Genomic DNA, 230,686 nt, shown 5'->3' on the forward strand with positions numbered 1-230,686 from the left:
AACTCGTGTTTAACAGGAAAGAACTTTTTATAAAATGCTTGTTTAAAATCAGTTCTCACTTGCCCACCACCAGCGCCTGAGAAAGAGACAAAATAGGTTAGGTCATGCTCTGGATCTATGACTAACTCCGAATGGAATTGAGCGGTATCTCCTTCATGACCATAAACTAAGTTTCCATTGGCTAGAGTGCTATATATCCCTAATCCCATACCCGGTAATCGGTTATCCATACTAAACTGCTGACTCAGCATCTGCTGAACCGTGTCTTTCTCCAGAATCCTTTTTCCTTGATATTGACCACCATTCAACATCGCTAATCCTAACTTGACCATATCCGTTGATGTTGCCGAAGCGCTACCCGCCGGAGCAAAGTTAGCGAGTATTTCGAATGGCTGTGCCACATATTCAGTTGCTTCTGCCTGATATCCAACAGCCATACTCGCCTTTAGGTGCGAAGGTAATGGCTCTTCGAAGCTAGTTCGGCTCATGCCAAGCACATCAAGGATGTTATGTTGAATATAGGCTTTAAAGTCTAAACCAGATACGTTAGCCACAATAAGTCCTGCTAACGCAGTACCATAATTGGAGTAAGCAGTGACCTCTCCCGGTGGAGTAATACGTTTTGGTTCAAAAAGCTTTAATGATTTGGATAGCGGCATAACACGATTTGGATTTGTAACCATTAAATATCCAAGGCCAACATCTTCAAATCCCGCCGTATGCGTTAAAAGATGGCGTAATGTTATGGGTTGTGAAGGCCAGGTATCTTCAAGCTGGAATGTTTTTAGATAGGAGTTAACGTTAGTATCTAAATCAAGTTTTCCCTTCTCTACCAATTGCATTACCGCTATCCATGTGAATATTTTGGATGCAGAACCCGGACGGAAAAGAGTTTTATCTGCAATTACTGGCGTTCGTGTTTTCCTGTCCTGAAAACCATAACCTTTAGCAAAAATAACTCTACCTTTATGGGCAATAGTGACTGTACCAGAAGCACTTTTCTTTCGTTGCATTGTGGGTTTTACGTAGCCATCAATAAAAGCCTCTATAAGATCATGATTATTTAGATCTAAGGGCTTTGCATTAAGAATGGTTAGCGGGCAGAACACCAAAAAGATCACTGCTGCTAGCTTTTTGAAAATTTTCATTTTTTCTCCGACTTATCTTACGAAAACCAGACTTAGCCAAGGTACATAGGTGATAAATAACAACGCTAAAAGTAAAACTGCCATAAATGGAAGTGTCGCTGCGTAAAGCTGTGTGATTGATTTATTAAAACGGTAACTAGCCAGAAAGAGATTCATTCCTACTGGAGGTGTGAAATAGCCGATTTGCATATTGGCAACGAATATGATGCCCAAATGGATAGGATCTACTCCGTAATTTTGGCTTACCGGCAAAATTATCGGAACCATAATGACCAGTGCTGCAAAAATATCTAATATGGCTCCCAGAACAAGAAGGAGAATATTTAACAGAATGAGAAACGTAACCTTACTGTGAACATGTTCGTTAATTAGTCTAAATAATTGATCTGGAACTTGAGCATCAACTAAAAAATTGGTAAATGCCAAGGCGCAACCAAGAATCAATAATATACCTCCAACCATCACCATTGATTCTTTCATAATGCCGGGGAGCTGCCGGATCTTGATATCTTTGTATACAAACACTTCAATAATGAGCACGTATAGAGCAATAACAGCGGCCACTTCAGATATGACCAGAATACCGGAACCCACGCCTAAGATGACGACAACTGGAATAGCTGCTTCCCAAATTATATCTTTAAGGGAAGAGGTTAATTTTCGCTTATTAAATGGTATCAGAGGTATTTCTTTATGCCTTATCGCATATAGGCCATAAAGAAAAAGTACCGTAATCATAAGGAGGAAAGGAAGTGCTCCTGCCTTATATAGATCAATAATTTCAACTCCGGGCACATCCAATTGCTGAGCAATAATACCGTATAGTAAAAGCGGAATGGCCGGTGGCAAAAGCAGCCCTAAACTACCAGACGTAGTAATGAGTCCCAGACTGAATTTGTCGGAATAACCGGATTTAACAAGAGCAGGGTAAAGAAGCCCTCCTAAAGCAACTATTGTCACTCCAGAACCGCCAGTTAGCATGGTAAAAAAGGCGCAAGTTAGCAGGCCAATAATAACCATACCTCCGCGCATCCATCCTAGAGAAGCTTCAGATACACGTACTAATCGGTCAGCGGTATTACTCTTGCTAAGAAGATAACCTGTAAAAGTAAATAACGGGAGCGCCATTAATACCGTAGAATCAGTTATTCGATATAGTTCAATGGCAAGAACAGACAAATGAATATCTGAGCAATAAAATCCTATAGCCGCGGCGGCCAAAATAATGGCAAATAGCGGAACTCCAAGACCTCCAATAAAGATAAGAGGGATGGCTAGCAATGAACTCATAAGGAGGCCTCCTTATATCTGTTTATTGGCAATATGCTTAGTAGTGTAAAAATAAATAAAGTGGCATACCGGACAGCGATAACCAAAAATGCAACAGGAATAATAATCTGGAAGTACCAAGAAGGAACATTGCCAAATACGACCGTTTCATAGATGTATTCGTCACAGACAAAATGAGAGCTGTACCAGCAAACCATTACGCTAATTACGCAGGTAAAGAACGAATTAAAAACTGCAACTATCTGTCTGTTTTTTTTACTAAGGTAGAGTTGGGCTATATCGATAGAAATATGCTCGTTATTTCTGCTAGCAATCATTGCTCCGATCAGCCCTATCCATAGGACGCTTATACGTAAAACAGGATCTATCCATAGAATGCTGACATCAAACAAGTTGCGAATACCAACTTGAAAGGTGGCAAGAATAATCATAGCAAGCAGGATAACAACTAATAAAGCATCCTCGATTGCATGTATATATTTGATTACCGGATGAGCCGATACAGTTTTGGCGTTATTTTGCATCAGATTTTCTGCTGTTTATTTCGAAAGTCTTCTAAAAGTTGGCTAACTTCATCGAGAATTTCTTGTGAATATTCTTTTTTGGCGACTAAATCTCTGGTTACTTTCTCAGCGTAAAATTTCCATTCCATTTGATCTTTCTCGTCAGGAACAACAGGCTCGACTCCTTGACCTAGTACTGCGCTAAAGGCTTTAATACTGTCTTTACGGCTGTTGGTATCGAGTTTTTGGAATACTTGAGAAAGAATGTTCTGTGTCAATATCTGATCTTCCTGACTTAACTTAGAAAAACTCTTTTTTTGAATAGTCATCAGGCCATATGCATACATCAAGGGAATATCAGTAATGTAACTCACCTTGGAAGACCATCTTAAAGTAAGAGCAGCTATCGGAGGCGCAGCGAAAGCATTAATAGCATTAGTCTGAAGAGCGGTATGAACTTCTCCAATATTTAATACGATAGGATTAACATCAATAGATTCTGCTATCTTTTCAGAAATCGGATCATTGGCAGGTAGCCACAGCTTTTGCTTTCTCAAATCGCCAATATTCTTTACTGGACGACCGGACATTGCATACGCAAAGCCTCCATCAATTAAGCCAAACGTAGTCCAACCTGATTTATCCAATCCATCGATAATTTTCTGGTCCATCTTTGACCGAACATAATCGACTTCTTCAAAGTTCTTAAACAGAAGAGGTGATACATAGATCTGGCTGTCTTTGTAAAACTGGGCAACAGCGCCACTTTGCAAAATTGCTCCGTGTAGCTGACCAATACGTATCTTTCGGAATACGGCTTTGTCATCACCCATCACGCCGCCAGGATAAAACTTAAACTTAACTCGTCCGTCTGTTTTTGTTTGTATTTCCTTCGCTGCCTTTTTTAGTTCGACGAGGATTTCTGTACCATCCGGGTAAAGGGTAGATATTTTAAATGTCTGCGAAAATGCTGGAAAGCAAGTCAACAGAAGAAAAAAAGTAATCAGTGTTTTAAGGTTTTGTTTAAACATAATTTTGTGTTCTATATATAATTAAAAATATTCGTCAGCTTGTTCCAGCAACCTTTGCGCTTCTTTTTGAGCAAAGACATTCTGAAGTGTTAAACCGTGGACGTGAGGAGTAGTGTTAAGGACTTCGTTAAGCAGTTTGTCGTGCAATTGGCGGTTAAATGTTAACTTCGCGTATTTCTCAGCATAAAGGACTTTAATCATTAAGTTCTGTCCTTGTGACAGCTCTATACCCTGTTCGAAATACGTTTTGGCGATTTCTGGCTTGCCGCCCAAAGCAGGAGGAAGAAGGCTATTCAAGACGCCCAAATAGAGAGGAACCATGCCATTTTCATAGCTCATATCCAGTTCATAAATATGTTCCATTAATAATGAAACTTTTGCCAAATCAGCAATGACATTCCAGTCAGAACTATTGGACTGAACATATCCGGCCCAAGCCGTCCCTAGTGAGTACAGAACAGGCACATCTTTTTTCTGGTTTCTCATCTCCCCTATGACGTCCTCAAAGTCTGAAAACGACATACTTTTCGGATTACATGCTTTCTTGTTGTGAACACACATGGCTCTCACTGCAAGATTAAATGCCTTATTTGCCATTCGTCGGGCTCTTACTTCATCTTCAACAAATACCCCGGCATAAGCACCGTTAAGAGAGGAAGCCGCCATTAAAAGTGATTTACTTTCCGGGTAAGTTTCAAGAAGACCGTCTAGCATAAGTAAATAGGAAGGCAGTCCAGCCTTAGTCGTTTCTAGGTCATCACTGTTTAATATGCCATAAGGGATATTACTGCCAACATCCATTACTTTAACGACGGAACATCCAGAGCAGATTAGACACAATAGAAACCATATTGCACGATGATTAATAGTTATTACTGCTTTCTGTAACATCATAAACTCTCTATGGCACTGGTTATTTTTAAATGATTATTTGATTTATGTAAGAATACTTATAAATAAAGAACTACCCAATGCAATATCAATGTCCCGCATGAATTATTCAATGTTTTATGAATAAACAAACTTAATTGAATAATTAAATGTGTTGAAAGTATCTATGCAGCATGAAAGTCCATAGATTGAAAAAATAGGGCGGTTTATTGAAATTAGGCTATACTATATTGACTTGATGGTTTTTTTTGCTACAGTCCTGACTTTTTGTAAGAGTGAATATATGCATGTTCAAAGTCTCAAAAAACCATTGGTCTATTATCCATTATTAGCCTTGTTATACTTCTCTATTTTATCTAGCCTATCTACAGGTGAAGATTTATTTAAAGAGGTACTCTATTTTTCGATTCATTACACTCTCTTACAGGCACTTCTTATACAAGTAAACACAAGAGTTCTGCTTAGTAGGTACAATTACTCATCTGTAAAATATGTGGCCTTTTCTTTAGCCACCCTAATACTATTTGTCTTTTTTTCTATCTCAGTTACTGCGTTATGTGTGAATTACGGTTTCTTGCCTAGGCCCACTGAAAATGCAACAGAAATTCCCATACTAGGCTTGGTGGTATTGGGTTTAGTTGTATTAGGTTTTCCGTTTTTTCTCAGCACATTTTTTTTCATACTAGTAAAAGAAAGAGAACAACGGGAAAAAATTGAAGCTTTAGAGAAGTTGCAATTAAAGACGGAGCTGGATTTTCTTAAGCATCAGATAAACCCTCATTTTCTTTTTAATGCTTTGAATAGTGTTTATACAATGAGCTTTCTTGAAGATAAGTCAACGCCTGAAAAAATATTAATGCTTTCGGATATGCTTAGGTACGTTCTTTATGATTGCAACAATGAAAAAGTGTCGGTGTCGAGAGAAATTAGTTATTTAAACTCTTATATCATTTTCCAAAAGTTAAAATCAAATGATGAAAAAAACATTACATTTGAATTGGATAAATTTGAAGAGAGTATAAAAATATCTCCAATGTTGCTTATGCCGTTTGTTGAAAACTGCTTTAAGCACAGCAGGATTGACAGGGATAAGTCTGCTTGGATTAAATTTGAAATTAAGATGACGGATAATAAATTGGTGTTTTTTGCTAAAAATTCAATACCCAGATTAGATTCGCATAATTTATTAATATCAAGCGGTGGTATTGGATTGAGTAATGTCAAAAAGCGATTAGATATCTTATATCCGGATAAATATACATTGTTGGTTGAAAAATCTAAAGATGAATATTCGGTCAAACTAATGATGGATGTTGAATAGTATGAGTATAGTAAAGTGTATAATTGTTGATGACGAATCTTTGGCTAGAGATTTATTAGGGAAGTATATCAATAAAATGCCGAAGCTGGAATTGAAAGAAAGTTTTGACAATGCCATAGATGCGCTTGATTACATTCAAAGTCACGATGTTGATTTAGTATTTAGCGATATAGAAATGCCAGATTTGTCTGGAATTGATTTTGTTAAAAGCATAAATGGTAATTCCGCAATTATATTTACAACGGCTTATGAAGAGTTTGCATTACAAGGATATGAACTTAATGTAGTGGATTATTTACTCAAACCTTTCTCCTTACCGAGGTTTATAAGTGCTGTTAACAAAGCAACTGAGATCATTCGATTAAGGAAACTGGAGCATGATAAACCTGCAAAAATCACTGCTGATATAACGACCAGACAGAATACCGACACACAGAGATTCCTGTTTGTCAGAGATAACAGGAAAGAATACAAAGTTTTCTATGACGATATCCTTTTTGTTGAGGGTGCTCTGGAGTATGTCAGTTTTCAAACACAAAGCAGGCATTATTTAGGCTTGTATTCTCTTAAGGAGTTGGAGAAACAGTTACCTTCTGATGATTTTGTTCGTGTTCATAAGTCCTATATTGTCTCTCTTAAGCACATTAAAGAAGTTAAAGGGAATTTATTAGTTATTCATTCTCATAGCATTCCGGTAGGCAAAACATTTAAAACGGATTTTAATAAGAAATTTAATCTATTTAAGAATAAGAGGTGAATTAATTTTTATCGTTAATTGTTTCTGGCTGGTGTGTTATTTAATGTTACTTAACGTCGTTTAATGATAGCGTATGAAGTGCTCAAAATTCTATTAAATTATTGATAATAAAAAAGAAATTAGTTGTAAAGTTAAATGAAACCAATGAAAATATAGGTTGAAGTTAGATTTCTAAGCATGTGGTCAGAGGTTCAAATCCTCTAGGGCGTGCCATATACGAGAAGCCGTAACAAGTTAGTACTTGCTACGGCTTTTTTGCGTTTGTCGCTAATGGGGTAAGTTATGGTCGCGATTAGTGTCTGGCAATAACTTATTCTACATGGCTTGTGGCGATTACCGCTTGGGTTCCGACAGGAACAACCTCACCACCATGCTCTTTTGCGTATAGGACGGCCTCATCCATGGTTGAAAACCACAGTGCGGGATAACCAATATTCTTAAGCTTTAATCGCTGCGGCAGGTACTTTTCAGATGTACCGGATTCTGTTTCAAGAATTTGTTTAAATTCAACCCAGCTATTAAAACCGTTCTCTTTTGCTACAAGCTGTAAGAGATGCTTTCTCTGAATAATAGCGCTGTTTTTTTGCAATTCAGGAAGTGATATTCCAACAAGTACATTAAAACTAAGTAATCTACGTAGAGTTGGTAGAGAGCGACTAAGTTGTTCTGATTTGGTTGATTTGTGCAATAACTTAGCTTCATATAGCCAAAGTTCTGCAAGGTTTGCTTGTTCAATACGCATAATTGTCTCCTTTATTGAACCTGCTCGCTATCGGTTTCAGAAGTTGTTCAGCGTATTAACTGAATAGATTGTATTTTTTTGCTAAGACATTGGTACGTTTGCTTTTGCGAGGTAGGCGTCCAATCAGCCTGCGACAAGAATACACCACCGAAAAACGTTTGCCAATATAAAGGTTATACTCAAGCATCATCAGATCACTAGAGTCAATTAGTAAAAAAACGGCTAAACGCTCTTTGTAAGCCCTTAGCCGTTTATGGATAACGGTTATCTAAAATTAATGATGATAACGATTATGCTTGTGGAGGCGTACCTTCACCGTTAGAAACCACGGCATCAATTTGTACTAGCGCACCCATAGATACTTCAGAAACACCGACAACGGTTCTTGCTGGAAGGTCACCTTTGAAGAAGGTTGTGTACACTTCGTTTACTGCATCAAGGTCTGCAACATCTTTAAGTTGAATGTTCACTTTAACAATATCGTCCATTACATGGTTAATGCTCTCTACGATAGCTTTGATATTGTTTAGACATTGTGCGGCTTGCTCTTTCACGCCACCTGCAACCATGCTGTCTGTTTTTGCGTCTACTGGCAATTGAGCTGCAATGTGGTTGTAGTGAGAGAAGGCAACAGTTTGTGTGTGCAGCGCATTTCTTGGTGCGTTGTCTGTGTTGTTCGCTTTGATAACAATACCGTGTCTGTCTTCTATCTCTTGCGGTGGTGTGCCGTCACCGTGAGAAACAACAACGTCCATCTGTACGCGTGCGTCCATTGGCAGTGCTGCCGCAGAAACAATAGTACGAGCCGGAACGTAAGCAACGGTTCTAGCAATCGCTGAGTCAGGGAAGAACGTGCTGTACACTTCGTTTACTGCGTCTAGGTCAGACAACTCTTTTAGGTAAACCGTTACTTTCACGATGTCATCAAATGGTACATCGATGCTTTCTAAAATGCCTTTTACGTTGCTAAGACATTGAGCTGCTTGCTCTTTCACACCGCCAGATACCATTTCACCAGTTTTAGGATCGATAGGAAGTTGAGCAGATAGGTTGTTGTAGTGAGAGAAAGCAACCGTGTGAGTAGACATGGCACATTTTGGCGCTTTGTCACTGCTTTTCGCTACTTTAACTAGCGGGCATGGCTCTTGTGGGGCCGTACCTTCGCCGTTAGAGATAAGTGCATCCATTTGAACCAATGCATCAGACATAGGAAGAGCCGCTACCTGAACCGCAGTACGTGTAGGTAAGTATGCTTGGAAGAAAGTTGCGTAGACTTCATTAACCGCTTCAAGGTCAGCGATATCTTTAAGGAATACATTGATTTTAACAACGTCGTCCATTACATGGTCAACGCTTTCAACGATAGCTTTAATATTTTCTAAGCACTGTTTTGCTTGCTCTTTAACGCCACCAGTCACAATCATGCCTGTTTTAGGGTCAACAGGTAATTGAGCAGAGAAGTTATTGTAGTGAGAAAAAGCCACAGTCTGTGTGGATAGGTCACTCATTGGTGCGTTTTCAGTGTTTCTTGAAAGTTTAATGATACCGCTCATAGGATAGGTTCCTTTTAATTTATACAGAGGATTCTAAACCGATCTAGATAGCTCTCTGCTTATTGCTGTTGGGCAATGATCGCAATAGCTTGTTATCCAGATTGGAAGTGTGTTGTGGGTTTTACTGTCTAATAGTTATCATTATTAATAACAATCAATATGGCGCACTGAGGCCAAGTCTAAATATTGATTAATATCAATAGGTTAAACTATTATAAAAAACGGATGTTTTTAGTGGCTACATGGTAGGGGTAGCAACCACCACGGTTATGTACTCTAGATTGCAGAGAGGAACTTGGGTCGTCTCTGGCAAGAGGCATCTGACGCTTATATATGACGAATGGCAATTAAATACCATTACAACGTGAGCCTCTGAGCACAGTGACACAGTATAGGATGACCATGTTTATGCAGTGAAGGTGATCACACAATTGCTGCGTAATAGGTGAAATTACTTCTTGTACTAGAAAATAGTATTAAACAGATAATAAAAAAGCCCCGAAAGGGGCTTTTTGCAACTGGTGAGTCGTGTATTACTTTTCAGCTATCACTTTTTAGCTTTCAAAAAGGTGAAGGTACTCTTCGTAACCCAACTCTTTCATCTTATCTAATGGGATGAATGTCATTGCTGCTGAGTTCATGCAGTATCTTAACCCTGTTGGTGCAGGTCCATCTTTAAACACGTGGCCTAAGTGAGAGTCAGCAAAACGGCTTCGCACTTCGGTACGAGGGTAAAGCAGTTTAAAATCTGTTTCTTCTACAATATAGGCATCGTTTAGTGGCTTAGTAAAACTTGGCCAGCCTGTACCAGATTTGTACTTGTCAGTCGAAGAGAATAGAGGTTCGCCTGACACTACATCGACATAGATCCCTTGTTGTTTATTGTCCCAGTACTCATTATTAAAGGGTTTTTCTGTCCCCTCTTTTTGAGTGACATAATACTGTAACTTGGTGAGTTGCTCTTTAAGTTCGTTATCCGATGGTTTGCTGTATTGTTTTACACTAGCAAGGCCATTTTTCTCATTAATTATCTGACGTAATGTTTTTGGCTGCTCTTTGCGATCTGAACCAAAAATTTTATCTAGGTATCTGTCTCGTCCTGACGCGTTACGATAGTACTTATAACGAATTTTACTTTTCTTATAGTAGTCTTGGTGATAATCCTCTGCCGGCCAAAATTTTTCAAAAGCGATCAATTCTGTTGCTAGCGGCTTTAAGAAAATGCCTGACTGGTCAATTTCTTGCATAAACTGTTCAGCGATTTGTTGTTGCTCTTGGTTATGGAAGAAAATAGCAGGGCGGTATTGTGGACCTCGGTCGACAAAAGAGCCTTTATTATCGGTAGGATCGATATGACGAAAGAAGTGATCTAACACTTGTTCGTAGCTTAACGTATCCGCATCATAGCTCACTTGAATGACTTCAATATGTCCCGATTTGCCAGAAGAAACTTGTTTATATTGTGGGTTGTCTAGATGACCGCCAGAGTAGCCTGAAACAACATCAACCACACCATCAAGCTGTTCTAGATCGGATTCTGTACACCAGAAACAGCCTCCAGCCAGAGTCGCGACAGCAACATTGCTTACGTTTGCTTTTTTATCAACGGCGTTGGCGGTGCCTGAAGGACTAAATAGAGCCAATACAATTGGTAATGAGATACCAATAGAGATCAGTATTTTAGATAGTTTTGTCATTATTATCCCTTTTCGAGTTATCTCTTTGATTTATTTTTGTTGAGCTGACCTCGTTGATGTCGCTTTGAATCCGGCACCTTGAAGTCACTTGAGTATATAGAAAGGGGATAAGAAGAAAAAATTACGGGTGGATCACAAAATAAAATCAGAAAGTGACTATCTATATGAAAAATAAAGAATATATTTCATGCCCTGATGGTCGTTTTAACCATGCAGGGCACGCTAGCCAGATACGTTCTATTTTATAGCACTACAAAAACTTACATCGGCAATATCCTTTTCTTTGTCATAGCTGTGGTACAGCTCAAAGCATGGTCTATCGTCCATTTCCAAACCGAGATCGACAATTTGCGAGATGTGCTCATTCCACGCAGGACCATATTGTTCTTTGTTGGTAATGGTTTTACGCATCGTGCCGTACTCACCACCGACAAATTCTTGCAGTTCCACTTCTCCTGAAACAGTGACCGGCTTAGAAAGCATCAAACAGATATCGGTACGGCACTTGTCCGAAGGGGTGATCTCTGGATTATCGTGATAGATAAATAGACAAGTAGAATCCGCGACATCTTGAGATGCTGCCCACTGATAAAGCTTATCCAACGCGGGTGGGTAGTTTTCTCCGTAAGGCCCTGTTACTCGAATAAAAGCAAGGGTTCCTGATTCAAATTGTTTTCTTTCCATGGTTATTCTCCTCTGTTTTGGTATAGGAGAAGTATATTCATTGATGTTTTCAGAGTCGTTTCCAGTGTTGCGCTGTTGGTTTCCAATATTGCTATTTTGCAAAACCTCTGAAAATAGCTGCAAATTTTCACAGTTGCGAATATCGGTTGGAGATAAGCCAAAGTATTTACGAAAAGCTTTAGAAAAATTTTGTGAGCTGGAAAACCCATAATCAAGAGCAACGGCAGTAATAGGTGGTTTTTTGTAGAAGAGATCCTGAGCGGCTTGCTGCAATCTAAGCCGTCTTAAGTACTCATTAAGAGTTTCTCCGGTAACGGCTTTAAAAACACGATGAAAGTGATAAGGGGAGAGCATAGCCATTTTTGCTACATCGTGTAGGTTAAAAGGTGAGTTATAGTTTTGTTCAAGGTAGCGAATAACAGGTTTAAGTTTTTGGTGATAGTCGGTTTTCATCTCATACTCTCCCTACAGTGATGAGATGGGATTATGACTAACTACTGTTTATATGTACAGCTATTTACTAGGGTGCCGATAAAAAATCCCAGAACACAAAATGCTCTGGGATTTTTGATGGTAAAGATCCGTTAATTTAGTCGCGGCAACTGGCAATAATGCTCATCTCTGGGTTGATTGCAGAGGTAGTAACAGCCGAGAAGTCGATCAGAGTATGGAATAAGTTGTCATGAGAGAAGCCCCCTTTCTGTGCTTTCTCTTCGACACACTGTCTGTCAATGTTATACGCCTGCTCAAAAGAGGCATCCATCCATAAGAACCAAGGAATTTTGGTTTGTTCCTCTGGCGCCAGCGCGTAAGGCGTTCCATGCAGATAAAGGCCATTCTCGCCTAGAGATTCCCCATGGTCAGAAATATACATCAAAGCAACGTTATACTCCTCTTTATAGGACTCTAGTTTTTTGATGGTTTCTGAGATAACAAAATCGGTGTATGCGATGGTATTGTCATAGACATTAACAATCTCTTCGTCGCTACAGTTTTCAATATCACTCTGGTTACATGATGGGGTAAACAGCTCTTTCTCTTTCGGATAGCGTTTCCAGTACGTTGGTCCATGACTGCCTATAATATGAAAGGCAAACAATTGATTGCTGTTTTGATTTTCGCTGATCTCTTGATCAAAGTTCTTGAGCATCACCTCATCAAAACAGTAAATGCTGCCGCAATATTCAGGGTTTTCACTTGGAGTAATCAATAGATTATTGATGTTTTTGGCAACGGCTTTGTCCCCACCATCGTTCTCTTTCCAAAGCACCTTAACACCCGCACGTTGAATAATGTCTAAGGCATTATCTTGGCTGTTTGCTCGTAACTTATTATAACCTTTACGGTTTAAATTAGAGAACATACAAGGCAAGGAGTGAGCGGTTGCAGTGCCACATGACGAAACATCTTGAATCGAGATAATGCCCTGATTTTCAGTGTAGGGATTGGTATTTCGTTCATAACCGTTGTAATTGATATTGGCAGAACGTGCGGTTTCACCAACAATCAGAACCACAAGCAATGGTTTATTGTTCTCAGCCGTCATTGCAGTTGCATCTTCACCAATAATCTTATATTCCAAAGGCTCGGTGAAATAGGTTCTATCAACATATTTTACAGAATTGAAAATATGAGTAGGCACAATAAGCTGGTTTAAGTATGAGTTATTGCGGCCTACTGAAGCATATTCTTTATAGGAAGAGAGATATATCGCGGAGATAACAACAACCGCACCTATGATGACGGCTACGCGTTTAATTATTCTTACTTTTAATGATGCACTTCGATCAAAGCTTACTAATGCAATTAAGATAGAAGGTATAACCCCAAATACCACACTAAAACCGATAGAGGAGAGATTTACATAGGATAAAGCTTCCCCTGTGTTGGTCTCAAAAATGTTCTCTATCATGGAGTAATCAAAAATCACACCATACTGCAGCGTGGCAAAGCTCGCCATGGCTGAACTGGAAACCAAAAGGATAAAAAATGGTTTTGTTATAAATGGCCATGTGAACAATGAAAATATAATGGCAAAAGCAGCAGATAAGAGTAATGGACTTGAGTAAGCAAAATACCCATCTCCAGTCTCTGCAGCGAGAGTAATCAATTTATCTACAACTGGGTAGTTCAGCACAAAGCCAAAATATAAAGAGATTAAAATAATAAATGCCGACGAGCTTATAGAAAGCCTTGCCTTCTTTTTAGAGAAGATATTACTCATGAGAAAAACAGTATCCCGATCCAAGTAAAGGAGGCGAATGTTAGCGCAACAAAGACTGATGCAGAGCCAATGTCTTTGGCTCGACCGCTGAGCTCGTGGTATTCGGTACCAACCCGGTCAACAATGGCTTCAATTGCGGAATTAAGTAACTCACACAGAAGCACAATAACCAGTACGCCAATCAGCAGGATTTTCTCAACAACAGTAACATCGAGCATCAGTGCAATAGGAGTAAATATGATCAATAGCATCAATTCTTGGCGAACCGCAGCTTCGTATTTAATGGCGGCTTTTAAGCCTTGGATAGAATAGCCCGTTGCTTTGATTACGCGCTTTATTCCGGTATAACCCGGCTTACCGTGGTTCATTTCTGTAGACAAATTAATTTACCATTTACTCAAATATTAACGAGAACTTTAATAGCACATAACAGGTGAATGTTGTGTGAACAAAAGTGTGTGATATTACAAGGTCGATTGCTGCTCATCATAAAGTAATTCACAGCGAAATTCTAATTGCTGGGCTCATTGCTCTGGCTATTGCTACACGAGTTTAGCCGAGTGCAATTGACAAAAAAGCAAATAATAGATGGAGTAAAAACCGAGTTCAATCGATTAACGGTAAGGGGTGAAGATTGAGTAATGATAAGTTGGATAATTGTGAACTAGATCGAATGAACTAAGGGAGTAATTTAATGAAGATGTTTACTATCTGCTGGATTATTAAAGAAAAATAGAAACGTAACCGCATGAAATGTGATTACGTTTCTAAATCAATAGATAACTTGTTACTGGCCTAACTCGTGTGCAGTTAGCATCGCGGCAAGGACAAGTTCAGGAGTGACTTCGAATGGCATGTTGTGAATTGTTTCGCCATCCGCACATGACGCAACGGCCACTTCCATTAGTTTCTCACGATCAATCTCTTTTACGCCCATGTCGAATAGGTTGGTTGGTAATCCAACTGAACGGCAAAAGTTAAGAACTTCATTGATCTCTTCCATTGGTGCATTCTCTAGCACTAGCTGAGAAAGCGTACCAAAAGCCACTTTTTCACCATGATATAAGTGATGGCACTCTTCTAACTTGGTAAGACCATTATGAATGGCGTGTGCTGCAGCTAGACCGGAGCTTTCAAAGCCAATACCGGATAAGTAGGTGTTGGCTTCAATAATATTTTCAACCGCAATATTTGATAAGTTTTGCTCACAAGCAATTTTGGCTTTTAGTCCGTCAGCAATAAGTGTTTGGTAACATAGTTTTGCTAGGGCTTGAGCTGAACGCGTTGGTGCACCACCGGCCATTGTCGCTTTGCCAGAAATACCGTTTGCGCGTGCTTCAAAATAGGTGGATAAAGCGTCACCCATACCTGCAACCAAAAGCCTTGTTGGGGCGCCGGCAATGATCTGTGTATCCATGATGACCATGTTAGGGTTAGATGGGTAGAGCAGGTACTCACTGAACTCGCCTTCAGGGGTATATATTACCGAAAGGGCACTGGTTGGTGCGTCTGTTGAAGCGATAGTTGGTACCACGACAACAGGAATGTCACTATAAAATGCAATAGCTTTAGCGGTATCAAGCGTTTTACCTCCACCAATGCCTATGATTGCATCTGCACCATACTCTTTTGCTATGGTCATTAGTCGTTCAATTTCTGGGCGGCTACACTCGCCAACAAATTCAGCCATTCGAAGCGCAACATCAGCCTTTTCGCAGCTATTAGAAACAGTGACACCAACTAATTCAGTGACAAATCCGTCGGCAATTGCTAACACTTTCTGACCTAATGGTTTTACGTATTGACCAATACTTTCTAAAACATTGGCGCCTTGAACATACTTACTTGGGGAAATGATGATTTTATCCATTGCTACAGTCTCTCTTTCAAAAAAAGTATAACGTATTGAGGTAGCCCATAAAGATGAGTAATCAACTTCTTAGTGAGCTAAGTAAGGTGCGAATAAAGATAAGTCGACATAGTGAAAAGGTAACGAAGAGATTGGAAATAATGCAAACATTCATGAAGACAGGCACAAACTATTGGAAAAACTCTGCTTGCCGGAGCGCTATTTTGATCGCTCTCACATAACGCGCTTTTGTGATGGCGATTGTTCCAACTTGAAAAGTTTCTTAAATCTAATTGTTTCGATTTGAAACGAAAACTAGCAACGTTGCGAAGTGATAAAAAACACAGATACTGAAGCTAATTGAAAAGTAACGATTGTCGTTGCGACAGATTTTAATCATTAAATGTAGAGAACATATCAATGAAGAAGCTAATCAATAAAGTTGAGAATGTGGTAACTGAGCAGTTACAGGGGTTAATAGCCGCACACCCTGAGTTAAAAGTATCTTTTGAACCTCGGTACGTATGGCGCAATGATAATCAGGGAAAAGTAGCTTTGCTCTCTGGTGGTGGTAATGGACATGAACCAATGCATGCAGGGTTTATTGGCAAAGGTATGTTAACTGCGGCTTGTCCTGGTGAGGTATTTACCTCTCCCACTCCCGATCAGATGTATGAGTGTGGTAAACAAGTTGATAGTGGAAACGGTGTATTGCTATTAGTGAAAAACTATACCGGTGATGTGCTTAACTTTGAAACAGCGGTCGAGTTGTTACACGCTGATGAGGTAAAAGTGGGTTCTGTTGTTATTGACGATGATGTAGCTGTAAAAGATAGTTTGTATACAGCAGGCCGTCGTGGTGTTGGCGCAACTGTACTTATTGAGAAGATGGTTGGGGCTGCAATTGAAAAAGGTCATAACTTAGATGAATGTGAAGCATTAGCAGCACGTATTAATAATAATGCTCGTTCATTTGGTGTCGCTCTGTCAGCATGTGTCGTTCCTGCTGCTGGAAAGCCCTCTTTTGTATTAGAAGATAATGAAGTGGAATTTGGTGTAGGTATTCATGGCGAACCAGGCATAGAACGAAGAGAATACACTGACGTTGATACTTTAGTTAATCAAATGTTTGCAGAGCTTATTGATTGTCCTCCATACACTCGTACTTTGAATCAGTGGGATCGTGAACAAGGTGTTTGGAAGAGTCAAGAAGTGACTACTGAGGAGTTTGAGATTGGTAGTGAGTTAATTGTAATGGTTAATGGATTAGGTGGAACACCTAGCTCTGAACTGTATGGTGCTTATCGAAAAGTACACCAATGTTGTGAAAATGCAGGTTATAAAGTTGCGAGAAGTCTGGTTGGCGATTACTGCACATCACTTAATATGGAAGGTTTTTCAATTACACTTGTTCAAGCAGACAGTGAAATGTTGGAGCTGTGGGACGCTCCCGTGAATACACCATCATTACGTTGGGGATGTTAAGGAGTAAATTATGACCATTGAAAAAAAGCACATTCTAGTTTGGCTAGCCAATTGCGCCGAAACTTTTGCTCGTGAACAGGATTACCTGACTCAATTGGATGCGGATATTGGTGACGCAGATCATGGGTTAAATATGAACCGCGGCTTTACCCGTGTAGCGGAAAAAGTACCAACGATGGAAAAACAGAGTATTGGTACAATTTTGAAAACAACAGGTATGACTTTAATGTCAAGCGTTGGAGGGGCTAGCGGACCACTATATGGTACGTTTTTTATTCGTGCAGCAGGCATAGTAGATGCAAAAGATTCACTAAGCAGTGAAGATGTTGCTGCTATGTTCCGTGCAGCGATGGAAGGTGTTGTCGCTAGGGGCAAGGCGGAGCTAGGTGACAAAACGATGTGTGATGTTTGGATTCCTGTTGTTGATGCATGTGAGAAGGGCGTTGCGGCAGGTCTAGACACGCATGCATTACTTGAATTGTCTGCCAAAACTGCGGAAGAGTGTGTTCATTCAACTATTGCGATGCAGGCAAGAAAAGGACGAGCAAGTTATTTAGGTGAAAGAAGCATAGGACATCAAGACCCAGGAGCGACATCGAGCATGATGATGCTTAAAGAGCTTCAAAGTGTTGTTCTAGGGGGAAAATAACATGGTTGGTATAGTTGTTGTTTCTCATAGTCAACTTCTTGCCGAAGGGGTCGCTGAGTTAGCGACCCAAATGACTCAGGGAAAAGCGGCGATTGCGGTAGCGGGGGGAGTAGATGACCCTGATAACCCAATCGGTACTGATGGTGTTAAAGTCATGGACGCGATTGAGCAGGTGTTTGACGATTCTGGTGTACTTGTACTGATGGATATGGGCAGTGCTCTGTTAAGTACAGAAATGGCACTAGAGTTATTACCTGAAGAGATCTCTAGCAAAGTCGCGCTTTGTGCAGCGCCAATTGTTGAAGGAACTATGGCAGCATCAGTTGCAGCGATGACAGGCCAGTCTCTTGAGGTCGTTAAAGCTGAAGCGAACAGTGCATTAATGGCGAAACGCTCTCATTTAGGAGAAGAAGATCCCGCCGAAGCCATTACCATGCCATCAATCGATAGTGAATGTATGGTGGAAAGTGAGAGCTGGACAGTACAAAACCCACACGGTTTGCATGCGCGTCCTTCTGCTGCGATGGTGTCTGAGCTGGCTGGCTATGACGCCACAATATGGCTAGTAAAAGCTGACAAAAAGGTTAATGCAAAAAGTCTAAACGCCATTGCATCTTTGGGTGTGTTGCTGGGAGACTCAATTAAATTACTTGCCGAAGGATTAGAAGCTGAAAAAGCAATTAATGCTTTTATGCAATTAGCAAATCGTCATTTTGATGAGGACATTACGGCTCGCGCTCCTTGTCAGCCAGAGATGGAAGAAAACAATAATATTCAAAGCATTGAAGGTGCGTTGTCGGGCTTGTCCGTATGTGCTGGTATCGCCACGGGGCCAGTAGTGAAATACACCAATACCATGCCTGATGTTCCAGAACGCCCATTTGTAACTGTAGAGAATGAGCTGACGTGTTTTTCTTCAGCTGTTGATAAAGTAAAACAGCAATTATTACAGCAAGAGCAGCACGCGAAAGCAAAAGTGGGTGGCGAGCATTCAAGCATTTTTCAAGCACATATCATGTTGCTTACTGATCCAGAATTAGAGACATCGGTTCAGGCTTATATCGACCAATCGATGATTGTAGAGCAAGCATGGTTAACCGCAATCAAAGAGTTAGCCGCTACCTATGCCAACTCAGAGAGTGTTTATCTTAGAGAGCGTCAAGCGGACGTATGGGATGTAGGTCGTCAGCTAATGGTTGCGTTATGTGGTGAATCGGCTACGGAATTTGAGTTAGATAAACCCTCAATTCTTATTGCGGATGACCTGTCTCCTTCTGATACTGCAAAACTAAACCCAGAAAAGGTGTTGGCGATATGCTTAAGTGGGGGTGGAAAGACATCGCATAGCGCTATCTTGGCTCGAGCAATGGGTATACCTGCATTAGTAAAAGTGGCAGGTTTAGAAGAGATTAAAGATGATCAAATTGTCACGCTAGATGGTTTTGGAGGTCTGTTATGGTTGAGCCCGGACAGCGATACGAAAAGTAAACTGGAAGAGAAACGAATCAGTTGGCTTGAGCAATCCAAAAAGCAAAAACAGTTAGCTCAACAACCTGCGTTGACAAAAGGTGGTTTAAAGGTTGATGTTTTGGCGAACATTGGTGGCTTAGAGGATGTGGCGCAAGCGATTAAGTCCGGTGCTGAAGGTGTTGGATTGTTGCGAACTGAATTCTTGTTTCAGGACTGCCAAGTACTTCCTACTGAGCAAGAGCAATATCAAACATATACTGACATTGCATCTGCGCTTGAAGGACGCCCTCTGACGATAAGAAGCTTGGATGTTGGTGGTGATAAGCCAATGCCTGCTTATCCTGTTGAACAAGAAGAAAACCCTTTCCTCGGTTTAAGGGGAGTCCGTTTATGTCTTGCTGATGAAGCGTTGTTTAAAACTCAGTTAAAAGCCGTTATTCGGGCAGCAAGTGAGTACCCAAATATTCAATTGATGATACCAATGATAGCTACGGTGGATGAGTTGATAGAGGTCAAGTCACTCGTGGAGGAGTGTCGTGTTGAGCTTAAATTGCCAGCAGAACGTTATCCAATGAAACTGGGAATCATGATCGAAGTACCTTCTGCGGTGCTATGCGCAGGTGACTTAGCCAAAGAAGCAGACTTCTTTTCAATTGGTACTAATGATCTTACTCAATACGTAATGGCGGCGGATCGAGGAAACCCAGCTCTTAGTGAGTTGGTTAATTATCATCAACCGGCAGTCATTAAAGCGATAGCATTCGCTTGTGATGCAGCAATTAAAGCCAACATACCTATAAGTATGTGTGGTGAAATGGCTGGTGATGAACAAGTGACTGAGCAGTTAGTACAAATGGGGCTGGTTAAGTTGAGTGCCAGTGCAAGCATGATCCCTGCTCTTAAAGCAAAAGTACGCACATTAGATACCAAATTAGATATGATCAGTATTTAAAATAGGTTTTACTGTTGAAAAGAGCTGGCAATTAGCCAGCTCTTTTTTTATACAAATATCTACTGGTTAGGTAATGTTTGTTTTTCATATCTATATTATGTTTTTCTTTGATGATGATAAAAATAATTCACTATAATTAATGAGTTAAATGAAATTATGACTTCTATAGTGATTTTATATATTGCCTTTAGATATGAATGTTATTATCTAAAATAACGAAAAATAAATGTTGTTGCATATATAGCAGGTCGCAATCTTATCGACTTATATTTTTTGTGAGTAAATCAAAACCCTTGTTAGGTTGAGAATTAGTTTTGAGCATGTCAATCGGGTTACTTTCGCCTTAGATGGCAGAATGTGATTGTTTGATCATTATATGGGTCTATCTTTAACTTGTTGTTATTTAGGTTTTTTATTTCCATTTCTAATGGGCCTATATTCTTCTGTTTCAATCAAGGTTTCAATGTGGAACATTTATGATTTGCCATGTTTCTAATTGGAATGACGGGCTGAAGAATGAAAAGAATATCGACCTTGATCACTTTTTATTGGCAAAGAATATATAAATTGTGACGCTGTGTGTATGTGTTCAAAGAACCGTTCATCAAACACCTTATTTACTCATACCAATGTGTCTCTATTTGTTAAATTAGCTGCGAAAGGTATTTTGTGCCCTACAAAAAATATTATCAAGGATTAGGTTATGTCGAAAACTATTGAACATAAAAAAGGTGCAATCGATAAAGCAGTATTTTTTCCTGCTTTGATTGTTACTTTAGTCATGGGAATTTATTTCCTATATGATCCAAAAGGAAGTGCCACCCTTTTGGGAAAAATCCATGCATTTACTACCCATGAATTAGGATGGTTTTTCCTACTTGCTACTGTTGCAGCACTTGGCTTTTGTATTTATATGGGAATGTCACGTTTTGGAAGCATAGTGCTGGGAACTGAAGGAGAGAAACCAGAATACTCTACTTTAACTTGGCTAGGTATGATTTTCACATCAGGTACTGGTGGTAGTGTGCTTTATTTAGGTGCTGTAGAGTGGATTTGGATTATGCAGTCTCCACCATTTGGTATCGAATCTGGCTCTGCTGATGCGGCTCGCTGGGCTTCAGCTTACGGTATGTTCCACTGGGGACCATCTGCCTGGGCTTGGTACATTTCTTGTGCTATTCCTATTGCTTATTTCTTCTTTGTACGCAAACAAAAATCACTAAAAATGAGTGAATTTGCTCGTCCGTTAATCGGCGATAATGCTGACAAAGTTGGCGGCCAGACCATTAACTTCCTTTATATGTTCGGTATGATTGGTGGTGTAATGACTTCGCTAGCGCTTGGAACTCCTTTGATTTCAGGAACTATCGTCTACTTCCTCGGTCTTGAGCAAAGCAATGCCTTTATCGATACTTTAGTGATCTTCCTTTGGACATTCATTCCGTTAGTCGCTCTGATTTTTGGTCTTAAACGCGGTGTTTCTAAACTGAGTGAATGGAACGTGCGCATGGATGTCGTCATGCTAGTGTTGATCGTTATTTTAGGACCTACCTCATTTATTCTAAACCAAGCCGTAGATGGTTTAGGTTTGATGCTACAAAACTTCATCTATATGAGCTTTGTAACTGATGTGATTCGCGAAACAGGTTTCCCACAAGGTTGGACAGTATTCTACTTCGCATGGTGGGTAGTTTATGCAATGCCATTTGGTCTGTTTATCGCAAAAATCTCTAAAGGTCGTACTATCAGAGAAATGGTAATGGGTGGTTTAATCGCTGGTTCTCTAGGTTGTATGGTGTTCTATATGATTCTGCCAGGATTTGGTATTGAACTTCAAATGTCTGGTCAAGCTGACTTAATGACCATATTGAATGAGAGCGGTCGTGGCCAAGTTGTTATTGAGATGCTTCAGCACTTGCCAGTTGCATGGTTGTTTGTTCCAGCATTCGGCATCATCACTCTTGTTTCTTATATTACGGGTCACTGTGCGGTAGGTTATTCGTTAGCTGCTGCTACTCAAGAAGAGATGGGCCAAGATGAAGATCCAGCAAAATGGAACGTTGCATTCTGGTTGATTCTGGCTGGTGTTGTTTCACTTGGGCTATATTTCATCAACCCTGAGAGTTTGAAGCCTCTGCAAACGGTATCTATTTTGACTGGCTTCCCTCTAGTTTTCGTTGTTTATGTTCTTGTTGCTAGCTTTATGAAACAGCTTAAGCAAGATTTACCGGAAGGATTACCTCAAGCGGATAACCAAGGAAAAATCTACCTTAATGTGATTCAAGAGATGAAAGAGCCTGAAGTGCAAGAGGAAGAAGAGGTGTTGGCTACACAAAGCTAACGAAGAGTCCCTGACTTTATACTAAGTCAGGGGCAAAGCAACGTTAGGTTATGCACAAACAAAGAACAACCTTAGAGAAATGAATTAATGTTACAACGCTACCAACCGCAAAGTGATGTCTGCGTAGCTATCTGGAGTACTAATAATGAAAATGATGACTGAACCTCAAAGAGAAACCCCAATTTTAACTGAAACCGAAGTATTGGTTATAGGTGGTGGACCTGCAGGGTTAAGTGCGGCTATTGCGTCAGCAAGAATGGGAGTAAAGACAGTTCTTGTTGAGCGATTTGGTTGTCTGGGTGGAGTATTAACACAAGTTGGGGTGGAAAGCTTTGCTTGGTATCGTCATGAGGGAACGGAAGATTGTGAAGGCATCGGTAGAGAATACGAACGTCGTGCTAAGGAACTTGGTTTCACTCGACCAGAACCTCAATCTATTAGTGAAGTCATTGATACCGAAGGTTTCAAATACGTGGCGGACAGAATGGCTGTCGAAGCGGGTGTGACACCTTTACTTCATTCTCAGGTTGTTGATGTCATCATGGAAGCGGATACGTTATGTGGCGTGATTGTTGAAGGAAAATCCGGTCGACAAGCGATACTGGCTGAGCGAATTATCGACTGTTCAGGGGATGCGGATGTCGCTTATAAAGCAGGTGCCCCCTATACCAAACGTAAAAAAGATGAACTGATGGGCGTGACCGTCATGTTTAATTGCGCGGGTGTAGATGTCGCAAAATTTAATAAGTTTGTCGAAGAAGATCTTAAACCAACTTATTCAGATTGGGGTAAGAACTGGAGCATCATCACAGATGAAAAAGAAGATGATATGTTCAGTCCTTATATGGAAGAGATTTTTAACAAAGCTCAGGAAGAAGGGATCATTCCTGGTGATGCACAAGCTATCGGTGGTACCTGGAGTAGCTTCACGGAAACAGGAGAAGCCCTACAGTTGAATATGGTTTACGCCTATGGCTACGACTGTACAGATGTATGGGATTTAAGTCGTGCTGAAATAGAAGGGCGTCAACAAGCTATTTGGGCGATAGATGCATTGCGTCATTATGTACCTGGTTTTGAAGATGCACGCCTGCGTAATTTTGGTATGACACTAGGTACTCGCGAATCTCGCTTGATTGTGGGTGATAGTCGTGTCGAAAAAGATTACGTACTTAATCAAGGCCGTTGTGCAGATAGTGTGGGTATTTTCCCAGAATTTATTGATGGTAGTGGCTATCTGATCCTTCCGACGACAGGACGTTATTTTCAGATCCCATTAAGCTGTTTGCTACCGCAAAAAGTCGATAATTTGATTGTCGCTGGTCGTTGTATTTCTGCGGACGTTGTGGCTCATACTTCTATGAGAAACATGATGTGCTGTACAGTCACCGGTCAAGGTGCAGGTGTAGCGGCTGCATTATCTGTTCAACAAAATACCAGTATTCGCTCTCTCGATATCTCGTTATTGCATAAAGCATTGTTAGATCAAGGTGTTCGAATCGACTAAGCCATACTACATCCAGAAATATCTTAATAGGTGAGTCTGGATGTTCATTTAAATCACTGTCCAGAAGTGAATTGATCATTGATGTAAATCGATGACAGTTTTCTTTTGCCTAAAAAACAAGCAGAGAATACTAACCGATAAGTTAGCTCATGATTTTTTAGTACGCCTAAGAATAGTGTTGATGTTTGGAGACGAACAAATGAAAAAAATAATTGAACCTCAAAGAGAATTACCGGTATTAATGGAAACCGATGTGCTCGTCATTGGTGGCGGCCCAGCAGGCTTGAGTGCCGCAGTTGCATCAGGAAGAATGGGGGTCGATACAGTTTTAGTAGAGCGCTACGGTTGTTTAGGTGGCGTCCTGACTCAGGTTGGTGTGGAGAGCTTTGCTTGGTATCGCCATGAAGGAACAATAGATTGTGAAGGTATCGGACGAGAGTTTGAGAAAAGAGCCGAGGCGATAGGATTTACAAGGCCAGAGCCTCAGTCAATTAGTCAGGCTGTCGATCCAGAAGGTTTTAAATATATTGCTGATTGCATGACGGATGAAGCGAATGTGACGACACTATTTCACTCGCAAGTTGTTGATGTCATAAAAGAAGAACAGTCACTTCGCGGTGTTATCATTGAAAGTAAATCGGGTCGTCAGGCCATACTTGCAAAAAGAGTTGTAGATTGTTCTGGTGATGCTGATGTTGCCGCTAGAGCTGGTGCTCCATTCACTCAGCGTGACAAAAAGGATCTAATGGGTGTTACTCAAATGTTCCATTGTGCCGGTGTTAATGTTGACAAGTTCCATAAATATATTGAAGAAGAGTTAAAACCCACCTATGCAGACTGGGGAAAAAACTGGTCGATGGAAACCACAGGTAAGGAAGATGATATGTTCAGTCCTTACTTGGAGGAAGTATTTAGTAAAGCTCAGGAGGAAGGAGTTATACCAGGCGATGCTTCAGCTATCGCTGGTTCATTCAGTACTTTCACACAAAGTGGTGAGGCTATCCAATTAAATGTTGTTTATGAGCCGGGTTACGATTGTACAGACGTCTTGGACTTGACGCGTGGTGAGAAGTGGGGTCGTCAACAAGCATTGTGGGCGATCGATGCATTACGCCATTACATACCAGGCTTCGAAAACGCAAGGTTGCGAAATTTTGGAATGACTTTGGGGACCCGAGAGTCTCGGCAAATAGTTGGGGATGTACGTGTTGATAAGGACTATGTACTAAACCAAGGTCGATGCAGTGATTCTATTGGTATATTTCCTGAGTTTATTGATGGCAGTGGCTATTTGATCCTACCAACCACTGGTAACTATTATCAGATCCCATTTGGATGCTTGAAACCTCAAAATGTCAAAAACCTTCTAGTGGCGGGACGTTGTATTTCTGCTGACGTGGTGGGTCATACTTCTATGCGCAATATGATGTGTTGTACGGTAACTGGCCAAGGAGCAGGAACGGCAGCGGCACTCTCTGTGATGGAGGGGGTTGAATTAGATGATCTTGATATTAATCTGCTGCAAAAATCGTTAGTAGAACAAGGTGCCAGAGTCGCTTAGTGAGCGAATTTAATTGATTAAATTTGACTTTAAAGAAAGGTGATTGGAATGAAAGAAATTAGAGAAACAGTGGATGTTGTTGTTGCTGGTGGGGGAACTGCTGGCCATGTTGCCGCGATTCAGGCCGCTCGCGCTGGTGTCAAAGTGAGTGTCATTGAAGCCAGTTCTATGATGGGGGGGACTATGACGGATGGTGGGGTATTTATGCCAAACCATTGGCATACCCCTAAGCAAGCGGTGGTGCAAGGTATTGGCTGGGAACTGTTTAGTCGTTCTAAACAGATTGAAGGACTTCCTATCAAACCGTTTTCTGAAAGACGTGCAGTAGACACCCCAGGATATTACAGCAATATTAATGTGCCTGTTTATGCCACTGTAGCGGAGCAAGCGGCGGTTGAAGCTGGCGTAGAGATCCATTATCACGAATTTATTGGTGAAGTAAAAGCGGATGGAAACTGGTGGGAAGTGATCTCGTATGCCAGAGGAATAAAAAGAATCACTCGTTGCAGAGAGTTATTGGATTGTTCCGGTGATGCAGATGTGGTTCGTGCTTTAGAACTTCCCGTTGTTAAAGCGCCAAAACGACAACCGGGTACACTCCAGTACCGTATTGAAGGTATTGATCTTCAGCAGGTCTGGCAAGGTGAGGTACAAAAACTGTACCAAGAGGCTATGGATTCTGGCCGTTTGGAAAAAGGTGATTGGGCCTACTTTGGTATCTATGACTTTATCTGGTTTTTGCAGATGGGGGGACATAATGCAACACATATTTATGGCTGTGATACTACCGACGCTGATGGCCAAACAAAGGCTAATATCGAAGGTCGAAAACGCATGCTGCGAATGTATGAGTTTGTAAAAGATAAAATACCTGGGGCTGAGAGAGCAGTATTGAAAACCATGTATAACCGAGCTCTATCAAGAGAAGGTTGTCGTATTGTTGGTGAGCATACTGTGTCACTTGATGAGTTTATGCGTGCAGAAAACTATCAAGACAGTATTTGCAATGCATTCAACTACATTGATTTACACAATGAAGATAATGGTTGTGATGAAATATTTCATGAATCTGATGAACTCATTCCTAAAGTGCCTATGTCGGCGTTGATACCTAAAGATAGTAATCGTCTGTTAGTTGCAGGACGTATTTTGTCGTCTGATCGTAAGTCTCTGGCAGGCATAAGAGCGCAATGTACCTGCATGGCGATGGGGCAAGCCATAGGTGCAGCGGCAGCTCTAGCCGTGAAAAAAGGTATCTATTCTCGTGACGTATCCCCTGCGGATATTGTTGATTTAACCGTAGAACATGGCGCAGTAGCGTTGTAAATAGGAGAAAAATATGGAGGTTATTGAGGTAAAAGTAGGAACCATTACATTGGATATCCAGCTAAATGAAAGTGATACCGCCTCAGAATTATTATCAGAATTGCCAATCAGATCCAGAGTAAGACGCTGGGGTGATGAAATTTATTTTCCCACTCCGGTTGATATGGATGTTTCAGCTGATGCTCAAGAAATTGTAGAGGTTGGTGATGTTGCGTTTTGGCCTCCGGATCAAGCTCTTTGTCTGTTCTTTGGGCCAACACCGTGTAGTCAAAATGGCAAACCACAAGCAGCTTCTGCGGTAAATGTGGTTGGTAAGTTATTAGGTGACGTAACTATATTAGCGAGAGTCACCGATAACTCTCAAATTGAAGTTAGACTAAAAACATAAATAGTGTCTTGGCGAGTTAGCTCTGTCTTTTCCCTACAAAGACAGGAGCTAATGAAATGAACTATCACGAAAATAAGTTTTATAATAAATAGTATATAGAGGGAATCTATGCTGTCCTTTAACCGTTTTCGACTAAAAAAAATAATTCAATTACCTATATTGGTTCTTACTCTATTACTTATTTGTTTTGCTAGTGTATTCTATTATGAATTTGTTAAAATAAATAATGTAACTAATTCTTTATCTGTTATTAATGATGATGTTGCTGAAATAGATAAGAATTTAGTTTTTTTGTCGCATGTCTTCGGGAGTTTTAATAAGAAAACAGTAGATGTGTCTGATTTAGAAAAAACACAACGACTGTTATTAAATAAAATTAATGAAGTTAAAGCGAATAATACAAGACTAAGTCCTGAGTTAAAAATAAAAATTGATAATGACTTAGCCATATTTGAAACTCTGCTAGAACAAAAAAATACACTGACAATAGACTCAGTAAACGCCTATCTTAATTTACCTTGGTTAGCCGATAAGTTTGTAAATATTACTCATTATGCGACCGGTGATGATGCTAAGTGGCAGTCAGCCAGAGATGATATGTTGATTTTAAGTTCGCATATACAAGATAGAGTAGCTAATTTATTTACCATCAATATTCCTGACCCTAAAGATAAACTCAAAAATGAACTGGCCCAATTGGAAGCCGTTGTATCGCAAGTCAGTAGCGATAAAAAGTACTTACAGTTTATTGTCGACTATCGAGTGGCAACCAACCAGATTTTAGCGAATCGAGATCAACAGTATGCATTACAATTGACCTTGTATAACACTATTAGCCAAGTCATAGAAGTATTGCAGAACGAGCGTGAGAATAAAGAGCAGCAACTATCTCAATTAGTGCAAGATTATAGTGCGCTGTCTAATTATTTGTTAATTGTAAAGATTATTGCCATTTCGGTATTGCTGACCATTTCGCTACTTTTAACCACCATGATTAATCGTTGGTTGGTTAATTGGATTAATCGTATTAGCAGTAAAATACAAGCCATGTCTCAGGGAGATTTCACTGCCAATATTCAACTAAATCAACAACAAAAAACAGAGAATGAGTTTGTGAAACTCAGTGAAAGCTTTAATAGAACCACTGCCGCGTTATCAGATGTCACTAAGAAATTACTGTCGGTTTCTAATGATGTTTCTTGTTCGTCACAAGACTTAGTTGAAAGTATGACGGCGACAAAAGAAAATGCTCAGTTAGAAGTGGATCAGGTGACCTTAGTGTCGACAGCGGTAAGTGAGTTATCTAGCACCGCAGATGAAGTGAGTAGCAATGCTTCAGTGGCTGATAGCTCGGCTCAGCACGCACTCAATAATGTTCATTCTGGTCAGCAGTCCTTAGATAAGCTTGAAGATATTTCAAATCAAATCGATCTTTCAATACAAGACTCATTGGCAGTGGTGCATAAGTTAAATGAGTTCTCTACCGAAATTGGTATGGTGATTGATGTAATTAATGGCGTTGCTGAGCAGACTAACTTACTTGCATTAAATGCTGCGATTGAAGCAGCGAGAGCAGGAGAGTCGGGTCGAGGCTTTGCCGTGGTTGCTGATGAAGTGAGAAACTTAGCAGCGAAAACTCAAAATTCAACGGTAAATATACAAAACTTAATTGAAAGTTTACAAAAACAGTCGATGGACGCTAATACCAGTATGTTAGCTAATTCCCAATTAGTTATTCAATCAAAAGAAATATCTAGCATGGTAAAAGATTCATTTAATAAAATTACTGAGTCTGTAGAAAAAATATCTGAAATTAATGCGTCTGTTGCAACAGCGTCAGAAGAACAGTCAAGAGTAACTCAAGAGATATTTAAAAATGTATCAATGACTAACGATTTAATAAGTAAAAATGCATCTTCGATAAATAAATGCAGTTTAACAAGTGAGAACTTATCTAATATATCAAATGAACAATCTAGTATTTTATCTTCATTTAAGTATACAGATTGAGGTGGACAGTAATTTCTTAATTTAGTTGTTTTGAATCGACTCATATACTTGAACTATTTCCTGACTATGTTGGCAAGTAGTTCAACGCTAATAGCGTAACAACGGACTTCATCAAATAAACAATTTAACGACCTATTGATTGTTTCAATGTGAAACATTGCTTGGGTGAATGCGGTTCGAATTGAAACCAAAATGACGTTTATTGCCAAGAAATTGTATCGACTTAATATTGATTACGAGACCGTTAAGGAAGCGACAAAAATCACACTGAATGAATTGATTTCGAAAACAAAAAGCCTTGAAAGCATTGAGGGCTGAAATGCTTTGTTCTGAAAACATTTTGTGCTGAAAAAATTTGTCCTAAATACATTGTAGCAATGCTAAATGTAATTGAACTTCTACAACAAAAATAGACTTTGGAGATTGAAATTATGGCTAGAATGCGCGCGATAGAGGCAGCAGTTCTAATATTAAAAAAAGAAGGTATTGATACAGCATTTGGTGTTCCGGGAGCTGCGATTAATCCATTTTATGCCGCGATGGAAAAACTAGGTGGTATTGAACATGTAATTTGTCGACATGTTGAAGGCGCAAGCCATATGGCAGAAGGTTTCACTCGTGCTGAAGTCGGTAATATTGGGCTGTGTGTCGGTACATCGGGGCCGGCTGGCACTGATATGATTACTGGTCTTTATTCTGCTATGGCAGATTCGATCCCATTTTTATGTTTAACAGGACAAGCACCTGTTGCCAAACTGGATAAAGAAGATTTTCAAGCGGTAGATATTGAGTCTATCGCTAAGCCTGTTACTAAGCTATCGAAGACCATTCGTGATGGTGCTCAAATGCCAGGCTTTTTTCAAAAAGCATTTTACGAAATGCGTTCAGGTCGTCCGGGTCCTGTTCTTCTAGATTTGCCTGTTGATGTTCAAATGACAGAAATTGAGTTTGATATCGACTTGTATGAGCCATTAGAACCATCTAAGCCAAAAGCAACATTAGCTCAGGCAAAACGCGCGATTGAAATGATGAACGAAGCAGAGAAGCCAGTTATTGTTTCTGGTGGTGGTGTTCTCAGCGCTGATGCGTCTGGTTTGCTGCAGGAGTTTGCTGAGCTAACTGGCGTGCCTGTGATACCAACGCTACGAGGCTGGGGAGCGATTCCTGATGATCACGATTTAATGATTGGCCGCGTAGGGATTCAAGCGAACCAACGTTATGGTAATGCAAACTATCTTGAAAGTGATTTTGTATTTGGTATCGGTAACCGTTTTGCCAATCGCCATACTGGTCAATTAGAGACGTACTGCAAAGGTAGAAAGTTTATTCATGTAGATATTGAAACGACGCAAATTGGGCGTATTTTCTCTCCAGATTTAGGCATTGTATCTGACGCATATGCAGCTCTTGAGTTATTTATCCAAGTAGCCAAAGAGATGCGTGATTCTGGTGAATTAAAAGATCGAAGCCAATGGGTTGCTGAGTGTTTGGAACGTAAACGAACTATGCACCGCCGTGGCGACTTTACTCAAACACCAATTAAGCAGCAGCGTGTATTCCATGAAATGAATAAAGTGTTTGATGGTAATACCCGCTACGTAGCTACGATTGGTAATACACAAATTCAGGCCAATCAGTTTTTGCATGTGCAACAGCCGCTACATTGGATTAACTCATGTCAGGCTGGTCCTCTTGGCTGGACAATGCCTGCCGCTATTGGGGTGGCAAAAGCAGATCCAAGTAAGCCTGTTGTTGCTATCTCTGGTGATTATGATTTTCAGTTCATGTTAGAAGAGCTAGCGGTAGCCGCTCAGCACAAAATCCCTTATATCCATGTACTGGTAAACAATGCCTATTTAGGTCTTATTCGCATGTCTCAAATGGCATTTAAGATTGACTACTGCCTAGATTTGGCTTTTGAAAATGTTAATGGCACAGACAATGATGGCTATGGTGTGGATCACGTTGCTGTCGCTCAAGGACTCGGCTGTAAAGCGATACGTGTCTTTGACCCAGAGCAAATAGCTCCGGCACTTGAAGAAGCAAAAGTACTGCGTGATAAATATCAAGTACCCGTTGTTGTTGAAGTGATTGTTGATAGAAAAACCAATGTATCGATGGGACCTGATCTGGATAAAGTGAATGAGTGGGAAGAAGTTTTAGATCTTAAATAGTGGATCATGTCGTACAGATTTATAGGAGTAATTTAATTATGCCAAAGTTAGCAGCAAACTTATCAATGCTATTTACGGAACTGGATTTCATGGCTCGTTTTGAAGCTGCGAGCAATGCTGGTTTTAAAGGTGTGGAGTATCTATTTCCTTATGACTTCTCTGCTGAGAAGATCAAAGAAAAGTTGGAACAATATCAATTAACTCAAGTGCTATTTAATCTTCCTGCGGGAGATTGGGCCAAAGGTGAGCGAGGAATTGCTTGCCTACCCGACCGAGTAGAAGAGTTTCGTCATGGTGTAGACAGTGCGATTGAGTATGCCCACGCTTTAGGTTGTAAACAAGTCAATTGCCTATCCGGTATTGTTCCACAAGATCTGCCACAGGATGTTGCAGAAGAGACGTTGGTCGCCAACTTAAAATACGCGGCCGACAAGTTAGCTCAACAAGACATCTGTTTAGTATTAGAAGCGATTAATACACAAGATATGCCTGGTTTTTGCGTTAGCACCACAATGCAAACTTTGGACATTATTGAACGCGTAGGCAGCGATAACTTACGCAGCCAGTACGATATCTATCATATGCAAATTATGGAAGGAAATATCGCCAGAACCATGACGGATCACCTTACATCAATTGGTCATGTGCAATTGGCTGATAATCCGGGACGGCATGAACCAGGAACAGGAGAGCTCAATTATGAGTTTTTGTTTAAGCATATCGACAGCATTGGCTACCAAGGTTGGATTGGATGTGAGTATGTTCCTGCTAATGGTACGGAAGCAGGCTTAGGTTGGTTGAAAAAGTATAATTTAGTATAAGATTTTGGAGTTTAAATGATGAATATTGGATTTATTGGCACAGGTATCATGGGTAAGCCGATGGCGAAAAACCTTCAGGATGCTGGCTACACGTTGTATTTCAGTGAACATTTTGAAGCGGCACCAGCTGAGTTAATAGGTGAGAAAGGTATCGCTTGTCCGACACCCGCTGCAGTAGCTGAAGCATCAGACATTATTGTGATTATGGTTCCTGATACACCACAAGTTGAAGATGTGTTGTTTAATGAAATCGGGATTGAAAAGGGATTAGCAAAGGATAAAATTGTTGTAGATATGAGTTCTATTTCTCCAATCGCAACAAAAGAATTTGCTAAGCGCGTTGAAGAAAAAGGTGCATGGTATTTAGATGCTCCAGTATCTGGCGGTGAAGTTGGAGCCGTTGCTGGTACATTATCCATCATGGTAGGCGGTCACCAAGCAAGTTTTGACCAAGTGAAACCTCTATTTGATGTTATGGGTAAAAATGTCACTTTAGTTGGCAGTAATGGCGATGGTCAAACGTGCAAAGTGGCTAACCAAATCATTGTTGCTTTAAACATTGAAGCAGTATCTGAAGCATTAGTGTTTGCGTCGAAAGCGGGTGCAGACCCAGCAAAAATTCGTGAAGCATTAATGGGGGGATTCGCTTCTTCTAAAATCTTAGAAGTTCATGGTGAGAGAATGGTGAAAGGGACATTTGACCCAGGCTTTAGAATTTCTCTGCACCAGAAAGATTTAAATCTAGCATTGGAAGGTGCACGAGCACTTAATGTGAATCTACCGAATACGGCTAATGCACAGCAACTATTCAATACATGCGCTGCACTTGATGGTTCAAACTGGGATCACTCTGCAATGATCAAAGCTATTGAACATATGAGCAATCATTCTATTAGAGATTAACCCTCGTTTGGGCTGATGATTCTCCGGTCTCAGCCCTTTTTTATCCTCATTACGCCCACTTAAGGATTAGTTTTCATGAAAATTGTCATCGCCCCAGACTCATTTAAAGATAGCTTGAGTGCAAAACAGGTAGCAAACGCTATTGCCGAAGGTTTGCAGGATGTTATGTCAAATGTGGAATGCTGCTGTATTCCTGTTGCCGATGGTGGCGAGGGTACAATGGTTGCTTTAATTGATGCAACTGGAGGTCGCTATTTTGATGTTGAGGTTATGGATCCTTTACAGAGAAAAATCAGTGCGCAGTTTGGTGTTTTGGGGGATGGGGAAACAGCCGTAATAGAAATGGCTAGTGCTTCGGGTATAGAGCTGTTGGAAGCAAGCCAACGAAATCCTATGGTGACTACTAGTTACGGTACAGGACAACTTATATTAGCTGCACTGGAAATGGGTGTTAAAAAGATTATCGTTGCTATTGGAGGCAGTGCGACTAACGATGGTGGCATTGGGATGATGACGGCGCTAGGTGCTCGATTTAACGATAGCGATGGTCATCAAGTTGCTTACGGTGGAAATGGTTTACACAATATTGTGTCTATTGAAAGCGATCAATTGGATGCAAGACTTAATGATGTTGAGTTCATTTGCGCGTGTGATGTTGATAACCCACTTACCGGTGAAAAAGGCGCGAGTGCTGTATTTGGTCCGCAAAAAGGGGCAAGTTCAGAAATGGTAGAACAGCTTGATTTAGGTCTGAAAAATTACGCTCAGCGTATTCATCATCAGTTGGGCAAAGATGTTGAATTTGTTCCAGGGTCAGGTGCTGCCGGAGGGCTCGGTGCGGCATTACTTGCATTCTTAAATGCTGAATTAAAACCGGGTATTGATATTGTTTTACAAGCGGTTGAATTAGAAAAACATCTGGAAAATGCCGATATTGTTATTACAGGTGAAGGACGAATAGATGGTCAGACTATACATGGTAAAACTCCAGTGGGAGTTTCTCGATTAGCACAATCTAAAGGTATTCCGACCGTTGCTTTAGCCGGAGCACTTGGCGAGGGGTGTCGTAGTTTACGTAGCGCTGGTATTGCCGGTTGCTTCTCCGTATTGAGTAAACCTTGTACTTTAACCGAAGCTCTAGAAAACGCAGAAGAGAATGTTCGTTTATCTGCACAGAATTTAGCAGGAATAGTCACCGCTCTATACAGAAATAACTAGTTTCATTATGAATCATTTTTGAATTAAGTGAGCAGGTGAAGATTAACGTTATTTTGTCTGTGATGTCTCATTTTGAAACATTTGTAGCACATTTAATTCGACGTTTGTTGTGTATCAAAGAAGGGTTTTGACAAACTCAGTATTTTGCTGTTTGTCACTCGTTACTTGGTCTTATGTGGAGATGTTATATAGGACAGAGTGCTATATAAATATCGTTTAATATGAAGTGACGAGTCAAAATGGGTTTAAAGGGGATAGCCATGTTGAATCAAAACATGATTGAAGAGATGGTAGCTGATAATCTAACCCGTTGGGATTTTTTTCAGAAGCATCATTGGGTCGCTCCACAGTTTGCCACATCACCTATCTTAGAGTCTTGGGAGCGTTGCCTTCGCCAAAGTAATCCATATGAGTGGTTAAAACCGCACGTTGCTTCTGGAACGACACTGCAATCATTTTTGAAAAGAAATTCAACCATTACTTGTATAGCTGAAGCGATATTAGAAGATGCATATGAGTACTTGGAATCACGTAACTGTTGTTTATTGGTGACGGATGAGACGGGGTGTACCTTGTCGATTATAGGTAGTCAGCAATTAATTGATGAACTACGCACATTGGGGATCCGTCAAGGGGCTTTTTGGAGCGAAGGCCGTTTAGGTACCAATGCTGTTAATTTATGCTTACACACACATGAAACAACATCGCTTTTTGCGGCACAGCATTTCAATATAAAATTACACGATTATAGCTGTCATGGCTCACCTGTATTTGATGAAGAAGGCCGGGCCAGAGCTTCTTTAATGATGTTTACCCGGGTAGAAGATCATCGTGATTCAGATGCGGCACTCGTTAACTCTTGTGCAAAAGAAGTCGCCAGTCAATTACTAATCGATAAGACCTTAACAGAATCTAATCAGATATTGTGTCAACGCAATGCTGTGTTGGAGTGTATGGATGATGGGGTAATTTCTTGGGACAAAGATGAGCGAATTACATTTGTTAACCTAGTGGCCTCTGAGAAACTTCAACTGAAAAAAGACGAAGTACTGTATCGACCGTTAAGAGAAGTAATTACTTTGCCGCCAGCGTTAAAAAATGGTTTAGAGACTCGCAAAAAACTATCTCATCTCGATGTAATTATTGAATGCCAAAGTGATTTTGTAGAACTACTGGTTACTTTACGACCATTAAGCGATGGAGGCTGCCAATTATTTATTCACCCGCTTGAAGCGATAAGAAGATTGGCGCAACGTCAATTAGGAGCTAATGCAGACTTGAGTTTTGACTCGTTAGTAGCGAATTCAAAAAAAATGAAGCAGGTGATCACGCTGGCTAAGCGAGCCGCAAAAGTAAAAGATCCGGTATTACTTCGTGGTGAAAGTGGTGTAGGCAAAGGACAAATTGCAATGGCCTTGCATAATCATAGTTTGTTTAATAAAGGCCCATTCTTAACCGTTAACTGTAAAAGTATTGCTCCTGAAAACATGTTGCGAACGCTTTTTGGAACCGATGAAGGAGAAGGGGTTGCATCTAAGATTGAACTGGTCAATGGTGGAACTTTGTATCTGGAGAGGGTGGAATATTTATCTGGGGAAGCTCAGTCTGCATTGCTACAAACATTGAAAACCAATATTTTGGTCAGAGATAATAGCAGCCGGATGATACCCGTTAATTTTCAACTTATTACCAGTACTAGTGCTGACTTAGAGCAATATGTGAGTAAGCAAAATTTTCGTCGGCAGCTTTATTACGCAATCGGTGCGATTGAACTGATGATTCCACCCGTTAGGCAGCGCAAAGATGATATTAGCGGATATATTGATCGACAGATGCGTCGGATGAAAAAACGCTTTGGAGATGATATTGCGATTACCGATCAAGCGATGGAAGTTTTGTGCGCCTATTCATGGCCTGGAAATATCGCAGAGCTTCACAATAAAGTCGAAAAAATAGTGCTTAATAGACGACGGAATCTAATTGATATTGACGATCTACCAGAACAGCTATTGAGTAATAAAGTGGATAACGACTCAGAATCATGGGACTCGTCGATCCAGAGTTTAGAAGCGATTGAGCGCCGTGCAATCAAAGAAGCTTGGGAAGTGTTTGATGGCCGAATCAATGATATTGCTGCAGCATTAAAAATTGGCCGCACGACACTCTGGCGTAAACTTAAGAAATACGAGATAGGCAAAGAACAGAGTGATTTAACCAGTTAAGTTAAGTGAAATGGCTATGCTATTGCTTAGCCATTTCAATGATAATAAAGTGACTTTGACTGTTCGTCTCTTTTTGACTTACCTGAGAAAAACAGAGAGTATCCGGTTGGCTAATTAGCAGAGAATCTCTCTGTTCTAGAGTGCCGTAACCTTCTACCAGTAGTTCACCTTCAATACAGTTTATATAAGCTTCTCTTCCTGATGGCAGCTCATACGTTACTAACGCATCTTTGTCAGTGATTTCACTTACATAAATATTGACGTCAGAGTGTACATAAAGCGGAACCTGATGTTTGTTACTTGGGTTACCTATTATATGCAGTAGTCGATTCTCACGCTCACTCGCGGAAAATTTTTGGTTGGTGTAACGTACTTCACCTCCTGAGTACGGAGGAAGTAGCCAGATCTGTAACAATCGACACGGGTGATCTTGAGTGTTTTTCTCTGAATGCCAAACACCGGAACCAGCAGAAATGGCTTGCACGTGTCCTCTGCCAATGGTCTCTTCACGATTCGTGACATTATCCCAGTGCGTCAGGTGACCATCAATAATGTAGCTAACAATCTGCATATCTTTGTGAGAGTGTTTGTCAAACCCCTTTCTTGCCATAACGGTGTCATCATTTAGTACACGTAGTAAGCCAAAATTCACATTCTCTGGATCGTAGTAATTGGCAAATGAGAAATGAAAATAGGTATTAGATGGATGCATATGACTATGTGGCAAATAGTGTAAGTCGCTGGCTCTCTTTATTCGATGTGGTTGACTCATAACATGCTCCTGGTAGATATTTTTTGATGACTAAATTGATTATAGAGACTAGTGTGTGTAATAAATAACGATGGAATTTGACGAATTAATTCAAAAAAATTGAAGTAACTTTATACGTTTGATAATTCGTTTTTTGGCTGGGAGAGTAAATGATAAATGGCTAATCCAATTACCTTAGATGCACTGCGTATTTTAGATGCAATCGATAGAAAAAAGAGCTTTGCAGCGGCGGCTGATGAGCTATTTAGAGTTCCTTCTGCTATTTCATATACAGTAAAAAAGCTGGAAGAGGATCTTGGTGTGGTGATTTTCGACCGTAGCAATCGTAAAGCAGAGTTCACTCAAACAGGTGCACTGTTGCTGACTCAAGGGCGGTTGATACTGCAAGCTGCAGATGATCTTACTCACCATGTGGTGCAAATTGATAAAGGGTGGGAATTGGAGTTTAGAATTTGTATTGATAATATCCTTCATTTTGCACCGATATATCAATTAATTGAGCAGTTTCAGCAGCAGCACCCTCATGTTGAAATTAAGTTGATTGAAGAGACGATGGCCGGAAATTGGGATGCGATAGAGTCCGACCGTTGTGATCTGGTGATTGGCGTTCCGGAAGATCCCATCAGCAATAAGTATCAGAGTATGTCAATTGGCGAGATAGAGTTCGTTTTTGCCGTTGCGAAAGGGCATCCTCTTACTCAGCTTGTTCCACCTATCTCTTCTGAACAGATTAAACGATACCCTTCGGTCGTCGTGGCTGACAGTTCTAGAGTATTGCCTCCGCGATCCATTCGAATATTGGAAGGGCAGCACCGTATTACAGTACCCAGCATAGAGAAAAAAATAGCAACGCAATGCAAAGGTCTGGGTGTTGGATATCTTCCGATACACCGAATAAAAGACGAGTTGCAGAGTGGTGAGTTGGTGGCCATAGAAGTTACCTCTAATCAAAATAGAGTGAACTCAGTGAATATTGCTTGGGTGAAGAGCAATCAAGGTAAGGCGTTGCAGTGGTTTGTTCAACAGTTAACAGCCATGGATAGAACACGCTTAATTACTGGTGAATTAATTTAGTTAATAATATGTAAAAAATGACACATTAGGGTGATTTTAATGTGTCATTTTCCACCCATTCTATACGTTGTCTAACCTGTGGTTTATTAGATAACCCGCGCTAAGCCTATATGCAGAAAGGGTTGTAACTTAATTGTTAAAAGTTGGCTCGATGTTTGCCTTATGTTAATTACACAGCACCCACAGATGGGGCTGTTTAATCATTAAGGAGAATAACAAATGTTTAAGCCACTGACCCTACTATCAGTATCTGCTATCGCTCTAACCAGTTTCAATGCTGCTGCACAATGTGACCCTGGTGAAATTGTTATCAAGTTCAGCCACGTAACTAATGCCGATAAACACCCTAAAGGTATTGCAGCGTCATTATTGGAAAGTCGTGTTAACGAAGAGATGAATGGTAAAGCTTGTATGCAGGTTTTCCCAAACTCAACACTTTATGATGATGATAAAGTCCTCGAAGCACTGCTTAATGGCGATGTTCAAATGGCTGCACCTTCTCTGTCTAAATTTGAAAAAATAACGAAGAAGTATCGTATTTTTGACCTTCCTTTCCTATTTGAAGATATTAATGCCGTTGATCGTTTCCAAAACTCAGAATCGGGTGAGAAGCTTAAAAATGCGATGAATCGTCGTGGTTTGAAAGGACTTACCTTCTGGCACAACGGTATGAAGCAGATGTCAGCAAACAAACCATTGATTCTGCCAGAAGATGCTAATGGACTGAAATTCCGAGTACAAGCATCTGATGTTTTGGTTGCGCAATTTGAACAGTTGGGTGCTAACCCTCAAAAAATGTCATTCAAAGAAGTGTATGGCGGCCTACAAACTAAAGTTATCGATGGACAAGAGAACTCTTGGTCAAACATCTACGGTAAAAAGTTCTTTGAAGTTCAAGATGGTGTAACAGAAACCAACCACGGTATTTTGGATTACCTAGTTGTAACGTCTAACAACTTTTGGGACAAGCTACCTGCTGATGTTCGTGATCAGTTAAACACCATTGTTAATGAAGTGGCTCAAACTCGTAACTCTGAATCAGCCAAAGTTAACCAAAGTAATAAGCAAAATATCATCGATGCAGGTGGTGTGGTTCGTACACTAACACCAGAGCAACGCGCTGCTTGGGTGACGGCTCTTAAACCAGTATGGAAGAAGTTTGAAAAAGACATTGGTGCAGAACTTATCGAAGCTGCAGTTGCGTCAAATAAACAATAACCGCTAGAAAATTAAATATGGGTAGATTTCTACCCATATTTAACAGCTGTTGATCTTTTAAGCACAAACTAGTCGCTAAAGTTCAGCAGACTTTAGGGTCAACAGACCCTAGAAGCATCAATAAAAATAAGCGGGAGTATTCAAATGGAACAATCATTTATTACTAAAGTAGGAAAAATCACCGATGCATTCGAAGAGACGTTAATCGCCTTCTTTCTCGGCGCGATGACTCTACTTACTTTTGCCAATGTTGTCTTTCGTTATGTGCTGAATGACAATATTTTATGGGCCTTAGAACTTACGGTATTTATGTTTGCATGGATGGTTTTAGTCGGTGCATCGTATGGTGTAAAAAAACATTTTCATATTGGCGTAGACGTTGTTATTAATATGGCCCCCCAAGGGCTACGAAAAGCGTACGCTATTGTTGCGGTTTTACTCTGTCTCACTTTTTCTATCTTACTTCTTATCGGATCGTGGAACTACTGGTTTCCTTTTGTCACAGAGCGTGCATGGTATGAAACCGATGATATCCCTATGCCCGAAATGTTTCAGTTTTTGGCCGATGTTCTGAATGAAGGTGAACGTTACGAGAAATTGCCTCGTTTTATTCCCTATGCGGCTCTGCCTATTGGTATGGCGATGCTGACGTTTAGGTTTTTACAAATTGCATTGCAAATCTTTACTGGCAAGCTGGATCGCATGATTGCGAGTCATGAAGCGGAAGAAGATTTAGATGCATTAAAAGCAGAAATGAAGGAAGACTAAATTATGGCAATTCTATTTCTCTTTATCATGGTTATTGCCTTTATGCTTATCGGCGTACCCATTGCGATCTCTCTTGGTTTGGCAAGTATGTTCTTCTTGCTGCTTCATTCCGATGCTTCGCTAGCGTCAGTGGCACAAACCCTATTTAATGCCTTTGCGGGACATTACACTTTATTAGCGATTCCATTTTTTATTCTCGCTTCAAGCTTTATGTCTACAGGTGGTGTAGCGCGTAGAATCATTCGATTTGCTATCGCTATGGTCGGTTGGTTCCGTGGCGGGTTGGCAATGGCGTCAGTTGTTGCATGTATGATGTTTGCGGCTTTGTCAGGTTCGTCTCCTGCAACCGTAGTCGCCATCGGTAGTATTGTTATTGCCGGTATGGTGAAAAACGGCTATAGCAAAGAGTTCGCCGCAGGGGTTATCTGTAATGCAGGTACTCTTGGTATTTTGATTCCTCCTTCAATCGTCATGGTGGTATACGCTGCTGCGACAGATGTTTCTGTTGGGCGTATGTTCTTGGGTGGGGTGATTCCAGGGTTGTTAGCGGGACTAATGCTAATGATCGCTATTTACATTACCGCACGGGTAAAAAACCTGCCTAAACAGCCATTTGTCGGTTGGAAAGAAGCGATTCTAGCAGCAAAAGACGCCAGTTGGGGTTTGTTGCTGGTGGTCATTATCTTAGGGGGGATTTATGGCGGTATATTCACCCCAACCGAGGCTGCCGCAGTCGCTGCTGTTTACTCATTCTTCATCGCAAACTTTATCTATAAAGATATGGGACCATTTGCGGACAAAGAGAACACACTGCCTTGGTTTGCAAAAGCGGTTCAAACCTTTGTTCACAAAGACACCAAAGCAACACTGTTTGAGGCTGGTAAGCTCACTATTATGTTGCTGTTTATTATTGCCAACGCATTAATACTCAAACATGTATTAACAGAAGAACGTATTCCACAAATGATTACTGAGTCGATGCTGTCAGCGGGCTTAGGACCTATTACTTTCTTAATTGTGGTTAACGTGCTGTTGTTAATTGGTGGTCAGTTTATGGAGCCATCAGGTCTTTTGATTATTGTGGCACCGCTAGTATTCCCAATTGCTATTGCTTTGGGTATTGACCCTATTCACCTTGGTATCATTATGGTGGTGAATATGGAGATAGGGATGATTACGCCACCGGTAGGGCTAAACCTATTTGTTACCGCCGGCGTGGCCAAAATGTCGATGATTAATGTTGTTAAAGCGGCACTACCGTGGGTAGCGGTTATGTTCCTATTCTTAATTATCGTTACGTATGTTCCATGGGTATCTACTTGGTTACCAACATCCTTGATGGGACCAGAGATAATTACCAAGTAATATCAGTTCTTAATAAAATTAAAGCGACATAAGGTGATAAATCTTATGTCGCTTTTTCGTTCTTTACGTATGCAAAATCTTAATTTGAAGGCTCTGCTACTCATTGGCAAGTATTAATAGTAGAGCACGAGTTCTAATGAAATTCGCCCTGTAGCGGCGAATCATTTATGATAGCGGCACAATAAAAAGTCAGTTGGACACTTATTATAATGAAGTTGGTTGTTATATTTCTATTTGGTTTGCTTAGTTCGTTTCAGGCTCTAGCAGTAGAGTCATTTTCTTTAACACCTACTCCTGGTTGGGTAACACCTGTTGATGCGATAGATTCTGATTCTCTATCTAATCATGTCGATGGGCAAATATACCTGCTGGTCGATAAACAATATAATTATCGTCAACAGGGGGCGCCGAAGTATTTTCATTACGCAACTAAAGTGATTAGTTTAGAAGGGGTAGAAAGCATTTCTCAATTGAGTTTTGATTTTGATCCTAGCTACGAAAAAATAGCATTTCATCGTCTTAATATTATTAGAGATGGTGCTGTCATCGATAAATCAAACGATGTCGAGTTTAAACAATTAAAAAGAGAAGCTGATCTAGATAGGCTTCTTTATAATGGCGAAGAGACTTATTACTTAATACTTAAAGATGTAAAAGTCGGCGATATTCTTGACTACAGCTTTTCTCGAACTGGCGTCAATCCCGTTTTCGACGGCAAGACCGACGACCATATTTCTGTTGGCTGGAGCGTCCCCGTGCTCTCTACTTATGTAGAAATACAGCACCCGAATGACAGCGATTATTCAGTCCAGCTTGATGGTAAAACAGAAACATCGCTTATTTTTGAACAAGATGAAGAGTTTTCTCGGGTTTACTATTCAGATAAAAGACGGGTATATAATTATCACGAAAGTGACCAGCCTAGTTGGTACACACCTTATCCTTATATCAACATTAATACATTCAACAAGTGGGAGTCGGTGGTTAATTGGGCGTTACCGCTTTACCAAAAAGACACAGCAGGCAAGCTGTTTAGCCGTGCATTAGATCGAGTTGAATCGGTGCAAGATAAAGAGAAACAGATTATTAAAGCGATCCAGATTGCTCAAGAAGAAGTTCGGTATCTGGGTATTGAAAATAGTATTGGTTCTCATGCGCCACGCCAACCTGAGCTTATCTTAGAGCAAGGTTATGGCGACTGTAAGGATAAAGCGTTACTGCTGGTGTCATTACTTTCCGCCATTGGAATTGATGCCTACCCGGCATTGGTAGATACTTATTTGACCCATACGCTAGATACTAAAAATCCAGGGGCGTCTGTTTTTAACCATGTCATCGTCTATTTTGAGTATTTAGGAAAGCCGTACTGGATAGATGCCACGAATGAACTTCAGGCAACAAAGTTAGCAAATGTAACTACACCATCGATGGGTTATGCGTTGATTATAGAAAAGGGCAATGATCAATTAACCAATATTGAATCAAGTTCTGTCAATAAAATCGATAGTTCAACAACATTTACTATTAATAGCGATAAACCCTCTTTGATGATAGTAAGTACCAAATATTCGGGTAAGCAAGCTGATCGTATGCGTCGTTATATTGTCTCTAATTCATTGGCTACAATATCTAGAGATTATGAAGAGTATTATACTAAGCAATACCCAGATATTTATTTGGATGAAGATATTTTTGTCGATGACGATCGTAACGCCAATGTCATCACCTTTCATGAAACTTATGTTATTGACCAAATATGGGAAAATATTGAGGAAAACAGACGTGAGGCATTAATATATGGCGATATGATCAGTTCTTTTATCAATTTCCCTCAAATGAAACGACGTAAATCACCTTATAATTTGGGAGCGGAAATAGAGATTTCGCAAAATATAAAGGTGACTTTGGACGATTCATTTACGATTCAAGATGAAAAAACAGAGCTTAAATCCGATGAATTTGATTTTAGTTTTGAAGTGCTTGCCAGTAGAAGTTCATTAGGCAAGTTGCTGTCTGCGGCGACGAATGAGTTTACTCTTAAATATGTTTATCATCAGAAAAAACGTTATGTTGAAGCGGATAATTTCCGAGGGTATTTAAGAACGACCGATAAAGTGGATAAAACATTGAGCTACGCGTTATCTGTTGCCCATTAATCATCTCAAGAGCCTATATAGCGGGACCGTATTTATAGGCTCTTGTAGTTCTCTTTATCTAGCTCATACCGTTGCATCTTATCGTAGAGAGTTTTACGGGCGAGGTTGAGTCGCTCCATGGTATTTTTTATGCTTCCGCCACACTCAATAAGCGCTTGTTCAATGGCCGACTTTTCAAATTCTGCGACTTGCTCAGCTAAACTTGCTAATAGCGTTTCTCTTTCAACGTTATCACTTAATTGCGAGAGTTTTCCTAATAACACGTATCGCTCTGCGGCATTGCGAAGTTCTCGCACATTTCCCGGCCAGTTGTGCGCTAATAATGTTTGTAAATCGGTTGGCGCTAAAGAGGTGGCCGCTTTTTTATAGCGAGCGGCGGCAACCAGTAAAAAGTGATGGAAAAGGGCAGGAATATCCTCCTTACGCTCTCTTAGTGGGGGTAAATCAAGAGTCACTACGTTTAAACGATAATAGAGATCTTGCCTAAATGTCCCTTCAACGGCCGCCAATTTTAAGTCTACCTTTGTGGCGCCTATTACTCGAATGTCTAGAGGAAGGGCTTGGTTAGACCCAACGCGTTCGATTACGCGCTCTTGCAATACTCTAAGCAGGCGAATTTGTGCTTGCATTGGCATGGATTCAATTTCGTCTAAAAAAAGCGTCCCTCCCTGCGCATATTCAAATTTACCAATACGCTTACTTTCAGCACCAGTAAATGCCCCTTTTTCATGGCCGTACAACTCACTCTCAATTAGGTTTTCTGGCACTGCTCCACAGTTTACCGCGACAAAGTTGTTCTCTCTTCGGCTACTTTGTTCATGCAGCGAGCGAGCAATAAGCTCTTTACCTGTGCCTGTTTCACCAAACAGCAGCACATCTGCGCCGGTATCAGCAATATGGGAAATGGTCTCTCTTAATTGCTGAACGCAGTTGGTTTCACCAATAATCCGCGGACCTAAAGGTTGTTTTACTTTCAGCGCCTGTTTTAACTGTTTATTCTCTTCTGTTAATTGACGTTTTTCTATTGCTCGTTTAACCGTATCAATGAGGCGATCGTTGGAGAAAGGTTTTTCAATAAAGTCATAGGCTCCACTGTGCATGGCTTGAACCGCCATCGATATATCACCGTGGCCAGTAATTAATATGACGGGAATATCTCGATCATTGCTCATTACCGTATTGAGCAAGTCGTGGCCAGATATGCCTGGTAGACAAATATCACTGACGATGACAGAAGGGTAGCCACTGTTTTTAATTTCGAGTAGTGCCGTTTCTGCGTCAGGAAAAAACTGTGCAGTAATATCCTCCAGCTCAAAACTCTGTTCATGTGCTAGGCGCATATCACTTTCATCATCAATAAAAAATACATCACACATGCTGGGCTTTGTTATCCTCTGTTACTGTTTTGGGCATGGTTATGGTAAATCTAGCTCCACCAAGAGGGGATGGCTCCGCGGTTAAATCGCCACCCATCGCCTGCATAATCTGTAGCGAGATGGACAGACCTAATCCTAACCCATGTTGCTTGGTGGTATAAAATGGAGCAAACAGTTGGCTCTGTTTTGTGGTTGATAAACCATGTCCAGTATCGTCGATATGAATTTGGATGGCATTACCTTGTTCGGTAAGTGTGATTGAAATCTGTCTTTTTTCTCGCTTCTCCAGTTCATCAATGGCGTTAGTAATAAGGTTGATGAGTACTTGTTCCAATTGAATTAAATTAATCCTACCTTGCAATGACTCGTTGTCTATCTGCATATCTAACTTGATCTGACGGGCTCTTAATTGTGGTTTAAGTAGTTCTATCGACGTTATGATGACAGGTTGGATAAGTGCGTCCACCAACTCATCACTGGCGGTTTTCCTCGCTAAAGACTTCAATTGTTGACTGATCTTGGCCATTCGATCGGTAAGGGCAGAGATTCGACTTAGATTGTCGATGGTTCTTTCTGGTTGTCCTTTATCGAGAAAGCGTTTGCCATTTTCTGCAAAGCTTCGTATTGCCGCCAATGGGTTATTGAGTTCATGACTAATGCTGGCAGACATCTGCCCCAATACCGCCAGTTTTGCTGCCTGTATCAACTCTTCTTGAGTTTGACGTAGCATCAGTTCCGTTTTCTCTCTCTCATCTATCTCCATTTGTAGCTCTGCAGTGCGCTCCATTACCTGAAACTCAAGCTTCTGCAATGCTTCATGCTCAATTTGAGCTATCTGCCGCTGTTTTATCTGCCGGTGTCGAATCAATAGCCATACCATCAATATTAAGGCGAAAATCAGGCTCAAAATAATCAGGTAGCCGAATAGTTGCCAAAATATCCATACTTTAGGAGTCAGGATACGAATCTCTAAAGGTTGCACCGCAGTACGTTTCTTTGCGCTGATATAAGTATCTCTAAAAAAGACAGAGTGTGATTTGTTTAATTCACCATTTAAGCCATCGTGGTCTTGAATAAAATCAAGATTGTCGATCTGTTTATCAAGATATTGTCGACTCTCTCTGATCTGTTCTGCTTGTGATGGTGAGAGGGTAAATAAGTTCTTGTACAACCATTTGGGGTTGCTAGACATAAAGATCACCCCGTTGCGGTCATTGGCGACAAAATAACTTTTATCGCTGGACCAGCCCTTTTCTATATCGGTGATATTGGTCTTGACCACCACCACGCCAATTTTTTCTGCGGCATAAGTAACAGGAAAAGAGTAATAGAACCCCCGTTTGCCAGAAGTGGAACCGAGCGCGAAGTATTGTCCTGAACCTTTATTTAATGCATGTTGAAAGTAGGGGCGAAAAGCAAAGTTTCTACCGATAAAGGTTTTATCACTGTCCCAATTACTTGCTGCAATAGTCGTTCCGTTAATATCTAATAAATAGGTATCGGCGGCTTCAATTATCTGGTTTACACTTTTTAGATAACGGTTAGTAAGCTCAATTTGGGCACTATTTTGGGCGTTTTTCAATGCATCGATCAGTTCCCGATCTTTGGCGAGCAACTGAGGAATGTAAGCGTACTTTTCGAGCTGGCTATTAAGTTGGCTTGTGGCGCGTTGTAGTTGAGCAATATTGCGCTCAACCTGCTGTTGGTATTGGGTTGACCAATACCATTGGCCGCTAATGATGACACACAATACATAAGCAACAAAAATGATAAATGATATGCGCCGCTGTTTAACCATTCTCACTCCCTGTTTATGGTTGAATACTGGTTTTATTGGCTGCTGCTCTGTGTTACGGATTCTTGCCGTAGAATGACTATGCCCTCAAATCAGTGTCTTGACCAGCAGCCAATAAATTCTCGCTGAACAAGCACCTTGAGGTCACTTGAGTATATTTTTTTGAAATCAAGATCGCCGAAGAGATGGCATCTCCTTCCAAGGTTATCCGTATATCCATAAATCGGTCTAATGACTCAATAGTAAAACAAGACTGAGATCTCTTTTTGCTTCTTTATACAAAAAAAAATCTGTTTTCCATTGAAAACCCTTAATTTGCCCCCATTTCTGAGTCGAAGTTATGTTTTTGATGCAAAGTTAAGTTTTTTTGAGCTGAAACGATAGAAAAATGCCGTTTTTTGTCGACTTTGTATCATCTTCTATTGAGTTTTTAGGACATCACTCGACAGACATGGGTCATGCCGCTAGAATGTCGCGTCTAAATTTTTGATTCTGAGACTAATCGGAGATACCTTGACCATTTTTGCCAAGATATCGCTTATTAGTCAGATGTCTGAAGTTATTCAGTCATCTAAGCTCAATTTGAATTTGTGTCTCGTTTTGAGACTCAACACACGGATATAGTCATAACTGTATGTGATATGGCTAAATACTCAGAGTTCTGAGTTTTTTTTGAGGTTTATAAATAATGCAAGCTACTGTTGAAACTCTAGAAGGCCTAGAACGCCGTCTAAACATCACTGTTCCTGCTGCTAACATCGAAGATGCAGTAACAGCAGAACTTCGCAACATCGCGAAAAACCGTCGTTTTGATGGTTTCCGTAAGGGCAAAGTTCCTATGAAGATGGTTGCGCAAATGTACGGCAAAGCAGTACGTCAAGACGTGATGGGTGAAGTAATGCAACGCCACTTCATCGAAGCGATTGTTAAAGAAAAAATTAATCCAGCAGGTGCACCAACGTTTGCTCCTGTAGAGAACGAAGCAGGTAAAGATCTTGTTTTCGCTGCAACTTTTGAAGTTTACCCAGAAGTTGAGCTAAAAGGTCTAGAAAACATCGTTGTTGAGAAACCAGTTGTATCTGTTGAAGACGCTGATGTTGATGAAATGATCGAAACACTTCGTAAGCAACAAGCAACTTGGACTGAAGTTGATGCAGCAGCAGAAGACGGTTCTCGTGCAACTATCGACTTCATCGGTTCTATTGATGGCGAAGAATTTGAAGGCGGTAAAGCTGACAACTTCCCTCTAGAAATGGGCCAAGGTCGTATGATCCCTGGTTTTGAAGACGGAATCATGGGCAAACGCGCAGGTACTGAGTTTGAAATCGACGTTGCTTTCCCAGAAGATTACCACGCTGAAAACCTAAAAGGTAAAGATGCGAAATTCCAAATTAAAGTAAACAAAGTTGAATCTCGTGAGCTTCCAGAAGTGAACGACGAGTTTGTTGCTAAGTTTGGTGTTGCTGAAGGCGGTATCGATGCTCTTAAAGCTGAAGTTCGTAAGAACATGGAGCGTGAACTGGCTCAAGCTGTTAAGAACAAAATCAAAGAGCAAGCAATTGACGGTCTTGTAAAAGAGAACGCAATCGACGTACCGACAGCGGTTGTTGATCAAGAAATTGGTGTTCTACGTCAGCAAGCTGCTCAACGTTTTGGTGGTAACCCAGAAGCTGCAGAGCAACTTCCTCGTGAACTGTTTGAAGAGCAAGCACGCCGTCGCGTAACTGTTGGCCTACTACTTGGTGAAGTAATCAAGACTGAAGAGCTAAAAGCAGACGACGACAAAGTGAAAGCGCTAATCGAAGAGATGGCAACAGCTTACGAAGATCCTTCTGAAGTAGTTGCATACTACGAGCAGAATGAAGAGATGATGAACAACATGCGTAACGTAGCTCTAGAAGAGCAAGCGGTAGACGTAATCATCGAGAAAGCTAAAGTTTCTGATAAAGAAACAAACTTCAGCGAGCTAATGAACCAACAACCAGCATAATAAGCAGGTTGTAAGGTAAAATCTTGTTAAAGTAATAATTATGGTCCGTATGAACATTCATCCGGACCATATTTTTACCACTCTATATAAGTACCTAATCTCAGGATAAGAGAGACTTAAGTTATCCCGGGCTGAGGTGAGCTAGTGAACAAACAATTTGTTATTACTTGACTATAAGTTAAGCAGTTGCTTAACTTTTTTCATCTAAACCTTGTTAAATCAGACAAAATAGATAGATACTTATATAGATTGGTATTATTTAGGGAAAATAAGAAAATGAGCTACCAAGATAAAAACGCAATGTCTCCAATTATTGATGCTTTAGTTCCAATGGTTGTTGAGCAAACTTCTCGTGGTGAGCGTTCCTACGATATTTATTCTCGTCTATTAAAAGAGCGAGTGATTTTCCTGACTGGTCAAGTAGAAGACCATATGGCGAATCTTGTTGTGGCTCAGCTGCTTTTCCTTGAGTCAGAAAACCCAGATAAAGATATCTTCCTGTATATTAACTCTCCAGGTGGCAGTGTTACGGCTGGTATGTCGATTTACGATACTATGCAGTTTATCAAGCCAAATGTGAGCACGGTATGTATGGGACAAGCTTGTTCAATGGGTGCATTTTTATTGGCCGGTGGCGCTGAAGGTAAACGTTATTGCTTACCTAATTCTCGTGTCATGATTCACCAGCCATTAGGTGGTTTCCAAGGACAAGCGTCGGATATTCAGATACATGCGCAAGAAATTTTAACCATCAAGCAAAAATTAAATAAATTGCTTGCTGAACATACTGGACAACCTCTTGAAGTGGTTGAACAAGATACTGATCGAGACAACTTTATGTCTGCGGATCAGGCGGTAGAGTATGGTTTGGTGGATGCAGTATTGAATCACCGCGGCGAATAACAGGTAAAACCACCTTTTTCGAGAAAAGCGGTCAAAATTGATATACACTCAAATCAATCAAGTAAAGGCTAAGAGGTTAGCGAATGACAGATAAAAGCAAAGAGGGCAGCAGTGGAAAATTGCTATATTGCTCTTTCTGCGGTAAAAGCCAGCACGAAGTTCGCAAGCTAATTGCAGGTCCTTCTGTTTACATTTGTGATGAATGTGTCGATCTTTGTAACGACATTATTCGTGAAGAAATCAAAGATGTTCTTCCTAAGAAAGAGTCAGAAGCCCTTCCGACTCCTCGCAATATTAGCGAGCATCTAGATGACTATGTAATCGGTCAGGAATACGCGAAAAAAGTGTTAGCGGTTGCGGTATATAACCACTACAAGCGTTTACGCAATGGTGATACTACAGCAGAAGGCGTTGAGTTAGGCAAAAGTAATATTCTTTTGATTGGTCCAACGGGTAGCGGTAAAACATTGCTTGCAGAAACGCTAGCACGTTTCCTCGATGTTCCGTTTACTATGGCAGACGCAACAACGCTAACTGAAGCAGGTTATGTGGGTGAAGATGTTGAAAATATCATCCAGAAACTGCTACAAAAATGCGATTATGACGTAGCGAAAGCTGAGCGTGGTATTGTTTATATCGATGAAATAGACAAGATTTCACGCAAAGCCGAGAACCCTTCAATTACTCGTGATGTATCCGGTGAAGGTGTTCAGCAAGCGTTACTAAAACTGGTTGAAGGTACCGTTGCATCCGTACCTCCCCAAGGCGGACGCAAACATCCACAACAAGAGTTTTTGCAAGTCGATACTTCAAAGATTCTCTTCATTTGTGGTGGCGCATTCGCAGGTTTGGACAAAGTTATTGAACAGCGTGTTGCGACAGGAACCGGTATTGGTTTTGGCGCAGAAGTTCGTTCAAAAGACGAAAGCAAAACCGTGGGTGAGCTATTTAAGCAGGTGCAACCTGAAGACCTAGTTAAATATGGTTTGATTCCAGAATTTATTGGCCGTCTTCCAGTGACAACGACGTTAACTGAACTTGATGAAGATGCACTAATCCAAATTTTGTGTGAGCCAAAGAATGCACTAACAAAACAGTACTCTGCACTGTTTGAGTTGGAAGATGCTGAGTTAGAGTTCCGTGAAGATGCGTTAAAAGCGATTGCTAAAAAAGCGATGGAACGTAAAACCGGTGCTCGTGGTCTTCGTTCAATTCTTGAAGGTGTGCTTCTTGAAACTATGTATGAACTACCATCATCAGAAGATGTAAGCAAAGTGGTGATTGATGAATCCGTGATTAACGGTGAATCAGAGCCTTTGCTTATCTATAACGGCAAAGAGAGCCAAGCTGCTGGCGCTGAGTAGTCTACAAATAGCGATTAACCAAGGAGGTAAGTAATTACCTCCTTTTTTTTGTTCCCTTATTGAATACCTTTAAAAAGACCCCATATATACTCAAGTGACCTCAAGATGTAGGATTCAGAGCAGCATCAACAGGTTCAGTTCAAGAAAGATAACCGAAGGAATGGTGTCCCCTTTCAAGGTTATCTGACGCAGAAGTGGGCATGTTGATGTGCTCCCAAAGGGCGAGTTTTATTGGCTCCTGCTCTGTGTTACAGATTCTTGCCGTAGAATGACTATGCCTTCAAATCAGTGCCTTGATCAGAAGCCAATAAATTCTCGCTGAACAAATATTTTGAGGTTACTTGAGTATACTTCTCATAAGAACAAACGGATAGAGAGAAAAATATGAACTTGGAACGTTCCGAACGTATCGAGATTCCAGTGCTACCACTGCGTGATGTTGTGGTTTATCCGCATATGGTCATTCCTTTGTTTGTTGGTCGTGAAAAATCGATCAGTTGCTTGGAATCAGCAATGGATAACAACAAACAAGTCCTTCTTGTCGCTCAAAAAGAAGCAGACACCGATGAGCCAACCATCGACGATCTATTTGGTATAGGAACGATTGCAACTATTTTGCAGTTGTTGAAGCTTCCTGATGGAACGGTAAAGGTGTTGGTTGAAGGTCAGCAAAGAGCCAAAATTCACCAATTTAAAGAAAATGACTTTTTCTTAGCGGATGCCGAATATCAGATCACCCCGGATCTTGATGAGAAAGAGCAAGAAGTGATTGTTCGCAGTGCTATCAATCAGTTCGAAGGCTTTATAAAACTCAACAAAAAAATCCCACCAGAAGTGCTAACGTCTCTATCAGGTATAGATGATGCTGCGCGTTTGGCAGATACCATCGCCGCGCATATGCCATTGAAATTGGCAGAAAAGCAACAAGTGCTTGAAATTGTAGATGTTAACGAACGTCTCGAGTTCCTGATGGGACAAATGGAATCGGAAATCGACATACTGCAAGTTGAAAAACGCATTCGTGGTCGCGTGAAAAAACAGATGGAAAAATCTCAACGCGAGTACTATCTGAACGAGCAGATGAAAGCGATTCAAAAAGAACTCGGTGACATGGATGATGCGCCTGACGAGTTTGAAACGCTGAAGAAAAAAATTGAAGAATCAAAAATGCCTCAGGAAGCTCGTGAAAAAACCGAGCAAGAACTGCAAAAACTGAAAATGATGTCACCAATGTCGGCAGAAGCGACCGTGGTTAGAAGTTACATCGATTGGATGGTTGGCGTACCTTGGGCAAAACGTTCTAAAGTGAAAAAAGACTTAGCAAAAGCAGAACAAGTGCTTAACCACGACCATTATGGTCTGGAGCGAGTGAAAGAACGAATCTTAGAATACTTGGCGGTTCAAAACCGTATTAATAAGCTAAAAGGTCCAATACTTTGTTTGGTTGGTCCTCCAGGTGTTGGTAAAACATCACTTGGTCAATCTATTGCTTCTGCGACAGGTCGTAAATATGTTCGTATGGCATTAGGTGGTGTCCGTGATGAAGCTGAAATACGTGGTCATAGACGCACATATATCGGTTCGTTACCGGGCAAGCTTATCCAGAAAATGTCTAAAGTTGGGGTTAAAAACCCACTATTCTTGCTAGATGAGATAGACAAAATGTCATCTGATATGCGTGGTGACCCGTCATCAGCGCTATTGGAAGTTCTTGATCCAGAACAGAATAACGCCTTTAACGATCACTACTTAGAAGTGGATTATGATCTTTCTGACGTTATGTTTGTTGCTACATCGAACTCGATGAACATTCCAGGGCCACTTTTAGACCGTATGGAAGTTATTCGTCTTTCTGGTTACACCGAAGATGAGAAGTTGAATATCGCTAAGCGACATCTTGTTGAAAAACAGATGAAACGCAATGGATTGAAAGTTGGTGAAGTTGACATCGAAGATTCAGCGATTATTGGCATTATCCGTTACTACACGCGTGAAGCGGGTGTACGTGGTCTAGAGCGTGAAATCTCTAAGATCTGCCGTAAAGCGGTGAAAAACATCCTGCTGGATAAAAACCTTAAGCAGCTAACGGTGAATATGGATAACCTAAAAGAGTATTTAGGTGTTCAACGTTTTGATTACGGTAAAGCAGATGAAAGCAATCGCGTTGGTCAAGTCACTGGCCTAGCGTGGACCGAAGTAGGCGGTGATTTGCTGACTATCGAGACTGAAGCGATGCCGGGTAAAGGCAAGCTGACGCAAACAGGTTCTCTGGGCGATGTTATGCAGGAGTCGATTCAGGCTGCGATGACGGTTGTGCGTAGTCGTGCTGGTAAGTTAGGCATCAATGAAGACTTCTATGAGAAGCGTGACATACACGTTCACGTTCCTGAAGGTGCAACACCGAAAGATGGCCCTAGTGCGGGTATTGCAATGTGTACCGCGCTGGTTTCTAGCTTAACGGGTAATCCCGTTCGAGCAGAAGTGGCTATGACCGGAGAAATTACTCTTCGAGGTGAAGTATTACCGATTGGTGGACTGAAAGAGAAATTACTTGCGGCACATCGTGGCGGAATTAAGACGGTATTGATTCCTAAAGACAACGAACGTGATTTAGAAGAGATTCCGGACAACGTTATTGCTGATTTAGTGATTAAACCGGTGCAGTGGATTGATGAAGTATTGAGCGTTGCACTAGAGAAAGACCCGTCGGGCTTTACTGTAGAGTCCGCAAAATAGTGACCTGCTGCAAAAATAAGTAAAGAATTACGCTGACAGAGTGGAAAAATACTTGTCAGCGTTTTTTTTGGGCGCTAAGTTAGGCAACTGTTGCTTTAAGCTATATTCCTAAAGGCTTAGCGCAGAATTTATATTTTATATGGAACGAATGTTACCTATTCAAAAAATAACAGGTAACGACAAGGGGAATAAACGTGAATAAAACACAATTAGTAGAAAAAATCGCAGAAAATGCCGATATTTCAAAAGCGTCAGCTGGTCGTGCACTTGATGCTTTCATTGAAGCAGTGACAGAAACTTTAACCGCTGAAGAGCAAGTTGCTCTAGTTGGTTTTGGTACATTTAGCGTTCGTACTCGTGCTGCTCGCACAGGTCGTAACCCTAAAACTGGCGAAGAAATCCAAATCGCAGAAGCTAAAGTACCAGCATTTAAAGCAGGTAAAGCTCTTAAAGAAGCTTGTAACTAAGCAAGTCTAGACAACTTTTGTCTAACTAAAGATTGTAAATATGCGCATCACATTGGTGCGCATTTCTTTTTCTGATATTATTCGGCTATTCAACTTTTAGTGAGCGAAGAACCTTCTTCTGGCTCAATCTGTGGAGACAAGTAAGATTATGATGGATCGATTACGCGAAGGCGTGAACAGCATCGCGGTTAAGATTATCCTTGGGTTAATTATCCTCTCTTTCGTATTTGCCGGTGTTGGCAGCTATATTACTGGTGGTGGCAACAATGCCGCGGCAAAAGTAAATAATACAGAAATTGGTCGCGGGGCTTTTGAGCAAGAGTACACAAGTGAACGTAACCGAATGCAATCGCAAATGGGGGACTATTTTGCTAACCTTCTTGCTGATCCGGCATATGTTCAATCTTTCCGAAAATCAATCCTAGATCGGATGATTAACCAAGTTCTTTTAGAACAGTACGCAGAGTCTCTTGGCATGCGTATTAGTGATGAGCAAATCAGAAGCCAAATTCTGCGTATGCAAGAATTCCAGAATGATGGCAAGTTTGATCAAGATATCTATGCCGCCACATTAAGAAGAGCCGGTTTCTCAGTAGACAGTTTCGCAGAATACCTTCGCCGTGATATGACACGTCAGCAAGTATTGTCTGCGTTGCAAAACAGTGAATTCTCTTTGGCTGCTGAAGTCGATGCTCAAAATGCATTATTGACTCAAACCCGTGACGTTCGCACCATCGTTTTCAATATCGAAGATTACGCTAAAAATGTTGAGTTAACAGACAGCGAATTACAAGAATACTACGACGCGAATTCATCAAGCTATACTCGCCCTGAACAAGCAAAAGTTGCCTATATCGAACTTTCTGCCCAAGCGTTGAAAGATCAAATTGAAATTAGTGATGAGAAAGCTGAACAGTACTACTACGAAAATATTGATAAGTACTCGTCAGCAGAACAGCGTCAGCTAAGCCATATTCTGGTTGAAGGGGACGATGAAGCGAAAGCACAAGCGATTCTGGATGAACTCAACGCTGGTGCCGACTTTGCAGAACTGGCAAAAGCGAAATCCGAAGATATCGGCAGTTCAGAAGAGGGCGGTTCTCTAGGCTGGGTAGAAAAAGATGTGATGGACCCAGAATTTGAAGCGGCAGCATTTGCGCTAAGCAAAGAAGGTGAAACCACAGGTTTAGTTAAGTCCGCTTTTGGTTATCATATTATCAAGCTGGACGCTCTGAAAGCCTCTCAAGCAAAAGCATTTGCTGATGTTGCAGCGGAAATTAAAACTGAGATGGCAGAGCAAGAAGCTATTGAGCAGTTTTATGCGTTACAAACTAAGCTAGAAACAGTGGCGTTTGAGTATCCTGATTCGTTAGATGATGCTGCTGAGACGATCAACGCAAGCATTGTAACTACCGACTTTGTTTCTCAGGCTGATGCTCCAGCATTACTGCTTAACCCAACCGTAATGCAGGCAATTTTAAGCCCAGAAGTAAGAGAAGACGGACTTAACTCTGAAGTGATAGAAGTTGCCCCTGAGCACGTTATTGTTGTGCGTGTTGAAGAGACGCGTGATGCGACAGTACTACCGTTTGAAGAGGTAAAATCGCAAGTGGTTGCTCAGTTGTCAGCGGTTAAAGGTGAGCAGCAAGCAATGGAAATTGCAACTACGGTTGTTGAAGCACTTAAACAAGGCGACGACAAAGTCATGGCCGACAATGGCGTATCATTTAGTGAGTTAGAAACCATTGATCGTGGCAACCCATTGGCGCAAGCAGTCTTTGCTATGGCTAAGCCAACAGAAGAACAAGCCACATATACTCAGACAACGGACTTGCAAGGTAACATTATTGTTGTTGAGCTAGATAAAGTAATGACGTCTGATAATGCTGACTTTACAACACAGATTACTGCTCAGCTTGCACGTTCAAATTCTCAGCAAGATATAGATGCTGTGGTGAAAACGCTTCGTGTAGATGCTGACATTGAATACTACGTTGTGAGCGCTCAGCCGTAAATTAATGTTCAATCATAGTAAATCAAACGGGCCGCTTTAGCGGCCCGTTCTATTTTTGTCGCAGTAACAACGACAAAAGCACGATGAGTGGCTGATGATACTGCTGCATTTCAATACTATGGAGGAACGAATATGCGAATGTATCAACGATTATCTCTATTTTTACTCTGTTTTACTTTTACTCTCCCCAGCTACGCTACGCCAGAAGGGCAGCTAACGGATAAAGAGCATCAGGGCATAACAATCACCGTCAATGTTAATACTGCAGGCTTAGAAGAGCTCTCCACGCTTTTAACCGGCATCGGAGAAGCTAAAGCGCAGCGGATTATTGACTATCGAGAGAAAGTTGGTCTTTTTAAAACGGTGGATGAGTTAATGAATGTAAAAGGAATCGGCCCCGCATTTATCGAAAAGAACCGTTCTAGAATAGAGTTGTAGTGTTTAACCTCGGTTCGGAATCACCTAAATTATCTCGAGCTGAGGTTAAATTACTTAGTATTGCTCCGGGCTGAGGTGGCTTAGATAGATAATCAAATTGTCTTTATTATCTGTTCATTTGCGTGGTTTGTTTATTAAAGACCATTTTCGGCTCAAGTTCACCAGTATCGCACACGCAGTACCAAACACGCCGCCAGCGAGATGCGCCTCAATCGCGACATTGGCTTCAATTAATGCTGCGGTACTCGATGATGGGCCAAACCACTGCTCATAAGCGATTTTTGCAATGACCCCAATCACAAGTAACCAACTGGAGCGTCGCCCGGATAACGCTTCACAGAGGGCGTAATAGGCAAATATACTGTGCAGTACTCCTGACAATCCGGCATAGATTGTTAAATTATCAAAGAGCAAACTTCCACCAACAAAAATGGCACTGCTGATTAAGATGAATAATAAGCTGCTGGCTGTAGGGCGAAAAAGATAGGTTATGATCCATAACGCTGCCATGTTCATAATTAGGTGAGTCACGTTAGTATGAGTAAAGTTTCCTGTTAGGATTCGCCACCATTCTCCTTGCTCAATAAGAGTGGCATGCCATATAACGGTTGCCTGAATTTGAGGCAGTTGTAAAATGGCGCTGATAACAGTAATGATGGCTAACAGAAGGTATCTATTCACTATATGTCTCGATATTGTGCTCAATGCGGTAGAGCAAAAAAAGCGTGTATCTGTTCAATGATACAGACAGTGCAGGCGAAAACGCAGCTTATCATTTTACAACATCCGACAGAAGTGAAGCGAGCCAAAGGGACGGCAAAAATTCTTACCTTATCTTTGTCAAACTGTCACTGTTTTATTGGCGAAGATTTTTCGCAACATTCGCCATTTAATGAGCTACTGCAGCAGCCCGGATACGATAATTTATTGCTTTACCCTGCTGAGAATGCCATGGAGTTGTCGCTACAGAATATACCCTCAGCAAAGCATAAATCATCAAGGCAGACTAAAGCTGATAAAAACAGTGTGCGTTTAATATTGCTAGATGGTACGTGGAAAAAGGCGTTTAAAATGTATCAGCTTTCAACAAACCTACATCATTTGCCAAGCTACCGATTAGCAAATAGTGTTCAAGGGCAGTATACAATACGGAAAGCACCTGACAGCAATAGTTTGTCTACGGTTGAAGCAGGTTATCACGCCTTATCGGTTATCGAGCCAGATGGTGATTTTACTCCCTTACTGTTCGCGTTCGAGCAGTTTGTTGAGGCGTATTTGCAGCAGGTTCCAGCAGAACTGGTTAAGCAGCGATATAACCGATAGAAAATAGCGATTAACTAAAGAGAAGAACGGAAGAAGTTAAAGATATTTGCTTGCTGTAATGCTAACCATGGACGAGTTATCGTTCTACGTAGCGGTGTCTTGATACCCAAAAATAGAAACTTATCTTTTACATAAGCTCTCATTTTCTCCGCATTATCCAGATTCGCTGATGCTTCTGATGCTTCTAGTGTTTCTACCAGCAGTTGAAATTGTTGATTATTATCCATGATATGAGAACAGCTGTTGGTGAAGTTTTTGTGCATAGCCGTCGGTCATTGCCGCAATATAATCACATATTACTCGCATACCATTGCCATCGTGTTCATTTGCCAGCAACCATTTCTGCTTGGTTGCATCGGGGAGTAGACGCTCTGGATCAGCACTTAGTGCCTCAAAAAGATCCATCACTATTTGTTGTCCTTTGTACTCTACAATTTGAACTTCTGGAATCTGAATAACATAGTCACTGACAAAGTGTTTAAATACCGCCAACGCTTTTGCTAAGTCGCCTTCTAAATAGGCGTTGCTACTTAGCAATTGGCTGTCGAACTCAGCATGGTGAACCTGCTGTACGTTGACACTGGTTAAGAAGGTATTGACGATGCCGCCAATGGCATCTTTGCGCTGGTAATGTTCTCCGGAAAACAGCATCTCTCCAATGGTACTGATATTGCTTTCAAACCATGCATCGCCACATTCGGCTAATTGACTGGCGGCGGCTTCCTGCCATTGATGGTGGTTCACCATTCCCAGCACAATGGCGTCCTCAAGATCATGAACACCATAAGCGATGTCATCTGCCAGTTCCATAATTGAGCAGTCGAGGGATTTGAAATTAGTTTTCCGGTGGCTTAAAGGAGAATCATCCACTTTACGGCTAGAACAGAACTGTTGTTTATCATTGTCAGATAAAGGCTCTAGTACCCATTCAAAATCCGGTTTGTCACAATTGTAGATGCCTTTGGCTGGTGTCCACTCTTTTGCTTTTAGCTTACGTTGATGAGATACCGGATTAGGTAAGTGCTCACTTCGTACTTCACTCAATAATGATGGATACTTTAATAAGCCAAGTAGTGTTCGTCTCGACAGATTCATTCCGTGAGATTTTGTGTATGGCTCCAATTGAGTCATGATGCGAAATGTTTGAGCATTGCCTTCAAACCCACCATGGTCACGCATGGCATAATTGAGCGCCACTTCTCCACCGTGACCAAAAGGAGGGTGACCAATATCGTGGGCAAGGCAGAGAGACTCAATTAAGCTGGCGGAAGGCAGTAATGCTTGGTTGTTAGGCTGTTTTTGTTCCAATTGAGCCAAAATGCCAGAGCCTATTTGCGCCGCTTCTAATGAGTGTGTGAGTCGAGTTCGGTGAAAGTCATTTACCCCGGTGCCATGTACTTGAGTTTTGGCTTGTAAGCGTCGAAATGCAGCAGAGTGCAAAATTCTTGCGCGGTCACGTTGATAAGGATCTCGGTGATCTTTACGTCTTAGTTTGTGTTCGTTATTGATTCTTTGCTGCCAAAGCGTTTGTTGTTTGTCATCCATAACGACTCCAAGCCAAAGTTATCTAAGGTAAATCCTTGAATATAATATGCGAAATAAGCGCTGGAAAAGCAAGCAGTTGCTGCTGTGTTAAATAGTGGATAGTAGAAAACGAGACCGAGAAGTGTGCAAAGAGAATAAAAAAAGAGTAGCTCGGGGGAAGCTACTCTTGAGTCACAGCCAGTTGTTTAAACTTCTGGTGTAAGAGGTTTACTTGTATAAATAGCTGTTGACTATATTTTCTAACAACTCCTGCTTGCCAGATTCTCTGTTTGGCTGAATATTGTTACTCATTGCGTACTTAGCGATATCTTCTAGGTTCAGGTCACCATTAAGAATTTGTCGGCCTAAGTCACGGTTCCAGCCTGCATAACGATTGGCAATATTCTGCGACAGTAAGTCATTTTCAATCATAGTGGCGGCTATCTGTAGTGATTTCGCCATGGTGTCCATGCCGCCAATGTGGCCGTAGAAGAGATCTTCTGCATCAATAGAAGGTCGTCTCAATTTGGAATCAAAGTTGAAACCTCCAGTGGTGAAGCCGCCCGCTTTAAGGATCTCATACATTATTAACGAGTTTTCCTCTACACTATTCGGGAATTGGTCGGTATCCCAGCCTAGTTGAGGATCGCCTCGGTTGGCATCGATGGAACCAAATAATCCCAAAGAGATAGCGGTGGCAATTTCATGCTGGAAACTATGTCCTGCGAGTGTCGCGTGGTTAGCTTCAATATTCACTTTGATCTCTTTCTCAAGACCAAACTGTTTTAGAAATCCGTATACCGTTGCGGTGTCATAATCATATTGATGCTTGGTGGGTTCTTGTGGCTTTGGCTCAATTAATATTGTGCCTTTAAAACCGATTTTATGTTTGTGTTCCACTACCATCTGCATTAATCGACCTAGTTGCTCTCTCTCTTGGCGCAGATCGGTGTTTAATAAGGTTTCGTAACCTTCACGTCCTCCCCAGAGTACATAGTTTTCCCCACCTAATTGCTGGGTAGCGTTCATGGCATTAAATATTTGAGCGCATGCGTAGGCGAATACTTGAGGATCTGGATTGGTGCTGGCTCCAGACATAAAGCGTGGGTTAGAAAAGACATTGGCTGTTCCCCAAAGTAATTTCATACCTGTTTCCTGTTGTTTTCTCTCTAGTACGTCAGTCATTTCAGCGAAATTTCTAACATACTCTTTTAACGAGTTTCCTTCAGGTGACACGTCGATGTCATGAAAACAGTAATATGGCACGCCTAACTTGGTAAAGAATTCAAATGCGGCATCCGCTTTCATTTTTGCCATCTCCATGGCGCTACCATTTTTATGCCAAGCGCGATCGAAGGTACTGGCACCAAAAACATCCGACCCTGGCCAACAGAAATTGTGCCAGTAGCATGCAGCAAATCTAAGATGTTCCTTCATGGATTTACCAAGCACGATGGCTTCAGGGTCATAATGTTTGAAGGCTAAAGGGTTATTGGATTCTGTCCCTTCATATTTAATATTACTTATGTTTTTAAAAAACTCAGTCATGGCCATAAATTCCGTATTAATTGTTTTTGAGATTGAATTATTTAGATGTTAACTATATTGGAGATTAAATTTCAATTAACGATCAGTGTGCTTGGTTAATTTATATTTAGCTTTAATTTAAATTCATTCAATTATGAAATTTGGTAATAAATTTCATGTTTTTACTTATTGTGCTTTGGCTCTCATAAATCGTTAAATAGTGATATTTAGCTAAGAAAATCATATTTTCATGGTAGTAAATATCGCTTTATCGCCTTGGTTGTTGTGTTAACTTGTTGAAAATTAATTGCTTTAAGCGGTTGGGTGAACTAGCTCTATGCTCTTCTTTAGCTGTTGCTTATTTATATCTTGATCACAGTTAGTTAAAAAAACAAAAAATCATAAATGTTAAATAAAATCCATGAAGAGATTTTTTCAAATAATAGGTTAGAGTTTTGAATATTCACAGTACAAGTGAATTGGTATACATAAAATTAAATATGACGTGATACAAAGGATAGTAGAATGAAAAAGATTATAACCCTTCTATGCGCTGTTCTAATTAGTATTAGTGCACCTGTTTTTGCAAAAACAGTAAAAATAGGCATGGTAATTGATGACTTGCGTTTAGAGAGATGGCAAAAAGATAGAGATATCTTTGTTAATACAGCAGAAAAACTGGGCGCCAAAATTTATGTTCAATCTGCCAATGGTAACGAACAAACTCAGATCTCTCAGATAGAAAACATGATATCTCGTGGCGTGGATGTGTTGGTTATTATTCCAACCAACGGAGAGGTGCTATCAAATGTGATTAAGGAAGCAAAACAAGATGGCATTAAGGTACTTGCTTACGACCGCTTAATCAGTAATGCAGATATTGATTTTTACCTCTCTTTTGATAATGAAAAAGTTGGTGAAATGCAGGCTACAGCTATGTTAGAAGCTAAGCCGTCGGGTCGTTACTTTCTGTTAGGTGGGTCTTCTTTTGACCATAACGCCAAACTATTTAGACAAGGCCAAATGAACATTTTACAGCCGAAAATTGATAGTGGTGACGTACAGGTTGTTGGTGACCAATGGGCGGATTACTGGTTAGCTGAGAATGCGCTGAAAATTATGGAAAATGCGCTAACGGCAAACAGCAACAATATTGATGTGGTTGTAGCGTCAAATGACTCCACTGCTGGTGGTGCGATTCAGGCTTTAGACGCACAAGGATTGGCAGGCAAAGTTGCCATTTCGGGGCAGGATGCAGATTTGGCCGCGGTACGTCGAATTGTTGATGGTACACAAACGATGACCATTTATAAGCCTATCGTGGCGCTAGCACAACGTGCAGCTGAGATCTCTGTGGTATTAGGTAATGACGATGAACCACGTTGGAATGCTCAGTTAAACAATGGGTTGAAAGACGTTCCTTCTTGGTTGTTAGAGCCTATTGCTGTTGATATCAATAACCTAAAGAAAACAGTTATTGCTGATGGCTTCCACAGCGAAAAAGACGTTTATCGTAAGTAACTATGAATGACATGCTGGTGCTGGATTGTATCTAGCACCACTGTCTTAATAAGGAGTAAGTTTGTATGTCTCCATTACTAGAAATGCGCGATATCGTCAAAAAGTTTGGCCCAGTTAAAGCGCTAGACGGAGTCAGTATTCGCTTAGAGCAAGGTGAAATTCTTTCTCTATGTGGGGAAAATGGGTCAGGTAAATCAACCTTAATGAAAGTGTTGTGTGGTATTTATCCAGCTGGTGATTATCAAGGCGATATCATTTTTAAAGGTAATAAAATAACGCCAAAAAACATCGCAGACACAGAAGCTCTAGGCATTGCTATCATTCACCAAGAGCTGACTTTGGTCAAAGAGCTATCCATTTTAGAAAACCTCTTTCTTGGTGCTGAGCTGTGTGATTTTGGGGTGATGAACTATGAATTGATGCATTTTGAAGCGGAAAAGTTACTGCAGAAAGTGAATCTGTCCGTCTCTCCTGAGACGATAGTTGGTGACTTGGGAGTGGGTCAGCAACAGCTCGTAGAAATAGCAAAAGCCATGTCAAAAAACGCTAAGTTATTGGTGCTTGACGAACCTACCGCTCCATTAACAGAGTCTGAAACCGAAATACTGCTGAATCTGGTTATTGAACTGCGAGATTCGGGGGTAAGTTGCATTTATATCTCTCATAAGCTGGCAGAAGTTAAAGCCATTTCTGACCATATTTGTGTTATTCGAGATGGTGCTCACATTGGCACGAGACAGGCTGCGGGAATGACAACCGATGACATCATAACCATGATGGTTGGCCGCGAGATGAAACAGCTATTTCCTCGAGAAGAGCATGATATTGGCGAGCTCGTTTTGTCTGTCAGAGACGTGAGTGCATGGGATAAATCTAATGCTTCCATTGTAAAAGTCAATAATGCCGGATTTGAGCTGAGAAAAGGCGAGATATTAGGCATCTCTGGGCTAGTGGGAGCAGGTAGAACCGAGTTGATGGAGTGCCTTTATGGATGTTACCAAGGTAAACACCAAGGTCGTTACTATCTAAAAGGTCAGGAACTGCAGATAAGCAGCAGCCGAGATGCTTTGCAGGCAGGCATTGCTATGGTGCCGGAAGATAGAAAACGTAACGGCATTGTTCCCATTATGGGGGTTGGACAAAATATATCTTTAGCGGCATTAGATCAGTTCTCCAACGCCGGCGTATTGGATGACATAAATGAAGCCAAAGCGATTCAACAATCGCTAACTGACCTAACCGTGAAAACACCAAATAGCGTTCTCCCCATTAGAAACCTTTCTGGAGGTAACCAACAGAAAGCCATTTTAGCGCGTTTCTTAATGGTGAAACCGACGGTTTTGATTTTGGATGAGCCTACTCGAGGTATTGATGTTGGTGCCAAATACGAAATTTATAAGCTGATGTTCAAACTGGTTAAAGCAGGCATCAGTATCATCATGGTCTCTTCTGAACTACCTGAAGTTCTGGGCATTAGCGACCGTGTACTCGTTATGCACGAAGGGATCATCAAAGGCGACTTAGTGAACGAGAACCTTACTCAGGAAATTATTATGGATTGTGCGTTATCAGAAGGAGTAGCAGCATGATTGAACAATCGGATCAGTTAAACAAAACAAGCAGCATAGATCTATTGGGCAAGATTAAATCGATGAATGTTCAGTTGCTGGTGATGGCAGCGGCGATTGTATTTATCATGCTGTTCTTCAGCATTATGACAGACTGGAGCTATCTAACCCCAAGAAACATATCCAATTTATTTAGACAAACTGCAATTACCGGTATTCTGGCGATTGGTATGGTTTTTGTCATTATTAGTGGCGAAATTGACCTGTCTGTTGGCTCAATGATGGGACTATTGGGTGGTGTGGCCGCTATTTTAGATGTTTGGTTTGGTCTGCCTTTGCCTGTCACGATAGTGATAACATTAGTGGCGGGTTTTGCTTTAGGTGTTTGGAATGGTTGGTGGGTGGCCTATCGCAAGGTGCCTTCATTCATAGTAACTCTAGCCGGTATGTTGGCATTTCGTGGGATATTGATTGGTATTACGGATGGTACAACGGTCGCGCCTACTTCAGAGTCTATGGCGCTTATTGGACAAAGTTATCTTCCTGATATGGTCAGTTTGGTTTGTGCGATGGCAGGTTTAGCTCTCTATTTTGCTTGGCAGCAAAAACGCAATGTAACCAAGAGAAAGTATCAGTTAGAGGTGGGCTCCACTTCGTCAACATTAGCAAAAAGTGCTTTAATTGGTATCGCAGTGCTTACTATTATCGCCCTGCTTAATGATTACCGTGGCGTTCCTACACCTGTTCTGTTGTTGTCGATATTTCTTATTGCAGGCTCTTTTATTGCTACTAAAACTCGCTTTGGCCGTCGAATTTACGCCATTGGCGGTAATATCGAAGCGAGTCGTCTCTCTGGGATAAATGTAGAGAAGACCAAGCTGTCAGTGTATGCCATGAATGGTTTTCTTGTGGCCATCGCCGCGCTTATTCTGAGCTCTCGTTTAGGGGCAGGTTCGCCTTCTGCGGGGAATATTGCTGAGTTAGATGCCATCGCAGCCTGTGTGATTGGTGGAACCAGTATGGCGGGTGGTGTGGGTACGGTTATCGGTGCAGTTATTGGTGCTTTTATTATGGCCTCTCTGGATAACGGTATGAGCATGATGGATGTTCCCACCTTCTGGCAATACATTGTTAAAGGCGGAATATTGTTGTTGGCAGTATGGATGGACAGTGCAACAAAACAGCGTCGTTAATGTTGTGAGTAACCTCAAAAAGATTCGTTCATAGTGAGCACATCAATACGTCTAATCCTTCGGTTCCATTCTTGAACTGAACGTATTGATGTTGCTTGCTATCTCTTAACGTCAAGTTAGTTAGAGAGAAAAATAGAAATCCGCCATAGCTGATAGGTTATGGCGGATTTTTAATATTGGGTCACTTTATCTGGGAAAATTAACGAGAACTGCGCTCTTTATCCCGATACTCTTTTGGGGTGTGATTGATGTCTTTTTTAAACACCGTGTACATATATTGCAGAGATGGGTAGCCACAAAGCTCCGATATTTCTTGAATAGGTAGGTCAGTATTTCTCAATAAGCTGCATGCTCTGTTGAGCTTGGAGTTATGAATTTCTTGGTGAATGGAGTGTCCTCGCTCTTCTTTGAAGCGGTTTTCCATATTAGAGCGAGAGATGCCCACATGACTTAATACCTGATCGACTTTGATCCCTTTAAAAGCGTGGTGTCGAATGTAATGCATGGCCTGTATAACATAAGGATCATTTAAAGCCTGATAATCGGTACTTTGCCTTTCATAGACTTTCGTTGGGGCGACCAAAACGTGTTGAATTGGTTGACCATTATGGGACGTTTTTTCCGTCTCACTCTGGTCAGAATGTGCCTTTTCTGTATGGACCAAGCGCTTATGTAGCATTTTGGCGGCCCTATAACCCATCTCTTTGCACCCTTGCCCGACAGAGCTAAGCGATACACGCGTTAAGTAGCGAGCTAACTCTTCATTATCAATACCGATAATAGCGACCTTGTCTGGCACCATAATATTAAGATGCTCACACACTTGAAGTAAGTGACGGGCTCTGGAGTCTGTGACTGCAATAATGCCTGTTGGAGTGGGAAGGCTTTGCAGCCAGTCCGCTAAGCGGTTCATATCGTATTGCCATGTTTGTGATGAGGTATTACTACCGCGGTATACCGATCCCGTGTAACCATCCGCTTTCACTAATTTGTTGAAAGCTTTCTCTCTTTCATGCGCCCACTGTTTCCAAGAATCGGCTGGAATACCATAAAATGCGAAGTTTTCTAGTCCTTTTTGTTTAAGATGCTGAAAGGCCAGCTCAACAAGAGCATGGTTATCTGTCGCGACATAGGGGACGTCTGGGTAATCATGATTATCTTCATAAGACCCCCCCACGCCAATAACAGGAATATCGGTATTCTCAAGCATTTTGACGATGTCGGGGTTATCAAAATCAGCAATAATGCCGTCACCTTTCCAGTCTTCAAAGTGCTCCAAGTGGGTGATGAAATCTTCTTCTAAGAAAATATCCCATTCACATTGTGACGCTTGTAGATACTCACCAATCCCTTCTATTACCTGTCGGTCGTAGACTTTATTGGCGTTAAATAGCAAGGTGATTCTAAAACGTTTATCCATAGCTTCCGAGTCTTCCATGTCAATGTGCATAAATCTTATCAGGCGGTTGGCTTTCTCTATGTGATCTAATACTCGTTAGTGAAATCCGAGAATTTCACTAATAAAAAACGTAATTGTTCCTCTAATGAAACTGGACGACGATAGTTGATATTAAAACCCACGGCAGGTTTCTGAAGCAAAGGAAAAGGTATGTATATAGGAATTGATTTGGGCACATCTGGAGTAAAGGTGTTGCTGCTCGATAATGAAGATCAGATAGTTGCAACGCATTCTGAGCCTTTAACCGTCTCTCGACCTCAACCTTTATGGTCTGAGCAAGATGCGTCTCACTGGTGGAGTGCGACTGACAAGGGGATGAAGAAGCTACAACAGCAGCATGATCTAAGCAGAGTTAAAGCGATAGGTTTATCTGGACAGATGCACGGCGCGACTCTATTAGACAAAAATGGCGAGCTATTGAGGCCGGCTATTTTATGGAACGATGGACGGAGTTTTGCTGAGTGCCAAGCACTAGAACATCAGGTCGCTAACAGTCGAGAACTTACCGGAAATATCATGATGCCGGGCTTTACTGCGCCTAAGTTATTATGGGTGAAAAACAATGAGCCTGATATTTTTGACAAGGTTAATAAAGTACTGCTTCCAAAAGATTATCTTAGATACAAGATGTCTGGTGACTTTGCTTCTGACATGTCTGACTCAGCGGGCACCATGTGGCTAAATGTAGCAAAACGTGATTGGGATGATGCTCTGCTATCAGCGACAGGGCTGACTCGGAAACATATGCCAGATCTGTTTGAAGGTGATGAAATTACGGGGATTTTGTCTGAGGAGATTGCAGAACAATGGGGGATGTCATCTGTGCCCATTGTGGCTGGAGCTGGAGATAATGCCGCTGGTGCAATCGGGGTAGGGATCACTCAACCTAAACAAGCCATGTTGTCACTAGGAACATCGGGGGTGTATTTTGCAGTGAGTGATGGTTTTGTGGGTAATCCAGAGTCTGCGTTGCACAGTTTTTGTCACGCATTACCTCGAACATGGCATGCCATGTCGGTTATCTTAAGTGCCGCATCCTGTTTGGATTGGGTTGCCTCATTAACGGGTCAACCAGATGTTGGTTCTATGTTGAAAGAGGTTGAACAGAGTGCAGATAGAGAATCGAATGTCATCTTTTTACCTTACTTATCCGGAGAGCGTACTCCTCATAATGATCCCAATGCTAAAGGTGTATTCTTTGGCATGACGCACTCTACCACCAAATTAGAGTTGGCCTTAGCGGTACTCGAGGGTGTGGGCTTTGCGTTGGCAGATGGATTAGATGCATTACATGCAACTTCGTTAGTGCCTGAGGAAGTGAACCTAATTGGTGGTGGCGCTAAAAGTGAGTTTTGGCGACAAATGCTGGCGGAGATCACGAATATGAATTTGGTCTATCGAGTGGGTGGAGAAGTGGGCCCCGCTCTCGGTGCGGCTCGGTTAGCGAGACTTGCGGTAACGGAAGGATTAACGGTAAGTGACTGTTGTCCAATACCGGAGCTAAAGCAGCGACATACACCAAATGCAGAGAGAGCTGAACTGTATAAGGTTAAACGTGAACGGTTCCGCTCGCTCTATGCATCTTTATCACCACTGTTTTAATCAGGTGTATTGATTGCAAAATATCGGTAATCCCAAGCAAGAGGAGTCGCTACTCTGTTCTGCTTGAGATTACCCGGATATTTTATCCAGTGTGGTGGTGCAACTATCACAAAAAATAGCCATAAATACTTTTACTTCAGGGTGATCTTTACTTAGCTGTTCGATCTTCTCATCTAAGTGCTCTTTTACGTGTAAAAATTCATCGTTATTAAAGCGCAACTCGTTCATGGTTTTTATATAGGCAGATAGTATATCCGCGGCTTTTACAATGGCTTTATACTCGGCATCTACCTTCTCTTGTACCAGCAGGCTTTCAAACTCGTCTCGTAAATCTTGGGGAATGGTCGCCAAACACTCTTCTTCCGCGATGGCCTCTAGTTTTTTGAATGCTTTGGTGAATTCGGGATTGTGGTACTTTGTTCGAGTGTTAATATCCTGAAGTTTTGTTTCTGATACTTCATGGTATATGGCAACGGTTGCGGCTCTTTCAGGGCTTAACTCAGCTCCGAAACGTTTGTTTTTAATGACGGTGAGTAAATGGGCAATAACAGCGACTTGGTGACAATGCTCTGATACGTTCTCTTCCTGAAAACAGTGCATCAATGACCATCTTTTTATTAGCGGCATTCGGGTAATCCAAGCAATAAACGTGCTCTGTTCCATCTTTACTCCTTATACCAATCGTATTAGCTAAATGATCAAAATGAGTTCGATTTCCTAGACGGCTTAAGATATCCCTATGCGTTTGTAAATGGACGTTTGTCCATTCAGGTCTATTCCGTCGAGTTCCATTTTATCTGACCAGATAGTAAGTCGAATTGGGTTTACTTTTGGCAATTGAAAAAGGCCCCATAGGAGCCTTTAGTTTAAAGAAGATTATTGACTATAGGTAGATAAAAATCGCTCAAATCGCCCAATAGCAAGCTCTAGATCCTCAACATGAGGCAGGGTGACAATTCGGAAATGGTCTGGTTTGGGCCAATTAAAGCCGGTTCCTTGTACTAAAAGCACTTTTTCTTGAACCAAGAAATCCAACACCATTTTTTGGTCGTCTTTGATATTGTACATTTTGGTGTCAATTTTAGGGAACAAGTACATCGCTCCCTTAGGTTTCTTACAAGTAATGCCGGGGATTTGAGTGATGAGCTCAAATGCTCTATCACGCTGTTCTAGTAAGCGACCACCCGGAAGAATCAGTTCGTTAATACTTTGATAGCCACCAAGCGCGGTTTGGATTGCGTGTTGCATGGCCACATTTGCGCATAAACGCATTGAAGCGAGCATATCTAAACCATCAGAATAACCTTTTGCCAAATGTTTAGGCCCGGTTAAGAACATCCAACCACTACGGAAACCACAAACACGGTAAGCTTTGGATAGTCCGTTAAAGGTCATGATGAGTACATCATCGGCAAGGGAGGCGATAGAGGTATGAGTTGCGCCATCATAGAGAACTTTGTCGTATATCTCGTCGGCGAACACAATCAAGTTATGCTGTCTGGCAATCTCTAATACGTCTTGTAAAAAGTCTCTGCTATATACCGCACCAGTTGGATTGTTTGGGTTAATCAAAACAATACCACGGGTTTTGCTGGTTATTTTGCTTTTAATATCGTCTAAATCTGGATACCAATCGGACTCTTCATCACAAATATAGTGAACGGGGTTTCCTCCAGACAGAGAGACAGCGGCTGTCCATAATGGGTAGTCAGGAGCTGGAACCAGCAGTTCATCGCCGTTGTTTAGTAGCGCTTGCATCGCCATTACAATCAACTCTGACACACCATTACCAATGTAGACATCTTCTACATCAAAGCTGCGAATGCCTCGTTTTTGATAGTGTTGAACGACGGCTTTACGGGCAGAATAAATACCTTTGGAGTCGGCATAGCCCTGAGATGTTGGAAGGTTACGAATAACATCCACTAGAATTTCGTCAGGGGCATCGAAACCAAAAGGGGCTGGATTACCGATGTTCAGTTTTAGAATTTTATGCCCTTCTTCTTCCATGCGCTTAGCATGTTTAAGTACTGGGCCCCTAATGTCATAGCAGACATTATCGAGTTTTGATGACATCCCGATATTTTGCATGGTTTAGATCCTGATAATTCCTATTTTACTTTATCAAAGTACACCATAAATCTAATTTTTAGTATAAAAATCTGTCATATATGAACTTTTAATTGGTGAAAAGAAAAAGGTTGCAAGAATATCCATGTATTCAGGGCGTGTTGGTCTTTCAATGTCGAGTCTGTGATGCCTGAAAAAAGTGTTAGGTATCACCCTACGGGCTGAGATCATATTTCCCGCTAACTGCGTTAGAAATTTTGAAATTAGCCCACTAGTAACTGCAATTTCTGCCTTGTTATCAGAAAAAATGGCTCTCAGCAGGAGGATATATGAAAGATCAACGCGCTCTAGCCTCAAAACTGACGTTGTCTACTTGATTTGAGCCCTTTCAGACAATAGAGTATCGGGCATACGTGATCGCTTAGCAATCCCTTATAAAATGTAAGGTTTTAAGTGTTTTTAGTGTGAATTTTTCTATTGACATACTAGAGGTTGATTTGTCCCAATTTAGTCAAGCTATTGCTGAGTTAATTCAACAAATAAAAGATGCAAACGAGCATGATAGTAAACTTACCCAAGCTATAGATACATTAGCAGGGTTCTCCTGCGTTGATTGGCTTGAAGCACAGCCTCATTTTCCTAAATTTTACTGGCAGTCCCGCGATACCAGAGAAGAAGTGGTCGCGTTGGGAAAAGTTCATGCCTTTTCTGACCCAGCACCTGCATATACTATTTTGGCTGATGGCCAACGTGTGTGGGGGGGGAGAGCATTTCAATCATCTGAAGATGATGGTCTACCTAGTTCTCTGTTTTTTCTGCCACAAATAGAGTTGGTACGTTTTGATGACCAATGGTCCATTAGCGTTAATTTAGATAACAACAAATCGACAATTATTTCTGCCTTAAAGCAACTCTGTTGTGACTATTTAGAACTTCCTTCTATTTCAACCAATATTCAGAGTATTAGCCATATCCCTGAACAAAGTGATTGGAATGATCAAATAGAGGATGTGTTAGATAAAATTAAGCAGGATCAGTTTAAAAAAGTCGTATTGGCGCGTAAGAGCATTGTGCAGCTTGATGGACAACTTTCTCCTGCACAGTTATTAAAAGCAAGTGTCGCTCATAACCATCACAGTTTTCACTTTCTATTTGCATTGGATGCTAGCCAAAGTTTTGTGGGGTCGACTCCTGAGCGTTTGTATAGCCGTAACGGTCAAGAGCTGGAAACAGAAGCGTTGGCTGGAACCATTGGTAGAGGAAAAACTGCACGAAAAGATTTGGATCTGGCTAACTGGTTGGCGCAGGATAAAAAGAATCTTTGTGAAAATCAGTATGTGGTGGACGATATTGTAGCAAGGCTTGAACCGCATTCTACTGCCATTGAGGCGCAAAACGAAGCGAGGTTGATTCGTTTGCGTAAAGTTCAACACTTAAAACGAGAGATTCGTGCTTCTCTTAAATCCGGGGTAAATGGTGTTCAGTTGTTATCTGCACTTCAACCTACTGCAGCTGTAGCAGGGTTGCCTAGAGAAGAAGCGATGAAATACATATTGCAACATCAACCTTTTTCGCGAGGTTGGTACAGCGGTTCTATCGGTTATATTAGTCATCATAAAGCGGAGTTTTGTGTCGCAATACGCAGCGCTTTAGTCAACGGTGATCAGGTTAATTTGTACGCTGGTGCCGGTATTGTTGAAGGCTCTCAGGCTGAATATGAATGGCAAGAATTAGATAAAAAAATGTCCACCTTGCTCTGCTTATTGAAAGATAGGCAGCCACAAGATGATTCAATGCAGGATGAGGCGATGTCGGCAAGTTCTAACCAGAATAGTGCATCTTTTGGTGTCGCCTCATGAGTGACTCATCTACAGACCAAGCAGTACTGAATAGATTGTGGTGTCGAATCATTATCGAAGAGTTGTGCCGATTTGGTGTTGAGCATGTCTGCATTGCACCGGGATCACGCTCTACACCGTTGACGCTAGAAGCGGATAGCAATAACAAGTTGACCTTGCATACTCATTTTGATGAGAGAGGGTTAGCTTTTCACGCGCTAGGTATGGCGAAAACCAGCAATAAGCCGGTTGCTGTGATTGTTACTTCTGGAACCGCGGTTGCTAATTTACTGCCGGCAATTGCCGAGTCGGGATTAACCAAAGAGAAATTACTGCTGTTAACGGCTGATCGTCCTATCGAACTGATCGATTGTGGGGCCAATCAGGCGATTTCACAGGTGGATATATTTGCTCAACATATTACGGCATCATTGAATTTACCGTCACCAAATAGACAAGTCTCTCCTCAATGGCTGCTTACCTCAATAGATCAATTGATGGTGAAGCAGCAGTTAGAAGGGGGAGCAATTCATATTAATTGCCCTTTCCCGGAACCTCTCTATTCGGATCAGATCATCTCAGAAGAGAGTGACTATCTTGCGCCAATTGAACCATGGCTTAAACAACAAGACAGTTATTGTCAGTATCACTCTTGTCGTATAGAGAGTTGTGATGTTCTAGAACCGTTGCAAGATCGCAAAGGCGTCATTGCGGTAGGACAAGTTGATCTGGCTACGGCACAAGCGGTAGCTCAACTCGCATCAACATTAGGGTGGCCATTATTGTGTGACCCTCAATCCGGTATATCGAGTGACTGGCAGCATTATGATATTTGGCTTCAAAATCAGCAGGCTCACCGAGAGTTGGCTCAATGTGACGTCATCTTACAGTTTGGTGCTAGGTTTGTTTCGAAAAGAATACATGCATTTATTAAAAATAGTGAATGTGACTATATTTTAGTTTCAGAGGGTGATGATCGCTTAAATCCAAATCATCTGCCATTAACCAGAATTAGTGCACAACCTTTGCAATGGGCAAAGCAACAGCAAAAGCGGCTGGCTGATAAGCGCGGCTGTTATTTTGGTTGGGCTGATGAGCTTATTCGTTTTTCTAAGCAGGTAAAGCAGCTTGCGGTAAATTGCTCAGGTTTGAGCGGTAATGATGCTTCCGAGCACGCTATGCCCGCTAACGAGCTGTCGGAACTGAGATTGGCGGCGAGATTGAATGAGATTGCGGCGAATCATGACCTGTTTATCGGTAATAGCTTAATCGTACGCTTAGTGGATATGGTTACCGCTCTATCTGCGAATCAAGTTTATACCAATCGTGGTGCATCAGGAATAGATGGACTGGTTGCGACTGCAACGGGTGTTCAAGCGGTAAATCAGCAACCTATGCTGATGTTGGTGGGGGATACCTCGCTACTTTATGATTTAAATTCGCTCTCCTTGTGTAGCCGTGGTGTGCCATTGGTGATCGTTGTTACCAACAACGATGGTGGCGCGATATTTGATCTTCTGCCTGTTCCTGAGCAGCAGAAACAGAATCTGTATAAGATGCCTCATGGATATCAGTTTAAGTACGCAGCTCTGCAATTTGGGTTGGCTTACCTGAAGCCTGATAGTTTGGCAGAGCTCATCACTTGCGCTCAAGAGCATTTAACCTCGGGTCAAGGTAGCCTGTTGATAGAGGTGATAACACCGTCTGAGCAAGCGTCCAGCGATATCAAAGCTTTGGTTAAGTCTATCAATGCTTACCACTAAATTTGTTCCAGCGGAATTTTCGACGGAGAAGCCTACCTTAGTTTTTCTGCATGGTTTGCTTGGATGTAGCAACGATTGGTTACAGGTGAGCGAACAACTGAGCGACTACAACCGGTTGTTTATTGATCTTCCGGGGCATGGAACAAGTCGCGACAGTATTGTTACTGGTTTTGATGATACTTGTAAGATGATCGCTGGCGCTATTGCTGAGTCGCCAGCACAGCAGTCACCAATACTGTTAGTGGGGTACTCGTTAGGAGCACGCCTACTTATGTATGGCATCGTTAATAGCTATTTTGCCAGCGTTAAGGTGGTAGGTTGTGTGGTTGAAGGTGGTAACTTTGGTTTAACCAGCCAATCAGAGAAACAATTACGCTTGCAAAATGATCAACGTTGGGCGGAATGTTTTACTGATAAACCAATGACACATGTGTTACAAAAGTGGTATCAGCAGCCGGTGTTTGTTTCATTAACTGACAGACAGAGGGCGCACTTGGTAGAGCAGCGTCAAGACAATAGTGGCGTCGCGATTGGCCGTATGTTGCTAGCGACATCGTTAGCAAAACAACCTTTTTTATTAGATCGACTACTACAATATAAAATGCATTTTCATTATGTTTGTGGTGAAAACGATCTAAAATTTTATCAATTAGCAACCAGTAGTGGGTTAGTTTTCACTGCTATTAAAGAGGCTGGACATAATGTTCATCATGAACAGCCAGCTCAATTTGCGTCGCTAATTCGGACTCAAACAGAACAGTTTATAACTAATTGGAATGAATCATGGCAAGAACCATCGGAATGACTGAAGAAGAACTATACGCACCAGTAAATTGGCAGGACTGCAGTTCTGAATATCAAGATATTCATTATCATAAAACAGCGGATGGTATCGCTAAGATTACCATTGCGCGTCCACAGGTGAGAAACGCCTTTCGTCCTCAAACCGTAAAAGAGATGATCAGTGCTTTAGCGGATGCTCGTTATGATGAAAGCGTGGGGGTGATTATTCTCACTGGATTGGGTGAAGATGCATTTTGCTCTGGTGGCGATCAGAAAATTCGTGGTGATTATGGTGGCTATCGTGATGAGAGTGGCACACATCATTTGAATGTGCTGGATTTCCAGCGCCAAATCCGTACTTGTCCTAAACCTGTTATCGCGGCAGTGGCTGGTTATGCTGTTGGTGGTGGCCATGTTTTACATATGATGTGTGACTTAACTATTGCTGCTGAGAATGCTCAATTTGGTCAAACGGGACCTAAAGTAGGATCGTTTGATGGTGGTTGGGGTGCGTCTTACATGGCTCGTATCGTTGGCCAGAAAAAAGCGCGAGAAATCTGGTTCTTATGCCGCTTTTATGATGCGCAAGAAGCGGTGGATATGGGATTAGTGAATACTGTCGTTCCGGTCGACCAATTAGAAAGAGAGACGGTACGTTGGTGTCGTGAAGTACTACAACATAGCCCGATGGCTCTCCGCTGCTTGAAAGCGGCATTAAACGCAGATTGTGATGGTCAGGCGGGTCTTCAAGAGTTAGCGGGCAATGCCACCATGATGTTCTATATGACGGATGAAGGGCAAGAAGGTCGTAACTCATTTAATGAGAAACGTCGTCCTGATTTCTCCAAGTTTCCTAGAAACCCATAAAGTCGATTAGGCAAAGTTTTAGTTATTGGGATAAATAAATATTTCTAGGAAGAGAGTTAATGCGTAAAGCAAAGTTATACAAATATCAATTACCCATGGATAGTGGTGTGATTCTTCGTGATGAAAAATTGACGGAGAGAGAAGGCTGGATCGTGGAACTTCACGATGGCGATAATAGTTCTTTTGGAGAAATTGCTCCGCTTACTGGTTTCAGTCAGGAATCTACCAGTGAAGCGGGCATTCAGGCTCAGGCCGAATTAGAACGTTGGGTCGCAGGAGAAGAGATAGATTTTGACGCCCTGTATCCATCGGTTGCTTTTGGGCTTTCAATGGCTCAGTTTGAATTAGCAGGTAATTTACCTGCGGAAGGAAGTTATCACAGTGCTCCTCTATGTACTGGTGATCCGGATGATTTATTGCCTGTTTTAGAGGCGATGCCAAAGGATAATAAAGTCGCTAAGGTTAAAGTGGGTTTATACGAGCCTATTCGTGATGGGATGATCACTAACCTATTCTTGGAAACTATTCCGGACTTAAAACTGAGGCTAGACGCAAATAGAGCTTGGACAATAGAGAAAGCAGAGAAATTTGCTTCTTACATCAATCCTTCTTATCGCCAACGCATTGAGTTTATCGAAGAACCTTGTAGAAAGCCCGGTGATAGCTTTTCGTTTGCCATCGACACTGGAATCGCGATTGCCTGGGATGAAACCTTGCAAGAGTCGGTACGAGATGATGATTTTGATCTTGGCAACATGACGGGATCAAAAGTGATCATTATTAAGCCGACTCTGATTGGTTCAGTGGCTCGATGTGTTGGACTGGTAGAGGCTGCGAAACGACTGGGGATTACGGTCATATTTAGTTCTAGTCTTGAATCCAGTTTAGGCCTTTGTCAGGTGGCAAGAATGGCACATTGGTTAACGCCTAATAGCATTCCCGGATTAGATACCATTAAGATGTTTGCGGCTCAACTTGAGACTCCATGGCCTGATTGTGATCTGCCTGTTGAGCCTGTTAGTCACCAAACCATTGTTTGGCAGAGTGAGTAAATGTCAGCGAAGGATCCATTAACCTTCTGGGCGGAGAGTCAGGGCGACTCTCCGGCCTTAATCACTTCCCATCACCAGTACAGTTGGCAACAGCTAAATCAACAAGTGACGAATACAAGCAATTTGATGGTTCAGCAGGGGCTTAAGCCTTTTGATGTTCTGGCTTGTATTGGAAAAAATGATGTTGAGTTGTTGATCGTTTATTTAGCCGCTACTCGGCTTGGTGTTATTCCGGCAATGGTCGCGCCTCAGCCAACAGTACCTTTACAGCAAAAGTTTCAACAACTCGCCTGTCATTTTATCTGGCTAGGTAAAGGTGCAGAGCATCTGGATAAAACCAGTTTTGAATGCAGTGATTACCATTTTGTGTCAGATGTGTTACCTCGAATTAGTTCAAAGGCTTGTGGCGCAGAAATAGATCTCGATATGTCAGTCGTCGATGATCTAGAGATAATGAAAGATGACGCAATTGTCAGTATTATTTTTACCTCCGGATCAACAGGGCAACCTAAAGCGATAGCACATAGTGCTAGCAATCATTTGTCATCGGCAACGGGGTTATTAGAGGTTTTTTCATTTACTTCTACCGATACTTGGCAGCTTAGCTTACCTTTATTTCATGTGTCGGGGCTGGCTATTGTATGGCGCTGGTTAGCTGTTGGAGCGTCACTTAAAGTCGGTGATGGCGTATCACTTTATGATGATCTAAATGGGGCGACTCACGCCTCTTTGGTGGCGACACAACTTCAGCGATTGCTAGATAGTAACCAACCATTGACGTTAACGCATGTATTACTTGGTGGCAGTGCGATTCCATTACCGTTGGCTTTGCAGGCTAAAGAGCGGGGCATTGAAACATGGTTAGGTTATGGCATGACAGAAGCTGCTTCTACAGTAACGGCAAAGGTGGTTGATGGTCAGAGCGGTGTGGGGAAGGTGCTATCTCACCGACAGTTGAAGCTGGTAGATCAGCGTATATATATTGCTGGTGAAACCTTAGCTAAAGGGCAGTTTGTTAAAGGGAAACTGCAAGCGTTTGACAATGATGGCTGGTTTGATAGTGGTGATCTTGGTGAGTGGCGGCAGGGTGAACTGCACATTTTAGGTCGGGCTGACAATCAGTTTATTTCCGGTGGTGAGAATATCCATTGCGAAGAGATAGAACAGGTTCTAATTCAGCATCAAGATATTGATTTAGTGTTTGTTGTCGCCGTCAAAGACAGTGAATTTGGCGCTCGTCCTGTCGCGCTAATATCCAGTCATCAACCTCTACAACCTAGTTGCTATCAGGGGCTGTTACAGCAGCAGTTGGAGAAGTTTAAATGGCCTATTGATTACTACTTATTGCCGCGAGATCTTTTGCAAACTAATGGTATTAAAGTGTCTCGACAACGGGTGGCTAAATGGTTTGTTGAATACCAGAGTACCTATCAATTGGTTATGTGATAGTTCCAATCGGAATTTATTTTATAGACAGTTCTGGCTAATAATACCGCTATAAAGGATTAGTTAGAAACGTGTCGATAAATGAAATTATTAATCGTATTAGTGAGTAGTTGCGTGCTGTTTGCCATAGTGAGCGAAGGACTTGTTCAGGCTATTGCTGAGCTGCTCGCCTTCGTCACTATTGCTTACTTTGTGTTAAGAAAACACCAACCAGCTAAGGGACAAGCTAGAAATCACTACCCACAAAAAGACGCCGAATAGTAGTGGCTTAGCGCCGGCTTTTCGTAGCTTCTCTACCGATATACCGCTACCAATAAAGAATAGACAGAGAACCAATGTTTTTTGCGCGATGGAAAAGATGCCATCATATAACGCTTCAAATTGTGGTAAGTAATCACTTACTACTATGGCGGCACAGTAGAAAAGAATAAAATAGGGAATGGTGATTTTTTTATTATCACTTTTAAACAGCATGGCACTAATAAACGCTACAGGTATGATCCATAAAGCCCGTGCAAGTTTGAGTGTTGTGGCGGTTTTTAGAGCTTCTTCTCCATAAGCTGAAGCCGCGCCAACAACAGAAGAAGTATCATGGATGGCGATGGCCGCCCAAGTACCAAAAGTGTGTTGGTCCAATCCTAAACTATGACCAATGACCGGAAAGATAAATAGGGCGACGGAGTTGAGTACAAATACCGTCGCTAAAGCTAAGCCTGTCTGCTCATCATTGGCTTTAATGGCGGGTGAAACCGCTGCAATCGCACTTCCTCCACATATGGAGGTGCCCGCAGAAATCAGATAACCAGTGTGTCGATCTAATCCAATTTTCCTTGTTAGCAATGAGCCAAGAACCAGCGTCCCCAAAATAGTGAATACAATCAGTCCTATGCCATCTCCGGTGACCTCGAGTGCTTGCTGAAAATGGATGCCAAACCCTAGCCCTATAATGGAGTAGGCCAATAACTTCTTGGTTAGTTTTGCCACAGGGATATGTGAAGGTACCAAGCCAAGACTGGAGAGTAAAAAGCCAATAACGAGCGCTGTAGGGGAAGATACCCAAGGGGTTAAACAAAATGCAGCGGCGAGAAAGAAGAGTAATATTTTTGCGTTCATAATGGTTGTTGATTTTCCGAACTGAGGTTATTCATTCAAACAAGGATTAAACGCGGCTAGTGTACCGCGTCTTTTCGTTTGAGTCTGTCGCATGTTTTGTTACGCCTGTTCAATTAAAGTGAACAACTAGCGACGGTCACCTCGTAGTGCAAGGACTTTGTCTCTTAACATTGATGCGTTAAGGCCTTTGGCCGGGAGAGGTGTTCCTGCTTCAATTTCTAGCTTGGACCACACTCTGTTAGGGACACCTTTGCAGGCTCTGCCTTTGTAGCGGCTAAAATAGCTGCCCCACAGTCCTTTTAATGCCATTGGAATAACATCAACGGATGTGCGCTTGATGATGAGATCAATACCGCGCATAAACTGATGGACTTCACCATCATTAGTGAGTTGACCTTCTGGGAAGATACACACCAGCTCACCATTATCTAGCGCCTGTTCTACCTCTTTAAAAGCTCTCTTAATGGATGAGCGATTATCCGCTGAAATAGGGATGACACCTGCCCGTCTTAAGAAGCGGTTTAGCAATGGTAGGCTGGCATACTCTTTTTGCATAACAAAGCGGATCAATCGAGGACAGACAGCGCTGAGCAATAGAGCATCTAGATAACTAACATGGTTGCAGACAATCAGTGCCGGCCCTTGTTTAGGTAGATGGTGTAGATTTTTATGCGTGATTCGATACACGGTATGCGTGATCATCCAAAGCAAAAAACGAACAACAAAAATAGGCAGTTGGCAAAATAGGTAAGTCGCAACCAGTAGGTTAAGAACGGCCATCAATAGAAAGAGTTGCGGTATGCTCAGTTCGATGACCGAAAGGGAAATAATGGCGACAAGGGCGCTGCCCACCATAAATAGAGAGTTGTAAATATTATTGGCCGCAATAACCTGAGCGCGTTCAGTTGCTTTGGCTCTAGATTGAATTAGCGAGTAGAGCGGCACGATAAATAGCCCACCAGAAGCGCCAATCAGCAGTAAGTAGCTAAACATTGGCCATAAAGCAGTGTGAGAAACAAAGTCATTAAAACTGGTGAGAAGCGGCAGTTGTGCCGGAATACTGTTGACCATCAGCACACCAAACAGGGTTATTCCAATACTGCCAATCGGCACAATACCTAATTCAATTCGGTGTTTTGAAAGGAAGTCACACAGTAGAGAACCAATAGCGATACCGATAGAAAAAAGTGCCAGAAGAAAAGAGACTGCGCTCTCCCCGCCATTTAAATAGATTTTAGTAAAATTGGGGAACTGAGTAAGATAACAGGCACCTAAGAACCAAAACCAGCTAATAGCCAATATGGTTTTATGAATCATGTTGTCATTTTTCGCGATAGACAAAGTGTGCCGAGTTTGAGCAACGGGTTTCCAACGTAACTTTGCTGAGGGGTTAGCTGCCGGAGTTTTAGGTATAAAGCGACTGGTTAGATAACCAGACAAGGAAAAAATAACCACCGCTAGAGCCGCGATATAATGAGCATGCTCGGTAGATGCGATAATGCCGGCACCTATGGTTCCTAATAAAATGGCTAAGAATGTGCCTGTTTCTACCAGTGCATTTCCGGGAACAAGTTCATCTTCGCTTAAATGTTGGGGAAGTAATGCATACTTTACTGGGCCAAAGAATGCGGATTGGCAACCCATTAAAAAAAGTAGCAACAGCAAAACTTGGTAGCTTTGTGTGATAAATCCAATGGCTGCAATTACCATGATGATAATTTCTACCAGCTTAACTTTGCGAATAAACCAATCTTTATCGTACTTATCTGCCAATTCACCTGCGGTTGCGGAAAACAGAAAAAAAGGCAAAATGAATAGCCCCGCCGCTAAATTAATAAATAAATTGCTAGAGATAGGCAGCGCGCCGCTACCGACGAAGGCGACTAAGATCAGCAGAACATTTTTAAAGATATTATCGTTAAATGCACCTAAAAACTGGGTAAGAAAGTAGGGAAGAAAGCGTCTTTGGGTTAACAGTGAAAATGTACCGCTTTTTGACATGAGTCTTCCTTAGTTCCAGCTTTTTAAGTAGCTGGATATAAGGTTGGATATCAGTGCTTTACCATCGATTGGCGTGGAGGTAAAAAACATATCGTCCACACTTAACAGCGTAATACCGTGTACGCCCGCCCATAATACCCGGCTAGCTTCAATGGCTTGCTCGGTTGATTTTGTAGGAGCGAGTTGCATCATTAACTGCTCTAGCATACCCGTCATATTATCAATACGTTCAACTTGCCATTGAGGCAGTTCTTCACCATTCATCGTGTGTTGAAAAATAAGTTGCCAGCGGTGAGGGTGAGCTTTAGCGAAATCGTGGTAACAGTAGGCTAACTTATATAATGCTTCTTCAGGATCAGTGGTGGAGCGAATGGCGTTAGACGCTTCTATTTTTAGCTGATCTACGGTTTGAGCAACCGCTTGTAATAGCAATAGATTATAATTACCGAAGATATTAACTAGGGTACTGGGAACATAGCCAATCATGTTGGCGACCTTTCTTAAGCTAAGGTCATGATGGGGATTGTGATCTAAGAATTCCCGCACTTTATCGAGGGTAAGAGAGATTAACTCTTCACGGGTATGATCGTTTCTACGCGCCATGATGGTTTCTAATAATGAACAATGTTCATTATTTTATTGACCCTGCTACTGGGGGTCAAGTATTCAAGCGGCTATCTTGTAATATTCTGATACAGTTTTTTCTACTTAATTTCAGTTTGGCAAGATTACAGTCCTGCAATATGACGAGTTGAAATTTTAACCTCTTTAAAATCAACCTAATAGATATATATTTAACTTATGATTACGTTTTGTTATCTATTAAAAATGAATCTACCGAGCTGGAAATGAGTCAAAATACAGCAAAAAAGAGCGATTTTTACTCTCTATCCCCAGTACAAGTGAGCTTGGCGAGTATTAAAACTTGTTTTATCCAGTAATATCCTCCTTAAATAAGGTACGCTGTACGGATGTAACTTGAATTATCCATGCTCAAGCCGCATATTTATAGTTACTCCAATAATAATGTTAGTTATATCAAAAGGAACAAAATGAAACGATTGTTAGCTATGGTCGCATTAGTGATCTTTGCTGTATCGACTTCTCCCGTTGCTGAAGCAAAGAAATTCGGTGGTGGTAAGTCGTTCGGTAAATTATTTAAAACGGCTCCTGCACCTAAACAGAAAACAACCAACACCAGCACATTAAAGAAAGATCAAACAACGGCGCAATCAGGTACCAAGCGCGGTTTGATGGGAGGCTTGATGGGTGGTTTGTTGGCTGGCGGTTTGTTAGCAGCATTCTTTGGTGGCGCGTTTGAGGGTATTCAGTTTATGGATATCCTTATTATCGGTCTTGTTGCTTACTTTGCCTTTAAGTTCCTTCGCGGAATGTTAGGGGCCAAAATGGGCAGTATGAATCAACGGGCTTATGATGGTGCAAACTATCAGCAGTACCAGCAAGAGAGTCAACAGCAAACCAACAACCAGCAGTTTGAACAACAGTCGCAAACTGGCGGTGGTTTCGGTGCCAATGGACACAGTGATGTTCCGTTTCGTTTCCCTGCGGGGTTTGATCAAGTTGCCTTTGTGAATGGCTCTAGAGAACACTATAGAGTGATTCAAGGCGCATGGAACCACAATGAACTTCATACTATTGAAGAGTATGTTTCTGCCGATCTATTTGCTGACCTCTCTGCTGAAAGAGCAAAACTAAGCGGTGAGCAGCATACCGATGTCATGTATGTCGATGCGGAAATTGTTCGTGCAGATTGTGATGCGAGTAAAGCGCAACTAAGCCTTCAATTTAAAGGCCGTTACCGCGATGCGGTTGAAGGTATCGAAGAAGATATCGAAGATGTGTGGCATCTAGAGCGCGATCTTACTGTCGACAATGCACCGTGGTTGATTATTGGTATTCAAGGATAATGACTATCAAGCTGAGTCGCTCATGTCACCTGATTAGAGTGTCATTTGGTCATTAACTAACGACTGAGCTATTTGCAAATAAAAACGGGACCTAATGGTCCCGTTTTCGTGTTCACTGAACGTTATGTTACTAACAGTGCAGAGGTTAAGCTTGATCGGCCTGAATGGCTGTTAATGCGATGGTATACACAATATCGTCAACCAATGCACCACGAGACAAGTCGTTTACAGGTTTACGCATACCTTGAAGCATAGGACCAATAGAGACTAGGTCAGCAGAACGCTGTACGGCTTTGTAAGTAGTATTACCGGTATTTAGGTCTGGGAATACAAATACAGTCGCTTTACCTGCTACAGGAGAGTTTGGCGCTTTAGAAGCAGCAACATTTTCCATAATGGCAGCATCGTACTGAAGTGGACCATCAATGACGAGATCAGGACGTTTTGCTTTAGCAAGTTTGGTTGCTTCACGAACTTTATCAACATCAGCGCCTTTACCTGACTCACCAGTAGAGTAAGAGATCATGGCTACTCGTGGGTCAATGCCAAATGCTGCAGCTGAATCTGCCGATTGAATGGCAATTTCCGCTAGCTGTTCAGCGGTTGGATCTGGGTTGATTGCACAGTCACCATAAACAAGTACTTGATCAGGCAACAGCATAAAGAATACCGAAGAAACAATCGAAGCATCTGGTGCGGTTTTAATGATCTGGAATGGTGGAACAATCGTGTTGGCAGTGGTGTGTACTGCACCAGAAACCAACCCATCGACTTCATCATTCTCTAGCATCATGGTACCAAGGAATACAGAGTCTTCTAGTTTCTCGCGAGCCACAACTTCTGTCATGCCTTTCTTCTCACGAAGCTCAACAAGACGAGGAACGTATTTTTCACGAACGGCATCAGAGTCGATGATTTCTACGCCTGTACCTAATTCAACACCTTGTTGTTCTGCAACGCGGCGAATCTCTTCAGGGTTACCCAAAAGTACACAGTTAGCAATACCACGCTCTGCACAGATAGCAGCTGCTTTAACGGTACGTGGTTCATCACCTTCAGGAAGAACAATACGCTTAGCTGCACGACGAGCAAACTCAGTTAACTGGTAACGGAATGCTGGTGGGCTTAAACGGCGTATACCTTCGCTGCCTTCAGATAATGAGTCTATCCAAGGGCCATCGATGTGACTTGCTACGTGGTCGTTAACGTATTCGATACGTTCTTTATCATCAGCCGGTACTTCTAAGCTAAAGCTTTGAAGGTTAAGAGACGTCTGCCATGTGTTGCCTTCTGCTTTGAAGATAGGCAAGCCAGTATCAAAGGCGCGTTGACACAGTTTTTGAATCTCTACAGGAAGATCATAGCCACCAGTAAGCAACATTGCACCAATCTCAACACCATTCATTGCGGCAAGGGCTGCTGCAACAATAACATCAGGACGGTCTGCAGAAGTCACTAGCAGTGAGCCAGCTCTAAAGTGCTCTATCATGTGTGGTACAGAACGGGCACAGAAAGTGATGCTCTTAATACGGCGAGTCATCATATCACCTTCGCTAACAATCTCGGCGCCTAGGTGTTTCGCCATATCGATCGCACGAGTAGCGATTAAATCGATTTTCCAAGGTACGCAGCCAAGTACACGAATAGGACTGTTGTTGATGATTTCCATTGTACGGATATCAGCTTGCTGTGCTGCATCTGCTTCATCAAATATTTCTGACAAGTCAGGGCGAGTACGGCCAGCATCGTCAACAGGTGCATTCAGCTTGTTAATAATCACACCAGAGATGTTCTTATTCTTGGCACCACCAAAGTTAGAAACAGCTAGTTCAATGCGTTCTCTAAGTTGAGTGACATTATATGTACCCGGAGTCGCAACAAAAACAATTTCAGCACCTAAAGTTTTGGCAACTTCTTGGTTTACTTGGTTAGCAAATGGGTGTTTGCGTGTTGGTACCAAGCCTTCGATTAATGTGACTTCTGCATCATTAACTTGGTTGTAACGCTCAACGATTGATTCAAGCAATACATCCATTTTCTCGTTGCCGATCAAAGATTCAGCTTCGTGCATTGGTGTTGGGCTTGCTGTTTTAATATCGCTGTTAGCGTTGATGATAGTAGACGTTAAGTCTGGTTGGTTACCACCGTGGCGCGGTTGAGCAATAGGCTTAAGGAAAGAAACGTTAACACCTTTTCGTTCCATCGCGCGAATTACACCTAAACTAACACTGGTTAAACCAACACCAGCGCTAATTGGTACAAGCATAATAGTACGGGACATGTGTAGAGTACCTCTAATTACAGGGAGATGGCTCAATGGATATTAGGAATGACTTATTGAGCCCTAAAACAAAACTGGCTAACTTTCGTTAGCCAGTCATTTTTATAAGTTTGCTAGTTTGGCAGTGTCTTCTGCGATAACCAACTCTTCGTTGGTTGAGATAACTAATGCAGGAACACGGCTGTCAGCAGTAGTGATAGTACCTTCGCCGCCGAAACGAGCTTTAAGGTTAGCTTCACTATCAACTTCGATGCCAAATACGCCAAGACGGTTAAGAACCATTTCACGAATAGGTGCAGAGTTCTCACCGATACCACCAGTAAATACGATAGCGTCTAGACGACCTTCAAGAGTGGCAGTGTAACCAGCAACGTATTTTGCTAGGCGGTGACAGAAAACATCCATTGCACGAGTGGCTTCTTCTTTCTCACCGTAGTTGTCTTCTACAAAACGGCAGTCAGACGTTACTTGAGTTAGACCTTGTAGGCCAGACTCTTTAGTTAGCATGGTGTTGATCTTGTCAACAGAGTAACCTAGCGTGTCATGCAGGTGGAAAATGATAGCAGGGTCGATATCGCCACAACGAGTACCCATTACCAGACCTTCAAGAGGAGTTAGACCCATTGAAGTATCGACAGATTGGCCATTTTTAATAGCACAAACTGATGCACCGTTACCTAGGTGACAGTTGATAATGTTTAGTTCGTTTTCTGGCTTGCCTAAACGCTCTGCTGCTTCACGAGCGATAAATAGGTGAGAAGTACCGTGCATGCCGTAACGACGAATGCTGTGATCTGTGTATAGATCATACGGAAGAGCATAAAGGAATGCTTCTTCAGGCATTGTTTGGTGGAATGCGGTATCAAATACAGCAGACATTGGTAAGCCCGGGAATGCTTTTTGAGCCGCTTTAATACCAACGATAGCCGCTGGGTTATGAAGTGGTGCTAGTGCGGCACAATCTTCGATACCTTTTACGACATCTTCGTCAATCAATACTGATTGAGTAAATTTCTCGCCGCCGTGTACTACACGGTGACCAACAGCGGCTAGCGCGTTAGATAGCTCAGGCTTAGAAGCTAGAATAGTTTCTACGATAAAAGATAGAGCTTGCTCGTGAGCGCCACCGTCGCCTAATTGTGCTTCGTGCTTGCCATCAAGTTTCCACTTGATACGGGCTTCAGGAAGGTGAAGACATTCCGCAAGACCTGTAAGGTGTTCGTTACCGTTTTCTGCATCAACAATAGCGAATTTAAGAGAAGAACTACCGCAGTTTAAAACTAAAACCAGCTTGGACATGAGTGATTACCTGCTAATCAAGGGTTAAAATCAACCTCAAGAATAGTAGAAGGGGTCATAAACCTGCTACTTTCTTGGTTATAAAAATTATATCCTTTATATGAAACAAGATCGCATAACTGTGATCCTGGCAGCATTCCTTGCTAAAAAATGTCATTTGGTTGCTATATTCAGAAATAAAGTCAACAATGACATTAAGGGTCTGCAAAGGATAGCGATTATAGGCCAATATAACAAAAATTTTTTGAAGGAATATTAACTTTCATCAAGTTTTTTATAGTTTTTGTTGAATGATTCAACTTTTTTTTAGTGAAGAGGGCGTTAATGAGTAGTGAGTCTGGTTTGGTAAAAAATTTGAGAAACGGGCAAAAATACATGGATATTTGGCCGATGCGTAAAGAGTTGTCTCCTATTTTTCCAGAACAACGCATAATTAAAGCAACTCGTTTTGGTATCAAGGTGATGCCTGCAGTAGCAGCAATAAGTGTGCTTGTGCAGATGAGTTTTCAAAACATGCAGGCTATGCCGCAAGCAATTGTTATTGCTATATTCGCTATAAGTATGCCGTTGCAGGGTATGTGGTGGTTAGGTAATCGAGCCAATACAAATTTGCCACCGGCTTTAGCTGGTTGGTACAGAGAGCTGCATCAAAAAATCGTTGAGACAGGTTTTGCATTAGAGCCCATTAAAGCCAAACCGAGATATAAAGAGCTGGCTGTCATCCTTAACCGAGCATTTCGTCAACTTGATAAAAATGCCCTTGAACGCTGGTTTTAAGTATTAGAGTAATCGGTATTATTGCTAAGATTCGAAAAACAGGACGCTAAGGCGTCCTGTTTTTGTTTTTAATACGGCTGCATTGAATTTTTATTGATGTGAATTTTCTACTGAGACTCTTTTCTTTTTTGGTTTTTTTATCGTCCCTTTCTTGCTTATCGCTGCTTTGTCTCTAAAGGCATAACCTATGGAAAATGAATAATTATCCACTATTTTATTCACCCTCTCTGTCAATCTACCGAGTAAATCCTCTATTTTTTAACAATAATTTAAAAAGCTTCTTCCATTCTGAGGCTGATACTGGTAAAAATGTTTACGTATCGTAAATAAATGCGTACAACGTGAGAAATAAAAAAGTTTATTTGCAGGATTGAAACTAAAAAATTGCTGATCAAGGAGTTAAGATGAAGGCAAGCAGAATTATCGCAACGGCATGTTTGACTGGAGTAGCATTGCTATCTTCTACAGGTGTTATTGCAAAAACCGTGAAAGTGGCTGTCTCTCAAATTGTAGAACACCCAGCTCTAGATGCAACTCGCCAAGGCTTAATTGATGGACTAAAAGCCAAAGGTTATGAACAAGGTAAGAATTTAGAATTTGATTACAAAACAGCACAGGGAAATCCTGCCATTGCGGTGCAAATAGCACGTCAGTATGTTGGTGAAAGACCCGATGTTTTGGTTGGTATTGCCACTCCAACAGCGCAAGCACTTGTTTCCGCTACTCGTGACATCCCAATCGTATTTACTGCCGTAACGGATCCCGTGGGCGCTAAATTGGTCAGTAACGCAGAAAAACCAGGTAAGAATGTAACGGGCCTTTCTGATTTGTCTCCAATTGAGCAGCATGTAGAGTTAATGAAAGAGATTCTACCAAACATAAAAACAGTCGGTGTGGTTTATAACCCGGGTGAAGCTAACTCAATTAGTTTAATGACGCTGCTTAAAGAGAGTGTAGCGAAACACGGTCTTGAACTGGTTGAAGCTACAGCACTGAAAAGTGCAGATGTACAGAGTGCGACACAAGCTATCTCTGCAAAATCTGACGTCATTTACGCCATGATTGATAATACCGTTGCAAGTGCTATTGAAGGTATGACTATTGCTGCGAATCAAGCAAAAACACCTGTATTTGCTGCGACGACGACATACATTGATGCCGGTTCTATTGCCGCTCTAGGTTTTGATTACTACCAAATTGGTGTGCAAACTGCCGATTACGTTGCTGATGTTCTTCAAGGAAAAAATCCGGGTGACATTCCAGTACGCGTTGCGAAAGGGTCTGATATTGTGATCAACAAAACCGCCGCAGACAAGCTTGGTATTGTTATCCCGCAGTCTGTTCTGGACCGTGCAACAGAGATTAAGTAAACGTCATTTTTTATGGCGACAAGCTACAACCTTAACCGCCCCTAATTTGGGGCGGTTAAGTTAAATAAATAACTCGATATTTATGTTGTTCGAGTGATTTGAAGTAAGCAGAGAAGGAGTAGGTATGTCTGCTTTTGCATTTTTTGGCGCACTGGAAATTGGACTGATTTACGGATTAGTTGCCCTCGGTGTATATTTAACATTTAGGGTGTTGGACTTTCCTGACCTTACGGTGGATGGTAGTTTTCCAATGGGAGCCGCGGTAGCCGCCACTGCTATTGTTGCCGGTATTGACCCTTGGATCGCTACATTGTTAGCAATCCTCGCAAGCGCAATGACTGGATTAGTCACGGCATTTTTAGCTGTTAAGTGTGGCATCCTGCATCTACTGGCATCGATACTCACTATGATTGCGGCGTTCTCTATTAATATCCGTATCATGGGGCGTCCAAATATTGCTCTACTGGGTTCCGATACCATTCTTACACCATTCGAATCTCTCGGTGATACGGTCTATATTCGCCCGTTGGTGGTGGGTATCTTGGTATTACTTTCCGCGATATTTATAGTTCGACTGCTTAATAGCGACTTTGGTCTAGGGCTGCGGGCCACTGGTGTTAATGCACGAATGGTGCGTTCTCAAGGTGCAAGTACCTCTTTTTATACCTATTTCTGTTTGGCATTATCCAATGCATTTGTTGGTTTCGCGGGGGCGTTATTTGCTCAAACCAATAGTTTTGCTGATGTTACCTCTGGGGTGGGAACCATCGTGGTTGGACTCGCCGCTGTTATTTTAGGTCAGACTATTATTCCCGGCCGCAAGATTTGGATTGCGGTAGTGGCAGTTATTGTTGGTTCGGTGCTTTACCGTCTAGCGGTAGCCTTTGCATTGAGCTCTGGCATGTTTGGTCTGCAAGCATCAGATTTAAATTTAGTCACTGCGGTGTTGGTGGCGGTGGCATTGATCGCGCCAAAAGTAAAAGGAAACCTCAAAGCAAAAAAGGTGGCAAAGCCGGCAAAGAGTGATGCTGTATCTAAGCAGGCTAAACAATCAGGAGAAGTAGCATGATCCATTTAGACGATATTCAGGTTACGTTTAATCCTGGTACCATTTTAGAAAACCGAGCATTAAGAGGCGTCTCTATTGAAGTTCCAGAACACCAGTTTTTAACGGTGATTGGTTCTAATGGGGCCGGAAAATCAACCTTGCTTGGGGCTGTAACGGGTGAAACGCCTATGGTAGGCGGAAAGGTACGTATTGATGATCTAGACGTGACACGTAAAACGGTGGATCAACGTGCGAGTCAATGCGCCAGAGTATTCCAAGACCCCTTAGCGGGTACCTGTGCAGACTTAACCATAGAAGAGAATATGGCTCTCGCTTATATGCGAGGGAAACGTCGCAGTTGGCATCACAGTTTATCCAGTAAAAGACGTAAACTCTTTCAGGAAAGAATCAGTATATTAGGCCTAGGATTAGAAGATAGGCTCGGGGACAACATTGGTTTGCTGTCTGGCGGACAACGTCAAGCGGTCAGCTTAGTGATGGCCACGCTTTCCGAAAGTAAGTTACTTCTTTTGGATGAACATACCGCCGCTCTGGATCCGCGCATGGCCGCGTTTATCATTGATTTAACCAATAAGATCGTTAAAGAGTTTAACTTGACGGTAATGATGGTTACTCACTCAATGAAAGATGCACTCGCGTGTGGGGACAGAACCGTTATGCTTCATCAGGGAGAAATTGTACTGGATGTGGCAGGGGATCAACGCGCTAATATGCGTGTGCCTGACTTATTAGAGATGTTCTCGAAAGTAAGAGGCGAAGAGTTGGCAGACGATAGCCTGCTGCTTAATTAAAACCTTAAACATGGGCGTTAGTGCCCATGTTTACCTCGCCAATTTAATGGCGGGGTGGCGTTATCAACAAGGCGGTTAAATACTAAATTTGTGCTTGATACTGCTCAATATGTGCCACGATAGGGGCGGCCTTGTTAAACTTCCTAATATCTCGAAAAAGATCATCGGCTTGTTGGTATTCATTACGCAGGTAAGCTAACCACTGTTTTACTCTATTTGGATAATATAAGCCTTTATCACCCTTAATTTCGTATTGAGAGTAACGTAATAACAGCGCCACGACTTGTTGCCATTTCATCGCTTGATGATTGTGCTTAACAACGTTGCCTAAGTTAGGAACATTGAATGCACCGCGGCAGACCATCAGAGAATCAACCCCCGTTGTGTTAATACACGCCTGACCATCTTGGTAATTCCAAATTTCACCATTCGCAATAAGTGGTACGGATGTGCGTTGTTTGATCTCTTTTATGTAACTCCATTTTATTTGGTCGGCTTTGTAACCTCCAGCTTTGGTTCTCGCGTGGATGGTTATTTCATCTGCGCCTGCTTGTTCTATCGCATCAACAATCTCAAAGCAGTCGTTCGGGTTATCCCATCCAAGGCGAATTTTTGCACTGACAGGAATTTGTTCATCAACAGCATCTCGGCAAGCTTTTACTATCTTGTAGATTTGTTGAGGGTCTTTCAGCAGCGCCGCGCCGCCACGACTTTTATTCACCATTTTTGCCGGGCAACCAAAGTTGAGGTCAATGCCTTTAGCCCCTAGATTTTGAGCTTGAATGGCATTTTCTGCCATCCAGTTTGGCTCTTGACCAAGCAATTGAACATGAACCGGAGTGCCGGAAGCCGTTTTTGCTCCAGTGCTTAACTCAGGGCATAAGCGGGTAAACACATGCTCAGGTAATTTTTGATCGATAACTCGCACAAATTCAGTCACGCAGAGATCATAGTCATTGATCTCGGTAAGAATCTCGCGCATTAAGTGATCAAGTACGCCCTGCATAGGGCCAAGTATGACTCGCATGTTTATAACTCGCTTAAATGTGGGCGGGCATTGTACCTAGGAATGTTATTAAACCCAAGTCTGATATACTCTGCACATTAAACATTATTAAGTAATCTAGTATGAAGTTATTAACCTTACCTCAAGATTGGCAGGGAGAGTCTGCGGTTTTTCTTGAAGGGGCAGTATTGGCGTCCAATTTAGCAGTAAAACCATTATCGCCAGAATCATGGTGCTTGGATGTTGGTGTTGAAAGTGCTGAAGTTACCGCTCTGCTGGTACCTCATATAAACCAGCAACACAATCTGTTACAGCGTAGTGAGTATTGCATTGGGGATTTAGATGAAGAAGCTTTGTTGGCATTTTCGCAAGGCTTTCTGACAGTATGGCCTAGTATTGAGCCTCAATACCATGATGTGAATTTAAATGACGGGGCGTTGCGGATGCTGCAAGCCTTGCTTACGACTTTTATGCTTGTTATCGATGAACAACAGACACAATCTGAGATGAAGTCAGCAGGTATTGAACAACCACCTTCACTGGGTGATATGGTTCCACAACTGGATAGCATGATCATGGAAGTGGCGTTAGCGGCAGACGAGTTAATGGTGGGGGGCAAGGTGAAAAGTGTTAATCCATATAAAGATGTTGGTCGTAACGACAGTTGCCCTTGCGGTAGTGGCAAAAAGTTTAAACAGTGTTGTGCTAAGTAGCTAAGTAGCTAAGTAGCTAAGTAGCTAAATGGCTTATAAAAAAGACGTAAATGGATAATCCCATTTACGTCTTTTTCTGTTTATTGCTATAGAGATATTAAACCGAGTTACCGGCAATTGCTTAACTGAATAGGCGACGGCTTTTTGTAAACTGTGCAATAACCACTATCGCTAGGGCAATTAAGTTTCCAGCAAAGATAATCACCAACCATTGTGGCATTGAGAGCGTAACAAACTGCCAGACAATTTCGCTGCAATTTCCCGGTGCTTCAAAGTACCAAGGAACCCACTTATTTAGCGGCGCCCATTCTGGAAATCGTAACGGTTCACAAGTGGCAAAGATATTCGTTTGGTAGCCCACATGTTCCATTGCTAATGTTAGGCCTTTATAAGCGGAAGCGCCCCATGCAATTAACCCTCCCCAGCGGAAAAAGGTGTTGTTTGGTTTAATCATACCCAGCAGAGCAGCAAAGCCAATGGCGATCATGGCCACGCGTTCGTATATACACATTACGCAAGGCTCAAGGTTCATGCCGTGCTGAAAATAGAGCGCACACAATAAGAAGAAAAAGCTAAAAAGAAAAAGTAGAAACCAAGAGAGTCGCGATTTGGAGAACAACTTAACAGGGTGTAAAAAATTCACAATTTCCGTCCTAAATAAAAAAGCTCTGATAATTCAGAGCTTTTAATTATTAATTAGTTCAATGTATTAGTGCAACCATTAATGTGCAGATGAACTTACCGCATCCGCCGCTGTCGCGATATGGTGCGTTATCCAACCCATGTCGTACATCCATGCTGTCATAGGGTCGAGTAAGTAGGCAATGCCAAATAGACCCACAACCGCCAACACAATGGTATAAGGCAGTGCCATATAAACCATGGTGCCATAAGATAAACGTACCAGTGGAGCTAAGGCTGAAGTCAGCAAGAATAGGAATGCAGCTTGTCCATTTGGTGTCGCGACAGAAGGTAAGTTTGTACCTGTGTTGATGGCGACAGCCAATAGATCGAACTGATCTCTGGTGATGCGTCCTTCAATCAATGCTGTTTTCACTTCATTAATATATACAGTACCAACAAACACGTTATCTGAAACCATAGAAAGAACACCATTAGCGAGATAGAACATGCTTAACTGAGCATCACCTTCCATCTCTAGCACGGCGTTAATAATTGGCGCAAATAGGTGCTGGTCTATGATTACCGCAACGATAGCAAAGAACACCGCCAGTAGTGCGGTGAAGGGCAGTGCCTCTTCAAATGCTTTACCAAGGGAGTGCTCTTCGATTACCCCAGTGAATGCCGTTGCTAAGATAATGACAGACAGACCAATCAAGCCAACCGCTGCAAGGTGCAGTGCCAAGCCAACGATTAACCAGATAGCGATAGCGCCTTGAACATATAATTTGGCAACATCTTGTTTGGTGCGTTTTTTCTTTTCTGCCGTATCGTAGTCATTGAGAATATTACGTACATGCTCCGGTAGCTCTTTGCCGTAGCCAAAGACTTTAAATTTCTCAACCAGTACACACGTGATCATGCCGCAAATAAATACCGGTAGCGTCACTGGCAACATGCGAATAATAAACTCACCAAATAACCAACCCGCTTGATCCGCAATGATTAAGTTTTGTGGCTCTCCAACCATAGTAGTTACACCACCGAGTGCTGTACCTACCCCTGCGTGCATTAATAGAGAACGCAAGAATGCACGGTAGTTATCTAAGTCATCACGCGTCAGTTCAGAGAGGTGTTCGTCAGTCGTATGGTCATGAGACGAGCTTGAACCTTTACCAGAAACCACTTTGTGGTAAATAGAGTAAAAACCAACCGCGACACTTATAACAACGGCAATTACGGTTAATGCATCTAAAAACGCAGAAAGAAAGGCAGCAGTAAAACAGAAAGCCGCAGAAAGCAGCGCTTTTGAACGAATGCCCAGTAATATCTTGGTAAAGATAAACAGCAATAGCTGTTTCATAAAGTAGATACCAGCGACCATAAAGATCAGTAGTAATAATACTTCTAAGTTACCTTCAATTTCATGCATCACTTGCGCAGGAGAGGTCATCCCCATGGCAACGGCTTGAATCGCTAGCAAACCACCCGGTTGAAGAGGGTAGCATTTTAGGGCCATAGCGAGAGTGAAGATAAATTCAACCACCAACAACCAACCGGCAAAAAATGGGTCAAATAAAAAGAAAACAATTGGGTTAATAGCTAGGAAAGCGACAATGGTAAGTTTGTACCAGTCAGGTGCTTTACCAAGAAAGTTCTTGATAAAAGCGTTTCCGAGTGAAATCGGCATGGTAATACTCTTAATATTTAAAATTTACGTAAAGTATGCTTGCGTTTAGTTGTTATTATTTAAACCAATCCATTATGGACAACATCTTTGCGGTTATAAATGAAGCTTTAAAAGCGGTATTTATAACTAGTACTATCGAGATAGGCAAACACTCCATGTCTTGTTTATTACTATCCGATTAGGCTCTTCCATTTTTAAGAATTTGACTCATTTAAATTCTTAAAGACGTAAAATTTTCCTAATACCACAAACAAAACGCGCATAGCATAGCATGGAAGGTTACGAATTCTTACAAATTTCTTAAGGTTATGTTAGCTCACACACCGAGATGTTAGATTTCGATAATAGTTGCAATAAAATCAGTTGGTTACATTGATGTTGCTTGGTTGCATAATGGCGAAATAGCGAGGCTGAAGATGTTTCAAAATGTGACTGAATTAATATATTTAGATAAAAATTTGATTACTGATTTTATTACCAAGACGAGATGTGTTGCGCTGCTCATTTTCTGTGTTACGGATTCTTACCGTAGAATAACTATGGCTTCAAATCAGTGCCTTGATTAGAAGTCAATAAATTCTCGCAGAACAAGCATCTTGAGGTTACTTGAGTATATAACTAGTGGTATGATGAGTCATTCGACCTTAAAAAAACGATTCGGATAAATTAATACATGGTCATTAAGGCAAAAAGTCCAGCAGGATTTGCAGAAAAATACATTATTGAAAGTATCTGGAATGGTCGCTTTGCACCCGGTTCCATTTTACCAGCAGAGCGTGAGCTGTCAGAACTTATCGGAGTAACACGTACTACGCTGCGTGAAGTCCTTCAAAGATTAGCAAGAGATGGCTGGTTGACAATTCAACATGGCAAACCAACCAAAGTGAATCAGTTTATGGAGACCTCTGGTCTGCATATTTTAGATACATTGATGACCTTGGATGCAGATAATGCCACTGGCATTGTTGAAGATTTACTTGCGGCACGTTCTAACATTAGTCCAATTTTTATGCGCTACGCATTTAAAGCCAATAAAGAGACATCTGAGCGCACTATTCAGAGTGTTATCGAGTCGTGTGAAAGTTTGTTGGCAGCAGAGTCTTGGGATTCTTTTATCGCGACGTCACCTTATGGTGAGAAGATTTCTCAAATGATAAAAGACGATGGCGAGAAAGATGAGAAAAAACGTCAATCGATGCTAATCGCTAAGACGTTTAACTTTTATGATTACATGCTGTTCCAGAGATTGGCATTCCATTCCGGTAACCAGATTTATGGTTTGATATTTAATGGATTGAAAAAACTGTATGACCGTGTTGGAAATTTCTATTTCTCCAATCCTGAATCACGCTCTCTGGCTCTCTCTTTTTACAGTGAGCTGCTAGAAGTGTGTCAAAACGGCGATCGAGATAAATTGCCATTGGTGATCAGAAGCTACGGTCTAGCGAGTGGACAGATTTGGAACGAAATGAAACTTTCGTTACCGACCGACTTTACAGAAGATGATCATTAATATTGATTGATTTTCTGTAGCGAATAAAAAAGCCCGCAACCTTATGGTATGCGGGCTTTCTGCTTTTGGGCTCTCAGTATTAATTAAGACTCTTAGTATTAATAAAGAGCGACTGCAAAATAAAACCACCTACAGATGTAAGTGGTTTAAATCGCAGAGTAATAGGATTACATTACACGCATTCCTGGCTTAGCCCCTTCATGAGGTTCTAAAATCCACAGCTCTTCACCTCCAGGACCAGCGGCTAAAACCATACCTTCAGACATGCCAAACTTCATCTTGCGTGCTTTCAGGTTTGCCACCATGACAGTGTGTTTTCCAACTAGCTCTTCAGCTTTATAGGCAGATTTGATACCAGCAAATACTTGACGAGTTTCACCGCCAATATCCAGCTGAAGTTTTAATAACTTGTTGGCTTTTGGCACTTCTTCACAAGAGATAATTTTAGCAATGCGTAAATCTACTTTTGCAAAATCATCAAACTCAATTTCATCGGCAATAGGATCTTTACTAAGTTCTGTTTCAGCCGCTTTTTCAACAGCCGCTTTCTCCGCTGCTGCATCTTCTTTTGATGCTTCAACCATGGCTTCCACTTTCTTCGGATCGATGCGATTAAACAAAGCCTTAAACTTAGTAATTTCATGATCGGTTAATGGCTCTGCGATAGCATGCCAAGTCAGCTCTTGATTTAGGAAAGCTTCTGTACGGCTAGCAAGCTCTGGCATTACTGGTTTTAGGTAAGTCATTAATACGCGGAATAAGTTAATTCCCACAGAGCAGATGTCTTGAAGCTGTTGATCTTGACCTTCTTGCTTAGCAACAACCCAAGGTGCTTTTTCATCGACATACTGGTTTGCTTTATCCGCTAATGCGGTGATCTCTCTAATGGCGCGGCTAAACTCGCGGCTTTCGAAAAGTTCTGCAATATTATCAGCAGCAGCAACAAACTCTTGATAAAGCTCTGGTTCAGCGAAATTCGCAGATAACTTGCCGTCAAAGCGTTTGCTAATGAAGCCAGCATTACGTGAGGCTAGGTTAACAATCTTGTTAACCACGTCAGAGTTTACGCGTTGAGTAAAGTCTTCTAGGTTTAGATCCAAATCGTCGATACGGCTATTTAGCTTAGCGGCATAGTAGTAACGCAGACATTCAGGGTCTAGGTGTTCTAGATAAGTCGCAGCCTTGATAAAGGTGCCTTTTGACTTGGACATTTTTGCGCCATTAACCGTCACATAACCATGAACAAACACATTGTTTGGTTTACGGAAACCGGCGCCTTCTAGCATGGCAGGCCAGAATAGGCTGTGGAAATAAACGATATCTTTACCAATAAAGTGGTAAAGCTCTGTCGCACTGTCTTTTTTCCAGTATTCATCAAAATCGAGATCACTACGTTTGTCACATAGGTTTTTAAAAGAACCCATGTAGCCGATAGGCGCGTCTAACCAAACATAGAAAAACTTATTTTTCTCTCCTGGAATTTCGAATCCAAAATAAGGTGCGTCGCGAGAAATATCCCACTGCTGCAATCCTGATTCGAACCACTCTTGCATTTTGTTCGCCGTTTCCGACTGCAATGAACCTGAGCGAGTCCACTCTTTTAGCATGCTTTCAAATTGTGGCAGATCAAAGAAGAAGTGTTCAGAGTCTTTCATTACTGGTGTTGCGCCAGAAACCGCCGACTTAGGATTGATTAAATCCGTTGGGCTATAAGTTTCACCGCAGTTGTCACAGTTATCGCCATACTGTTCTTCAGACTTACATTTAGGGCAAGTTCCCTTTACAAAGCGGTCCGGTAAGAACATCTCTTTTTCTGGATCAAACAGTTGAGAGATAGTACGACTAGTAATAAAGCCGTTCTCTTTTAGGCGAAGATAAATAAGTGATGCCAGCTCACGGTTCTCGTCGCTGTGCGTGCTGTGATAGTTATCGAAGCTAATATCAAAGCCAGCAAAATCCTTTTGGTGTTCTTCACTTACCGCAGCGATCATCTCTTCTGGTGTTATTCCCATCTGCTGTGCTTTTAGCATTATTGGTGTGCCGTGAGCATCGTCTGCACAGATGAAGTTTACCGAGTTGCCTCTTAGTCGCTGATAACGTACCCAAATATCTGCCTGAATATGCTCAAGCATATGTCCTAGGTGGATGGAGCCGTTAGCGTACGGAAGGGCACAAGTTACCAAAAGTTTTCTTGGATCAGTTGCCATACTTAATAATTCGCTTTAGTTGGAAGAAGAAAATAGGAACCAATACTACCTTATGAGCAAGCGTACTCCAAGAAGGGAAAGCGCCAAACTGGGTGAAAAAATAGTTTTCAGATGCTTGAGTCGGCTTTAATCTCCTTAATATATTAATGGTTTTGATCATGTCGTGGTGGTGTTAGCATGGAACACCGTCAACCGTTTACATAAAAGTAGCAGCCCTAAGCTAGGAGTGAGAAACATGGCTACATTTGATTCGAAGCAGACGTTATGTCACTGGTTAAATCAGTTTCAACATCCGTTGTTAATTGAAAACTGGAGTGAGCATGATGGCGTTGTTAAGTTACTTAAAAGTGGTGAGATTTTAATTTCAATTCCCTTTGTATCGAACTCTTTGATGGAGTCATTGCAACATTGGTTAGACAGTCAAGCCGAAGACAGTTCCTCTATCCGCTTGGTCACTGATGTGGTTGCTATGGAGACACAGGTTAAATCAGAGCTGGCAACGGTTAAAAATGTTATCGCGGTTACGTCTGCTAAAGGAGGTGTTGGTAAGTCAACATCTGCCGTGAATTTGGCATTAGCGTTAAAAGCGCAAGGAGCAAGTGTTGGTTTGCTGGATGCGGATATCTATGGTCCGTCTGTTCCTATGATGCTGGGGAAAGAAGATCAAACACCAGATGTTCGTGATAGCCAGTACATGATCCCGATTGAATCTTTTGGTCTACACACTAACTCGATTGGTTACCTTGTTGATAAGTCGGAAGCGGCTATTTGGCGTGGTCCTATGGCATCTAAAGCGTTAGGACAGTTGCTTAATGAAACTGACTGGCCAGAACTTGATTACTTAGTGATTGATATGCCGCCGGGTACGGGCGATGTTCAGTTAACCTTGTCTCAAAACATACCGGTTACTGGCGCAATTATTGTGACGACGCCACAAGATCTTGCATTAGCTGATGTTCGCAAAGGGCTCGCTATGTTTGACAAGGTTGATGTACCAGTATTAGGTATTGTTGAAAATATGAGTTATCACATATGCAGTCATTGTGGTGAGAAAGAACATATTTTTGGTTCCAATGGTGCTGCTAAAATGGCCAAGGAATTTTCAGCAAAATTGCTCGCACAGGTGCCATTACATATCAGTATGCGAGAGGATATTGATAAAGGAAAACCAACAGTGGTATCTCGTCCAGATAGTGAGCATTCACATATATATATGGCATTAGCGGAGCAAATAGCTAGCCAATTATTTTGGACAGGAAAAGCGAAGCCAGTCAGGATACCTTTAACCGACCTTAGTTAATGATGAAATAGAACAGAGTGCGGCTAAACATTCGGCCCCTCTGTTGTTCCATCTCTCTGCAATCTTTTTCTACTATTCTCTATTTCTATTATTCTCTACTTCTACTACTAAAAACCTGTAAAGACGGCGGTCATAGAGAGTTATTATGGATGTATATGTCCATAATGATTGTCTATTTTGGCACTTTTTCTCTTTTAGTATTTCTCATACTATCTGTTGCAAAGGCAATTCGCGCATAACGGCATTTATAAAACTGAGCGCGCTATTTTTAAAATTGTAACTAGGAGAGCAAGGTGTCTCATCAAATTATTCAAGATCTTAATAATCGCTATACCGCTAAAAAATATGACGCAGAAAAACGTATTTCAGCAGACGATATGAATGTGATTAAGGAGGCGATTCGTTTATCTGCTTCTTCTATTAATTCTCAACCATGGAAATTTATTATCATTGAAAGTGATGCGGCTAAACAGCGTTTTCACGACACGTTTGCTAACAAGCATCAGTTTAATCAACCACATGCTAAAGAAGCGTCGCATACCATTTTGTTCGCTCATAATCCTCGTTTTGATAAAGAGCAGTATAAGAGAGTGGTTGATGCAGAAGTAACCTCAGGTCACTTACCACAAGATATGTTCGACACCATGTTAAACGGTGCATTTACTTTTGTTGAAGCCAACACAGATGAGAGTGGCTTTAACGGCAACTGGACTAAATCTCAGACTTATATTGCATTAGGTAACACCATGCATGTGCTGGCTAGGCTGGGTATTGACTCTACTCCAATGGAAGGTGTTGACTCTGAGCTGATTGGCGAAATTTTTAAAGATGAGCTAGATGGCTATGTGTGTGACGTGGCACTAGCCATGGGTTACCACAAAGATGAGCAAGATTATAACCATGGTTTGCCAAAAGCGCGTTTAGCGATGGACGATGTAATTACCGTGCTATAAATATCAATTTACAGTGGCAAATTATTCTTTAGCTGCAAGCTAAATGAAAAGGTTAGGTTTTAGTGGCTTTAGCTTCAAACCTAGCCTTTTTTACTTGTCGTATAAATACGACTATTACAGCAATAACAAAAGGTAGCACATAAAGATTTAGTTTCTGCCAGCCGATGGTTGACTCTAGCCAACCAGAAAGCAGCGCGGTAACGGTAACGCAACTAAAGACACAAAACTCATTAAAGGCCTGAGCTTTTGACTTGTTATGTACCGAATACGATTGGCTGAATAATCCTGTTGCGGCAATGAACATAAAGTTCCAGCCGACTCCTAGTAGTACCAGTGCGGTCTTAAAATGCCAAATTGACTGACCATGGATATTAATGGCAACACAACAGACAAACAGAATGCCGCCCATCAGTATCATGGTTCTGGCACCATATTTTTCAATCAGCCTACCCGTAAAAAAGGCGGGCACATACATGCCAAGTACGTGCCATTCGATGACCCCTGCTGCTTTAGTAAAACTAAAACCGCAGCCAATCATCGCTAATGGTGTAGCGGTCATCAGGATATTCATTACTGCATAGGAAACGATGGCAGCGAATACCGCAACGAGAAAATTTGGCTGGAGGATGATCGTTTTTAGATCATCCGGTTTTTCGTTGCTGTGTTCTTTATGTTGTTTGGGAAAATTAATGGTTTGTAGAACCGCTAAAGCGATGATGTTTAATAGAACCAAACAGGCAAATGCGCCGACATAGAGTCCATTATCTGACCAGTTTTGCGAGTAGATAGCGAGGTTTGGTCCCAGCATGGCGGCAAGGACTCCGCCAGCCATAGAGATAGAAATCGCTCTATGTCGCGCACTTTGATCACAGACTTCAATCGCGGCAAAACGGTATAGGGTTCCAAAGCCGATGCCGATACCTAATAAGAAAGTGGCGCAACAAAATAGAAAGAAGTTTTGGTTCATCAGAGAATAGGTGGCTAATGAAGCACCGGAAATGCCAACAAGATTACCGATACTAAACCCGCGTTTTCGACCTATTTTTCCCATGATCAATGAGGCTGGAATGGTTGCGGCCATTAGCCCTAAAAACTGTAGAGCAACGGGTAGGGTTATCAAGCTTGGGCTTGGGGATATCTCTTTACCAATTAAACCGATAACAGAAACAAGCAATATGTTTCCCGTCATTAATAGAGCTTGGCAAAGTGATAAAAGCCAGACATTACGATTCATCGAAATCCTTTTTGCTTTGTTATCCCGAACTAAGGTGAAGTAATAACTATACGTATTCGTAAATGTATTCTTATTCACTTATAATCGGTTTATGCATTAATAACCACACTTTTTTTATATTGGTACTAGAATATAGGCAAGTGACCTTAAGGTGCAGGACTCACAGTGGTATCAATGGGTTCAATGGAAGAAGGTGAGTTTAATGAAAGAAAGTGGCTTCAGCTCAAAAGAGATAACGGAAAGCCTTTTCGACATTTTAGTTAAATAGAGAGTGTATGACGATCCAGACAGGTAGCTTTGACAATTTAGACCACGCTCAAGCTAATAATCTAGAAAATGAGTTGCTGGCGGCAATAGCCCGCAGCGCTGAAGATCTCACCACAGGTAGAGGATGGCCAGAAGGCGTTAACGCACTTTTGCAAGATCTTGGCAAAATCACCAAAGTAAGCCGTGTATGGATATTTCAAACTCTCGAGTTGCAAGCGCAATTTGTTCTGCAGGATTATGTATTTGAGTGGGCGTCAGACGAGAAATATGTGCAGATCGGTTTACCCAGCTTTAATCGCTTTAAGTCCAATAGAAATGAGCCAGAATATCAATCGTTAATCGAAAGTCGGATGCGAGGTGAATATCAAGATGTCACCACAAGTCTGTTACCTGATACCTGGCTAAAAACCTATCTAGAAGGTCAGCGGATTTTATCTATGCTCACTATTCCGATATTCGTGGAGAATAAGTGGTGGGGAACATTAGGTTTTGATGATTGCGAGCGAGACTATCAGTGGTCGGCTAGTGAAATTGCGTTATTGCGAACCGCCAGTTTTCTGATTTCTGGTGCGGTATTACGGGACAGTCTTAGTGCGAAGACAAGACAACTTGAGGTATTAAAGAAAATCACCGCTTTTAGTGCGTGGGAACTGGATATTCGTAGGGGACATTTATGGTGTACTTCAGAGCTGTTAAGCCGTACTCCAGAGAAACACCATAACTTACAGTTCTCCTTTAGACAGTGGCTGAGATTGATACACCCTGACTACAGATGTGTATTTTTTGATGCTATTCGTCAATTTATTCGCTCAGGAAGTGACTCGTTTCAATGTGATTTAAAAATAGCCACGGAGAGCCGAGATGAGCGTTGGGTAGAAGTGTCGGCAACGGTGGATAAGAATCCACAGAAAAAAGGGGATTTTATCGCCGGAATATTGCTGGACATCACTCAACGAAAAGAAGAAGAAGAGCGATTACGGTATGAAGCCTCGACGGATCCATTGACTGGTGTTCTAAACCGCAGAAAGATAGATTCACTCATTTATCAACATATCCTTGAATACAGGAAAAATAAGCACTCTTTCTCTCTTATCTTTATGGATTTAGACTACTTTAAGCGTATCAACGATAATTACGGACATCATGTTGGTGACAAGGTGCTGTGTCATTTTACGCAGTTGTGCCAACAGGTGCTTAGAAGTGTGGATTACTTAGCGCGTATTGGTGGGGAAGAGTTTGCTATTTTGCTGCCAAATACCAATGAAGCGGATGCCTTTGCTATTGGCGATAGAATTCGTAGCAATTTACAAAGGCGTCCTTATCTGTCTGATAACGAAGAGATACCTTATTCTGTTTCCGTTGGCTGTTTTACTGTGCGAGATGAACGGCTGGATCAGCAGGAGATATTTAAACGTGCTGATGAAGCTCTTTATCTGGCGAAACAGTCGGGGCGTAACCAAGTTAAGGTGAGCTAACGCTTGTGTCCCGATGATAAGTCGGTAGAATCAGCAAAAATTTTTAATCTTATAGTGCTATGTCTAAACTTGATTTGCATCGTCGTGACTATGTATCCATTCTCGGTGATGGAATCACCTCAGAACAACTGCAACAAACTTTATCTGGTAAGTTCCAGCCCGTTCACAACAAGTTAACGCCAAGTCCTTTTTTAACAGAAAAGAATCTTGAACGGCGCTGGCAAGTGTTGGATAACTTACCAGCAAAAGCAGAGCTGCTTGATCCTCATACGCAACAGCAAACTGACGCTTATTACAGAAACATCGAGCATTTTATTGGAACGGTGAAAGTTCCTGTCGGGCTTGCTGGGCCTTTAAGAGTAAATGGTCTATTCGCCAAAGACGACTTTTTGGTTCCATTGGCAACGACTGAGGCGGCGTTAGTGGCCTCTTATAATCGTGGGGCGAAACTGTTAACTGAAGCGGGTGGTGTGAGCGCTATGTTGCTCAATGAGGGAGTAACGAGAACTCCCGGTTTTGCTTTTTATGGGTTAGCAGAAGCGGGACAATTTGTTGCTTGGGCCGTTAATCAATATGATCAATTTAAGCAGATTGCCGAGTCCACAACATCACACGGTAAACTAACCGATGTCAATATCAATATTGAAGGCAATCATGTTTACTTAGTCTTCGAATTTTTGACCGGTGATGCCTCAGGGCAAAACATGGTGACCATCGCCACCAACGCGGTATTTGAGTTTATTTTGGCGAATACGCCAGTGGAGCCAGAGTACGCATTCTTGGATGGAAACTTGTCGGGTGATAAAAAAGCCAATAGCCAAACGTTGCGAAGTGTACGCGGCAAAAAAGTGACTGCTGAAGCCCATATTCCAGCTAAATTAATCCAAAAATATCTTCATACCACGCCGGAAAAAATGATGCAGTTTGGTCTGATGACCACCGTTGGTGGTGCACTAAGTGGCACAATTGGTATTAACGCACACTATGCTAATGCGCTCGCCGCTTTTTATATAGCGTGTGGTCAAGATGCGGCGTGTGTAGCGGAATCTGCTATAGGCATGACGCGAATGGAAGTGGATCGCAATGGTGATCTATACGCCAGCGTGACTTTACCTAACTTAATGGTGGGGTCTGTAGGTGGTGGAACGGGGTTACCAAGCCAGAAAGCGTGTTTAGAATTGATGGGCTTATATGGCCAAGGAAAGTCACAAGCGTTAGCAGAAGTATGTGCTGCACTCTGTTTGGCTGGTGAGTTATCAATAGTAGGAGCATTCTGTGCTGGACACTTTTCACGCGCTCATCATAAATTAGCGAGAAAAAGCTGAAATCTCTTGATACAAATCCTAGTAACTCGCTATCGAAGGCCTTATAATCGGGCGGTTTATTCAACCATCACCAAGTGCGAATCATGTCTGAAAATAATCAATGCGTCATTGTCGGCATAGCCGGCGCATCGGCTTCTGGAAAAAGTTTAATCGCCAGTACTATTTATGGAGAGTTGCTTGAAAAAGTAGGTGACCATCAAATAGGTGTCATTACGGAAGATTGCTACTATCAAGATCAAAGTCATCTAAGCATGGATGAACGCGTCAAAACCAACTATGACCATCCAAGTGCACTGGATCATGACTTACTCTGCCAACATCTTGAACAACTTATTGCAGGTAATTCAGTTGAAGTGCCGGAGTACAGCTATACCGATCATACTCGTACCGATAATACGGTGACGATGACTCCTAAAAAAGTGATTATTTTAGAAGGTATTTTGTTGTTAACTGATCCACGTTTACGTGACTTGATGCATGCATCGATCTTTATGGATACACCGTTGGATATCTGTTTATTGCGTCGTGTGACTCGCGATGTACAAGAGCGTGGTAGAACAATGGAGTCGGTACTGAAGCAGTATCAGAAAACAGTACGTCCAATGTTTATGCAGTTTATCGAGCCGTCTAAACAATATGCAGACATTATTGTTCCTCGTGGTGGTAAAAATAGAATTGCTATAGATGTGCTAAAAGCGCATATCGCTAAGTTGCTTAAGTCTTAATTGAACGGCAGTTTCGATTGATTTTTTGTCAATTAAGATAAAAAAGTACAATACCTTATTGAAAAAATGGCACTTTATGTGCCATTTTTAGTCTTAGTAGTTTGATTCGTTATAGCAATTACAACTCTTCAGCTATACGTTATTTTCATTTAGCAGGGATAAAACAATGAAAAAACTGTTTCTCATTATAGGCATTCCTGTATTAGCGGTGGTTATCGCTATTGCAGCCCTTCTTTTATTTGTCGACCCCAATCAGTTCAAGCCTCTTATTGTAGAGCAAACCAAGAAACAAACTGGACTGGATTTGGTGATTGAAGGGGATATAGGTTGGCGATTTTTTCCATCTGTTGGTTTGTCACTAGGTCAAACTGAATTAAAAAACCCGCAAGGGTTTAGCAATGACAATCTATTAAAAATCAGCGAGATTGGCGTCGATGTTTCGGTACTTCCGCTATTTAGCCAGCAACTGATGATCGGTAATGTGGCATTGGATGGCGCAGAAATTTATTTAGAGACTTTAAAAGATGGACGAAGCAATTTAGATGCCTTGAGCAATAAATCGTCCGAGACAGCTAGCAGCACAAATGCTGCTGAGCCGAAAGTAGAGTCTGCACCAGCTGAAGCGGCAAAGAGCACAGATACTGTGGCTAATACCCAGCAGTGGGATATTAACTTGGCCGGTATTTCCATTACCAATGCTTTACTCGAAATAACCGATGACGCAAAAGGCAGTCATACCAAGTTATATGATGTTGGTCTATCTGTGTCTGAGTTTGTATTTGATCAGTGGACGACGGTTAATTTTGAAGCGAAAGGCAATAATAACGAGCAATCTTTTACCGCGAAAGGATTGGCTGAATTTACCTTATCCAAAGACTTGGCCAATTATCAACTAAGAAACATCGCTTTTGATGCCACATTTGAGGATCCAACTACATCGATTTCCAATGCTTCTATTCACTTAGATACTTTTGTATTCGATCAAGTCAATAAGTTGAAACTGGCAGTGAAAGGTAAGGCGGCTGAGTTAGATATTGATATGTCGTTAACGTCCGACCTTATGATTGATAAGGCGATAAGCGGAGTACTTCTGGAAAACATGCAGCTAAATACGGAGCTAAAAGGGGCATCATTGCCGCAGTCTCCAATGAAGATTGTTGGTGAGTCTACTTTTAGCTTTGATTTGAACAAGCAGTTTATTGCCTTGACGTTGAACAAATTGGCTTTAAATGCCATTCAGCTAGATGGCAGTGCGACAGTACAATTGGCGACGATTGCTAAAGTTCGATTTTCGCTTCATAGCCCAGAGATTGATTTAGATGCGTTTTTAGGTTTAAACAAAACCGCCTCTCAACCTGCACCAACAGATAGTGGTAGTGGCAGTGGTCAAAAAGAGGGGGGAGCAACTGCACCGAAACAAGAAGTCGAACCGGATTTATCGGCACTTAAAACCCTAGATATTCAGGGTAAAGTGACCATAGATAAGTTTAAAGCGAATAATGTGCGTATGCAGAAGGTTACGACTTCGTTCGCTGTTGATCGTGGTGTTGTAGATTTAAACTCTTTCACTTCCAACTTATATCAAGGTTCGATTTCGGCATCAGCACAGTTAGATGCTCGTAAGTCACCCGCCAGTTACTGGGCAAAGAAAAAAATAGTGGGTGTACAAGTACAACCTCTATTAAAAGACGCAGTGGATAACAACATGGTGGAAGGTACCGGGAATATTGATGTCAATGTGAAAGGTATGAGTTTGACGCCAACTGGGCTGAAGAAGAATTTAGCCGGTGTGGTCAAAATTAACTTTGCGGATGGTGCGGTAAATGGCATCAATATTGCGCAGATCATTCGCGTTAATTACGCCAAGATCAAAGGAGAGACGGTTGAACAAAGTGCTCAAGAGTCTCAAAAAACAGACTTTAGTGCGATGAAAGCAACGTTGAAGCTATCTAAAGGGCAGATGACCACGAATGATCTAACGGTTTCTTCTCCTCTACTTCGTGTTCATGGTGAGGGTAAGGTCAACTATATTGAAGAGACCATGGACATGAACTTGGATACCTCTCTCGTCGGCTCGTTAGAAGGGCAAGGCGGTAAGGATATTAACGAGCTAAAAGACATTACTATTCCTGTTCATCTATATGGTCAATGGGCCAAGCCACAATATGAAATAGAGTTTGATAAGTTGTGGAAGAAATTAGAGAAAGAGAAGAAGAAGCAGCTAGAGAAAAAAGCAGAAAAAGAGCTGAATAAACTTCTGGATGATAAAATTAAAGATGACAGTACCAAGCAGCTGTTAAAAAGCTTATTTAACTAAGCCGCTGTCATTTGGTTATTTAAAGGAGCAGAAATGCTCCTTTACTATTTTGGAACAGATATTGGAATAAGTACTGAAAATGAGTCAGTTGACCGAAAAGCAGAAGCGTGCGATAGCACTTTTTAAAGAGAACCTTCACCTTCCCGGTGGTGGTTTCCACACACTTATTATTGAGCTTTGCAAACAGTATCAATTACCGTTTCAAGCAGTACGAAAGGTACTCAAAACGTCACAAAAGAGAGTAGAACAAAAGATTGCTAATGATTTTGTTCACGTTGAGCAGGACGATTTGACGAAAGAGAGCTGGTTGATGTTAATTAATCAACAGCTGGAACTGTTGGCAAAAGAGAATAAGCCGGTCATGGAGAGTTTGACCACAAGTGAAGAGTATCTACTTTTTATTACCAACATTAAGACTCCGGTAGAACATCAAGAGCAGCAGGATCAGTTGGAAGAGAGTCTGGCTGACTTGTATCAAAAATTTGTTTATAAGCCTCTCTCAGCCATGCTGCACACGTCAACTCTCTACTGGAAGCTTAAGGGTGAACTGGATGAGATGACAGAACAACAACGCGAGTTCTTTTGTGACTATCCAGATTATATGGTTGCCATTGAACATCTATGGCAACTGAAAGCTCAAATTAAATCATCGCTGTAGACGTTAGGCAGACGCATTATATGAACAACGCTAAACAACACTCTAGAACGCCGGCTGCTAAAGTGGGCTCAGCAAATTGTAAAATTGTCACTATTAGTAATAACGTTGGATTGCATCCCCGTAATAAACATATAGGACGTTATGACTTTGTTGCTTTGGTTAAATCGCTACCTGCCTTAAAGTCGCACCTGATCAAAAATCCTAAAGGGGACTGGAGCATCAATTTCTCCGATCCTGTTGCGGTTAAATTGCTCAATAAAGCGTTACTCTCTCATTTTTATCAGCTGACAACTTGGGATATACCGGACAATTATCTTTGTCCTCCTATACCCGGTCGAGCCGATTATGTTCATAGGCTGGCGGATCTATTAATCAGTGAGTGTGAAGATATAAAACACTCATTGGTTAAAGCGCTGGATATTGGGGTAGGGGCTAACTGTGTTTATCCGATTGTTGGAGCCGTGGATTATGGCTGGCGTTATGTTTCCAGTGATGTGGATCCTGTTTCCGTCAAGGTTGTTAATTCCATAGTCAAAAGCAATAGGGTACTTAAGGGGAAGGTTGAATGCCGTTTGCAAAGTAACAGTCGTCACCTGTTTACTAATATTATCCAGCCGAATGAGTTTTATGACATCACCATGTGCAACCCTCCTTTTCATAAGTCGTTACAAGAAGCGCAACAAGGTACTAAGCGAAAGCTGGTTAATTTAGCGGCTAACCGGGTTAAGCGTGGTAAACAGGGGGCACAACAGAACAATCCTAAGTCGGGGCTCAACTTTGGTGGTCAGCAAGCTGAATTATGGTGCGCTGGTGGAGAAGCTGCATTTATTAAAAATATGGCGTTTGAAAGCAAACAGTTTGCTGAGCAGGTGCTCTGGTTTTCTACCTTAGTGTCCAAAAAAGATAATGTCAGAGGTATGAAGAAAAACTTACAAAAAGTAGCCGCAAAAGAGATACAAATAGTTGAGATGAGCCAAGGTCAGAAAGTCAGTCGCTTTATTGCTTGGACCTTTAAAGATACGGCGGATCGAAAAAAATGGTTTGAAGAAAAGAAGTGATAATTGTCCGTTAATCAAGTCATGTTAAAGCGCCAAACGGAAGCTAAAACAGATCAGTCTTAAAATCTTAGTTTTTACTCACGTCGATAATTATGTGATCTCAATCAACTTTTATCTGTCGCTCGAAGAGTAATTTTGAAAAACGGCTGTTTTAAGAGCAATAGTGTGATGAAAAGGATAATTTTTATAAGAGATATGCTGGGATTGGTATTGATTGTCTCTATTGTTATGGTTGGACTTGGTATCTTGCTAGATGTACTGGCGATTTTTGCTTACTTTGACCATGAAGAGATGATTATGAGGTTATTTTTTCATGAATCTTTGTATTTATTTGTTTTCTTGATTCCTCCCTACTTTATTGCAAAGTACATTAACACTTCCGAATTAATTGCTGCTATCAATGAGTATCGATTAATGAAAAATAGAAGCGAGCGATAGTTTACTAGGGTCTGTTGACCTTTCGCGACTATTTTTGCAGCAGTTTGTTGGTGCTTTATACAAGGCAGCGCCTGTGAAGTGTAGCCATCTACACAAATCAGGTGATAACGCAGTAGAAAGTGCCAACAAACGCTGCCCGAAGGGTTCATCTGAAAACGTCTTGAGCTGTGTTATGAGTTGTTTACATAGAATAACTATGCTGCTCTCCTAATGCCTTGCTCAAACCGCTTTCAGATTGAACAAAATCTGTTCTTGAAAGATCAACAGACCCTAGATACTTTCCAGTAAACGGGATCAAAGAGGTGAATCACGTTCACCTCTGTATCAGATAACCTGTTACCTTGCGTATTACCAGTCCACCCCTTTAAGGGCTTTTACGCCAGACTCAAATGCGTGTTTAACGTTTTTAACCTCAGACACTGTATCTGCGGCTTCAATTAACGATCGGTGTGCTGCGCGGCCTGTAATGATGACTGACTGCATATGAGGACGAGCATCGAGTGCGGCAAGAACCTCTTCTAACTCTATATAGCCATAGTTAACCATATAGGTGAGTTCATCAAAGAGAACAACATCAATAGAGGGGTCGCTGAGCATGCGTTTACATTGTTGCCAAACCAGTTGTGCAGCTTGAGTGTCGGTCTCTTTATTTTGTGTTTCCCAGGTAAAACCGGTCGCCATAACTTGAAACTCAACTCCCAGTTTTTCTAAAAGGTTTCGCTCTCCGTTATCCCATGTACCTTTAATAAATTGAGCCACAGAGCAACGTAACTCATGACCAACCGCTCGTGCAATGGTGCCAAAGCCTGAAGTAGACTTTCCTTTGCCATTGCCTGTAATCACAATAAGTAGCCCTTTTTCTTGCTGAGCGGCTTCAATTTTTGCGTCTACTTTCTGTTTTACTTTTTGCTGTCGTTCTTTATGGCGTGTCTCTTTCATTTCCTGCGAAGACATACATATCCTTTTTGATGGTCTAAGGTGATATTGACTGTCGTTCAATAAATTTTCGCTGAACAAGCATTTTGAGGTTAGTTGAGTATAATTGAAGTATAGTTGAGTAAAAACCACGAATTGATAATGGTTACTTTAGCTAAGGTGAACCCAATGAAAAAAGTGTTGATTATTTGCATGGGTAATATCTGTCGTTCTCCAACAGGAGAGGCGGTACTTAAAGCCATTGCAGCCCAAAAAAATGTGGCAATAGAAGTTGATTCAGCAGGCACCATTGACTATCACGTTGGGGACGCTCCTGACTCACGGGCTAAGGCGGCAGGCGAGAAGCGTGGCTATTCATTTGCTGGAATTACGTCTAGGCAAGTCTGCTTAGAGGATTTTGCCTATTTCGACCTGATACTGGCCGCAGACAATGACAATATTAGTGAGTTAATGAAGATCTGTCCCGATGAATATGCTCATAAAGTTAAGCTATTTTTGAGTTACTCACAGTCGGCCTATAATGAAATACCAGACCCATACTATGGTGGTAATTCGGGTTTTGAATTAGTGTTAGATCTTATAGAAGATGCCAGCCAGCATCTTTTGGATAAGCTGAAATAGTAAAGCTTAGCTTGTTTGATAGAGTTGAAGAATATAAAAAAACCAGTTCATGATGAACTGGTTTTTTAGTGTCAAAGTAATGATACTTGTTTTGGTTGATTAACCCGCTAGTACGTCGGTTGCAACCTTGTAGCTTGGATCTTCTTTCACGTTGATTTCAACCAAGCTGCCTGCTTTTTCAAGTAGGGTACGACAGTCTGGGCTCAAGTGACGAAGGTGCAGAGTTTTGCCTAGTGCAGTATAGCGTTCTGCTAAGGTCTCAATCGCTTCAATCGCTGAGTGGTCTGCAACACGCGAGTTACCAAAATCAACAATAACGTCATTTGGATCGTTCTTGGCATCAAATAACTCTAAGAAGTTTGCAGCAGAACCAAAAAAGATAGGGCCATTAACATGGTACTCTTTAGAGCCTTCTTTATTCATTTGGCTGCTCGCATAAATGTGCTTAGCATGCTGCCATGCAAACATTAATGCAGAAGTAATGACACCAACAGCAACAGCAACGGCTAAGTCAGTTAACACAGTCACAACTGTAACCAGAACAATAACGAAGAAGTCTTGCTTAGGTACACGGCGTGCGAGCTTGAAGGTTGCCCATTCAAAGGTCCCGATAACCACCATAAACATAACACCAACTAGCGCAGCGAGTGGAATCATCTCAATTAGCGATGAGGCAAACAAAATGAATGACAACAGCGCTAATGCTGCAACGATACCAGAAAGTCGACCACGACCACCTGAGTTCACGTTTATCATTGACTGACCAATCATGGCACAACCGCCCATGGCGCCAAAGAAAGAACAGGTAACGTTAGCAATACCTTGACCAACACATTCGCGGTTCGCTTGACCACGAGAGTTTGTCATTTCATCAATGACCGTTAAAGTCAGTAGAGATTCGATAAGACCTACCGCCGCAAGAATGATGGCGTAAGGTAGGATAATTTGTAGCGTTTCTAAACTGAATGGCACAAACGGGATTGAAAACGTGGGTAAGCTACCAGCAAGAGTGGCGGCTTCGTCACCAGACATGGTGCGAAGGAAGTCAACAACAGTGCGGGTTTCTAAGCCAAGCAGTTGCACAATGAGTGTTACCGATACGATGGCAACCAGAGATGAAGGCACTGCTGTGGTAAATTTTGGAAGAAAATGGATGATTGCCATTGTTAAGCCGATTAAACCAAGCATGATCAGCATTTGACCTTGTGGCAGCCAAGTGACAATACCATTAAGGTCTGGGGCTTTAAACTGACCCAACTGAGCTAAGAAGATAACAATCGCTAAGCCGTTTACAAATCCTATCATCACAGGATGCGGCACCATACGGATGAATTTACCGAGCTTAAACACCCCAGCGGATATTTGCAGTACACCAGCCAGTAATATTGCGGCAAATAGGTACTGTATGCCATGAGTCGCGACAAGACTAACCATAACGACGGCCATCGCGCCTGTAGCACCAGAAATCATACCTGGGCGACCACCAAAAATAGAGGTAATCAAGCCGACGATAAACGCCGCATATAAGCCAACCATAGGGTCAACACCTGCAACAAAAGCAAATGCGACGGCTTCTGGTACCAAAGCAAGTGCTACAGTAAGGCCTGATAAGATATCATTCTTGGCAGAATGACTAGAAAATTGAGGAAATTCAAACATGTTGGCTCTTTCTAATAAGATAAAGACGCAATACCAATCTTTAATTGAAGCTAAAGCCAAACCGTATTTAAAAAGACGCTTTAAAACCAATTGTGATCGGACACCCACTAAGGTGGCGCATGCTACAGAAAAGTGTGACTAAGTTCAAGAATAATCAATTATTAAGAGCCAGAAATTAAATAAAAAGTAATAAAGGGGGGAGTTTAAGATCTACACTCAAGTGACCTCAAGATGCAGGATTCAGAGCAACATCAACAAGTTCAGTTCAAGAAAGATAATGGAAGGAATGGCATTCCCTTTCAAGATGATCTGACGCAGAAATGGGCGTGTTGATCAGCAGCCAATAAGTTTTCGCTGAACAAGCACCTTGAGGTCACTTGAGTGTACAAGGAATAAAACTCTAAATGATAAGGCATTGTAGTGCAGACAAACACTTAACGTGATGCCTGCAAATACTGACTTTAGCTAAGGATAACAGGACAGTCCCTTTTAGGATGCTCTACTATTTGTACCGGCCACTGATAAACGCCTTCGATGGTTTCTGCTGTTAATGTTTGCCACGGCGTGCCATCTGCTACGATCTTTCCTCCGTTTAACATCAGCACTCGATCTGCATATTGAGCGGCCAAATTAAGGTCGTGTATAACGGCAATGACACAAGCACCTGCCTGAGCTAACGATTTCGCTAGGGACAAGGTTTGGTGCTGGTGAGAGAGATCTAGTGAAGAAGTGGGTTCATCCAGCAGTAGCGCCGTTTGGTTGCCACTTTGTGCCAATTGTGTCAGTACTCTTGCTAAATGTACGCGTTGCTTTTCACCTCCAGACAAGCTGGGGTATAGCCGCTGAGCAAGGTTGAGAATATCGGTCTTTGCCATGTTATCTTGCGCAATGTTGTTAATTTGTTGTTGAGTTTCACTTAAGGCTAATGCGCCGAGTTCAACCACCTCTTCTACGGTGAAATTAAACGTTAAACTGCTCGCTTGAGGCAATACACCAAGATGCTTTGCTAGCTCCGCTGCGTCCCATTGATGATAAGGTTGATCAAAAAACGAAACTTCACCAGAACAGGGCCACTCTTGAGTGATAACCTTTAATAAACTACTTTTACCCGTTCCGTTCGGGCCTAGTAATACGGTTAGTTCGCCACAATTGAGGTCGACAGAGACGTTATCAAGTATGACTTTATTACCCAGAGTCAGGTTTATATTTTTTATACTAATTGCGATTTTAGAACTCATAAACGGCCCTTCTGTTTTACCAGTAACCAGATAAAGAAAGGGGCTCCGATTAAGGCGGTAACAATACCCACAGGCATATCCAATGGTGGTTTTATGGTTCGCGCAATGATATCGGCAATCAACAACAGTAATCCGCCCAAAATCATGGAGAGGGGCAGGAGAGAGCGATGATTGGGGCCTGATATCATGCGGCCAAGATGAGGCACGATGAGCCCTATAAAGCCTATCATGCCAGCGAGAGAGACAGTGACGCCAACACCAGCAGCGCTAAGCAAGATTAAACGTCGCTTTAGTGATTGAACATTGATGCCCATATGTTTTGCTTCTGGTTCGCCTAACAGTAACGCATTGAGCTTATTGGCATCGCGATAAAAGAAAAACATCAGTATAAGTAAACTGATGAAAGCAAGGGCGATGCCATTCCAACTTGCTCCTGCTAATGAACCCATAGTCCAGAGAGATAAATCCCTTAACGCCTGATCGTCGGCAAAATAGTTCATAAGCCCTAACCCAGCTCCGGCCAAGGCGCTCATGGCGACACCAGCCAACAGCATCACTGAAACAGATGTACCCGTTTGGCTTGTACCCAGCCGATAGACAACTAACGTGGTGAGGGTTCCTCCGATAAATGAGAAAACAGGCAAAGTACCAAATAACAGTATGTTAGGATAACTTGCTGCTAGGTTCCCAAATAGAACAATGGCAATGGCTGCGCCCAATGCGGCTCCAGCAGATACGCCAATTATTCCTGGATCAGCTAATGGATTTCTAAATAATCCCTGCATCACCGCACCACAGAGCGCCAATATCGCCCCAACGGCCACAGCAAGAAGAGTTCGGGGTAAACGTACTTCTTGAATGATCAATTGAACATGATCGGCACTAAACTGACTTTGATAGATCCAGCTTGGAATGATGGCTCTTAAGCTATCTGTTAATGCAATGTCCATCGGTCCTACAGCGACCGATGTCGCAATGGCGATATAGAGTGCTATCAATCCTATTGGGAGTAGAAAACGGATAGAGATCCGTCCGTTGGTTTTTATTTTCATAAACCTAATAATCGTTTGTGTCGCGAGTATGAATTGTTAATCACAGTCTCTTAGTTAAATTTATTAATGTTTTGACTAAAAATTGGTGCTTATCGCATCAATAGAGAGTGAGAGGTGATTCATTTCTGACGAAACAGAATGTCATGAGCGGTTTGTGTAATCAATGTTAATTTCTTTGATTTGTTTTTCTAAGCCGTCTTAACATGCTATAGCTATAAGATGGCTTTTTATATGGACGTCCATTTTGTCATCCCACTCTTTTATAGAAATAAATACTAAGTGGCTGCTTAGTGAAGCGCGCAAGCATAAAAAAACACTTATTTTTGCCAATTGCGTAGCTCTGTTGGCGGCGCTCATCAGTATTCCAATTCCTTTATTGTTACCTTTGCTGGTTGATGAAGTGTTGCTGGGGCAGCCAGCTGGCGGCTTAGCATTCCTTAACCAGTTATTGCCGCAAATGTGGCAAACACCTCAAGGCTACATCGTGTTGGTTCTGATTATGGTTATCGTTATGCGCGTGACGAGTCAGGCCCTGAATATTCTTCAAACACGTCAATTTACTTTGATATCTAAATCGCTAACCTGTTTTTTACGTCAACAGTTATTGAGTAAATTGGGCCGGATTAGTATGCGCCAGTATGAAGAGCGTGGCAGCGGTGCATTGACCTCCCATCTGGTGACAGACATTGAGACGATAGATAATTTTATTAGTTCTAGCTTAAGTCGTTTTGTCGTTAGCGTACTGAGTACCATTGGTATTTCTGCTGTGCTTTTTTGGCTGGATTGGAAGCTAGCGCTGTTTATTGTTTTGCTTAATCCGGTGATTATCTATCTGTCAAAAAAAATGGGGCAGAAGGTAAAAGTTCTTAAAAAGAGAGAAAACCAGTCATTTGAACGCTTTCAGCAACGCCTGGTTGAGACACTGGATGGCTTATATCAGTTGCGAGCATCCAACAGAGAGCGAGAGTATTTACATCGCTTACAACAAGACTCCGAGGCCATTCGTAAAGACGCTGACAGCTTTGCTTGGCAATCAGATGCCGCCAATCGGTTGTCGTTTTTGCTGTTCTTGCTTGGTTTTGAAATCTTTCGCGCCGTCTCTATGGTTATGGTGTTGTGGGGAGATCTCACCGTAGGGCAAATTATCGCAGTGTTTGGTTACTTGTGGTTTTTGCTGTCGCCGATACAAGATTTGCTCAGTATTCAATATTCTTGGTTTAGTGCCTCTGCGGCGATGAAGCGGTTAAATGTGATACTGCAGTTAGAGGAAGAACATAAAACCCCAGTAACTGTTAACCCATTTGAAAAGAACGGTTCATTTGATATTACTATTTCAAATCTACAATTTTCATACAATGAAGAGCGCAAGGTTATAGACGGCTTAACTCTACATATTCCTAAAGGAAAACGGGTGGCACTCGTTGGCGCCTCGGGAGGTGGGAAGTCTACGCTTATTCAGCTGTTACTTGGTATCTATCAAAAAGATGCCGGGGAGATATTCATTAATGGTCATCCAGTAGAGAATGTCGGCTACGATAATTTGCGGTCAAAATTGGCGGTGGTGTTGCAACAACCGATGATATTCAACGATACGCTAAGAGAAAACTTAACACTGGGTGAAGATATTGATGATGAACGGCTGTGGCACGCTCTACAAGTTGCGCAGTTAAAAGAGTTTGTGTTGGGCTTAACCGAGCAGTTAGATTCGGCTTTAGGTCGACAAGGTGTCCGGTTATCAGGTGGTCAACGGCAGCGGCTGGCCATTGCGAGAATGGTACTGGCTAATCCAGATTTTGTCATTCTTGATGAGGCGACATCTGCATTAGACACGACAACAGAAGCAGCGTTACATTCGGCACTCAACCAGTTTTTGGATGGCAGAACAACATTAATTGTGGCGCATAGGTTATCTGCGGTGAAACAGGCGGATCTTATTTATGTGCTGGAAGATGGCAAGGTGATTCAGTCGGGGCAGCATCACGAACTTGTGAATACTGAAGGGCTATATCAGACTCTGTATGGGTCGCTTCAAGCGGGGTAATCATTTAATCCTGCTGCCCATTTAAGATATCTTAAGGGTTTATATAAAGCGTATTGTCTATTTGTTTTTATGTCGTCGAGCTTTTGTCGCGGTGAGGAACAGATAAAAAAAGGCCAGATAGTGGTTAACTATCTGGCCTTTTTAATGTTACTTAACGTAATGTTGCTTAACGTTCGTTTAGTTGAAGTTAGGCTTAGTCATCGCTGCAGAAGCTTTGCTTGTGGCAACTTGACTACCCGCGCCTTTCGCTAGATAGCTATCTTGGCGTAAAGGTGCAGCGACCACGTCGATCTCTTTAATTTCTTGAGGACCAGGGGCTTTTGTCATCGCTGAGCTTGCATGTGCCTTAAGCTTAGCGGGTTTAGCTTTGCTTACGGATTTTACTACAGCTGCTTTAGCAGCCACTTCAACTGGTGCAATGTCAGCTTTAACTTCTGCGACTGGCTCACTGACCTCAGTCACTGCTGCTTCAGCAATAACCGGCTCAGAAACAACTTTTTCAGCAATAACTTTCTCAGAAGCCGTTTTCTCAGAAATAACAGGTTCTGAAACCGCAGGTTCGGTAGTTGCAGCTGTTTCTGAAACGATGGACTCTGAGGCTACGGCCTGTGGAGTACTCGTTTCTGCAACAGCAGGTTTAGTTTGCTCAACCGTTTTTTCTACCACGTGAGTTTCAGCTGTCATTGGTGTGTCGATAATATTTTCATCAACAGCTTTCAAGATGATCACTTTACCCATTGCCATTTCAGGACATGAGAAGCCACCTAGTGCCAATGTTTCTACGTTAGACTTTCTGTTACGTGAACGATCTTTACGTTTCGGTTTCGCCAAGTCATATTTAGGCATCACTTTACCCATTGCCATCTCAGGAGAAGCAACCCCACCTTTACGTAGGCGGAATGGGTTTGGTCTGCGGTCACGACTACGACGACGACGCTGTCCGCTGGCGCGTAGATGACGAGGAGAGCGACGACTGCGACGTTTCCCTTCTTCTTTCTCTACTTCAGGTTTCTGAACATCGACACTTGGTGCGATAGGTTCGTCAACGGCAACAGCGGTAATATTCTCTTGCTCATTTGACTGACTGTTCACGCGCACTTGCTTTTTAAGCTGACGACGTTGGCGGCGCTGTTTCACTTGAGCCGTTTTTTCTTCTGCTGGTGATTCAGTCTGCGCGTCTTCAGCTAACTGTTTTCCTTGAGCCGCAAGTTTAGAATTGTTCTTATTGGTTCTCTTATCTTGCTTAGGTTTACGATTTTGCTCTTTACGAGGATCTTGTTTATCCGTAGAAACTTGTTCACCATCAGTTTGATTAGGCTTACGTTTATTACGGCGGTTTTGATCTCGGTTACCTTGCTCACGATTGCCGTCACGGTTGTTGCGACGACGATTATCGTTTCTATCACGGCGATTGCGATTATTACGATTATTTCGTGGTTTCTCTTCTTTAACTTCTTCTTTAACTTCTTCTTCTGCGCCAGAGAACATTTTGCCTAACGCGGTTAAGAAGCGAGAAATCATACCCGGCTGGCTTGGTTCTTTCTTCGCGGCAGGTTGAGGAGCTGGAGTCGGTGCTGGCGTTGGAGCTGACTGCGCAGGACCGGCAAAACCTTGTAGTGCTGGTTCTTCGATCTTACGAGGCTTAATATCAACTTCTTCTTGCTCAGCCGCTTCTGCTTCTTTGAGTGCTTCTAGTTTCTTCGGTACTAAATAAGAAAGCAGCTCTTGCTCTTCACCTTCACGAATACGAATAACCTCAAAGTGAGGTGTTTCCATGTCCGAATTAGGCACAATAATGATTTTCACATTTTGTGACTTTTCAATGTGGTTAATTGAACGACGTTTCTCATTGAGCAGATACGAAGCAATGGCCACAGGTACCACCGCCATGACTTGAGAACTGTTGTCTTTTAGTGCTTCTTCTTCAATAAGACGAAGAACAGATAGCGCTAATGACTCATTATCACGAACGACACCTGTCCCCATACAGCGAGGGCAAATATGGTGGCTTGCTTCCGCTAAAGAAGGGCTCAAGCGCTGACGCGACATTTCCAACAATCCAAAGCGAGAAATACGACCAATCTGAACACGAGCACGGTCCATACGTACCGCTTCGCGAAGACGATTTTCAACTTCTCTTTGGTGACGTACTGGCGTCATATCGATAAAGTCGATTACCACTAAACCACCTAAATCACGCAGACGTAACTGACGTGCAATCTCATCGGCGGCTTCTAGGTTGGTATTCAGAGCTGTCTCTTCAATATCTCCACCTTTTGTTGCTCTGGCAGAGTTAATATCGATAGACGTTAACGCTTCTGTTGGGTCGATAACAATTGAACCACCAGAAGGAAGACGAACTTCACGCTGGAATGCTGACTCAATTTGAGTTTCGATTTGGTAATGGGTAAACAGAGGAACGTCGCCATCGTATTTTTTAACGCGGTTTAAAAAGTCAGGACGTACAAATTGTATATGCTCACGTGCGCGTTCATAAATACTGTTGCTGTCGATCAGTATCTCACCAATATCACGACGTAAATAGTCACGAATAGCACGTACAATAACGTTACTTTCTTGGTGAATTAAGAAAGGAGCAGGTCTTGAATCTGCCGTTTCTTTGATCGCGCCATAGCGATTTAACAGTAAGTTTAAATCCCACTCTAACTCTTCAGCACTTTTACCAACACCCGCAGTACGAACAATTAAGCCCATACCTTGAGGAAGGTCTAATGTACTTAGCGCCGCTTTTAGTTGAGTACGCTCATCACCTTCGATTCGACGAGAAATTCCGCCTGCACGAGGGTTATTTGGCATCAATACTAAATAGCTACCAGCTAGAGAGATAAATGTAGTTAAGGCCGCACCTTTGCTACCGCGCTCTTCTTTTTCAACCTGTACAATTACTTCCTGACCTTCTTCAAGCACTTCTTTAATGCTTGGGCGGCCTTGGTAGGTATAACCTTTAGGAAAATAATCGCGGGCGACTTCTTTAAGAGGGAGGAAACCGTGTCGTTCTGCACCATAGTCTACAAATGCAGCTTCTAAACTTGGTTCAATACGAGTGATACGTCCTTTGTAGATATTCGCTTTTTTGGATTCATGTCCAGGACTTTCGATATCAAGATCGAATAGTCGCTGTCCATCGACCAAAGCAACACGCAACTCTTCTTTTTGAGTTGCGTTGATTAACATTCTTTTCATTGTAGAAATTCTCGTTGTCTTTTCTTTATTTTAGTGTTTTTACTTGTCGCTTCGCGTCGTTACTAATGGTGTCAGATCCCATGGTTTAATCGTTGCAACCTCACGGCTGGAAGGGATGCTCGCGGACACTCCAGTCATCAGGAGTTGTTTAACCCCTGATCCACATTTTAAGTGGTAAATACTCAACATTAGTAATCGGTGAGTAGTGCGACAAGCAGCTCTATTCTTAATGTCTTACGCCATATGCTGCATTTTGATATAAAGCCATCTACTCATTTTCGCTTATTACGGAAAACTAAAAAGTTCAAAATATAATCAATTTATCCGTTATAGGAGTGAACTATAGCAGTGAAGGGGAAATTCAGCAATCTGCTTTGTTATAAACAGGCTGTTTTTTGAAGTTTGCTAAAAATGGCATCGTCATAACTCTTTGATATTTATCTTAAAACTTAGGCGTTAATAACATTTGTCCAATTTTAATCCCAAATTTTATGCACAACTCATTCTGATAAGCTTATCAATCCGCTTTTTACTGTTTTTGCTACAATTAATGTTGAAATTATTTCCCTTTATTGCTTGTTGCCAAGAAAAAGTAAGTATTCCTGTTTTTGAGTGTTAGAATAGCTGCTATGACAGAGATAAAAACCCAAGTGAAATTTGTTGATATTGACGCTGATATAGCGGGACAACGGATCGACAACTTTCTTAAAAACCAATTAAAAAATGTACCTAAGAGTTTGATTTATAGAATCATTCGTAAGGGAGAAGTGCGCGTAAATAAGAAGCGGGTAAAAGCTGAATATAAGTTAAAAGCCGATGATATAGTACGCGTGCCACCAGTAAAAATTGACCAGAGCAATACACCTGAAGCACCAAGCACAAAACTCAATAAAGTCGCAGAATTAGAGCAGTGCATTATTTATGAAGATGAGCATTTGCTTATATTAAATAAGCCATCGGGTACTGCGGTTCATGGTGGAAGTGGATTAAAGTTCGGCGCTATCGAAGCGTTGAGGTCTTTGCGTCCTGATGCTCGCTTTTTAGAGCTGGTGCATCGAATCGACAGAGACACTTCTGGAATTTTGTTGGTAGCTAAAAAACGCTCTGCACTAAGACATCTACAAGCTCAGTTTAGAAACAAAACAGTACAGAAGTACTATTTTGCTTTGGTGATGGGGCAGTGGAAGGCAAGTTGTAAGGCGGTTAATGCGCCCCTGCTAAAAAACGAAGTGAATAGTATTGTGCGTGTTAACCCTAATGGCAAAGCCTCAGAAACACGTTTCAAAATTATAGAGAAATTTAAAGAAGCGACCTTGGTTCAAGCTAGCCCAATCACCGGTCGTACGCATCAAATTCGAGTGCATACTCAGTATGCCGGACATCCTATTGCATGGGACGATAGGTATGGCGACCGACGTTTTGATGCTTATACGGGTGCAGTAGGATTAAATCGTCTATTTTTACATGCTGCACATATTAAGTTTGTCCACCCCGCAACAGAAGAGTGGATGGAAATAGCCGCTGAAATGGAAGACAAACTAAACAGCGTACTAAGTAAGCTGGATAGAAATTAATCCTGAACGGCGAGTAAATCGTGTGTTGCCAACAGTATGCAGTTTGTCTGCTGTTGGCACCATTTAATTTGAAAACAGACCCTAGTATAGGAAATTACTGTAATACATCGATGCCTTGTTGCTCTAGCATGGTAATCAGCGTTATTAATGGTAAACCGATGAGGGCGTTTGGATCATCCCCTTCAAGTTTGTTAAATAAAGCAATACCTAACCCTTCACTTTTAAAACTTCCTGCACAGTCCAGCGGTAACTCTTTATCAATATAACACTCAATTTTTTGTTGAGTTAATTGGCGAAAGTGAACTCGAAAAGTATCTAATTGCTGCTGATATTGTTGTGAATGAGTGTTGTAAAGCGCTAAGCCTGTATAAAAGGTAATGATTTTACCACTGGCGGAGGTTAACTGTTCGATCGCTTTCTCTCTGCTATGCGGTTTACCAACGATATTTCCATCTATCACACACACTTGATCTGAGCCAATGACGAGCGATGGTTTATCGAGTGAACAACTTTGAGCTTTATTAAGAGCTAAACGCATTACTAACTCTTGTGGCGTTTCGTTTTCCAATGGCGTTTCATCACATTGTGGAGCGGCGACAGAAAATGGAATCGAGAGTTTATCCAAAATGGATTTTCTATAGCGAGATGTGGATGCCAATACCAAGTCTAATTGAGTCATAATCGTGTGTTAATGGTTACGTGTAGCTTAGCAGGATAGCGAGATCGTCGTGATTGGTAAACAGGGATATCTATGCTAAGAAAAATAGTAAGTTTTTAATCTTTTTCTTTGACTCAAGACGATTTGAAAGATAATATTCGCGCCCTATGCAAAAAGTAAAAATACCGCGCTCGGTTGATCCTGCTAAGACAGCTCAAAAGCGACTTGATTACAATGGTATCATTCAAATCAGTCTTTTTAAGCGATTAGCTGAATCAGTTGTCAGCGTAAAACGCGACGCAGAAGTCTCATTGTCATTTGAGCTTGATGAACAGCGATTAGTCGTTATCTCTGGTAAAGCTAACGTCGAAGTCGATTTAGAGTGTCAACGTTGTAATGAAGTTTTCGCACATCAGTGCGATGTCCAATTTACTTATACTCCCTATTATAGTGAGAAAAGTGAAGAAGAAGCACCGGAAGAGTACGATTTGGTAGATCTGAACGAGTACGGTGAAGTAGACCTCATACAATTAGTTGAAGACGAGTTCATTTTAGGTTTACCTCAAATTGCGATGCATGATGAAGCGAACTGTAGCGTTAACTCAAACAACTTGGTATTTGGCGATCTTCCTGAAGAAGTTGAGGAAGAAAAACCGAATCCCTTCGAAGTTTTAAAGAACTTAAAACGATAAGTCGTTTAAAGTTAGGACAAAGGAGTAGGGTCAATGGCCGTACAAAAGAGCAAGAAATCACGTTCAATGCGTGGCATGCGTCGTTCACACGATGCGCTAACTACAGCAGCAGTATCTGTAGACGCAACTTCAGGTGAAACTCACCTACGTCATAATATGACAGCTGACGGTTACTACCGTGGCAAAAAGGTTATCAATAAGTAAGGTTAACCTTTGCAAACTATTACCGTTGCACTTGATGCAATGGGCGGGGACTTTGGTCCTCGCGTAACAGTGCCTGCCGCCGTGCAGGCATTGTCACATTTCCCAGAGCTAAAAGTGATCCTAGTTGGTGATCAATCTTCGATCACATCTCAACTTACCCAATTAGGACAGTCACCGAATCAACGTTTGGCTATTCAGCATAGCGAACGTATTATTGCCAATTCAGAAAAACCCTCTTTAGCCTTACGTAACAGTGATGGCACATCCATGCGTATTGCGTTAGATCTTGTTGCCGATGGTGGCGCTGATGCATGCCTTAGTGGTGGCAATACCGGGGCTTTGATGGCCCTTTCTCGTTTTCGACTTAAATTGCTTCCCGGCATAGAGAGACCAGCATTGGTGTCTGCTCTACCTACCGCACAGGCTAGGAAAACCTGGATGTTAGATTTAGGGGCCAATGTGTCCGTGGACGCGGATACTTTATTCCAGTTTGCCGTGATGGGCAGCGCGCTGGCACAAGAGCATTTATCTTCTCCTCCTAGAGTGGCAATTCTTAACATTGGAGAAGAAGAGATAAAAGGCAATGACTTGGTAAAACGTTGTGCAGAGATGCTCAGCCAAACAAAATCCATTAACTTTACTGGTTACATTGAAGGTGATCAGTTATTTGATGATGCTGCTGATGTGGTTGTATGTGATGGCTTTGTCGGCAATGTATGCTTAAAAACCTCGGAAGGGGTTGCCCATCTGTTTTTAGGCAAGCTTAAAGCTCATATGATGGCGTCAAGTTTTAAAGGTTGGGTAGCAAGAAAACTGTTTTCAGAGTTATTTAATGAGCTAAAAACCCTGAACCCCGACCAGTATAATGGCGCAAGTTTGTTAGGATTGCGCGGCATTGTGATAAAAAGTCACGGAAGTGCAGATGTTACTGCTATTATCAATGCTATTGGTGAGGCGGTACACGAAGTCAAAAGACAAGTACCAAGCCGTATTAGCGATCGCTTAGAAGCGGTTTTACTCGAGAGGCATTATTAGTCTTCATGTTTAGTAGAATTTTAGGAACAGGCAGCTATCTGCCATCTCAAGTGCGTTCAAATGCAGATTTAGAGAAAATGGTAGACACCGACGATGCGTGGATTGTCGCAAGAACGGGTATCAAAGAACGTCGTATTTCAGCTCCAGACGAAACTGTTGCCGATATGGCTACTATAGCGGCGCAAAATGCGATTGATATGGCAGGGCTAGACAAAGACGATATTGATATGATTATTGTCGCGACGACCAGTGGTTCACACGCATTCCCATCTGCTGCGTGTCAGGTTCAAGCTAATCTTGGGATTAAGCATTGTCCTGCATTTGATATGGCTGCCGCCTGTTCTGGTTTTGTTTATGCGCTTTCAGTGGCTGATCAACACATTAAATCGGGTATATGTAAAAATATTCTTGTTGTTGGCTCAGATACACTCTCTAAAACCTGTGATCCAAGTGATCGTTCTACCATTATTTTATTTGGTGATGGTGCTGGTGCGGTTGTTATCTCTGCCAGCGAAGAGCCAGGTATTTTATCCACTCACATCAATGCTGATGGTCGCTTTGGCGAACTACTCAGTCTGAGGTACCCATCTCGCCGCAATCAGGAAGACATCAATACGTGGCTTCACATGGCGGGAAATGAAGTGTTTAAAGTGGCGGTTACCCAATTGTCTCGCTTAGTAAAAGAGACATTAAAAGCCAACGGCATGGATAAGTCGGAACTCGACTGGCTCGTTCCTCATCAAGCCAATTACCGTATTATTTCAGCTACGGCGAAAAAACTGTCACTGCCAATGGAACAAGTGGTTGTAACGTTAGATCGTCACGGAAATACCTCGGCTGCAACCGTGCCAACGGCATTGGATGAAGCGGTTCGAGACGGACGAATTAAACGTGGTCAAACGGTATTGTTAGAAGCGTTTGGTGGCGGCTTCACTTGGGGCTCTGCACTAATTAAGTTTTAGATGAGTTGAGAAACAGCTCCTCTTTTCATTATTATTTGCTTAAGGAAATAAAGCTATGAGCAAGTTTGCTATCGTATTCCCAGGCCAAGGCTCTCAAGCCCTAGGTATGCTTGCGGAGTTAGGTGAACAATTTGAAATCGTGAAACAGACCTTTGCTGAAGCATCGGAAGCGCTGGGATACGATTTATGGGCATTAATTCAACAAGGCCCGGTAGAAGATTTAAATGAAACATTCCGTACTCAACCTGCACTGTTAGCGTCTTCTGTTGCTATCTGGCGTGTATGGCAAGAGCAAGGGCTGGCACAACCTGAAAATTTGGCGGGTCACAGCCTAGGTGAATACTCAGCTCTGGTTTGTGCTGGCGTATTAGATTTTAAACAAGCGATAAAATTAGTTGAGCTTCGTGGCCAGTTAATGCAAGAAGCAGTTCCAGCAGGTGTTGGTGCCATGTATGCCATCATTGGTTTGGATGACGCAAGTATCGCTAAAGCGTGTGAAGAGGCAGCGCAAGGTGAAGTGGTTTCTCCGGTAAACTACAACTCACCTGGGCAAGTTGTGATTGCAGGTAATAAAGCGGCTGTTGAACGAGCTGGTGCTCTATGTAAAGAAGCGGGCGCTAAGCGCGCATTACCGTTGCCTGTGTCTGTTCCATCTCACTGTGCTTTAATGAAGCCAGCGGCAGAAAAGCTTGCCATTGCATTGGAAGAGATTGAAGTAAAACCAGCGCAGATCCCAGTGATTAATAACGTTGATGTTATTGCAGAAACGGATCCTGCCAAAATTAAAGATGCGCTTGTTCGTCAACTATACAGCCCAGTACGTTGGACTGAGGGTGTAGTGAAAATGAACGAGTCTGGAGTAGAAAAACTGTATGAACTTGGTCCGGGCAAAGTATTGACTGGTTTGACTAAGCGAATTGTTAAATCTATGACAGCTGCTGCGGTTAATGACCCTGCTGGCTTTGATGCTGCAAAATAAGTGTGAGAAACAGATGAATAATCTTGAAGGTAAAATTGCGTTAGTAACCGGAGCCAGTCGTGGTATTGGCCGTGCTATTGCGGAACTTCTTGTAGAACGTGGTGCCATAGTTATTGGCACGGCTACTAGTGAAAATGGTGCAAATGCTATTAGCGAGTATTTGGGCGAAAATGGTAAAGGTTTGGCCTTAAATGTGACTGAACCTGAATCAATACAATTAGTATTGAAAAAAATCACTGATGAATTTGGTGGTTTAGATATTCTGGTTAATAATGCAGGTATTACCCGCGATAACTTGTTGATGCGTATGAAAGATGACGAGTGGACAGATATCATGGATACTAACCTGACGGCGATTTTCCGTCTTTCTAAAGCAGTTTTGCGTGGAATGATGAAAAAACGTAACGGGCGTATCATTAATGTTGGTTCTGTTGTTGGTACTATGGGCAACGCTGGCCAAACCAATTACGCAGCAGCAAAAGCAGGTGTTATTGGCTTCACTAAATCTATGGCGAGAGAAGTCGCTTCTCGTGGTGTGACGGTAAATACTGTTGCACCGGGTTTTATTGAAACCGATATGACAAAAGCACTGAATGATGAGCAGCGTGCTGCTACATTATCTCAAGTGCCAAGTGGTCGCTTGGGTGACCCACGTGAAATCGCAGCAGCGGTTGCATTTTTAGCTTCTCCAGAGGCCGCCTATATTACTGGCGAGACGCTTCATGTGAATGGCGGAATGTACATGGTTTAAATTTATGCGTATTTATGCATGATTTAAGTCAACTTTAGTAAAAATTTCAGTTAAAATCGTGAAGATTGTGGTTTGACCAGCATGGTCAGTCTTGCAACTTTTTATAGTTTGAATAAACTACGGAAAAACGTCGCATAGTGCGAAGTCTGTAAAGGAAAAGAAAAAATGAGCAACATCGAAGAACGCGTAAAGAAAATCATTGTTGAACAACTAGGTGTAGACGAAGCTGAAGTTAAGAACGAAGCTTCTTTCGTTGATGATCTAGGTGCTGATTCTCTAGACACTGTTGAGCTTGTAATGGCTCTAGAAGAAGAGTTCGACACTGAAATCCCAGATGAAGAAGCTGAGAAAATCACTACTGTTCAAGCTGCTATCGACTACGTAAACAGCGCTCAGTAATAGTTCTCTCCCAGGCGGTCGCTCTAGACCGCCTGAGTTTTATCTAAAATTCTTTTATCCTCACTTATCATTTATTCAATCCCGGAGAGTAAAATCGTGTCCAAGCGTCGTGTCGTTGTCACTGGCATGGGTATGTTGTCACCGGTAGGTAACAGCGTAGAATCTTCATGGAAGGCCCTGCTAGAAGGTCAAAGTGGTATTGTAAATATCGAACACTTTGATACATCCGAATTCACTACTCGTTTTGCTGGTTTAGTTAAAGACTTTAACAGCGAAGAGTATATGTCCAAAAAAGATGCTCGTAAGATGGATCTGTTTATCCAATACGGCATTGCTGCAGGAATACAAGCGCTAGATGATTCAGGCTTGTCTGTCACAGAAGAGAGTGCAGCACGTGTTGGTGTTGCGATTGGCTCAGGCATTGGTGGCCTAGGTCTGATCGAAACAGGTCACGCTGCGTTAGTCAATAAAGGTCCCCGTAAGATCAGCCCATTTTTTGTGCCTTCCACAATCGTCAATATGATCGCTGGTCATTTGTCGATCATGAAAGGTTTACGTGGCCCTAATATCGCTATCTCTACCGCTTGTACTACAGGTTTACACAATATCGGCCATGCTGCTCGTATGATCGCTTATGGCGATGCTGATGCGATGGTGGCAGGTGGTGCAGAGAAAGCATCGACGCCATTAGGTATGGGTGGTTTTGCTGCCGCTAAAGCTCTTTCTAGCCGTAATGATGAACCGCAGAAAGCGTCTCGTCCTTGGGATAAAGACCGTGACGGCTTTGTTCTTGGTGATGGAGCTGGTGTAATGGTACTTGAAGAGTACCAACACGCTAAAGCACGTGGCGCTAAAATTTACTGCGAAGTGGTTGGTTTTGGAATGAGTGGTGATGCTTACCATATGACAGCGCCGAGTGAAGACGGCTCTGGTGGTGCGTTAGCCATGGAAGCGGCGATGCGCGATGCTGGTATTACTGGCGAGCAAATCGGTTATATCAATGCTCATGGTACCTCTACCCCTGCTGGTGATGTGGCTGAATTGCGTGGTGTTAAACGTGCAATCGGTGAAGAAGCAGCGAAAACGGTATTAGTATCATCAACCAAATCTATGACGGGTCACTTATTGGGTGCCGCAGGTTCGGTAGAAGCGATTATTACGGCAATGGCATTGGTTGATCAAATTGTACCGCCAACTATTAACTTAGATAATCCTGACGAAGGTTGTGATCTAGACTTAGTGCCTCATACTGCTCGTAAAGTCGATATGGAATATGCGCTTTGTAACTCGTTTGGTTTTGGTGGCACAAACGGTTCATTGATTTTTAAGAAAATCTAACCAAGTTTCCCTATCTGTTGATGAAAGAACGGCCGATTAAAAATATCGAGCCGTTTTTTTTTGCATAGGGTAGGCGCATTTTCTGTTAACATTAGCCGCTGTACAAAATCGACCAGCGGCTGCTTAGTTAAAGTATTGGCTAGCGGTCTGTAGCCAATAGGGTAGAAAGGAATGATTTGGGTAAATGGAGAACCATCAGCCACAATTCCTGCGGATGATCGTTCATTTCAATACGGTGATGGTTGTTTTACCACCATACTAACCGCCACAGGAGAGCCTCTCGATTGGGCGCTACATACTCAGCGGATGCAATCTTGTTTGGATCTGTTAAATATTGCGTCGCCGGACTGGGAGCGAGTTAAGCTGTGGGTAAAGAAGGCAGCTAATTCAGCATTAAGGGCTGGTGTAAAGTTGCATGTTAGCCGAGGAAGTGGGGGACGTGGATACAGCCCGACAGGCGCACATAATGTGGTGGTAACCATTAGTTCGTTTGCTTATCCTGCACACTATCTTAACTGGCAGCAACAAGGTGTCAGCCTTGGTATTTGTCCATCGAGGTTAGGTCACTCACCATTATTGGCGGGCCACAAGCACAATAACCGTTTAGAACAAGTACTCCTTAAAGCTGAAGCCGACAAGCTTGGTCATCAAGACGCGCTGGTGTTAGATATTCAAGATAATGTCATTGAAACAACAATGGCGAATCTTTTTTGGCTAAAAGATGAAGTGCTATATACCCCAAATCTCTCTTTATGTGGAGTAACAGGTATCGCTCGTTATAAAGTGCTGCAAGAGGCTAAAGCGATAGGTCTAACGGTTAACGTGGCGGACTATGTTTTGGCTGATATTATGGCGGCTGACGAAGTATTTATGACCAATGCTTTGTTGACGGTTGCCCCCATTATTAATATTGATCATCAAAGCTTCGTTGTAGGAAGCAAAACACGATATTTTCAGGAGACGTTAACTTCGTGATTAAAAAAATTACATTACTTTTGCTGCTGGCTGTGTTACTTGCAGGCGGCGGTTATCTTTTTGTCAAAAAGCAGACAGAAGAGTATGCCAATCAGAGTATACAAATCACTGAAGCCACCATTATTACCATTAAAAGTGGTAGCAGCTTTTCCTCATTACTTAAGCAGTTAGAGCAACAGAGTTGGATTGTAGCTAATCAGTACTCGAGTTTGCTGCGTCGTTTTCAGCCGGAACTGACTCATATTAAGGCGGGCACTTTTCTCATACAGCCTGAGATGACACTGGCTGATATGCTGTTGTTTATCGCCAAAGGTAAAGAGCATCAATTTGCCATTACGTTTGTAGAAGGTAGCCGATTTACCGAATGGCGTGAAAGCTTGAAGCAAGCTGAATACTTGCAGCAGAAAATTGAACAATTAACAGAGCAGGAGATAGCGGAACGGTTAGCGATACCGCAGAAGAAGTTAGAGGGGCTATTTCTTGCTGAGACCTACCATTACACTGCTGGTATGTCTGATTTAGATATTCTAAAACGAGCACATCGAGATTTAAAAGAGGTGCTGGCGGCTAGCTGGGATGGACGCCAAGAAGGGTTACCTCTAGCATCAGAGTATGAGGCGCTAATTTTGGCGTCTATTATTGAGAAAGAAACAGCAATAGAGTCTGAAAGAGCCACTGTATCCTCTGTCTTTATCAATCGTCTAAAACGAGGTATGCGTTTGCAAACGGATCCTACGGTTATCTATGGCATGGGTGATAAATATAACGGCAATATTCGCAAAAAAGATCTTCAAACTCGTACTGCGTATAACACCTATGTTATTAATGGATTACCACCAACGCCTATTGCCATGGTGGGTAAATCATCCATAGAAGCAGCACTCCAGCCTATTAGCAGTAACTACCTCTATTTTGTTGCCAGTGGTCTTGGTGGTCATGTGTTTTCGAAAAACTTAAAAGATCATAATCGTGCTGTACAACAGTACCTAAAACAATTAAGAAAGAAAAAATGAATAACGCCAAATTTATCGTTGTAGAAGGCCTTGAAGGGGCTGGAAAAAGCACCGCCATTGCTGCTATTAAAGAGACATTATCTCAGCACGGTATTTCCAATATTGTTAATACTCGCGAGCCGGGCGGTACTGTGTTGGCCGAAAAAATGCGAGCCTTGGTAAAAGAGGAGCATGAAGGCGAAGTTCTGCAGGATATGACGGAACTGCTTCTTATTTATGCCGCTCGGGTACAACTGGTGGAAAATGTGATTAAACCCGCGCTTGATAAAGGGCATTGGGTTGTTGGAGATAGGCATGATATGTCTTCTCAAGCTTATCAGGGCGGAGGTCGCCAAATTGACCCTAAAGTGATGAGTAATCTGAAGCAAGCAACACTTGGCGCATTTAAGCCAGACTTTACTCTTTATTTAGATCTCGACCCTCGATTAGGGCTTGAGAGAGCGAGAGGCCGTGGTGAACTAGACAGAATAGAAAAGATGGATATCAGCTTTTTTGATCGCTCTAGAGCTCGCTACCTAGAGTTGGCAGCCAATGATGACTCAGTAAAAGTGATCGATGCTAGCCAGAGTATTGAGCAAGTAGAAGCGAGCATATATCAGGCCTTGAACTTATGGTTAAAGGACAACGGGTAACTTCCTTTATGCAAAATGTCTATCCTTGGCTAGAGCCGGTTTGGTTAAAATGGCAGAACTTGAGTGAAACAGACTCTGTTTCTGGTGCGATGCTTTGTAGTGCGCCAAAAGGAACGGGGTTGCCTGAGTTAGCTAAACATTTTGCGCACACGTTAGTGTGTAGCCATTCGACATCTGAACCATGCGGTTTTTGTCACTCTTGTGCGCTTACTCAATCAGGAAATCATCCTGATGTGCATTGGGTTGTTGCTGAAAAATCGGGTAAATCTATTACCGTAGACCAAGTTAGAGAATGCAATAAATGGGCTCAGCAGTCATCTCAGCTTGGCGGTAAGCGAGTCATTATCATCTCTCCTGCTGAAGCAATGAATGAGTCGGCGTCTAACGCATTACTAAAAACCCTTGAATCGCCCTCGGAAAACTGTGTCTTTTTACTACTGACGACCAATAAGAATGCTTTGTTGCCAACCATTATAAGTCGTTGTCAGAAATGGCAGGTCGCTCAGCCAGATATAGAACAAGTTTACTTATGGCTCAAGTCGGAAAGTGATGTAGAGATCAACCACACCGGTATTCGTCTTAATAATTACGCACCGTTACAATCGCTGCAATTTTTTGAAAGTGGCCAATATCAACATTTTTTAACGTTGCAACAGGCACTATTTGATCTGCTTGCCGGTGATAGTTGTCATTATTCATCTATTTATCTCCTGCTTAAGGACGATTTTTTAGCACGTTTAAATTGGCTGGCGATTATTCTGTCAGATATCCAGAAAAGGCACTTTGCAATTGAAGAGATAGGTTTGTGCTCCCTTAGTAAAGAGTTGATGACCGTTGTTCCTTATCAATCGGCTTACAAAGCGTCAACTGCTCTAGCTGAGTTAACTCATCAGTTCACTACTTTTTCTGGTCTCAATCAGGAGTTATTGCTCACCAATTGGTTAATAGAACTTCAAGAGGACTTATGTTCGTAGATTCCCATTGTCATCTCGATAAGCTTAACTATGAGTCGTTACATAGCGACGTGAATGACGTTATAAGTAAAGCACAACAGGCGAAGGTGACAGAGCTGCTGTCTGTTGGCGTTACATTAGATGCATTCCCTGCCATGATAGAAATGATTGAACCGCATAGTAATGTTTATGCTTCTTGTGGGGTTCATCCACTGGACGTGGAAAGCGATTTTTCATTGCAGATGTTAGAAGAGTACGCCAATCATAGTAAAGTTGTGGCGATCGGTGAGACCGGGCTGGATTACCATTATCAACCTGAAACTGCTGTGTTACAAAGAGAACGATTTGAACAGCAAGTTGCTCTGGCGGTGAAACTGAATAAACCGCTGATTATTCATACTCGTGATGCCAGAGAAGATACATTAGCAATACTTAGAGAGGGTAATGCGCAGAACTGTGGCGGCGTTATCCACTGTTTTACCGAAGATATGGCATTTGCAGAGCAAGCGATGTCGCTCGGTTTTTATATTTCTATCTCAGGTATTGTTACTTTCCGACAAGCGACGCAGCTCAAAGACGTTGTAAAAGCACTGCCGATAGAACGCTTGTTAATTGAAACGGATTCGCCTTATCTGGCCCCCGTTCCTCATAGAGGAAAGCAGAATCAACCGGCTTATGTTGTTGAGGTTGCTCAGTATATTGCTCAATTGAAAAATATCTCTCTTACAGAAGTTGCACAAAAAACCACTGACAATTTTAGAAAATTGTTCTTATCCTAGAGTGATTATGTTTTCAATCAATGCTTGAACTCATGGCGATAAACTCTCGCTAAACAACTAACTAGGGTCTGTTACTTAAAAATATAGCCGCGACGTAAATCGCGGTTTTTTATTTTTTGATACTACAGTTTTTCTGATAATTCACTTATTAAAAATCGGTTTTCTGTATATTGCATTAGTGAGTAATATTATATTTTTTATTTCCCATATAAATAAAAGCCCAAGTATAAATAATACTTGGGCTTATAATTTAAAAGACCAGTTATAGGGATACTGGCCTTTTATTATTTCAAATTAAGCAAGTGCTTCCATTTGACCTTTGATAATCTCTGAGTGAGTACCAAATACCGCTTGGAAGTTATCACCTTTAACAAATACACCAGCAGCACCAAGTTGTTTCAGTTTATCTGTATCAACTTTAGAACCATCATTTACAGTAACACGTAGACGAGTGATACATGCTTCTAGGTCTTTGATGTTCTCTTTACCACCAAATGCCGCTGTGATGTTCATAGCAAGCTCATCGCTGCTTGTGTCTGCTTGTACTTTTGACTCGCTTTCATCTTCACGTCCTGGAGTTTGAAGATTAAAGGCTTTAATCAAGAACACAAATACTGTGAAGTAGATTGCAGCATAAACAAGACCAACAAGAGGTAGCATCCAACCGTTAGTTGAGTGACCGAACAGTAGCGTGAAGTCAAATAGACCGTGGCTGAAAGTAGTACCGTGTTTGATACCAAGAACAATCATTACTACGAAAGCAGAACCCGCAAGTAGAGCGTGAACAACATATAGTAGAGGCGCAACGAATAGGAACGCAAATTCGATTGGTTCAGTAATACCAGTTAGGAATGATGTTAGAGCAGCAGAGCCAAGGATAGAAGCAACCAGTTTTTGCTTATCGCTTTTCGCTGTTACATACATTGCTAGACACGCAGCAGGTAGACCAAACATCTTGAACATGTAACCACCAGCTAGGTTACCAGCAGTTGGGTCACCAGCAAGGTAGCGAGGGATTTCACCGCGAACAACTTCACCAGCTGCTGTTGTGAATTCACCAACTTCATAGAAGAAAGGTGCGTTCCAGATGTGGTGTAGGCCGAATGGGATTAGAGAGCGTTCAACAATACCGTAGATACCAAAGGCTACTTCTGGAGACTGATATGCAGCCCACTCAGAGAATAGAGCGATACCTGCACCAATTGGTTGCCATACAACCGCTAGGATAGCAGCAACAATACACGCAGCTAGAGAGGTGACGATAGGAACAAAACGTTTACCACCGAAGAATCCTAAGTAAGTAGGAAGCTTGATAGTGTGGTAACGGTTAAAGAGTTCGGCCGCAACCAGACCCATAATGACACCACCAAATACCCCAGTATCAGTACCTTCAGCAACAACACCCAATACGCGAGTCATTGTTAGGTAACCTAGTGCCGCTGCTAGAGCCGCTACGCCATCATTTTTTGTAAAACCAAGAGCTACACCGATTGCAAACAACAGTGCCATGTTTGCAAACACACCCAGACCGGCCTCGGTCATTACTTGTGCTACGATTTCAGGTAAAAACTTAGCAACTTCTGAGTTACCACCAATACCGAGTAAAATACCAGCTGCAGGCATACACGCCACAGGTAGCATGAGGCTGCGCCCCATTTTTTGCATAGTACTAAAAAAGTCCATATAACCCCCGTTATAACTTTCTGAGATAATAATAAAATGTGTTTTTGTTAATTACTTATCAAAAATGTGGATATAACTATTGTTAGTAATTAATTAAATAATAGTTGGCATATTTATATAGTCCAAAAATAAACTTTCTTATTTATTGAAGGTTTCTTTTTAGATTTCTTTAAATGAATATGTTCACCGACTGAGAATATAATAGTGGTTCTTGAAATATTTTTTCGGGTCGGTGGTCACGCTGGATGTAACAAAAGGTAACATAGCGCAATGCGACGGTAATAATGTGGTAAATTTAGGTTATAGGGTGAAATTACGCATTTTTATACAGAATGATATTCCAGTTTTGAGATGTTTTAGTTATTTATCATGCTCATTATAGTGAATAATGAGGTTTATATGGCAAGGTTAGCGGATGGTTAGATTAGGTAGTTTGTCTTGCCGCTGACGAAAGCATAAGTAATGATTATACTCAAGTGACCTCAAGGTGCAGGATTCAGAGTGGCATCAATAGGGTCAGTTCAAGAAAGATAATCGAATGAATGGCATCTCCTTTCGAGATTATCTATATAATTTGTTGACGCATTGGAGGAGAACATAAGCATGTATGCAAAGAAACGAATTCTAGTTGTCGATGATGATCAGGAAATTCGTGAATTACTCGATGAGTATTTGACACGAGCAGGATATACGGTTGTCTTAGCCTCTGAAGGTGAAGAGATGAAACGCCACTTATTAGAAGGGGAGCCTGATCTTATTTTGTTAGATGTAATGCTGCCTGGAGAAGACGGTTTCTCCCTTTGCCAGTATATTCGTCGTTCTTCTAATGTGCCTATCATTATGCTTACGGCTGTTTCAGATGAAACCGATCAAATAGTGGGTTTGGAAATTGGTGCGGATGATTATGTGGCAAAACCATTCAGTCCTCGTCAATTAACCGCCAGAATTAAAGCCATGCTACGGCGTACTCGTGCAGTGGAAGTGCCTAAAGCGAAACCGCAGCGCATTACGTTTTCAAACTGGACTCTCCATGTCCGAACTCATACGTTAACGGATATAGATACCGGCAATGAAATTGAATTGTCGGGTAAAGATTTTACTTTGTTGATGTTGTTCCTAGATCATCCTAACCAAATTTTAGATAGAGACAGTATTTCGCAAGTGATGAAGGGACGTAATGCACTGCCGACAGAACGAGGTTTAGATGTGCAGTTAAGCCGACTTCGTAATCAACTCGGTGATAGTGGTAAAAAACCTAAATTGATTAAAACCATGCGTGGTGATGGCTACATATTGGCGGCGGATGTCATATATGACAGTTAATGAGCCTGTTCATTGGCTAAAAACAGTGTATCAAGCGAGCAAAGAGCGTTTAAGGCGAATCGTTCCGCGTTCATTGGTGTCTCGTACTCTTTGGCTTACGTTACTCTCTGTCATATTTGCTCAGCTTATTGCTACGGCTATTTGGTATACCCAATCTAAATATCGGGAACTAGAAGGGTTAAAATCGACCTCTATAAGTATGGCGAATAACTTTGCGTCAACGGCAAATTTTTTTCAGTCTCTACCACAACAATATCGTCATATTGTTCTGGACCAATTGCGGAATATGGGTGGCACGCGGTTTTTTGTCTCTTTCAATGAAGAAGAGATTACGATCGATCCTGTAGCAAATAATGAGATGAAACGTACAGCCATTGAGGTGTTCGAAACTATATTGATGGAAAAATTACCGGGTCTAAACCAAATTAATGTTCAATTTTCTCTGCCGGATAATTTACATGTTCTTAGTAACGATACCTTACTCAGCGATCTTCCTAAATCGTGGGCTCATTATACCTTGAGTTTAGAGCCTCTTAATCCACCAATATTGGTGGTGCAAATTGAACTGGCAAAGAATGAATGGCTCTATATTGCCGCATTACTTCCTTCACCGTATGTCATGCTGGAAGATGAAGTGCTCTCTAATCAACAAGTATTCTTTATCCTGTTTATTACAGCACTATTGATGACCTTAACTTATTTTATGATACGCCTGCAGGTTAAACCGCTAAAACGTCTCGCACAGGCTGCGAATGCGCTAAGTATGGATATTGATCAACCTCCGCTAGTGGAAGAGGGGGCATCGGAGTTAGTGACGGCAACACGAGCTTTCAACCGAATGCAAATGCGACTTGGAAGGCATATAGAGGACAGAGAAAGGCTATTTAGTGCTATTTCTCACGATTTAAAAACACCCATTACTCGCCTTAGAATACGTTCAGAGTTAATTGAAGATGACCAGAGAGGTTTAAAATTTAATCGAGATCTGGATGAGTTGGAATTAATGGTAAAAGGCGCGTTACAAACCGTTAAGGATACTGACATTCATGAGAACCTGGATGAAGTTGATTTAGTGGACATGATAGAGGGCATAGCAGAGCATCATAATCGCGATAGAGAAAATGTTCAGATCGCGTCGGTTGATGCGCTTCCATTTGTATGCAAACCATTAGCATTAAAACGTTGTTTGACCAATATTATTAATAATGGCGTCAAATACGGAAATGAAGTCAATATCGTGTTAACAAAGTCGGATGACTCAGTAGAGATTATTATTGATGATAAAGGTCCGGGGATCCCAGACACGTTAATCGAAGATGTTTTTAAGCCCTATTTTCGCTTGGCAAAAGATGATGAAGGGCATGGTCTAGGTATGGGGATCGCGAGAAGTATTGCTCATGCCCATGGCGGGGACCTAACCATATGCAATTTACAACAAGGGGGCTTACGAGTTTGCGTTAGCCTCCCTATTGCAGCTGTACGTTAGCTCGTAGTTAAATGAAAAAGGTGCGAGCACTTGAGGAAAAGTAACATGTATAGAAAGCTTTTATCGCTAAGTGGCATATCTCTAGGCGGATTACTGTTAGCGACAAATCTGGCTGTTGCCAATGAACTGGAAGTTCTGCACTGGTGGACGTCTGGAGGAGAAGCTCGTTCAGCAGAGTTACTCAAAGAGGTCATGGAAAGCAAAGGTTACACATGGAAAGACTTTGCCGTGGCAGGTGGTGGCGGTGAAAGCGCCATGATGGTGCTTAAAGCGAGAGCCGTATCCGGTAATCCTCCTACTGCGGCTCAAATTAAAGGTTACGATATTCAAGAGTGGGCGCAACTAGGCTTTTTAACCAATGTCGAGGATGTCGCTATCGCTGAGCATTGGGATAATGTCCTGCCTAAATCTGTAGCCGATATCATGAAGTTTAAAGGGAAATATGTCGCGGTTCCTATCAACTTACATAGAGTGAACTGGTTATGGGCAAACCCTGATGTATTTGCAGAAGTCGGTGTATCCATCCCGACGACGTTGGAAGAGTTTTTTACCGTTGCTGAAAAAATCAAAGCGGCGGGATATATCCCATTAGCTCACGGAGGACAACCGTGGCAAGACACGACCTTGTTTGAAGCGATAGCATTGGCTGTTTTGGGGGCAGAAGATTATCGTAAAGCTTTTGTAGATTTAGACATGGATACTTTATCGGGAGAAAAAATGGTGGAGGTGTTCAGTCGTTTCCATCAACTACGTAATTATATAGATAAAGCCTCTTTTGGACGAACATGGAATGCTGCGACAGATATGGTTATAGAAGGTAAAGCAGCAATGCAGCTAATGGGAGACTGGGTGAAAGGTGAGTTTACTGCGGCAGGAAAAGTACCGGGTGAAGATTACCTTTGTGTCCCAGCACCTGGAACAGTAGATATGTTCAGTTATAACATCGATAGTTTTGTCTTTTTTAAGCACTACAACAAACTGGCAAAAGAGGGTAAAGCACAACTCGCTCAAACGATCATGTCTAAATCTTTCCAAGAAGCATTTAACTTCAATAAAGGCTCATTACCGGCTAGAGCTGATATCTCATTAGATCGATTTGATCAGTGTTCAGTGGCTTCGATGGAAGCTTTTCGCCAGTCTGAAGGTTCACAGAATTTGTTACCAAGTTTGTCTGCTAATATGTCCACTACCAGCTTTGTTCGAGATGCCATTTTTAGCGTTGTTTCAGACTTTTTCAACGATGCCGATGCCGACCCTAAAAAGGCGCCGGATAGATTGGCTCGGGCAATAAAAGCCGCCATGTAACTGTTATCTATTTGGTTGATACCTCAGTCGCCTCAAATAAAAAACCTCAATAGTCATACTATTGAGGTTTTTTTCATTGCGCTATTAGCCGATGGATTTACTGCTTGTCCATCGCTTTCTTAATACAAAATGCTGCTCCACCCCAAGTAACACCAAGGCCGATAATCATCATTATAATTGCACCAGTAGTCATTATTGTGCCTCCGCTAGTGGTTTTTGTGGTTGGCTGTTCATGTTGATAATGACACCAACAGCGATTAAAGCGACGATAAGTCCCCAACCTAGAGTCATTAGTTCAAACTGAGCATAACCACCATAGCCTTCATTAATAAGGTGGATAAACTTAGTGGCGACAATAATGGCTAACATGATTGGCGATACAAAACGTAGACACATTTCAAACCAAACACCGACTGTGAAATCGGATACTTTGTTCACGTATTGACGAATGTCAGACAGTTTAACGAGCCAAGCCATCAGTACAATTTCAATTAGGCAGCTTGTTAAGATACCAACGTTGTTTACAAAGTGGTCAACAAGATCAAGTAGTAGTAATCCGCCGTTAGTTGCAAATGCTAGTGAGATAACAAAACCTGTACCACATACAATGGTCGCGGCTTTCTTACGGCTCATTTCTAACTTATCGATAATGGCTGAGGTTACCGCTTCGATAATAGAGATATGCGAGCTTAAACCTGCAACAACCAAAGCTAGGAAGAATAGAGGCCCAAGGATATAAGGCGCTGGCAGAAGATTGATCGCCGCTGGAAGCGTAACAAACGCTAGACCGACACCTGCACTAACAACTTCAGTTAGTGGTTTACCTTGTTCTGCAGCCATGTAGCCTAATACAGAGAAGATCATGATACCTGCAAGAATAGAGAAGCCACAGTTGATAAGCACCGTCATAAAGGCGTTATTTGTGATATCCGACTTTTCAGGAAGATAGCTAGAATAAGCCAGCATGATGGCGAAGCCTAAACTCAATGTGAAGAATATCTGTCCATATGCTGCTGCCCAAACTTTAACATCCATAATTTTGCTAAAGTCAGGTTCAAATAGATAGTTAACACCATTTAGTGCACCAGGAAGGAAGATCATTCTACCAATAAGGAAAAGCACCATTAGGAAAAGAATCGGCATCATGATTTTAGATGCACGTTCAATACCTGCTTTTACACCACCGGCGATAGCCGAATAAGTAATACCCCAAGCAATAAGCATTGCGCCAGCAATACCCCATTGGATGCTACCAAGGTTCGTTGGTGAGTTGTCGCCAAGTGCTAAATACTCACTAAAGAAGAAGGCGTTGGTGTCGGTTCCCCAAGCTTGGGTAAATGACATGCCAAAGTAGGAAATTGCCCAGCCGATAACCGCAACATAGTAGACGGCGATGACGGCTGCAATACCAATTTGGAACCAACCTAACCACTCAAACTTTGCGTTGATGCGGCTAAGCGTAATTGGTGCTGAGCCTCGGTTCTTCTGTCCCATACTGAATTCTAAGATCATAAATGGGATACCAGCGGTGATCATGGCAAAAAGATAAGGGATAAAAAAGGCGCCACCACCATTCTCATAAGCCATGTATGGAAAACGCCATATGTTTCCTAGGCCGATTGCGGACCCTACTGCGGCAAGTATAAATCCTGCACGGGACCCCCATTGTTCACGCTTCATAATTACTCCTTACAACTTGACTCTGAGATATGAAGCTTTACTGGTATCAAGCAGATATTGTATTAATGGATTGTTAACATTTATGATGAAATTAAATTCTCTGAAAATGACAAGTTAGCAGTTTGAACTAGCTCTCATTTTTAAATGTTATGGTTTTTTATTCTGCTGATAACGGTAAAACTCAGAGTATGTATCTAAATTTTGCGATGTGTGTTTGCGAAAACTGAAACATTCAGCTGCGCATTATGGGCAGATTACAATTTTAATCTGATGAGTGCAATAGAAAGGCGATGTTTAAAAAATGATAACAAGTGGTGCTTTAAATGTTAAAACTACTTAGTGAGTAGTGTTATGAGTGGTAAAAATATTAATACATGGTTATTAATTCCTGCTTGAGAGTTAGTGGTGGTTTATATGTCTGTTGTTGCTAATAGAGAGTTCGACTGAAAAATGTTCAAATTTCCCCATTTTGTTATGACTACGGAACACAACAAAGCTCAGAGATGGCATAGACGATAAGTTTTGTGTGATTTTTACTGCATATTGATTTGTTTGCTCTTGGGGTTTCTCTGTTATATGAATTATGTTTATTAAGAGAGATATTTTTATTAACGGTACGACTTCTTCAACAGCTTGATTATGCAAATGAAGGGGCGTCTATTTTTAAGTAAGGAAACGTAATGGAATACGATTTAAAACTGGCACTGTCTATTGTTGTTGCAGCATTTTCTTTAATTATCGTGTCGGGTGTTATTGCCGTAGTCAGTTGATTGATGCCAAATCGCGGTGATAGCTGCATGCCGGTGTCTTGATCAGAAGCTAATGTACTCTCGTGATAGAAGTAGCTGAAGTTACTTTAAGAGAGAGATTCATAACCTAAACATCATTAATGTAAATTAGGCATTGCAGACGTCAAATCGTCAGAATTAAGGAGGGGGGATGTCCAATCGGGGCGTTGTTAGTGGAACCCACTCCACTTTGCAACACGCTAAATATGCGAAATACATCAATGGCTCCTCTGCTCTCATTGCTCAAGGTGGAGGGCAGCGGGGTATTTTTACCTCTGGGGTTTTAGATGCGTTTATTTTGTCTAATTTTGATCCCTTTGATGTATTTTATGGTACCTCTGCTGGCGCATTGAATATTTGTGCTTATCTTTGTCGCCAAACGGGACTTGGCAAATCATTCTTAGTGGATCTTACCACTGACCCTCAATTCTTTAATTTGTTTAGTTATATTCGGCGTAAACAGAGCATGGATATCGACTGGGCAATACGTAAAATTAGCCAGTTCCCTTATAAACTTGATTTGGATTTAGGCCGAATGATATTGGCGGATCGAGGAGCGTATGCCTCTGTTACGGAAGTCTCTCATATTCGTGATGAATACCTGCCGATTCTAGGGGAAGAGTGGTTTGATGTGATGCGAGCGACATGCGCCATACCCGCGCTGTATGATGGTGAGGTCTCTATTGCAGAGAAAAGTTATGTTGATGGTGGTGTTACTGCTGCGATTCCTGTTCAAGAAGCGTGGAGGCAAGGCCATCGTAACATAATGGTAATTCGGACGGATGTGGCTGAAGAACCAGAGCAGAATGGTGATGCTTTTTTCATTAGCAAAGACGCTGTTGGTAATAATGATCTATTTGCTAAAAACATCACGACAGAAAAGAGAACCGATGAAGTTGATCCTCTGTTGTTTGTGCAGCAGCACTGGGAACAGACTCTGAATAAGTGGAAAGGGGAGTGGAGTGAGTTCTGGCAGGAACAAATAGATAAGTCCAAACAGAAGAAAATGTCGTTCAAGCACCTTGACTTGTTAAATGGTGGTCGTTGGTTGTTTGGTGGTGACGATGTTTATCGTTTAAGTCATCTGCTGGGGGACAAATTTGATTCAGGCTTGGCCGATTATTTGATGGTTCATTACCAAACGTATGCTTTAACCCAACAGTTTTTGCTTAATCCACCGGATGATTGTTTTATTGTACAGATTTGCCCAGCGCAACCTTTGAAATCATCAGCGTTATTAAGCAAGAAAGAGGAGCTATTACATGACTATCAGCTTGGCTTAGATGCGGGTTATCATTTTATTGAACAGTTTTCTTTGACTAAAAAATTAAGTTAATCGTGCTGAAGCTGAGTACATGGTGATGAAAACCCTAACATAAATTAGTTGTTAGGGTTTACAGTGATAAACGGAGAATTATTCTACTGACATTATACGCATGCAGTTAGTTGAGCCGATGATATCCATAACATCACCTTGAGTAATGATGACTTTATCCCCTGTGTCCACTAAACCTTTCTCTTTTAATGTGATAATGGCTTCTTGTGCAAATGTAATCCCTGCATCGGCCTGACATTCAAAAAATACAGGTGTGACTCCTCGATAGAGTGAGGCTCTATTTAAGGTGCTTTCGTTTCTAGATAAGGCGAAGATAGGAAGCCCGGAACTTAAGCGAGACATCATCAATGGCGTTCTGCCTGATTCAGTTAGGGTAATCATCGCTTTCACGCCATGAAGGTGATTGGCCGCGTACATGGTCGCCATGGCAATGGTCTCTTCTGTAGAGTCAAACTGACTATCTATACGGTAGCTGGATGCATTCAACGATGGCATTTTCTCTGCTCCCATACAGACGCTTGCCATCGACTCGACCGTTTCTATTGGATAAGCACCGACGGCGGTTTCTCCCGATAGCATAACGGCATCTGTACCATCCAGCACGGCGTTAGCGACGTCCATCACTTCAGCTCGGGTAGGCATAGGATTCGTGATCATGGACTCCATCATTTGCGTTGCAGTGATCACTACGCGGTTTAAACTTCGGGTACGGCTAATTAATTGTTTTTGCACTGCAATTAATTCCGGATCGCCAATCTCTACCCCTAAATCGCCACGAGCGACCATAATGGCGTCGGATGCTAAAATAATGTCATCAATGTTCTCTACATTGGCCACCGTTTCCGCTCGCTCTACTTTGGCGACGAGTTTTGCTTCTAAGCCTGCATCTCGGGCGAGTCTGCGGGCGTACTTCATATCTTCACCATTACGCGGAAATGAAACGGCTAAGTAGTCCACCTTGATTTTTGCCGCAGTTAAAATATCGTTTTTGTCTTTATCGGTAAGTGCGTCCGCTGAGAGGCCGCCTCCTTGTTTGTTGATTCCTTTATTGTTAGAGAGCGCGCCGCCTATCACGACTTCTGTATGTACCTTGTTGCCTTTTACTGAGATGACTTTAAGTTGAACTCTACCATCGTCTAATAGCAGTACATCACCGTTAACAACGTCTTGCGGTAGCTCTTTGTAGTCTAAGCCAACAACATCTTGATCCCCTTGGCCGGCTGGAAGGTCGCTGTCTAGGGTAAATTTGTCCCCTTTGTTGAGTATGACTTTTTCATTTGTAAAGGTAGACACCCGAATTTTAGGCCCTTGTAAATCACCTAAAATGGCAACGTGCATGCCTAGTCGAGCGGCAATTGAGCGTACCTGTTGGGCTCTGTCAATGTGATCCTGAGCGCTGCCATGAGAGAAGTTCATTCTTACTACGTTGACACCTGCCTGAATAATGCGCTCCAAATTATTGTCGCGATCCGTTGCGGGTCCTAGAGTCGTAACAATTTTTGTTCTTCTTAACCGTTTGCTCATATTTTTCTTCCTGTGGCGTCATTATGTACTACTTAGTATATGGCGATTATGTGCTATTTAGCCAGATTAGGATTTGTTGAGTCGCCTAACCGATGAAACTTGATTCTTAGCGTGCGCCTCAATCCAGTAATTGCAGAACACTGGGTAAAACGGTGTTGTAAAAAGATTTTTCATGATTAAAAAAAACCTGTTTTAGATCAATAATTACTTTGGTTTAATCGCCGCTATTTCCGCTTTTATTGGCTAAATTAGTTTTGTGCGTGATACCCGTCACGGCAATCTATCAAGTGACTTCACAATTAGTTCGCAAAGTAAAAAAATTAGCCAACGACGTCATTTTGGAGTGTAAAATGTACATGGCTCAACCTGGCCATATTGACCATATCAAGCAGGTCAATGCTGGTCGTGTGTATAAATTGATAGATTTAAACGGGCCAATATCTCGCATTGATCTTTCTAAAGTCAGTGGGTTAGCTCCTGCAAGTATCACGAAAATCACTCGTGAACTGATTGATGCACACCTCATTCATGAAACAACGGTACAAGAAGCGACAAGTCGTGGGCGACCTGCTGTGGGTTTACAAACTGACAATGAAGGCTGGCAGTTTTTATCGGCTCGTTTAGGTCGAGGTTATCTCGTTATTGCTTTGCACGAGCATGGTGGCTCAGTGCTTATCGATACTAAAATTGATATTCATGAAATAGAGCAAGAGGACGTACTTGCTCGTTTACTTCATGAGATTGATGAGTTCTTTGAAACGTATTCTGATCAACTCGATCGGGTAACCAGCATTGCGGTGACGTTGCCTGGCTTGGTGAATCCAGAGAAAGGCATTGTCTTACAGATGCCTCACTATAATGTCAAAAATTTGCCTCTGGGCCCTGAAATTCATGAGTCTACGGGGCTGCCGGTATTTATTGCCAACGACACAAGGGCCTGGGCATTAGCTGAAAAACTATTTGGCCATTCAAAAGAGAATGAAAGTTCGATTCTGATTTCAATCCACCATGGTGTTGGAGCGGGAATAGTGCTAGACGGCAGAGTATTGCAAGGCCGCCATGGTAATATCGGTGAGTTGGGACATATTCAAATAGATCCAAATGGTGAGCTTTGCCATTGTGGTAACCGAGGTTGTCTTGAAACATTGGCGAGCTCACAAGCAATTAGAGATCAAGTTGCCAAGCGATTGAGCGCAGGAGAGGACTCCTCCATTGACCCTGATCGTATCACCATTGAAAATATCTGTTCCGCTGCGGCTGAAGGGGACCCTTTAGCGGTGGAAGTTATTGAGAACCTTGGTCTTTATTTGGGTAAAGCGATAGCCATAGTGGTGAATCTATTTAACCCAGAGAAGATATTGATAGGAGGGGTTATTAATAGAGCAAAGTCAGTGCTTTACCCTGCTATTGAACAGTGTGTTAAACAGCAATGTATTGCCGCTTATCACCAAGAGTTACAGATCGTTGAAAGCCGTTTTTATAAGCAAGCAACCATGCCAGGTGCAGCATTAATCAAACAAGCCATGTATGACGGGCAATTGTTGATGAAAGTAGTGGAAGGTTGATTTATTCGTAATTTGGTACACTATCTTAAAAATATGAACGATACTGATATATATGTTTTATGCATGTAGTTATTAATTATTTGCTTATTGTATTGTTTTGTTTTTAAATCTAACCCACAGATAAAGACTCAGTGAGAAGCCGTATGTCCGGAGTATTAAGTACTGTCGATCAAAGAACGAACTTAGTTGGTGAAAACCGCTTAGAGCTTTTGATGTTTAAATTAAACAATCGGCAACTGTTTGCGATTAATGTATTTAAGGTCAAAGAAGTACTTAAGATGCCTATTCTGACTAAGATGCCCGGAGCACATGGTCATGTGGTTGGCGTGGCTTCTCTTCGTGGTGAATCGGTTCCAGTGATAGATCTGCGAGCGGCAATCGGCTTTCGTCCAATGCACCCTGATGAAGAACAAAACCTGATTATCACTGAGTATAACCGCAGTGTTCAGGGCTTTCTTGTTGGTCAAGTAAGAAATATTGTCAATACAGCTTGGACCGAAATTGCTCCTCCACCTAAAACAGCAGGTAAGGCAAACTACCTAACCGCCATTACTCAGATTGAAGATGAAGGCGATAAGAAAATTGTTGAAATTATCGATGTAGAGAAAGTTCTTGCACAGATTATTGATTACGATATTTCAATCTCTGAAGGTGTGTTAGACGAAGAGCTGTCTCAGCAGATGATTGGACGAAATGTGTTGATTGTCGATGACTCTTCTACTGCCCGTGGGCAGGTGAGAGGCACTTTAGAACAGTTAGGTATCAATATTATTGAGTGTAGTGACGGGTTAGAAGCGCTGAACTTGTTAAAAGGTTGGTGTGATGAAGGTAAAACCGTTACGGATGAGATCATGATGATGATTACTGATGCTGAAATGCCTGAAATGGACGGTTATCGTCTAACTCATGAAGTTCGTAATGATTCTAGAATGGGTGATCTGTTCATCACTTTAAATACCTCATTAAGTGGCAGCTTTAATGAAGCCATGGTGAAAAAAGTGGGTTGCGATCGGTTTATTTCTAAGTTCCAACCGGATTTGCTGGTGGATGTTGCCCAGCAAAGAATGAAACAGATATTGGGTCTATAGGACGAGGCAACCGCCGATTTTTCGAACACACATTTTCTCAATCTGAAGACGGCCTGATCAAGGTTCAATAAGGGCTGTGTAGCTTTTTATAAAACGATTCTTTAATGAAAATCTCGGGATGAAGTGATCAAGCCATTTAGGGATTCTGTCAGGTCCGTTAGCTTACCCGCAATGACATGAGTAACTTGTCCATCGTGTTCGAGAATACCGTCCACTTTAAGTATTTTAGCGGTTAAATAGCTCTGCTTTTGTGCTCTTGCTGTTTTAGCCCAAACCACCACATTAACATTGCCTGTGTCATCTTCTAAGGTAAAAAAGGTGACACCTGCTGCTGTTCCCGGAGATTGTCTTCCTGTTACGACCCCAACAACCGTGACCATAGAGCGGTGTGCTCTGTTTAATAGCTCCGTTTGCCGAGTGAACCGACCTAATTTCTGCGCTTTATCCAATATAGTGATGGGATGTTGATCTAACGATAGTCCTGTTGCTGCGTAATCTTCGAGTAGTGCTTCTGTTGGACTTTCTGTAAACAAAAATGGCTCAGAAGAAGCCTGCTGCGACTGAAAAAGAGGCAGGTCATGTATAGAGTCCATAACTTGCCAACGAGTGTGATAACGGTCTCCACTGAGGCTTTTTAGCGCATCGGCTGAGGCTAAGGCGGCAATGTCTTTTTTGTTCAGTCCAATATGTTTTATCTGCTGACTGCTGGTGAAGCCACGGCTTGGTCGGTTGTGAAGTAGCTGCTCGGCCCCTTTTTGAGATAGCCCTTTAATCAGTGTTAAACCTAACTGAATAGCATAGCCTTGTGCTGAAGGTACGATTGAGTGTATGTATTGAGAGTGGTTAACCGATACGGGCAAGACAGTAACGTGATGTCGTTTGGCGTCCTGAATAAGCTGAGAGGCGCTATAAAAGCCCATTGGCAAGCTATTCAATAACGAAGTATAAAATAGCTCTGGGTGGTAATGTTTTAACCATGCAGAACAGTATGCTAAGACAGCAAACGATGCTGAATGACTTTCCGGAAAACCATACTCACCAAAACCGCATATTTGGTCGAAAATACGTTCGGCAAATTCGGCTTGGTAGCCTCTATCCAGCATGCCGTTAATGAGCTTGGATTTAAATTTAAATAGATCACCATTTTTTTTCCATGAGGCCATTGCTCGTCGCAACTGATCTGCTTCGCCACCAGAAAAACCTGCCGCAACCATCGCGAGCTTAATTACTTGTTCTTGAAAAATAGGCACCCCCATGGTTCGAGAAAGCACCTCTTTGACCTCTTCAGATGGATAAGTGACCGCTTCTAATCCATCTCTACGCTTTAGAAAAGGGTGCACCATATCCCCCTGAATTGGGCCTGGACGCACAATGGCTATCTGGATAACTAAATCGTAATAGCAGCGAGGTTTTAAGCGCGGCAACATACTCATTTGTGCCCGTGATTCTATTTGAAATACGCCCACGGTGTCGGCCTTTTGCAGCATTTTGTAAACCGCTTGGTCATCTTGTTTTCGGGTAATATCTGCAATCGTAAGCTCTTCACCTTTATGTTGTTTAATAAGATCAAAGCACTTTCTAATGGCGGTGAGCATACCCAGTGCCAGAATATCCACTTTTAGTAGTTTAAGGCTTTCTAGGTCATCTTTATCCCATTGAATGACGGTTCTATTGGGCATGGCGGCGTTCTCAATGGGAACCAATTCATATAATGGGCCGGCAGAAATGACAAAACCGCCTACGTGCTGAGAAAGATGACGCGGGAAGCCGATAATGTCATTAACCAATTGGATAAGTTGCTGTCCTTTTAAGGAGTCAGGCTTTATACCCAACTCCGTTAATTGCGCTTGCCAACCGAGGGAGCGATCGCGTCTGTTTATATTTTTAATGAAAAAATCCAGTTGGGTTTCAGATATGCCTAAAGCTTTGCCTACATCTCGCAAAGCACTTTTAAAACGATAGCTAATGACGGTAGCGGCTAGCGCAGCACGCTCTCTTCCGTACTTTTTGTAGATATATTGGATAACTTCTTCACGCCGTTCATGTTCAAAATCCACATCGATATCGGGTGGTTCTTGACGTTCTTTACTAATGAAACGTTCAAAAAGTACCGATATCTGCCTAGGATCAACGGAGGTGATCTCTAAGCAGTAACAGATAATAGAATTGGCCGCGGACCCTCTTCCCTGATAAAGGATACTCTGACTTTTGGCAAACATGACGATGTCGTGAATGGTCAGAAAGTAAAAGGGATAGTCGAGTTCTTCAACAAGGTTGAGCTCTTTAGTGAGTAGCTGATCAATGTCATTAGGCACTCCGTTGGGAAAACGGGCTTTTTTGCCTTTTTCTACCAGTTCGATTAAGTAACTCATCGGTGTATAACCGTCAGGAACCAACTCTGACGGGTAACAGTAGCGCAGTGTATCCAGAGAAAAAGTGCATTGCTGAGCGATATTGTTACTCTCATTTAACCATTTTTGGTCAAAGATTTTGGCTAACTTCTCTTTTGGTCTGAGACTTCTTTCACTATTTGTCAGTAGTTGGTGTTTGATTTCGCTGATGGGTTTGTTTTCGCGGATGGCCGTTAGCGTATGTTGTAATGGTTGGCGGGTAGCACTGTGCATCAACACCCCCCCACAAGCAGTTATTGCTAGATCAAATTGTGAAGCGAGTGACTGGCAGTAAGCTGAATACGCTCTGTCGTTTCCTTGTAAATGCTTCTGTACTCCAATCCATAGCCGTTTTTTATGATGTTTATTAAGCCAGTCTCCCCAATGAAGGTCGGCGTGTTTATGGCAAGGTAACCAAATGATCAAACAGTGTTTTAATGACATTAGGTCCCATTCAGATAAGTTGTATTCTCCTTTTTCTGCTCGTCTTCGGGCATTGGTAATAATACGGCACAGTTCGGTATAAGCTTGCTGATTTGGGCACAGGAGTACAATTTGGCACTCGGCACTGAGCCAGAACATGCTACCAATGATGAGTTTAATGGATAAATGGTGGTTTTTAATGGTGGCATGAGCTTTTACCACGCCAGCAAGAGAACATTCGTCGGTGATAGCTAAAGCAGAATAGCGTAAAAAATTGGCTTGAGTAATTAACTCTTCTGCATGAGAGGCGCCCGTTAAAAACGAGAAGTTGCTTTGGCAAAATAGTTCAGCATATTGAGGATTACTGTCACTCATGCGAATAGTCCGTGGATGAACCACTGTTTTTGTTGATCACGAAAAACCCATAGCCATCGCCCTTGATCACTTTTGGCCACAAAATAGTCTCGCATTATTGTTTCTGCATCCCACCAGCCTGTTGTGAGCCTTTCTGGCCCTTGTAATATAGTGACCTTTTCAGCAAGAGGAACAGGGGAAGGGAATAAGATACTGGGACGAGCAGAGGCTGTTTTTTCTGATTGGTCGACTCTCTGATCATCGTGTTGCGGAGCAAAAGGTACAGAGAGTCGAGTGGCTAACTCTGGTCGAGGATCTCTGGTTTTACTCACACCTGTGACCTGCTCTTTACCTAACTTGGCTTGAAGAATGCTAATTAGCTCTAGCGGTGAAGTTTGCCCTTGTTGACCGTCAAATAGATCATGGCCATCAGATTGTTTTTGATGGGTTTGTGTCGCATACAATGTAATTGCAGTAATAGGGGCATTTAAAGTGCAGGACTCAAGAGTTAGCTTGCTTAACTGCTGCCATTTAGTGGCAAGATAATCTCCTTGAGCGGAGGAAAAAGTCACACTCTGCGTTAGGTCACCTCTTTGATGCAGCTGTAAGGTGAGTTGGTAGGCGACTTTATCCCGTAGAAGTAAAAATGCCTCTAGTTGAGTTAATAGTGTAAATAGAGGCTTTATTAACCATTGAACATTATCGATTTCAAATAACAATTCAAGGTGACGTTTAAATGTCTCAGCGGGATGATAGTTGCTTACAGGGTGTTTAAGTTGTCCGGTTAAACGGCCCATATAATTAACCAGCTCAATATCAAATCGGCGCGCGATATCTGCTAGCTCTAAAGTGAGTAAATCTTGTAAATAGCGAACGCCAACTCTATTTAGTTGCTCGACAGTTTTATCTGTTAGCTCGGTAGCATGCAGTGGTTGTTGCTTTAATGTATTTTGTAACCAGATGGGATCATCAGAGATACGGTTAATTTGTTGTTGTGCGAGTAATTTTGCGGATAAAGGAGAGCTTCCTGTTGAGAAACTAAACTGAATATTTAAGCTTGTAAGGTGCTCAAAAACCACACTCCAGTAGGAAGCTAAGCCATCGTAAAGAGTCAGCATATTGCTCACTTTAAGCAATATTCCTGAAGGGGAAAACAGAGAGATATCGGAGGTCACCATATAAAGCCAGTGAGCAATTTCGGTTAATTTCTGCTCTTCAACTTGTTGATTATAAGGGTGTACTTGTAGATCGGCACACAGTGATGCCGCACTACCTAATCCCATGCCAAGCTTTATTCCTTTCTCTTCTGCTACGCTATTTATTTGTACAATGTACTGTTTATTTAAAATGCAAATTGGGGCCTGCTGAATATCAGAAAAGAGGCTGTCTAATTGTAGAGTAGGGAAGTGTAAGTACAACCAGAGCGTCATGCTGTGCCCCTATTTCCAATAGGAAATGGGATAACACTATTGGTGTGTGTGTAAGGAGCAAGGTGAGGCCACTTCTGATGGACATCAATAGTGAAACGGGTCTTTAACCAGCCTCCTTTTCGTCGGTGAACCGTGACAGTTAAACCATTGCTGTCTGGTTGCAAGGTTAAGCTAAGTGAAATGGGTAAGGTCAGTTGACAACGGGTATCCATTTTAAATAAGAAGTTTAGACACTGGCCAGTTTCGCTGGCAACTTGTAATCTTTTTGCTTGGTGGATTTCTAACGAAGGATGCCAAAGTGTGACACTACCGCAACTGCCACTTTTAAGACATTGCTCTGCGGCCCATAGCGCTTCCTTGGCTGTTTTAGGAAATAGCAATATTAACTTATTTAACTCTATTTCTTGTTGAACAAAGTATTCGCTACAGAGATAACCCGGAGGATTAATAAAAACAGAAAGGCGTTGTTGTCCTTTTTGCTTTATATAGGGTGTTAGCAATCGTAGCTCGCCAATACCTTGCGGAGAGTTAACTTCAATCACGCCATAGGTAGGGAAACCACCCTTAAGCTGTTTATCTAATTCACTATAGCCAGATGTGTGCGTAGTGGCATTTATCTTTTGCTGGCTTCCTCGCCAAATCAACTGCTTAGTTTGAAGTAAATCGATAACAGGATGCATGTACGCCTCGAAAATGTACTGTACGTATATACAGTATAATTGATCGAGATAAAGGATCAAGATCAAATCGTCGCAGAAGGTCAACAGATCCTAGTGTAGAAAAAATAGTACTAAGGTAGGCGGCAAGAATTGGCCATTAAGCATGATTAATTGAAAATAGAAGCAATGGGGAAGCGGCCAGTTGCGAGAGCAACTAGTGATGAAGTATCAATAGAGTCAGATTATTCTAGCTAGAGTACAGCAAGTAAGATAGCACCAACAGACAATGCGCCTTTAACATATTGTCCTGCGGAGTAACTAGTATCTTCTTCTTTTTCAATTTCTTCTGGTCGATCTAAGCCCAGAGCGCCATGAGCAAAGGAAGTGACTTTGTTTGGCTCACCCTCTGCATTTTTTGCCTCTTCGTCTATTTGTGATAATGCGGCAAGCAAGGCTTTACCCTCTTCAGAGAGAGTGACTTTATTTTGCTCAACATGCAGTGCTTTTGGTGCTTGCTGTGCTTCTGGATTTTGCGGCTGCTTATTTGCCGTATTAGCTTGAGCTGAACTCAAGGTTGAAGCGGTGTTCATTCCTACTGGTGTCATATCTTGCCTCAACGATTTATGCTTACAGATAGAATATCGGCCTAAGTGACAAAATGTTTAGAAAAAAATTGCCGCTTAGGGTTTAGAGGAAAGATTAAGCAAGAAATAGACCAATATTACACAGGAGTCACTTGGCTTTATGATGATTTTTTGTAAATCCGAATCATAAAGTCAGCTTCGCAAGAGAAATGGGGCATTTGAGCCAGTGAGGCTTTGAGCTGTTCTGACGCTTTCCAAGCAAAAGGTGTCATTTGCAATAGGTCTATAGCCTTTGAGCCAGAGAGAGAGAGTGGGTAGTTGAGCTTCTCTTCATGTTCTAGAGCAAAACCTGTCAGAACTTCAGCGTGCTCTGAATGTAACCTTACATCTTGATAGATCAGCTCTCTTAGTTGGAACAAGTGTCGTGCTGCGGGTGTGACGGTAACGATGTAACCGTCTGTATCAACGCAACGGTATAATTCATCGCTGTTACAAGGTGCATAAATGCGCAGCACCAAATCGAGAGATTGAGATGAAAATGGCAGCGTTTGGCTCGATGCAACAGCAAAGGCGCAATTTGGGTATCGTTTCGCCGCATAACGAATAGCGACTTTAGAAATATCAATACCTGATACCTTGGTACTATTTAGCGTCGATTGCAGGTGGTGAGTGTAATAGCCTTCACCACAACCTATATCCAGTACCCGAGCTGGACTCTCTTCAAGTAGCTGCTCCTCAAGTAATTGAAGGCATAACTGACTCACCTTCTCTCTTAATGGGTGATAAGCACCTGAGTCAAGAAATCGCCGTCTGGCTTGCATCATCTCAACATTGTCGCCAGGGTTTTTTGATCGTTTTTTATTGGCAGGAATCAGGTTGATATACCCTTCTTTAGCAATATCAAACTGATGGTTATTACTGCATTTAAAACAGTTTCCTGATTGATATAAAATGTTTGAACATAAAGGGCACTGATAAGACATAGTAAAACTCAATGGTAAATAGCGATAAAACGCGAATTGTAAAGCTTGTAAAATAGAGATGCGAGCACTATTGCTAGGTGTTTAAAGATATCAACACGAGAGTCACACCGTTATGACTCTCATGCTTAATCTCTTTACTGTACCGATATTTCAGTACTTAACTGGTAGCTCTGTTCCGGCTGCAGCTCTAAGCCTGTTTCTAGGCTAGTCGCGTGATAGGTAGACTCCACGCAAAGCATGGTTTGGTAGCCGTCATCGGCCATATCTGCCATTCCTTGTGAACCTTGTTGCCAAGGGTTCCATATAACAGCGCTGTTATGCCCTTGGTTCTTTATTACAATGCTTCGAGCATGTTGTGGATCAGAAATTTGGATGGTTTCAGTTGGTTTTGTATAGACGCGATCAACGGTATCAGTCAGCTGTAACTGTTGTAATCCCTGACACATTTTCCCGTCTTGTAGGCTGTCGCGATACTCTAGCCCCATTCCTGTCGTGACAGAGTCGGCTATATTGGCGATGTTGAAATAACTATGTAATGCAGCAGAAAAACGCCATGGCTTATCATCAGTGTTACGAACATCAAGAGTGACTTTTAGTTTATCGGAAATATCGATATACAATCTGGCCTGAAATGAAAATGGCCATACGGCTAATGTATTTTCATCTTCTTCTAGCCCTAAACAGATCATAACGCCATGATCGTTTTCTCTATGTTCAACTAAATGCCATTGAGTTGTACGAGCAAAGCCATGTGCTGGTGCAGCAATTCGGCCAAACCAAGGCCAACAGATAGGGATGCCTCCACGAATGGCTTTATCTGAGTGAAACTCTGCCTTCTCACTCAACCAGATGACATCTTCTTGTCCTGCTGGTTTAAATGACAGAAGATGGCCTCCGTGAAGAGAGATATCAGCCGTTGCCTTGGGGTGAGAAACACGAACAACTTTAATATCGTCCATTTCTACAATGGTTACACAATCAGCCAACACGCTGACAGTCGATGGATGATTTTCCATGGTATCTGGTTCCTTGCTCTTTATGACTTTTCTTGCTTAATAATCTGCTTATACAAGTCGCATAATTTAAATACAAAAAAGGCGACACAATGGCCGCCTTTTCACTCTTTCAAAGAAAGTCTTTAACTAATGCTTACTTAGAGATGTGAGCAACTAGGTCAAGAACTTTGTTTGAATAACCGATTTCGTTATCGTACCAAGATACAACTTTAACGAATTTGTCAGTTAGTGCGATACCTGCTTTAGCATCGAATACAGAAGTTTGTACTTCACCGATGAAGTCTTGAGAAACAACAGCATCTTCAGTGTAGCCAAGAACGCCTGCTAGTTCACCTTCAGAAGCTTCTTTCATTGCTGCACAGATAGTTTCGTAAGATGCGCCTTTCTCTAGGTTAACTGTTAGGTCAACTACAGAAACGTTAGCAGTTGGTACACGCATAGCCATACCAGTTAGTTTGCCGTTTAGCTCAGGAAGAACAACGCCTACTGCTTTAGCTGCACCAGTTGATGATGGGATGATGTTCTGAGAAGCACCACGACCACCACGCCAGTCTTTAGCTGAAGGACCATCTACAGTTTTTTGAGTTGCTGTAGTTGCGTGAACTGTTGTCATAAGACCAGATTCGATACCGAACTTGTCGTTAAGAACTTTAGCGATTGGCGCTAGGCAGTTAGTAGTACAAGAAGCGTTAGAAACGATGTCTTGGCCAGCGTAAGTCGCGTGGTTTACGCCCATAACGAACATTGGAGTTGCGTCTTTAGAAGGACCTGTAAGAACAACTTTCTTAGCACCAGCAGTGATGTGCTGACGTGCAGTTTCGTCAGTTAGGAAAATACCTGTTGCTTCAGCAACAACGTCAACACCAATTTCGTCCCACTTAAGGTCAGTTGGGTTACGCTCAGCAGTTACACGTACAGTTTTACCGTTAACGATTAGGTTACCGCCTTCAACTTCAACAGTACCGTTGAAACGGCCGTGAGTTGAATCGTACTTAAGCATGTATGCCATGTATTCTACGTCGATAAGGTCATTAATACCTACAACTTCGATGTCATTGCGCTCTACTGCAGCACGGAATACGAAACGACCGATACGGCCAAAACCGTTAATACCTACTTTGATAGTCATTATTGTTGCTCCACAACTTTAATTTCTGATGAAAGATAAACTGGTAGTAAAATTACAGAATCCAGTAATTGTCTGCAACAGATAATCGGTCTTTACTTGTTTAATGTCAAAAAAATCGTATGCTTTTTTCAACATTTACCTATGAGCGATTAAAAATTGTGCTTTTACCGCGAAAAACTGTTGTCTACTGACCAAAAAAGAATTTTTTACTCACATAAATAAATGGATCATTACGTTGAGTGACAAAGTATGTGCTACAAACTGACAATTTAGCAAGTTTTTGTGACAAAATCGGGTCATAGTATAAAAGGTCGACAATAAAGGAAGTAGAAATAAGATGGCTATTGATGATAAAAAAAGCGAAGATTATTGGCGTAACCAATTGACTAGTGAGGAGTTTTTGGTTTGTCGCCAACAAGGTACAGAAGCGCCGTTTTCTGGAAAGCTGCTACACAATAAAGAGTCTGGCGAATATCTATGTACATGTTGTAAGGCAGCGCTATTTCACTCACGTAATAAGTATGACTCAGGGTGCGGCTGGCCTAGCTTCGATGCAGCGATAAATGATAAAGCAATACGTTACTTGAAGGACTCAAGTCATGGTATGGAGAGGGTAGAGATACGTTGCGCTCAATGTGATAGTCACTTGGGTCATATATTTCCAGATGGCCCAGCAACGACAGGAGAACGTTTTTGCGTTAATTCTGTGTCGTTAAATTTCTCCAATGAATAGCTGAATGTTGTTAACTAACCGTCATTTTGTATTTTTTTTTCAAAATAGGTTAAAAATTACACCAGCAAAATAAATAATACATAATTTTGCTGGTGTCTGAAGTTGTTTACTTGTTAAAACTTGGGTAATAGCGAATGACGGTAATTGCCTTCCTCGATGGCATCGACAATGGTATCGGCAATTTTTTTCAGCTTCTCTTTTTTCTCATCACTAAATTGATACAACACCATTAAGTTGCGTTCAGAGGCCACGGGTAATTCAAACTCTTTTCCGACCAAAACCCAAATATAGGCATGCTCTTTTCGTTTCAACGCGTGGTTTGTACTGGCCAACGATTCAATAATATGAGTATTAAAATTATCGGGGTCACTTAATGTTAATGCGTTATTTAGCAGGCGAATACTCTTTTCCCTATCTCGGGTGACATAATAGGTTGCTAGAGCATATTGCAGCTCTGCGGTTTGTACCTGTCTGGAGTTTTCTAACTTAAGGAACTGTCTTAATGCGTGGCTGTCACCTTGAGTCCACAAGAAATAGAGGGCTTGTGGTGAGTCGGACTGTTTAAGCTCTTCAAGAATGCGCTTTTTTTCATCGTAAGTATGCATAAGGGCAGTAAATCGTTGCTCTTTTTTATTGCCGACTTTGCTAGGTTCAATTTGAGCAGCAAGATCCAAACATTTTTGATATGCATGAACGTATTGAAACTCTTTAATTTTGTTTTCATCAGTAGGAGAAGCAAGAACTTCTTTTCGGTGCCAAACGAGGTCGGTTCTAGGCACCCGACATTGCCCATCATTCATATTCAAAGGTTCGCAACGAAGGGCTGGTGTTTTTGCGCATAACTCTTTGGTATTGACTCTACCTTCTAGACAACCAGATAAAAGTATTGAGCTACTGACGACTATGATAAGGGGGGTAATATTCATATTTTATTCTTGTGCCTGTGATCAAATACGCTATTTCAGCGTGTTAGTATTGACTAAGTTTTATTGCCCGTTAACGTCACAAAAGATTTATTTCCAAGGAACAGGACCTCTTTAAGTGAATACTGAACAACTGGTTAATGCCATTACTCCAGAAGCGTACGAAAGATTACTATATGCTGTTGAAACAGGCAAATGGCCTGATGGAACTCTGTTATCTCAAGAACAAAGAGATAATTGCATGCAAGCGATGATGCTTTATCAATCCAAGCATAATACGAATCCTGAGCATATGACGGTTGCTGCAGGAGGTGAAATCAGCTTTAAATCTAAGTCTGAACTAAAAAAAACCTTCTCTAAAACAGAAGCCGATATTGTTCGTAGCAAGCTGCACGATTCGTAAGATGATAGCCGTTGGCCACATTATTATGTGGCCAGTATCACTTTTCATGCAGACGCCTGACATCATTACAAGATGGTTCTTACAGGCTCATTTCGTTTCTTAGTACTTTTTGCATTTCAACTTTTACTTCTTCATAGCTTAAATTTTGACTTAATAAAAAGTGCAATTTAGCTAGCGCAGCTTCAGGTGTCATGTCGAAGCCGCTAATAACTCCCGCTTCAGCTAACGCACACCCTGTAGCGTACCCTCCCATGTTCACTTTTCCAGCTAAACATTGAGTGAGATTTACCACGATGACCCCTCTCTCTGATGCCTCTTTTAAATGCCCTAATAGCTCTGGATTCTGAGGCGCATTGCCAACACCAAAGGTCAGTAGAATCATGGCATTGACAGGTTGCATCAATGTATTGCGTATTACCTCATGAGAGATGCCTGGATACATGGTGATCACACCAATAGGCTGTGGAGTAATATCATGCAGTTTAAAGTCACCTAGAGGCTTTTTATCGACTTCGGCGTGGCTATTTACCTGAATGTTAATTCTTGCCTCCAATAGCGGCGGTTCATTTGGAGAGGTGAACGCATTAAAGCCATCAGCATGAGATTTTGTACTGCGGTTTCCGCGTAGAAGCTGATTATTAAAAAAGAGAGTGACTTCATTGATTGGGTAATTGGCCGCAATGTGGAGTGCATTTAATAGATTTGCTTGGCCGTCCGAACGCATTTCCGCTAATGGGATTTGAGAGCCAGTTACAATAACGGGTTTGGCTAAATTCTCTAACATAAAGGAGAGAGCTGATGCCGTATAGGCCATGGTGTCAGTGCCATGCAAAATCACAAAGCCATCATATTTATGGTAGTTCGCTTTGATATCGTCAGCAATTTGCTGCCAATCTGCTGGAGACATATCTGATGAATCTATCAATGGTTCATATTCATGGATAGTGTATTCAGGCATTTCTGGACGATGAAACTCTGGCATCCAGGCAAGCTCTTTTTCCATATAATTTGCTACAGGAACGTAGCCATTTTTGGATTTTTGCATGCCAATGGTGCCACCAGTATAGGCAATATAGATGTGTTTTTTAATCATGATGATAGAAAATCTTCAGATGGAAAGAGAGCGGGATTATAACGTAACTGATGATATAAAAAATAGCGACCTAAGCCGCTATTTTAGGGATGAGTTAGCAAAATTTGTATAAAGCCTAATTACTCCACACTGCAGGTTAAGCAGACGGAATAAAACCCTTTCGGATCATTGAGTGTGGATAACAGTTCGCTGTCTGCAATCACTTGCTTAGATAACGGCACTAACGCCTCTGGTAAATGCTGAGTGATATCTATACCTGTAGTAATACGAATATTATCAGTTAACTCCTGAAGGAACTGCTCTGTGGTTGAAAGAGGCTCTTCCACCCAGTAGAGATTGTACTCTTCCATATTGGCTAATTCTGCTGCAGTGCTAATGGCATCATCAAAATCGCCCATCTGATCAACTAGGCCCGCACTCATCGCATCAAAGCCAGTCCAAACTCTGCCTTGTGCAACGGCATCGACCTTTTCAATGGCAAGGTTTCGGCTGTCACTTACTAATGATATGAATCGTTGATAACCGTTTTCAATACCAAGTTGAATAGCTTGGCCTGCTTGTTCTGATATTCCTCTTGTAATGCCAACCCCTGAAAACGGAGTCGTGCCTACGCCGTCACTATAAACACCAAGTTCGTTGAGGCTTTTTTCAAAGGTTGTTATGACACTAAATATACCTATAGAGCCCGTTAGGGTGGTGGGCTGAGCAATAATGCGATCAGCGTTCATGGAAATCCAGTATCCCCCAGAAGCTGCGACGCTAGACATTGAAACCACGATAGGTTTTCCGGCGGCTTTAATTGCGGCGACTTCGTTGCGAATGACTTCGGAGGCAAACACACTTCCACCGGGGCTATCAACTCGAAGAACAACGGCTTTAATGTCATCGTCATTGCGCGCTTGTCGAAGAAGTGCGGCTACAGTGTCACCACCAACAGACCCTCTTGGTTGTTTGCCGTCAATTATGGTTCCGCTAGCAACAACTACTGCAATATCATCGGCATCAGAATCGTAATTACTGTTTTGGGTCAATTGATAGTCGTAGTAGCTAATGGCTTTATAGCTATCTTTTCCTTCCTTACCAAATGCATCGGCAAGTTCAGCACGTATTTGTTGGCGAGTAGCGAGTGCATCGACTAAGCCATTATCTACTGCGAATTTGGCTAAATCACCATTGGTTGCTTGCAGTTTCTCAAGAAACTCTGCCATTGATGGGTTAATGGCATTGTGATTTATCTGCCTGTTTGAGGCGACATCTGACACATATGCTCCCCACAGTTGAGATAGCCACGCGGATGCAGATTGCTTGGCTTCTTCTGACATATTGTCGCGAATAAATGGCTCAATCGCTGATTTATACGTACCAACCCTGAAAACGTGTGTATTTATGTCTAGCTTTTCGAGCAAAGTTTTATAATAAAGCGGGTAGCTGCCGTACCCTCTAAGCATCACTGCACCAATGGGTGAGAGATATATTTTGTCGGCATAACTGGCCAAATAGTATTGGCTTTGACTATAAAACTCGCCAATAGCGTAGACTGGTTTCCCGGATGCCTTAAATTGGTTAATGGCTTTAGCGATATAACGCAATTTAGTTAAGTTCGTTTCGGGCATTTCTCTCAGGCTTAATACTAAGCCTGAGATGTTGTCATCTTTTGCTGCATGGCGTATGGTCTCGACAATATCAAAGAGAACCGATTCTTTTGGCATATCTTGACCAAATAGCGAGCCCGTTAATGAATCCATTGGATTAATATATCTTCTCTGCTCCACGATCGGGCCAGACAGATTCAGTACCAATGCGCTGGCCTCTTGGATTGCAGGAGCAGAAGGTAGTTTTTGGGATTGTTGGTAACCAAAATAGATCATCGCGAGGACAAAAAAGAAAAACAGATTAAAAATGGCCAAGCGGATAAAGTTAATAACCTTCCAAATACCTTTAAAAATCATGCCTATAAATTTAAAAACTTTTCTCATGTGTTCTCCACAGATATAAAACTTGTCGCGATAAAACGTTTGAAACTTATCCTACTTGATAAATAAAAAAAATACACTCAAGATTGATCAATGTTGCATAAATGTAAACGCTTGTTTGATTTTTGATCTCATTGTGAATATTCTGGTCTGACCATAACTACAAAAAGAATGTGAATGTCGCTATGTATCCAAATTTATTGCAACCATTAGACCTAGGGTTTACTCAGTTAAAAAACAGAGTATTGATGGGGTCAATGCATACCGGGCTAGAAGAGCACAAAGAGGGGCTGCAAAAGCTTGCTGCTTTCTATGAAGAGCGAGCGAAAGGTGGTGTTGGGCTTATTGTGACTGGGGGTTTTTCACCTAATTTGCGCGGACGTCTTCATCCGCTAAGTGCTGAATTTAGTAAACCAAAGCATGCTAAAGCACATAAAGTTGTTACAGAAGCGGTTCATAAACACGACGCAAAAATAGCATTGCAGATTTTGCATGCTGGGCGTTACGCCATGCACCCTTTCTCGCAAAGTGCCTCTGGAATGAAAGCACCTATTTCCAAATTTGCTCCTAGCGAGATGAGTGAACGCCAAATTAAAAAGACCATAGATGCGTTTGCTAATAGTGCCGCCTTAGCTCAGTTGGCGGGGTATGATGGCGTAGAGGTGATGGGCTCGGAAGGGTACCTAATAAATCAGTTCATCTGTAAACGAACCAATATGCGTTACGATCAATGGGGGGGTAATTACAAGAAGCGCATGCGTTTCCCTATTGAGATTGTTAAAGCCATTAGAAAAATAGTTGGCGAAGAATTTATTATTATATTCCGACTTTCGATGCTGGACTTAGTGGAAGACGGAAGTACGTTTGATGACGTCATTATGCTGGCAAAAGCATTAGAAGATGCAGGTGTGACGATCATTAATAGTGGTATCGGTTGGCATGAAGCGAGAATTCCCACCATCGCGACTCAAGTTCCTCGTGCCGCGTTTACCTGGGTAACCGAAAAACTTAAGCCTCATGTCAACGTGCCCGTTGTCACTTGTAATAGAATTAATACTCCTGAAGAGGCCGAGAGAGTGCTGGCTTCAGGTCATTCAGATATGGTTTCCATGGCAAGACCATTTCTGGCGGATGCTGAGTTTGTAAATAAAGCCGCACAGCAGACGCCACAGCTGATAAATACCTGTATTGGCTGTAATCAGGCTTGTTTAGACAATATATTTCAAGGTAAAAGAGCGAGCTGTTTGGTTAACCCAAGAGCTTGTTATGAGACCGAAATCAAGGTTAAAACTGTCGAAGACAAAAAGAGAGTGGCGGTAATAGGGGCGGGGCCTGCAGGTCTTTCTGCGGCGACGGTTGCAGCTGAAAGAGGCCATTACGTCGATCTCTATGAAAAAAGCGATCGAATTGGTGGTCAGTTTAGATTGGCTATGCAAATTCCGGGTAAAGAAGAGTTTAGAGAAACCATTCGTTATTTCGCGAATTTAATCGAAACTACAGGGGTTAATCTCAAATTAAATTGCGAAGCAAAGTTTGATGATCTCAAAGGCTACGATGAGATTATTATGGCTTCAGGTGTTGAACCAAGGCTGCCAGAAATCAAAGGTATCACTAACAAGCAGAAAGTGATCGATTATCAGACGTTAATACGTGAGAAGACCCCGGTCGGTGAGAAGGTGGCGATTGTTGGTGCTGGAGGCATAGGTATAGATATCGCCACTATGCTAACAGAGCCAGAGAATCACAGTTTATTTGACTGGCTACATGAATGGGGAGTGGATACCGAGCTGACACACCCTGGAGGTTTATATCCGCACCTTGATGCCGTCACCGATAAAACAGTCTGGGTATTACAAAGACGTAAGAGTCGAGTCGGTAAAGGCCCCGGAAAAACCACTGGCTGGATTCATAAACGCACATTAGAAAAAAGAGGCGTCCACCTTATGGGCGGTGTTAGCTATGAATCCATCGATGATCAAGGCCTGCACATTAAAAATAATGGTGCAGAGCAGCTGCTTGATGCCGATACCATCGTTATCTGTGCTGGGCAGGAATCGGTCAAACCATTTGCAGATAGATGGAAAGAGCTGGGCGATAAACTGCATATTATCGGTGGAGCGGATAAAGCGGGTGAACTGGATGCGGTTAGAGCGATTCGTCAAGGCATGGAAATCGCCATTGCATTGTAATGAAATTGTGAATAGAACGTGGTAAAGTGATAGTAATTCTCATTTAGCCAGTAAAAGGATGAACATGGACGCACTGGATCTGTTACTTAATCGTCGTTCTATTGCTCGATTAGCAGCGCCTGCGCCTGAAGGTGTAGCATTAGAAAATATCATTAAAGCAGGGCTGAGAGCTCCAGATCATGGTGGATTAACACCATGGCGATTTGTTATTTCCCAAGGAGAGGGGCTAGCGAAATTAGCGGATATTTTGGTTAATGCGGCTCAATCTGAAGATAGTTCATCGGCAGTGCTTGATAAATTGTCGAAAGCACCCTTTAGAGCTCCTATGGTGATTACTGTGATTGCTAAAGTGACGGAGCATAATAAAGTCCCCATGATTGAGCAGTACTTATCTGCAGGTTGTGCTGCACAGGCAATGCAGATGGCTGCTGTTGCACAAGGCTTTCAAGGTTTTTGGCGCTCAGGTAGTTGGATGTTTCATCCGGAAGTACATAAAGCGTTAGGACTAGAAGGAGAGGATCAAATCGTCGGTTTTCTCTATTTGGGTAGTGCGGGCTGCACACCACTAAAAGTACCAGAAAGAGATTTGAGTAAGTTTGTCGAGTATTTATAGTCCCTTTAAATGCTTTCTACTAAAACGGCGCTAATCTGAATCAGCAGATTAGCGCCGTTTTATATCAACTGAATTAAGCAATGTTATTTTGGTTGTGCATCAATACATTGGCCGTGAATTTCTTTGCCTTCTGGAGCCATTAAGTAAAGGTAGAGAGGTATAATATCTAATGGTGTTTTTAGCTCTTCACTGTCTTCAGCAGGGTAGGCTTTTGCGCGCATTCCTGTTCGTGTGGCACCGGGGTTGATGGCATTCACTCTGATATGGCTATCTGATAACTCATCCGCCAATATTTGCATCATCCCCTCAGTGGCGAATTTAGATATAGAGTAGGTTCCCCAATACGCTCTACCACTGTGACCAACGGTTGACGATGTAAAGATAATGCGAGCATCTTTTGATTTGCGCAAACTCGGTAGTATGGCTTGAGTCATTAAAAATTGAGCCTTTACATTGACTTGCATAATATCGTCAAAATTGTCTTCACTAATTTGATCAAATGGACTAATGACACCTAGCAGGCCTGCATTGTGTAACACACCATCTAATCGGCCAAATTGCTGCTCTATTGTTTCTGCCATATCTAGATAATTTTGTTTAGTGGCCCCTTTCATATCCAATGGGATGATGGCGGGCTGAGCGTAACCTGCGGCTTCAATTTCGTCATAAGTTTGTTCAAGTTTTTTTACGGTGCGGCCGAGTAAAATAACCGTTGCACCGTGTTGAGCGAAGCTTATCGCAGCTTGTTTTCCAATTCCGGCTCCGGCGCCAGTAACTAATATGACTTTATCCTTAAGAGAGTCTAATGAAACTGAATAATTCACTATGATTTTTTCCTATTTTTATTAACTTTTTATTGGTAATCGTGACAACTTAGTTACAATACACCAATTCAAACCATTGGGGATATCAGATTGGAATTTTTGTTGGACTATGGCCTGTTTTTAGCCAAGATTGCGACGTTTGTTGTCGCTATCGCTGCCATTTTAATTGTGGCTAAAGTGGTAAGTGGTAAACAAGGCGCCTCTAAAGGTGAATTGGAAATTACTAATTTAACCGAGAAGCACAAAGAGAATATTGATGTGATGGAACATCATTTACATGATGGCACCTTCATTAAAGAGCGTGACAAAGCAGAAAAGAAAGCAGAAAAAGAGAAAACAAAGAAACGTAATAAAGAAGTTAAGAAAGCCGCAAAGGAAGGCACGTTAGAACTCACCCGAGAGCCTCATCTGTTTGTTTTGGAATTTAACGGTAGTATTGATGCAAAAGAAGTAACGTCACTTCGTGAAGAAGTCACGGCAATACTGTCCGTGGCGCGTGAAGGTGATGAGGTACTGCTTAAATTAGAGTCTGGCGGTGGCATGGTCCACGCTTATGGTTTGGCCTCGTCTCAGCTCGATAGAATTAAATCAGCCAATATCCCATTAACGATTTCGGTTGATAAGGTCGCAGCTAGCGGCGGTTATATGATGGCATGTATTGCGGACAAAATTGTTTCAGCGCCTTTTGCTATAGTTGGTTCAATCGGTGTTATTGCCCAACTGCCGAACTTTAATAAATTGTTGAAAAAACATGATATTGAGTATGAGCAGCTTACTGCGGGAGAGTACAAGCGAACCATTACTATGTTTGGTGAAAACACAGATAAAGCGAGAGATAAGTTTAAACAGGAGCTAGAAGAAACGCATGTTCTGTTTAAAGACTTTATTCGTGACCATCGGCCAGAGCTTGAGCTAGAAAAAGTGGCGACAGGTGAACATTGGTTCGGTACACAAGCTAAAGAGTTAGGTTTGGTTGATGAGATCATGACCTCTGATGATATTGTTGTAGCAGCGTGTAATGAAAAAACGGTATTGTCTGTGCGTTATGTACAAAAGAAAAAAATGACAGATAAACTGGCTCGAATAGGCGGTGATGCTGCTGATCACCTATTAATGAAATGGTTGTCTCGCGGTCAGCGACCAATGATGTAACCTTTAATCGCTTATGGTTAACGATGGAATTTAAACAAACCCAGCTTGCTGGGTTTGTTTATTTTTCACCATAGTAGACTAGACATATCAGGATTTGCTGATTAATTCTCTCTTTTGCCTTTAATGTACTCGCCCTCAACTGCATTTCCTTTTATAATACGCCGCTGAAAATTACGTCGGCTGCCTATCACCGTTATAGATAAGTGAAATAATTCAACTACACTATAGCAACATAGTTTGCAACGACGTGGATATAGCATGTCTATTTGTGACACTTTGGAATTTGAACGGTTTTTTAAATTTAAATTTTCTAAGTTATTTCAATATTTTATTGCTGTATGTATTCACTAATTGGAGTAATTAATGTCGTCGAACACACCAGTTGTAACTGTTGATGGGCCTAGTGGTGCAGGTAAAGGCACACTATGTATGTTGCTAGCAGAAAAGTTAGGCTTTCATTTGTTGGATTCCGGTGCAATTTACCGAGTACTTGCACTTGCGGCTATTCATCATGGTGTTAATACTGAATCAGAAGATGATTTAGTACCTTTAGCTGCTCACCTAGATGTTCAGTTTATTGCTGAAGGTGATTTGGTCAAAGTTATCCTAGAAGGTGAAGATGTTTCTTCTGAACTTCGAAAAGAAGAAACGGGCAACGCGGCTTCTAAAGTTGCAGCATTTCCAAGAGTTCGAGAAGCATTGCTACGTCGTCAGCGCTCTTTTAGTAGTGAAGCGGGTTTAGTCGCTGATGGGCGAGATATGGGAACCGTTGTATTCCCTCAAGCTGAAGTGAAAATATTCTTAGATGCAAGTGCTGAAGAAAGGGCAAATCGACGCCTTAAGCAGTTGCAAGACAAGGGGTTAAGTGTTAAATTTGACCACCTTTTGCGCGAGATACAGGAGCGCGATGACCGAGACCGCAACCGAGCGGTAGCTCCGTTACGCCCTGCTGAAGGCGCTTTAGTGCTTGATTCTACATCACTTTCTATTGAAAAAGTGGTAGAAGAAGCAATGAAATATATCGAATCTAAATTGTCTCAATAAGAGGCAATAGGAGGTTGGTCGCATGGATGATGACCGGCTATTTTATCAACCCCACGCGGTAGGATGCCCGTGGAAGTTTACTATTGAAGATCAAATTAATGACTGAATCTTTCGCTCAACTCTTTGAAGAGTCTCTAAACGAACTAGAATTCCGCCCTGGTACTATTGTTAAAGGTACTGTTGTAGCAATCGAGAACGGTTTCGTTCTTGTTGACGCTGGCCTTAAGTCTGAGTCTGCTATCCCTGCTGAACAATTCAAGAACGCTGCTGGCGAACTTGAAGTTGAAATCGGTTCTGCAATCGACGTAGCTCTTGACGCAGTAGAAGACGGCTTTGGTGAAACTCAACTTTCTCGTGAGAAAGCTAAGCGTCACGAAGCTTGGATCGTACTTGAAAAAGCATACGAAGAAGCTGAAACTGTTGTTGGTATCATCAACGGTAAAGTTAAAGGTGGTTTCACTGTAGAACTTAACGGTATCCGTGCGTTCCTACCTGGTTCACTAGTAGATGTTCGCCCAATCCGCGACACTGCTCACCTAGAGAACAAAGAGCTAGAGTTTAAAGTAATTAAGCTAGATCAAAAACGCAACAACGTTGTTGTTTCTCGCCGTGCTGTTATCGAATCTGAAAACAGTGTTGAGCGTGATGAGCTTCTTGAAACTCTACAAGAAGGCAGCGAAGTTAAAGGTATCGTTAAGAACCTTACTGACTACGGTGCGTTCGTTGACCTTGGTGGTGTAGACGGTCTTCTTCACATTACAGATATGGCTTGGAAGCGTGTTAAGCACCCTTCTGAGATCGTAAATGTTGGTGATGAAATCCTAGTTAAAGTTCTTAAGTTTGACCGTGAGCGTACTCGCGTATCTCTAGGTCTTAAGCAACTAGGTGAAGATCCATGGGTAGCTATCGCTAAGCGTTACCCTGAAGGCCATAAACTAACTGGTCGTGTAACTAACCTGACTGATTACGGCTGCTTCGTAGAAATCGAAGAAGGCGTTGAAGGTCTAGTTCACGTTTCAGAAATGGATTGGACTAACAAGAACATCCACCCATCTAAAGTGGTTAACGTAGGCGACGAAGCTGAAGTTATGGTTCTTGAAATCGACGAAGAGCGTCGTCGTATTTCTCTAGGCCTGAAACAATGTAAAGCTAACCCTTGGCAGTCATTCGCTGAAGCACAAGCGAAAGGCGACAAAGTAACTGGTAAGATCAAGTCTATTACTGACTTTGGTATCTTTATCGGTCTTGAAGGCGGCATTGACGGTCTTGTACACCTATCTGATATTTCATGGAACGTTGCTGGTGAAGAAGCGGTTCGTGATTATAAGAAAGGCGATGAAATCTCTGCAGTTGTTCTTGCAGTTGATGCAGAGCGTGAGCGTATTTCTCTTGGCGTTAAGCAAATGGAAAACGACCCGTTCAACGCATTTGTTGCTGACAACAAAAAAGGTACTCTAGTTAACGGTACTGTAACTGCAGTTGACGCAAAAGGTGCTACAATTGAAATTGTAGAGGGCGTTGAAGGTTACATCCGTACTGCTGAAGTATCACGTGACCGCGTTGAAGATGCATCTCTAATCCTAAGTGTTGGCGATAGTGTTGAAGCGAAATTTACTGGTGTTGACCGTAAGAATCGCGTAATCAACCTTTCTGTTAAAGCGAAGGATGAAGCTGAAGAGCAAGAAGCAATGGCATCACTGAACAAGCAAGAAGACGGCGGGTTCACAAATGCTATGGCAGACGCATTCAAGGCTGCTAAAGGCGAATAATCGCTAGAGGGAGCCTTAATTGGCTCCCTTTTTTCGATTGGGACTTTTACGATATAAGTGATGAGGGTAAATATGACTAAGTCTGAATTAATAGAAAGACTCTGTGCTGAGCAAACTCACCTGTCTGCAAAAGAGATTGAAGATGCTGTGAAAGATATTTTAGAGCATATGGCGTCTACTTTAGAAAGTGGAGATCGCATAGAAATTCGTGGTTTTGGTAGCTTCTCATTGCATTATCGCGAGCCTAGAGTCGGACGCAACCCTAAAACAGGGGAGAAGGTTGAACTTGATGGTAAATATGTACCTCATTTTAAACCAGGCAAAGAGCTACGTGAACGCGTAGATATTAGCTAAAACGCTCTGTTTAGAGTTATAAAAAAGCGGCATATTTTGATATGCCGCTTTTTTATGAACGGAATAAAGCTATAGCCATGGTTTGTCGATGCGATTTACTGCATAATCAGAGGTTAGCGAATTCTTCAGGAGTAATAAGCCGTGAAAATTATAAAAACTATTCTAATTATCGCCCTGTTTTTGGTAGCGCTTGCATTAGGTGCTCAAAACCAAGAAGTTGTTAGTTTCAATTATCTGTTAGCAAAAGGTGAGTTCCATCTCTCTACGTTATTAGGTGTGGTATTTGTTTCTGGCTTTGCATTGGCATGGTTGATTGTGGGTAGTGTTCAACTTAAATCTAAACTCACTATTCGACGTTTAAACCGCCAATTGAAAAAATCTCAAACTAAACAACTTTCTACAGAGGCAAAAGCCTAGTAGATATGCAGACTTGTTAGATGTTAGAACTACTTTTCTTGCTATTACCAATTGCGGCTGCCTATGGCTGGTACATGGGCAATCGTAGTGCGCGGCATGATAAACAAGAACAGTCACATCAAATATCCAGACAGTATGTAGCAGGTCTAAACCTGCTTTTATCTGATCAATCAGATAAGGCAGTAGACCATTTTATTGAGCTGCTGCAAGTCGATAATGAAACCATTGATACTCACCTTGCTTTGGGAAACCTCTTTCGTTCACGAGGAGAGGTAGACAGAGCCATCCGTATCCACCAAAACTTAATATCCCGACAAGGTCTAACCATTGACCAAAAACACATAGCACTACAACAGTTAGCTAAAGACTATATGGTGTCGGGTTTCCTCGACCGTGCGGAAAAAATATTTGAACAACTTGTTGATGAGCCTTCACATCGCGAAGCTGCGTTAACGCAGTTAGTCGCTATATATCAGCAAACTCGGGAGTGGAGCAAAGCGATCCATTATGCGACGGCGCTGGTTAAATTAGGTCGAAAACGTATGTCGACCAATATTGCCCACTTCTGGTGTGAGTTGGCAAGCATTGAACAGAATGAAGAGAAAATACCGAAAGCGATTCTCTATTTTAAACGTGCGTTATCAGAAGATGCCATGTGCGTTCGTGCCAGTATCTCTTTAGGTAAGCTGTATCTAGACAAAGAAGATTATAAAAATACCATTCGTTATATGGAAATGGTGTTGGATCAAGATATCGACTTTATCGGTGAGGTGCTACCAACATTAGCTGACTGCTATCACCACCTAGGCCAAGAAGAGCAACTGGTGGAATTCTTACGTGCCTGCATAGATAAAAAAGCAGGGGTATCAGCGGAATTGATGTTGGCACAAATGGTGGCTCATCACGAAGGCGTCGCATCGGCCCAGATGCTGCTAACAAGGCACCTTTTAAGAAATCCAACCATGAAAGGGTTTCACCGTTTAATGGATTATCATTTGGCTGAGGCCGAAGAAGGACGAGCAAAAGAGAGTTTGACGACGTTGCGCTCTCTTGTTGGCGAACAACTTAAGATAAAACCGCATCACCGATGTCGAAAGTGCGGCTTTTCCACTCATTCTCTCTATTGGCACTGCCCATCATGCAAAGGTTGGGGAACAATAAAGCCAATACGAGGGTTGGATGGTGAATAGAGATAAACATAACAGGAGATAAAATGTTGGACCAAAAAGTTATAGTGGCGCTGGATTATGATAATCAAAAAGATGCACTCGCTTTTGTAGATAAAATCGATGCTAATTCATGTCGTCTAAAAGTGGGTAAAGAGATGTTTACCCTGTTTGGTCCAGAGTTTGTAAAGCAACTTCACCAGCGTGGTTTTTCGGTATTTCTTGACCTAAAATTTCATGATATTCCCAATACATGCTCAAAGGCGGTAAGAGCAGCGGCTGAGCTTGGTGTATGGATGGTGAATGTTCATGCTAGTGGTGGAGAACGAATGATGTCAGCATCACGCGACATTCTTCAGCCTTATGGCAATGATCGACCACTGCTTATCGGAGTGACAGTATTAACCAGCATGGAGCAGCATGATTTAGTTTCCCTTGGGCTGGATGTTACACCGGAGCAGCAGGTTAAGCGTTTAGCTCAATTAAGCAAAAACAGCGGATTGGATGGTGTGGTCTGTTCTGCACAAGAATCACTGATGCTTAAAAACGAACTAGGAAGTGACTTTAAACTGGTTACTCCGGGGATTCGTCCAGCTGGAAGTGCGGTTGGTGATCAAAAGCGAATTATGACGCCAGTAGAGGCTATTAGAGCAGGTTCTGACTATTTAGTAATAGGCCGACCTATAACACAAGCTGAACATCCTTCAGACGTCTTAGCGCAAATTAACGCCACCTTACTATAATTGAGCTTCTTCTGGATTAGATAGTTAATGCTATTGGCATTGTTTATAGCATTAACTATTTGTTCTTTAACGGCACTTTTGCTAATTAACGGCTCGGCAATTGATCATTTTTAATGTTCGGCACGCCACTGTGGAATCGAAACTCCGTATCCGTTTGCTTGATTAACTCTGCTTCTACTTTGGCAAAATACTCGACTCGTTCTGAAATATCATCAGCGGCTATCTGCTGCGCAAGTGTTAAATAATCTTGATAGTGTCTTGCTTCTGACCGCAACAGTGAAATATAAAACTTACCAATATCAGCATTTAAATGTGGTGCCAGTTTGGCAAAACGCTCGCAAGAACGAGCTTCAATAAATGCGCCTATTATCAGCTTATCAATCAGCGCGGCTGGCTCAAAAGTGCGGACGTGCTTAATTAAGCCTTTTGCATAGCGACTAGCAGTAATCGGGCGATACTTTAAACCTTGCTCCTCAATAATTTCTAATACTTGATAGAAGTGGTGTAACTCCTCCCGAATAAGTAGAACCATCTTATCTATCATATCTTGCCCGTATGGACAGTTGTCTTTTGGCTTGATGGATTTAGATATATTGCTCTTGCCTCTGAGCGATTCAAGGTTACCAATACGCTTATATGCAAACTGCTCGTAGGGTTCAACAAGTTCATTGATTTGTTGTATACCTTCATCAGTTAGAACGTAGCGTTTTAATAGGAATACCGCACTCTGTGATGCTTTTAATTCGCAGAGCAGATGATCCCGTAAAATCACAGATAGATTTTCTGGCTTACGAGCTTCATCGATCCAAGAATCAGGTGTTGAGCAGTTAAGAAAGTTATTGATGGGTTCTAATAATTTATGATGGCACATTTGTCATTGCTTCAGTAAAAACTTGCCAGCAATGATAACACGCTAAACACGTCTGTAGTTTGAGCGGCACATTTTAGTTGAGAATGTTAGAGAGAGCCGTGGTATGGATAAAGAAAAGGCCGCGTTATGCGACCTTGATTTCTATCTTTACGGTTTAGACTATGGTGAACAGGGTTTGTGTCGTTACCACTTTTTCTTTTCACCGAACAAAGCTTTCATATCGTTATCACGCTCTTTCTCTTCTTGAGCCAACATCTCTTCAGAGCCTTTGCTCTTAGAGTTGGACTCAAGTTCACCAAGCATTGCTTGCAGTTTATCTCTTGCTTGATTTGAGTAACTGTCATTCTTAGGCGCAAGGACATCGATGCCTTTCTTCAATAATTGACGAGCAGTACCAGCCTGACCACGAACCATGGCTTCATTAGTACGCTTAATTACATTTTCGATATTGATACGAAGTTGAATGGTTTCTAAACGAGCGTTTTCTGCTACATAAGCTTGAGTGTTAAAACGTCCTTTATTGTGCTCGCTTCTAATGGTATCTCTTAAGCGTTTAACCAGTTTCAGCATGACAATGGCTTGTTTGTCACTGCTTGGTGTTTTAAATGGCGTGCTTTCGCCACTGCCGCTATTGGCTTTTAATTGGGCAATCTGCCCCTTCATATTCTCAATGCGTTGAGCAAGTTGCTTACTCTTGGGATCTAGCTCAAACATACTTTCTAGTGAGTCAAGAATACGTTGATTCAAACAAATCAACAGATCTTGGCTATAAGGAAGGTGATGGGCGTTACCGATCAAATCTTCCGTCGCATCAATAATTGCGATATAGCGAGATGACTCTTGCTTTCTAGACATTTCAATTTTTGTTTTGTATTGCAGCATCACGTTATAACCGATAACGAGAACCAACAACACGGCAACAAGAACAATAATTAAACCAATATTCATATATCTATATCTATTTTGAGAATGGTAAGTCAATCACTAGCATACACGATTCTAAAAGCTGACTACAGCCATTATCTATCAATGCATTTGTAATATTAGGAAAAAAAGCTATTCAGTCATTAATTATGTGTGGTCGCTTACAAAATTTAGCCTTGTGTACTTAATGGCATAATATGAAACCTTATTTCATCACTTGTATCTTATATAACTAGTGATTTTATCCGACTCCATTTTTGTTTCTACTTTCATTTATTGCCATTAAGCGTTATAACTATAATTTATAACTAGTAGGTATAAGTACTATAGTAAAGGAATGCGGGTAGTCAAATGAAATTACAACAACTGAAATATATTGTTGAGGTGGTCAACCATAACTTAAATGTATCGGCTACAGCAGAAAGTCTCTATACGTCTCAACCGGGCATTAGTAAACAAGTTCGCCTGCTAGAAGATGAGCTTGGTATCCAGATATTTGAGCGAAGTGGTAAGCATCTTACTCAAGTGACTACGGCGGGTGAGGATATTGTCCGAATTTCCAGAGAGATATTATCCAGAGTCGAAGGGATTAAATCCGTAGCTGGAGAACATACGCATCCGGAGATGGGAACATTAAATATTTCGACGACTCATACCCAAGCTCGTTATGCTTTGCCTGAAGTCATAAAAGGCTTTACTGCCCGATATCCAAAAGTCTCTTTGCATATGCATCAAGGCACGCCATCACAAATGTCTGAGGCTGTTGCCAAAGGTACGGCAAATTTTGCTATAGCCACAGAAGCACTGCATTTATATCAAGATGCCATTATGTTGCCTTGCTATCACTGGAATCGCTCTATTGTGGTGATGAAAGATCACCCACTCGCTCAAAAAGCAGAGTTAACAATTGAAGATTTAGCATCATTTCCACTGGTGACCTATGTCTTTGGTTTCACCGGACGATCTGAACTGGATACGGCATTTAATAGCGCAGGATTAACACCAAAAATTGTCTTTACTGCAACAGATGCCGATGTGATTAAAACCTATGTGAGAATGGGTATTGGTGTCGGTGTTATTGCCAGTATGGCGATTGATCAAGTGCAAGACTCGGATCTAGTGGTAATTGATGCTAGCCATATTTTCGGTGCAAGTACCACGAGTATCGGTTTCCGAAGAGGCACATTCTTACGCAGTTATATGTTTGATTTTATGGAAAGATTTGCACCTCATTTAACAAGACCTGTTGTTGAGCAAGCGATCTCTTTAAGGAACAGTGCTGAAATAGAAGAGATGTTTAAAGATATCGACCTACCTGTTCGATAAGTTAACACTTTTATTTGCCCTCATATCCCCCTACAATTCGGCCCTGCTATCAGGGGGATATATGCAGCATTTATTTGAGCAAATTGACGCTACACTTTGCCAGTACAAGTCGCTTTGGCAAACTGAACCTTTTCATTTAAGTCGCCACTCCTCCTTACCATGGGAAACCAGTTTTGCTGATATTTGTCATTGGTTAGAACAGATAACACCTCAACAAATAGAGATCTACAAGAGCAATAGTTCTGCGTTAATCAGAGATATCTCTAAAGTATTCCCATCAGCGGCATCTTTTCCTTCTTTAACCCAGCTTGATGATTGGTCGCATCAAAACATTAATTTAGACTGTTCACCCCGTTTACATCAGGGAATTCCCGGTAGGAAATTAGCACAAATTAGCGCTATGGGGGCTTATGTTCTAGCAAACCATCAGGGTAATGAGTGGCTAGAATGGTGTTCTGGTAAAGGTTACTTAGGACGTATATTGGCGGTTAATTCTCAACAGCCAGTAACCAGTTTTGAATGGCAAGAAGCCTTGTGTTCACAAGGGCAGATAGAGGCTGACAAACAACAACTACCCATGCATTTTGTTCAGGGTGATGCATTAGCAGCTTCTTCTAGGGAGTTGCTAAAAGAAGATCAACACGCCGTCGCACTTCATGCATGCGGTGATTTACATACAAAGTTAATGCAGCATGCAGCCGATGCAAAAACGGCAGCTATTACTATTTCTCCTTGCTGCTACCATTTGGTCGCTGAAGATTATTATCAGCCGCTCTCTCCCGTTGCTAAATGTTCGAGATTAATACTCTCAAGAGATATGCTGCGAATTCCATTGCAAGAAACGGTTACTGGGGGGAAACGAGTCGCTCGACATAGAGAGCAAGAGATGGTTTTTAGATTAGGGCTAGACAGCTTACTAAGAGAATCACTTCATGTTCAGGACTACATACCTGTGCCAAGCATCAAGAAATCAGAGTTATCTAAGGGTTTTGTTTATTTCTGTCAGTGGGCAGCAGAGAAAAAACGGTTAACCTTGCCTGATGCTGATTATGATCACTGGCTAGAAGTTGGGCAGCAACGGTTTTGGAAGATGGAAAAAATGAACCTTGTTCAGCAGTTATTTCGTCGTCTATTAGAAGTGTGGTTAGTGCTGGATAGAGGGCTATATCTGCAGCAACATGGCTACCATGTGTCGTTACATCAATTTTGTTGTCGGGAGATGACCCCTAGAAATATTTTGATACACGCTGTGCTCAAGTGATCTCAAGATGTAGGATCCTAAGCAACAGCAACAGCAACAGCAACAGCAACAGCAACAGCAACAAGTTCAGTTAAAGAAAAATAATTGAAAGAAGGGTAGCCACTTTCAATTATCCTATACAGCAATAAGCCCAACCATAGTGAAGATGATTGGGCTTATTGAAATAACTCTAACGTTTTTTAGCTGAACATAGTAATAGCGGTTTCTGGTGCTACGTACTCAAGATCAAAGCTTTCTGCGACTTCTTTGCAAGTTACTTTACCGTGAATCACATTCAAGCCGTCCAAGAAACCTTTATCTGCAAGTAAAGCTTCTCTGTAACCTTTGTTAGCCAGTTTGATGATATAAGGTAGTGTTGCGTTGTTTAAGGCGAATGTGGAGGTTCTTGCTACGGCACCTGGCATATTCGCAACACAGTAGTGCACTACTTCATCAACAATGTAAGTTGGATCCGCGTGAGTTGTTGCGTGTGATGTTTCAAAACAACCACCTTGGTCAATAGCAACGTCAACAACCGCCGCCCCAGACTTCATTTTGGCGATATGTTCTTTAGTGACCAGTTTAGGTGCCGCCGCACCCGGAATTAGAACCGCGCCAATCACTAGATCCGCTTCTAGAATATGCTTGTCTAATGCGTCTTTGGTAGAATAAACCACTTTTGCCTGACCTTGGAACTCTTCATCTAGTGCTCGTAATGTATCGATGTTGCGATCAAGGATGGTTACGTCGGCACGAAGTCCTACTGCCATTCTCGCCGCATTTGATCCAACAACACCGCCGCCAATAACCACAACTTTTGCTGGTTCAACACCCGGTACGCCACCTAATAATAGTCCTCGACCACCGTGAGATTTCTCTAATGTTTGAGCGCCAGCTTGGATAGACATTCGGCCGGCAACTTCAGACATTGGTGCTAATAGTGGAAGACGACCCATATAATCTGTTACAGTCTCATAGGCTATACAGACAGCTTTACTCTTGATAAGCTCTTCTGTCTGTGGAAAATCTGGTGCAAGGTGTAGATAAGTGAACAATATTTGCCCTTCGCGCAGCATAGCACGCTCGACAGACTGAGGTTCTTTAACCTTAACAATCATTTCTGCTTTATCGAATATATCGGAAGCAGTAGGAAGAATGGATGCACCTGCAGCGATATAGTCATCATCTGAGAAGCCAATGCCTGAACCGGCGCTAGTTTCAACGAAGACTTGGTGACCATGAGAGATTAGTTCTCTTACACTTGCTGGTATCATGCCCACGCGGTATTCGTGGTTCTTGATTTCTTTTGGTACGCCAATGATCATCCTGACTCCTTAAGTATTATTGGTTGTATTGACTGGTGTGTAGGGAATTTTGTCGAATATAACTCTAACATTTCGACTTGAAGTTGATTATATCGGCTAAATGTTAATATATGGTGCTGAATATTAAGAAGTTGTAGAATATTTTTTTGCAAGGAAGTAATAAGGTGGAATAAAAAATGGCAGACAACTATAAAAAACCGTCCAAGGAACTCGATCGTATAGATCGAAATATATTGAATGAGCTGCAGAAAGACGGACGTATTTCTAATGTTGAACTGTCTAAGCGAGTAGGGCTTTCGCCTACACCTTGCTTAGAGAGGGTGAGACGATTAGAACGTCAAGGGTATATAAATGGTTATACCGCTCTGTTAAACCCGCAATATTTAGATGCATCTCTACTGGTTTTTGTAGAGATAACATTAAATCGTGGTGCACCAGATGTTTTTGAGCAGTTTAATGTAGCAGTACAAAAACTTGATGACATTCAAGAGTGTCATTTAGTTTCAGGTGATTTTGACTATCTTCTTAAAACACGCGTGTCAGATATGGGGGCGTATCGTAAACTGCTAGGTGATACTCTATTGAGATTACCAGGAGTAAACGACACTCGAACTTATGTTGTGATGGAAGAAGTAAAACAATCTAATCAATTGGTTATCAAAACACGATAATCAATTGTAAAGTCAAGAATCATTGAGCAAGCCTGAGAGCAGTATTCAATTAAGGCTTGTCTATCATTGGGTTTTTGCTCTATATATGATTAAATCATTTTAATAAACCGAGCGGCTTTAGCCGCTCGGACTGTTTATACAACGTTAGAAGTATCTATGTTCAAAGAGAACAATAATAAAGTCGAAACCATAATAAAGACTGGAGAGCAGAGCCCTCAGGTTCAACTGAACGGTGTCCAGCGTTTAAGAGAGTGTTGTTTCATTCTTGGCATCTCATTAGCGATGTTTTTAGCAATATCTCTGTATAGTTTTGATCCCGCCGATCCATCTTGGTCACAAACCTCATGGGGAGGGGAAGTAAAAAATGCAGCAGGAACCATAGGTGCATTGTTTGCTGACTCACTGTTATTTACTTTCGGTACTTTGGCTTTCACTCTGCCAATTATTACGCTGATGGCCACTTGGGCGTTTTTTAAGAAAAGAGCGGAAGATGAACCGATAGATTTAATGCTATGGGGAGCCCGATTGTTGGGGCTTGTTGTCGTGATGCTGACCAGCTGTGGTTTAGCGAATATCAATTTTGATGATATTTGGTATTTTTCATCTGGTGGTGTTATTGGAGATGTACTCACTAGTTTTGCTTTACCATCCCTCAATGTACTGGGCAGTACCATTGTTTTTCTATTTATGTGGGGGGCAGGATTAACCTTACTGACTGGAATTTCTTGGTTGGCTATTGTGGAATGGTTAGGTGATAGCACACTAAGTATTGTTACCGCCATTGTGAATAAATTAAGAGGAACCCCAGCAAATACTCTCACTGCTGATCTCTCCGTTGATAACCCTCTTGTTACTGCTCAATCGGAACAAATTACATTGTCTGATGATCGTCATTGCATCATTGACGTTGATGATAGTCATGCTGACGTTTCTGTCAGTGGAGAAGAGCCATCTTCTCGCTTTAATATTCATATCCCTCAACAAACAACATCAGAGAAAGTAGAGACGGAGGTTAGCTTGACTGCTGAAGCTGCTGTTGAGGTTGAAGTTAATCGAACAGAACATTTGTCTGCCACAATCGAAGAGCTAGAACAGGAAGCCTTTGACGCGGATGATCTCGCCAAGTCATCCTCCGCCAGCTATGCACCTATGCAGGTTGAAGAGCAAGAGTCGCTTGCTAATCAGACTTCAACTATTGAGCATCTTGTTGAGCCAACGATGAATGTTGGTGATATTGATACGGTTATCGATGAAACGGATCTTCCTCAGGATAGATCAACGCCAACAATTTCTGATCTGGACTCGCTAGCGGTTGAGCCAACAGTTGATGAACAAAATATTGAACAACAGAGTGATCCCGATGTTGTTGCTTTTCAGGACTTGGTTGAAGAAGCACAAAAAAATATGGCTGGTGCTGATAATCCATTCTTGCAGAAGAAAGAACAGAATTTGCCGGTTCCAACTTCTCCTATGCCGACACTGGAGCTGCTGTATCATCCAGAAAAACGAGAGAACCATATAGATAGAGCGGCTTTGGAAGAGATCGCCAGCTTGGTAGAAGCAAAACTGGCTGACTATAAGATCACTGCTAGAGTGGTGGACATTTTCCCCGGTCCGGTGATTACACGTTTTGAGCTAGATTTAGCACCAGGGGTAAAAGTTAGTCGTATATCAAGCTTATCGATGGATTTAGCTCGTTCTCTCTCTGCCATGGCCGTTAGGGTGGTGGAAGTTATTCCTGGCAAACCTTATGTTGGGCTTGAGTTGCCTAATATGAGCCGACAAACGGTTTATCTTTCTGATGTAGTGAGTAGTGAGCAGTTTATTCAAGCGAAATCGCCTACAACAGTCGTACTAGGACAAGATATTGCCGGGGAAGCTGTGGTCGCTGACCTCGCGAAGATGCCTCACGTGTTGGTCGCGGGTACTACCGGCTCCGGTAAATCGGTTGGTGTTAATGTAATGATATTGAGCATGTTGTATAAATCAACACCAGAAGATGTTCGATTTATCATGATTGACCCTAAAATGCTCGAACTGTCGATTTACGAAGGTATTCCTCATCTGTTGTCGGAAGTGGTCACCGATATGAAGGACGCTTCTAACGCTCTGCGTTGGTGTGTAGGAGAGATGGAACGCCGCTACAAGCTAATGTCAGCTTTGGGGGTGAGAAATGTTAAAGGATTCAATGAAAAACTAAAAATGGCAGCAGATGCAGGCCATCCTATCCATGACCCGCTCTGGAATGCTGGCGATAGCATGGATACTGAGCCGCCACTATTAGAGAAACTGCCATACATTGTGGTGGTGGTGGATGAATTTGCTGACCTAATGATGGTTGTCGGTAAAAAAGTCGAAGAGTTGATTGCTCGTCTTGCTCAAAAAGCACGTGCAGCAGGTGTTCACTTAATCCTTGCTACGCAGCGTCCGTCAGTTGATGTTATTACCGGATTGATTAAAGCTAATATTCCTACCCGTGTCGCCTTTACGGTTTCAACCAAGACGGATTCAAGAACCATATTGGATCAAGGCGGAGCTGAGTCTCTATTGGGTATGGGGGATATGTTATATCTTCCTCCTGGTTCAAGTCATACAATACGCGTTCACGGGGCGTTTGCTTCCGACGATGATGTCCATTCAGTGGTTAATGATTGGAAGGCTCGAGGCAAGCCTCAGTATATTGATGCGATTACCCATGGAGATCAGTCACCGGATACTTTGTTACCTGGCGAGACAATGGAAGGTGATGAAGATACTGACCCATTATTTGATCAGGTTGTTGTTCATGTTACGGAGACAAGACGTGGTTCGGTATCTGGGGTTCAGCGTAAATTCAAAATTGGTTATAACCGAGCCGCTCGTATTGTCGAGCAGTTAGAAGCTCAGGGAATAGTGAGTGCTCCGGGGCACAATGGTAATAGAGAAGTGCTTGCGCCTCCGCCAATAAAAGATTAGCCCGTGATTGAATGAACCTTTTCTTTGCTGTGTCGTCAGACATAGTAAGTTTAAAAAATGAGCCTATAAATGAAAAAACTACTTATTACTTTGCTTGCGGTTAGCAGTTCAGTATTGGCTGCGCCCAAAGATGTGCTAAGTGAGCGCTTAGCGATGACAAAAGGGTTTAGTGCCTCTTTTCAGCAAACCGTGTTAAGCCCTGAAAAAGAAGTAATTTTGCAAGGTAAAGGTGAGGTGGATATCGCCAGACCGAGTCTGTTTCGTTGGACGACGACTTTACCTGATGAAAGCATCATCGTATCTGATGGGAAAAGCCTGTGGTATTACAGCCCTTTTATTGAACAGGTCAGTATTTATTGGCAACAACAAGCGATGGAGCAGACGCCATTTGTGTTGTTAACACATAATCGTGCCAGTGATTGGGATAACTATCTGGTATCGCAAAATAAAGATATTTTCACCTTAACGCCAACCGCCATTGATTCTAATCAGGGTCAATTTGAAATTGATATTGATGCCCAAGGCACGATTAATGGTTTCACAATAATTGAGCAAGATGGTCAGCAAGGCCAATTTGTTTTTAATGACTATCAGAACAAAGTGCCTACACAGGACAAATTCACTTTTGTTATTCCAGACGGTGTTGAAATTGATGACCAAAGAAACTAGTTTTGTGGTTTCTTGTTATTAGAGGTGGAAAGGCAGCTTGAGCAATTACAGTTTAAATTTTGCCGGAGATGAAGACTTTCGTCCATTAGCTGCTCGAATGCGTCCGATGACGGTTGAGCAGTATATTGGGCAAAAACATATCCTTGGTGATGGCAAACCGCTTAGACGTGCGTTACAAGCTGGGCAAATACACTCGATGATTCTCTGGGGGCCTCCCGGAACGGGGAAAACCACTCTGGCGGAAGTGGCGGCAAATTACGTAAATGCGGAAGTGGAACGAGTGTCGGCGGTGACGTCTGGTGTTAAAGATATTCGAGCTGCAATAGAAAAAGCCAGAGAAAATAAGCAGACGGGTCGTCGCACTATACTTTTTGTTGACGAAGTTCATCGCTTCAATAAGAGTCAGCAGGATGCCTTTTTACCTCATATTGAAGATGGTACTGTAACCTTTATCGGCGCGACCACAGAGAACCCATCTTTTGAACTCAATAACGCCCTGTTGTCCCGAGCAAGAGTATATAAGTTAACCTCATTAAATCATGCCGATATTCAGTTAGTGCTTAACCAAGCGATCAGTGATAGTGAGCGTGGTTTAGGCAAAACGGCGGCAATTTTCTCTGATGAGGTGGTAGAACGGCTGGCTGAACTGGTTAATGGTGACGCTCGAATGTCCCTTAATTATCTTGAACTTCTCTATGATATGGCAGAAGAAGATGAAGAGGGGAGTAAGCTCATTACTTTGCCGCTGCTTGCTGAGGTGGCGGGAGAGAAAGTATCTCGTTTTGATAATAAGGGTGATATTTGGTACGACTTAATCTCGGCGGTGCACAAGTCAATTCGTGGTTCAGATCCTGATGCCGCACTCTATTGGTCTGCGCGGATGATCACGGCGGGATGTGACCCTTTATATATTGTACGTCGACTTCTTGCTATCGCTTCAGAGGATATAGGCAATGCCGATCCAAGAGCGATGCAAGTGGCCATGTCTGCATGGGACTGTTTTACACGAATTGGCCCTGCAGAAGGCGAACGGGCAATTGCTCAGGCTGTGGTGTATTTGGCTTGTGCTCCTAAAAGCAATGCTGTTTATACCGCTTGGAAGCAAGCGTTGAATGATGCTCAAAATCAACCTGAATACGAAGTGCCTGTTCATTTGCGTAATGCACCGACCAAACTAATGAAAGAGATGGGATATGGTGAAGAGTATCGTTATGCTCATGATGAACCCGGAGCGTATGCTGCGGGCGAGAACTATTTTCCACAACCGATGGCCCAAACGCGCTACTATTTTCCGACTAATCGCGGTTTGGAAACCAAAATTGGCGAAAAGTTACAGTATCTCACCTCATTAGATGAAAAAAGCAGACAAAAACGCTATGAAAAGTAGTGCTTTTTGGATATCTTTACTCGGTTAAATTCTCAATAACACCTTAAATTGATTTAAGGTGTTTTTTCACAACTACAAAGCATAGGATTAGCAATGCTGGATTCTAAATTACTTCGAACTGAGCTGGATGAAACAGCTGAAAAACTAGCCCGTCGAGGGTTTACTCTTGACGTAGAAAAAATTCGTGAACTTGAGGAGAGTCGAAAGTCCCTTCAAGTTAAGACAGAAGAGCTACAAGCGCTACGTAATTCCCGTTCGAAGTCCATCGGTCAAGCTAAAGCAAAAGGTGACCATGAAGAAGCAGAGCGTATTCTGGCTGAAGTGGGTAACTTGGGTAACGAACTTGATGACGCCAAGAAAGCGCTCGCTGAGTTACAAACTCAGTTAGAAGCGATTACTCTTTCTGTTCCAAACGTACCAGATGAATCGGTACCAACAGGTAAAGATGAAGATGAGAATGTTGAAATTTCACGTTGGGGTGAGCCAAAGTCATACGACTTTGAACTGAAAGATCACGTTGACCTAGGTGAAATGGGTGATGGTCTTGATTTCTCTAGTGCGGTTAAAATTTCAGGCTCTCGTTTTATCGTGATGAAAGGCCAATTTGCCCGACTGCATCGTGCAATTGCACAGTTTATGCTTGATTTGCATACAGAGCAGCACGGTTATACAGAAATGTATGTGCCTTACTTAGTGAATCATGACAGCTTATACGGCACTGGTCAGTTGCCAAAATTTGGTGAAGATCTATTTCATACCAAACCTGCTACAGAAGAAGGTCAAGGAATGTGTTTAATTCCAACCGCAGAAGTGCCGGTGACCAATATGGTGCGCAACACCATTACTGAAGAAGCGGATTTGCCGTTAAAAATGACCGCGCATACACCGTGTTTCCGGTCTGAAGCGGGATCATATGGCCGAGACACACGTGGTCTTATTCGTATGCACCAGTTTGATAAAGTAGAGCTAGTACAAATTACCAAACCAGAGCACTCTATGGATGCACTTGAAGAGCTAACGGGCCACGCAGAGAAAGTACTGCAATTGCTAGAGCTGCCGTATCGAAAAGTAGTACTTTGTACTGGTGATATGGGATTTGGTGCGCGTAAGACTTACGATTTAGAAGTCTGGGTTCCTGCTCAAGAAACCTACCGTGAGATCTCATCTTGTTCTAATATGTGGGATTTCCAAGCACGTAGAATGCAGGCGCGATTCCGTCGTAAGGGCGAGAAGAAGCCTGAGCTAGTACACACCTTAAATGGTTCTGGTCTTGCGGTTGGTCGTACTATGGTTGCGATTTTGGAAAACAATCAACAAGCTGATGGTAAAATCGAAATTCCACAAGTACTGCGCAAATATATGAATGGACTGAGCCATATTGGTTAATTGTCTGTTTAAGTGAGAACGCCGACCTCAGGGTCGGCGTTTTTGTATTTAACCTCAACTCGGGATAAGAAAGTCAAAATTCCATATTTAATAATAAGTGAAGCTTTAACTAGGCGCAGTGCTGCTATTTTAGATGAATGACAAGGCAAAATTATAAGTGATAGTTATTCTATCACGTTGATTTTAAAGAAGTCAGACGCTATAAGAGCAGTACTGAGCGGCTTAAATTATCCCGAGCTGAGGTTATTTATCTCAACGAGCGAGAATACTAAACTTGCTTATTGTTAAAACAGTTGTGATCTAGAAGCGCGGTTTCAATTGCGGATATTAATGACTCTATATGTTCTGGCTGACAAATATATGGAGGCATAATATAGATAAGTTTACCAAACGGTCGAATCCACACCCCTTGCTCTACAAAATGCGCTTGAATGACCTCCATATTAACTGGGGCATGAGTTTCTACAACGCCTATGGCGCCAAGCCAACGAATCTCCTTTACCAATTCATACTGCTCAAGTCTAGGCAACTGCTGTGATAATAATGCTTCGATATTCGCGGTTTGTTGTTTCCATTTACCCGTTTCTATAATGGATAGGCTTGCATTGGCCACCGCACATGCAAGAGGGTTTGCCATAAATGTCGGTCCATGCATGAAGCATCCTGCTTCTCCACTGCAAACGGTATCCGCGACCAATTTAGTGGTGAGTGTGGCAGAAAGGGTCATATAGCCACCAGTGATGGCTTTACCTAGGCACATTATATCGGGCTGGATATTGGCATGCTCGCATGCGAACAGCTTACCTGTTCTGCCAAACCCGGTAGCAATTTCATCCACAATAAGAAGTACACCGTATTGATCGCAGAGGATACGCACCTGTTTTAAAAACTCAGGATGGTAGATTCTCATTCCGCCGGCGCCTTGAACGATAGGTTCAAGAATAACCGCTGCAATATCGCTATGATGTTGAGACATTTTTTGTTTAAAGTCGTCTATGTCCGATGGGTCCCAATCTTGCCAATAACCTGTTTTCGGCGAGCGGGCAAAGATATGTTCAGGGAGAAAACCTTTGTATAAGCTATGCATCGAATTATCAGGGTCAGTAACCGACATTGCTGCAAATGTATCACCATGATAACCGTCCCGTAATGTAAGAAACTTGCTGCGTCTTTCTCCTTTAGCGTGCCAGTACTGTAGTGCCATTTTTAAGCTTACTTCCACAGCAACGGAGCCAGAGTCTGCTAAAAACAGATGTTGTAGTTGGCTTGGGGTGAGCTTTATCAGCTTTTTTGCTAGATCAATCGCGGGCTGATGAGTGATACCACCGAACATCACGTGTGACATTTTGCTTATTTGAGCTTCAGCCGCTTGGTTTAAATCAGGATGGTTATAACCGTGAATGGTGGACCACCAAGATGACATACCATCGACCAGCTCTTCACCTGTTTCTAAATAGAGATGTACACCTTCCGCCCGATCAACTGGATAACAGGTGAGTGGATCAATGGTTGAAGTGTAAGGGTGCCAGATGTGCTGTCGATCAAACTCTAAGTCCATTTTTAATTCCGTCGGTTAATAAATAAACAGATGTAAACTTAAAACTATTTAGTTTTGTTGACAGTTTACTGGCTGACGGTAGACTAGCCAAGAAATAAAAAATAATTAAAGGATCGACACGTGGAAGTTCGCCATAACTGGACGGTAGAAGAAGTCCGTTTATTACTAGAAAAACCGTTTATGGACCTGATGTTTGAAGCTCAATTGGTTCATCGTCAATTTCAACAGCATAACTATGTGCAAGTTAGTACGTTGCTCTCAATAAAAACTGGGGCATGCCCAGAAGATTGCAAATACTGCCCTCAGAGCGCGCACTATAGAACCGATGTAGATCGTGAAAGGCTGATGGAAGTCGAAAGTGTATTAAATGCCGCAGAGAAAGCCAAAAAGTCAGGCTCAACCCGCTTCTGTATGGGGGCCGCGTGGAAGAACCCTAAAGAGAGAGACATGCCTTATCTACTCGATATGATTAAAGGCGTGAAAGAGATGGGGTTGGAAACCTGCATGACGTTGGGCATGCTTTCACCTCAACAAGCCAATGAGCTAGCTGGTGCTGGGTTGGATTACTACAATCACAACTTAGATACCTCGCCTGAGTTTTATGGAAATATTATTACCACCCGAACCTATCAAGACCGTCTGGATACTTTGTCGCATGTGCGAGATTCCGGTATGAAGATATGCTCTGGTGGCATTATCGGAATGGGAGAGAGTGTCAGTGATCGCGCCAGCCTCTTTGTTGAGCTCGCTAACTTACCCGTTCATCCAGAAAGTGTTCCTATTAATATGCTGGTTAAAGTAAAAGGGACCCCTCTTGAAGAGGTGGATGATGTTGACCCATTTGATTTTATAAAATTGATTGCTGTCGCGCGTATTATGATGCCGAAATCTGCAGTGCGTTTATCTGCTGGGCGAGAAAGTATGAACGAACAGATGCAAGCACTGAGCTTTATGGCTGGAGCTAACTCGGTTTTTTATGGTTGTAAATTACTGACAACGCCGAATCCGGATGAAGATAGTGATATGCAATTGTTTAAGAAACTCGGCATTAATAGTGTTGAAGTCAGTCAGAAGCCGGATCAAATCCAAGAAAATGAGTTGCTTGACCAAGTAGTAGAAAGAGTGGCAGCACGTCCTAATAAAGATGATTTATTCTACGATGCCAGCGTTTAGTTATAGGATTGATACCGAGTTAGGGAAGAGAAAACAGCTAGGATTAGAACGTTCACTGTTGTCGCTGGAAGGCGCCAACAGCGTTGAGTTTAGCGTTTCAGGCAAAAGCTATATCAATTTTTCCAGTAATGATTACCTTGGGCTAGCGAGCTCTAAACAACTAGCAAAAGCATGGCAGGAAGGGATTGATAAATATGGAGCAGGCAGCGCTGCCTCTCCAATGGTGACTGGGCATTCAGTGGCTCACCAAACCTTAGAAGAGACTCTTTGTGAATGGTTTGGTTATGATAGGGCTATTCTATTTAATTCTGGTTTCGCGGCCAATCAGGCGGTTCTGTTTTCACTGCTTGGTAAGGCAGACTTTTTAGTTCAGGATAAGTTGAATCATGCTTCTTTGATGGAGGCGGGTATCTTGTCTCCGGCTCAAATGAAGCGTTTTAAACACAATGATGTTGCTGATTTAAACCGTATTATTGCTAATAACCCTGCCTTAGTTGTCACTGAAGGGGTATTTAGCATGGATGGTGATTGCGCGCCCCTAGATGATATTGCAACGGCATGTCAACAGAGTGATAGCTGGTTGATGGTTGATGATGCGCATGGTGTTGGTGTGTTAGGAGGGAGAGGTGTTGGTAGCATAGCGGGTATGGAGATTAAACCTCAGTTATTGGTTGTCACCTTTGGTAAAGCGTTTGGGTTGTCCGGTGCTGCGATATTATGTGATCAGCGTGTGGGTAACTACCTTACACAGTTTTCTCGTCATCATGTTTACTCAACAGCTATGCCGCCTTCTCAAGCTTATGCGTTAACAGAAGCCGCTAATATGTTGCAACAACAACAGTGGCGAAGAGAGTACTTAGCGGAGCTCCAGTTGACTTATGATCAAAAACTCCAAGAGCAAGCAGGTTATGTCGCAACAACAACGCCGATCAAACCTTTTATCTGTGGTTCAGTCGATAAAACCATGGCACTAGCAAGCAAGCTTAAGCAATACGGTTTCTGGGTGACTCCAATTAGACCACCAACAGTGGCCAAAGAGAGCTGTCGGATTCGCATCACCCTCAATGCAAACCACACTCACCAGCAGGTAAGTGAATTAGCTCAGCATATTATTAACAGTTAAGAGATGTAGATAGTGAGTAGTAATGTTTCTGCACCATCCCATAGAAAAGTAGCGATTGCTGATGCGTTTGGTAAAGCAGCAAAGAAATACGATAAGCACGCAGAGTTTCAACGAGAAGTTGGAGAACGGTTAATGGAAAAAATGCCGGAGTCGTTGCAAGGTTTGAAGGTGCTAGATATTGGCTGCGGTACGGGATATTTTTCCAATAGGTTAGCGGATAAAGGAGCCAAAGTCGTTGCGGCCGACCTGTCTGCTGAGATGTTGCAGCAAGCTCGGTGTCGCTGTCTCAATAAAGTGGAACTGTATCAAGTTGCTGATGCAGAATCGCTACCATTTTCAGATAATCAGTTTGATGTGGTCTTTTCCAGTCTTGCTTTGCAATGGTGCCTCGATTTGTCTGTGCCACTTAAAGAGCTACAACGAGTAACCAAACCGGGTGGAAAAATTTACTTTTCTACTTTAGCTGATGGGTCTCTAACGGAGCTTAAACAGGCGTGGGCTAAAATTGATGCATATCAACACGTAAATGGTTTTTTAACCATGAAACAGATAAATCTTGCGTTAGCGCAATCTGGTTCTGTTAGTCATCAACTAGACTTACGGTCAATTCAGTACTGGTATTCTTCCGCACTTCAGCTAATGAAAGATCTAAAAGGCATTGGTGCGACATATGTTAGCGACCGCTCTGTTGGTTTGACTAAGAACACAGCGTTAAAACGAGTGGAAAAGGAATACCAAGCATTTAGTAATAGCGAAAAACGATTACCTGCAACCTATCAGGTATGTTTTGGGACAATAGATTTATGATTGATACTTTTTTTATTGCTGGCACAGATACAGAAGTGGGTAAAACCGTAGTATCTAAAGCAATTTTACAGGCACTTGCTGCTCATGGTTTAACCACGATCGGGTATAAACCTGTTGCCGCTGGTTGTAAAGATAGTGAAGATGGAAGAAGGAACTCGGATGCTCTTCATCTGCAACAGGCTGCGACAAGAGAGATAGCTTACGATGATGTTAACCCTTATGCGCTGTTAAGCCCGACATCACCGCATATTGCGGCTAAGCAAGAAGAGGTAGTGATTGATTACTCTGTGCTTAGTGACAAACTTCAGCAACACAAACAAACGGCTGATGTGGTATTAGTTGAAGGCGCGGGCGGATGGCGAGTTCCCATTTCGCAAACAGACTGTTTGTCGACTTGGGTTAAACAAGAAAAGATGCCTGTGGTTCTAGTCGTTGGTATTAAACTGGGCTGTTTAAGCCATGCGATGCTCTCGGTTGAGGCGATTCAAAATGATGGGTTAGAGATAATCGGTTGGGCGGCAAATCGAATTAATCCTGGAACAGAAAATTACTCAGAAATTATTAGGATGTTAGAAGAAAAAATTCCAGCCCCTAAACTGGGTGAAATTCCCTATGTACCAAGTGTGAAGAAGCGAGATATTGGTAAGTTTATGGATATAACACCAATATTGAATGGTTGATACTCTGTTTATAGAGTTAAGAAAAAAGGTTGCCAATTGGCAACCTTTTTTTATCTGTCTGTTGGAATTGACATTAACGAGGGCTGAACATTAGCAATTTGTTGCTGAATTTTATGCGCTTCACTTATTCCTAGCTGCTCTTTCGCTTCATCTTCAGTCAGCCCTAAATGGCAGCAGAGTAGGTCAATTGCCATTTGGTAATTTGTGCTTTCAACCATAATTCATTCCTTTAGTTGGTTAGCGTAGCAAAATAAAGAAGGTCACTTGCGTATATTATTATGCAATTTTGTTGCCATCATTTTATTTGCTATAACTAACTTGGCTTCACTTTTATCAGCATAAATATTTTATTGGTCTGAATGTACGGTGATCCTTTTCTGTACTCAATACGACCTTGGTCTAATGCTTGTTCGCTCCCGGCAATTTCTCACCATTAAGCTCTGAATCCGGCACCATGAGGCCACTTGAGTACATTAATAAATGTTTCAATTCATTAATGAGTCTTGTAATTCAACTTAATGGCTATATCTATTAGAAATAGTACGACGTACTATTAAAATGAAATGATAATAAAAGTAAAGAGTCTGGAACTGGAGAGAAAGATGAAACGCGTTATGCTGTTTTTGGCAACAAACTTAGCTGTTGTTCTTGTGTTAAGTGTTGTTCTAAATATTGTTTATGCTACTACTGGTATGCAACCAGGAAGTTTGAATGGGTTGTTATTAATGGCGGCCCTGTTTGGTTTTGGTGGATCATTTATTTCTTTGTTGCTATCGAAAAAAATGGCACTGCGTTCCGTTGGGGGGCAAGTAATTGAGAGTCCGAGAAATGAAACCGAGCATTGGCTATTAGAGACAGTTTCTCGTCAAGCTCAACAAGCTGGAATAGGGATGCCGACCGTTGCGATATATCAAGCGGATGATATTAATGCTTTCGCGACTGGTGCGAAACGAAATGACTCTTTGGTCGCTGTATCTACAGGCTTGTTACGAAATATGACTCGTGATGAAGCGGAAGCCGTACTGGCGCATGAGGTAAGTCATATATCAAATGGTGATATGGTCACAATGACGCTAATGCAAGGTGTGGTGAATACCTTTGTCATTTTCCTTTCTCGTTTTATTGCCAATATCGTGGCATCTGGTGATCGGGAAGAGGGGCAAGGAAGTAGTATGATGCTTTACTTTGCTGTTTCCTTCTTTTTAGAGATGGTACTGGGCTTTTTGGCGAGCTTCTTAACCATGTGGTATAGCCGTCATCGTGAGTTTCATGCGGATGCAGGCGCGGCGAATTTGGTTGGTAAACATAAAATGATAGCAGCGTTGGAGCGATTAAAGGTCAGTCACGAACCGCAATTAGAAGGTTCTATGATGGCGTTTGGTATTAATGGTAAGTCAACCATGATGCAGTTGTTGATGAGCCATCCGCCGCTGGATAAGCGTATTGATGCGTTAAGAAACAGTTAGAGGTGATATATACAGCTAACGATTATTGCTGTGGCCTTTAAACAGTACAAAGCCTGATTTTTATCAGGCTTTGTTATTTTGAAACTAACCCATATCGTTGTTATAAAGCATCATATTTTCGCATCAGAATATTGTCTTTTGATCGCTGCAAGAGTTTGCCGCTTGATTTGAACGCGGTATTGCCTAACGTCAGTGAAGCTTATTTCAATGACCCATAAATTGATGAACCTAATATGCTCAAGTGACCTCAAGATGCAGGATTCAGAGCAACATCAACACGTTCAGTTCAAGAAAGGTAACTGAAGGAATAGCAAGATTATCTGACGCAGAAATGGGCGTGTTGATGTGCTGCCAAAGGGCGAGTTTTATTGGCTTTTGCTCTGTGTTACGGATTCTTGCTGTAGAATGACTATGCCTTCAAACCACCGCCTTGATCAGCAGCCAATACATTCTTGCTGAACAAGCACCTTGAGGTCATTTGAGTATAATGAAAATACCTAATTTAGAATTAGGTATAAAACTTGCTGTATAGCTTTGAATAACACATTCAATTGCTGGAGGCTTGTTATGAAATGGTTCGTCGCTGTACTAATGATGCTTAATGTCCACTTATCTGTCTGGGCATCTGCCCCTAATTGGCAAGATACAACGCGGTGGGAAAAGTGGCCTACAGTGGGCAGATCGAGTTTGAGCGTGTTCTTCCTTAATATATTTCAGTCAGAACTGAAGACCCCCACGGGCGAATATCAAGACTCATCAGAGTTAACATCACAACCTCTCGCATTATCAATTGTGTACCAAAGAGACATATCAAAACAGCAATTAATTGCGGCGACAAAAGAGCAATGGGTAAATCTAGGTTACGATAGCCAAATACAGCAATCTTGGTTAACAGAATTGGAAGCCATTTATACTAGTGTTAAAAGAGGTGAAAAACTGGTTTATATTACCGATGGAGTTACGGGAGAATTTCATTTCTATAAAAATAATCAATCAGCGAAGAAACTAGGAGAGATTACCAATGAATCTCTCAATAGCGCGTTTTTGTCTATTTGGTTATCTCCAAGTACCGAGTATCCAGCGCATAGAGAAAAGTTAATCGGATTAAAAAAATAACGCGACAGCATAAGGGAGAATGTCTGGGGGTATAAAGGGGATTATTTTTCTAGCTCGGCTTTACGTAGCAAATCTTGTTTTACTATTTCGATAGCCTCTAACGCAGTAGCCGGTTCTATATTATTCGTTTCTAGCAAATAGATTAGGTCAACCGCTAACTTAACTTGCTCAGGTGCACTATCCAGTTGTGGACTCTTATCTTGTGTCATTTATTACTCTCAATTAATTTTTCTATGGCTAACTTGGACTTTTGGCATCTCGCTAACCGTTGTTCCGTCAAAACTAGCGCTTTTTTAGCCTGATTTTTGGTGCTTTTGCTTGCTGATTGCCACAACTTCTGTTTTGTTGTGACCATCTCTATTAATCGTCTTTCCCATTCATTGTGTTGCATCAGCTCTCGATATAGCTCAGACAATTCAGTTTGGTCTTGTGGTGTGGAAAAATCGCTAAATTGTAGTTTATGAGTTGCCAACTCTCTTTGAACCGCGGTTACCTGATTAATTAACCGTTCAGAAAGATACTCTGCCTGAGCTTGACTACTGTTCGGTCTGCTTTGTAATGTTTTAAGCTCTTTATAAAGTAACAAAGCTTCTTTTACATAAGGCGTCAGTAATGTTGACGAACATTTAAAAAGAGTACGATCAAACAAGGCATTATCTGCTCTTCCTTGCTGGCTATCTATCTGTTCAGCCTGCAATAATAGTTGTTGTAAATGTGACTTTATCTGCTTTAAATGACTCATAGAAACCAAGCTTCATAGGCGAGCTTTATTGCCATAATACTAACAACGGTAACGAATACCGGTCTAATAAATTTAGCTCCAAATTTGATGGCTGAATGAGCACCGACATATGCGCCAAGCATCAAACAGACGCCCATAGTTAACCCCAATACCCAATTAACATGTCCTAATAGTGCAAATGTGACAAAAGAGGTAAAGTTACTGGTAAAGTTCATCGCCTTAGATAGTCCAGAGGCCAACAGTATATTTAAACGATAGACGGCCATGCTTGATACCATCCAAAATGCCCCTGTTCCTGGGCCGGCAACACCATCATAAAAGCCTAAAGTAATACCCTGAATCCATTGTGTTTGTGTAAACTTTTTGCATTTTTCCGGTAGCGTTGTACCTGTTGTCGGAGGGGACTTGTGCCAGATGGTATAAATAGCCGTGGCAAGTACTATCAGTGGGATGGCTTTTTCTAACCATTCAGTACTGATGGCATCAACAATAAAAGTTCCTGTGGTGGCACCAATTAAAGTCGCAAAAAAAGCGTGTAGCCAAAACTGAGGTTTGAACAGTTTTTTTCGATAAAAGGTGACTGCTGCAGTAGAGGAAGCAAAGCTAGCGGCTAGCTTATTCGTACCTAGTGCAATATGAGGAGGTAATCCAATGGAAAGTAAAGCCGGGATAGTTAACATACCACCCCCGCCAGCCACAGCATCAATAAATCCTGCCGCGAAGGCGACTAATGCCAAGATAACCAACATGGTTGGTTCGATCATTTCCATAGAATGTCCATTATTTAGAGAGCTGACTAAGGTTTATCTGAAATAAAATTTGTACTTAAAAGATCGGTGGATCTTAATACTATTCAATTATGCGTTTAAAAGGAGGTAGTGAGTCTAGCAATAGTTTGCCATAACGTTTTGTTACTACTCTTCTATCAAGCAGGATGACTTTACCAGAATCTTCTTCAGTTCGCAGTAAACGACCTGCGGATTGAATCAATTTTTTACTCGCTTCAGGTACCGCAATCTGCATAAACGGATTGCCACCTTTTGACTCAATATACTCTGCATGAGCTTGTTCAACTGGTGAAGTAGGGACCGCGAAGGGTATTTTGGTGATTATCAGGTTTTCTAATAGTTGCCGTGGCAGATCTAAACCTTCTGAAAAACTACCAGTACCGAATAGAATACTGGTTTTTCCGCACTGTATAAGCGTTTTATGTTTTTTTAGAATGTCATTTCTTGCGCTATCGCCCTGAACTTGTATACACCATCCCTTTTTTGCTAACAACGGGGCGAGTTTTTCGGCCACTTGATTCATCTGCCAATATGAGGCGAAAAGTACGAGGTTTGCCGCGTTAGCTTTAATTAACTCTGGCAGTTTATCGCACAGTTCATCGGTAAATTGAGGTGCCTGAGGTTCATAGTTGAGCTTAGGTACAACAAGTTGCGCGTTTTCCAGGTAATTAAAAGGCGATGCCAATGCCAAGAACTGAACGCCCTGATCAGGCTGTTCACTCACCCCAGCTTGGAAGCAAAAATAACTGAACGAGTTTAATGCTCTTAGCGTGGCTGACGTAAGTACAGCTCCGACACAGCGACTCCAGATCTTTTGATCTAACTGCCAGCCAACTTCTAAAGGGGAGACGTTAACAATAAAATCCCCGTCTCGCTCGCTGCTTATTTCTAGCCACTTAGCTAAGGGGGCGCCTTTATCTCTGTTTGGTGATGCCATTAAACGCCACACTTGAGCCAAGTTCTCTAATCTTTGGTTATAGAAGCCGGCCTCTGCCAATGCGGGTTCAGCGAGTTTGCTGCTGATCTCACCATCTTTAAGCCTTTCTGCTATCAGGTCAGTAATCTTGGCTAAGGATTGATTGGCCTTTTTAGCCTGCAATTTAAGCTCTTTGGATTGTGTCTCTAACCATTCAGGAAGTTCGCCATTATTAAAGCGATAAATATTATTCTCAAATTGGTCGGCATTAAACTGGTGAGTCAGTTGATTGAGAGAGGGGATTAACTGCTGAATAGCATCTTGCAGTTCTACTCTAAATCGGATGACTCTTTTCTCATCCGCTAAGCTAACAAACTTAGTACAAGATTGATTGAGTTTTTCTAACCAGCTTGCGACACCTTTGAGACTGGCTGCAGCAGAGGAGTGATCTCTGGCGACTTTAGGCAGATGATGTGCTTCATCGAACACATAAATGGTATTGTCTGGCTCGGACAATATCACGCCACCACCCAACTCTATATCTGCCATCACTAAACTGTGATTGGCAATAACCACATCGTTTTTATCTAATTCTGCCCGAGCTTTTTGAAAAGGACATGATCTATGGTTTGGTAAGCTGTTATTGCAGCTATGCTTGTCGCTGACAATTGCAGACCACAACGCATTCTTAATGGCTTTTGGCCATGAATCTCTGTCGCCATCCCATTTACCTTGCTGCAATGAGCGGTACATAGTTTGTAGTAGCTCTTTATCTCGTACATTGGGTTTGGTTTCAAACATGGCAAGTTGGCCACCGTCGGCGCCACAGGCTGAGGCAAGTTTTTCTGCGCAACAGTATCGTTGCCGTCCTTTTGCTAGGATAAATGAGAAATCTATATCAGTGATGCGTCTATATAGAGGCAAATCTTTGTTGAGCAGTTGTTCTTGCAACGCGACTGTGGCGGTCGATATCACCACCTTTCTATTATTTAGCACCGCGGTAGGAATGACCGCCATTAAATACGCCAATGATTTACCAATGCCAGTTCCTGCTTCTGCCACCATAATTCGGTTTTTCTTATGGTACGTTCCTGACAAGGTTTTCGTGATTTCCGCTACTAAATAGTTTTGAGCTCTACGGGGAACAAAGTTATCAAGTTGATGTTGTAAATTTTGATAACTTTTTTGGATAGATTTTTGTACGTTTGGATTGAGCATAATAAAGCCGAGATTGAGTAGGTCGCAATGGTAGCATAAACCTTAAAAATCGACACATTGTTCATGCTTTTCTCTATTGATTAAATTGACAGTTATTTTATCAGAGAGATTAATGAGTGCTAAATAGTTATAAAGTTCATTTTTTTCTGGCTATTTCATTCGCTTAATAGCGATTCACCTCACATAAACTGTCTCTTTTTAAATATTTTTTGATGTAAATCACAAAAAAAAACTGAACCTTAATTAAATAGCTTTTCTGTACCTACTGGTTGGTGTTTTGTGCTGTTTATTGCTTCAATATTGGTGTTAATATTCAATTTATTTGTCAATACGCTTGTTTGATGGTTTTTTATTCTTATTGAAAATGTAATCAATTAATTGGAATGCTGGTCGTATTGCAATTCTATCTGTTTAATATTTAACTGTATTCTTATATAAAGTCTTGATTTTAATGGTTTTAGTTATTTTTAGTTTTATTTTTTTAGATCATTGACATGTGGACGAAACTTTTACAATATGACTCTCGAAATTTAGTGGCGATGACACCGATGTTGCTCATTAGCGTCATCACCAATAAAACATAAAAAAGGGAACCGAAAAGGATTTCCCGAAATTTTCTTAAGAAAAGGCAGTGGATTATTATGAAAAAGACTCTAATCGCTCTATCAGTACTAGTAGCAGCTGGTTCTGTTAACGCAGCAGAAATTTACAACAAAGATGGCAACACGTTCAACTTCGGCGGTAAGCTAGACGTACAATACAAAAAGTCTCAAACTCCTGATGCAGACCCTAAGCTACAAGCTGATGATGCTGAGTTTAACTTTGAAGTTATCCGTCAAGTAAACGACAACGTTAAAGTTCTAGGTTACTGGGAATTTGACGGCATTGATGGCAACGCTAAGAAAGAGAAAAACCTAGGCAACGCATACGCTGGTTTTGATACTAAGTTTGGTAAACTAACTTTCGGTATCCAAGATACAGTAATGGATGGTGCTGGTGTTGGTAACGATATGGAGTTTGGTCTAGACTCTAAAGTTGATGATGCTGGTCTTAGCTCTGAAAACCTAGCAATGTACTCTTACGATCAGGGTATGTTCTTCATGGCTGTTTCTACAATTCTTGATGGCAACGATGATACTTCTTTTGTTGATGGTAAAATTGGTTTCCGTCCAGTTGAAGGTCTAGAGCTACGTGCATTTGCTTTAGATGCAACTACAGCAGCTGCAGATGCAACTTACAAGTTTGATACTACTAGCTCAACAACTGCTACTCCAGTACTAGATACTGCTGCTAAAGCTGAAACTGACTACGGTGTATACTCAATCCAAGCTCAGTACGTATTTGGTAACTTCGATATCGAAGCATCTTACGCAGACGGTTCTTCTCAAGCTAAAGGCGCGAAGAAATCTGACACTAAGATCATGGCTATCTCTGGTGCATACAACATGGGTGATTACCAGTTTAACCTAGGTTACTCAACTACTGATAAAGAAGCTCTAGAGAAAGATTACGCTACTTACTACGCTAACGTACTATACACAGTAGCACCTAGCTCTACTCTATACTTCGAAGTAGGTGGCAACACTGGTTACTCTGACGGCGAAGGCAACAATGTTGACAACAGCTCAACAAGCAAAGATTTCGATCTAGGCTACGTAGCTGGTATCCAAGTTAAGTTCTAATTGAACTTTACTGCTTGAAAAAAGGTCACCTTTGGTGGCCTTTTTTATTTTATGAATTTCTATTTTTATAACTGTTAGAACTAAAATGAATTTTTTATGGTTATAGAGGTCATATCTGGTGGTTGGCAATGGTATCATTGCTCTTATAGTTATTATTAGTGAAGAAAAATTGAGGAGAGCAAATGGCTCTAAAAATGATTGCAGCTTGTGGTGTGCTGCTTGCGTCTAGTATGGCTTCTGCCGCAACCTTAGAACTACCTAAAGATATCCATATTATGGCTCTTAATGGTAAGGAAGTAGAAAAAGAGGCTCTTCAGTCGCTTTCTGTTGGTAGTAATCAGTTTGTAGTGGAATTTATCGCCAACCTTGATGATGGTAAAGAAAGAAGATTACTCAATTCGAAACCTTATATTTTTGAAGTAGATATTAAGAACAGCTCAGATAAGCTTGAGCTAAGTCATAAACACTTTTTTAACTATAGTCACGCAGAAAATGCCTTTAAAAACGATGACTTAGATTGGAAAATAGAGACTAATGGTAGATCTAAGTCTGTAGATGTTGAACTACTGCCTGGTAAAGAGGGCTTTCTTCCTTATAGCGATATAGAGCAGGTAATCCGCAATTATAATGTCTCTCAAGGCGTTATCTTATCAACCGCCGACAATGGAACAGGTGTAGTTAAAGAATCCGCTGTAACCGTATCTGAAACCGGAAAAGTTGAGATTACCGGTGACGCAACAACCCAGCTAAAACTTTGGTATAGCAAAGCGACCAAAGCTGAGCGTAAAGAATTCCGTAAATGGATGATTGACCAAGAGTAAAGACTCGTTTAATCGCTATTTATTTAGAAGACCAGATATTACTGTATCAGGTCTTTTTCTTTTTATATTCGTTGTTATTTTATTGGGCAACCGTTTGCTATTTGCTTCTGTGTTGCTGTTATTAATCCACGCAGCTAAAATTAACCTTTTAATTACTACCTAGCAGATAGCTTCTATGAAATTTCCCGGTCAGCGTAAATCTAAGCACTATTTTCCCGTCCATGCTCGTGATCCATTGGTTACTCAGACTCAAACAAGTAAAAAAATGGCGCGCACGCATATCATTGGTATTGATCAGACATTAGTGGATATTGAAGCTCGTGTTAGTGACCAGTTTATTGAACAATATGGCTTGAGTAAGGGACACTCTTTAGTTATTGATGACCAAACAGCAGAAGCGCTTTATCAACACCTTAAACGAGAAGAGTTGATTACCAATGAATTTGCCGGTGGAACCATTGGAAATACCTTACATAACTACTCTGTGCTGGCTGATGATAGATCTACCTTGCTAGGAGTGATGAGCAAAAGCATTGAAATCGGTAGTTATGGTTACCGCTACATTTGCAACACCTCTAGCCGCATGGATTTGAACTATTTGCAGGGTGTTGAAGGCGCAATTGGTCGCTGTTTTGCATTGATATCCGACGATGGTGAAAGAACATTTGCCATTAGTGCAGGGCAGATGAACAAGCTTAAACCGGAGAGCATTCCTGAATCCATTTTTGCTACTGCTTCAGCATTAGTATTAACAGCCTATTTGGTTCGATGCAACGAAGACGACACTATGCCCCAAGCCACCATGCAGGCGATCGAGTATGCTAAGAAATATGATGTGCCAGTGGTATTAACGTTAGGCACCAAATTTGTCATTCAAGACGATCCAGAATTTTGGCAAGCGTTCCTAAGCGACAACATCTCTGTCGTGGCAATGAATGAAGAAGAAGCTGAAGCCTTAACTGGAGAGAGTGACCCTCTATTGGCGTCAGATAAAGCTCTGGACTGGGTTGATATGGTGCTATGTACAGCGGGACCGGTTGGCCTGTTTATGGCAGGTTATACCGAAGATAGCGCGAAGAGAGTGACATCACTGCCGTTGCTGCCTGGCGCTATTGCTGAGTTCAATCAATACGAGTTTAGTCGTCCAGCGACAAAGGCGTCGTGTGAGACACCGATTAAAATATATTCTCATATTGCGCCGTATATGGGTGGGCCAGAAAAAATTAAAAATACTAACGGAGCAGGGGACGCGGCTTTATCCGCTCTGTTGCACGATATGGCAGCCAATAAATACCATAAAGAAAATGTGCCTAATTCTAGTAAGCACCAAAACGCTTATTTGACTTACTCATCATTCTCTCAAGTGTGTAAATATGCAAACCGTTCTAGTTATGAAGTGTTGGTACAGCACTCTCCTCGTCTGTCTCGTGGATTACCTGAGAAAGAAGATAGCTTAGAAGAGGCATATTGGGAAAGGTAGTTTCTCTAGTCAATTATATATTTGACTTGGTTATTAATGCGATTGATATTAACCTTACTACTAGATATAAAAAAAGAGCTCATTAAGAGCTCTTTTTTTTAATATTCAATTTATCTTAGATTAAGAAATCATCTAAAGATTTGCCGGCATCTAGTTGAGATTGAATGGCGGAAGGAGTTCTACCTTGACCTGTCCATGTTTTCTCTTCACCAGTTGTATCTACATACTTATATTTAGCAGGGCGTGGTTCACGCTTCTTGCGAGTCTTAGTTTTTGCTTCACCAGATAGCGCTGAAATTAGATCTTCAACATCGATACCATCTTTAGCAATCATTTGAGCATATTCAGCAAGTTTAGCTTCACGAGCTTGATTCGCTACAAGTTCTTCTTCTGCTGCTTCACGGCGTTCTTCCACAACAAGAGTTAGTTTTTCTAGAGCTTCTTCTAATTGTTCAAAAGTTAATTCGCGAGCAAATGCACGCAGACTGCGAATATTGAGCAGTGTTTTTGTTAGTTCTGACATGATTTATCCCATTTGACATTATTAAACGCTTATAATAATAACAGTGTAATTTTATATTACAAACAAAAATAGTGAAATTAATAGATTATTTATGGGAATTTATATTGATAAAGCTATTGTATAGCTGGTAGATATAAATTTATTAACACGATATTGAAATTGCAATTATCAAATTGTTTAGTGATGAAATTAATATTATTAACGGATTCATATCTCGATAGTTGAGTAAAAACTAAGCTATAGTCTCTTTTTTCTGTCAGTCTATGGATTTTTATGTTGCAAAAAACGCCTAAATCCGTAGAATTATGCAAGTCGTAAGTCAGTTACTAGAGAGATTGTTGAATAATCTAGCAATTTCAAAGAGTAATTGAAGTAGAGGTGCAAGAACTATCAGTAGTTACTATTGGGGTGATGCCAATGAATAGTAGTGAAAGGAGTTTTTGCCGAAGTGAATATGCATATCAAAGCTGTTTGCTGGGGTTGTGTCAAATAGATACAACACTGCCATAGTATATTTGTTGTTAACTATGGAGCGCTACTGTAGGTTAGAAGGTGCAATTAGTATCTTTTACTTATTTATTAGAATATTGCATGTGTATATGTAATATGTCTGCAGTAGATCTCTAACCAATTGGTTTAAGAAGATCATGAATTTAATAGAATTTGCTACATCCCCCCTTTCATTGTTACCCCCTATAATGGCCCTAGGCCTAGCTATCCTAACTCGTAGAGTGTTGCTTTCTCTTGGTATTGGTATTGTTGTTGGCGCGTTTTTGTTAGCTGATTACTCTATTGGAAAAACCATCACCTATATCATAACAACCGTAAAAGGTGTGTTTATTGAAGATGGTGGAATAAATACTTGGAATATGAGTATTGTTGCCTTTTTGTTGTTGTTAGGAATGATGACGGCATTATTAACTTTATCTGGAGGTACAAGAGCGTTCGCAGCTTGGGCTCAAGTTAAAGTTAAGAACCGAAGAGGTTCTAAATTATTGGCGGCTTTCCTTGGTGTATTTATATTTGTTGATGACTATTTTAATAGTCTTGCGGTCGGTGCGATTTCGCGTCCTGTAACGGATAGATATAATGTCTCCCGCGCAAAGCTTGCGTATATTCTAGATTCAACTGCTGCTCCAATGTGCGTATTGATGCCTGCTTCTAGTTGGGGCGCTTATATTATGACAATTATAAGTGGTATTTTAGTTACCCATGGAGTTAATGAATATACTGCGCTGGGTGCCTATTTACGTTTAGTGCCAATGAACTTCTATGCACTATTTGCACTATTAATGGTTTTTGCCGTGGCGTGGTTCCAATTAGATATTGGACCAATGCGTAAACATGAGTTAGATGCATTAAATGGCGATGAAGATAACTCGTTGCAAGATGATAAAGGTGCTCGCGATTTAAATGAAGAGCTGGATATTATTGAAAGCCAAACAGGTAAAGTATCTGATCTTGTTCTTCCAATTGTATTTTTAATCATAGCTACCGTCGCTTCTATGATATATACAGGTGGTCAAGCATTGGCGTCTGATAATATTGATTTTAGTGTACTTGGTGCATTCGAGAATACCGATGTAGGTAAGTCTCTTGTTTATGGTGGTTTAGTAGGGGTTTTATCTGCTCTATTTACTGTTATAAAACAGAAATTACCAACTAGCGATATAAGTAAAACTATTTGGATTGGTGCTAAATCTATGTTTGGTGCAATTCTTATTCTAGTATTTGCATGGTCAATTGGTTCAGTAATAGGTGACATGAAAACGGGTGCTTATTTATCATCTCTTGCTCAAGGTAATATTAGCCCTCAATGGTTACCTGTTATTTTATTTTTGCTATCAGGTTTAATGGCATTTTCTACCGGAACATCTTGGGGAACATTTGGAATTATGTTGCCTATTGCCGGAGACATGGCCGGAGCAACAGATATTGCTTTGATGCTACCAATGTTAGGTGCGGTATTAGCCGGTTCTGTATTTGGTGATCACTGTTCTCCAATTTCAGATACCACCATATTGTCATCTACTGGTGCTAAGTGTAACCATATCGATCACGTTGCTACTCAGCTACCTTATGCCTTAATTGTGGCATTAATCTCGTGTATTGGTTATGTCGTACTTGGACTTACTGCTTCAATTACTTCTGCGTTTGTTGCTTCAGCAGTGGCATTTGTTGTGGCATGTTTTGTGATGGCTTCAATAGCGAAATCACAGCGTAGTCAAGTACAAAGCGTTTAATAAGCTCTAGGCTATAAATCGCTATTGCTGAAACTAAAACAGGAGCCTATTGGCTCCTGTTTTAGTTTTGCATCCTGAAAGCAAGAACTACAATGATAGCTAGTGTGTAAACGTCTCTATTTTTGCCCCCACAGTGATGCCCGCTGAAATGATCTAACTGAATTGATGATTCCCATACGCTGATTGGATTAATTGGCTGATTAGAACGGTTGAGCGCATATTGGCCATACGCGCTATTGGGGATGCTATTCGGTAATAGTTTTAAAAAACTGAATTTTTATGTTGAAAATTGAAGCAAGCTTCGCTAGTGTGGTTAGCAAGTAAACGGAGTTAAGACATTATGCGTAGAATATTATCAAACATTCATCATCATCATCCTGAGTAGTCTTTCGGGAGATGTGCGCATATCCGGGAGACAACAATCCCGGAGGTGAAATCAAGTGAACAGATTCAGACCCTCGGGAAATAATTTTCCGGGGGTTTTTTAGTTTCGCTCTATAAAAATAGTTTCGTTCAACAAAATTGAAATTTACCAAATTGACAGACAGGGATTAGCAATTATGCAAGCACAAAGATTAAGAATCGCCATTCAAAAAAAAGGACGCTTAAGTAAAGAGTGTCAAGACCTACTAAAAAAATGTGGTGCTCAGTTTAGTTTAATGGGAGAGCGTCTAGTGGTTCACGTTGAGAACATGCCACTGGATCTATTGCTTGTTCGTGATGATGACATTCCCGGCTTAGTTATGGATGGTGTTGTCGACATGGGCTTCATTGGTGAAAATGAACTAGAAGAAGTACGTTTAGACAGAATCGCCCTCAACGAACCAAATGATTTTGTCGCACTGCGTCGTTTAGATTTTGGTGGCTGTCGACTGTCTATCGCTATCGATAAAGATGAAGTATATAACGGCCCTCAGGATCTCGCCGGTAAACGAATTGCCACTACCTATCCACACCTATTAAAAGCGTTTATGGATGAGCAAGGCGTCGACTTTAGCACTTGTATGTTAACGGGCTCGGTAGAAGTTGCGCCAAGAGCAGGATTAGCAGATGCCATCGCTGACTTGGTTTCAACAGGTGCAACGCTGGAAGCAAATGGCTTAAAAGAAGCGGAAGTGATATTCCGTTCTAAAGCCACCTTGATTCAACGCGCCGGTGAATTTGATGATGAGAAACAGGCGCTGATCAATAAAATCCTCACCCGTATGCAGGGTGTGATTCAGGCTAAAGAGTCTAAGTACATAATGTTGCACGCTCCAGCTGACAAACTAGAGCAAGTAAAACAGCTTCTTCCTGGTGCGGAAGACCCAACGGTACTGCCATTATCTGCGGAAAAAAACCGAGTCGCGGTTCACTTAGTTAGTACAGAGAATCTGTTCTGGGAAACGATGGAGCAACTCAAAGAGTTAGGCGCAAGTTCCATACTGGTTTTACCTATCGAAAAAATGATGGAGTAAAAAATGAAAACTGTTGTTTGGCAATCATTAAGTGAATCTCAGCAAGAGTCTGTACTTGAACGACCGGCAATAGCGGAAGGGGCGAATATCACCTCTGCGGTTAGCGCTGTTATCGAGAAAGTAACGACAGAAGGCGATGCTGGATTACTAGAGTTAACGGAAAAGTTTGATGGTATTCGACCAGACTCTATTCGAGTGACTCTGCAGGATATTGATGAAGCATCACAGCGTCTGTCTGATGAGATGAAGCAAGCGTTAGAGCAAGCGTACAACAATATCTCAGTGTTTCATAAAGCACAAAAGCCACAGCCTTTAAAAGTAGAGACTCAACCTGGTGTGGTATGTGAGCAAGTAACCCGGCCAATAAATAAAGTAGGATTATACATTCCTGGCGGCAGTGCTCCGTTACCGTCAACGGTATTAATGCTAGGTGTACCGGCGCAAATCGCAGGCTGTAGAAAAGTCGTTCTCTGTTCTCCGCCCCCCATAGCCGATGAAATCTTATACGTTGCGAAGCTGTGTAATATTGATGAAGTTTACAATGTTGGCGGTGGTCAAGCGATTGCCGCTATGGCGTATGGTACTGAAACGGTTTCCAAAGTAGAGAAAATATTTGGTCCGGGTAATGCCTATGTGACCGAAGCTAAGCGTCAAGTCAGTAATGATTTTCGTGGTGCAGCAATTGATATGCCCGCCGGTCCATCAGAAGTGTTGGTTATTGCCGATGAGTACGCTAATCCTGAGTTTGTAGCCGCCGATCTGCTTAGCCAAGCTGAGCACGGCCCAGATTCTCAAGTGGTGCTGTTAACAACCTCTGAAGTAATTGCGGATAAAGTGGCTGATGCAGTAAACGCTCAGTTAAAAGAGCTATCGAGAGGGGATATTGCTCAGCAAGCACTTGGTTCAAGTATCATTGTTATTGCCGAGTCCCTTACTCAATGTATCTCCATTTCAAACTTTTATGGGCCAGAGCACCTTATTGTGCAGACGCGTGCGCCGCGAGAGTTATTGCCTCTGCTAGATAATGCAGGTTCTATTTTCCTCGGTGACTGGTCACCAGAGTCAGCTGGCGACTATGCGTCTGGAACTAACCATGTATTGCCAACTTATGGTTATACACGTACCTATTCGAGTTTAGGCTTGGCAGACTTCAGTAAACGAATGACGGTTCAAGAGTTGTCATCGGATGGTCTTAAGGGGCTGGCTTCTACAGTGGTTACGATGGCAGAAGCGGAAGGGTTAGATGCACATAAACGTGCGGTTACGATTCGTATGGAAGCATTAGGCCGTTCGGAAGCACTAGAGAAAGGAGCTAACTGATGGAACGTTTAGCTCGTAAGCAAGTTCAGCAACTAACGCCATATCTCTCTGCTCGGCGGATAGGAGGGTCTGGTGATGTCTGGTTAAACGCCAATGAATCTCCTTTTGACAACGTATACAACGCTGATTTGTCCGGCTTGAATCGATATGGTGAGTGTCAGCCGAAGCCATTGATAGAAGCGTACGCCAACTATGCAGCAGTGCAACAGAATCAGGTATTGACCACCAGAGGGGCGGATGAAGGGATAGAGTTGTTAATTCGTGCCTATTGTGAGCCCGGAGAGGACGCGATCTTATTTTGTCCTCCAACATATGGTATGTACGCCATTAGCGCGGAAACCATAGGTGTAGAAAGAAAAATTGTACCGTTAACCTCTGAGTGGCAGCTAAATCTAGATGCCATTGAACAGCAGCTTGATTCAGTAAAACTTATCTTTGTTTGTAGCCCAAACAATCCTACCGGCAACTTGATTGATGCAAACGACATTATTGCTCTACTTGAAATGACCAAAGATAGGGCCATTGTCGTTATGGATGAAGCGTATATTGATTTTTGTCCAGAGGCCTCAAGCAAGGGCTTGCTGGAGCGTTACCAAAACTTAGCCATATTAAGAACCTTGTCTAAAGCGTTTGCATTAGCAGGGTTGAGATGTGGTTTTACTCTGGCTAATCAATCAATTATAGAAGTTTTGCAGAAGGTTATCGCGCCATACCCTGTACCGATCCCGGTGGTTGATATAGCGGTACAAGCACTAACAGGACAAGGACTCACCAGAGCCATTGATCAAGTATCTCAATTAAATGTTAATAGAGAATATTTGCAACAACAGCTTGAAGAGATTAATGGCGTACGTGTTTATCCGGCATGGGGCAATTATCTGCTGGTTAAATTTAGTGATGGTGATGCTCTATTCAAAGCCGCGTGGGATAACGGAATTATCTTAAGAAATTCACCGATTGAGAATTGTGTTCGTATTAGTGTGGGCAGTCGCGAAGAGTGTGATAAAACCCTTTCATTTATACGAAGCATGTTAGTCGGCTAAGAATTGTAATGGAAAAGAATCGTAATAAGGACAGTACAGTGAGCAATCAGCAAAAAATATTATTTATCGATAGAGACGGTACGCTTATTGTTGAGCCGCCAGTTGATTTCCAAGTGGACCGTTTAGACAAACTCAAACTTGAACCCAATGTCATACCAAGTTTACTTGCGTTACAAAACGCCGGTTATCGCTTGGTCATGGTCACTAACCAAGATGGTCTAGGGACAGAGAGTTATCCGCAAGACGACTTTGATGCTCCACATCAGATGATGATGGAGATATTTGAGTCGCAGGGAGTGAAGTTTGATGATGTTCTTATCTGTCCTCACTTTGAAGAGGACAACTGCAGTTGCCGGAAACCCAAACTGGGTATGGTGAAGGACTATCTGCAAAGTGGCAAAGTAGACTTTAAAACATCGGCGGTCATTGGTGACCGACAAACGGATCTTCAGCTCGCGGAAAATATGGCTATTCGAGGTATCCAGTACCACCCTGAGACCATGAACTGGCAGCAGATTCTTCGTCAGCTAACGGTCAAAGAGCGAACAGCAGAAGTGGTGCGAACCACCAAAGAGACCGATATCCGAGTGGCCGTTAATCTGGATGTTCAAGGTGGAAACAGTATCTCCACCGGTTTAGGTTTTTTTGACCACATGTTGGATCAGATCGCGACACATGGCGCTTTCCAGCTACAAATTAATGTAGATGGGGATCTGCATATTGATGATCACCACTCTGTTGAAGATACAGCTTTAGCATTAGGACAAGCGCTAAAAGAAGCTTTGGGTGATAAGAGAGGTATAGGGCGTTTTGGTTTCAGTTTGCCAATGGATGAGTGTTTGGCTCAGTGCGCGTTAGATCTTTCTGGACGACCTTATTTAAAATTTGACGCCCGTTTTAGCCGTGACATCGTAGGGGACCTGTCAACTGAAATGGTGGAACACTTCTTCCGCTCCTTAACGGACACTCTAGCTTGTACGCTGCACTTATCTTCAGCAGGTGATAATGACCACCACATTATCGAAAGTCTGTTTAAAGCCTTTGGTCGTACGTTGCGTCAAGCAATAAGAGTTGAAGGGAACGAGCTCCCTAGCAGTAAAGGAGTACTGTAATGAGTGCAAAAGTCGTTATCATAGATACCGGATGTGCCAATGTCTCGTCAGTAAAATTTGCGATTGAAAGGCTTGGCTACTCGGTGGTGATTTCTAAGGATGCGGAAGTCGTTTTGGCGGCGGATAAACTGTTTCTTCCCGGTGTGGGAACAGCAAGCGAGGCGATGAAAAACCTTGAGCAACGAGGCCTTGTTGAACTGGTTAAGAAAGTAGAAAAGCCGCTACTTGGAATCTGTTTAGGTATGCAGTTACTTGGAAAGCTTTCACAAGAGAAAGGTTCAACAGAACAAGATATCGTGCCTTGTTTAAACCTTTGTGATGGTGAGGTACAGCAGATGCAAACCGATGATTTGCCTCTACCTCACATGGGATGGAACACCGTAGAAGCCATTAATAATCATCCTCTATTCAAAGGTATTGAAAAAGGGGAGTATTTTTACTTTGTGCATAGTTTTGCCATGCCTATCGGCGATTACACCATCGCTGAATGTCGTTATGGAGAGTCTTTCTCTGCGGCGATACAGAGCGGCAACTATTATGGCGTTCAGTTCCACCCAGAGCGTTCCTCCAAAGCAGGCTCTCGCCTTATTCAAAACTTCTTACAATTATAAAAGGACGTTATTGTGATTATTCCCGCACTCGATTTAATTGAAGGTCAAGTTGTCCGATTATTTCAAGGAGATTACGGACAAGTAACAGAGTACAAAGTAGAACCGGCAGAACAGTTCAATTTGTATCATCAAGCTGGCGCGAACTGGCTGCATTTAGTGGATTTAACCGGAGCAAAAGACACCTCAGCTCGCCAGTTAGACTTAATTGCAACAATACTGGCTAGCACGCCTGCAAATGTGCAGATAGGTGGCGGCGTTCGCTCTGAGAAAGATGTAGCAGACTTATTAGAGGCTGGCGCGCAGCGTGTCGTTATTGGCTCTACCGCAGTTAAGCAACCAGAGCTGGTAAAAAGTTGGATGACAAAGTATGGCGCAGAGAAAATCGTGCTGGCTTTAGACATTAATATTGATGCTGATGGTGTGAGAAAGGTGGCCATCTCAGGCTGGCAGGAAGATTCAGGGGTGACAATTGAGTCATTGATTGATGATTATCTCACTGTCGGACTTACCCACGTGTTATGTACCGATATTTCACGAGACGGCACCCTTGAAGGTTCCAACGTTGAGCTCTACGTTGATTTATGCGCTCAATATCCACAGGTTCAATTCCAATCATCAGGCGGTATCGGTTCGCTACAAGATATAGAAGCATTAAAAGGAAGTGGTGTCGCGGGTGTTATTGTCGGTCGTGCGCTACTAGATGGTAAATTCACCGCAGAGGAGGCATTTCAATGTTGGCAAAGCGAATAATACCTTGCTTAGACGTTAGAGATGGTCAGGTGGTAAAAGGGGTACAATTTCGTAACCATGAAATTATTGGTGACATTGTGCCACTTGCCCAGCGTTATGCTGAAGAAGGCGCCGATGAGCTGGTTTTCTACGATATTACTGCGTCATCTGATGGTCGAGTTGTAGACAAAAGCTGGGTAGCTCGTGTCGCAGAAGTTATTGATATACCATTCTGTGTAGCTGGAGGCATCAAATCTGCGGAAGATGCTGCGCGTATTTTGCAGTTTGGCGCAGACAAAGTCTCCATCAACTCTCCTGCACTTGCCAATCCTCAGTTAATTACTGATTTAGCCGATAAATTTGGTGTGCAGTGTATCGTTGTGGGCATTGACTCTTACTTTGATAAAGAGACAGGAAAGTATCAGGTTTATCAGTTTACGGGTGATGAGTCACGCACCAAAGCGACACAATGGCAAACTAGCGATTGGGTGAAAGAGGTCCAAAAGCGGGGTGCTGGTGAGATTGTACTCAACATGATGAACCAAGATGGTGTTCGAAATGGATACGATTTAGAGCAACTCAATATGGTGCGAGAAGTTTGCCATGTTCCTCTTATCGCGTCGGGTGGCGCGGGTGCAATGGAGCATTTTGAACAAGCCTATAAAAAAACCAATGTTGATGGGGCATTAGCGGCCTCTGTTTTTCATAAACAAGTGATCAATATTGGCGAACTTAAACAGTACCTTAAATCGAAAGGTGTGGAGATTCGACTATGAGCAACGGGTTAGAGAACAAAAGTATTACTGACCGAATAGACTGGAAAAAAGTAGAAGGATTGGTGCCGGCCATTGTGCAGGACTTCACATCAAGTCAGGTGCTTATGTTGGGCTACATGAGTCCTGAAGCACTACAAAAAACCATGGAAACAGAGCAAGTTACCTTCTTTTCTAGAAGCAAGCAGAGGTTATGGACTAAAGGCGAGACATCAGGCAATGTCTTGCAACTGAAGAACATTTCGCTGGATTGTGACAATGACACCTTGTTGGTATTGGCTAATCCGATTGGTCCAACGTGTCACACTGGTACCACGACCTGTTTTGATGCGGATAATCAAGAAGCTTCACAGCTAGTTTGGCTGGCTCAGTTAGAAAATCTACTCGCCTCGCGTAAAGATGCCGATCCAGAGTCTTCCTATACTGCAAGTTTGTATGGCCGTGGAACGAAGCGTATCTCGCAAAAAGTGGGGGAAGAGGGGGTAGAAGTTGCACTTGCTGCAACATCTGGCGACAAAGCAGAATTGGTCTGTGAATCCGCGGACCTTATCTATCACTTGTTGGTGCTGTTGCAAGACCAAGGGCTATCAATGAATGACGTGATTAATAAGCTTAAGGAACGACATAAGTAACTTTCGTTGACGTTAGGCAATGACATTGTGTAAATAGATGAATCCACGGTCTGTTTACACTCAAGTGACCTCAAAGTGCTTGTTCAGCGAGAATGTATTGGCTGCTGAACAAAGCACTGATTTGAAGGCATCGTCATTCTACGGCAAGAATGTATACACAATGTTTCTTTTAACCTGCGGTTCTATTTCCCACAACACTTCTTATATTTTTTTCCGCTAGCACATGGGCAAGGTTCATTTCGAGCCACTTTTTTTGTTACGGCTTGCTGTGGAAATGTGCCATCAAGATAGTACCACAAGCTATTTTCTTTAATAAAACGAGAGCGTTCGTGCATGCAGTGCTCACCATCGTCATCATTAACGTAAGCTTTAAATTCGACCCACCCTTGTTCTTCTGAGGCGGTTGGTGCATCAACAATCTCTAACCGCTGCCAATCTAGGTTGATAGACTCTGCTATTCCTTGTCGCTCATTCTCGGCATGACAGCTGGGGTGATATGTTGCTACCACAAAATCGATGAGCTTTAGTTTATGAGCAGAAAACCTCGCTCGCATTAATTGTTCGGGCTCTGTAGCCTCGTGGTGATTCTGGTGAATAGGTTGACAACAGTCGGCATAATTTAATCGACTACCGCATGGGCAATGAGACATATGGAGTTCCAAGTAGAAAAATATAGGGTCTGTTGATTTTCAAATACAATGTTTGTTCAATCTAAAAGCGTTTTGAGCAAGGCATGAGGAGAGTAACATAGTTATTTTATGCCAGCGACTCATTACACTGCAAAAATGTACGGGAACGGTCAACAGATTTCAGGACGTAGAGGCGAATAACTCTTCTGTCCAGTTTGTTGAATCAATGTAGCTTTGTGCTAATTGCTCAGTGCTAATATGTAAAACATCGCTTAAACGCGTAACTTCCGTCCAATCCGCTTTTTCATAAGCAATCGCGATACTCAAAACCTGACCTAAATGTCCTTGCTGTGTAAGCAATGCGGTCTTGATCTCGTTGTCGATAGGTATAGATTCAATCACCGTTTCAATGGATTGATCCAATAGAGAATCAAGTAGAGAAAAGATCCCGGTTAAAAAAGCTTGGCTCTTATAGCTGGGTTTATCCGAGTAGCTAGCGATCAATTCACTGAATCTGGCACGCTGTATCGACAAACTGTACAGAGATTCAGGTTTTGACTCTTGAGTAGATGCAATCGCAACCAGAGAGACAAATTTTCTCAGTTTTTGCTCACCCATATAGGCAAGAGCTTGGCGAAATGACTTAATATCTGAGCTAATTTGCGAGGAAGAGTTTACGTGGCGTAACAGCTTGTATGATAGCGAGACATCTGAAGAGATGATTCGCTCCACATCACTGTAATCAACATCATCAGAGGCGATGGCTTTACAGAGCTGAATAACTGTCAAGAAAGAGGGAGATAACGCTTTCTGTTGCAATACTTCAGGCTTACTAAAAAAGTAACCTTGGAAATAGTGAAAACCAGCTCCAATTGCTTCTTGATATTCCTCATAAGTCTCTACTTTTTCAGCAAGAAACTCTATTTTACTCTCTTTTAGACGCTGGATAAACGTGGCGGCTTTGGCGATAGAAATAATGCGAATATCAAACTTAATAAGGTGGATAAAAGGTAAAAAACGTTTCCATTCTGGGCTAGGGATAAAGTCATCCAGAGCAAGAGTATAGCCTAGCTGATGCAGTTTTTTTATGGCATCCAGCAACTCATCGGTGGGAGCGCAATCTTCCAGCACTTCAACCACAATTTTTTCTTTAGGGAATAAGGTCGGGATTTGATTAATCAAACTTTGATAGGGGAAGTTGACGAAACCAAGCTTATCGCCGATAGAACTGTATTCGGTACCCAAGAACTGCTCAGAAAGCAGCCTATTGGTTGCCAGCTCAGGTTCTACTTCAGGGAAGGTGTTTTTAGGACCGTCTCGAAATAGCAACTCATAAGCAATGGTTTTTTCTCTCTATCGAGTATGGGCTGACGTGCAACATAAGAGTAATTCATACAGGTTTAGATTTATCGCCTTATACAGTACCAATGGTATTAACGTATGTTTTCTTGATCTTTATGTTTGTTGAACAGGAAATATGTAAAATTAGTGTAAACAAATAGACCATTTATTAATAATACGTCTTTTTTCAATATATAACAGGAATTAGATCGAATTTGTAATAAATCTAATTAGTAAACTCTTTATGCGTCAACTGATAGGATTCAGCAGAAGAGAATGACAAGATAGATCCTTGCTGATACCAGTCTCCCAATACGATTCGTTGCTTATGACCATTTGTGCTGACAAAATTGTGTATATCAGGTCGGTGAGTGTGCCCATGTATAAGCAGATCAACGCCATATTGATCCATGATGCGTTCAACTTCTTGCTGATTCACATCCATTATCTCTAACGATTTTTCTTTCTTATCTTCGCCTATGTCACTTTGAATTTTTGACACTATTTTCTTTTTTATAAAAAGAGGCAAGCGGTTATATAAAAACTGTAACCAAGGCAGATGCACTTTTTCTCTGTATGCTTGATATTTATGGTCGTCAATGCACAAGGTATCGCCGTGCATGATCATCGCTTTTTTACCATATAAATCAATAATGGACACTTCGGGTAGCAGTGTCATGGCGCTTTCTATGGCAAACCGTTTACCGATTAAAAAATCTCGATTTCCTTGAATGAAAAAGCAAGGAACGCCTTTATCCGCAAGTTGTTTAAATGCGTTTTTGATGGCTTGATTAAATGAACTGTTGTCGTCATCACCAATCCAGAATTCAAACAGATCACCGAGTACATAAAGGGCATCGGCATGAATAGCCTCATTCTCCATAAAAGAGAAAAAGCAGTCGCTAATGTCAGGTCGAGAAGGGGAGAGGTGAAGGTCAGAAATAAATAGTGTTGTCATAATTTTAAAATAGGGGGCTAATGCCCCCTAGTATCACTTATTCTTCGATAGTAGTGCCAGTAATAATTACTTCTTCAAGAGGCACGTCTTGGTGCATACCCATTGAACCGGTGCTAACCGCTTTAATCTTATTAACAACATCCATACCGTCAACAACTTCAGCGAATACACAGTAACCCCAACCATCCATACTTTCAGATTTAAAATCTAGGAAAGTATTGTCATTGACGTTAATAAAGAACTGAGAGCTAGCAGAATGTGGTTCCATAGTACGAGCCATTGCCAATGTGCCTACTTTATTGCTTAGGCCATTGTTTGCTTCGTTTTTGATCGCTGCACGAGACGTTTTCTCTTTCAGCCCTGATGTCATTCCACCGCCTTGAACCATGAAACCATCAATAACACGGTGAAACAGAGTATCGTTGTAAAAGCCGTCGCGGCAGTACTGTAAGAAGTTTGCACTTGTTTCTGGAGCTTTCTCTTCGTTTAGTTGTACTTTGATGTCACCAAAGTTTGTGTGAAGGATGATCATGATATTTACCTTTCTAATGTGTTAGATCTGAACTGCGAATTCTAGCGGAAGTTGGCAGACAATCAACACCCTCATTAAATTCAATGGATTGATAAGACAACTATTACCTAATTCTGTGGGAATTGTTATACTCTCGCTCTGTATTAAGCCAATTTAAATTAGATGAGATCATGCTGAAGATATATAACACGCTTACCCGACAAAAAGAGGAATTTAAACCCATCACCGCTGGAAAAGTGGGCATGTATGTGTGTGGGGTAACCATTTATGATCTCTGTCACATTGGCCATGGTCGTACATTTGTTTCATTTGATGTAATTTCTCGTTATCTGCGTTTTTTAGGTTATGACCTAACGTTTGTGCGAAATATCACCGACATTGATGACAAGATAATTAAACGTGCGGCAGAAAATGGCGAAAGTTGTGACTCTCTGACGGAACGACTCATTCAGGATATGTATCAAGATTTTGATGCACTTAATATGAAACGTCCTGATGTTGAGCCAAGAGCCACGCATTTTATTGCTGAAATTATTGATCTGGTTGAGAAGCTTATCGAAAAAGGCTTCGCTTACGTTGCAGACAATGGCGACGTCATGTTTGAAGTAAGCACGTTTGAACAGTACGGAAAACTCTCTAAGCAAGATCTGGAGCAGTTGCAGGCGGGCGCTCGTGTCGATGTCGACAATGCGAAACGCAGCCCACTAGATTTTGTTGTTTGGAAAATGTCGAAACCGGGAGAGCCAACTTGGGAATCTCCTTGGGGACCAGGCCGACCAGGTTGGCATATTGAATGTTCTGCCATGAACTCCTCTATTTTAGGAGACCATTTTGATATTCATGGTGGTGGCTCTGATCTCCAGTTCCCACATCATGAAAATGAAATCGCTCAATCTTGCTGCGCACACGATACTCCGTATGTAAATACATGGATGCACAGCGGAATGGTGATGGTAGATAGAGAAAAAATGTCTAAGTCATTAGGCAACTTCTTTACGATTCGCGACGTATTACAACATTACGATGCAGAAACGGTGCGTTATTTCTTGATGTCCGGTCATTACCGCAGTCAACTAAACTACAGTGAAGAGAACTTAAACCAAGCTCGTGCGTCATTAGAGCGTCTTTACACTTCACTTCGTGGTTTAGATATGAGTGCTGAAGCGGCAGGCGACGAACAGTATGTTCGCCGATTTAGTGAAGCGATGAATGATGACTTCAATACGCCAGAGGCTTATTCGGTGCTGTTTGATATGGCGCGTGAAATTAATCGCCTGAAAAATGAAGATATTGAATTGGCATCAAAACTTGGTTCACTTATGCGCGAGCTTGCCGATGTCATTGGTATTTTGCATCAAGACCCAGAGATGTTTTTGCAAGGTGGCGAGAGCGGCACAGATGAAGTTGCTGAAATTGAAGCCTTAATTAAACTAAGAAACGATTCTCGAGCTTCTAAAGATTGGGCCAACGCAGATTTAGCACGTAACAAGCTAACTGAGATGGGAATTGTACTGGAAGATGGTCCGCAAGGAACAACATGGAGACGAGGTTAACCCATGGCACAAATGTATTTCTATTACTCGTCAATGAATGCGGGTAAGTCGACAACACTACTGCAATCATCATTTAACTACCAAGAGCGTGGTATGAACCCAGTCATCTTTACTGCGGCTCTGGATGATCGTTTTGGCATTGGTAAAGTGAGTTCAAGAATTGGCCTACAATCTGATGCGCAATTGTATGGCGAAGAGACCGATCTATATCAAGAGATAGAGGCGTTGCATAAGCAAGAGAAGCGTCACTGTATTTTGGTTGATGAATGTCAGTTTTTATCTAAAACTCAAGTGTATCAACTAACGGAAGTGGTCGATAAACTCAATATTCCTGTGCTGTGTTATGGATTGCGTACCGACTTTTTAGGTGAGCTTTTCGAAGGAAGTCAGTATCTGTTGTCATGGGCCGATAAGTTGATCGAGCTAAAAACCATCTGTCATTGTGGACGAAAAGCCAATATGGTTATTCGTACTGACGAAAATGGCACCCCTATCTCTGAGGGCGCTCAGGTGGCGATTGGTGGTAACGATAGGTATGTTTCTGTTTGCCGTCAGCACTATAAAGAAGCGTTAGGTAAATAACGCTCGCTGAGGAGAAACTCTTGGTGAGCTTGAAATTAGCTTAAATCATTTAAAAAGAGTCAGGCTTGATAAGCCTGACTCTTTTTTTACGTGACTATTTCCTGCGTAATTAGATGCCAAACTGCTGTGCAGCATAGGCGACCCGTTCTTCGGGTTTTGGGTACTCGGCAGGTATGCCCAAATTCTCTATGTGCTGTAATCTCGGTAATAGTCCGCTGCCGTTAGCTATTTGAATCGCAAGCCCGGGTCTGGCATTCAGTTCCAATACCATTGGGCCCTCTTCTTCGTCCAGCACCATATCTGTGCCCATATAGCCTAACCCTGTCATCTCCCAAGCACTGGATGCAAGGGTAAGAAGTCTTTGCCAATGAGGAACTTGTAGCTCAAGTAGGTTTTTACCTGTGTCAGGATGTTGCTCAATAGGCAGATCAAATTGCACTGCGCGGACAGCTTTGCCTGTAGCAATATCAATACCCACACCAACGGCTCCTTGGTGGAGGTTTGCTTTGCCGTCGGAGGCCGAGGTGGACAGTCGCATCATTGCCATTACCGGATAGCCTTTAAAGACGATGATTCGCACATCGGGAACCCCTTCAAAGCTAAAGCCTTCAAAACATGGATCAAACTTAATGAGGTTTTCAACAACAGCCACATCGTTTTTCCCTCCAAGGGAAAACAGCCCTGCCAAAGTGTTACTGATATGGCGTTCTACATCTTGTTCATTGATGGTGGCTCCCGATGGTTTTGTATATATACCATCTTGATGAGATATCACCACCAGTATCCCTTTGCCACCACTGCCTTGCGCCGGTTTAATCACAAAACCCGGCCACTGTTTTACCATAGCGTGAATGCGTTTGACTTCTGCTTGGTGACTAATGACGCCAATCAGTTTTGGCACCGTTGCCCCCGCTTGTTCTGCAATGACTTTGGTTTTTAACTTATCATCGACAAGAGGGTATTTTGAGCGATCATTATATCGGCCGATATAACTGTGATTTCGCTTATTCATCCCCATGATGCCTTTGTCTTTCAACTTTGTTGGCGAAGTTAGACGTCGTAACATAATGTTAGTCCTCCGCCAAAGGCTTAAATCGACGTAGCTCGGTTAAACGGTAGCCTGTGTAATTACCCAGTGCCAAAATTGCCGCTAACACGATAAGTTGAACACCGATAAAGTTGAAGGTCAGGTGCTGAACAAAACTACTGGTCATGGCAAGGTAGACGATAACAGCGGTCAATAAAGAGCCGCCGCCTTGAATAAAGACCTCTTTCGCCCCTTCTTCTTCCCATAGAATGGACATGCGCTCAATGGTCCAAGAGAGAATAATCATAGGGAAGAAAGTAATACTTAATCCTTCGGTTAATCCAATACGGAATGCCACAATGGTAAATACGGAAATAATCAAGATTACCGTAATGATCACCGCCGATATCCTTGCCACTAACAACAGGTTCAATTTAGACAGATAACTTCGAATAATTAACCCTGTCCCGACAATAAGCAAAAAGCCGACAATACCAGTAACTAGCTGTGTTTGAACAAAAGCAACCGCAATCAGGACCGGCATAAAGGTTCCCGACGTTTTTAATCCGATAATTACCCTTAGGAAAACCACGATCAGCGCCCCTATTGGGATCAGCATGATGGTCTTAAACATGGCTTGTTCTTCTAGCGGCAAGCTATGAATGGAGAAATTAATTAGGTTTTCAGCGTCAATTTTGTTTTGAGTCGCGGCTTGAGGAGAGATCTCCTGAGCAATCATAGAGAAGTGAACCTGACTGTTCTTGCCACCAATCACATCGAGTAACGAAACATTAGATTCGTCCCAAACTAACGCATCTTCCGCTTTTCCTTGAGTGCCGGATTCGGCATCAAACAAAACCCACTCTTTGCCATCCCATACTTGAATCATTTGAGTGATGCTTTGTCTTCGGCGGCCATCCTCTAAATAGACCACGCCAACCATTTTATTTGCAATATCTGCATAAGATAACAGGCGAGAGGTTGTTTTTGCTTTACTGGAACTATCGAGTAGCAATGAGGCATTTTGGCTGTCGGAGTCGTTAAGAACCTTAATCAGTTCCCGTGTAAAGGTAATGCTATCTGCCGAGCGTTGTGACGCCTTTTCAATTATGGAGTTCGCTGCCGTCTCTTGTGGGCCATCAAAGGTAGGCTTAACGATCTCTTCATCAGAGGGGGGAATCGGCTCTACTTTCGCTTGTTCATCGGCTAAAAATTGGGTTTTATAGTAGATGGTTTGTGGGCCATTTGCGTAGCGAATAGACCATTCTGCTCGACGACCGGTATCGGTCGATAGATAAGCGACACCATAACCGGGAGAAGAGGCTGATTCATTGATTAAAGAGTAACCCGGTTGTGTATTTGGCGCGGCCAAAGAAACTTTTGCAGGCTCTCCAATACCATTAAATTCAATACGAGCCTCAATATCCCAAACCTGACGTTTTTCTCCTGGTGTCCATGGAACCCCGTAATCTTGGTGTCGTAATACACTGAGCGCTACACCAGCGACAAGGAGCATTGCGATAAGAAAATAAAAAGGAATTCTAGAAGTCATAACTATCCTTATTTACTAAGTACACTCAAGGTGTTTGTTTAGCAGTCAGTACTACTTGCCCTTTGGGAGCGCACCTTGAGGTTATTTGAGTATAAATCTATTTTTGTTTTTTAACGGACTGAAGGTATTTTTTGCTGACATCCACTAAAGCGATGTCTTTTATAAATTCTCTTCCCAGTAGAATAGCGTGGCTCATTTGCGAGCGATCTGCCAGCGTAAATTGCGCTTTTTCATGAATTTTTCCGACTTTTACCCATAATTCAACCACAGCTCGCCTTTCTGCAGAGTCAGAACTGGATTGACGAACTTTTGCGTACCGTATAACTGGTGCTTCTATCCATATCTCTTCGTTTTTATTGGTATTTTTATCAAGAAGATGAAATTTGACCCATTTATTACCATCTCGTTCAAAATGCTGAATATCGACGGCATTTAGGGAAGATGTTTCCGCACCGGTGTCGACTCGAGCATCAAACAGTTGTGGAATGTTATCTATCTCTACCGTTTCAATTTCACCAAGTAGCAATAATCCTTCTTGGCTGATAGCGCCTTGAGAAAGATTATTGATGGTCACGTTATTGCTATAGGGAGCGTGACCGCGTCTGTTAATGTCAGAATTTGTCTCAACACTCTCTTTGAGTTGCGAAAACTGATTTTCTAATGTCTCTAAATGCTGGTTTTGACTGTTGACCTGCTGTTCTAGTTTAGAGATTTTCTGTTTTATATTTTGTTCTGATTGAGTAATTGCAGTTTGCAGCTGTTGTTGCTGATTGGATGTGGTTACACAGCCAGAAAGTAAAGCAACCAACAGAAATGGGATGGCAAGTTGTCGCATTAGCCTTTGTTGTCCTCAATGGTTTATAAGTTGCAGAGTTTAACCAACAAAAAGGGGTGCGAGAAGCACCCCAATGTCAGCATTTGGTCATAGTTTCAATATGATAGCTAAATCAGCGTTAACTCAGGAGCCGTTCAACCGCTATCTATGGATTGCTGGCAATCAGTATTGCTCGTCTTGGGGCAGGATAACCCTCGATTGTTTTACTGCTGTCATTTGGATCTAAGTAGTCCGGCAAGGAGTTGTGCTTCATCCATTCCGTGGTTCTCTGCTCTCCGGTTGTGGTGACATTTTCATCGACGATTTTTACATCGACAAAGCCACATTTTTCTAACCACACTTTTAACGCTTTTGCCGATGGGAAGAAATAGACATTTCTCATTTGAGCATATCTGTCGACAGGAACCAGTACTGCGTTTTCATCTCCCTCTATCACTAATGTTTCCAGCACCAACTCACCACCAGACACGAGCTGGTTCTTTAATTGAATAATATGGTCGAGAGGAGAACGACGATGATAGAGAACGCCCATACTAAATACGGTATCAAACGCTTTTAGTTCAGGAAGTTGTTCTATACCTAGGGGCAGTAGATGAGCTCGTTGATCATTCCCCATCAGCTTTCTGATGGCTTCAAACTGCATTAAAAATAGATGAGAAGGATCTATACCGACACAGAGACGAGCTTGTTCTCCTAGCATTCGCCACATGTGGTAGCCATTACCGCAGCCAACATCCAGTACGGCACGATTTTTCAAAGGGGAGATATGCGGAAGAACGCGGTCCCATTTCCAATCAGAGCGCCATTCGGTATCGATTGAAATATCGTGGACAGAATAGGGCCCTTTACGCCACGGGTGGAAGGTTTGTAATAAATTTTCTAACTTCTTGCGCTGTCCGTCAGGTAAAGCTTGGTTATTGGATAGGGTAACCGATGAGGCTAACTCGATATTATCTGGTTTGTCCGCCGGAATTTTCTTTAAAGCTTTTAGCCATCGATCAAAATCACCATGATCCGCATTTTGCCAATCCGTAAGTTGCTGAGGGAGAGTATTTAGCCAAGGTTGTAAATTTGCGTCTTGAGCTATGAGTTGAAAAAAATTAGCAAAATTGAACATGTTATGCCCGTTATGGAGTAAGAAATAATTAAAAAAGTTATCGCAACAAAGAGTATTCGCTCTGCCTATTTGATGGCGAACATAGAGCCGAAATTAAAACATTGGAACCAGAGTTCTACGCTGGAAAAGCCGATATTTGTTAGCCTCTCTTTATGTTGTGAGATGGAGTCCGGGATCAACACGTTCTCTATCGCACTGCGCTTTTGGCTTATCTCAAGTTCGCTATAGCCATTTGCCCGTTTAAAATCATGATGTAAATCGACTAATAATTCATTTGCTTTGTTATTTTCGAAGACATATTTTTCTGACAGAATCAAAATGCCGCCAGGACGTAATCCTTGGAAGATTTTCTCTAGTAAGCTCTGTCTATCTTCTGGAGACAAAAACTGAAGAGTGAAATTCAGCACAACCATACTGGCGTTTTCAATGGTAACGTTACGAATATCGGCTTCAATAACCTCTACTGGCGTATCCGAGCGATAAGCATTGACGTGTAGTTTGCAGCGTTCAACCATGGCATTGGAGTTATCAATGGAGATGATCTTACACCCTTCCTGATGAATGCTACGGCGCATAGAAAGTGTGGCCGCACCAAGCGAACAGCCAAGATCATAAATATTACTATTTGGCTTAACAAATCGCTCAGCCAGCATACCAATGGCAGAGATAATATTACTGTATCCCGGAACTGACCGCTGAATCATATCGGGAAAAACTTCTACCACTCGCTCGTCGAAAGCGAAATTGCCAATATTATCTATTGGAGAAGAAAATATATCGTCTGGATTGCTCATGGATGGTTGGCCTTGCCACAAATTGAAGAAAAACGGTGGCGTATTTTAAGTAAAAAACGTCGCTGTGTCATCTGTCGGATTATTTCTGGTGGCAGTCGATGACAAAAGCGGTGGATTAGGGGAGTGACACAAGCCGGAAATAGGGAGAAAAATCGTCAAAAGTGATGAATTTATAAGCTAATGGAATCAAGCTTTGATGATTTGCAATAAAAAGTCACACTAAAGGTCGATTTTAGAACGTATTCCGAGTATAAATGTGGGTTTGCGTTGGCAGCCTAGGCTGTCGTCATTTAGCTAACTATTTTTAGATTGGGAATTTCATTATGCGTACCCAGTATTGTGGTCACCTGAACAAGTCCCTTGTGGGACAAACTGTAGAAATTTGCGGTTGGGTTAATCGTCGTCGCGACTTAGGCGGTCTTATCTTTGTTGATATGCGAGATCGTGAAGGTATCGTTCAGGTAGTGGTAGACCCAGATATGAAAGACGTATTTGAAGTTGCTAACCAACTAAGAAACGAATTCTGCATCAAGTTTACCGGTGAAGTTCGCGCTCGCCCAGACAGCCAAATCAACAAAGATATGGCGACAGGGGAAGTGGAAGTTCTCGCCAAAGGGCTAGAAATTATTAACCGCTCAGAGCCGTTGCCATTGGACTTTAACCAAAACAACTCTGAAGAGCAGCGTCTTAAGTATCGTTATTTAGATTTACGTCGTTTAGAAATGAGCGACCGAATTAAATTGCGTGCTAAAGCATCTAGCTTTGTTCGTCGTTTCTTAGATTCGAATGACTTTTTAGATATTGAAACTCCAGTACTGACCAAAGCAACGCCGGAAGGGGCGCGTGACTATCTGGTACCGAGCCGTGTTCATAAAGGCAGTTTTTACGCTTTACCTCAGTCACCTCAGCTGTTTAAACAGCTGTTAATGATGTCTGGATTTGATCGTTACTACCAAATTGTTAAATGTTTCCGTGATGAAGACCTGCGCGCAGATCGTCAACCTGAATTTACTCAAATCGATATCGAAACCTCTTTTATGTCGGCGGACCAAGTTCGTGACGTGACAGAAAGAATGGTAACAGAGATGTGGCAAGAGCTACTCAATGTGGATTTAGGTCAGTTCCCTGTGATGCCGTTTGCAGAAGCGATTCGTCGCTATGGCTCTGACAAACCCGATTTGCGTAACCCATTAGAATTGATCGACGTCGCTGACTTGGTTAAAGATGTTGAGTTTAAAGTATTCTCTGGCCCTGCTAATGATGAAAAAGGTCGAGTTGCTGTGCTGTGTGTTCCTGGCGGTGCCAAGCTAACGCGCAAACAGATTGATGAGTACGGCAAATATGTTGGCATTTATGGCGCTAAAGGTTTGGCGTGGATGAAAGTTAACGATATTGATGCTGGCATGGAAGGCATTCAATCTCCAGTGGCTAAGTTCTTGTCTGAAGACGTTATCAAGGGATTACTTGAGCGTACAGGTGCAGCGTCTGGTGATATCATCCTATTTGGTGCAGATAAAGCCAATGTGGTTGCGGAAGCAATGGGCGCACTGCGTCTAAAAGTGGGGCTTGACCTTGAAATTACCGATTTGGCTTCATGGAAACCATTGTGGGTCGTTGACTTCCCAATGTTTGAAGAAGACGATGAAGGTAATCTTCATGCTATGCACCACCCATTTACATCGCCACTAGGTGTGAGCGCTGAAGAGCTTAAAGCGGATCCTGCAAAAGCGAATTCAAATGCTTACGACATGGTTATAAACGGCTACGAAGTAGGTGGTGGTTCTGTTCGTATTCATAACGCTGAAATGCAATCAACAGTATTCGACATTTTAGGTATTGATGAATCCGAGCAAAGATTGAAGTTTGGCTTCCTACTGGATGCGCTTAAGTTCGGCACACCTCCACATGCTGGATTGGCATTTGGTCTGGATCGTCTTGTAATGCTACTTTGTGGAACAGAGAACATCCGTGATGTTATTGCCTTCCCGAAAACTACCGCAGCCGCTTGTTTGTTAACGGATGCACCTAGCCTTGCTAATCCTGCTGCTTTAGAAGAGCTAGCGATCGCAGTGAAGTTAGCAAAAGAAGAAAAATAGCCGCGTTAGTACGCAATCGGCCAATGAAAAGCTAGGTATTACCTAGCTTTTTTTTGATTAATATTTGTCGTTGGGTAAAATAATGTCAGTCATACCCATTGGGTTAAGTTACTGATTAACCAGAAAGGCTCAATGGGGCAAAGATAAGCAGGGAGGAGTTGATGCGTTATGTAGTAATAACACTGTTGGTGTTGGTTCTGACCGCTTGTGCTGATAAAGAGAACTCGTTCGATATTAAAAACTTAGCTAAATCGGACATTGATCTGGTTACCGATGTTCATATTAAGCAGTTGCGAGAGCTGCTAAGAACTTTAACGGTTAAGCTGTATAAACGAAATCCGAGAGAGTTGAAGAAGAGCTCCGGAATGACCATCGATGCGCGTTTGGCGCAGATAATGACCGTGGACCGCCCCAAAAATGGCTATCTTGAGCTGGGTAACATGGATGGCGTAGATGTGCTTCCATTGGCTTTCTCAAAAGAGTTTAAAGGGGACAGGGTATTTGCCCTCATGGTTGGTATAACCGGCATGTTAAGCGCTTCATACAACCACAAAGTCGACTTTTATATCTTTGATGAAATTGATCAGCAGAAACTGTACAACAGCGCCCGAAATCTTGAGACGGTGTCATGGCAGCTTAATAATCAAAAGTACGACAATGGCGAGCCCTTGTTGCTAAGTAATGGCATTGGCAAAAATGGCATTGCGAATTACAGCTATGAACGAGTGTTGGGCCAGATGATTATTTTGCAAGATATGATGGCGCTACTCGTGTCAGACGGAACCAATCGCACCATCAATAAAGTTGCGCATGGTGTCGCATCATTCACCTTTTTCCCAATCTAATGACGTTCGAAAAATCGCATAGGCTTATAAATGATAATTCTTGGTATTGATCCAGGTTCCCGCATTACCGGATATGGGGTGATACGACAAGAAGGTCGACACTTGCAGTATATTGGCAGCGGTTGTATCCGAATCTCTGAAAAAGAGTTACCGGGAAGGTTAAAACAGATTTACGCAGGGGTGAGTGAAATCATTACTCAGTTCCAACCCGACGAATTTGCGATAGAACAAGTGTTTATGGCAAAAAATGCCGACTCTGCATTAAAATTGGGTCAGGCGAGAGGTAGTGCCATAGTGGCGGCGGTCAATGCAGATTTAGCGGTTTATGAGTACGCAGCAAGACTCATCAAACAGGCAGTTGTTGGTACCGGTGGCGCAGATAAAGCTCAAGTTCAGCACATGGTGATGAGCATGCTCAAATTACCCGCTAAGCCTCAAGCGGATGCGGCGGACGCACTTGCTGTCGCCATTTGTCACGCCAATACCAATAAAACCATGATAGCGCTAGCGGGCAAAGCCAGTGGTGCCAAAAAAGGACGATATCGCTAAACGCACCTTCAGCTAATTGCAAACTTGATACTGGATGTTTGTCCAGTAATCGAATACACTTCTGCAAAGTGATAACCGAATAAGGAACCTAGCTGTGATTGGACGTCTTCGTGGAAATTTAATTGAAAAGCAACCACCGGAGCTACTTATTGAAGTGAGTGGCATTGGTTACGAAGTACAAATGCCGATGAGCTGCTTTTATGAATTGCCGGAAATTGGCGAAGAAGCGATTGTATACACTCACTTTGTCGTGCGTGAAGATGCACAGCTTTTATACGGTTTTAATACCACGAAAGAGAGAGCGCTGTTTCGAGAAGTCATTAAAGCAAATGGTGTTGGTCCTAAGTTGGGTTTGGCCATCTTATCGGGAATGAATGCTGCGCAGTTTGTTTCCTGTGTGGAGCGAGAAGATATTTCCACCTTGATTAAGCTTCCCGGAGTAGGCAAGAAGACCGCTGAACGTTTGGTGGTAGAAATGAAAGATAGGTTAAAAGGCTGGGGAGCGGGTGATCTGTTTACCCCTGCCACTGATGCGGCACCAGTAGACTCTTCGCCGCAAGGTATGGTTAGTCATAATGCTGAAGATGAAGCAGTCAGTGCGTTAATCGCACTAGGTTATAAACCACAGCAAGCATCAAAAGTTGTCTCGCAGGTAATTAAAGCGGATATGTCCAGCGAAGCTGTTATCCGCGAAGCTCTAAAATCTATGGTTTAAGCGAAAAGAGAATAGAACATGATTGAAGCAGATCGTCTCATTGCCCCTGATAATCCGATATTTAAAGATGAAGATGTCATAGACCGAGCGATTCGACCTAAAAAACTGGCGGATTATAGAGGTCAGGATCACGTCCGTGATCAGATGGAAATCTTTATTCAGGCGGCGCAAAAAAGAGAAGAAGCGCTCGATCATTTGCTTATTTTTGGCCCTCCAGGGCTAGGTAAAACCACCTTAGCAAATATTGTCGCTAACGAAATGGAAGTGAATATTCGTACCACCTCTGGCCCGGTACTGGAGAAAGCGGGCGATCTTGCGGCACTGCTCACCAACTTAGAAGAGAATGACGTACTCTTTATTGATGAAATCCACCGTCTTAGCCCAGTGGTCGAAGAAGTGCTCTATCCAGCAATGGAAGATTACCAATTGGATATCATGATTGGTGAAGGTCCTGCGGCTCGTTCCATTAAGATTGATTTACCACCTTTTACGCTTATTGGCGCAACAACCAGAGCGGGCTCCTTAACCTCTCCACTCAGGGATAGATTCGGTATTGTTCAGCGGTTGGAGTATTACAAAGTCGCTGACTTACAACACATTGTTCAACGTAGTGCCAATTGCCTCAACTTATCTATGGATCCATTAGGCGCGTTAGAGGTGGCACGACGAGCTCGCGGAACACCTAGGATCGCTAACCGGTTGCTACGCAGAGTGCGTGATTATGCTGAAGTGAAAGGTGATGGCCATATCTCCGCTGATGTGGCAGATAAAGCGCTAGATATGTTGGATGTGGATAGCCAAGGCTTTGACTATATGGATAGAAAGCTGCTGCTGGCAATTATGGAGAAGTTTTCTGGTGGACCGGTGGGGCTAGATAACCTAGCGGCGGCGATCGGTGAAGAGAAAGATACCATCGAAGATGTATTAGAGCCGTACTTGATTCAACAAGGTTACCTGCAAAGAACCCCTAGAGGACGAATGGCCACAAACCGTGCTTATCTGCACTTTGGTTTGGTCAAAGGTGAAGAGCGCTAACCCAAGCTTTTGCTTGACCGTTCAATCTAGCTCTAAAAGGACATAAATGGAGGGGCTGTCCATTTATGTCTACTTCATCTCGTTTCATTTTCTCGAACAGGTCGTGAGCAGAGCGGTTTTCATGTTCCCAATAGGCTAGCTTTGTGAGCAGACTCTGCGGTAAGTGAGTCATATCACAAATTAGTAAATATATTAACTATATTTCACCTCCTTTATCCCCTCTGTTTTTGATATAAAAAAATCTTCTTTAGATCCTATAAGTTATAAAAACGGCTGATAATTTGATGGTGGTCAAATTGTGCGCGGCTATTTTCTATGCCAATCAAAAAAATTGATGTATATCAAGGCGAAAAATAAAAATAAATATTTTGAATCTGCTAGGTTTTACCAGTAATATTAGTTGCAGCTATATTAGTTAAAACTTAACAAAAAAATAACCGAAAAGGCACAAGTTTTTAACATGGCAACCTTTTAGTTACATTGTCATCGTTCTGGACGAAAAAGTGCTTCGGATTTGTGCAATAAGCATTAGTGTCTTCAGCCCGACACAAAAGGAGTTACTATGATCGACATAGTGGATTTATCGCGGTTACAATTTGCATTGACAGCGATGTATCACTTTCTATTTGTTCCATTGACTTTAGGTATGGCATTTTTACTCGCCATCATGGAGTCCCTCTACGTAATGACCGACAAGCAGATCTACAAGGACATGACCAAGTTCTGGGGTAAGCTGTTCGGAATCAACTTTGCTCTAGGTGTAGCCACAGGCTTAACCATGGAGTTCCAATTCGGTACTAACTGGTCCTACTATTCTCACTATGTAGGCGATATATTTGGTGCCCCTCTAGCCATTGAAGCCCTCGTAGCATTTTTCCTCGAATCCACTTTTGTAGGTTTGTTCTTCTTTGGTTGGGACCGATTGTCAAAAAGGCAGCACTTGGCGGTAACATGGTTAGTTGCGCTAGGTTCAAACTTTTCTGCATTGTGGATATTGGTGGCTAACGGATGGATGCAAAATCCGGTTGGCGCTGAATTCAACTTTGAATCAATGCGAATGGAAATGGTCAGCTTCGCGGAGTTAGTACTCAACCCTGTTGCTCAGGTTAAGTTCGTGCATACCGTAGCATCGGGATACACTTGTGGTGCCATGTTTGTTCTGGGTATCAGCTCATACTATCTATTAAAAGGTCGTGACATCGCATTTGCCCGACGCTCGTTTGCGGTTGCTGCTTCATTTGGTATGGCGTCAATACTGTCTGTTATTGTGCTAGGGGATGAATCTGGTTATGAACTGGGTGACATCCAAAAAGTGAAACTGGCAGCAATAGAAGCTGAGTGGCACACAGAAGAAGCGCCCGCGGCATTTACGGTATTTGGGTTCCCTAATCAAGAAACAATGAAAACCGATTTTGCCATAAAAATTCCTTACGCTATGGGTATCATCGCCACTCGTTCATTTGATACTGAAGTCGCGGGTATCTCTGAGCTTAAAGTTGAGCATGAAGAGCGCATCCGAAATGGTATGTACGCTTATGAATTGCTACAAAAACTGCGAGGTGGTGATAAGTCACAACAGAACCTTGACGAGTTTGATTCGGTTAAAAATGACCTCGGTTACGGTCTGTTATTGAAGCGCTACACCGATGATGTGGTTGACGCTACTGAGCAGCAGATCCAAGCGGCAGTAGATGACTCTATTCCAACCGTATGGCCACTGTTCTGGTCCTTCAGAATCATGGTGGCATGTGGCTTTATTATGTTGTTCGTCTTCGGTGCGGCATTCTTACAAACCTGTCGTCAAAAAATCGAACATAAACCTTGGGTATTAAAAGCAGCCTTCTTCTCCATTCCACTTCCTTGGATTGCGATTGAAATGGGATGGTTTGTTGCGGAATTTGGCCGTCAGCCATGGGCTGTAGGTGAGATTTTACCTGTAGATGTCGCGGTTTCTGCTCTGTCAGAAACAGACCTATGGATCTCGCTGTTTGCAATTATTGCACTCTATACCGTGTTCTTAATTGCAGAAGTATATCTAATGGTGAAATTTGCGCGTAAAGGCCCAAGTAGCCTTAAAACTGGTCGTTATCACTTTGAACAAGAGGGCAACTCTGTTCAAGATACCGTAAACCGACAAGTAGAAGCGTAAGCAGGGAGAATAGAATATGTTTGATTACGAAGTCTTACGTTTTATCTGGTGGGCACTTGTGGGTGTTCTGTTAATTGGTTTTGCCATTGCTGATGGTTTTGACCTTGGTGTAGGTGCATTGGTCCCTATTATCGGTAAAACGGATAATGAACGCCGAGTTATGATTAACTCTATCGCTCCACACTGGGATGGAAATCAGGTGTGGCTAATTACCGCGGGCGGTGCGTTATTTGCAGCATGGCCTCTGGTTTATGCGACATCATTTTCTGGTTTTTACTTTGCTATGGTCATTACACTAGCGGCATTGTGGTTACGCCCATTGGGTTTAGATTACCGTTCAAAGCTAGAGAACCAAAAATGGCGTAACAACTGGGATATCGCGATTAGTATCTCTGGGTTTGTTCCACCAATTATCTTTGGTGTGGCATTCGGTAACCTACTACAAGGTGTGCCATTTGTATTAAGTGATTTAATGATGCCTAGCTATCATGGCTCATTTTTTGGCTTGTTAAATCCATATGCTCTAGTTTGTGGTGTTGTCAGTTTGGCGATGTTCTTACTTATGGGGTCGACCTGGTTGCAAATGAAAACAACCGATGCGGTATATGATCGTGCTCGTAAAGTAAGTCAAATTGCGGCAATCGTGGTCGCAGCCCTGTTTGTCATTGCCGGTTTTTGGCTACAAGGCATCGATGGTTACTCAATTAAAAGTGAAATCGACACCTTGGCAGCTTCCAATCCACTGAACAAAGAGGTGGTTCGTGAAGCGGGCGCTTGGATGGTAAACTTTGAGAAGTATCCGTTAATGTGGATTGCACCCCTGCTTGGTGCGGTTATGCCATTGATCGCGATACTGGCTAGCCGTTTTGAGAAGTCAGGAATTGCTTTCCTTGCTTCAAGCTTAACGGTCGCAGGTGTGATTTTGACCGCTGGCTTTACTATGTTCCCATTTGTG

At 42.0% G+C, this 230,686-nt stretch carries 193 protein-coding genes, 2 pseudogenes, 1 riboswitch and 1 other annotated feature (2 of these 197 only partly in view); of the genes and pseudogenes, 123 read left to right on the top strand and 72 right to left on the bottom strand.

From position 1 onward, the window contains the following. The 5 genes in view from CHJ_RS04250 to CHJ_RS04270 are tightly spaced (at most 21 nt apart) and all read right to left on the bottom strand, a layout consistent with a single transcriptional unit that may run on beyond the window. Nucleotides 1-1,148: the 5' portion of a serine hydrolase domain-containing protein gene (locus tag CHJ_RS04250; RefSeq protein WP_317916953.1), read on the bottom strand. Its footprint begins 763 nt before the window's first position; only the first 1,148 of its 1,911 coding nucleotides appear in the window; the start codon lies at nt 1,146-1,148; its stop codon lies off the left edge, out of view. 12 nt (nt 1,149-1,160) lie between these two features. Further along, nucleotides 1,161-2,438 carry a TRAP transporter large permease gene (locus CHJ_RS04255; protein ID WP_317916954.1) on the bottom strand — a complete coding sequence of 426 codons (1,278 nt, stop codon included), beginning with the start codon at nt 2,436-2,438 and terminating at the stop codon, nt 1,161-1,163. After that, the gene (locus CHJ_RS04260) at nt 2,435-2,962 is read right to left on the bottom strand and encodes a TRAP transporter small permease (RefSeq protein ID WP_171754326.1); all 528 of its coding nucleotides are present in this window, start codon (nt 2,960-2,962) and stop codon (nt 2,435-2,437) included. The genes CHJ_RS04255 and CHJ_RS04260 overlap by 4 nt, the downstream gene beginning before the upstream one ends. Further along, a complete protein-coding gene (dctP, locus tag CHJ_RS04265) occupies nt 2,962-3,972 on the bottom strand; it encodes a TRAP transporter substrate-binding protein DctP (protein WP_317916955.1) in 1,011 nt (336 codons plus the stop codon). Before dctP ends, CHJ_RS04260 begins: the two co-directional genes overlap by 1 nt. A gap of 21 nt (nt 3,973-3,993) precedes the next feature. Then, nucleotides 3,994-4,866: a TRAP transporter TatT component family protein gene (locus tag CHJ_RS04270; protein ID WP_317916956.1), complete on the bottom strand. Its 873-nt coding sequence runs from the start codon at nt 4,864-4,866 to the stop codon at nt 3,994-3,996. 280 nt (nt 4,867-5,146) lie between these two features. Here CHJ_RS04270 and CHJ_RS04275 point away from each other — a divergent pair, with 280 nt between their 5' ends. Beyond that, nucleotides 5,147-6,184 carry a sensor histidine kinase gene (locus tag CHJ_RS04275; RefSeq protein ID WP_317916957.1) on the top strand — a complete coding sequence of 346 codons (1,038 nt, stop codon included), beginning with the start codon at nt 5,147-5,149 and terminating at the stop codon, nt 6,182-6,184. A 1-nt stretch (nt 6,185) separates the two neighbouring features. Then, a complete protein-coding gene (locus tag CHJ_RS04280; protein WP_317916958.1) occupies nt 6,186-6,941 on the top strand; it encodes a LytTR family DNA-binding domain-containing protein in 756 nt (251 codons plus the stop codon). 310 nt (nt 6,942-7,251) lie between these two features. Here CHJ_RS04280 and CHJ_RS04285 read toward each other — a convergent pair whose 3' ends face one another. The 7 genes from CHJ_RS04285 to CHJ_RS04315 form a co-directional block, all read right to left on the bottom strand. Next, nucleotides 7,252-7,683, bottom strand: a complete 432-nt coding sequence (locus CHJ_RS04285) for a hypothetical protein (RefSeq protein ID WP_317916959.1) — start codon at nt 7,681-7,683, stop codon at nt 7,252-7,254. Between the two features lie 290 nt (nt 7,684-7,973). Next, nucleotides 7,974-9,236, bottom strand: coding sequence for a RidA family protein (locus CHJ_RS04290; protein WP_317916960.1), 1,263 nt, complete (start codon nt 9,234-9,236; stop codon nt 7,974-7,976). Between the two features lie 554 nt (nt 9,237-9,790). Then, nucleotides 9,791-10,933, bottom strand: a complete 1,143-nt coding sequence (msrB, locus tag CHJ_RS04295; RefSeq protein ID WP_317916961.1) for a peptide-methionine (R)-S-oxide reductase MsrB — start codon at nt 10,931-10,933, stop codon at nt 9,791-9,793. Between the two features lie 237 nt (nt 10,934-11,170). Beyond that, nucleotides 11,171-12,070 (bottom strand): GyrI-like domain-containing protein, encoded by a 900-nt coding sequence (locus CHJ_RS04300; protein WP_317916962.1) that lies wholly within the window; start codon nt 12,068-12,070, stop codon nt 11,171-11,173. 136 nt (nt 12,071-12,206) lie between these two features. After that, nucleotides 12,207-13,841: a phosphoethanolamine--lipid A transferase gene (locus CHJ_RS04305; RefSeq protein ID WP_317916963.1), complete on the bottom strand. Its 1,635-nt coding sequence runs from the start codon at nt 13,839-13,841 to the stop codon at nt 12,207-12,209. Next, the gene (locus CHJ_RS04310) at nt 13,838-14,209 is read right to left on the bottom strand and encodes a diacylglycerol kinase (protein ID WP_171755281.1); all 372 of its coding nucleotides are present in this window, start codon (nt 14,207-14,209) and stop codon (nt 13,838-13,840) included. The genes CHJ_RS04305 and CHJ_RS04310 overlap by 4 nt, the downstream gene beginning before the upstream one ends. A gap of 419 nt (nt 14,210-14,628) precedes the next feature. Continuing rightward, a complete protein-coding gene (locus CHJ_RS04315) occupies nt 14,629-15,711 on the bottom strand; it encodes a glycerol dehydrogenase (RefSeq protein WP_171755277.1) in 1,083 nt (360 codons plus the stop codon). A gap of 399 nt (nt 15,712-16,110) precedes the next feature. Between CHJ_RS04315 and dhaK the strand changes: the two genes are divergently transcribed. The 14 genes from dhaK (at nt 16,111) to dhaR (ending at nt 36,717) form a co-directional block, all read left to right on the top strand. Further along, nucleotides 16,111-17,175: a dihydroxyacetone kinase subunit DhaK gene (gene dhaK / locus CHJ_RS04320; RefSeq protein ID WP_317916964.1), complete on the top strand. Its 1,065-nt coding sequence runs from the start codon at nt 16,111-16,113 to the stop codon at nt 17,173-17,175. 10 nt (nt 17,176-17,185) lie between these two features. Continuing rightward, nucleotides 17,186-17,824, top strand: a complete 639-nt coding sequence (dhaL, locus tag CHJ_RS04325; RefSeq protein WP_317916965.1) for a dihydroxyacetone kinase subunit DhaL — start codon at nt 17,186-17,188, stop codon at nt 17,822-17,824. 1 nt (nt 17,825) lies between these two features. Then, nucleotides 17,826-20,246 (top strand): phosphoenolpyruvate--protein phosphotransferase, encoded by a 2,421-nt coding sequence (gene ptsP, locus CHJ_RS04330; RefSeq protein ID WP_317916966.1) that lies wholly within the window; start codon nt 17,826-17,828, stop codon nt 20,244-20,246. Between the two features lie 703 nt (nt 20,247-20,949). After that, a complete protein-coding gene (locus CHJ_RS04335; protein ID WP_317916967.1) occupies nt 20,950-22,587 on the top strand; it encodes a BCCT family transporter in 1,638 nt (545 codons plus the stop codon). A gap of 145 nt (nt 22,588-22,732) precedes the next feature. Beyond that, nucleotides 22,733-24,094, top strand: a complete 1,362-nt coding sequence (locus CHJ_RS04340; protein WP_317916968.1) for an FAD-dependent oxidoreductase — start codon at nt 22,733-22,735, stop codon at nt 24,092-24,094. Nucleotides 24,095-24,293: 199 nt separating this feature from the next. Beyond that, nucleotides 24,294-25,655, top strand: a complete 1,362-nt coding sequence (locus tag CHJ_RS04345; RefSeq protein ID WP_317916969.1) for an FAD-dependent oxidoreductase — start codon at nt 24,294-24,296, stop codon at nt 25,653-25,655. 48 nt (nt 25,656-25,703) lie between these two features. Further along, nucleotides 25,704-26,981: an FAD-dependent oxidoreductase gene (locus CHJ_RS04350; protein ID WP_317916970.1), complete on the top strand. Its 1,278-nt coding sequence runs from the start codon at nt 25,704-25,706 to the stop codon at nt 26,979-26,981. Nucleotides 26,982-26,994: 13 nt separating this feature from the next. Beyond that, nucleotides 26,995-27,369, top strand: a complete 375-nt coding sequence (locus CHJ_RS04355; protein ID WP_317916971.1) for a cyclophilin-like fold protein — start codon at nt 26,995-26,997, stop codon at nt 27,367-27,369. 333 nt (nt 27,370-27,702) lie between these two features. Continuing rightward, entirely contained in the window at nt 27,703-29,379 is a 1,677-nt protein-coding gene (locus CHJ_RS04360) for a HAMP domain-containing methyl-accepting chemotaxis protein (RefSeq protein ID WP_317916972.1), read from the top strand. A gap of 431 nt (nt 29,380-29,810) precedes the next feature. Continuing rightward, the gene (gene gcl / locus CHJ_RS04365; protein WP_317916973.1) at nt 29,811-31,553 is read left to right on the top strand and encodes a glyoxylate carboligase; all 1,743 of its coding nucleotides are present in this window, start codon (nt 29,811-29,813) and stop codon (nt 31,551-31,553) included. Nucleotides 31,554-31,591: 38 nt separating this feature from the next. Continuing rightward, a complete protein-coding gene (gene hyi, locus CHJ_RS04370; protein WP_171755110.1) occupies nt 31,592-32,374 on the top strand; it encodes a hydroxypyruvate isomerase in 783 nt (260 codons plus the stop codon). A 15-nt stretch (nt 32,375-32,389) separates the two neighbouring features. Then, nucleotides 32,390-33,277, top strand: a complete 888-nt coding sequence (gene glxR, locus CHJ_RS04375) for a 2-hydroxy-3-oxopropionate reductase (RefSeq protein ID WP_171755109.1) — start codon at nt 32,390-32,392, stop codon at nt 33,275-33,277. A gap of 75 nt (nt 33,278-33,352) precedes the next feature. Next, nucleotides 33,353-34,495 (top strand): glycerate kinase, encoded by a 1,143-nt coding sequence (locus tag CHJ_RS04380; RefSeq protein WP_317916974.1) that lies wholly within the window; start codon nt 33,353-33,355, stop codon nt 34,493-34,495. A gap of 260 nt (nt 34,496-34,755) precedes the next feature. Further along, the gene (dhaR, locus tag CHJ_RS04385; protein WP_216613502.1) at nt 34,756-36,717 is read left to right on the top strand and encodes a dihydroxyacetone kinase operon transcriptional regulator DhaR; all 1,962 of its coding nucleotides are present in this window, start codon (nt 34,756-34,758) and stop codon (nt 36,715-36,717) included. Between the two features lie 19 nt (nt 36,718-36,736). Here the strand turns inward: dhaR and CHJ_RS04390 are convergent, their stop codons facing one another. Beyond that, complete coding sequence (locus CHJ_RS04390; RefSeq protein WP_317916975.1) at nt 36,737-37,489, bottom strand: pirin family protein; 753 nt, start codon at nt 37,487-37,489, stop codon at nt 36,737-36,739. A 156-nt stretch (nt 37,490-37,645) separates the two neighbouring features. On the opposite strand from CHJ_RS04390, the gene CHJ_RS04395 reads away from it, so the two are divergent. The 5 genes from CHJ_RS04395 (at nt 37,646) to CHJ_RS04415 (ending at nt 44,070) form a co-directional block, all read left to right on the top strand. Then, nucleotides 37,646-38,563, top strand: coding sequence for a LysR family transcriptional regulator (locus tag CHJ_RS04395; protein ID WP_317916976.1), 918 nt, complete (start codon nt 37,646-37,648; stop codon nt 38,561-38,563). Between the two features lie 219 nt (nt 38,564-38,782). Continuing rightward, nucleotides 38,783-39,781 (top strand): TRAP transporter substrate-binding protein, encoded by a 999-nt coding sequence (locus CHJ_RS04400; protein ID WP_171755105.1) that lies wholly within the window; start codon nt 38,783-38,785, stop codon nt 39,779-39,781. A gap of 144 nt (nt 39,782-39,925) precedes the next feature. Then, on the top strand, nt 39,926-40,549 hold the full coding sequence (locus tag CHJ_RS04405; RefSeq protein ID WP_317916977.1) for a TRAP transporter small permease: 624 nt from the start codon (nt 39,926-39,928) through the stop codon (nt 40,547-40,549). A gap of 3 nt (nt 40,550-40,552) precedes the next feature. Next, the gene (locus tag CHJ_RS04410) at nt 40,553-41,914 is read left to right on the top strand and encodes a TRAP transporter large permease (protein ID WP_171755103.1); all 1,362 of its coding nucleotides are present in this window, start codon (nt 40,553-40,555) and stop codon (nt 41,912-41,914) included. A 209-nt stretch (nt 41,915-42,123) separates the two neighbouring features. Then, nucleotides 42,124-44,070 carry a DUF3857 domain-containing protein gene (locus CHJ_RS04415; protein WP_317916978.1) on the top strand — a complete coding sequence of 649 codons (1,947 nt, stop codon included), beginning with the start codon at nt 42,124-42,126 and terminating at the stop codon, nt 44,068-44,070. Between the two features lie 32 nt (nt 44,071-44,102). Here CHJ_RS04415 and CHJ_RS04420 read toward each other — a convergent pair whose 3' ends face one another. Both CHJ_RS04420 and CHJ_RS04425 read right to left on the bottom strand, forming a co-directional pair. Next, the gene (locus CHJ_RS04420; RefSeq protein ID WP_317916979.1) at nt 44,103-45,446 is read right to left on the bottom strand and encodes a sigma-54-dependent transcriptional regulator; all 1,344 of its coding nucleotides are present in this window, start codon (nt 45,444-45,446) and stop codon (nt 44,103-44,105) included. Further along, entirely contained in the window at nt 45,439-47,244 is a 1,806-nt protein-coding gene (locus tag CHJ_RS04425; RefSeq protein WP_317916980.1) for an ATP-binding protein, read from the bottom strand. Before CHJ_RS04425 ends, CHJ_RS04420 begins: the two co-directional genes overlap by 8 nt. Before the next feature lie 685 nt (nt 47,245-47,929). Here CHJ_RS04425 and tig point away from each other — a divergent pair. The 7 genes from tig (at nt 47,930) to CHJ_RS04460 (ending at nt 57,153) form a co-directional block, all read left to right on the top strand. After that, nucleotides 47,930-49,231 (top strand): trigger factor, encoded by a 1,302-nt coding sequence (tig, locus tag CHJ_RS04430; RefSeq protein ID WP_171755099.1) that lies wholly within the window; start codon nt 47,930-47,932, stop codon nt 49,229-49,231. A gap of 276 nt (nt 49,232-49,507) precedes the next feature. After that, nucleotides 49,508-50,134, top strand: a complete 627-nt coding sequence (clpP, locus tag CHJ_RS04435) for an ATP-dependent Clp endopeptidase proteolytic subunit ClpP (RefSeq protein ID WP_171755098.1) — start codon at nt 49,508-49,510, stop codon at nt 50,132-50,134. 83 nt (nt 50,135-50,217) lie between these two features. Further along, nucleotides 50,218-51,498, top strand: a complete 1,281-nt coding sequence (clpX, locus tag CHJ_RS04440) for an ATP-dependent protease ATP-binding subunit ClpX (protein WP_317916981.1) — start codon at nt 50,218-50,220, stop codon at nt 51,496-51,498. Nucleotides 51,499-51,882: 384 nt separating this feature from the next. Continuing rightward, a complete protein-coding gene (gene lon / locus CHJ_RS04445) occupies nt 51,883-54,234 on the top strand; it encodes an endopeptidase La (RefSeq protein ID WP_171755096.1) in 2,352 nt (783 codons plus the stop codon). Between the two features lie 194 nt (nt 54,235-54,428). Beyond that, nucleotides 54,429-54,701, top strand: a complete 273-nt coding sequence (locus tag CHJ_RS04450; protein WP_171755095.1) for an HU family DNA-binding protein — start codon at nt 54,429-54,431, stop codon at nt 54,699-54,701. 148 nt (nt 54,702-54,849) lie between these two features. Continuing rightward, nucleotides 54,850-56,715 (top strand): peptidylprolyl isomerase, encoded by a 1,866-nt coding sequence (ppiD, locus tag CHJ_RS04455; RefSeq protein ID WP_317916982.1) that lies wholly within the window; start codon nt 54,850-54,852, stop codon nt 56,713-56,715. Between the two features lie 138 nt (nt 56,716-56,853). Beyond that, complete coding sequence (locus tag CHJ_RS04460) at nt 56,854-57,153, top strand: ComEA family DNA-binding protein (RefSeq protein WP_171755117.1); 300 nt, start codon at nt 56,854-56,856, stop codon at nt 57,151-57,153. Nucleotides 57,154-57,267: 114 nt separating this feature from the next. Here CHJ_RS04460 and rrtA read toward each other — a convergent pair whose 3' ends face one another. Further along, entirely contained in the window at nt 57,268-57,834 is a 567-nt protein-coding gene (rrtA, locus tag CHJ_RS04465) for a rhombosortase (protein WP_317916984.1), read from the bottom strand. A gap of 3 nt (nt 57,835-57,837) precedes the next feature. Here rrtA and CHJ_RS04470 point away from each other — a divergent pair, with 3 nt between their 5' ends. After that, nucleotides 57,838-58,476, top strand: coding sequence for a tRNA-uridine aminocarboxypropyltransferase (locus CHJ_RS04470; protein WP_317916985.1), 639 nt, complete (start codon nt 57,838-57,840; stop codon nt 58,474-58,476). 14 nt (nt 58,477-58,490) lie between these two features. On the opposite strand, the gene CHJ_RS04475 is transcribed toward CHJ_RS04470, so the two are convergent. From CHJ_RS04475 to xylA, 3 genes are all read right to left on the bottom strand, one after another. Next, a complete protein-coding gene (locus tag CHJ_RS04475) occupies nt 58,491-58,703 on the bottom strand; it encodes a DNA alkylation repair protein (protein WP_317916986.1) in 213 nt (70 codons plus the stop codon). Further along, complete coding sequence (locus CHJ_RS04480) at nt 58,696-60,021, bottom strand: anti-phage deoxyguanosine triphosphatase (RefSeq protein ID WP_317916987.1); 1,326 nt, start codon at nt 60,019-60,021, stop codon at nt 58,696-58,698. The genes CHJ_RS04475 and CHJ_RS04480 overlap by 8 nt, the downstream gene beginning before the upstream one ends. A gap of 207 nt (nt 60,022-60,228) precedes the next feature. Then, nucleotides 60,229-61,548 carry a xylose isomerase gene (gene xylA, locus CHJ_RS04485; RefSeq protein ID WP_317916988.1) on the bottom strand — a complete coding sequence of 440 codons (1,320 nt, stop codon included), beginning with the start codon at nt 61,546-61,548 and terminating at the stop codon, nt 60,229-60,231. Nucleotides 61,549-62,052: 504 nt separating this feature from the next. Here xylA and xylF point away from each other — a divergent pair. The 3 genes from xylF (at nt 62,053) to CHJ_RS04500 (ending at nt 65,809) form a co-directional block, all read left to right on the top strand. Next, on the top strand, nt 62,053-63,048 hold the full coding sequence (gene xylF, locus CHJ_RS04490) for a D-xylose ABC transporter substrate-binding protein (RefSeq protein WP_171755088.1): 996 nt from the start codon (nt 62,053-62,055) through the stop codon (nt 63,046-63,048). 65 nt (nt 63,049-63,113) lie between these two features. Beyond that, a complete protein-coding gene (locus CHJ_RS04495; RefSeq protein WP_171755087.1) occupies nt 63,114-64,637 on the top strand; it encodes a xylose ABC transporter ATP-binding protein in 1,524 nt (507 codons plus the stop codon). After that, nucleotides 64,634-65,809: a sugar ABC transporter permease gene (locus CHJ_RS04500; protein ID WP_171755086.1), complete on the top strand. Its 1,176-nt coding sequence runs from the start codon at nt 64,634-64,636 to the stop codon at nt 65,807-65,809. Before CHJ_RS04495 ends, CHJ_RS04500 begins: the two co-directional genes overlap by 4 nt. 199 nt (nt 65,810-66,008) lie before the next feature. Here the strand turns inward: CHJ_RS04500 and CHJ_RS04505 are convergent, their stop codons facing one another. Beyond that, a complete protein-coding gene (locus CHJ_RS04505; protein WP_317916989.1) occupies nt 66,009-67,259 on the bottom strand; it encodes a XylR family transcriptional regulator in 1,251 nt (416 codons plus the stop codon). Between the two features lie 159 nt (nt 67,260-67,418). Between CHJ_RS04505 and xylB the strand changes: the two genes are divergently transcribed. Continuing rightward, entirely contained in the window at nt 67,419-68,870 is a 1,452-nt protein-coding gene (xylB, locus tag CHJ_RS04510; RefSeq protein ID WP_317916990.1) for a xylulokinase, read from the top strand. A gap of 69 nt (nt 68,871-68,939) precedes the next feature. Here the strand turns inward: xylB and yfbR are convergent, their stop codons facing one another. Together yfbR and CHJ_RS04520 are read right to left on the bottom strand one after the other, a co-directional pair. Further along, nucleotides 68,940-69,533 (bottom strand): 5'-deoxynucleotidase, encoded by a 594-nt coding sequence (gene yfbR / locus CHJ_RS04515; protein WP_171752948.1) that lies wholly within the window; start codon nt 69,531-69,533, stop codon nt 68,940-68,942. 213 nt (nt 69,534-69,746) lie between these two features. Continuing rightward, nucleotides 69,747-70,961: a pyridoxal phosphate-dependent aminotransferase gene (locus CHJ_RS04520; RefSeq protein ID WP_171752947.1), complete on the bottom strand. Its 1,215-nt coding sequence runs from the start codon at nt 70,959-70,961 to the stop codon at nt 69,747-69,749. A 476-nt stretch (nt 70,962-71,437) separates the two neighbouring features. Here CHJ_RS04520 and CHJ_RS04525 point away from each other — a divergent pair. The 6 genes and pseudogenes from CHJ_RS04525 to menE all read left to right on the top strand — a co-directional run. Then, nucleotides 71,438-72,721, top strand: a pseudogene (locus CHJ_RS04525) (isochorismate synthase MenF); the annotation flags it as partial. A 74-nt stretch (nt 72,722-72,795) separates the two neighbouring features. Further along, nucleotides 72,796-74,541 (top strand): 2-succinyl-5-enolpyruvyl-6-hydroxy-3-cyclohexene-1-carboxylic-acid synthase, encoded by a 1,746-nt coding sequence (gene menD, locus CHJ_RS04530; RefSeq protein ID WP_317916991.1) that lies wholly within the window; start codon nt 72,796-72,798, stop codon nt 74,539-74,541. Beyond that, nucleotides 74,528-75,346 (top strand): 2-succinyl-6-hydroxy-2,4-cyclohexadiene-1-carboxylate synthase, encoded by an 819-nt coding sequence (gene menH, locus CHJ_RS04535; RefSeq protein ID WP_317916992.1) that lies wholly within the window; start codon nt 74,528-74,530, stop codon nt 75,344-75,346. Before menD ends, menH begins: the two co-directional genes overlap by 14 nt. Continuing rightward, the gene (gene menB, locus CHJ_RS04540; RefSeq protein ID WP_171752943.1) at nt 75,325-76,191 is read left to right on the top strand and encodes a 1,4-dihydroxy-2-naphthoyl-CoA synthase; all 867 of its coding nucleotides are present in this window, start codon (nt 75,325-75,327) and stop codon (nt 76,189-76,191) included. The genes menH and menB overlap by 22 nt, the downstream gene beginning before the upstream one ends. 59 nt (nt 76,192-76,250) lie before the next feature. Continuing rightward, entirely contained in the window at nt 76,251-77,243 is a 993-nt protein-coding gene (gene menC / locus CHJ_RS04545; RefSeq protein WP_317916993.1) for an o-succinylbenzoate synthase, read from the top strand. Continuing rightward, a complete protein-coding gene (menE, locus tag CHJ_RS04550; protein WP_317916994.1) occupies nt 77,244-78,689 on the top strand; it encodes an o-succinylbenzoate--CoA ligase in 1,446 nt (481 codons plus the stop codon). It abuts the gene before it with no gap. 195 nt (nt 78,690-78,884) lie between these two features. Here menE and CHJ_RS04555 read toward each other — a convergent pair whose 3' ends face one another. The 3 genes from CHJ_RS04555 to CHJ_RS04565 form a co-directional block, all read right to left on the bottom strand. Next, nucleotides 78,885-79,802 carry a YeiH family protein gene (locus CHJ_RS04555; protein ID WP_317916995.1) on the bottom strand — a complete coding sequence of 306 codons (918 nt, stop codon included), beginning with the start codon at nt 79,800-79,802 and terminating at the stop codon, nt 78,885-78,887. Between the two features lie 126 nt (nt 79,803-79,928). After that, complete coding sequence (locus CHJ_RS04560; protein ID WP_317916996.1) at nt 79,929-81,803, bottom strand: MFS transporter; 1,875 nt, start codon at nt 81,801-81,803, stop codon at nt 79,929-79,931. A gap of 9 nt (nt 81,804-81,812) precedes the next feature. Continuing rightward, on the bottom strand, nt 81,813-82,406 hold the full coding sequence (locus CHJ_RS04565; protein ID WP_171752938.1) for a TetR/AcrR family transcriptional regulator: 594 nt from the start codon (nt 82,404-82,406) through the stop codon (nt 81,813-81,815). 449 nt (nt 82,407-82,855) lie between these two features. Between CHJ_RS04565 and CHJ_RS04570 the strand changes: the two genes are divergently transcribed. Next, nucleotides 82,856-83,731 carry a Tim44 domain-containing protein gene (locus CHJ_RS04570; RefSeq protein ID WP_171752937.1) on the top strand — a complete coding sequence of 292 codons (876 nt, stop codon included), beginning with the start codon at nt 82,856-82,858 and terminating at the stop codon, nt 83,729-83,731. A gap of 145 nt (nt 83,732-83,876) precedes the next feature. Here the strand turns inward: CHJ_RS04570 and pta are convergent, their stop codons facing one another. After that, complete coding sequence (pta, locus tag CHJ_RS04575) at nt 83,877-86,012, bottom strand: phosphate acetyltransferase (RefSeq protein WP_171752936.1); 2,136 nt, start codon at nt 86,010-86,012, stop codon at nt 83,877-83,879. 102 nt (nt 86,013-86,114) lie between these two features. Next, nucleotides 86,115-87,311 carry an acetate kinase gene (locus CHJ_RS04580; protein WP_171752935.1) on the bottom strand — a complete coding sequence of 399 codons (1,197 nt, stop codon included), beginning with the start codon at nt 87,309-87,311 and terminating at the stop codon, nt 86,115-86,117. A gap of 324 nt (nt 87,312-87,635) precedes the next feature. Between CHJ_RS04580 and yfbV the strand changes: the two genes are divergently transcribed. From yfbV to CHJ_RS04600, 4 genes are all read left to right on the top strand, one after another. Beyond that, nucleotides 87,636-88,088, top strand: a complete 453-nt coding sequence (yfbV, locus tag CHJ_RS04585) for a terminus macrodomain insulation protein YfbV (protein ID WP_171752934.1) — start codon at nt 87,636-87,638, stop codon at nt 88,086-88,088. Nucleotides 88,089-88,492: 404 nt separating this feature from the next. After that, entirely contained in the window at nt 88,493-89,458 is a 966-nt protein-coding gene (locus tag CHJ_RS04590) for an ABC transporter substrate-binding protein (protein WP_171752933.1), read from the top strand. Nucleotides 89,459-89,582: 124 nt separating this feature from the next. Next, complete coding sequence (locus CHJ_RS04595; RefSeq protein WP_171752932.1) at nt 89,583-90,527, top strand: ABC transporter permease; 945 nt, start codon at nt 89,583-89,585, stop codon at nt 90,525-90,527. After that, entirely contained in the window at nt 90,524-91,318 is a 795-nt protein-coding gene (locus CHJ_RS04600; RefSeq protein ID WP_171752931.1) for an ABC transporter ATP-binding protein, read from the top strand. Before CHJ_RS04595 ends, CHJ_RS04600 begins: the two co-directional genes overlap by 4 nt. An 82-nt stretch (nt 91,319-91,400) precedes the next feature. Here CHJ_RS04600 and dusC read toward each other — a convergent pair whose 3' ends face one another. Continuing rightward, nucleotides 91,401-92,345 (bottom strand): tRNA dihydrouridine(16) synthase DusC, encoded by a 945-nt coding sequence (gene dusC / locus CHJ_RS04605; RefSeq protein WP_171752930.1) that lies wholly within the window; start codon nt 92,343-92,345, stop codon nt 91,401-91,403. Nucleotides 92,346-92,446: 101 nt separating this feature from the next. On the opposite strand from dusC, the gene CHJ_RS04610 reads away from it, so the two are divergent. Further along, nucleotides 92,447-93,037 carry an SEC-C metal-binding domain-containing protein gene (locus CHJ_RS04610; RefSeq protein ID WP_317916997.1) on the top strand — a complete coding sequence of 197 codons (591 nt, stop codon included), beginning with the start codon at nt 92,447-92,449 and terminating at the stop codon, nt 93,035-93,037. A gap of 121 nt (nt 93,038-93,158) precedes the next feature. Here CHJ_RS04610 and dsbB read toward each other — a convergent pair whose 3' ends face one another. Further along, on the bottom strand, nt 93,159-93,680 hold the full coding sequence (dsbB, locus tag CHJ_RS04615) for a disulfide bond formation protein DsbB (protein WP_171752928.1): 522 nt from the start codon (nt 93,678-93,680) through the stop codon (nt 93,159-93,161). A 78-nt stretch (nt 93,681-93,758) separates the two neighbouring features. After that, entirely contained in the window at nt 93,759-95,348 is a 1,590-nt protein-coding gene (gene nhaB / locus CHJ_RS04620) for a Na(+)/H(+) antiporter NhaB (protein WP_171752927.1), read from the bottom strand. Nucleotides 95,349-96,021: 673 nt separating this feature from the next. Between nhaB and fadR the strand changes: the two genes are divergently transcribed. Further along, nucleotides 96,022-96,861 (top strand): fatty acid metabolism transcriptional regulator FadR, encoded by an 840-nt coding sequence (gene fadR / locus CHJ_RS04625; protein WP_171752926.1) that lies wholly within the window; start codon nt 96,022-96,024, stop codon nt 96,859-96,861. A 167-nt stretch (nt 96,862-97,028) separates the two neighbouring features. Here fadR and metG read toward each other — a convergent pair whose 3' ends face one another. After that, a complete protein-coding gene (metG, locus tag CHJ_RS04630; RefSeq protein WP_317916998.1) occupies nt 97,029-99,068 on the bottom strand; it encodes a methionine--tRNA ligase in 2,040 nt (679 codons plus the stop codon). A gap of 235 nt (nt 99,069-99,303) precedes the next feature. Between metG and apbC the strand changes: the two genes are divergently transcribed. Both apbC and CHJ_RS04640 read left to right on the top strand, forming a co-directional pair. Beyond that, nucleotides 99,304-100,368 carry an iron-sulfur cluster carrier protein ApbC gene (apbC, locus tag CHJ_RS04635; RefSeq protein ID WP_171752924.1) on the top strand — a complete coding sequence of 355 codons (1,065 nt, stop codon included), beginning with the start codon at nt 99,304-99,306 and terminating at the stop codon, nt 100,366-100,368. Between the two features lie 293 nt (nt 100,369-100,661). After that, nucleotides 100,662-101,321 carry an NAD(P)H-dependent oxidoreductase gene (locus CHJ_RS04640; RefSeq protein WP_171752923.1) on the top strand — a complete coding sequence of 220 codons (660 nt, stop codon included), beginning with the start codon at nt 100,662-100,664 and terminating at the stop codon, nt 101,319-101,321. 52 nt (nt 101,322-101,373) lie between these two features. On the opposite strand, the gene CHJ_RS04645 is transcribed toward CHJ_RS04640, so the two are convergent. Beyond that, nucleotides 101,374-102,555: an MFS transporter gene (locus tag CHJ_RS04645; protein ID WP_317916999.1), complete on the bottom strand. Its 1,182-nt coding sequence runs from the start codon at nt 102,553-102,555 to the stop codon at nt 101,374-101,376. 275 nt (nt 102,556-102,830) lie between these two features. Here CHJ_RS04645 and CHJ_RS04650 point away from each other — a divergent pair, with 275 nt between their 5' ends. From CHJ_RS04650 to CHJ_RS04680, 7 genes are all read left to right on the top strand, one after another. After that, a complete protein-coding gene (locus tag CHJ_RS04650) occupies nt 102,831-104,297 on the top strand; it encodes a diguanylate cyclase (RefSeq protein ID WP_317917000.1) in 1,467 nt (488 codons plus the stop codon). A 59-nt stretch (nt 104,298-104,356) separates the two neighbouring features. Continuing rightward, nucleotides 104,357-105,622 carry a hydroxymethylglutaryl-CoA reductase gene (locus CHJ_RS04655; protein ID WP_171752920.1) on the top strand — a complete coding sequence of 422 codons (1,266 nt, stop codon included), beginning with the start codon at nt 104,357-104,359 and terminating at the stop codon, nt 105,620-105,622. A gap of 83 nt (nt 105,623-105,705) precedes the next feature. Next, entirely contained in the window at nt 105,706-106,347 is a 642-nt protein-coding gene (udk, locus tag CHJ_RS04660; RefSeq protein ID WP_171752919.1) for a uridine kinase, read from the top strand. A 166-nt stretch (nt 106,348-106,513) separates the two neighbouring features. Next, nucleotides 106,514-108,664 carry an AsmA family protein gene (locus CHJ_RS04665; protein ID WP_317917001.1) on the top strand — a complete coding sequence of 717 codons (2,151 nt, stop codon included), beginning with the start codon at nt 106,514-106,516 and terminating at the stop codon, nt 108,662-108,664. Nucleotides 108,665-108,743: 79 nt separating this feature from the next. Beyond that, complete coding sequence (locus CHJ_RS04670; protein ID WP_317917002.1) at nt 108,744-109,322, top strand: hypothetical protein; 579 nt, start codon at nt 108,744-108,746, stop codon at nt 109,320-109,322. A gap of 20 nt (nt 109,323-109,342) precedes the next feature. Next, nucleotides 109,343-110,380: a 23S rRNA (adenine(1618)-N(6))-methyltransferase RlmF gene (gene rlmF / locus CHJ_RS04675; protein ID WP_317917003.1), complete on the top strand. Its 1,038-nt coding sequence runs from the start codon at nt 109,343-109,345 to the stop codon at nt 110,378-110,380. Nucleotides 110,381-110,515: 135 nt separating this feature from the next. Continuing rightward, nucleotides 110,516-110,818 (top strand): D-fructose-6-phosphate amidotransferase, encoded by a 303-nt coding sequence (locus CHJ_RS04680; RefSeq protein ID WP_317917004.1) that lies wholly within the window; start codon nt 110,516-110,518, stop codon nt 110,816-110,818. A gap of 348 nt (nt 110,819-111,166) precedes the next feature. Here the strand turns inward: CHJ_RS04680 and cobO are convergent, their stop codons facing one another. Continuing rightward, nucleotides 111,167-111,772 carry a cob(I)yrinic acid a,c-diamide adenosyltransferase gene (gene cobO, locus CHJ_RS04685; RefSeq protein ID WP_317917005.1) on the bottom strand — a complete coding sequence of 202 codons (606 nt, stop codon included), beginning with the start codon at nt 111,770-111,772 and terminating at the stop codon, nt 111,167-111,169. Between the two features lie 150 nt (nt 111,773-111,922). Here cobO and CHJ_RS04690 point away from each other — a divergent pair, with 150 nt between their 5' ends. Continuing rightward, entirely contained in the window at nt 111,923-112,375 is a 453-nt protein-coding gene (locus CHJ_RS04690) for a low molecular weight protein-tyrosine-phosphatase (protein ID WP_171752913.1), read from the top strand. A gap of 99 nt (nt 112,376-112,474) precedes the next feature. On the opposite strand, the gene CHJ_RS04695 is transcribed toward CHJ_RS04690, so the two are convergent. From CHJ_RS04695 to CHJ_RS04705, 3 genes are all read right to left on the bottom strand, one after another. After that, a complete protein-coding gene (locus CHJ_RS04695; protein WP_171752912.1) occupies nt 112,475-114,034 on the bottom strand; it encodes a SulP family inorganic anion transporter in 1,560 nt (519 codons plus the stop codon). A 461-nt stretch (nt 114,035-114,495) separates the two neighbouring features. Next, on the bottom strand, nt 114,496-115,260 hold the full coding sequence (locus tag CHJ_RS04700) for a heme ABC transporter ATP-binding protein (RefSeq protein WP_317918079.1): 765 nt from the start codon (nt 115,258-115,260) through the stop codon (nt 114,496-114,498). Between the two features lie 8 nt (nt 115,261-115,268). Then, nucleotides 115,269-116,324: a FecCD family ABC transporter permease gene (locus CHJ_RS04705; RefSeq protein ID WP_171752910.1), complete on the bottom strand. Its 1,056-nt coding sequence runs from the start codon at nt 116,322-116,324 to the stop codon at nt 115,269-115,271. Nucleotides 116,325-116,568: 244 nt separating this feature from the next. On the opposite strand from CHJ_RS04705, the gene CHJ_RS04710 reads away from it, so the two are divergent. Then, nucleotides 116,569-118,365 (top strand): ABC transporter ATP-binding protein, encoded by a 1,797-nt coding sequence (locus CHJ_RS04710; RefSeq protein WP_216613369.1) that lies wholly within the window; start codon nt 116,569-116,571, stop codon nt 118,363-118,365. 177 nt (nt 118,366-118,542) lie between these two features. Here CHJ_RS04710 and rne read toward each other — a convergent pair whose 3' ends face one another. After that, a complete protein-coding gene (gene rne / locus CHJ_RS04715; RefSeq protein ID WP_317917006.1) occupies nt 118,543-121,569 on the bottom strand; it encodes a ribonuclease E in 3,027 nt (1,008 codons plus the stop codon). Nucleotides 121,570-122,198: 629 nt separating this feature from the next. On the opposite strand from rne, the gene rluC reads away from it, so the two are divergent. Further along, entirely contained in the window at nt 122,199-123,143 is a 945-nt protein-coding gene (gene rluC / locus CHJ_RS04720) for a 23S rRNA pseudouridine(955/2504/2580) synthase RluC (RefSeq protein WP_317917007.1), read from the top strand. Nucleotides 123,144-123,237: 94 nt separating this feature from the next. Here the strand turns inward: rluC and CHJ_RS04725 are convergent, their stop codons facing one another. Then, the gene (locus tag CHJ_RS04725) at nt 123,238-123,822 is read right to left on the bottom strand and encodes a Maf family protein (protein WP_317917008.1); all 585 of its coding nucleotides are present in this window, start codon (nt 123,820-123,822) and stop codon (nt 123,238-123,240) included. Between the two features lie 146 nt (nt 123,823-123,968). On the opposite strand from CHJ_RS04725, the gene yceD reads away from it, so the two are divergent. From yceD to CHJ_RS04790, 13 genes are all read left to right on the top strand, one after another. Continuing rightward, nucleotides 123,969-124,493 carry a 23S rRNA accumulation protein YceD gene (gene yceD / locus CHJ_RS04730; RefSeq protein WP_171752906.1) on the top strand — a complete coding sequence of 175 codons (525 nt, stop codon included), beginning with the start codon at nt 123,969-123,971 and terminating at the stop codon, nt 124,491-124,493. A gap of 33 nt (nt 124,494-124,526) precedes the next feature. After that, nucleotides 124,527-124,697 (top strand): 50S ribosomal protein L32, encoded by a 171-nt coding sequence (rpmF, locus tag CHJ_RS04735; protein ID WP_171752905.1) that lies wholly within the window; start codon nt 124,527-124,529, stop codon nt 124,695-124,697. A gap of 9 nt (nt 124,698-124,706) precedes the next feature. Beyond that, nucleotides 124,707-125,732 (top strand): phosphate acyltransferase PlsX, encoded by a 1,026-nt coding sequence (gene plsX, locus CHJ_RS04740; RefSeq protein ID WP_317917009.1) that lies wholly within the window; start codon nt 124,707-124,709, stop codon nt 125,730-125,732. A gap of 5 nt (nt 125,733-125,737) precedes the next feature. After that, the gene (locus CHJ_RS04745) at nt 125,738-126,694 is read left to right on the top strand and encodes a beta-ketoacyl-ACP synthase III (RefSeq protein ID WP_171752903.1); all 957 of its coding nucleotides are present in this window, start codon (nt 125,738-125,740) and stop codon (nt 126,692-126,694) included. Nucleotides 126,695-126,749: 55 nt separating this feature from the next. Next, entirely contained in the window at nt 126,750-127,673 is a 924-nt protein-coding gene (gene fabD / locus CHJ_RS04750) for an ACP S-malonyltransferase (protein ID WP_317917010.1), read from the top strand. A 13-nt stretch (nt 127,674-127,686) separates the two neighbouring features. After that, the gene (gene fabG / locus CHJ_RS04755) at nt 127,687-128,424 is read left to right on the top strand and encodes a 3-oxoacyl-ACP reductase FabG (protein WP_171752901.1); all 738 of its coding nucleotides are present in this window, start codon (nt 127,687-127,689) and stop codon (nt 128,422-128,424) included. A gap of 165 nt (nt 128,425-128,589) precedes the next feature. After that, nucleotides 128,590-128,823 (top strand): acyl carrier protein, encoded by a 234-nt coding sequence (gene acpP, locus CHJ_RS04760; protein ID WP_004406112.1) that lies wholly within the window; start codon nt 128,590-128,592, stop codon nt 128,821-128,823. Between the two features lie 96 nt (nt 128,824-128,919). Then, nucleotides 128,920-130,161 (top strand): beta-ketoacyl-ACP synthase II, encoded by a 1,242-nt coding sequence (fabF, locus tag CHJ_RS04765; RefSeq protein ID WP_171752900.1) that lies wholly within the window; start codon nt 128,920-128,922, stop codon nt 130,159-130,161. Between the two features lie 171 nt (nt 130,162-130,332). After that, nucleotides 130,333-131,136, top strand: coding sequence for an aminodeoxychorismate lyase (gene pabC / locus CHJ_RS04770; RefSeq protein WP_317917011.1), 804 nt, complete (start codon nt 130,333-130,335; stop codon nt 131,134-131,136). Continuing rightward, the gene (gene mltG, locus CHJ_RS04775) at nt 131,133-132,149 is read left to right on the top strand and encodes an endolytic transglycosylase MltG (protein WP_171752898.1); all 1,017 of its coding nucleotides are present in this window, start codon (nt 131,133-131,135) and stop codon (nt 132,147-132,149) included. The genes pabC and mltG overlap by 4 nt, the downstream gene beginning before the upstream one ends. Continuing rightward, nucleotides 132,146-132,781: a dTMP kinase gene (gene tmk / locus CHJ_RS04780; protein WP_171752897.1), complete on the top strand. Its 636-nt coding sequence runs from the start codon at nt 132,146-132,148 to the stop codon at nt 132,779-132,781. Before mltG ends, tmk begins: the two co-directional genes overlap by 4 nt. Before the next feature lie 8 nt (nt 132,782-132,789). Beyond that, nucleotides 132,790-133,755, top strand: coding sequence for a DNA polymerase III subunit delta' (gene holB, locus CHJ_RS04785; protein ID WP_317917012.1), 966 nt, complete (start codon nt 132,790-132,792; stop codon nt 133,753-133,755). Beyond that, nucleotides 133,746-134,513, top strand: a complete 768-nt coding sequence (locus CHJ_RS04790) for a TatD family hydrolase (RefSeq protein ID WP_317917013.1) — start codon at nt 133,746-133,748, stop codon at nt 134,511-134,513. The genes holB and CHJ_RS04790 overlap by 10 nt, the downstream gene beginning before the upstream one ends. 294 nt (nt 134,514-134,807) lie before the next feature. Here CHJ_RS04790 and ptsG read toward each other — a convergent pair whose 3' ends face one another. Next, complete coding sequence (gene ptsG, locus CHJ_RS04795) at nt 134,808-136,196, bottom strand: PTS glucose transporter subunit IIBC (RefSeq protein WP_171752894.1); 1,389 nt, start codon at nt 136,194-136,196, stop codon at nt 134,808-134,810. A gap of 603 nt (nt 136,197-136,799) precedes the next feature. Between ptsG and CHJ_RS04800 the strand changes: the two genes are divergently transcribed. Genes CHJ_RS04800 through CHJ_RS04810 form a run of 3 tightly spaced genes read left to right on the top strand, consistent with a single transcriptional unit; the run spans nt 136,800 to nt 140,310 of the window. Beyond that, on the top strand, nt 136,800-137,519 hold the full coding sequence (locus CHJ_RS04800; protein WP_171752893.1) for a response regulator: 720 nt from the start codon (nt 136,800-136,802) through the stop codon (nt 137,517-137,519). Further along, nucleotides 137,509-139,005: an ATP-binding protein gene (locus CHJ_RS04805; RefSeq protein WP_317917014.1), complete on the top strand. Its 1,497-nt coding sequence runs from the start codon at nt 137,509-137,511 to the stop codon at nt 139,003-139,005. The genes CHJ_RS04800 and CHJ_RS04805 overlap by 11 nt, the downstream gene beginning before the upstream one ends. 45 nt (nt 139,006-139,050) lie before the next feature. Beyond that, entirely contained in the window at nt 139,051-140,310 is a 1,260-nt protein-coding gene (locus CHJ_RS04810) for an ABC transporter substrate-binding protein (protein ID WP_171752891.1), read from the top strand. A gap of 97 nt (nt 140,311-140,407) precedes the next feature. Here the strand turns inward: CHJ_RS04810 and CHJ_RS04815 are convergent, their stop codons facing one another. Together CHJ_RS04815 and CHJ_RS04820 are read right to left on the bottom strand one after the other, a co-directional pair. Continuing rightward, nucleotides 140,408-140,503, bottom strand: a complete 96-nt coding sequence (locus CHJ_RS04815; RefSeq protein WP_171752890.1) for a MetS family NSS transporter small subunit — start codon at nt 140,501-140,503, stop codon at nt 140,408-140,410. Continuing rightward, the gene (locus CHJ_RS04820; RefSeq protein ID WP_171752889.1) at nt 140,503-141,990 is read right to left on the bottom strand and encodes a sodium-dependent transporter; all 1,488 of its coding nucleotides are present in this window, start codon (nt 141,988-141,990) and stop codon (nt 140,503-140,505) included. The genes CHJ_RS04815 and CHJ_RS04820 overlap by 1 nt, the downstream gene beginning before the upstream one ends. A 680-nt stretch (nt 141,991-142,670) precedes the next feature. Here CHJ_RS04820 and CHJ_RS04825 point away from each other — a divergent pair. Further along, nucleotides 142,671-142,760, top strand: coding sequence for a YnhF family membrane protein (locus CHJ_RS04825; RefSeq protein WP_171752888.1), 90 nt, complete (start codon nt 142,671-142,673; stop codon nt 142,758-142,760). Nucleotides 142,761-142,929: 169 nt separating this feature from the next. After that, on the top strand, nt 142,930-144,114 hold the full coding sequence (locus tag CHJ_RS04830; protein ID WP_317917015.1) for a patatin family protein: 1,185 nt from the start codon (nt 142,930-142,932) through the stop codon (nt 144,112-144,114). Between the two features lie 78 nt (nt 144,115-144,192). Here the strand turns inward: CHJ_RS04830 and pyk are convergent, their stop codons facing one another. Further along, nucleotides 144,193-145,638, bottom strand: a complete 1,446-nt coding sequence (gene pyk, locus CHJ_RS04835; protein WP_317917016.1) for a pyruvate kinase — start codon at nt 145,636-145,638, stop codon at nt 144,193-144,195. Between the two features lie 350 nt (nt 145,639-145,988). Here pyk and CHJ_RS04840 point away from each other — a divergent pair, with 350 nt between their 5' ends. Both CHJ_RS04840 and CHJ_RS04845 read left to right on the top strand, forming a co-directional pair. Further along, nucleotides 145,989-147,203 carry an ROK family protein gene (locus CHJ_RS04840; protein WP_171752885.1) on the top strand — a complete coding sequence of 405 codons (1,215 nt, stop codon included), beginning with the start codon at nt 145,989-145,991 and terminating at the stop codon, nt 147,201-147,203. 143 nt (nt 147,204-147,346) lie between these two features. Beyond that, nucleotides 147,347-148,291 carry a chemotaxis protein CheV gene (locus CHJ_RS04845; RefSeq protein WP_317917017.1) on the top strand — a complete coding sequence of 315 codons (945 nt, stop codon included), beginning with the start codon at nt 147,347-147,349 and terminating at the stop codon, nt 148,289-148,291. 101 nt (nt 148,292-148,392) lie between these two features. Here the strand turns inward: CHJ_RS04845 and CHJ_RS04850 are convergent, their stop codons facing one another. The 7 genes from CHJ_RS04850 to gap form a co-directional block, all read right to left on the bottom strand. Beyond that, the gene (locus CHJ_RS04850) at nt 148,393-151,479 is read right to left on the bottom strand and encodes an error-prone DNA polymerase (protein WP_317917018.1); all 3,087 of its coding nucleotides are present in this window, start codon (nt 151,477-151,479) and stop codon (nt 148,393-148,395) included. Next, entirely contained in the window at nt 151,476-152,888 is a 1,413-nt protein-coding gene (locus CHJ_RS04855; RefSeq protein WP_317917019.1) for a Y-family DNA polymerase, read from the bottom strand. Before CHJ_RS04855 ends, CHJ_RS04850 begins: the two co-directional genes overlap by 4 nt. After that, entirely contained in the window at nt 152,885-153,568 is a 684-nt protein-coding gene (gene imuA / locus CHJ_RS04860) for a translesion DNA synthesis-associated protein ImuA (RefSeq protein ID WP_317917020.1), read from the bottom strand. The genes CHJ_RS04855 and imuA overlap by 4 nt, the downstream gene beginning before the upstream one ends. Nucleotides 153,569-153,798: 230 nt before the next feature. Beyond that, nucleotides 153,799-154,152: a hypothetical protein gene (locus tag CHJ_RS04865; RefSeq protein ID WP_171752880.1), complete on the bottom strand. Its 354-nt coding sequence runs from the start codon at nt 154,150-154,152 to the stop codon at nt 153,799-153,801. 137 nt (nt 154,153-154,289) lie between these two features. Next, complete coding sequence (rlmA, locus tag CHJ_RS04870; protein WP_317917021.1) at nt 154,290-155,114, bottom strand: 23S rRNA (guanine(745)-N(1))-methyltransferase; 825 nt, start codon at nt 155,112-155,114, stop codon at nt 154,290-154,292. Between the two features lie 134 nt (nt 155,115-155,248). Then, complete coding sequence (locus tag CHJ_RS04875) at nt 155,249-156,130, bottom strand: D-hexose-6-phosphate mutarotase (RefSeq protein ID WP_171752878.1); 882 nt, start codon at nt 156,128-156,130, stop codon at nt 155,249-155,251. A gap of 133 nt (nt 156,131-156,263) precedes the next feature. Next, entirely contained in the window at nt 156,264-157,259 is a 996-nt protein-coding gene (gene gap / locus CHJ_RS04880; RefSeq protein WP_171752877.1) for a type I glyceraldehyde-3-phosphate dehydrogenase, read from the bottom strand. A gap of 337 nt (nt 157,260-157,596) precedes the next feature. On the opposite strand from gap, the gene msrB (CHJ_RS04885) reads away from it, so the two are divergent. Further along, on the top strand, nt 157,597-157,992 hold the full coding sequence (gene msrB, locus CHJ_RS04885; protein WP_317917022.1) for a peptide-methionine (R)-S-oxide reductase MsrB: 396 nt from the start codon (nt 157,597-157,599) through the stop codon (nt 157,990-157,992). A 113-nt stretch (nt 157,993-158,105) separates the two neighbouring features. Here msrB (CHJ_RS04885) and CHJ_RS04890 read toward each other — a convergent pair whose 3' ends face one another. Further along, complete coding sequence (locus CHJ_RS04890) at nt 158,106-158,918, bottom strand: DUF2989 domain-containing protein (protein ID WP_171752875.1); 813 nt, start codon at nt 158,916-158,918, stop codon at nt 158,106-158,108. Nucleotides 158,919-159,033: 115 nt separating this feature from the next. Here CHJ_RS04890 and CHJ_RS04895 point away from each other — a divergent pair, with 115 nt between their 5' ends. Then, a complete protein-coding gene (locus CHJ_RS04895) occupies nt 159,034-159,318 on the top strand; it encodes a YeaC family protein (protein WP_171752874.1) in 285 nt (94 codons plus the stop codon). A 79-nt stretch (nt 159,319-159,397) separates the two neighbouring features. Here the strand turns inward: CHJ_RS04895 and ansA are convergent, their stop codons facing one another. Together ansA and sppA are read right to left on the bottom strand one after the other, a co-directional pair. Then, nucleotides 159,398-160,411 carry an asparaginase gene (ansA, locus tag CHJ_RS04900; protein WP_171752873.1) on the bottom strand — a complete coding sequence of 338 codons (1,014 nt, stop codon included), beginning with the start codon at nt 160,409-160,411 and terminating at the stop codon, nt 159,398-159,400. A gap of 119 nt (nt 160,412-160,530) precedes the next feature. Continuing rightward, complete coding sequence (gene sppA / locus CHJ_RS04905; protein ID WP_317917023.1) at nt 160,531-162,387, bottom strand: signal peptide peptidase SppA; 1,857 nt, start codon at nt 162,385-162,387, stop codon at nt 160,531-160,533. Nucleotides 162,388-162,569: 182 nt separating this feature from the next. On the opposite strand from sppA, the gene CHJ_RS04910 reads away from it, so the two are divergent. Both CHJ_RS04910 and CHJ_RS04915 read left to right on the top strand, forming a co-directional pair. Next, nucleotides 162,570-164,573: an NADPH-dependent 2,4-dienoyl-CoA reductase gene (locus CHJ_RS04910; protein ID WP_317917024.1), complete on the top strand. Its 2,004-nt coding sequence runs from the start codon at nt 162,570-162,572 to the stop codon at nt 164,571-164,573. Nucleotides 164,574-164,637: 64 nt separating this feature from the next. Continuing rightward, on the top strand, nt 164,638-165,186 hold the full coding sequence (locus tag CHJ_RS04915; protein WP_317917025.1) for an NAD(P)H nitroreductase: 549 nt from the start codon (nt 164,638-164,640) through the stop codon (nt 165,184-165,186). Between the two features lie 83 nt (nt 165,187-165,269). On the opposite strand, the gene CHJ_RS04920 is transcribed toward CHJ_RS04915, so the two are convergent. Beyond that, the gene (locus tag CHJ_RS04920; protein ID WP_317917026.1) at nt 165,270-166,010 is read right to left on the bottom strand and encodes a YciK family oxidoreductase; all 741 of its coding nucleotides are present in this window, start codon (nt 166,008-166,010) and stop codon (nt 165,270-165,272) included. A 90-nt stretch (nt 166,011-166,100) separates the two neighbouring features. On the opposite strand from CHJ_RS04920, the gene sohB reads away from it, so the two are divergent. From sohB to pyrF, 7 genes are all read left to right on the top strand, one after another. Continuing rightward, nucleotides 166,101-167,162: a protease SohB gene (sohB, locus tag CHJ_RS04925; protein WP_171752868.1), complete on the top strand. Its 1,062-nt coding sequence runs from the start codon at nt 166,101-166,103 to the stop codon at nt 167,160-167,162. 363 nt (nt 167,163-167,525) lie between these two features. Continuing rightward, a complete protein-coding gene (cmk, locus tag CHJ_RS04930; protein WP_171752867.1) occupies nt 167,526-168,206 on the top strand; it encodes a (d)CMP kinase in 681 nt (226 codons plus the stop codon). Nucleotides 168,207-168,304: 98 nt separating this feature from the next. Next, entirely contained in the window at nt 168,305-169,975 is a 1,671-nt protein-coding gene (gene rpsA / locus CHJ_RS04935) for a 30S ribosomal protein S1 (RefSeq protein ID WP_171752866.1), read from the top strand. 72 nt (nt 169,976-170,047) lie between these two features. After that, a complete protein-coding gene (ihfB, locus tag CHJ_RS04940) occupies nt 170,048-170,329 on the top strand; it encodes an integration host factor subunit beta (protein ID WP_171752865.1) in 282 nt (93 codons plus the stop codon). Nucleotides 170,330-170,470: 141 nt separating this feature from the next. Then, a complete protein-coding gene (locus CHJ_RS04945; protein ID WP_171752864.1) occupies nt 170,471-170,746 on the top strand; it encodes a LapA family protein in 276 nt (91 codons plus the stop codon). 20 nt (nt 170,747-170,766) lie between these two features. Further along, a complete protein-coding gene (gene lapB, locus CHJ_RS04950) occupies nt 170,767-171,936 on the top strand; it encodes a lipopolysaccharide assembly protein LapB (protein WP_317917027.1) in 1,170 nt (389 codons plus the stop codon). Nucleotides 171,937-171,959: 23 nt separating this feature from the next. After that, nucleotides 171,960-172,655, top strand: coding sequence for an orotidine-5'-phosphate decarboxylase (gene pyrF, locus CHJ_RS04955; RefSeq protein WP_171752862.1), 696 nt, complete (start codon nt 171,960-171,962; stop codon nt 172,653-172,655). A gap of 85 nt (nt 172,656-172,740) precedes the next feature. Here the strand turns inward: pyrF and miaE are convergent, their stop codons facing one another. Both miaE and CHJ_RS04965 read right to left on the bottom strand, forming a co-directional pair. Continuing rightward, nucleotides 172,741-173,526 carry a tRNA isopentenyl-2-thiomethyl-A-37 hydroxylase MiaE gene (gene miaE, locus CHJ_RS04960; protein ID WP_317917028.1) on the bottom strand — a complete coding sequence of 262 codons (786 nt, stop codon included), beginning with the start codon at nt 173,524-173,526 and terminating at the stop codon, nt 172,741-172,743. 183 nt (nt 173,527-173,709) lie between these two features. Further along, a complete protein-coding gene (locus tag CHJ_RS04965) occupies nt 173,710-174,474 on the bottom strand; it encodes a DNA repair protein (RefSeq protein ID WP_171752860.1) in 765 nt (254 codons plus the stop codon). Nucleotides 174,475-174,801: 327 nt separating this feature from the next. Between CHJ_RS04965 and cysB the strand changes: the two genes are divergently transcribed. Both cysB and CHJ_RS04975 read left to right on the top strand, forming a co-directional pair. Next, nucleotides 174,802-175,776, top strand: coding sequence for an HTH-type transcriptional regulator CysB (cysB, locus tag CHJ_RS04970; RefSeq protein ID WP_171752859.1), 975 nt, complete (start codon nt 174,802-174,804; stop codon nt 175,774-175,776). A gap of 61 nt (nt 175,777-175,837) precedes the next feature. Continuing rightward, complete coding sequence (locus CHJ_RS04975) at nt 175,838-177,037, top strand: methyltransferase (protein WP_317917029.1); 1,200 nt, start codon at nt 175,838-175,840, stop codon at nt 177,035-177,037. A 179-nt stretch (nt 177,038-177,216) separates the two neighbouring features. On the opposite strand, the gene ald is transcribed toward CHJ_RS04975, so the two are convergent. Continuing rightward, nucleotides 177,217-178,341, bottom strand: a complete 1,125-nt coding sequence (ald, locus tag CHJ_RS04980; RefSeq protein ID WP_171752857.1) for an alanine dehydrogenase — start codon at nt 178,339-178,341, stop codon at nt 177,217-177,219. A gap of 176 nt (nt 178,342-178,517) precedes the next feature. Here ald and lrp point away from each other — a divergent pair, with 176 nt between their 5' ends. From lrp to serS, 5 genes are all read left to right on the top strand, one after another. Continuing rightward, entirely contained in the window at nt 178,518-179,012 is a 495-nt protein-coding gene (lrp, locus tag CHJ_RS04985; RefSeq protein ID WP_171752856.1) for a leucine-responsive transcriptional regulator Lrp, read from the top strand. A gap of 156 nt (nt 179,013-179,168) precedes the next feature. Continuing rightward, nucleotides 179,169-181,967: a DNA translocase FtsK 4TM domain-containing protein gene (locus tag CHJ_RS04990; RefSeq protein WP_317917030.1), complete on the top strand. Its 2,799-nt coding sequence runs from the start codon at nt 179,169-179,171 to the stop codon at nt 181,965-181,967. 69 nt (nt 181,968-182,036) lie between these two features. Beyond that, nucleotides 182,037-182,636, top strand: coding sequence for an outer membrane lipoprotein chaperone LolA (gene lolA, locus CHJ_RS04995; protein WP_171752854.1), 600 nt, complete (start codon nt 182,037-182,039; stop codon nt 182,634-182,636). A gap of 37 nt (nt 182,637-182,673) precedes the next feature. Further along, the gene (locus tag CHJ_RS05000) at nt 182,674-184,023 is read left to right on the top strand and encodes a replication-associated recombination protein A (protein ID WP_317917031.1); all 1,350 of its coding nucleotides are present in this window, start codon (nt 182,674-182,676) and stop codon (nt 184,021-184,023) included. A gap of 93 nt (nt 184,024-184,116) precedes the next feature. Further along, nucleotides 184,117-185,409 carry a serine--tRNA ligase gene (serS, locus tag CHJ_RS05005; protein WP_171752852.1) on the top strand — a complete coding sequence of 431 codons (1,293 nt, stop codon included), beginning with the start codon at nt 184,117-184,119 and terminating at the stop codon, nt 185,407-185,409. A gap of 268 nt (nt 185,410-185,677) precedes the next feature. On the opposite strand, the gene bioA is transcribed toward serS, so the two are convergent. Beyond that, nucleotides 185,678-186,967, bottom strand: a complete 1,290-nt coding sequence (gene bioA, locus CHJ_RS05010) for an adenosylmethionine--8-amino-7-oxononanoate transaminase (protein ID WP_317917032.1) — start codon at nt 186,965-186,967, stop codon at nt 185,678-185,680. A 120-nt stretch (nt 186,968-187,087) separates the two neighbouring features. Between bioA and bioB the strand changes: the two genes are divergently transcribed. Genes bioB through bioD form a run of 4 tightly spaced genes read left to right on the top strand, consistent with a single transcriptional unit; the run spans nt 187,088 to nt 190,750 of the window. Further along, the gene (bioB, locus tag CHJ_RS05015) at nt 187,088-188,140 is read left to right on the top strand and encodes a biotin synthase BioB (RefSeq protein WP_317917033.1); all 1,053 of its coding nucleotides are present in this window, start codon (nt 187,088-187,090) and stop codon (nt 188,138-188,140) included. Beyond that, complete coding sequence (bioF, locus tag CHJ_RS05020; protein WP_317917034.1) at nt 188,127-189,263, top strand: 8-amino-7-oxononanoate synthase; 1,137 nt, start codon at nt 188,127-188,129, stop codon at nt 189,261-189,263. Before bioB ends, bioF begins: the two co-directional genes overlap by 14 nt. Before the next feature lie 9 nt (nt 189,264-189,272). After that, nucleotides 189,273-190,070 carry a malonyl-ACP O-methyltransferase BioC gene (gene bioC, locus CHJ_RS05025; RefSeq protein ID WP_411861557.1) on the top strand — a complete coding sequence of 266 codons (798 nt, stop codon included), beginning with the start codon at nt 189,273-189,275 and terminating at the stop codon, nt 190,068-190,070. Next, nucleotides 190,067-190,750: a dethiobiotin synthase gene (bioD, locus tag CHJ_RS05030; protein WP_171752848.1), complete on the top strand. Its 684-nt coding sequence runs from the start codon at nt 190,067-190,069 to the stop codon at nt 190,748-190,750. Before bioC ends, bioD begins: the two co-directional genes overlap by 4 nt. Nucleotides 190,751-190,800: 50 nt before the next feature. On the opposite strand, the gene CHJ_RS05035 is transcribed toward bioD, so the two are convergent. Next, the gene (locus CHJ_RS05035) at nt 190,801-190,968 is read right to left on the bottom strand and encodes a hypothetical protein (protein ID WP_171752847.1); all 168 of its coding nucleotides are present in this window, start codon (nt 190,966-190,968) and stop codon (nt 190,801-190,803) included. Between the two features lie 384 nt (nt 190,969-191,352). On the opposite strand from CHJ_RS05035, the gene htpX reads away from it, so the two are divergent. Next, nucleotides 191,353-192,216: a protease HtpX gene (gene htpX / locus CHJ_RS05040; protein WP_171752846.1), complete on the top strand. Its 864-nt coding sequence runs from the start codon at nt 191,353-191,355 to the stop codon at nt 192,214-192,216. 567 nt (nt 192,217-192,783) lie between these two features. Then, nucleotides 192,784-193,332 carry a chalcone isomerase family protein gene (locus tag CHJ_RS05045; RefSeq protein WP_216613368.1) on the top strand — a complete coding sequence of 183 codons (549 nt, stop codon included), beginning with the start codon at nt 192,784-192,786 and terminating at the stop codon, nt 193,330-193,332. 41 nt (nt 193,333-193,373) lie between these two features. Here the strand turns inward: CHJ_RS05045 and rsmS are convergent, their stop codons facing one another. The 4 genes from rsmS to dinG form a co-directional block, all read right to left on the bottom strand. Further along, the gene (rsmS, locus tag CHJ_RS05050) at nt 193,374-193,541 is read right to left on the bottom strand and encodes a pleiotropic regulatory protein RsmS (protein ID WP_171752845.1); all 168 of its coding nucleotides are present in this window, start codon (nt 193,539-193,541) and stop codon (nt 193,374-193,376) included. Beyond that, the gene (locus tag CHJ_RS05055) at nt 193,538-194,074 is read right to left on the bottom strand and encodes a primosomal replication protein (protein ID WP_317917036.1); all 537 of its coding nucleotides are present in this window, start codon (nt 194,072-194,074) and stop codon (nt 193,538-193,540) included. Before CHJ_RS05055 ends, rsmS begins: the two co-directional genes overlap by 4 nt. Next, a complete protein-coding gene (locus CHJ_RS05060; RefSeq protein WP_317917037.1) occupies nt 194,071-194,844 on the bottom strand; it encodes a TSUP family transporter in 774 nt (257 codons plus the stop codon). The genes CHJ_RS05055 and CHJ_RS05060 overlap by 4 nt, the downstream gene beginning before the upstream one ends. A 79-nt stretch (nt 194,845-194,923) precedes the next feature. After that, nucleotides 194,924-196,996 carry an ATP-dependent DNA helicase DinG gene (dinG, locus tag CHJ_RS05065; protein ID WP_317917038.1) on the bottom strand — a complete coding sequence of 691 codons (2,073 nt, stop codon included), beginning with the start codon at nt 196,994-196,996 and terminating at the stop codon, nt 194,924-194,926. A 641-nt stretch (nt 196,997-197,637) separates the two neighbouring features. On the opposite strand from dinG, the gene CHJ_RS05070 reads away from it, so the two are divergent. The 3 genes from CHJ_RS05070 (at nt 197,638) to CHJ_RS05080 (ending at nt 200,979) form a co-directional block, all read left to right on the top strand. Further along, nucleotides 197,638-198,678, top strand: coding sequence for a porin (locus CHJ_RS05070; protein WP_317917039.1), 1,041 nt, complete (start codon nt 197,638-197,640; stop codon nt 198,676-198,678). Nucleotides 198,679-198,860: 182 nt separating this feature from the next. Next, entirely contained in the window at nt 198,861-199,499 is a 639-nt protein-coding gene (locus CHJ_RS05075; protein WP_317917040.1) for a DUF2057 domain-containing protein, read from the top strand. 175 nt (nt 199,500-199,674) lie between these two features. Continuing rightward, a complete protein-coding gene (locus CHJ_RS05080) occupies nt 199,675-200,979 on the top strand; it encodes an inosine/guanosine kinase (protein WP_317917041.1) in 1,305 nt (434 codons plus the stop codon). A 115-nt stretch (nt 200,980-201,094) separates the two neighbouring features. Here CHJ_RS05080 and CHJ_RS05085 read toward each other — a convergent pair whose 3' ends face one another. Then, nucleotides 201,095-201,502 carry an H-NS family nucleoid-associated regulatory protein gene (locus tag CHJ_RS05085; protein WP_171753050.1) on the bottom strand — a complete coding sequence of 136 codons (408 nt, stop codon included), beginning with the start codon at nt 201,500-201,502 and terminating at the stop codon, nt 201,095-201,097. 365 nt (nt 201,503-201,867) lie between these two features. Beyond that, nucleotides 201,868-202,048: riboswitch (Lysine riboswitch) on the top strand. Between the two features lie 101 nt (nt 202,049-202,149). On the opposite strand from CHJ_RS05085, the gene CHJ_RS05090 reads away from it, so the two are divergent. The 9 genes from CHJ_RS05090 to hisIE all read left to right on the top strand — a co-directional run bounded on the left by CHJ_RS05090 (nt 202,150) and on the right by hisIE (nt 211,422). Further along, nucleotides 202,150-203,745: a Na+/H+ antiporter NhaC family protein gene (locus CHJ_RS05090; RefSeq protein ID WP_171753049.1), complete on the top strand. Its 1,596-nt coding sequence runs from the start codon at nt 202,150-202,152 to the stop codon at nt 203,743-203,745. Nucleotides 203,746-204,105: 360 nt separating this feature from the next. Then, nucleotides 204,106-204,234, top strand: a sequence feature (His leader region). A 71-nt stretch (nt 204,235-204,305) separates the two neighbouring features. Further along, entirely contained in the window at nt 204,306-205,202 is an 897-nt protein-coding gene (gene hisG, locus CHJ_RS05095) for an ATP phosphoribosyltransferase (protein ID WP_171753048.1), read from the top strand. 3 nt (nt 205,203-205,205) lie between these two features. Then, on the top strand, nt 205,206-206,522 hold the full coding sequence (gene hisD, locus CHJ_RS05100; protein ID WP_317917042.1) for a histidinol dehydrogenase: 1,317 nt from the start codon (nt 205,206-205,208) through the stop codon (nt 206,520-206,522). Beyond that, nucleotides 206,522-207,565: a histidinol-phosphate transaminase gene (hisC, locus tag CHJ_RS05105; RefSeq protein ID WP_317917043.1), complete on the top strand. Its 1,044-nt coding sequence runs from the start codon at nt 206,522-206,524 to the stop codon at nt 207,563-207,565. Before hisD ends, hisC begins: the two co-directional genes overlap by 1 nt. Before the next feature lie 38 nt (nt 207,566-207,603). Continuing rightward, nucleotides 207,604-208,677: a bifunctional histidinol-phosphatase/imidazoleglycerol-phosphate dehydratase HisB gene (hisB, locus tag CHJ_RS05110; RefSeq protein WP_317918080.1), complete on the top strand. Its 1,074-nt coding sequence runs from the start codon at nt 207,604-207,606 to the stop codon at nt 208,675-208,677. Beyond that, a complete protein-coding gene (gene hisH, locus CHJ_RS05115; RefSeq protein ID WP_317917044.1) occupies nt 208,677-209,288 on the top strand; it encodes an imidazole glycerol phosphate synthase subunit HisH in 612 nt (203 codons plus the stop codon). The genes hisB and hisH overlap by 1 nt, the downstream gene beginning before the upstream one ends. A gap of 12 nt (nt 209,289-209,300) precedes the next feature. Further along, nucleotides 209,301-210,038: a 1-(5-phosphoribosyl)-5-[(5-phosphoribosylamino)methylideneamino]imidazole-4-carboxamide isomerase gene (hisA, locus tag CHJ_RS05120; RefSeq protein WP_171753044.1), complete on the top strand. Its 738-nt coding sequence runs from the start codon at nt 209,301-209,303 to the stop codon at nt 210,036-210,038. Next, nucleotides 210,020-210,793 carry an imidazole glycerol phosphate synthase subunit HisF gene (gene hisF / locus CHJ_RS05125; RefSeq protein ID WP_171753043.1) on the top strand — a complete coding sequence of 258 codons (774 nt, stop codon included), beginning with the start codon at nt 210,020-210,022 and terminating at the stop codon, nt 210,791-210,793. Before hisA ends, hisF begins: the two co-directional genes overlap by 19 nt. After that, the gene (gene hisIE, locus CHJ_RS05130; protein WP_171753042.1) at nt 210,790-211,422 is read left to right on the top strand and encodes a bifunctional phosphoribosyl-AMP cyclohydrolase/phosphoribosyl-ATP diphosphatase HisIE; all 633 of its coding nucleotides are present in this window, start codon (nt 210,790-210,792) and stop codon (nt 211,420-211,422) included. Before hisF ends, hisIE begins: the two co-directional genes overlap by 4 nt. A 182-nt stretch (nt 211,423-211,604) precedes the next feature. Here the strand turns inward: hisIE and CHJ_RS05135 are convergent, their stop codons facing one another. The 4 genes and pseudogenes from CHJ_RS05135 to CHJ_RS05150 form a co-directional block, all read right to left on the bottom strand. Further along, on the bottom strand, nt 211,605-212,072 hold the full coding sequence (locus CHJ_RS05135; RefSeq protein WP_317917045.1) for a YchJ family protein: 468 nt from the start codon (nt 212,070-212,072) through the stop codon (nt 211,605-211,607). 159 nt (nt 212,073-212,231) lie between these two features. After that, nucleotides 212,232-213,445: pseudogene (locus CHJ_RS05140) on the bottom strand (EAL and HDOD domain-containing protein). 173 nt (nt 213,446-213,618) lie between these two features. Next, complete coding sequence (gene lpxH, locus CHJ_RS05145; protein WP_317917046.1) at nt 213,619-214,350, bottom strand: UDP-2,3-diacylglucosamine diphosphatase; 732 nt, start codon at nt 214,348-214,350, stop codon at nt 213,619-213,621. Nucleotides 214,351-214,387: 37 nt separating this feature from the next. Continuing rightward, entirely contained in the window at nt 214,388-214,882 is a 495-nt protein-coding gene (locus tag CHJ_RS05150; RefSeq protein WP_171753038.1) for a peptidylprolyl isomerase, read from the bottom strand. Nucleotides 214,883-215,052: 170 nt separating this feature from the next. Between CHJ_RS05150 and cysS the strand changes: the two genes are divergently transcribed. Next, nucleotides 215,053-216,435: a cysteine--tRNA ligase gene (gene cysS / locus CHJ_RS05155; protein ID WP_171753037.1), complete on the top strand. Its 1,383-nt coding sequence runs from the start codon at nt 215,053-215,055 to the stop codon at nt 216,433-216,435. A gap of 3 nt (nt 216,436-216,438) precedes the next feature. Beyond that, nucleotides 216,439-217,017, top strand: coding sequence for a thymidine kinase (locus CHJ_RS05160; protein WP_317917047.1), 579 nt, complete (start codon nt 216,439-216,441; stop codon nt 217,015-217,017). A gap of 109 nt (nt 217,018-217,126) precedes the next feature. Here the strand turns inward: CHJ_RS05160 and CHJ_RS05165 are convergent, their stop codons facing one another. The 5 genes from CHJ_RS05165 to cmoA form a co-directional block, all read right to left on the bottom strand. Then, on the bottom strand, nt 217,127-218,083 hold the full coding sequence (locus CHJ_RS05165; protein WP_171753035.1) for an alpha-L-glutamate ligase-like protein: 957 nt from the start codon (nt 218,081-218,083) through the stop codon (nt 217,127-217,129). A 4-nt stretch (nt 218,084-218,087) separates the two neighbouring features. Continuing rightward, the gene (locus tag CHJ_RS05170; protein ID WP_171753034.1) at nt 218,088-219,596 is read right to left on the bottom strand and encodes an inactive transglutaminase family protein; all 1,509 of its coding nucleotides are present in this window, start codon (nt 219,594-219,596) and stop codon (nt 218,088-218,090) included. Between the two features lie 97 nt (nt 219,597-219,693). After that, on the bottom strand, nt 219,694-220,431 hold the full coding sequence (locus tag CHJ_RS05175) for an ATP-dependent zinc protease (protein WP_317917048.1): 738 nt from the start codon (nt 220,429-220,431) through the stop codon (nt 219,694-219,696). A 145-nt stretch (nt 220,432-220,576) separates the two neighbouring features. Further along, nucleotides 220,577-221,548 (bottom strand): tRNA 5-methoxyuridine(34)/uridine 5-oxyacetic acid(34) synthase CmoB, encoded by a 972-nt coding sequence (cmoB, locus tag CHJ_RS05180; protein WP_171753032.1) that lies wholly within the window; start codon nt 221,546-221,548, stop codon nt 220,577-220,579. Between the two features lie 65 nt (nt 221,549-221,613). Further along, complete coding sequence (gene cmoA, locus CHJ_RS05185) at nt 221,614-222,342, bottom strand: carboxy-S-adenosyl-L-methionine synthase CmoA (RefSeq protein ID WP_171753031.1); 729 nt, start codon at nt 222,340-222,342, stop codon at nt 221,614-221,616. Nucleotides 222,343-222,665: 323 nt separating this feature from the next. Between cmoA and aspS the strand changes: the two genes are divergently transcribed. From aspS to cydB, 7 genes are all read left to right on the top strand, one after another. Next, on the top strand, nt 222,666-224,438 hold the full coding sequence (aspS, locus tag CHJ_RS05190) for an aspartate--tRNA ligase (protein ID WP_317917049.1): 1,773 nt from the start codon (nt 222,666-222,668) through the stop codon (nt 224,436-224,438). 161 nt (nt 224,439-224,599) lie between these two features. Continuing rightward, entirely contained in the window at nt 224,600-225,283 is a 684-nt protein-coding gene (locus CHJ_RS05195; RefSeq protein WP_171753029.1) for a hypothetical protein, read from the top strand. Nucleotides 225,284-225,313: 30 nt separating this feature from the next. Next, nucleotides 225,314-225,832: a crossover junction endodeoxyribonuclease RuvC gene (ruvC, locus tag CHJ_RS05200; RefSeq protein WP_171753028.1), complete on the top strand. Its 519-nt coding sequence runs from the start codon at nt 225,314-225,316 to the stop codon at nt 225,830-225,832. Between the two features lie 94 nt (nt 225,833-225,926). Beyond that, a complete protein-coding gene (ruvA, locus tag CHJ_RS05205) occupies nt 225,927-226,547 on the top strand; it encodes a Holliday junction branch migration protein RuvA (protein ID WP_317917050.1) in 621 nt (206 codons plus the stop codon). Between the two features lie 18 nt (nt 226,548-226,565). After that, nucleotides 226,566-227,582, top strand: coding sequence for a Holliday junction branch migration DNA helicase RuvB (ruvB, locus tag CHJ_RS05210; RefSeq protein WP_317917051.1), 1,017 nt, complete (start codon nt 226,566-226,568; stop codon nt 227,580-227,582). Between the two features lie 562 nt (nt 227,583-228,144). After that, on the top strand, nt 228,145-229,731 hold the full coding sequence (gene cydA, locus CHJ_RS05215; protein WP_171753025.1) for a cytochrome ubiquinol oxidase subunit I: 1,587 nt from the start codon (nt 228,145-228,147) through the stop codon (nt 229,729-229,731). Between the two features lie 16 nt (nt 229,732-229,747). Continuing rightward, on the top strand, nt 229,748-230,686 hold the 5' portion of the coding sequence (gene cydB / locus CHJ_RS05220; protein WP_317917052.1) for a cytochrome d ubiquinol oxidase subunit II. The gene runs 198 nt beyond the window's last position; only the first 939 of its 1,137 coding nucleotides appear in the window; its start codon is at nt 229,748-229,750; its stop codon lies off the right edge, out of view.

The sequence above is a fragment of the Vibrio sp. MACH09 genome (assembly GCF_033238805.1).
In the GTDB taxonomy this organism is placed as follows: Bacteria; Pseudomonadota; Gammaproteobacteria; order Enterobacterales; family Vibrionaceae; genus Vibrio.

Coding starts and splice junctions, on each gene's coding strand:
- CHJ_RS04255 (WP_317916954.1), bottom strand. CDS start 2,438: ATGAGTTCATTGCTAGCCATCCCTCTTATCTTTATTGGAGGTCTTGGA.
- CHJ_RS04260 (WP_171754326.1), bottom strand. CDS start 2,962: ATGCAAAATAACGCCAAAACTGTATCGGCTCATCCGGTAATCAAATAT.
- dctP (WP_317916955.1), bottom strand. CDS start 3,972: ATGTTTAAACAAAACCTTAAAACACTGATTACTTTTTTTCTTCTGTTG.
- CHJ_RS04270 (WP_317916956.1), bottom strand. CDS start 4,866: ATGATGTTACAGAAAGCAGTAATAACTATTAATCATCGTGCAATATGG.
- CHJ_RS04275 (WP_317916957.1), top strand. CDS start 5,147: ATGCATGTTCAAAGTCTCAAAAAACCATTGGTCTATTATCCATTATTA.
- CHJ_RS04280 (WP_317916958.1), top strand. CDS start 6,186: ATGAGTATAGTAAAGTGTATAATTGTTGATGACGAATCTTTGGCTAGA.
- CHJ_RS04285 (WP_317916959.1), bottom strand. CDS start 7,683: ATGCGTATTGAACAAGCAAACCTTGCAGAACTTTGGCTATATGAAGCT.
- CHJ_RS04290 (WP_317916960.1), bottom strand. CDS start 9,236: ATGAGCGGTATCATTAAACTTTCAAGAAACACTGAAAACGCACCAATG.
- msrB (WP_317916961.1), bottom strand. CDS start 10,933: ATGACAAAACTATCTAAAATACTGATCTCTATTGGTATCTCATTACCA.
- CHJ_RS04300 (WP_317916962.1), bottom strand. CDS start 12,070: ATGAAAACCGACTATCACCAAAAACTTAAACCTGTTATTCGCTACCTT.
- CHJ_RS04305 (WP_317916963.1), bottom strand. CDS start 13,841: ATGAGTAATATCTTCTCTAAAAAGAAGGCAAGGCTTTCTATAAGCTCG.
- CHJ_RS04310 (WP_171755281.1), bottom strand. CDS start 14,209: ATGAACCACGGTAAGCCGGGTTATACCGGAATAAAGCGCGTAATCAAA.
- CHJ_RS04315 (WP_171755277.1), bottom strand. CDS start 15,711: ATGGATAAAATCATCATTTCCCCAAGTAAGTATGTTCAAGGCGCCAAT.
- dhaK (WP_317916964.1), top strand. CDS start 16,111: ATGAAGAAGCTAATCAATAAAGTTGAGAATGTGGTAACTGAGCAGTTA.
- dhaL (WP_317916965.1), top strand. CDS start 17,186: ATGACCATTGAAAAAAAGCACATTCTAGTTTGGCTAGCCAATTGCGCC.
- ptsP (WP_317916966.1), top strand. CDS start 17,826: ATGGTTGGTATAGTTGTTGTTTCTCATAGTCAACTTCTTGCCGAAGGG.
- CHJ_RS04335 (WP_317916967.1), top strand. CDS start 20,950: ATGTCGAAAACTATTGAACATAAAAAAGGTGCAATCGATAAAGCAGTA.
- CHJ_RS04340 (WP_317916968.1), top strand. CDS start 22,733: ATGAAAATGATGACTGAACCTCAAAGAGAAACCCCAATTTTAACTGAA.
- CHJ_RS04345 (WP_317916969.1), top strand. CDS start 24,294: ATGAAAAAAATAATTGAACCTCAAAGAGAATTACCGGTATTAATGGAA.
- CHJ_RS04350 (WP_317916970.1), top strand. CDS start 25,704: ATGAAAGAAATTAGAGAAACAGTGGATGTTGTTGTTGCTGGTGGGGGA.
- CHJ_RS04355 (WP_317916971.1), top strand. CDS start 26,995: ATGGAGGTTATTGAGGTAAAAGTAGGAACCATTACATTGGATATCCAG.
- gcl (WP_317916973.1), top strand. CDS start 29,811: ATGGCTAGAATGCGCGCGATAGAGGCAGCAGTTCTAATATTAAAAAAA.
- hyi (WP_171755110.1), top strand. CDS start 31,592: ATGCCAAAGTTAGCAGCAAACTTATCAATGCTATTTACGGAACTGGAT.
- glxR (WP_171755109.1), top strand. CDS start 32,390: ATGATGAATATTGGATTTATTGGCACAGGTATCATGGGTAAGCCGATG.
- CHJ_RS04380 (WP_317916974.1), top strand. CDS start 33,353: ATGAAAATTGTCATCGCCCCAGACTCATTTAAAGATAGCTTGAGTGCA.
- dhaR (WP_216613502.1), top strand. CDS start 34,756: ATGTTGAATCAAAACATGATTGAAGAGATGGTAGCTGATAATCTAACC.
- CHJ_RS04390 (WP_317916975.1), bottom strand. CDS start 37,489: ATGAGTCAACCACATCGAATAAAGAGAGCCAGCGACTTACACTATTTG.
- CHJ_RS04395 (WP_317916976.1), top strand. CDS start 37,646: ATGGCTAATCCAATTACCTTAGATGCACTGCGTATTTTAGATGCAATC.
- CHJ_RS04400 (WP_171755105.1), top strand. CDS start 38,783: ATGTTTAAGCCACTGACCCTACTATCAGTATCTGCTATCGCTCTAACC.
- CHJ_RS04405 (WP_317916977.1), top strand. CDS start 39,926: ATGGAACAATCATTTATTACTAAAGTAGGAAAAATCACCGATGCATTC.
- CHJ_RS04410 (WP_171755103.1), top strand. CDS start 40,553: ATGGCAATTCTATTTCTCTTTATCATGGTTATTGCCTTTATGCTTATC.
- CHJ_RS04415 (WP_317916978.1), top strand. CDS start 42,124: ATGAAGTTGGTTGTTATATTTCTATTTGGTTTGCTTAGTTCGTTTCAG.
- CHJ_RS04420 (WP_317916979.1), bottom strand. CDS start 45,446: ATGTGTGATGTATTTTTTATTGATGATGAAAGTGATATGCGCCTAGCA.
- CHJ_RS04425 (WP_317916980.1), bottom strand. CDS start 47,244: ATGGTTAAACAGCGGCGCATATCATTTATCATTTTTGTTGCTTATGTA.
- tig (WP_171755099.1), top strand. CDS start 47,930: ATGCAAGCTACTGTTGAAACTCTAGAAGGCCTAGAACGCCGTCTAAAC.
- clpP (WP_171755098.1), top strand. CDS start 49,508: ATGAGCTACCAAGATAAAAACGCAATGTCTCCAATTATTGATGCTTTA.
- clpX (WP_317916981.1), top strand. CDS start 50,218: ATGACAGATAAAAGCAAAGAGGGCAGCAGTGGAAAATTGCTATATTGC.
- lon (WP_171755096.1), top strand. CDS start 51,883: ATGAACTTGGAACGTTCCGAACGTATCGAGATTCCAGTGCTACCACTG.
- ppiD (WP_317916982.1), top strand. CDS start 54,850: ATGATGGATCGATTACGCGAAGGCGTGAACAGCATCGCGGTTAAGATT.
- CHJ_RS04460 (WP_171755117.1), top strand. CDS start 56,854: ATGTATCAACGATTATCTCTATTTTTACTCTGTTTTACTTTTACTCTC.
- CHJ_RS04470 (WP_317916985.1), top strand. CDS start 57,838: ATGTCTCGATATTGTGCTCAATGCGGTAGAGCAAAAAAAGCGTGTATC.
- CHJ_RS04475 (WP_317916986.1), bottom strand. CDS start 58,703: ATGGATAATAATCAACAATTTCAACTGCTGGTAGAAACACTAGAAGCA.
- CHJ_RS04480 (WP_317916987.1), bottom strand. CDS start 60,021: ATGGATGACAAACAACAAACGCTTTGGCAGCAAAGAATCAATAACGAA.
- xylA (WP_317916988.1), bottom strand. CDS start 61,548: ATGACTGAGTTTTTTAAAAACATAAGTAATATTAAATATGAAGGGACA.
- xylF (WP_171755088.1), top strand. CDS start 62,053: ATGAAAAAGATTATAACCCTTCTATGCGCTGTTCTAATTAGTATTAGT.
- CHJ_RS04495 (WP_171755087.1), top strand. CDS start 63,114: ATGTCTCCATTACTAGAAATGCGCGATATCGTCAAAAAGTTTGGCCCA.
- CHJ_RS04500 (WP_171755086.1), top strand. CDS start 64,634: ATGATTGAACAATCGGATCAGTTAAACAAAACAAGCAGCATAGATCTA.
- CHJ_RS04505 (WP_317916989.1), bottom strand. CDS start 67,259: ATGCACATTGACATGGAAGACTCGGAAGCTATGGATAAACGTTTTAGA.
- xylB (WP_317916990.1), top strand. CDS start 67,419: ATGTATATAGGAATTGATTTGGGCACATCTGGAGTAAAGGTGTTGCTG.
- yfbR (WP_171752948.1), bottom strand. CDS start 69,533: ATGGAACAGAGCACGTTTATTGCTTGGATTACCCGAATGCCGCTAATA.
- CHJ_RS04520 (WP_171752947.1), bottom strand. CDS start 70,961: ATGCAAAATATCGGGATGTCATCAAAACTCGATAATGTCTGCTATGAC.
- menD (WP_317916991.1), top strand. CDS start 72,796: ATGAGTGACTCATCTACAGACCAAGCAGTACTGAATAGATTGTGGTGT.
- menH (WP_317916992.1), top strand. CDS start 74,528: ATGCTTACCACTAAATTTGTTCCAGCGGAATTTTCGACGGAGAAGCCT.
- menB (WP_171752943.1), top strand. CDS start 75,325: ATGGCAAGAACCATCGGAATGACTGAAGAAGAACTATACGCACCAGTA.
- menC (WP_317916993.1), top strand. CDS start 76,251: ATGCGTAAAGCAAAGTTATACAAATATCAATTACCCATGGATAGTGGT.
- menE (WP_317916994.1), top strand. CDS start 77,244: ATGTCAGCGAAGGATCCATTAACCTTCTGGGCGGAGAGTCAGGGCGAC.
- CHJ_RS04555 (WP_317916995.1), bottom strand. CDS start 79,802: ATGAACGCAAAAATATTACTCTTCTTTCTCGCCGCTGCATTTTGTTTA.
- CHJ_RS04560 (WP_317916996.1), bottom strand. CDS start 81,803: ATGTCAAAAAGCGGTACATTTTCACTGTTAACCCAAAGACGCTTTCTT.
- CHJ_RS04565 (WP_171752938.1), bottom strand. CDS start 82,406: ATGGCGCGTAGAAACGATCATACCCGTGAAGAGTTAATCTCTCTTACC.
- CHJ_RS04570 (WP_171752937.1), top strand. CDS start 82,856: ATGAAACGATTGTTAGCTATGGTCGCATTAGTGATCTTTGCTGTATCG.
- pta (WP_171752936.1), bottom strand. CDS start 86,012: ATGTCCCGTACTATTATGCTTGTACCAATTAGCGCTGGTGTTGGTTTA.
- CHJ_RS04580 (WP_171752935.1), bottom strand. CDS start 87,311: ATGTCCAAGCTGGTTTTAGTTTTAAACTGCGGTAGTTCTTCTCTTAAA.
- yfbV (WP_171752934.1), top strand. CDS start 87,636: ATGAGTAGTGAGTCTGGTTTGGTAAAAAATTTGAGAAACGGGCAAAAA.
- CHJ_RS04590 (WP_171752933.1), top strand. CDS start 88,493: ATGAAGGCAAGCAGAATTATCGCAACGGCATGTTTGACTGGAGTAGCA.
- CHJ_RS04595 (WP_171752932.1), top strand. CDS start 89,583: ATGTCTGCTTTTGCATTTTTTGGCGCACTGGAAATTGGACTGATTTAC.
- CHJ_RS04600 (WP_171752931.1), top strand. CDS start 90,524: ATGATCCATTTAGACGATATTCAGGTTACGTTTAATCCTGGTACCATT.
- dusC (WP_171752930.1), bottom strand. CDS start 92,345: ATGCGAGTCATACTTGGCCCTATGCAGGGCGTACTTGATCACTTAATG.
- CHJ_RS04610 (WP_317916997.1), top strand. CDS start 92,447: ATGAAGTTATTAACCTTACCTCAAGATTGGCAGGGAGAGTCTGCGGTT.
- nhaB (WP_171752927.1), bottom strand. CDS start 95,348: ATGCCGATTTCACTCGGAAACGCTTTTATCAAGAACTTTCTTGGTAAA.
- fadR (WP_171752926.1), top strand. CDS start 96,022: ATGGTCATTAAGGCAAAAAGTCCAGCAGGATTTGCAGAAAAATACATT.
- metG (WP_317916998.1), bottom strand. CDS start 99,068: ATGGCAACTGATCCAAGAAAACTTTTGGTAACTTGTGCCCTTCCGTAC.
- apbC (WP_171752924.1), top strand. CDS start 99,304: ATGGCTACATTTGATTCGAAGCAGACGTTATGTCACTGGTTAAATCAG.
- CHJ_RS04645 (WP_317916999.1), bottom strand. CDS start 102,555: ATGAATCGTAATGTCTGGCTTTTATCACTTTGCCAAGCTCTATTAATG.
- CHJ_RS04650 (WP_317917000.1), top strand. CDS start 102,831: ATGACGATCCAGACAGGTAGCTTTGACAATTTAGACCACGCTCAAGCT.
- CHJ_RS04655 (WP_171752920.1), top strand. CDS start 104,357: ATGTCTAAACTTGATTTGCATCGTCGTGACTATGTATCCATTCTCGGT.
- udk (WP_171752919.1), top strand. CDS start 105,706: ATGTCTGAAAATAATCAATGCGTCATTGTCGGCATAGCCGGCGCATCG.
- CHJ_RS04665 (WP_317917001.1), top strand. CDS start 106,514: ATGAAAAAACTGTTTCTCATTATAGGCATTCCTGTATTAGCGGTGGTT.
- CHJ_RS04670 (WP_317917002.1), top strand. CDS start 108,744: ATGAGTCAGTTGACCGAAAAGCAGAAGCGTGCGATAGCACTTTTTAAA.
- rlmF (WP_317917003.1), top strand. CDS start 109,343: ATGAACAACGCTAAACAACACTCTAGAACGCCGGCTGCTAAAGTGGGC.
- cobO (WP_317917005.1), bottom strand. CDS start 111,772: ATGTCTTCGCAGGAAATGAAAGAGACACGCCATAAAGAACGACAGCAA.
- CHJ_RS04690 (WP_171752913.1), top strand. CDS start 111,923: ATGAAAAAAGTGTTGATTATTTGCATGGGTAATATCTGTCGTTCTCCA.
- CHJ_RS04695 (WP_171752912.1), bottom strand. CDS start 114,034: ATGTTTGAATTTCCTCAATTTTCTAGTCATTCTGCCAAGAATGATATC.
- CHJ_RS04705 (WP_171752910.1), bottom strand. CDS start 116,324: ATGAAAATAAAAACCAACGGACGGATCTCTATCCGTTTTCTACTCCCA.
- rne (WP_317917006.1), bottom strand. CDS start 121,569: ATGAAAAGAATGTTAATCAACGCAACTCAAAAAGAAGAGTTGCGTGTT.
- rluC (WP_317917007.1), top strand. CDS start 122,199: ATGACAGAGATAAAAACCCAAGTGAAATTTGTTGATATTGACGCTGAT.
- CHJ_RS04725 (WP_317917008.1), bottom strand. CDS start 123,822: ATGACTCAATTAGACTTGGTATTGGCATCCACATCTCGCTATAGAAAA.
- yceD (WP_171752906.1), top strand. CDS start 123,969: ATGCAAAAAGTAAAAATACCGCGCTCGGTTGATCCTGCTAAGACAGCT.
- rpmF (WP_171752905.1), top strand. CDS start 124,527: ATGGCCGTACAAAAGAGCAAGAAATCACGTTCAATGCGTGGCATGCGT.
- CHJ_RS04745 (WP_171752903.1), top strand. CDS start 125,738: ATGTTTAGTAGAATTTTAGGAACAGGCAGCTATCTGCCATCTCAAGTG.
- fabD (WP_317917010.1), top strand. CDS start 126,750: ATGAGCAAGTTTGCTATCGTATTCCCAGGCCAAGGCTCTCAAGCCCTA.
- fabG (WP_171752901.1), top strand. CDS start 127,687: ATGAATAATCTTGAAGGTAAAATTGCGTTAGTAACCGGAGCCAGTCGT.
- acpP (WP_004406112.1), top strand. CDS start 128,590: ATGAGCAACATCGAAGAACGCGTAAAGAAAATCATTGTTGAACAACTA.
- pabC (WP_317917011.1), top strand. CDS start 130,333: ATGATTTGGGTAAATGGAGAACCATCAGCCACAATTCCTGCGGATGAT.
- tmk (WP_171752897.1), top strand. CDS start 132,146: ATGAATAACGCCAAATTTATCGTTGTAGAAGGCCTTGAAGGGGCTGGA.
- holB (WP_317917012.1), top strand. CDS start 132,790: ATGCAAAATGTCTATCCTTGGCTAGAGCCGGTTTGGTTAAAATGGCAG.
- CHJ_RS04790 (WP_317917013.1), top strand. CDS start 133,746: ATGTTCGTAGATTCCCATTGTCATCTCGATAAGCTTAACTATGAGTCG.
- ptsG (WP_171752894.1), bottom strand. CDS start 136,196: ATGGACTTTTTTAGTACTATGCAAAAAATGGGGCGCAGCCTCATGCTA.
- CHJ_RS04800 (WP_171752893.1), top strand. CDS start 136,800: ATGTATGCAAAGAAACGAATTCTAGTTGTCGATGATGATCAGGAAATT.
- CHJ_RS04805 (WP_317917014.1), top strand. CDS start 137,509: ATGACAGTTAATGAGCCTGTTCATTGGCTAAAAACAGTGTATCAAGCG.
- CHJ_RS04810 (WP_171752891.1), top strand. CDS start 139,051: ATGTATAGAAAGCTTTTATCGCTAAGTGGCATATCTCTAGGCGGATTA.
- CHJ_RS04815 (WP_171752890.1), bottom strand. CDS start 140,503: ATGACTACTGGTGCAATTATAATGATGATTATCGGCCTTGGTGTTACT.
- CHJ_RS04820 (WP_171752889.1), bottom strand. CDS start 141,990: ATGAAGCGTGAACAATGGGGGTCCCGTGCAGGATTTATACTTGCCGCA.
- CHJ_RS04825 (WP_171752888.1), top strand. CDS start 142,671: ATGGAATACGATTTAAAACTGGCACTGTCTATTGTTGTTGCAGCATTT.
- CHJ_RS04830 (WP_317917015.1), top strand. CDS start 142,930: ATGTCCAATCGGGGCGTTGTTAGTGGAACCCACTCCACTTTGCAACAC.
- pyk (WP_317917016.1), bottom strand. CDS start 145,638: ATGAGCAAACGGTTAAGAAGAACAAAAATTGTTACGACTCTAGGACCC.
- CHJ_RS04840 (WP_171752885.1), top strand. CDS start 145,989: ATGTACATGGCTCAACCTGGCCATATTGACCATATCAAGCAGGTCAAT.
- CHJ_RS04845 (WP_317917017.1), top strand. CDS start 147,347: ATGTCCGGAGTATTAAGTACTGTCGATCAAAGAACGAACTTAGTTGGT.
- CHJ_RS04850 (WP_317917018.1), bottom strand. CDS start 151,479: ATGAGTGACAGTAATCCTCAATATGCTGAACTATTTTGCCAAAGCAAC.
- CHJ_RS04855 (WP_317917019.1), bottom strand. CDS start 152,888: ATGACGCTCTGGTTGTACTTACACTTCCCTACTCTACAATTAGACAGC.
- imuA (WP_317917020.1), bottom strand. CDS start 153,568: ATGCATCCTGTTATCGATTTACTTCAAACTAAGCAGTTGATTTGGCGA.
- CHJ_RS04865 (WP_171752880.1), bottom strand. CDS start 154,152: ATGACACCAGTAGGAATGAACACCGCTTCAACCTTGAGTTCAGCTCAA.
- rlmA (WP_317917021.1), bottom strand. CDS start 155,114: ATGTCTTATCAGTGCCCTTTATGTTCAAACATTTTATATCAATCAGGA.
- CHJ_RS04875 (WP_171752878.1), bottom strand. CDS start 156,130: ATGGAAAATCATCCATCGACTGTCAGCGTGTTGGCTGATTGTGTAACC.
- gap (WP_171752877.1), bottom strand. CDS start 157,259: ATGACTATCAAAGTAGGTATTAACGGTTTTGGCCGTATCGGTCGTTTC.
- msrB (WP_317917022.1), top strand. CDS start 157,597: ATGGCTATTGATGATAAAAAAAGCGAAGATTATTGGCGTAACCAATTG.
- CHJ_RS04890 (WP_171752875.1), bottom strand. CDS start 158,918: ATGAATATTACCCCCCTTATCATAGTCGTCAGTAGCTCAATACTTTTA.
- ansA (WP_171752873.1), bottom strand. CDS start 160,411: ATGATTAAAAAACACATCTATATTGCCTATACTGGTGGCACCATTGGC.
- sppA (WP_317917023.1), bottom strand. CDS start 162,387: ATGAGAAAAGTTTTTAAATTTATAGGCATGATTTTTAAAGGTATTTGG.
- CHJ_RS04910 (WP_317917024.1), top strand. CDS start 162,570: ATGTATCCAAATTTATTGCAACCATTAGACCTAGGGTTTACTCAGTTA.
- CHJ_RS04915 (WP_317917025.1), top strand. CDS start 164,638: ATGGACGCACTGGATCTGTTACTTAATCGTCGTTCTATTGCTCGATTA.
- cmk (WP_171752867.1), top strand. CDS start 167,526: ATGTCGTCGAACACACCAGTTGTAACTGTTGATGGGCCTAGTGGTGCA.
- rpsA (WP_171752866.1), top strand. CDS start 168,305: ATGACTGAATCTTTCGCTCAACTCTTTGAAGAGTCTCTAAACGAACTA.
- ihfB (WP_171752865.1), top strand. CDS start 170,048: ATGACTAAGTCTGAATTAATAGAAAGACTCTGTGCTGAGCAAACTCAC.
- lapB (WP_317917027.1), top strand. CDS start 170,767: ATGTTAGAACTACTTTTCTTGCTATTACCAATTGCGGCTGCCTATGGC.
- pyrF (WP_171752862.1), top strand. CDS start 171,960: ATGTTGGACCAAAAAGTTATAGTGGCGCTGGATTATGATAATCAAAAA.
- miaE (WP_317917028.1), bottom strand. CDS start 173,526: ATGTGCCATCATAAATTATTAGAACCCATCAATAACTTTCTTAACTGC.
- CHJ_RS04965 (WP_171752860.1), bottom strand. CDS start 174,474: ATGAATATTGGTTTAATTATTGTTCTTGTTGCCGTGTTGTTGGTTCTC.
- cysB (WP_171752859.1), top strand. CDS start 174,802: ATGAAATTACAACAACTGAAATATATTGTTGAGGTGGTCAACCATAAC.
- CHJ_RS04975 (WP_317917029.1), top strand. CDS start 175,838: ATGCAGCATTTATTTGAGCAAATTGACGCTACACTTTGCCAGTACAAG.
- ald (WP_171752857.1), bottom strand. CDS start 178,341: ATGATCATTGGCGTACCAAAAGAAATCAAGAACCACGAATACCGCGTG.
- lrp (WP_171752856.1), top strand. CDS start 178,518: ATGGCAGACAACTATAAAAAACCGTCCAAGGAACTCGATCGTATAGAT.
- CHJ_RS04990 (WP_317917030.1), top strand. CDS start 179,169: ATGTTCAAAGAGAACAATAATAAAGTCGAAACCATAATAAAGACTGGA.
- lolA (WP_171752854.1), top strand. CDS start 182,037: ATGAAAAAACTACTTATTACTTTGCTTGCGGTTAGCAGTTCAGTATTG.
- serS (WP_171752852.1), top strand. CDS start 184,117: ATGCTGGATTCTAAATTACTTCGAACTGAGCTGGATGAAACAGCTGAA.
- bioA (WP_317917032.1), bottom strand. CDS start 186,967: ATGGACTTAGAGTTTGATCGACAGCACATCTGGCACCCTTACACTTCA.
- bioF (WP_317917034.1), top strand. CDS start 188,127: ATGCCAGCGTTTAGTTATAGGATTGATACCGAGTTAGGGAAGAGAAAA.
- bioD (WP_171752848.1), top strand. CDS start 190,067: ATGATTGATACTTTTTTTATTGCTGGCACAGATACAGAAGTGGGTAAA.
- CHJ_RS05035 (WP_171752847.1), bottom strand. CDS start 190,968: ATGGTTGAAAGCACAAATTACCAAATGGCAATTGACCTACTCTGCTGC.
- htpX (WP_171752846.1), top strand. CDS start 191,353: ATGAAACGCGTTATGCTGTTTTTGGCAACAAACTTAGCTGTTGTTCTT.
- CHJ_RS05045 (WP_216613368.1), top strand. CDS start 192,784: ATGAAATGGTTCGTCGCTGTACTAATGATGCTTAATGTCCACTTATCT.
- rsmS (WP_171752845.1), bottom strand. CDS start 193,541: ATGACACAAGATAAGAGTCCACAACTGGATAGTGCACCTGAGCAAGTT.
- CHJ_RS05055 (WP_317917036.1), bottom strand. CDS start 194,074: ATGAGTCATTTAAAGCAGATAAAGTCACATTTACAACAACTATTATTG.
- CHJ_RS05060 (WP_317917037.1), bottom strand. CDS start 194,844: ATGGAAATGATCGAACCAACCATGTTGGTTATCTTGGCATTAGTCGCC.
- dinG (WP_317917038.1), bottom strand. CDS start 196,996: ATGCTCAATCCAAACGTACAAAAATCTATCCAAAAAAGTTATCAAAAT.
- CHJ_RS05070 (WP_317917039.1), top strand. CDS start 197,638: ATGAAAAAGACTCTAATCGCTCTATCAGTACTAGTAGCAGCTGGTTCT.
- CHJ_RS05075 (WP_317917040.1), top strand. CDS start 198,861: ATGGCTCTAAAAATGATTGCAGCTTGTGGTGTGCTGCTTGCGTCTAGT.
- CHJ_RS05080 (WP_317917041.1), top strand. CDS start 199,675: ATGAAATTTCCCGGTCAGCGTAAATCTAAGCACTATTTTCCCGTCCAT.
- CHJ_RS05085 (WP_171753050.1), bottom strand. CDS start 201,502: ATGTCAGAACTAACAAAAACACTGCTCAATATTCGCAGTCTGCGTGCA.
- CHJ_RS05090 (WP_171753049.1), top strand. CDS start 202,150: ATGAATTTAATAGAATTTGCTACATCCCCCCTTTCATTGTTACCCCCT.
- hisG (WP_171753048.1), top strand. CDS start 204,306: ATGCAAGCACAAAGATTAAGAATCGCCATTCAAAAAAAAGGACGCTTA.
- hisD (WP_317917042.1), top strand. CDS start 205,206: ATGAAAACTGTTGTTTGGCAATCATTAAGTGAATCTCAGCAAGAGTCT.
- hisC (WP_317917043.1), top strand. CDS start 206,522: ATGGAACGTTTAGCTCGTAAGCAAGTTCAGCAACTAACGCCATATCTC.
- hisH (WP_317917044.1), top strand. CDS start 208,677: ATGAGTGCAAAAGTCGTTATCATAGATACCGGATGTGCCAATGTCTCG.
- hisF (WP_171753043.1), top strand. CDS start 210,020: ATGTTGGCAAAGCGAATAATACCTTGCTTAGACGTTAGAGATGGTCAG.
- hisIE (WP_171753042.1), top strand. CDS start 210,790: ATGAGCAACGGGTTAGAGAACAAAAGTATTACTGACCGAATAGACTGG.
- CHJ_RS05135 (WP_317917045.1), bottom strand. CDS start 212,072: ATGTCTCATTGCCCATGCGGTAGTCGATTAAATTATGCCGACTGTTGT.
- lpxH (WP_317917046.1), bottom strand. CDS start 214,350: ATGACAACACTATTTATTTCTGACCTTCACCTCTCCCCTTCTCGACCT.
- CHJ_RS05150 (WP_171753038.1), bottom strand. CDS start 214,882: ATGATCATCCTTCACACAAACTTTGGTGACATCAAAGTACAACTAAAC.
- cysS (WP_171753037.1), top strand. CDS start 215,053: ATGCTGAAGATATATAACACGCTTACCCGACAAAAAGAGGAATTTAAA.
- CHJ_RS05160 (WP_317917047.1), top strand. CDS start 216,439: ATGGCACAAATGTATTTCTATTACTCGTCAATGAATGCGGGTAAGTCG.
- CHJ_RS05165 (WP_171753035.1), bottom strand. CDS start 218,083: ATGTTACGACGTCTAACTTCGCCAACAAAGTTGAAAGACAAAGGCATC.
- CHJ_RS05170 (WP_171753034.1), bottom strand. CDS start 219,596: ATGACTTCTAGAATTCCTTTTTATTTTCTTATCGCAATGCTCCTTGTC.
- CHJ_RS05175 (WP_317917048.1), bottom strand. CDS start 220,431: ATGCGACAACTTGCCATCCCATTTCTGTTGGTTGCTTTACTTTCTGGC.
- cmoB (WP_171753032.1), bottom strand. CDS start 221,548: ATGTTCAATTTTGCTAATTTTTTTCAACTCATAGCTCAAGACGCAAAT.
- cmoA (WP_171753031.1), bottom strand. CDS start 222,342: ATGAGCAATCCAGACGATATATTTTCTTCTCCAATAGATAATATTGGC.
- aspS (WP_317917049.1), top strand. CDS start 222,666: ATGCGTACCCAGTATTGTGGTCACCTGAACAAGTCCCTTGTGGGACAA.
- CHJ_RS05195 (WP_171753029.1), top strand. CDS start 224,600: ATGCGTTATGTAGTAATAACACTGTTGGTGTTGGTTCTGACCGCTTGT.
- ruvC (WP_171753028.1), top strand. CDS start 225,314: ATGATAATTCTTGGTATTGATCCAGGTTCCCGCATTACCGGATATGGG.
- ruvB (WP_317917051.1), top strand. CDS start 226,566: ATGATTGAAGCAGATCGTCTCATTGCCCCTGATAATCCGATATTTAAA.
- cydA (WP_171753025.1), top strand. CDS start 228,145: ATGATCGACATAGTGGATTTATCGCGGTTACAATTTGCATTGACAGCG.